Here is a 228,445-nt window from a genome sequence, read left to right on the forward strand (position 1 = left end):
CTGCCGGGCCTGGAGATGAACGTACGTTTCCGGCCACCGCGGCGGGAGGGTCTGCCGCCCGCGCTGTTCGTGCACGGCCTCGGCGGCTCCTCCCAGAACTGGTCCGCGCTCATGGAGCAGCTTGCCGACAGCGTCGACGGCGAAGCGGTCGACCTGCCCGGCTTCGGCTGGTCCCCGCCGCCCGCCGACCGCGACTACTCGGTCACGGCCCTGGCCCGCGCCGTCATCCGCCACCTCGACGCCGCCGGCCGCGGCCCCGTGCACCTGTTCGGCAACTCCCTCGGCGGCGCCGTCTCCACCCGCGTGGCCGCCGTCCGCCCCGACCTCGTACGCACCCTCACGCTGGTCTCGCCCGCACTGCCCGAGTTGCGCGTGCAGAGCTCGGCCGTGCCCACCGCCCTGCTCGCCCTGCCCGGCGTGCCCGCCCTCTTCGGGCGCCTCACCCGGCACCTGACGGCCGAACAGCGCACCCGGGGGGTGACGGACCTCTGTTACGGAGACCCCTCACGGGTGACACCGGAAGGCTTCGCCCACGCCGTCGAGGAGATGGAACGGCGCCTGGCCCTGCCGTACTTCTGGGAGGCGATGAGCCGTTCCTCGCGCGGGATCGTCGACGCCTACACCCTCGGCGGGCAACACGGACTGTGGCGCCAGGCGCAGCGCGTGCTCGCGCCGACCCTGCTGGTCTACGGTGGCCGCGACCAACTGGTCTCGTACCGTATGGCGCGCAAGGCCGCCGCGGCCTTCCGGGGTTCGCGGCTGCTGACCCTGCCCGAGGCCGGGCACGTGGCGATGATGGAGTACCCCGAGGTGGTGGCCGCCGCCTTCCGGGAGCTGCTGCGCGACACCGCCGCCGGGGACACCGACCGAGATACCGCAGACGGCAAGGGCTGAGCACGTGGGACGACATAGTCGCAAGACCCCCGCAGCCGCGCCCGCGCCGTCGCCGTCACCGTACGAGCCCGGCCCGGACGGGCTGTACGACCCCGGGCCCCACGAACCCGCGCCGCACGAACCCGCCCCGCACGAACCCGCGCCGCACGCTGCCGCCCCGCACGAACCCGCGCCGCACGCTGCCGCCCCGTACGAACCCGCCCCGTACGAACCCGCCGGGTACGGCGAGCCGCGCGGGCGGCGGCGGGCCGCCGAGCCCACCGTCGTCCACCAGGGCGCCGTCCCGCCCTCCGTCCGCCCCGCCGGCCACCCCGAGCAGCGTGAGCCGGGCGGCGCCTGGGGCGCCGACCCGGCCCCCGCCGTCCGTTACGCAGACCGGCGCGGGGCCCACCGCGCCGCGGCGCCCACCGCGCCCGCGCCCCGGGACGCCGCCGCCCCGGCCTTCGCGACCCCCGCCGCCGGCTTCCCCCGCATCACCGAGGAGCCCGCGGCCCCCGCCGTCGACACCGTCACCTCCACCGGCTCGCACCGCCGCGTACCCGGCCCCCGCACCCCCGCAGCGCCCGGCGCGGACCGGCCCGGGACCGCCCGCGGCACGCGGGTGCGCCTCTACACCGGGGCCGCCGCCCTGGCCGTCACCGCCGCGCTCGCCGTGGTAGTCGCCGGCCAGGTCACCGCCGAGGGCGGCCCGGCCGCCTCCGAAGCGCACGCCGCCGGGGACGACGCCCCCCAGCGGGCCGCCGGCGACAAGACCGCCTCCCGCTCCGACGGCCGCCCCACCCCCGCCTCCCCGCCGCCCGCACAGCCCGCGACGTACGAACAGCAGATGGCGCAGCAGCTGCCCATCGACGCCAGACTCACCGGCCCGGGCACCTTCGACACCGTTCCCGGCGTCGCCAAGGCGCCGGGCAAGGGCAAGGTCGTGCGCTACCGGGTCGACGTGGAACAGGGCCTCGGCATGGACCCGCAGCTCTTCGCGGAAGCCGTGCAGCGCACCCTCAACGACCCGCGCAGCTGGGCCCACGACGGGGAGATGACCTTCGAGCGGGTGCCCGAGGGCAAGGCCGACTTCGTCATCACCCTGGCCAGCCCCGGCACCACCGGCGCATGGTGCGCCAAGTCCGGACTGGACACCACGATCGACAACGTCTCCTGTGACTCCGCCAGCACCGAACGCGTGATGATCAACGCCTTCCGGTGGGGACAGGGCTCACCGACCTACGGCGCCGACCAGATGCTCGCCTACCGGCAGATGCTCATCAACCACGAGGTCGGCCACCGTCTCGGACACGGGCACGTGAGCTGCACGAGGCCGGGCTCGCTCGCGCCGATCATGCAGCAGCAGACGAAGTCCCTCGACATCGACAACATTCACTGCCTTCCCAACCCCTGGGTATATCCGGGGAATTGACCGCACCCGGCGGGGAAATGGCCGGTGCGCGCGCGGGCAGCCGTCCGGTGACCGGCAGCGGTTCTCCGCACGTCCCGCCGAGGCCTTTCCTAGCGCGCTCGAACGCGAACCGTACGGGAAAGTTACGACTCTTCACCCCTTCCGGTGGCGCGACGGACAACCGTCCGTCGCGCCACCGGTGTATCCGCTTGAGTTCTCCCGCGGCGGGTCACCGGACCTACGGCGACCGCCAGGAACGGGAGAACGGGGGTGCCACTCGTGCGGATCGGACTGCTCAGCGAAGGTGGTTATCCGTATGCGGCCGGAGAGGCGGGGCTGTGGTGCGACCGGCTCGTGCGCGGACTCCCGCAGCACGAGTTCGAGCTCTACGCGCTGGGCCGCAGCGCCGAACAGGAGGAGCGCGGGCTGGTCCCGCTCCCCCAGCACGTCAGCCGGGTGCGTACCGCCCCGCTGTGGGCCCCCGCCGACGACGGCCGGACCCACTCGCGGCGCGAGCGGCGGCGCTTCGCCGCCTGCTTCGGGGAGCTGGTGCGCGGCATCTGCGGCGGGAGCGCGTCCGAGGCCGGCCCGGCCATGGCCGAGGCCTTCGCGGCCGGGCTGTACGGGCTCGCCGAACTGGCCCGGGAACAGGGCGGGATGTACGCGGCCCTGCGCTCGGAGACCGCCGTACGGGCCCTGGAGGCCGGCTGCCGGGCCCCGGGCGCGGGCCGGGCCGTACGGGAAGCGCGGGTCCCCGACCTGCTGGAGTTCGCCGACGAGCTGGAGCGGCTGCTGCGCCCGCTGTCCCTCGACTGGTACGGGGAGGACGGGCTCGGCGCCGTCGACGTCGGCCACGCCGCCGCCGGCGGGGCGGCCGCCGTCCCCGGGCTGCTGGCCAAACGCTTCTGCGGGGTCCCGCTGCTGGTCACCGAGTACGGGGTCCAGCTGCGCGCCCACTACCTGGACCAGGGTCCCGACGCCCCTGGCGGGCCCGGCGGCCCGGGAGGGGCCACCCGGCCCGCCGTGCGCGCCCTGCTCGCGGCCTTCCACGTCCGGCTGGCCGGGGAGATCTACGCCCGCGCCGACCTGCTGACCCCGGGCAACGCGCACGCCCGGCGCTGGCAGGAGCGGTGCGGGGCGCCCCGGGAGCGGGTGCGGACCGTGTACCCGGGGATGGAGGCGGACCGATTCGCCGCCGTCGGGGAGGACCCCGGCTGCGGGGACCCCGACACCCTGGTGTGGGTCGGGCGGGTGGAGCCGGCCAAGGACCTGATCGGCCTGCTGCACGCCTTCGCCGAGATCCGGCGGGCCGCGCCGCAGACCCGGCTGCGGATCTTCGCCACGGCCGCCGTGCCGGGGTACCTGGCCGACTGCCGGTCGCTGGCCGCGCAGCTCTTCCCCGACGAGGCCGCCGACGCGCGGACCGTCGGGGAGAACCCCGTCGGGTTCGAGGAGGTCGGCGGGCCCGAGGCGCCGTCGGCCGCCGACGCGTACGCCGCCGGGCGGATCGTGCTGCTGTCCTCGGTGATCGAGGGGTTCCCGATCAGCCTCGTCGAGGCGATGCTGTGCGGCCGGGCGACGGTGTCCACGGACGTGGGGGCCGTCTGCGAGGTCATCGGCGGCACCGGGCTGGTGGTGCCGCCGCGCAACCCGCGCGCCCTGGCCGACGCCTGTCTCGCGCTGCTCGGCGAACCGGAACGGGCCCAGCGGCTGGGGGCCGCGGCGCGGGCGCGGGCGCTGGAGCTGTTCACGGTCGAGCAGAACGTGGAGGCCTTCCGGGAGAGCTACCTGTGGCTGCTGGCCAGGGCTTCCTCGCGGGCGGAGGGGGAGGTCCCGTTCGCCCGGCCTGCCGAGGCGCGCGTTCCGGGGCACTGGACGACGCCGACCTGGAGCGTCGCCGAGCCGGCCGGGGCCGAGGAGGCGGCGGTATGACTACGTCGGACATCGCGGGTGCGGCGCCGGTGCCTGGCGGCGGGGCTGCGGCCGTGGGAGTCGGCGCGACGCCCTTGTCGGGGGCTCTGCCCGCGAGCCCCCGCGCCTCAAACGCCGGCGGGGCTGGTTTTGGCCGGCCTGCGGCCGCGCAGGTGGCGGGTGGCCCTCGGGCGGTGGCGGCCGGGCGGCGGGGCGCGGATCCCGTCAAGGTGCTGCTGCACCGGCACCGGGAGCTCTGCGAGCGGGCCGTCGACGCGCTCGAGGTGGCCGCCGGGCTGGAGGCGTGCGGGATCACCGACCGGACTGCCGCACGGTTCCGGCACCGGGACGTGTTCTCCCTCGCCGAGGAGCTGTACGCGCGGACCCCGCGCGGGGAGGGACCCGTCGCGGGCCTGGCCCGCGCCCCGGCCGGGCGCCGGACGGTGGCGCGGCGCTTCGGGGGCGCCCTGCTGCCCGGGGCCCTCGGGTGCGCGGCGGCCGCCGCCGGGGTGCCCGGGGCGGGGCCGGCGGCGGGGCTGCTCGCCGTCGCCGCGCTGGTGTGGCCCGGGCGGGCCGCGGGGCGGTTCCCCGGCACCGCCCACCTGCTCGCGGCCGCCGTCGCCGGCTGGGCTGTCCACCGGCACGGGCCCGCCCTCGGGCCGGCCCTCGCCCTGGCCGTCGCCCCCGGCTACCTCACCGCCGCCCTCTACGCGGCCCGGGCCCGGCGCCGCCTCGCCGGGAGCCGGGCCCTGGACGAGTTCGCCGCCGGGGCCAGGCCCCTGCTGGCCGGAGCGCTCCTGCTGTTCACCGCGGCCGCCACGGGGGCCGCCTCGCTCGCCGGAGCCGCCCCGGCGACGGCCGTACCGCTCGCGGTGCTGCTGTTCCTGGTCCGGCTCCTCCTCGGCCACGGCGCGCACCGCGCACCGGTGGCCGCGGCACTGGTGCTCGCCCTGGTCCCCGTCCCGGCCGCCGTCTACGCGGCCCTCGCGGGGCTCCTCGTACACGCCTTCCGCGCGCTGTCCCGTGCCTCCGCACACGCGCGCCCCTGAGCGCCGTACCCCTATACCGACCCCACCCAACCAAGGAGAAACAGGATGACCGGCCAGCCAACCAACCGAGGGGCCGTGCGATGAGGGTGCTGCTGATCGGAGCCAACGGTTACCTCGGCCGCTACGTCGCGGACCGGCTGCTCGCCGACCCCGCCGTCCAGCTCACCGCGCTGGGCCGGGGCGACGACGCCGACGTCCGTTTCGACCTGGCCACCGGCAGTCCCGGCGCCCTCACCCGGTTCCTGGACGCCGTCCACCCGGGCGTCGTCATCAACTGCGCGGGCGCCACCCGCGGCGGAGCCCGGGAGCTCACCCGGCACAACACCGTCGCCGTCGCCACCATCTGCGAGTCCCTGCGCCGCAGCGGCTGCGGGGCCCGGCTCGTCCAGCTCGGCTGCGCCGCCGAGTACGGGCCCAGCCAGCCCGGCTCGTCCACGGCCGAGGACGCCGTGCCGAGACCCGGCGGACCGTACGGTGTCAGCAAGCTCGCCGCCACCGAGCTGGTACTGGGCTCCGGGCTGGACGCCGTCGTCCTGCGGGTGTTCTCGCCCGTCGGCCCCGGCACCCCCGCCGGGTCCCCGCTCGGCCGGCTCGCCGAGGCGATGCGGCGCGCCATGCAGTCCGGGGACGGGGAGCTCAAGCTCAGCGGGCTCGGCGTGCAGCGCGACTTCGTGGACGTACGGGACGTGGCCCGGGCCGTGCACGCCGCCTCCCTGTCCGCCGCCCAGGGCGTGGTCAACATCGGCACCGGCCGCGCGGTCCGGCTGCGCGACGCGGCGGCCGTCCTCGCCCGGGTGGCCGGATACGGGGGCGCCCTCAACGAGCTCGACGTCCCGCACGGCGGACCGCACAACGCCTCCCCGCACGGGCACCCCGGCCGCCCCCAGGGGCTGGCCGGCATCGGCTCGCCCCGCTCCGAGGCGACCGCCGAACAGCTCGCCACCGCGGCCCCCCAGCCGTACCCCTACCCCGACGGCTGCGGCGCCTGGCAGCAGGCCGACGTGCGCACCGCCCGGGACCGCCTCGGCTGGCGGCCCCGGATCAACCTGGAGGAATCCCTCGCGGACATCTGGATGGAGGCGGCGTGCCGTATCTGACCACCCCGCCCGGGGCCACGGCGGCCGCCGCGACCGAGTCCGGCCGGCTGGGCCTGGGCATCCCCGGCTACGCGCACCCGCTGCTCGCCCCGGTGGAGTGGGCGGAGCTCACCCGCCCCGGCACCCCGCTGCACTGGGCCGTGCTCAACGTCGCCGACGGCCCCGGCGGCCGCCCCGACCCGCACTGCACGGAGGCGTCGGCCCGGCTGCGCACCGCGGGCGGGACGGTCCTGGGCCGCCTCTCCCTGCGGGGCGGCACCCGGCCCTTCGGGGAGCTGGTCTCCGACGCCCACCGCTTCCGCGACTGGTACGGCGTCGGCGGCTTCTACCTGGCCGAAGCCCCCTCGGACCGGGCCGGCCTGGCCGGGGTCCGCCGGCTCACCGACGCCCTGCGCGGGCTCGGCGAGGGCCTGCGGACCGTGCTCGGACACGGCACGCACCCCTGCGAGGGCTACCTGGAGGCGGCCGACCAGCTGGTCACCTTCTCGGGGGCCTGGACCGACTACCGCTGGTCGCAGGTGGCCGAGTGGACGGCCGACCACCCGGCGGAGCGGTTCTGCCACCTCGTCCACGGCGTGCCCCGCACCCATCTGGAGGAGGCCGTCCGCATCGCCCGCTGGCAGGGGGCCGGAACCATCTGGTTCACCGACCGGCGCGCGACCCCCGACCGGGACCCGTGGGAGTCGATGCCCGCGTACTGGGACGAATTCGTCTCACGTATCGGACCGGGTGTCTCGGAATGAAGAAGGGCGTGGCAGTGTTACGGGAAGAACCACCGTTCAGACTTACCCATCTACGGAGTCCCCGTGTCGCTGCCACCCCTGGTCGAGCCAGCTGCTGAGCTCACCGTTGACGAGGTCCGTCGGTACTCCCGCCACCTGATCATCCCGGATGTCGGGATGGACGGCCAGAAGCGCCTGAAGAACGCCAAGGTGCTGGCCGTCGGCGCGGGCGGCCTCGGCTCGCCCGCACTCATGTACCTGGCCGCGGCCGGCGTGGGCACGCTGGGCATCGTGGAGTTCGACGAGGTCGACGAGTCGAACCTGCAGCGTCAGATCATCCACAGCCAGTCGGACATCGGCCGTTCCAAGGCCGAGTCCGCCCGTGACAGCGTGCTGGGCATCAACCCGTACGTCAACGTGGTCCTTCACGAAGAGCGGCTCGAGGCCGAGAACGTGATGGAGATCTTCAGCCAGTACGACCTCATCGTCGACGGCACGGACAACTTCGCCACGCGCTACCTGGTCAACGACGCCTGCGTACTGCTGAACAAGCCGTACGTCTGGGGCTCGATCTACCGCTTCGACGGCCAGGCCTCCGTCTTCTGGTCCGAGCACGGCCCCTGCTACCGCTGCCTCTACCCGGAGCCCCCGCCGCCGGGCATGGTCCCGAGCTGCGCCGAGGGCGGCGTCCTCGGCGTGCTCTGCGCCTCCATCGGCTCCATCCAGGTCACCGAGGCCATCAAGGTGCTCACCGGCGTCGGCGAGCCGCTCGTCGGCCGCCTGATGATCTACGACGCCCTGGAGATGCAGTACCGCCAGGTCAAGGTCCGCAAGGACCCCGACTGCGCGGTCTGCGGTCCGAACGCGACCGTCACCGAGCTCATCGACTACGAGGCCTTCTGCGGCGTCGTCTCGGAGGAGGCCCAGGAGGCCGCCGCCGGCTCGACGATCACTCCCAAGCAGCTCAAGGAGTGGATCGACGAGGGCGAGAACATCGAGATCATCGACGTCCGCGAGAAGAACGAGTACGAGATCGTCTCGATCCCCGGCGCGAAGCTGATCCCCAAGGGCGAGTTCCTGATGGGCACGGCCCTCCAGGACCTCCCGCAGGACAAGCGGATCGTCTTGCACTGCAAGACGGGTGTCCGCAGTGCGGAAGTCCTCGCGGTCCTGAAGAACGCGGGCTTCGCGGACGCCGTCCACGTGGGCGGCGGCGTGATCGGCTGGGTCCACCAGATCGAGCCCGAGAAGCCGGTCTACTAGACCTGCCCCGGAGGGGTCGTACCGCTCGGCGGTACGACCCCTTCGTCGTTCGCCGTCCCGGGAGTGCACACGGCCTTCGCGCCCGGCACCTTCCCGTCCAGCAGGTAGGCGTTCACCGCCCGCTGCACGCACCGGTCGCCGCTGTTGTACGCGCCGTGCCCCTGCCCCTTGAAGGTGAGCTCCACGCCCACGCCCTTGCCGAGGCGGTCCACCATGTTGCGCGCCCCCTCGTACGGGGTCGCCGGGTCACCGGTGTTGCCGACCACCAGGATCGGGGCCGAACCGGGGGCGGAGACGTCCGGGGTCTGCCAGGCGCCGGCCACCGGCCAGCCCGTGCAGCTCAGCAGCGCCCAGCCCAGGAAGTCCCCGAAGACCGGGGAGGCCTTGCGGAACTCCGGCAGCTTCGCCTTCGTCTGCTCCAGGCTGTAGCGGTCCTTGGAGTCCGCGCAGCTGATGGCCGTGTTGGCGGCGCCGATGTTGCTGTAACGGCCTTGCTGGTCGCGGCCGTTGAGGGCATCGGACAGGGCCATCAGGAGCTGCCCCTGGCCGCCCTCGGCCTCGTCGAGGCCCTGCTCCAGCAGCGGCCACAGCTCCTTCGAGTACAGGGCCTGCGCGATGCCGTTCGTGGCCATCGTCTCGGTGAGCATCCGGTCGCCGATGCCGGGGATGGGCTTGGCCGCCAGCTGCTTCTGCAGCTTGACGATGTTGTCCTCGACCTCCTTGGCGGTCGTGCCCTGGAGCCGGCACTGCGCGCCCCGGTCCACGCAGTCCTGCGCCCAGTTCCCGAGGGCCAGCTGGAAGCCCTTCGCCTGGCCGAGCGCACCCTGCTCGGAGTCCTTGGTCGGGTCCACGACCGCGTCGAAGACGGCCCGGCCGACGTTCTTGGGGAAGAGGTGGGCGTAGACCCCGCCCAGCTCGGTGCCGTAGGAGATGCCGAAGTAGTTCAGCTTCGGGTCGCCGAGGGCCTGGCGGATCCGGTCGAGGTCGCGGGCGGCGTTCTCGGTGCCGACGTACGGGAGCACCTTGCCGGAGTTGGCCTGGCAGGCCTTCTGGTAGGTGCGCAGGGCTTCGGTGAAGGCCTTCTCCTGCTCGGGGGTGGCGGGGGAGGAGTCCTGGGCGTAGTACGCGTCCAGCTGCTTGTCGTTCTCGCAGAGCACCGGGGCGCTGCGGCCGACCCCGCGCGGGTCGAAGCTCACCAGGTCGTAGCGGGCGCGCAGGGCCGCGTAGTCCTTCGCGGCGCCGGGCAGGGTGGTGATGCCGGAGCCGCCCGGCCCGCCGAAGTTGAAGACGAGGGAGCCGAGCCGCTCCTTGGGGTTCCTGGCCTTCGCCCGGATCAGGGCGATGGGGATGGTCTCCCCTTCGGGCTTGGCGTAGTCGAGCGGCACGTCGAGGGTGGCGCACTGCCAGTCCGCGGGCGGTGCCTGCCCACCGCCTTCGGCGGCGTCGGGGGCCTCGCACTCCCCCCACTTGAGGGGCTTGGTGTCCGCGGCCGCCCCGGCCGGGGCCTTCTTCGTACCGCCGCTGCCGGTGGAACAGGCGCTGGTGGTGAGCAGCGCGGCGGCGAGGGCGGCGGCAGTGGCGGTCCGCAGGACGATGGTCGGCATACCCCCATCGTGTGCGCCCGCCCCGGCGTGCGCCCGCTGACGGTCCAGCCGGGTGACACGGCCCGCCGGGGCCGCCGGCGGTCCGGCCGGGTGACCGGCCCGGCGCACGCGGCACTCCTCGCGGCCCGGCTGCTCGGCTACGCGGCCGCCTTCCACGCGCAGCAGTGGCTACGGCTGCACGCGCGCGGGCTGCGCTCGGCGCGGCGGCACGGGTTCCGGCGGTGGTGTACGGGACGACGGCGGGGGTGTGCGCCCTGCCCCTGGCGCTGCTCCACCCCTGGCTGCTCCTGGCGGCCGCGGCGGCGCTGCCGTTCGTCGCGGTCAACACCTGGGACGCGTGACGGGGCCGGGAGCGGGCCCTGCCCAACGGCCTGGCGGCGGTGGTCCCGGCCTGCGGGATGCTCCTGGTCGCGGCGCGGCTCCACCTCCCCGCGGCAGCGGGGGAGGAACGTGGAAGGGCGGGGCGGGGAGAGGGCTCCGCGCAGCGGCAGCCCGCACCCCGGCGGAGCTAGATGGCTTCCTTCCGCGTCAGGAAGTTGAACGACACCCACCCCGGCAGCACCGGCAGCCAGAACGTCATCAACCGGAACAACAGCACCGCGGAAATCGCCACCTCCTTCTCCAGCCCCGCCGCGATCAGCCCCAGCGTCAGCGTCGTCTCCACCGCACCGATGCCGCCGGGCGTGGGCGCCGCCGACCCCAGCGCGTTGCCCGCCAGGAAGACCACCGCGATGCTCGCGTAGCTCAGCGCCTCCCCGCCCCCGAAGGCACGGATCGACGCGTCCAGGCACATCACGAAGCACCCGGTCAGCAGCAGCATCCCGCCGATGCCCGTCATCAGCTTCTGCGGCCGCTGGAGCACGTCCAGCATGCGCGGCACCACACCGGCGAACAGCGCCCGTACCCGCGTCACCACGAACTTCCGCAGGAACGGCACCGCCGTGACGACCAGCACCAGCACCGCGACCGTCAGCAGACCCGCGATGACCGTCCTCGACGGGGTCATCTCCGGGGTCTTCTCGGTCCCCGTCAGATAGCCGAACGACAGCAGCAGCAGGATGTGACTGGCCAGCCCGAACAGCTGCGAGGCACCGACGCTCGCCACCGCCAGCCCCGGCCGCACCCCCGCCCGCTGCAGGAACCGCGTGTTCAGCGCGACACCGCCGACCGCCGCCGGGGCGACCAGCTTCACGAAGGACCCCGCCACCTGCGCGATCACCGTCCGCAGGAACGACACCCGCTCCGGTACGAACCCCAGCAGGCTCATCGCCGCCGCCACGTACGTCAGCGCCGAGAAGGCCAGCGCGGCCCCCACCCAGCCCCACTGCGCCTGGCCGACGATCGTCGCGAAGTCCACGTGGGCCAGCTGCGTGAGCAGGAAGTAGGCACCGAAGGCGCCCGCGATGAACGACACCAGCGTCCGCGGCCGGATCCGCTCCAGGCGGGCCGGCTCCACCGGAGCCTGCGGGCGGATCAGCAGCACCTGCTTGCGGATCAGGCTCAGCAGGTCCTCCTCCCGCGCCCCTTCCAGCGCGTCGTCCAGCGCCTTCTTCTCCGCCTTGCGCTCCGCCGCCGCCGAGGTGGTCCCGGAGGTTCCCGCCGTCCCGGCCGCCGCCTCGCGGGCCGCCTTCGCGGCCCGCGAGGACTCCAGCACGGCCTCCCGCTGCCGGTCCGCCCGCTCCCGGGCCTGCCGGCGCAGCGTCGCCCGGGTGGAACGGCTCAGCGCGATCGGCTGGAGCAGCGGCAGACAGTCCGCGACCGTGTCCGGCCCCAGCACCGACACCGCCGACGCCACCGACCGCTCCGCGCCGACCCGCAGGCCGAGCGTGGTCAGCAGCTGGGCGACGTCCATCCGCAGCACCAGGTCACCGGCGGCGATCTCACCGCCCCGCAGGTCGGTCAGGACGACCTTGCCGGAACGATCCACCACCAGCGCGTCCCCCGTGAGCCGGCGGTGCGCGATCCGGCGCGACTGCAGGGCCCGTACCTGCTCCCAGGCGTTGCGGCTCAGCTCGTCGGTGATCTCCTCGTCGGGAAGGGCGTCGAGGGTGCGCCCGCCCAGGTGCTCGTAGACCAGCATCACGGCGTCCGGGCCCAGCTCGGACGTGGCGATCAGCTTCGGCGCGTTCGCCCCGGCCGCGATCGCCGCGTACGCGAGCAGGGCCTCCTGCTCCAGGGCCTGCCGCAGGGACTGGATGCTGCGCCGGGTGGTGATCCCGCGCAGGGTCAGCCGCCGCCAGACCCGGTAGAAGAACCCCTGCGCCTGCTGCTCGCGGTCCACGACGGTGACGTCCAGCGGGGGCCCGTCCTCCAGCGTGACGTGGTAGCGCCGGCCCCGGTCGCCGGTCTCGGCGGCGTCCCCTTCGGGGGCCTCCGCGCGCATCGCGCTGACCGGCTGGAAGCCGACGCGGCGCAGCCCGGCGAGGAGGTGCTGCCCGGTGGGGCGGACGTTCGGCGAGCCGACCGCGTACAGGGTCCCGTACGCGACGCTCCAGCCGATCAGCACGGTCAGGATGATCGAGAAGGGTGTGGTGTACCCGCTGACCAGCATCGCGAAGGCGTCCAGCAGCAGCACCACCCACAGCGCGACCCGCCAGCGCGGCCGCCGCGTCATCCCGACGGCCGTCATGTACGCGATCACCGGCGCGAGGTAGCCGTGCACCGGGTCGGTGAGGGCGCCGCCGCCGGCGGAGCGGGTCAGGGCGTCCTGGATGGTCTCCGGGGCGCCCTGGGAGACCCACAGGTCGGTGGCGAGGGTGACCCCGTGCGCGAGGACGGCGGCGAGGACGCCGTCGGCGATGCGCAGCCCGTCGCGTTTGATCAGCCGTTCGATGGCGAAGGCGACGGGGACGAGGAGCACCGCGATGCTCGACACCAGCCCCGCGACCTTGATCAGCACGTCGGGCGCCTGGCCGGTGCCCTTGCTGATGTCGGCCTCCAGGCCCACCGTCGTGCCGTGCGCGAAGGCGGCGATGCCGAGGACGACGGCGATGCCGAGGAGCCCGACGAGGAGCCGTACGAGGTCGGAGGGGCGGTGCACGCGGGCGGCGAGCAGCGGCTCGTCCCCCTCGACCGTGTCGGCCGCCGTCGGCGTGTGGCCCGGCGGGTCGTCGGGGTGCGGGTCGTGCGGGCGCGGCTGCGCGTGCGCGTCGCCGACGGGCTTCCCCGGCGCGGCGCCCGAGGCGTCCGCGCCGCGCTCCGGCGCAGGCTCCCCGGGGCGTGCGGCAGCCCCGTCCGGCGCGTCCTTGTCCGGGCGGGCTTCCCCGCCCGTTCCCGCACCGTCCGGAGGGATCACACCCCGCTCCTTCGCCGTCACTTCCGTCTCTTCTTGATCACGTATCACCAGTCACCGCCCGGAAGATGGTGGCACGGCCGGGCGGCCCAGCGGGGCATCAGGGTGCGCGCCGGTATGGAACCGAAGCTTCCGTCGAGCCGTCCGCGGCATCCGGCACCATGGGCGCAATGAGCGGAGAGCTGCCCGCGTACGCGGAACGGGTACTGGAGGTGGCCGAGCGGATTCCGCCCGGCCGGGTGATGACCTACGGGGACGTCGCCGAGTGGCTCGGCGAGGGCGGACCCCGCCAAGTCGGGCGCGTCATGGCCCTGTACGGCGCGGCCGTGCCCTGGTGGCGGGTGGTGCGCGCCGACGGCGTACCCCTGCCCGGGCACGAGCGGCGCGCCCTGGAGCACTACCGGACCGAGGGCACCCCGCTGCGCGAGACCCCCTCCGGCGAGCCCCGGCTGGCGATGCGGAGGGCGCGCTGGGACGGGCGCGGGGAGGACGCCGGAGGCGACGAGGCTCACACCTGACAGCTTCGGCCATCCGGAATCCGTACGGGCACCCGAAGGCCCGTACGGGGGACGGCCCGCGGGGCCCGCACGTCGACGTCCGGGCCCGCCCGGACGGACTGCGGCGGCCCTCCCGGTTGCCGTAGCGTTGCCTCTTCGGCTCCGGCGCCCGCGCCGTCCGCCCCGCTGACAGCACCCGCAGACCCACCAGGACCGGCACCCCACGTGATCACCTCTTCTCCCGGCCGCTCGGAGCGGCGTACGCGTACGCCCGACGCGTACCGCCTGGTGCGCACCGGCCCGCGGCAGGTGGCCCCCCCTGTTCTGGACGCCGCCCAGCAGGCGGTGGTTGATCACACCGGCGGACCGCTGCTCGTCCTGGCCGGCCCGGGCACCGGCAAGACCACCACCCTGGTCGAGGCGGCCGCCGCCCGCGTCGAGGCCGGGACCGACCCGGCCCGCATCCTGATCCTCACCTTCAGCCGGAAGGCGGCCGTCGAACTGCGCGACCGCGCCGCCCTGCGGCTCGGCGGCGCCCGCGCCCCGCAGGCCACCACCTTCCACTCCTTCTGCTACGGCCTGGTCCGCGCCCACCAGGACCACGAACTCTTCGCGGACCCGCTGCGCCTGCTGTCCGGACCGGAGCAGGACGTGATGGTCCGCACCCTGCTGGAGGGCCAGCGCCGGCTCCGCTCCATCCGCTGGCCCGAGGACCTGCGGGCCGCGCTCACCACGCGCGGCTTCGCCGACGAGGTCCGCGCCGTCCTGGCCCGCGCCCGCGAGCTGGGCCTGGGGCCCAGCGCCCTCGCCTCCTTCGCCGACCGCATCGGCCGCCCCGACTGGAAGGCGGCGGCGGCCTTCCTCTCCGAGTACCTCGACGTCCTGGACCTCCAGGGCTCGCTGGACTACGCCGAGCTGGTCCACCGCGCCGTCCTCCTGGCGGAGGAGACCCCGTCCGTCTCCTCCTCGTACGACGTGATCTACGTGGACGAGTACCAGGACACGGACGCCTCCCAGCTGCGGCTGCTGCGCGCGCTGAACGGCCCGGCGGGGACGCTGGTCGCCTTCGGCGACCCCGACCAGTCGATCTACGCCTTCCGGGGCGCCGACATCAACAACACCCTCGACTTCGAGACGTCCTTCCCCGGCGCACAGGTCCGCGCCCTGACGACGGGCCGCCGCTCGGGAGCGAACCTCCTGGCCGCCACCCGCCTGCTCACCACCCGCATGCCGCTCCCGCGCCTGCCCGCCGCCGCGGTACGGGCCCACCGCGACCTGAAGCCCGTACGGGAGGGCGGCAGCGTGGAGGTGTTCACGTACCCCACCGCCGGGGCCGAACTGGACAACATCGCCGACGTCCTGCGCCGGGCCCACCTGGAGGACGGCGTCCCCTGGCAGGACATGGCCGTCCTGGTCCGCTCGGGCGGCCGCACCCTCCCGGCGATGCGCCGCGCCCTGATCGCGGCGGGCGTCCCGGCGGAAACGGACGCCACGACCACCCCCCTCCGCCACGAACCGGCCCTCACCCCCCTCCTGACAGCCCTCCGCCTCACGGCAACGGCCGCCACCACCCCGGCCCCGCCCACCACCGCGCCGACCGCAGCCCCGGCCGGTTCCGTGCCGGGCGAGGACCCTGACGGTTCCGGGCCGGGCGCCGCGCCCGCCGACGGGTCGGCCTTCGCCGTACCGGACCTGGCCGCGACCGTGCCGGGCGAGGACCCTGACGGTTCCGGGCCGGGCGCCGCGCCCGCCGACGGGTCGGCCTCCGCCGTACCGGACCTGGCCGCGACCGTGCCGGGCGAGGACCCTGACGGTTCCGTGCCGGCCGCCGCGCCCGCCGACGGGTCGGCCTCCGCCGGACCGGACCTGGCCGGGTCCGGGTCTGCCGGGGCGGGCCTGGCCGCCCCGGGCGGGGAGGCCCCGCCGGAGGCGGGTGCCGCAGGCGCCGCCGACGTGCGCGAGCCCGCTCGCGAGTTCGGGGCGGGTGGGCGGGACCTCCTCACGGGCACCGCCACCGCCGCCGAGGCCGCCCCGGATCCGCTGACCGCCGGAGGCGAAGGGTGGGTCGGGGTCGCCGACGCCGTCGAGCTGCTCTCCTCGCCGCTCGGCGGCATGGACGCCGCAGACCTGCGCCGCCTCGGGCGGGCCCTGCGGGACGAGGAGCGGGCCGCCGGGGTCGCCGTCCCCGCGCCCTCCGACGTGCTGCTGGCCCGCGCCCTCGCCGAGCCCGAGCGGCTCACCGCGCACGACCCCGCCTACGCCCGCGGCGCGCAGCGCCTCGGCCTGCTCCTGCGCAAGACCCGCGAGCTCCTCCAGGGCGGCGGCACCGCCGAAGAAGCCCTCTGGGCCCTCTGGGACGGCACCCCCTGGCCGCAGCGCCTCGAACGCCAGGCCCGCCGCGGCGGCCCCGCCGGCCGCAACGCCGACCGGGACCTCGACGCCGTCTGCGCCCTCTTCGACAACGCCGCCCGCGCCGAGGAACGCACCGGCGGCCGAGGCGCGCTCAACTTCCTCGAACAGCTCGAGGCCGAGGACATCGCCGCCGACACCCTCACCGGCAAGACGGTCCGCTCCGACGCCGTCCGCCTCATGACCGCCCACCGCTCCAAGGGCCTGGAGTGGGGCCTCGTCGTCGTCGCCGGGGTCCAGGAAGGGCTCTGGCCCGACCTGCGCCGCCGCGGCTCCCTCCTCGAAGCCGACCGCATCGGCCGCGACGGCCTCGCCGAACCCCTCACCCCCGGAGCCCTCCTCGCGGAGGAGCGCAGGCTGTTCTACGTGGCCGCCACCCGCGCCCGCCACCGCCTCGTCGTCACCGCCGTCAAGGCCCCCGCCGAGGACGGCGACCAGCCCTCCCGCTTCCTCACCGAACTCGGCGTCACCCCCAAGGACGTCACCGGCCGCCCCCGCCGCCCCCTCGCCGTGCCGGCCCTCGTCGCCGAACTCCGCGCCACCACCGTCGACCCCGACGCCTCGCCCGCGCTGCGCGACGCCGCCGCCCGGCGCCTCGCCCGGCTCGCCGCGCTCACCGACGACGAGGACCGCCCCCTGGTCCCCGCCGCGCACCCGCAGCGCTGGTGGGGCCTGTACGAGCCCACCGCCTCCGCCGTCCCCCTCCGCGACCGCGACCGCGCGCTGAACCTCTCGCCCAGCTCCCTGGAGCAGCTCGCCAACACCTGCTCCCTCCAGTGGTTCCTCGGCCGCGAGGTCAAGGCCGACGCCCCCTCCACCGCCGCCCAGGGCTTCGGCAACGTCGTCCACGTCCTCGCCGACGAGGTCGCCTCCGGCCGAACCCCCGCCGACCTCGCCGTCCTGATGGAACGCCTCGACTCCGTCTGGGACGCCCTCGCCTTCGACGCGCCCTGGAAGTCCCGCCAGGAGAAGGACAACGCCCGCGCCGCCCTGGAACGCTTCCTGCGCTGGCACACCACCGACCGCGGCGGCCGCACCGCCGTCGCCACCGAGCACGACTTCGACGTCACCCTCGACGCCGGCGAGTACGCCGTCCGCATCCGCGGCTCCATGGACCGCGTCGAGGCCGACCCGCAGGGCCGCGCGTACGTCGTCGACTTCAAGACCGGCAAGGGCGCCCCCACCCGCGACGAGGTCGCCCGCCACCCCCAGCTCGCCGTCTACCAGCTCGCCGTCCGCGAGGGCGCCGTCGACGAGGTCTTCGACGGCCGCCGCCCCGAACCCGGCGGCGCCGAACTCGTCCAGCTGCGCCAGGGCGCCGCCAAGCGCGACGGCGGCGACGAGGTCCCGAAGATCCAGGCCCAGGAGGCGCTGTCCCCCGGCAGCTCCGGCGAGTGGGTCGGCGACCTCCTCGCCACCGCCGCGGGCCGCGTCCTGGACGAACGCTTCGCACCCGCCACCGGTGAACACTGCAAGCGCTGCTCCTTCCGCAGCTCCTGCAGCGCCCTCCCCGAGGGCCGCCAGACCGTGGAATGAGACGGCGGCCGGGAGTGTCGGCGGGGGCGGCTAGCCTTTTGAGGTGACCGCGTACGCGTCCGGGCGCGCCCCCGTCCTCGACGATCCCGAGCAGCTCAAGGAGCTCCTCGGGATCCCCTTCACGCCCGAACAGCTGGCCTGTGTCACCGCCCCGCCCGCCCCGCAGGTCATCGTCGCGGGCGCCGGCTCCGGCAAGACCACCGTGATGGCCGCCCGCGTCGTCTGGCTCGTCGGCACCGGCGCCGTCGCCCCCGAACAGGTCCTCGGCCTGACCTTCACCAACAAGGCCGCCGGCGAACTGGCCGAACGCGTACGCAAAGCCCTCGCGCGGGCCGGCATCACCGACCCCGACCCTTCCCCGGCCGACGCCGGCGCCGCCGCCGGCGCGGCGGCCGGCGGCGAGCCCCGCATCTCCACCTACCACGCCTTCGCCGGCCAGCTCCTCAAGGACCACGGCCTGCGCATCGGCCTGGAACCCAGCGCCCGCCTCCTCGCCGACGCCACCCGCTTCCAGCTCGCCGCGAAGGTGCTCCGCGAGGCCCCCGGCCCCTACCCCGCCCTCACCAAGTCCGTCCCCGACCTGGTCAGCGACCTCCTCGCGCTCGACGGGGAGCTCTCCGAGCACCTGGTCGAACCGGCGGAGCTGCGCGCGTACGACACGGAACTCCTCGGCGTCCTCGCCGGCACCCAGCTCACCAACGAGGACCTGCGCAAGGCCCCCGAGGCCGTCCGCGGCCGCCTGGAGCTGCTGGAGCTCGTCGTCCGCTACCGCGAGGCCAAGCGCTCCCGCGACCTGTTCGACTTCGGCGACCAGATAGCCCTCTCCGCGCGGCTCGCCACCACCCGCCCCGAGGTCGGCGCGCTGCTGCGCGAGGAGTTCCGCGTCGTCCTCCTCGACGAGTACCAGGACACCTCCGTCGCCCAGCGGCTCCTGCTGTCCGGCCTCTTCGGAGGGGGCACGGGACACGCCGTGACCGCCGTCGGCGACCCCTGCCAGGCCATCTACGGCTGGCGCGGCGCGTCCGTCGCCAACCTCGACGACTTCCCCGAGCACTTCCCGCACGCCGACGGCACGCCCGCGACCCGCCTCTCCCTCAGCGAGAACCGGCGCAGCGGCGGCCGCCTGCTCGACCTGGCCAACGGCCTCGCCGCCCCGCTGCGCGCCATGCACGAGGGCGTCGAGGCCCTGCGCCCCGCCCCGGGCGCGGAACGCGACGGCCTGGTGCGCTGCGCCCTGCTGGCCACGCACGCCGAGGAACTGGAGTGGCTCGGCGACTCCGTCGCGCACCTGGTGCGCACGGGGACGGAACCGGGCGAGATCGCCGTCCTGTGCCGCTCGGCCGCCGACTTCGCGAGCATCCAGGCGGTCCTCGTCGCCCGGGACGTCCCCGTGGAGGTCGTCGGCCTCTCCGGCCTCCTGCACCTGCCCGAGGTCGCCGACCTGGTCTCGGTCTGCGAAGTGCTCCAGGATCCCGGCGCCAACGCCGCCCTGGTCCGCCTCCTCATCGGCCCGCGCTGGCGGATCGGCGCCCGGGACCTGGCCCTGCTCGGGCGCCTGGCCCGGCAGCTGGTGGCCCGTCCCGGAGCCTCCGACGGCCCCGACGGGCGCCTCGCCGCCGCGGTCGAGGGCGTCGACCCGGCCGAGGTCGTCTCCCTGGCCGACGCCCTGGAAACCTTCCTGGACGGCTCGGCGGCGGCGGACCTCCCGTTCTCCCCGGCCGCCCGGGTCCGCTTCGCCCACCTGGCCCAGGAGCTCCGCGACCTGCGCCGCTCCCTCTCCGACCCGCTGATGGACGTCCTGCACCGGGTCCTGTCCACCACGGGCCTGGACGTGGAGCTCTCCGCCTCCCCGCATGCCCTCGCGGCCCGCCGCCGCGAGACCCTGTCCCACTTCCTGGACGTCGCGGCGGGCTTCGCCGCGCTCGACGGCGAGGCCACCCTGCTGGCCTTCCTGGGCTTCCTGCGCACGGCCGCCCAGTACGAGAAGGGCCTCGACCACGCCCTGCCCGGCGGGGAGAACACGGTCAAGGTCCTGACGGCGCACAAGTCCAAGGGCCTGGAGTGGGACGTGGTGGTCGTCCCCGACCTGTGCGCGGGCTCCTTCCCGAAGGAGAAGGCCCCGGAGGCCTGGACCTCGTACCCGAAGGTCCTCCCGTACGCCCTGCGCGGCGACTCCGCGACCCTCCCGGCCGGCCCGGAGTGGACCTCGGCGGGCCTGAAGTCCTTCAAGGCGGCCCTGAAGTCCCACAAGGAGACGGAGGAGCTGCGCCTCGGCTACGTCACCTTCACCCGCCCCCGCTCCCTCCTCCTCGCCTCCGGCCACTGGTGGGGCCCCACGCAGAAGCGCCGCCGGGGCCCCTCGTCCTTCCTCCAGGCCCTCCACGACCACTGCGCGGCGGGCCACGGCGAGATCGAAGCCTGGGCGGAGGCCCCGGCCCCCGACGCCGAGAACCCGGCCCTGTCTGCGGAGTCCTCCCGGGACTCCTCCTGGCCCCTGCCCCTGGACCCGGCCTCCCTCACCCTCCGCCGCGCGGCGGCGGCCCTGGTGGAGGCCCATCTGAACACCGCCCCGCAGACGCCCGCCGAGTACCTCTGGCCCCCCGACTGCGAGGACCCCTCCTACGACTACGAACCCGCCCCGCCAGCCCCCCAGCAGCCGGACGAGTCCGTCCCCGTCCCCGCCGACGGCACCGGCGCGGCCGGCGGGGGCGACGACCTGTGGGCCGGCGAAGCCGTGCCCGTCCCTGCCGAAGGCATCGATGCGCCCGGCGCGCCGGACGACCTGTGGGCGGGCGAGGCCGTTCCCGTCCCCGTCGACGGCACCGGCGCGGCCGGCGGGGGCGACGACCTGTGGGCCGGCGAAGCCGTGCCCACGGATCCGTGGGGCGAGGCACCGGACGGACGGGCCGTGCCCGCGCCCCGCGCGGGCGACGGCACGTGGGCGGGCGGAGCCGTGCCCGTGGACCCGTGGGGCGAAGCCCCGGCGGCCCGCCCCGGCGCAGCCGGGAACGGCCCGGACGGGGTCCGGGGCGGAGCCCCGGTTTCGGGAAGGGGCGGGGTGGGGGAGAACTCCCTCCCGCCGGAGCCCGCCGACCGCGCGACCCCGCACCGGCCCGCCGCCGACCCCACGGACGACCTCTGGGCCGGCGAAGCCGCCCAGCCCGCAGCCGCCGCCGGCCAGGGGCAGCCGTACCCGGCCGCCCCCGCCCCGGCCGCCCCCCGTGGCGCCGTCCCGGACGACGACCTCTGGGCCGGTGAGGCCACCCGAGCAGGAGCCCGAGCCCGAGCCCGAGCCGGAGCCCGGCAGGGGAGGCCGTACGTCCCCGGCCCGGCGCGGCAGACACCCGCCGGCACCGCCGCACCCGGAACCCGGCCCGACCAGGGCCCCCTCACCCCCGAGGAGGCCCGCACCATCGCCTCCTGGGACCGCGACCTCGACGCCCTGGAGGGCGAGCTGCTGCGCGCCCGCGCCGCCGTCCGGGACGTGGAGCTGCCCGGAGCCCTCTCCGCGAGCGAACTCCTGCGCCTCGCCGCCGACGAGCAGGCCTTCGTGCGCGACCTCGCCCGCCCCATGCCCAAGCCCCCGCAGCCCGCAGCCCGCCAGGGCACCCGCTTCCACGCCTGGGTCGAGTCCCGCTTCGACGCCCTCCCCCTGCCCCACCTCGACGTCCTCGACCCCGCCGCCGACCTCCCCGGCACCGACCAGGAGATCGCCGACAGCGCCGACCTGGAGGCCCTCAAGGCCGCCTTCGAGCGCAGCGAGTACGCCGAGCGCACCCCGTACCGGATGGAGGCGCCCGTCCAGCTCACCCTCGCCGGCCGCGTCATCCGCGGCCGGATCGACGCCGTCTACCGCAACCCCGACGGCTCGTGGGAGGTCGTCGACTGGAAGACCGGCCGCAGCACCCAGGCCGACCCCCTCCAGCTCGCCGTCTACCGCCTGGCCTGGGCGGAAGCCACCGGTACCCCCCTCGAACGGGTCGGCGCCGCCTTCCTCCACGTCCGCAGCGGCCGCGTCATCCGCCCCCGTGACCTGCCCGGACGCGAGCGTCTTGAGCGGATCCTCCGAGGCAAAACGGGCACGGACGGCGCCCGGCAGGCGGACGGCTAGGCTCGTGGCCATGAGCGAAACCCCGGACAACGTCGTCCGCACGTACATCGACACCCACCGCGCGGCCTTCCTCGACGACCTCGCCGAGTGGCTGCGCATCCCGTCCGTCTCGGCCCAGCCCGAGCACGCGGGCGACGTACGCCGCAGCGCCGAATGGCTCGCCGCGAAGCTCAAGGAGACCGGCTTCCCGGTCGCCGAGGTCTGGGAGACCGCCGCGGGCACCGGGGCCCCCGCCGTCTTCGCCCACTGGCCCGCCGCCGACCCGGCCGCCCCCACCGTCCTCGTCTACGGCCACCACGACGTCCAGCCCGCCGCCCTCGCCGACGGCTGGCACACCGAGCCCTTCGAGCCCGTCGTCAAGGACGGCCGGATGTACGGGCGCGGCGCGGCCGACGACAAGGGGCAGGTCTTCTTCCACACCCTGGGCGTGCGCGCCCACCTCGCCGCCACCGGCGCCGAGGCCCCCGCCGTGCACCTCAAGCTCCTCATCGAGGGCGAGGAGGAGTCCGGCTCCCCGAACTTCCGCGCGCTCGTCGAGGCCCGCGCCGCCGAGCTCGCCGCCGACGTCGTGATCGTCTCCGACACCGGCATGTGGTCCGAGACCACCCCCACCGTCTGCACCGGCATGCGCGGCGTCGCCGACTGCGAGATCGACTTCCACGGCCCCGACCAGGACATCCACTCGGGCGCCTTCGGCGGCGCCGTGCCCAACCCGGCCACCGTCGCCGCCCGCCTCGTCGCGGCCCTGCACGACGCGGACGAACGGGTCACCATCCCCGGCTTCTACGACGGCATCGCCGAGCTCACCGACGCCGAACGCCGGCTGATCTCCGAGCTGCCCTTCGACGAGGCCGAGTGGCTGCGCACGGCCAAGTCCCACGCCGCCGCCGGCGAGGCCGGCTACTCCACCCTGGAGCGCGTCTGGGCCCGCCCGACCGCCGAGGTCAACGGCATCGGCGGCGGCTACCAGGGCCCCGGCGGCAAGACGATCGTGCCCGCCTCCGCCCACCTGAAGCTGTCGTTCCGGCTGGTCTCGGGGCAGGACCCGTACGAGGTCGAGGCCGCCGTACGGGACTGGGTCGCGGCCCGGGTCCCGGCCGGGATCCGCCACTCCATCACCTTCGGCGCGCCCACCCGCCCCTGCCTGACCCCGCTGGACCACCCCGCCCTGCAGTCCGTCGTCCGCGCCATGGGCCGGGCCTTCGGGCAGCAGGTCCGCTTCACCCGCGAGGGCGGCTCGGGCCCGGCGGCCGACCTCCAGGACGTCCTGGACGCCCCGGTCCTGTTCCTCGGCATCTCCGTCCCGTCCGACGGCTGGCACTCCCCGAACGAGAAGGTCGAGCTGGACCTGCTCCTCAAGGGCGTCGAGACCGCCGCCCATCTGTGGGGCGACCTCGCCGAGAACTGGGCCCCGCCCGCGCCCGTCGCGGCCGCCGCCACCGCCTGACCGCACACCCACGTCCGTACGCCTGCCTTGTCCCATCCACCGGGGGAGTTGGAAGTACCTGTGAGCACGCACACCGAGCGCGCACTGTCGCTCACCGCGCCCAGCGACATAGACCGCGCCGCGCACCACCGCCTCGACGAGGCCTGGCTCGCCGCCGCCTGGAGCCACCCGACGACCCGCGTCTTCGTCGTCTCCGGCGGCCAGGTGCTGATCGACGACACCCCCGACGGCGGCACCGGCATCGTGATGACCCCGGCCTTCGAGGCCCCGGTCACCGAGACCCACCGCTACTTCCTGGGCACCGACGAGGACGGCGTACGGTACTTCGCGCTGCAGAAGGACTCGCTGCCCGGCCGCATGGACCAGTCGGCCCGCCCCGCCGGGCTCCGCGAAGCCGGGCTGCTGCTGTCCCCGCGCGACGCCGGGCTGATGGTGCACGCGGTCGCCCTGGAGAACTGGCAGCGCATGCACCGCTTCTGCTCCCGCTGCGGCGAGCGCACCGTGGTCGCGGCCGCCGGGCACATCCGCCGCTGCCCGGGCTGCGGCGCCGAGCACTACCCGCGCACCGACCCGGCGGTGATCATGCTGGTCACCGACGAGCAGGACCGTGCGCTGCTGGGCCGTCAGGTGCACTGGCCGGAGGGCCGCTTCTCCACGCTGGCCGGGTTCGTGGAGCCGGGCGAGTCGATAGAGCAGGCCGTGGTCCGCGAGGTGTGGGAGGAGGCGGGCGTGCGCATCGGCGCGGTCGAGTACGTCGCCAGCCAGCCCTGGCCCTTCCCGTCCAGCCTGATGCTGGGCTTCAACGCCCGGGCCGTCAGCTCCGAGATCACGGTCGACGGCGAGGAGATCCAGGAGGCCCGCTGGTTCTCCCGGGAGGAGCTGGCCGAGGCGTTCGAGTCCGGCGCGGTCCTCCCGCCGTCGGGGATCTCCATCGCGGCCCGCCTCGTCGAGCTCTGGTACGGCCGGCCGCTGCCCAAGCCCGCGCCGTAACGTTCGTCACACGCGCGGAAGGCCCCCGCCTGGGCGGGGGCCTTCCGCGCGTGCTCCGTGCCCGGAGGTCAGACGGCCAGGGCCTGCTTGACCTGCGCGAGGCTCGGGTTCGTCATCACGGACTCGTTGCCGGCGGAGGACTTCACGAGCACGGTCGGGACGGTCTGGTTGCCGCCGTTGGCCTGCTCCACGAACTTGGCGGACTCGGGGTCGAGCTCGATGTTGATCTCGTTGTACGCGATGCCTTCCCGGTCCAGCTGCGTCTTCAGCCGGCGGCAGTAGCCGCACCAGGTGGTGCTGTACATCGTGACCGTGCCCGTGTCCTGCATGCTCGCTCCTCTGTGAGGTCTGGGGGACCGGAGTCCCGCCCGGTCCGAGTACACGAACGTACGCCGCCCCCCGGCCATTCCCGGCCCCCGCCCGGTATGACCCATCCGACAAACCGACCGGGCCTGTGGACGGATTTCCCGCCCGCCCCACCCGACCTGGCAGCATGGCGGGGTGACAGCAGCAACGCACTCCCCCTCCTTCCCGGCCGGCCCGGGTACCGGCGCGGCCGGAGCCGACGCCGTGCTCCAGGGCCTCGACCCGGAGCAGCGCGAGGTCGCCACGACCCTGCGCGGCCCGGTGTGCGTGCTGGCCGGAGCCGGTACCGGCAAGACCCGCGCGATCACCCACCGGATCGCCTACGGGGTCCAGTCCGGGCAGCTCATGCCCGCCAGCGTGCTCGCCGTCACCTTCACCAACCGGGCCGCCGGCGAGATGCGCGGCCGGCTGCGCGCCCTGGGCGCCGGCGGGGTCCAGGCCCGTACCTTCCACTCCGCCGCCCTGCGCCAGCTCCAGTACTTCTGGCCCCGGGCCATCGGCGGTGACGTCCCCCGCCTCCTCGAACGCAAGATCCAGTTCGTGGCCGAGGCCGGAGCGCGCTGCCGCGTCCGCCTCGACCGGGGCGAGCTGCGCGACGTCACCGGCGAGATCGAATGGGCCAAGGTCACCCAGACCGTCCCCGCCGACTACCCGGCAGCCGCCCTCAAGGCGGGCCGTGAGGCCCCCCGGGACGCGGCCGAGATCGCCCAGATCTACAGCACCTACGAGCAGCTCAAGCGCGACCGGGGGATGATCGACTTCGAGGACGTGCTGCTCCTGACCGTCGGCATCCTCCAGGACCGGCACGACATCGCCGAGCAGATCCGCGCCCAGTACCAGCACTTCGTGGTGGACGAGTACCAGGACGTCAGCCCCCTCCAGCAGAGGCTGCTGGAGCTGTGGCTGGGCGAGCGCGACAACCTCTGCGTCGTCGGCGACGCCAGCCAGACCATCTACTCCTTCACCGGCGCCACCCCCGACCACCTGCTGGACTTCCGCACCCGCTACCCGCAGGCCACCGTGGTCAAGCTGGTCCGCGACTACCGCTCCACCCCCCAGGTGGTCCACCTCGCCAACGGCCTGCTCGGCCAGGCCAAGGGCCGCGCCGCGGACCACCGGCTCGAGCTGGTCTCCCAGCGCGAGCCCGGACCCGACCCGGTCTACGCCGAGTACCCCGACGAGCCCGCCGAGGCCGAGGGCGTCGCCCGCCGGGTCCGCGACCTGATCGCCGCCGGGGTCCCGGCCGGCGAGATCGCCGTGCTCTACCGCATCAACGCCCAGTCCGAGGTCTACGAGCAGGCCCTCGCCGACGCCGGCGTCCCCTACCAGTTGCGCGGCGCCGAGCGCTTCTTCGAGCGGGCCGAGGTCCAGAAGGCGGTCCTCGCCCTGCGCGGAGCCGCCCGCTCCGCCGGCAACGACCCGCTCCTCGACGACGTCGTGGAGCTGGGCTCCCAGGTCCGGGCCGTGCTCAGCTCCACCGGCTGGACCGCCGAGCCGCCCGCCGGCTCGGGCGCCGTGCGCGACCAGTGGGAGTCGCTGGCCGCGCTGGTCCGCCTCGCCGAGGACTTCGCCCGCAGCAGGCCCGGCGCCGGCCTGGCCGAGCTCACCGTCGAGCTGGAGGAGCGCAAGGCCGCACAGCACGCGCCGACCGTCCAGGGCGTCACCCTCGCCTCGCTGCATGCCGCGAAGGGCCTGGAGTGGGACGCCGTGTTCCTCGTGGGCCTCACCGACGGCATGATGCCGATCACGTACGCCAAGACCGACGAGCAGGTCGAGGAGGAGCGCCGGCTCCTCTACGTCGGGGTCACCCGGGCGCGGCTGCACCTGGCGCTCTCCTGGGCCCTCTCGCGGGCTCCGGGGGGCCGGGCCTCCCGACGCCCCAGCCGCTTCCTGAACGGCCTGCGGCCTGGCTCCGCGGCCCCCGCGGCGCGGGCGGGAGCCCAGGGCGAGCGCGGGGCCCGCAGACGCGGCAGCCGCGGGCCGGTGCTGTGCCGGGTCTGCGGCCGGACCCTGACGGAGGCCGGGGACATCAAACTGATGCGCTGCGGGGACTGCCCCTCGGACATGGACGAGGGCCTCTACGAGCGGCTGCGCGAGTGGCGGGCCGGCCAGTCGAAGCTCCAGGGACTGCCCGCCTACTGCGTCTTCACGGACAAGACGCTGATGGCCATCGCGGAGGCCGCGCCCACCGAGCCGGGCGAGCTCTCGATGATCTCTGGAGTCGGCGGCCGCAAGCTCGACCGCTACGGGGCGGACGTCCTCGCCATCTGCGCAGGCCAGGAGCCTGCGGGTGAGGATCCTGACGACGCGTAGAAACTCGTCGGAAAAATAGTTTGCACATGCCCAGCCAATCCCCATAGGTTCTTAGCAACGGAAACGGTGGCTTCTCCGAAGCCCCGGATCCGTGCTGTACTTATCCGAATACGCATGGGACAGGCCCCCGGGCCGGATCCCCGAGACGCCGAGAGGAGGCGAGACCAGTGACCAGCTTCATGACCTTCACCAAAATGACCGATCGCTCGGTTGCCGCTTCCTGCCTGCTCGGTTCCGTCTCCCTCCGGGGCACCGGTCTGTCCGCGATTTCCGCCGACAAGCCCGCCCTGCTGGCGACCCTTCCGGTCAGCGAGCGCATTGAACGACCGACCAAGGCACTGGTGGCAGTAGCGGGAGCCCAGCAGGCGCATGGCGCCTATGACTTCGCGGCCGCAGCCGGTGCCGGATCCCAGACGCAGACGACGCAGCAGCAGAACCACCTGATGTGGGCCTTCCGTGGGCTCGAACCCTGGAGTGATCCAGCCTGATCGCATGATCAGGCCGGCGCCTTCAGGGCCGCGGAACCCCACCCGGGATCCGCGGCCCTTCTGTTTGTCCCCGAACGGGGACGACGGAGCGAAGGGGCCTCGGGACTGGCAGGACCAGGTAACAGCCGCCACCCGGCCGACCGGCCGGAACGACTAACCGAACAAGACGAGGAAGAGACAACCGTGCAACTCGAAGCGCACGCCCCGTCCGCACCGCAGACCCAAACGATCTCCCCGCCCGCAGTCCCGGAGGACCCCGCCTTGACCCCCCTCACCGCGCTCACCGCGCTCGACGACGCCATCGAGAACCTCGGCGTCCCCGTACCGTGCCGGACCTTCGACCCCGAGGTCTTCTTCGCCGAGTCCCCGGCGGACGTCGAGTACGCCAAGTCCCTCTGCGGCACCTGCCCGCTGGTCGAGGCCTGCCTCGCCGGCGCCAAGGAGCGCCGCGAGCCCTGGGGCGTCTGGGGCGGAGAGCTCTTCGTCCAGGGCGTGGTCGTGGCCCGCAAGCGGCCCCGTGGCCGCCCGCGCAAGAACCCGGTTGCTGCGGCATGACCGCCACCGGAACCATCGACCGCCCCCTGACGCACGACCCCTTGAAGCAGGCCCCCATGTCCCCCCACACCAACACCAGCGAGCAGCCGCACGGCTCCGCCACCGCAGACTTCATCACCACCGGCGCGATCACCTCGCGTCAGAACAGGACCCGCGAAATGCAACTCATCCCAGAAGCCCTGGCCCGTGCGCATATGGACGACCGGCTGCGCGAGGTGGACGCCCAGCGTCACGCCGTGCGCCTGGTCGCCGCCCGGCGCATGCAGCGCAAGGCCGAGCGCGTCTCGCTGCGCGCCCGGCGCGCGCTGGCCATGGCCGTCATGCACTGACGGCCCCGCACGGAGCCGGAACCCGGCCCCACACCAGTGCGGCGTGAACCCCGCCGTCGCCGGCCCCACCGGGCCGGCGACGGTACCTCCGGAGGGACCGGTCCGAACGGACCGGTCCCTCCGGTGCGTTGCGGAGCCGGGTACGGCACCCCGGGGATATCGTCTGGTGGTGGACCAGCCGACTCCCCACCCCGCCAAGCCGGGACCCGAGGACCAGTCCGTCGTCTGCGCGCGCTGCGGCGCCCGCTCCCCGAACGGTGCCCCGCCCACCTGGACCTGTTCGGTGGAGAACGGGACCAGACAGTACTTCTGCGTCGACTGCGCGCGCGCCAACCTCCGCGCGATCGAAGGCCGCCTCGACTCCTCCTGGTGGTGACCCGCAGGCTCAGCCCTCGGACGCGAACCCGGGCAGCCAGGCGTCGAGTTCGTCGCGCAGCCGCACCGTCGCACCCAGCTGGCACAGCACCCCGATGGTGCTCAGCGTCACCCGGTGGATCAGCAGGTAGGACGGCGGCAGGTTGATCTGCCGTCCCAACTGGTGGGCGGGGGAGCGGGGATCGGCGATCCGCGTGGCCTGCCCGCGCAGCCACGACCGGGTGAAGGTGAACGCGTCGGCCTCGGCCGGCTCGATGATCGGCTTGAGGTAGTCGAGCACCGCGTCCGGGTCGAGTTCGATGGACTCCTTCACGAACCCCTCGGCGCACAGGTGCCCGTAGACCCCCTCGGCGTCCCCCTCCAGGGTCATCCGCAGCGACCGGCCGATCGGCTTGGGCCAGCCGCCGGGCAGCCGGTCCACCGTGCCGAAGTCCAGCACGCCCAGCCGCATCCGGCCGTCCGCCCCGGCCATGAGCCGGAAGTTCCCCGGGTGCGGATCGGCGTGCAGCAGCCCGGTGCGCGCGGGACCGGAGAAGAGGAACCGGGTCAGCAGCTGGCCGGCGCGGTCACGCTCCTCCTGCGTGCCGTCGGCTATGACCTCCGACAGCGGGGTGCCCTCCAGCCACTCGGTCACCAGCACCTGGTCGCCCTGGTGCACCACGTCCGGGACGACCACGTCCTCGTCCCCGCCGAAGGCGTCGGCGTGGGTGCGCTGCGCCTCGGCCTCCAGCTCGTAGTCCAGCTCCTCGGTGACCCGGTCGCGCAGCTCGGTGATCAGCGGCTTGACGTCCATGCCCGGGATCAGCGGACCCAGCAGCCCGGCGAACCGGCCCAGCTGCTTGAGGTCCGACAGCAGCGCCTCCCCGGCCCCCGGGTACTGGACCTTGACCGCCACCTGCCGCCCGTCGTGCCACACGGCCCGGTGCACCTGCCCGATCGAGGCGGCCGCGGCCGGCTTGTCCTCGAACTCCTCGAACAGCTCGCGCCAGTCCTCGCCGAGCCGCTCCGCCAGCACCTGGTGAACCCGCGCCGCCGGCAGCGCAGGAGCCGCCTCCTGAAGCTTGGTCAGCGCCGCCCGGTAGGGCCCGACGACCTCCTCGGGAAGCGCCGACTCGAACACCGAGAGGGCCTGCCCGAACTTCATGGCACCCCCCTTGAGCTCACCGAGCGTGCGGAACAGCTGCTCGGCGGTGCGCTGCTGGAGCTCACGGGCCACGATCTCGGCGGACTTCCCGCCGATCCGCTTGCCCAGCCCCCACGTGGCCCGCCCCGCGATACCGAGCGGCAGCGCGGCCAGCTTGACCGTACGGGTGACCGCCTTCCGGGGAAGATCAGACATACGCCCCTCCAGTTCCCAGACTGCTGTGCCGCGAGCGGCGGTTCGGAGCGCGCCTCGGCCCCCAACGCATCCTGCCATGGCCGTCCCACCCACCGGACTGGGGCACCCGCCCCGGATCCGGCGGGAGTCAGGCCGCTCACGAGAGCACCGCCCCGGACTCCGGAGCCGGCACGGCCGCCCCGCACGGGCAGTCCGGATGGGGGGTCAGCCCCGAGCGCTCCCAGTGCAGCGCCGGCAGGGCGGCCTCCCAGCGGGAGCCGGTGGAGGCCGGCAGGCGTCCGTCGAGGAAGGCCAGGGTGTGGGCCGCGGCCAGGCCGGCCACCGCCGTGGAGAGCCCCAGGTCGCAGGCGGCCCGGTCCCGGCGCCGGTGAGCCGACCGCCACTGGACCAGCATCCGCGGCCAGGCCGGGTCCCGGTCGACGCGCTCGCGCTCCATGCACCCGGCGCAGGCCGTCACCCCCGGCAGCACCAGCGGCCCGACCAGCCCCGTCCCCTCCAGCACCCCCGCGTACAGGTGCGGGGTGCCCGTCGCCACCCAGTCGGCGGCCGTCGCCGGATCGGGCGCCCACGCCTGGAGGCCGTCCCGGGGCGCGACCACCACCAGCGCGATCTCCGGCCCCGGCCCCTCGGGGTCGCCCTCCCGCGGGGCCCGCCCCGGGGCCGACTCCCGCACGAGGGCCCGCGCCGCCTCGGCCCGCAGCCGGCCCACGCTCCCCGGGCCCAGCCCGCCCGGTGCCACATCGGCCGGCTCCACCCGGCCCCCGTCCAGCACCTCGACCCGGCCCACCCCGGCTCCCGCCAGCACGGCGGCGACCAGCGCCCCCACCCGGCCGCTCCCGCGCACCCGGACCCGTATGGCCCGGCGGGCCGCGACGCCCCGTAAGTCACCCCCGGGCTCCGGGTGCACCAGGGACAGCGAGCCCAGATCGGGGCCGAGCCGCTCCAGCGCCTCCGGGCGGCTCCGCACGGCCTGGGCGCGGGGCCCTCCCGCCGTGGCGTCGTCGAGCAGTCCGGCCCCCGCGAGCCGCCGGACCAGCCCGTCCGCCTGACCCTCCGGCAGCCCCATCCCGCGGGCCTCCGCCCGCAGCAGCTCCATGCCGCGCGTCCCGTCGATCCGGTCGATCAGGGATCCGGTGGCCGTGTCCACCGGGCCGAGCACCACTGCATGCGCCGGGGTCACCCCGAACTGCACCGTCTGCAGGTCCCGCCATGCCCGTGCCAGCGCGGGCTTCACCTTCGGATACATCGCCGCCTCCTCGTTTCCCCGTACCGTCCGCGGCCGCTTCCCCGGCCTCCTCCGTCACGATGCCCGCCCGTCGCAAGGAGTGCGGAGACTTGTCCACAGGCAAGGGGTATTAGGCATATGGGATGAATGGAAGGGGCGTTCTCGGAGGGGGCCGAGCAGGGATCCCGAGGGATCTCGTTCGAAGCGCGGACGTGCGGGACTTCCGCCGCGGCGACCGGGTACCGTCGAGGCGTGTCCGCCGACCCATCCCCGCACGCCGTCGAAGTACGCCGGAGCGCGCGCCGCCGCAGGACCGTCTCCGCCTACCGCGAGGGTGACCGGACGGTCGTGCTGATCCCTGCCCGGATGTCCGAGGCGGAGGAGCGGCGCTGGGTGGGCGTCATGCTCGACAAGCTCGCCGCCCAGGAGAGCAAACGCACCCTCGGCGACACGGAACTCACCGAACGCGCCGCGCGTTTGTCCGAGCAGTACCTCAGCGGCCGCGCCCGTCCCCGTTCGGTCCGCTGGGTCACCAACCAGAACACCCGCTGGGGTTCCTGCACCCCCGCCGAAGGCAGCATCCGGCTCTCCCACCGGCTCCAGGGGATGCCGGAGTACGTGGTCGACTACGTGCTCCTGCACGAGCTGGCGCACCTGCTCGTCCCCGGCCACGGCCCCCGCTTCTGGGAGCTGCTGGAGGCCTACCCGAGGACCGAGCGGGCCCGTGGCTTCCTCGAGGGAGTGGTCGCGGCGGAGCGGCTGCCCAGGATTCCGGCCGCCCGCGAGGAATGAACGCCCCGCGCCGGGCGCGATATGTACCGGGTCGGTACCGGCTTGCCCGGATGTCGCCGGGAGCCGTTAGCCTGAGCGGCACACAACCGCGGGCACGCATCCGGCGGCACACCATCAGGCAGGCGAGCAGCCGCGCACTCACACTCGGGACGGGGGACGGTCGGACGTATGGCCAGGGAATTCCAACGCGGCCACAAGGCCAGGATCAGTGACCTGACGGCGGGTACCGATCTGTACGTGGGCGTCCAGATCGCCGGGCCCGGACTGACCTTCGACATCAGCTGCTTCGGCCTCGACGCCGACGAACGCCTGTCGGACGACCGCTACTTCGTCTTCTACAACCAGCCGAAGTCGCCCGAGGAGTCCGTCCAGCTGCTCGGCGCGCAGGCCGGGGACACCGAGTCCTTCCGGGTGACCCTGGACCACGTGCCCGCGTCCATCCACCGGCTCTCCTTCACCGCCAGCCTCGACGGCGACGGGCAGATGTCGCAGATCGGCCCCGGCTACATCCGGATCGTGGCGGGCGGCGAGGAAGTCGTCCGGTACTCCTTCACGGGCTCGGAGTTCAGCACCGAGCGCGCCCTGATGATCGGCGACTTCTACCGCAAGGACGTGTGGCGCTTCGCCGCCGTCGGCCAGGGCTTCGACGGCGGGCTCGCCGCGCTGCTGGAGAACTTCGGCGGCGAGGTCGCCGAGGAGGAGCCCCAGCAGCAGGCCCCGGTCCCGGCCCAGCCGCAGGCCGCCGCCCCCGGGTTCGCCCCGCCGCCCCAGGCCGCCGCCCCGGCGCCGCCCGCCCCCGCCCCGTCCTATGGCGCCCCGGTCCACCAGCAGCAGCCGCCCGCCCCCGCCCCGTACGCCCCGCCGCAGCAGCCCCAGCAGCAGCCCCCGGCCCCGGCCCCGGCGGCGGTGCACTCGGCCCCCACCATGGTCGGCCCGCTGACCCCGCCCGCCCCCGCGACCCCCTACGGCCAGCCCCCGCACCCGCCGCAGCAGCCCGGCCCGCCCTCGTACGGCGGCGGCCGGCAGCCGCAGCAGCACGCGTACGGCGCCCAGGTCCCGCCCCCGGGACCGGCCCCGGCCCCCTACGGCCAGCCGCCCCAGCCCTCCTACGGCGGCCAGGTCCCGCCCCAGCAGCAGGGTTACCCCCCGCACCAGGGCTACCAGCAGCCCCCGTACGGCCAGCAGCCCCCCGCCCCCTACGGCGGCCAGGCGGCCCCGCAGGCCGGAGCGGGCCTCGCCGCCGCGCTCCAGCTGTACAAGGAAGCCCCCACGGGCGCCCGCTGGACCGCGCAGAACCACCAGATGATGCGGGTCGACCTGGCGGCGGGCGGCGGCCAGCCCGTCCTCGCCCGCCAGGGCAGCATGGTCCTCTACCAGGGCAAGGTCGACTTCGGCTACAAGGGCGCGGGCTTCGCCGGCCGCATCGTCGGCAACGCCACCGGCCAGGAGATGCAGCTGATGCGCTGCACCGGCCGCGGCCAGGTCTTCCTCGCGGAGAACGGCGCCCACCTGCACGCCATCGAGCTCCAGGGCGACGGCATCTGCGTCAACTCCGAGAACGTCCTCGCCTTCGACGAGTCCCTCCACCACGAGGTCCGCCGCATCGAGGGCCACGGCATCCCCGGCGGCGCCCTGTTCACCATGCTCTTCCAGGGCACCGGCACCGTGATCGTCAAGACGCACGGCACCCCCGTCGTCCTGCCCGTCACCCCGACCACCTTCGCCGACAGCAATGCCATCGTGGCCTGGTCCGCGGCTTCCCAGGTGATCGTTTCCAGCCAGGTCCGGCTGCGCCGCAACGCCTACCCCGGCCACAGCGGGGAGACCGTCAACCTCCAGTTCCGCGGTGCCCCCGGGAACTTCATCGTCGTCCAGCCGTACGAGGTCTGAGGGAGCCCGACATGAACGCCATGAACCCCATGAACCAGCAGCTCGCGGGCTACGCCCCCACCCCCGTCACGGCCCGCATGGAGAACCACGGCCGCGCGATGCTCAAGGTCGCCATGCAGAGCGGCCAGGACCTCTTCGCCCGCACCGGCTCGATGGTCGCCTACGAGGGCTTCGTCCAGTACGAACCCAACCCGCCCGCCGTCCGCCAGATGGCCTCCCAGTGGCTCACCGGCGAAGGCGCCCCGCTGATGAAGTGCACCGGCGACGGGCTGCTCTACCTCGCCGACTACGGCGCCGACGTGGTCTGCATCAACCTCGACAACGACGCCCTCTCCGTCAACGGCACCAACCTGCTCGCCTTCGACGCCCACCTCCAGTGGGGCGTCGAGCGGGTCAAGGGCATGGCGAAGTTCGCCGGCCAGGGCCTGTTCAACGTCCAGGTCTCCGGCACCGGATGGGTGGCCATCACCTCCCGCGGCACCCCGATCGTCGTCGACTGCGGCCGCGGCGAGGACGAGACGTACGTCGACCCGGACGCGCTCGTCGCCTGGTCCCCGAACCTCAAGGTCAAGGGGAAGCGCAGCTTCAAGGCCTCGTCGATGATCGGCCGGGGCAGCGGGGAGGCCTACCAGATGGCCTTCTCCGGCCAGGGCATCGTCGTCGTACAGCCCAGCGAGGACAGCACCGACCGGCTCCGGACCCGGGGCTGAGGGGGAGCGGACACACCATGCAGAGCTCACTTTTCGGCCACGCCGAGCAGCAGTCCCAGGAGCGGTACACCGTCCAGAACCCGCAGCTCCTGCGGGTCACCCTGGCCGGCTCCGACGACGTCCTCGCCCGCAAGGGCTCGATGGTCGCCTACCAGGGCATCGTCGACTTCGACGGCGAGTACCAGAGCACCAGCCAGAGGGGGGCCCGCAGCCGCACCGGCGAGGGCCTCGACCTCATGCGCTGCTCCGGCCAGGGCACGGTCTACTTCGCCAACCTCGCCCAGCACGTCCACGTCCTCGACGTCGACCAGGACGGCCTGACCGTCGACAGCAGCTACGTCCTGGCCATGGACTCCACGCTGCACACCGAGGTCATCGCGGTCGACAGCCAGTACGGGATCTCCGGCACCGGCAAGTACCAGCTCAACATCACCGGCCGCGGCAAGGTCGCCCTGATGACCTCCGGACAGCCGCTGATGATGCAGGTCACCCCGGACAAGTACGTCAACGCCGACGCCGACGCCATCGTCGCCTGGTCCACCTCGCTGCGCGTGCAGATGCAGGCCCAGACGCACTCCGCCGGTGTCTGGCGCCGCCGCGGCAACACCGGCGAGGGCTGGGAGCTCAGCTTCCTCGGCACCGGCTTCGCCCTGGTGCAGCCCAGCGAGGTGCTGCCCCCGCAGAACGCCCAGCTCGGCCAGGGCATCGCCGCCCAGTTCGGCATGGGCCAGCACGGCGCGCACGCCCAGAACCAGAACAACGTCTGGAACTGAGAGCCGCACACACCGGCACCACGAAGGGGCGGACCCGTCAGGGCCCGCCCCTCCGTCATGGCCCCACGCCCTACGCGCCCAGCCGCTCCAGGGTCGCCTCCATCAGCCGCACCACCGAGGTGTCGGCCACCGAAGCGACCTCCGCGTACGGGAACCAGCGCAGGTCCAGCGACTCGTCGCTGATCTCCGCCACCACGCCGGCCGGAGCCAGCGCCGCGTACTGCACGTCCAGGTGCCAGTTGCACGGCGCCGGGATCGGGTGCCGGTCCAGACGCACCGGGCCGCCCTCCAGCAGCGTCAGCCCGGAGGCGATGCCCGACTCCTCGACCGCCTCGCGCATCGCCGCGCCCGCCAGCGTGGTGTCACCGGGCTCGCAGTGCCCGCCCATCTGCAGCCACAGGCCGAGCTTCTTGTGCAGGGTCAGCAGGACATGGCCGCCCACCGGGTCGATCACCAGCGCGCTGCCCGTCACATGCCCCGCCTGGCAGGGCTTGTACATGCCGTCCGGGTGCTCCGCCAGGTGCTCCAGGTAGACGTCCCGGAGCCCGCGCTGCTGCTCGTCCGGGCCCGCGTACTCCTTCAGGACCAGGACGGCGTCCTCGTACAGACTCACTTCTTCTCGTCACCCTCGCCCTGGTCGCGCTTCTCGGCGGCCTCGCCGAGCATCTTGTCGATCTCCGAGAAGTCCAGCTGCTCGCGGTGCACGAACCCGTCCGGGTCGTCCAGGTCGGAGGCCGTGGGCAGCATGTCCGGGTGCTCCCACAGCCCGTCGCGCCCGTCCACCCCGCGCGCGTCGGTGAGCGAGGCCCACAGCCGCGAGGCGTCGCGCAGCCGGCGCGGCCGCAGCTCCAGCCCGATCAGCGTGGCGAAGGTCTGCTCCGCCGGGCCGCCCGAGGCACGCCGGCGGCGCATCGTCTCGCGCATGGCGTCGGCCGACGTCAGCCGGGGCTTGGCCGCCTCGTGCACCACGGCGTCCACCCAGCCCTCGACCAGCGCGAGCGCCGTCTCCAGCCGGGCCAGGGCGGCCTTCTGCTCCGGGGTGTCCTGCGGCTGGAACATACCGCCCTGCAGGGCCTCCTGAAGCTGCTCCGGGTTGGACGGGTCGAGGTGTCCGACCACGTCCTCCAGCTTCGAGGTGTCCACCTTGATGCCCCGGGCGTACCCCTCGACCGCACCGAACAGGTGCGAGCGCAGCCACGGCACATGCGCGAAGAGACGGGCGTGCGCCGCCTCGCGCAGGGCCAGGTACAGCCGCACCTCGTCGGAGGGGACGCCCAGGTCCTTGCCGAAGCTCTCGATGTTCAGCGGCAGCAGCGCCGCCCGTCCGGCCGGGCCCAGCGGCAGCCCGATGTCCGTGGAGCCGACGACCTCGCCCGCGAGGGTGCCCACGGCCTGGCCGATCTGCTGGCCGAACATGGCCCCGCCCATGGAGCGCATCATTCCGAGCAGCGGGCCCGCCATGGCCTGCATCTCCTCGGGCAGCACACTGCCCATGGCCGCGCCGACCCGCTCGGCCACCGGGTCCACCAGCTCCTTCCACACCGGGAGGGTCGCCTCGACCCACTCGGCGCGGCTCCACGCGACGGCCGCGGTGGCACCCGACGGCAGGGAGGTCACCCCGTCCAGCCACAGGTCGGCCAGACGCACCGCCTCCTCCACCGCCGACTTCTCGGCGACGCCGACGCTGGCGTCCTTCACGCCGTCCGGCGTGCCCTGCGCGACGGTCTGGCGGGCGATGTCCTTGGCCATGTCCCAGTTCACGGGACCGCCCTCGTAGCTGAGCATCTGGCCCAGCTGCTGGAAGGCGGCGCCCAGATCGCCCGGGTTCATCGAACCGAACATCGCGGCGAACGGATTGTCCGCACCGCCGGGGAGGCCGCCCGGGCCGAACCCGAACGGATTCCCGGGGCCGCCCTGGCCCCCCTTCTTGCCCTTGTCGCCGTCCTCCGGCTCCTCCGGCGGAAGGCCGAATCCGAATGGGGTGTCGCTCACGGGTTTCCTCGGCTCGTAGGGCCGCCGGCGGGTGCCGACGGGCAATGGTCCGACAACACCACCCAGCGTAGACACCACTCCCGCTTCCGGGCTCGGTGCTCCGCCGACTCCTGGGCTGCGGCAGGATGGACATCACCTGGTGGGTACGCGTCACGGCGCGTCCCCACTGAAGACAACCGCTGGAGACGCCCGGTGAGTTCCCCAGATCCGCAGGCTCGCGCGCCGCACGACGCCGAAAACCGCCCTGAGCACGGCGACAGCGCCCCCGGCGTTCGCCAGCCGCGAAACGAGGCCGCCCCCCGCCGCCGCAGCCCCGTGATCGCGGTCACCGGGGCCGCCTCCGGCGTCGGCGCCGCGCTCGTGGGCCGCCTCGCCGAGTCCGACGAGGTCAAGCAGGTCATCGCCATCGACGAGCGGCGCGGGGACTGCGCCGGCGCCCAGTGGCACGTCCTGGACGTACGCGACCCCGCCATCGCCGAGAAGCTGCGCGGCGCGGACGTGGTCGTGCACCTCGCGCTCGACCTCGACCTGGAGACCGACCCCGCGGCCCGCACTGCGTACAACGTACGCGGAACCCAGACCGTGCTCACCGCCGCCGCGGCGGCCGGGGTGCACCGGGTCGTGCTCTGCACCTCCGCGATGGTCTACGGGGCCCTGCCCGACAACGACATCCCGCTCTCCGAGGACTCCGAGCTGCGGGCCACCGCCGAGGCCACCGGCGTCGGCGACCTGCTGGAGATCGAGCGCCTGGGCCGCCGGGCCCCCCGCGCCCACCCCGGCCTGAACGTCACGGTGCTCCGCCCGGCCGTACTCGTCGGCGGCACGGACACCGCCCTGACCCGCTACTTCGAGTCCCCGCGCCTGCTCGTCGTCGCGGGCTCCCGGCCCACCTGGCAGTTCTGCCACGTCGAGGACCTGGTCAGCGCCCTGGAGTACGCCGCCCTGGAGAAGGTGGAGGGCGAGCTGGCCGTCGGCTGCGAGGGCTGGCTGGAACAGGAGGAGGTCGAGGAGCTCAGCGGCATCCGCCGCATGGAGCTGCCCTCGGCGGTGGCCCTGGGCGCCGCGGCCCGGCTGCACCGGATCGGCCTGACCCCCTCCCCGGCCGGGGACCTCGCCTACACGATGCACCCCTGGGTGGTCAGCGTCAGCGGGCTGCACGCAGCCGGCTGGCGGCCCCGCTGGACCAACGAGGCGGTGCTGGCCGAGCTGCTCCAGGAGGTCGCGGGCCGGCACACCGTCGCGGGCCGCCGCCTGGGCCGCAAGGACGCCGCCACAGCCGCCGGAGCCGCCGGCGCGACGGTGGCCCTGCTGGGCGCCGCCGCCGCGGTCCGCCGGGCCCGCAGGCGCCGCGGCCTCTGACCGGCCGCACGCCCCCGGCCCCCACGGGCCCGGACACCGCTCCGGGCCCGGCCGGAGCCCGGGCCTCCTGTAGGAGACTCCCAACCGGCCGGTCACGGCACGGGCGATCCGGCTATTCCGCCACGTCAGCCCCTGAGGCACGATGGATGACATGGCACCGCACTTCGACCACCCCGGCGAGCAGGCCGCCCAGGACCCGATCCGGCTGCTCGCGATCCGCGAGACCCCGCTCTCGATCGACGAGGTCTTCAAGGCCGTCGGCGACGACGCCACGGGAGGCACCACCCTCTTCGTCGGCACGGTGCGCAACCACGACGGCGGCGCGGACGTCGACTCCCTCGGCTACTCCTGCCACCCGACGGCCGAGGCCGAGATGCGCCGCATCGCCGAGCGCGTCGTGGAGAAGTACCCGGTCCGCGCCCTGGCGGCCGTCCACCGCATCGGCGACCTGGCCGTCGGCGACCTCGCCGTGGTCGTCGCCGTCTCCTGCCCGCACCGCGGCGAGGCCTTCGAGGCCTGCCGCATGCTGATCGACGACCTCAAGCACGAGGTCCCGATCTGGAAGCACCAGACCTTCTCCGACGGCACGGAGGAGTGGGTCGGCGCCTGCTGAGGGCCCGGGCGACGCCCCGCCGGGCCCCACCGGCGGACGGAGTCCGGCGCAGGCGGCCCGAAGCCTGGGAGGCGCCCCGCGCCGAGCAGTGCGAGGTCGCCGTGGAAGAGGGGACCTTCTCCGACGGCACGGAGGAGTGGGTCGGCGCCTGCTGACCCCGGCCCGCACACCGTGGCCCCCTGGTCGCGCAGGCGCGCCCGGGCGGGAGTACCCTCACACCCGTTCGGCCGCGCAACACGCCCTCGATTTGCGTAACCCCCCCACGGGCACGAGCGTTGAAGCCACCGACGACACTCGTACTTTCGGGGCAGGGAGGCACGTCCATGGCGTCACTGGCGTGGTTGCTGATTCCGCTGTTCGCCGCGATCGGGGCGGCGATATGGGGCAGCTGGGCAGCGCGCGACCGCACGCAGGGAGACATATCCGAGCTCGCCGGCTACGCGAGGTTCCGCGAGGCCATGGACAAGGCCGACGAGGCGAGGCAGAAGGAGAAGGCGCACTCCGGTTCCGACGCCGTCTGACGCGTCCCGGGAGTCCGCGGTGACCGGGCCGGCCGGGCCCTCCGCTGAGAATCGCCTGAGAGTCCCGCCCGCGGGCCCCGTACGGACCGGCCCCACGGGTCGCGTCCCAGGACCGTCCCGTACTGTCGATCCATGCCACGCCGTACAGCGACGATGCTCGCCTCCTCCCTCGTGCTGTTCGCGCTGCTCTGCGCGGGAGTGTTCCTGAAGGTCCCGTACTCCGAGATGAGTCCCGGACCGACCGTGAACACCCTGGGCGAATCGCACGGCGAGCCCGTCCTGAACATCTCCGGTCACCAGACGTACCCGACCACCGGCCACCTCAACATGACGACGGTCCGCGTCACCGGCGCCGACTACGACATGAACCTGCTCGAAGCGGTCTACGGCTGGATCGCGGGCGACAACATCGTCGTCCCGCACGAGAACCTCTACCCGGACGGCAAGACGGACAAGGAGTCGACGCAGGAGAACGCCGAGGAGTTCAGCCAGTCGCAGGAGAGCGCCAAGGTGGCCGCCCTCAAGCAGCTCGGCATCCCGGTCAGCGCCCGCGTCATCGTCGCCAGCGTCGTCAAGGGCAGCCCCTCCGAGGGCAAGCTGCACGCCGGGGACGTCGTCAAAGCCGTTGACGGCAGCCCCGTCACCGCCCCCGGCGACGTCGCGAAGCTCGTCACCAAGCACAAGCCGGGCGAGCCCGTCGAGTTCACCCTCGTGCCCGCCGCCGACGCGGCCGAGGCCGAGAAGGCGAACCGCGAGCCCACCACCACCGCCAAGGTGACCGTCACCGCGGGCAAGGCGCCGGACGACGGCCACGCCATCGTCGGCATCAAGGCCGGGACCGACCACACCTTCCCGTTCCCGATCGACATCAAGCTCGCCGACGTCGGCGGCCCCAGCGCCGGCCTGATGTTCGCCCTGGGCATCGTCGACAAGCTCACCCCGGAGGACCTGACCGGCGGCAAGTTCATCGCCGGCACCGGCACCATCGACGACACCGGCAAGGTCGGCCCGATCGGCGGCATCCAGATGAAGACCATCGGCGCCCGCCAGGCCGGCGCCGAGTACTTCCTCACCCCGGCCGAGAACTGCGCCTCCGCCGCCGCCCAGGTCCCCGACGGCCTGACCCTGGTGAAGGTCTCCACCATCGACGACGCCACCAAGGCCCTGCAGAAGATCAGCAAGGGGGACACGGCCGGACTGCCGAGCTGCACGAAGTCCTGATCCGGCGCCTCCGGCCGCGCCCCCGGGCCCGGGCCTGCGGGGCCCGGGCCTTCGGGCGTTCGGGGCCTCAGGCGAACGTCGCCGCCAGCGCGTCGGCCAGGCCGGGCACCAGGCTCGCGCCGGTCAGCACCTCGCTGGAGGAGTCCTTCTCCCGCAGCCGCACGGCCGACTCCCGCGAGCCGTCGCGCAGGACGCCCACCGTCAGGCGCACCTCCTGCCGCTCCGGGTGGCCGGCGACCCACTTGGCCAGCTGCTTGTCGCTGAGCCCCTCCGGTACGGAGGCCTCGGCGGACGGCGGCAGCATCAGCCGCTCCACCGTCAGGGCGCACCCGACGACCGCGTCGGGCCAGGCGATGGTTCCCAGGAACTTGTCCAGCGGGGTCCCGGCCGGCACCTCGTCCTGCTCGATCGGGGTGAGCTGGGCCTTGCCGGCGTCGTCCTTGTCGAGGCCGAGCTGGTTCGCGAGGCCGGGCTCCTGCCGGCGCAGGCGGGCCGTGTCGACCAGGGCGAAGAGGCGGGCGGGCTTGTCCCAGCCGAGGGTGGTGGCGTACTCGTCGATCTCGAGGACGGCGCGGGTCAGCGGACTGGCCGCCATGGGGGTGCCGGGGGAGGGCGAAAGGTTGGACATGGACAACATCCTGCCTCCTTTCTCCCCGATACCGGGAACTGACTAAAGCCTCAGTAAGTTGCATGGGTGGGCCCTACCATCGTGGGCCCACGACCAGACCCAGCGACATTCGAGGTGCGCACCTTGGCTTTCCAGATGCCGGACCGCGGCGGAGGCCCCTCCGGGCCACGGATGAGAGTCGGCCGCCCCTCCCGGCGCGCCCGGACCCTTCTGCTGACCCTGGGCGTCCTGGCCGTCCTGGCCATGGCGTTCATCATGTTCGCCGGGTTCTGGACGGACTGGCTCTGGTTCCGCTCCGTCAAGTACTCCTCCGTCTTCACCACCACCCTGTGGACCAAGATCGGCCTCTTCGCCGTCTTCGGACTGCTGATGGCGGGTGCCGTCGGGCTGAACGTGTGGCTGGCCTACCGGCTGCGGCCGCCGCTGAGCGCGATGTCGATGGAGCAGCAGAGCCTCGACCGGTACCGGATGAGCGTCGCGCCGTACAAGAAGTGGCTGCTCCTGAGCGTCGCCGCGGTGGTCGGGCTGATCGCGGGCGCCTCGGCGGCCGGCCAGTGGAAGACCTGGCTGATGTACGTGAACGGGGTGCCCTTCGGCAAGAAGGACCCCCAGTTCCATCTCGACGTCTCCTTCTACACTTTCGACCTGCCCTGGTACCGCTTCCTGCTCGGCTTCGGCTTCGCCGCCGTCGTGCTGTCGGTGATCGCGGCCGTCGTCGTGCACTACCTGTACGGCGGACTGCGCGTGACCAGCCCGGGCGCCCGGGCCACCGCCGCGGCGACCGGGCACCTGTCGGTGCTGCTCGGCCTCTTCGTCACGTTCAAGGCGATCGCCTACTGGCTCGACCGGTACGGCCTCGCCGTGAAGTCCAGCGACTTCAAGGCCTCCGACAACTGGACCGGCCTGCGCTACGTCGACGCCAACGCCTACCTGCCGGCGAAGACCATCCTCGTCGCCATCGCCGCGATCTGCGCGGTGCTGTTCTTCGCCACCCTGTGGCGGCGCACCTGGCAGCTGCCGGTCATCGGCTTCGGCCTGATGGTGCTCTCGGCGATCCTGATCGGCGGGCTCTACCCGGCGATCGTGCAGAAGTTCCAGGTCCAGCCGAACGAGCAGGCCAAGGAATCCCCGTACGTCGAGAAGAACATCAAGGCCACGCGCGACGCCTACGGGATCGACGGGGCCGAGGTCAAGGACTACCCGGGCGTCCCGCAGACCGACGACCGGACCAAGCTGCGGCCGGTGGCCGACACCACCGCGAGCCTGCGCCTGCTCGACCCGAACATCGTCTCGCCGGCCTTCCAGCAGCTCCAGCAGGTCAAGGGCTACTACGGCTTCCCCTCCACGCTGGCGGTCGACCGGTACAACGGCCAGGACACCGTCATCGGGCTGCGCGAGCTGAACATCGGCGGCATCCCGAAGAACAACTGGATCAACGACCACTTCAAGTACACCCACGGCTACGGCGTCGTCGCGGCCAAGGGCACCACGGTCAAGGACGGCGCCCCCGACTTCACCCAGTCCGACCTGCCTTCCAAGGGCATGTTCGGCACGAACTTCGAGCAGCGCATCTACTACGGCGAGCAGACGAAGCAGTACTCGATCGTCGGCGGACCGCAGAAGGAGCTCGACTACTCGGACGACAAGGGCGAGAAGGAGACCAGCTACAAGGGCGACTCGGGCGTCAACCTGAACAACCCGGTCAACCGCGCCGCCTACGCGCTCGCCTTCAGCGAGCCCCAGATCCTCTACTCGGGGGCCATCGGCGAAGGCTCGCGGATCCTCTACAACCGCACGCCCAAGGACCGCGTCGAGGCCGTCGCGCCCTGGCTGACCATCGACGGCGCCCCGTACCCGGCCGTCGTCGACGGGCGGATCAAGTGGATCGTCGACGCCTACACGACGACGAACGGCTACCCGTACGCCTCGCGCACCACGCTGGGCCAGAGCACCGCCGACTCGCTGACCAACAGCCAGCGCGCCGTGGTGGCCCAGGAGAACCGGGTCAACTACATCCGCAACTCGGTGAAGGCCACCGTCGACGCCTACGACGGCACGGTGAACCTCTACCAGTGGGACACCCAGGACCCGGTCCTGAAGACCTGGATGAAGGCCTTCCCGGGCACGGTGAAGCCCAAGAGCGAGATCTCCAAGCCGCTCATGGACCACCTGCGCTACCCGCAGGACCTCTTCAAGGTCCAGCGCGAGCTCCTGACCCGGTACCACGTCACCGACCCGCAGACCTTCCTCAGCGGCAGCGAGGCGTGGGCCGTCCCGGACGACCCGACGACCAAGGCCGGTACGGCCGTTCCGCCGTACTACCTGTCGATGAAGATGCCGGGCCAGCCGGAGAAGGACCAGGTCTTCTCGCTGACGACCACCTTCACGCCGAACGAGCGGCCCAACCTGAGCGCCTTCATGGCGGTGAACGCCGATCCGGGCACCCCGGACTACGGCAAGATCCGGATCCTGAAGATGCCGACCAGCAAGCCGCCGGACGGCCCGGGCCAGGTGCAGAGCAAGTTCCAGTCGGAGCCGAAGATCGCCGAGTCGATCCGGCTGCTGCGCGGCGGTGACTCGGAGATCGAGTACGGCAACCTGCTCGCGGTGCCGATGGACGGCGGGATGCTCTACGTGGAGCCGGTGTACGTCCGCAGCTCGGGCCTCAAGTACCCGCTGCTGCGCAAGGTGCTGGTGACCTACGGCGGCCAGACGGCCTTCGAGGACACCCTGGAGAAGGCGCTGAACGTGGTCTTCGGAGCCGAGGCCCCGACCACACCGGTGCCGCCGGAGACCCAGCCGACCAAGCCGGGCGAGACCACCACCAACCCGCCGGCCGCACAGGACCCGACGGTCAAGGCGGCCCTGGCCGACGCCCAGAAGGCGGTCGAGGACGCCGACAAGGCCATGAAGGCCGGCGACTGGGCCGCGTACGGCAAGGCCCAGAGCGACCTCCAGGCGGCGCTGAAGCGGGCGGTCGACGCCGAAGCCAAGCTGACGGCCCCCAAGCCGGGAGGCTAGGCGGCCCGGCCGTAAACGGGTAATGGCTCCGTCCCGCGCCGTGATACTGTGGTTTCACCGACGCGGGGTGGAGCAGCTCGGTAGCTCGCTGGGCTCATAACCCAGAGGTCGCAGGTTCAAATCCTGTCCCCGCTACTGAAGACGAAGGCCCGGATCCCATGGGATCCGGGCCTTCGTCATGCCCGGATGAGATTCGGATGAGATTCCGACGGGGCCCGGAGCGGGCTCGCACGGGTCATGAGGGGCCGGTAGGAAGCTGCTGGGGGACACGAGGTCACTGGGGCGGGTGAGTTGAGGTGTGAGCGTGTTTGACTTGTCTCTCTGTGGGCATGTCGACAAAACGCTGTAGTGACCTCACTGGCTGCGACATACCAGGTGTACGCGGGTAGCAGGTGATGCGACGATGGGATTTATGGGGGACAGGTCAACTCTGCTGGAGACAGGGCGGTTTGTGAGGGCGGAGGCCGAGTCGGGTACGGAGGCAGGCAAGACGGCTCCCGCTGTGAACGCGCAGACCGCACTGACCGATGCGGATTTCGCGGAAGAGGCCTTCGGCGATGCCGAGGGGGCGACCGACGCCGAACTGGAGGCGCGCCACCGGGTGGCCGCCGACAAGGGCGACCCCGGTGCCATGAGCGTGCTCGGCGCCCTGCTGCTGCGCCGCGGCGACCTGGCCGGGGCCGAGCCCTACCTGCGCGGCGCCACCGCTGCGGGGGACCGTGCCGCCGCCAACAACCTGGGCGTCCTCCTCCTCCAGCGCGGCTACCCCGACGAGGCCGCCGGCTGGTGGCGGGTCGCCGCCGTCGCCGGTTCCGCCCCCGCCGCGCACGCCCTGGGCCGCCACTACCGCGAGCGCGGGGACGAGCCCGCCGCCGAGTACTGGCTGCGCCAGGCGGCGGAGTCCGGCCACGCCCTGGGCGCCTACGGCCTGGCCGACCTGCTGGAGCACCGCGGGGACAAGGGCATCGAGCGCTGGTTCCGGGCCGCCGCCGAACAGGGCCACCGCGAGGCGGCCTACCGGCTGGCCCGGCACCTGCGCAAGGGCGATCCCGCCGAGGCCGAACAGTGGTACCGGCAGGCAGCCGCCCGCGGCCACCGGCGCGCCGGCCTGCACCTGGGCGCCCTCCTGGAGGCGCGCGGAGAGCTGAAGGAGGCCGGCCGCTGGTACCTCAGCTCCGCCAAGCAGGGCGAGGCCCGGGCCGCGTGCGCGCTCGGCTTCCTGCTGCGCGACGCCGGGGACGAGGACAGCGCGGCCGCCTGGTGGCACCGCGCCGCGCAGGACGGCGACGGGAACGCGGCCAACGCCCTGGGCGCGCTGCACGCGGCCCGCGGCGAGACCGAGACGGCCGAGAAGTGGTACCGGGTCGCGATGGACGCGGGCGACCACAACGGCGCCTACAACCTCGCCCTGCTGTGCGCCGCCCAGGAGCGGACGGCCCAGGCCGAGCAGTGGTATCGCCGCGCCGCCTACGCGGGCCACCGCGAGGCCGCCAACGCGCTGGCGATCATGCTGCTCCAGGCCGGGGACGCGGCGGGCGCCGAGCCGTGGTTCTCCAAGGCGGCCGAGGCGGGCAGCGTGGACGCCGCCTTCAACCTGGGCATCCTCTTCGCCAGCCGGGACGAGGACCGCTCCGCCCTGAAGTGGTACGAGCGCGCCGCCGCGGCCGGGCACACCGACGCCGCCCTCCAGGTCGGCATCGCCCTGGTGCGCGACGGCGAGGAGCGCGCCGCAGAACGGCACCTGCGCTGCGCCGCCAGCGGCGGCAGCGCGGAGGCGGCCTTCCGGCTGGCCTCGCTGCTGGAGTCGCTGGCCCCGCCGCCGGAGCCGGTGGCGCTGGGCGAGCCCGTCGGCGGCGCCGCGCGCTCCGAGAGCGAGGACTGGTACGAGCGCGCCGCCGAGCAGGGCCACCGCCGGGCCCAGGTGCGGGTCGGGATGCTGGCCGCGGCGCGGGGCGACCTGGCCGTGGCCGCCCGCTGGTACCGGGAGGCGGCCGAGGCCGGCTCGCGCAACGGCGCCTTCAACCTCGGGCTGCTCCTGGCCCGCGAGGGCAACGAGCCGGAGGCGGCCCTGTGGTGGACCCGGGCGGCGGTGGCCGGACACGGCCGGGCCGCCCTGCGCCTGGGGCTGCTCGCCGCCCGGCACGGGGACCTCGCGGAGGGCCAGAAGTGGTGCGTACGGGCCATGGAGCTCGGCCCCGCGGAGGTCGCCGAGCGGGCGGCCCGGCTGCGGGACGCCCTCGCGGAGGAACTCTCCGTATGAGGCCGTCCGGGGGAGCCCGCCCAGTGATTTGCATCTGCTGGGTGAACTCCCGTACAGTCGGGTTTACCGACGCGGGGTGGAGCAGCTCGGTAGCTCGCTGGGCTCATAACCCAGAGGTCGCAGGTTCAAATCCTGTCCCCGCTACTGAAGGCCCGAGGCCCGGATCCCATGGATCCGGGCCTCGAGTCGTTCCTGAACGTAAACACCTGTACGCACAAGAACGCCCGTACGCAGAAGAGAAGGCCGGGAGCTTCCGCCCCCGGCCTTCCCCGTTCCCTCGTCGCCTCAGCCGGCGGCGCAGTTCGGGCACACCCCGCGGTAGGTCACCTCGACCGCCGAGACCACGAAGCCGAAGCGCTCGCCCGCGGGCAGGTCGGCCAGCGGGTCGCCCGCCGGGTGGACGTCGCGGATGGCCCCGCACTGGGCGCAGACCAGGTGGTGGTGGGGCTGGTGGGCGTTCGGGTCGTACCGCTTGGCCCGCCGGTCCGTCGAGACCTCCAGTACCTCGCCGAGCGAGACCAGCTCGCCCAAGGTGTTGTACACCGTCGCTCGAGAAATCTCGGGCAGTTTGATCACAGCGCGTGCGTGCACTTCGTCTGCCGTCAGGTGAACGTGTTCACCGTCGAGTACTTCGGCCACGACACGCCGCTGGGCCGTCATGCGCCAGCCGCGTCCGCGAAGTCGTTCCAGCAGGTCACTCATACACGCCAGCCTAACAGTGGGGATTCGGTGCAGATCCCGAACCGATGTGGACTTGGATGCTTACTTGACTTAGACAAAGTCCATCGTAGGATCGGTTACGGCAAACGCCAAGGACAGGACTTGCAGGAAATGACGCAGGAGGCGCACGTGACGCAGGGACCGCTCACCACGGAGGCCGGGGCACCGGTCGCCGACAACCAGAACAGCGAGACCGCTGGGGTCGGCGGGCCGGTCCTCGTCCAGGACCAGCTCCTCCTGGAGAAGCTGGCTCACTTCAACCGCGAGCGCATCCCGGAGCGCGTGGTGCACGCCCGCGGCGCCGGCGCCTACGGCACCTTCACCGTGACCGCGGACGTCACGAAGTACACCCGGGCGAAGTTCCTCTCCGAGGTCGGCAAGCAGACCGAGACCTTCCTGCGCTTCTCCACCGTCGCGGACAGCCTCGGCGGCGCCGACGCCCGCCGTGACCCCCGCGGCTGGGCGCTGAAGTTCTACACCGAAGAGGGCAACTACGACCTCGTCGGCAACAACACCCCGGTGTTCTTCATACGCGACGCCATCAAGTTCCCCGACTTCATCCACACCCAGAAGCGCGACCCGTACACGGGCTCGCAGGAGGCGGACAACGTCTGGGACTTCTGGGGGCTGTCGCCCGAGTCCACCCACCAGGTGACCTGGCTGTTCGGCGACCGCGGCATCCCGGCGTCCTACCGCCACATGAACGGCTACGGTTCGCACACGTTCCAGTGGAACAACGAGGCCGGCGAGGTCTTCTGGGTCAAGTACCACTTCAAGACCGACCAGGGCATCAAGAACCTCACCCAGGCCGAGGCCAACCGGCTCGCCGGTGAGGACCCGGACTCCCACCAGCGCGACCTGCGCGAGTCCATCGAGCGCGGCGAGTTCCCGACCTGGACCGTGCAGGTCCAGATCATGCCGGACGCCGACGCGGCGAACTACCGCTTCAACCCGTTCGACCTCACCAAGGTGTGGCCGCACGAGGACTACCCGCCGATCGAGATCGGCAAGCTCGAGCTCAACCGGAACCCGGAGAACATCTTCGCCGAGGTCGAGCAGAGCATCTTCTCCCCGGCGCACTTCGTCCCCGGCATCGGTCCCTCCCCGGACAAGATGCTCCAGGGCCGTCTCTTCGCGTACGGCGACGCCCACCGCTACCGCGTCGGCATCAACGCCGACCACCTGCCGGTGAACCGCCCGCACGCCACCGAGGCGCGCACGAACTCCCGTGACGGCTACCTCTACGACGGCCGCCACAAGGGTGCGAAGAACTACGAGCCGAACAGCTTCGGCGGCCCCTTCCAGACGGACCGCCCGCTGTGGCAGTCCACCCCGGTCACGGGCGGCACGGGCAACCACGCCACCCCCTCCCACGCCGAGGACAACGACTTCGTCCAGGCGGGCAACCTCTACCGCCTGATGTCCGAGGACGAGAAGGGCCGTCTGATCGAGAACCTTTCCGGCTTCATCGCCAAGGTCTCCCGTGAGGACATCGTCGAGCGCGCGATCGACAACTTCCGCCAGGCGGACGGCGACTTCGGCAAGCGGCTGGAAGCCGCGGTCCAGGCCCTCCGCGGCTAGTACGGACCGCTTGCCGTAGCGGGACGGCGGGCCGGAACCCCTCGGGGCTCCGGCCCGCCGCCGTTTCACGCCGCCATGGCGCCCTGCCGCGTGCGCGCCCAGGAGCGGATGACGTCGCGGACGGAGACGATGCCCACCGGGCCGCCGTCCTCCAGCACGACCAGGTGCCGGAAGCCGCCGATGGCCATCGCCTCCGCGGCTTCCGCCACGGTGGCCTCGGGGGTGCAGAAGACGACGTTGTTCGTGGTGTGCGCGCCCACCGACTCCCGGTCGGGATCATGGCCGGCGCCGAGCGAGTTGAGGATGTCGCGCTCGGTGAGGATGCCGATGCCGCTGTGGTCGGGGTCGAGGACGACGGCCGCTCCGACCCGGCGGCCGGACATCAGGCAGGCCGCCTGACGGAGGGTGTGGGCAGGTCCGAGGGTCAGGATCACGGTGCTCATGGCGTCACGGACGAGCATGAAGAGAACCACCTCCTGGGTGAGCCCCGCTTCGAGAACCGCTTCACAAGCGCACAAGCGGGGGAGTCCCAGATTCCCATGGGCACGCTGCGTTATCAAGAGGGCGCGCTGAGTGCACGCCCCCGCGCGCCGGGATCAGGCGGAGGGGCGCAGGAAGCCCAGCATCTCGCCGTGCAGCAGCCCGTTCGAGGCGGCCGCGTTGCCGCCGTGCACCCCGTCCACGCCGTCGATGCTCGTGAACCGGCCGCCCGCCTCCTGGACCACGACCGCGAGGGCCGCCATGTCCCACAGGTTCAGCTCCGGCTCGGCGCACAGGTCCAGGGAGCCCTCGGCGACCATCATGTACGGCCAGAAGTCCCCGTAGCCGCGCGTGCGCCAGCAGGCGCGGGTCAGCTCCAGGAACCCGGGCAGCCGGCCCAGCTCCTCCCAGCCGGTCAGCGAGGAGAAGGCGAAGGAGGCGTCCGCCAGGGTGGCCACCTTCGAGACGCCGATCGGGCCCGCGGGCTCGCCCAGCGCACCGCCCGAGAAGGCGCCCCCGCCCTGCGAGGCCCACCAGCGGCGGCCCAGCGCCGGGGCCGAGACCACGCCCACGACCGGACGGAACTCCCCGTCCTCGCCCTGCTCCATGAGGGAGATCAGGGTCGCCCACACGGGCACCCCGCGCACGTAGTTCTTCGTGCCGTCGATCGGGTCCACGACCCAGCGGCGCGGGCCCTCGCCCTTGAGCCCGTACTCCTCGCCGAGGATCGCGTCCCCGGGCCGCGCGGCCAGGATCCCGGCCCGGATGATCTCCTCTGCGGCCTGGTCGGCCTCGCTCACCGGAGTCATGTCCGGCTTCGTCTCCACCACCAGGTCCAGGGCACGGAACCGCTGCATGGTGGCGGCGTCCGCCGCGTCGGCGAGTTCGAGGGCGAGGCGCAGGTCGTCGTCATACGTGGACATGCCCGAACAGTACCGAGAGTCCACCGGCCCGGCGAACGGCGTCCACGGAACGGCCGGGAGGCGCCCTTGACAGGATCTGGCGGTCCGTCAAATCTTGCGGGAGAGCCAGGCCCGGTGACCGCCGGCCGGCGCGACAGGCGGTGGAGGCGACGGATGTCGGCGGCCCGGGAATCCTTGCTGGAAGCGGCCGAAGCGGCGCTGTGCGCCCGCCCCTGGCCGGCCGTGCGGATGGTGGAGGTCGCCACCGCCGCCGGGGTCTCGCGCCAGACCCTCTACAACGAGTTCGGCGGCAAGGACGGCCTCGGCCGGGCCCTGGTGCGCCGCGCGGCCGACTGGTACCTCGACGGGGTGGACCGGACGCTGGCCGCCGCCCCGCCCGGGCACACCGCCGGGGAGCGGCTCGCGGCGGTCGCCGAGTGGACCGTACGGGCCGCCCGTGCGCGTGCGCTCGTACGGGCCCTGCTGACCGGGGCCTGGGACCCGGCGCTGCCCGCGCCGCCCCCGGCCGGGAGCCGGCACGCGGTCGGGCCGGGGGAGCTGACCCGGGCCGCCCGCGACCGGGCCGCCGCCGCGCTGCCGCAGGAGCCGGCGCGCCGCTGCGAGCTCGCCGTCCGGCTGGCGCTGTCCTACGTGGTCGCACCGGGGGAGGAGCCGGGGGACCGGGAGCTGCTGCGGCTGCTCAGTGGGCCGAGCCGGAGAGCTGCAGGCCGATGACGCCCAGGATGACCAGCGTGATCGAGACCAGCTTGAGGGTGGAGACCAGGTCCCCGAGGAAGACCATGCCGTAGATGGCGGTCCCGGCCGCGCCGATGCCCGTCCACACCGCGTACGCCGGGCCCACGTCCAGCTTCTTGAGGGCCAGGGTCAGCAGGCCGAAGCTGCCGAGCGCGAAACACGCGAAGGCGATCGTCGGCCACAGCCGGGTGAACCCGTGGGACAGCTTCAGGCAGACCGCGAAACCGGTCTCCAGGATTCCCGCGACCACCACCAGCAGCCACGCCATGTCGAATGCCTCCCCGCGTCAGGTGACATCGCGTCACTGGGTGGGATTATGCATTTACCAGACCGGGTGTGGTGCAAACCCCGCCGGACGATCAGTCGCCTTCGCGGCGCTCGCGCGTCCCCAGCAGCCGGCGCAGCGAGTACAGCCGTGCCGGGTCGGCGTGGCCGTCCTGCACCCACTGGTCGAGCGCGCAGTCCGGTTCGTCGTGGCTGCACGCGCGCGGGCACTCCTCCGTGCCCGGCACCAGGTCCGGGAAGGCCAGCACCACCCGCGAGGGGTCCACGTGGTGCAGGCCGAAGGAGCGCACGCCGGGGGTGTCGATGACCCAGCCGTCCCCCGACGGCAGGGGCAGGGCCAGCGCCGAGGTGGTGGTGTGCCGGCCGCGGCCGGTGACCTTGTTGACGTGGCCGGTGGCGCGCTGGCGGCCCTCGGCGACCAGCGAGTTCACCAGCGTGGTCTTGCCCACGCCCGAGTGGCCGACGAAGGCGGTGATCCGGCCCTCCAGGCGCTCGCGGACCCGCTCGGCGGCGTCGCCCGCCTCCAGCTCCTCCCGGTTGGTCACCACGTAGTTCAGACCGAAGGTCGAGTAGACCTCCAGGATCTTGTCCGGGGAGGTCAGGTCGGACTTGGTGAGCACCAGCAGGGGCTCCAGCCCCGCGTCGTACGCCGCCACCAGGCAGCGGTCGATCATCCGGGGCCGGGGCTCCGGGTCCGCCAGGGCCGTGACGATGGCCAGCTGGTCGGCGTTGGCGACGACCACCCGCTCGTACGGGTCGTCGTCGTCCGCGGTGCGCCGCAGGACGGACTTGCGCTCCTCGATCCGCACGATCCGGGCGAGGGTGTCCTTCTTGCCGGACAGGTCACCGACGATCCACACCCGGTCGCCGACCACCGCCGCCTTGCGGCCCAGCTCGCGGGCCTTCATCGCGGTGATCGTGCGGTCCTCGACCAGACAGGTCAGCCTGCCCCGGTCGACGGTGAGGACGAAGCCCTCGGAGGCGTCCTCGTGCTTGGGCCGGATGTTCGTCCGCGCCCGGTTGCCCTTGGGGTTCGGGCGCTGGCGGATGTCGTCCTCGTCGGTGTGCTTGCCGTACCTGCGCATGACCGGGCCCCTACGCTCCCGCTCCTGCTTCCGCTTCTGTTCCCGCTCCCGCTGCCGTTGCCGCTGCCGTTCCGGCCCCTGTGAGCATGTCCGTCCACATCTTCGGGAAGTCGGGCAGGGTCTTCGCGGTCGTCGCCACGTTCTCGATCTCCACGCCCTTCACGGCCAGCCCGATCACCGCGCCCGCGGTGGCCATGCGGTGGTCGTCGTAGGTGTGGAAGACCCCGCCGTGCAGCGGGCGCGGGCGGATGTGCAGTCCGTCGGCCGTCTCGGTGACGTCGCCGCCGAGCTCGTTGATCTCCTTGGTGAGCGCGGCCAGCCGGTCCGTCTCGTGCAGTCGCAGGTGGGCCACCCCGCGCAGGGTGGACGGAGAGTCGGCCAGCGCGGCCACCGCGGCGATGCCCGGGGTCAGCTCGCCGACCTCGCCCAGGTCCACGTCGATGCCGTGGATGCGGCCCGTGCCGGTGAAGACCAGGCCCGCGTCGGTCAGCTCGCAGGAGCCGCCCATCTCCGTGAAGATGCGGCGCAGCTCGTCACCGGGCTGCGTGGTGCGGTGCGGCCAGTCCGGGATGGTGACCGTGCCGCCGGTGATCAGCGCCGCCGCCAGGAACGGCTGGGCGTTGGACAGGTCCGGCTCCACGACCAGGTCCCGGCCGAGCAGGGCGCTCGGCGCGACCCGCCACACGTTCTTCTCGCCCCCGGCCTCGGGCGTGTCGACCTGGGCGCCCGCCGCGCGCAGCATCTCCACCGTCATCCGGATGTGCGGCATCGACGGCAGGTTCGCGCCGGTGTGCCGGACCTCGACGCCCTGGTTGAACCGGGGGGCGGACAGCAGCAGCGCCGAGACGAACTGCGAGGAGTTCGACGCGTCGATCTCGACCGTGCCGCCCTCCAGGGCGCCGCCGCCGTGGACGGTCATCGGCAGCGCGCCGCGGCCGTCGTCCTCGATCCGGGCGCCCAGGACGCGCAGCGCGTTGATGACCTCGCCGAGCGGGCGCTCGTAGGAGCGGGGGTCGCCGTCGAAGCGGATGTCGCCGGCGGCCAGGGTGGCGACGGGCGGCAGGAAGCGCATGACCGTGCCCGCGTTGCCGACGTCGACCGTGGCCGGGCCGTGCAGCGCGGCCGGGATGACCCGCCAGGCCTCGCCGCCCGCGCCGGCCCCGGCGGAGCTGGAGGAGACCGTCTCCTCGATGCCGACGCCCAGGGCGCGCAGCGCGTCCGACATCAGCTGCGAGTCGCGCGAGCGCAGCGGACGGCGCACCCAGCCCGGCTCGGAGGCCAGGGCGGCGAGCACGAGGGCGCGGTTGGTGACCGATTTGGACCCCGGCACGGTGACGGTGGCGTGGACGGCGCCCTCGGCGAGCGGAGCGGGCCAGAGGGGGTGGAGCGCGGGGGTCTCGGTCATGGCCCCCACTTTAGTGGCTCCCCGCTACCCCGGATCTTGATCGCTCCCGCGTCTCACAGGCCGAGCAGCCAGCGCCCGCCGCCCACCAGGCAGCACAGCGCGACGGTGTGGAAGAAGCCCAGCCAGACCACCGGGTGCAGGTGCGTGAGCCGCCCCAGCTGGTCGGCGTCCGAGTCCGGCGCGGCGCCCCCGCGCCGCTTGCGCTGGAGCTCGAAGACCGGCCGCACCCCGCCCAGCAGCAGGAACCACACCACCGCGTACGCGAACACCGCCTGCACCTGCGCCGAGGCCAGCCACGACACCAGGACGAACGCCGTCCCGGCCAGCACCACCGTCAGCACCCCGTACGCGTTGCGGACCCGCACGAGCAGCAGCACCAGCAGTGCGGTCGCCGCCCACAGCAGCACCGTGATCCGGTGCGCCGACAGCAGGGCCGCCCCGCCGAGGCCCAGCAGCGAGGGCGCCGTGTACCCGGCGGCGGCCGTCAGGACCATGCCGATCCCGGTCGGCTTTCCCCAGCTGACGGTGACGCCGCTGGTGTCCGAATGCAGCCGGATCCCGTCCAGCCTGCGGCCGCTCAGCCGGGCCGCCAGCCCGTGGCCGCCCTCGTGCGCGATGGTGATCGCGTTGCGGGCCGGCAGCCACAGCGGCCGCCACGCCACGACGGCCAGGGCGGCCAGGCCGGTGGCGGCCACCAGCCATGAGGCCGGCGCGGTCTGTATCCCGGTCAGCCGGTCCCAGAGGCCGGCGGCGGTGCTGCTGTCCATGGAGTGGCGCACTCCTTGCGGTGGGGGGCGGTGCTCGTGGCAGTGTGTCAGCCATGTGCGGAAGGTTTGCGGCCGGTCGGACGCCGGAGGAACTGGCGGGGATTTTCGGCATCGAGCGGTGGGAGCCCGAGGAGACCCTGGCCCCCGACTTCAACGTGGCGCCGACGAAAGAGGTCCACGTGGTCCTCGACCGTCCCCTCAAAGACGCGCGGGACCCGCGCCCGGTTCGCCAGCTCCGCGTACTGAAGTGGGGCCTGGTCCCCTCCTGGGCCAAGAGCCCCGAGGGCGCCGCCCGGATGATCAACGCCCGGTCGGAGACCCTGCACGAGAAGCCCTCCTTCCGGCGCCCCTTCGCCCAGCGGCGCTGCATCGTCCCCGCCGACGGCTACTACGAGTGGGTCACCGCGCACGACGAACGGCAGCTGGAGGTGGAGGGCAAGAAGAAGCGGGCCCGCAAGCAGCCCTACTTCGTGCTCCCCGCCGACGGTTCCGTCTTCGCGATGGCCGGCATCTACGAGTTCTGGCGGGACGCCACCCTGCCCCCCGACCACCCGCAGGCCTGGTGGGCCACCTGCTCGGTGATCACCGCCGAGGCCGAGACCACCCCGCTGGGCGTCGCCCCCGCCGAGGGGCCGCGTTCCCTCTCCGACATCCACCCCCGGATGCCGCTGATGCTCACCCCCGACCGGTGGGACGCCTGGCTGGACCCGGCCCGCACCGACGAGACCGGGCTGCGGGAACTGCTGGCGCCGCCGCCGGGCGGGCTGATGCGGGCCTACCCGGTCTCCACCGCCGTGAGCAGCGTGCGCAACAACGGCCCCGAGCTGCTGGGCGAGCTGGAGGCCCCGGAAGAGGCCACGCTCTTCTAAGGCCGGGGTGCACCGTGCCGTGGCCGCCGCCCGGCACGATGGGGGCATGACCACGCGCAGCGAGACCGTCGACACCCCGGCCGGGCAGGCCCGCGTCACCTGGCACACCGCCCGCGCGGCCCGGGCCGTAGTGGCCCTCGGCCACGGCGCCGGCGGCGGCGTCGAGGCCCGCGACCTCCAGGCCCTGGCCGCCGCCCTTCCCGCGCACGGCTTCACCGTCGCCCTGGTCGAGCAGCCCTGGCGGGTCGCCGGGAAGAAGGTCGCCGCCGCCCCCAAGGTCCTCGACGAGGGCTGGCGGGGTCTGTGGCCCGCCCTCGCCCGGCCCGGGCTGCCCGTGGTCGCCGGCGGCCGCAGCGCCGGGGCCCGCGTGGCCTGCCGGACCGCGGCCGAGCTGGGCGCGGCCGGCGTCCTCGCGCTGGCCTTCCCCCTGCACCCGCCGGGCAAGCCCGAGAAGTCCCGGGCCGGGGAGCTCCTGGACGCCGGCCGGCCCGTCCTCGTCCTCCAGGGCGGACGGGACCCCTTCGGCCGCCCCGAGGAGTTCCCCGACGGGGCGTACGAGCTGGTGGAGGTGCCCCACGCGGACCACGGTTTCGCGGTGCCCAAGAGGGCCGGCCTCACCCAGGACGAGGCCCTGGCGGTGATCACCGCCGCGGTGGCCCCCTGGCTCGCCCGCCTCCTCGGCTGACCCCGGCCCTCCCGCTGCCCCCGGCGTGCCCGGCTCCCCGGCCGGCCCCCGTGGCCCGGACCTGACAGATTCACGGCGCGCCCGCGCGTGATCCCGCTCACCCGCCCCGCCGCAGGCCGCCGCGGAACCGCCGGATCCCTTGCCGCGCCCGGGAATGCGCGGGCCGGGGCTCCTGTTGTGCGGAGTGTCGGTACGCAGGGGAAAGACGTCGGAGGAGAGGAAGCGCATGACCCAGGTCATCAGCCAGAACCGTCGGCAGGCCGCTGACCTGGACTGGACGGTCCTTCCGGCGCCCAAGCGCGGCTCGGTTCGAGCGGCGGAGGGCCGGGATGGTCGACTATTCTCCGATTCGAGCGGATCCGCTTTCGGAGCCGCCACGCTGTCGGAGGAGGTGGGTCCTGTCGCTGGGACCGACGAAGGCCAGGCGCAGGAGACGACCGCTGAGCGCAACGCGCGGTTCGAGCGGGACGCCCTCGGCTACCTCGACCAGATGTACTCCGCCGCCCTCCGCATGACGCGCAACCCGGCCGACGCCGAGGACCTGGTCCAGGAGACGTACGCCAAGGCGTACGCGTCCTTCCACCAGTTCCGCGAGGGAACCAACCTCAAGGCGTGGCTGTACCGCATCCTGACGAACACCTTCATCAACTCCTACCGCAAGAAGCAGCGCGAGCCGCAGCGCAGCGCCGCGGAGGAGATCGAGGACTGGCAGCTGGCGCGCGCCGAGTCGCACATGTCGACCGGTCTGCGTTCGGCCGAGTCGCAGGCGCTCGACCACCTGCCGGATTCCGATGTGAAGGAGGCCCTCCAGGCCATTCCCGAGGAGTTCCGCATCGCGGTTTATCTTGCCGACGTAGAGGGCTTTGCGTACAAGGAGATCGCGGACATCATGGGTACACCCATCGGTACGGTCATGTCCCGACTGCACCGTGGCCGCCGCCAACTCCGCGGAATGCTGGAGGACTACGCCCGCGAGCGCGGGCTGGTCCCCGCGGGCGCGGGAGAGTCGAACGACCTGAAAGGCTCGGGCTCATGAGCTGCGGAGAGCCGCACGAGACGGAGTGCGCCGAGGTCCTGGATCATCTGTACGAGTTCCTGGACCACGAGATGCCCGACAGCGACTGCACCAAGTTCGAGACGCATTTCGGCGAGTGCAATCCCTGTCTGGAGAAGTACGGCCTGGAGCAGGCCGTCAAGAAGCTGGTCAAGCGCTGCTGCGGCTCGGACGACGTACCGACCGACCTGCGCTCCAAGGTCATGGGCCGCATCGAGCTGATCCGCTCGGGCCAGGCCGTTCCGGACCACGACGTCACGGCGGACCCGGCGGGCGGCTGATCCGCCGCCCGCTCCGCGGCAGCCCCACGGCCCGTACGGCCGACTCTCGCCCCCGGAAGCACCGTTCATTCACTCGAAGGTGCTAATCCGGGGGCGCCCGTACGGGGCAATACGAAAATGTCCCCCGCTTCGCACGGGGGCCGATTTATCCTCCCCTCGCGGTACCCCTTCCGAAGCGGTACCGAAATGCACGCCCCAGGGGAGGAGAGCGCCATGCGGGTCCTTCCGCCGGCGGCGCGCGCCTGCGTCCTGGGCGCGGTGCTCGCCGCCCTCGCCTGCGCCGCCCCCGCCCTCCGGCCCGGATCCGGCGTGCCCTGGCCGGCCGTGGGGCTGCTGGCCGCCCTCTGCCTCGGCTGCGAGGCGGCCCGGGTGCTGCCCCTGCGGGGGCGCGGGGCGCCCGAGGGGACCGGCCCCTTCTTCCCGGTGGTGCTGGCCGCCGTCTTCCTGCTGCCCCCGGCCGCCGCCGCGCTCGTGGCCCTGCCCGGCGGACTCGCCCAGCCCGCCCCCCAGCGGCCCGTCGCCGTACGCCGCGTCTGGCACGCGGCCCAGCAGGCCGTCGCCGCCTGGGCGGCCGGACGGGCCTACGGGCTCCTCGGCGGCCACGAAGCCCTCACCGGGGCGGCCGCCTTCCCGTTCGCGCTGCTGCCCGCGGCAGTCGCCGCCGTCGTCTTCTGCCTGGTGCTCACCACCCTCGACGCGGCCGTCCTCGCCGCCGCCGAAGGCCGTCCCGCCACCGCCACCGCCGCCCGGCGCGGCCCGGCCGCCCTCCTGCGGGCGCCCTCGGGGACCACCGCCCCGGCCCTCGCCCCCTACTGCCTGCACGGACTCGTCGGCCTGATGATGGCCGTGATGTGGCACAGCCCCTACGGCCCCCCGGCCGCCCTGCTGGTGCTGCTGCCGATGTACACCTCCTGCTGGGTCTTCGCCCAGTACCAGCGCGAACACGCCGCGCACCAGGCCACCATCCGCGCCCTCGTCCAGGCCGTCGACATCAAGGACCGCTACACGCGCGGGCACAGCGAACGCGTGGGCCAGGCCTCCGAGATGATCGCCCGCGAGCTGGGCATGGCCGACGACCGCCTCGAAGTCGTCCGCATCGCGGGGATCCTCCACGACGTCGGCAAACTGGGCGTGCCGACCCGGCTGCTGCGCAAGAACGGGCCGCTGACGCCCGAGGAACGCCGCGTCATCGAACTGCACCCCGAGTACGGGCACGAGATGGTGCGCGGCATCGGCTTCCTCGGGGAGGCCCGCTCGGCGATCCTGCACCACCACGAACGGGTCGACGGCTCCGGCTACCCCTACGGACTGAGCGGCGAGCAGATCCCGGTCCTGGCCCGGGTGGTGGCGGTGGCCGACTCCTTCGACGCGATGACCTCGACCCGCTCCTACAGCCGGGCCCGGCCGGTGGAGACCGCCCTCGCCGAACTCCGGCGCTGCGCGGGCTCCCAGTTCGACCCGGCCATGGTGCGGGCCCTGACCTCCGCCGTCGGCCGGCACGGCTGGCACCCCGTGGTCACCTCGGACGACGACCTCCCGTCCGCCCGGACCGCCGCCGCCGGGGCCGCCCCGCGCGAAGCGGGACCCGAGGGCCTGCCCGGGATGCCGGCCCAGGGGCGCGAGGCCGCCGGTTCACCCGGACAGGGCAAGGCCGGCGGCCCGTGAGGGCGTTCGCCGGATGGGCCGTGCGGGGGGCCGCAGCCGTGCTCACCGCGGGCGCACTGGGACACACCCTGTGGACCGGGGTCGCCGAACCCGCCGCCGCCCTCGCCTTCGCCACCCTGATCACCATCGGCGAACTCGCCCGCCGCGACCACCCCGCCGAGGACCGCCGCCCCGCCCCGCTCGGCTCCGCCGGAGCCCTCGCCTACGCCCTGCTCGGGCAGGACGCCGGGCAGCCCACCCACCACGGCGTGCTCCAGACCGTCGCCGTCGTCGTCGCCGCAGCCCTGGCCGGGACCGTTCCCCACATCGCCCGCGGCCATGCCCCCGCCCTGGACCACGTGGCCCGCCGGGTCCTGGCCGTGGCCTTCGCCGCCGCCTGCTTCCAGCCCCTCTACGGCTCCGGCCGCCTCACCCACCGGATCGGCCAGGGCCCCTACCTCGTCCTGTTCCTGCTGCTCCTGCTGGGCCTCACCGCCCTGTGCGACGCCGTCCTGGCCGCCGCCCTCGCCGGAGCCCGCACCGGCTGGCGCTTCGGGCCGCTGCTGCGCGACGAGCTGCGCGCCCAGCTCGGGATCGGCTCGGCCATCTGCGCCACCGGGGTCGTCATGGCCCTCGGCGTGGCCGTGGCGGGCCTGTGGGCTCTGCCGGTCTTCAGCGTCCCGCTCCTGCTGACCCAGCTCTCCTTCCACCGCATCGACGCCGTCCGCACCACCTACCGCCAGACCATCACCTCCCTCGCCCGCGCCACCGAGATCGCCGGCTGCACCGCCCCCGGCCACGCCCGCCGGGTCGCCGCCCTGAGCTGCGCCGTCGGCCGGGAGCTGGGCCTCTCGGAACGGGAGCTCACGGTGCTGGAGTACGCGGCCCTGATGCACGACATCGGACAGCTCTCGCTCGTCGACCCCGTCCCCGGCGGGGCCACCGCCGAGCTGCCCCCCGACGAGGCCCGCCGGATCGCCGGCCTCGGCGGCGAGGTCGCCCGGCAGACCGGGGTGCCGGCGGAGGTCGCCGTGATCGTGGAACGGCAGGCGGACCCGTACCGGGAGCAGCCCGTCGCCGCCCGGATCGTGCGCGCGGTCAACGCGTACGACGACCTGGCCGGAGCCGGCCGTCACCCGGCCGGCTCACTGGCCGCTCTGGAACGGCTCCGCCTGGGCACCGGGCACGACTACCAGCCCGAGGTCGTGGAGTCCCTGGCGAGGGTTCTGGCCAGGGGCGGACGCGGCAGAGTCGTTCCCGTTCCACCGGGGTAACCCATGGGTAATGAGCGGTCGTCCGAGCGGGCATGGTTGGATGCAGTAAGGGGTGTCCGTGAGGGTGTCCGCAGGGCTGAACCGTTGGAGCGGCAGGCGGGAATCGTGAGGATCTTCGGGAAGGTACGGCATCGGCCCTCCGCCTCGTGGCGGCAGGCCACCGACCGCGCGTTCACGCTGATCGGCGACGGTCGGTACGAGGACGCGGGTGCGCTGCTGACCAGGGCGGCGGACCTGGAGCCCTGGCTGTCCGAGTCCTGGTTCAACCTGGCCCTCCTCCACAAGTTCCGGCACGACTGGGAGCAGGCACGGGCCGCCGGCCTGCGCGCCGTGGCCCTGCTGGACCGCGAGACCGGCGCCCCGGACTGGTGGAACGTGGGCATCGCCGCGACCGCCCTCCAGGACTGGCCGCTGGCCCGCCGGGCCTGGCAGGCGTACGGGCTCAAGGTGCCCGGCGACCCGCACAGCACGGCCGGGACGGGCGAGCCCACCGGCATGGAGCTCGGCAGCGCGGCGGTGCGGCTGTCGCCCGAGGGCGAGGCCGAGGTCGTATGGGGCCGCAGGCTCGATCCAGCCCGCATGGAGGTCCTGTCCATCCCGCTGCCCTCCTCGGGACGGCGCTGGGGCGAGGTCGTCCTGCACGACGGGGTGCCGCACGGCGAGCGGGTCACCGCGGCCGGGCCCTCGTACCCGGTCTTCGACGAGATCGAGCTGTGGGCCCCCTCTCCGGTGCCGACCTGGGTGGTCCTGCTGGAGGCGGCCACCGAGGACGACCGCGACGCCCTGGAGCAGCTGGCCTCGGACGCGGGCTTCGCCGCCGAGGACTGGTCCTCGTCGGTGCGGCTGCTCTGCCGGACCTGTTCGGAGAGCTCGATGCCCAGCGGCGAGGGCAACGGCGACCACCTCGACCCCCACGACCACAGCGAGCCCGGCCACCCCGGCCCGCTCGGCCACCGCACGGCCGGATCCGGCTCCCTGTGGGTCCCCGAGCGCGAATGCGGCATCGCCGCCCCGGCCGGACTGGTGCGCGGACTGCTCGACGGCTGGGTCGCCGACAGCCCCGACAGCCGGGAGTGGCGGGATCTCGAAGAAGTCTGCTGACCCCGGGCCGTAGGCTGTACGGGCACACCACGGACTTGAGGGAAGGCGTACGGCGGACATGGCGCAGCAGGAGAACCAGGTGACCCCGATCGACGACGAAGGCTACGTCGTGGACACCGAGGACTGTGAGGCGCGCGAGCTCGCCCACCGCGAGCGCGGTACGTCCCGTCCGATCACGGTCGTCGGCAACCCGGTCCTGCACCGCGAGTGCAAGGACGTCACCGAGTTCGGCGACGAGCTGGCGCAGCTGATCGACGACATGTTCGCCAGCCAGAAGACCGCCGAGGGCGTGGGCCTGGCCGCCAACCAGATCGGCGTGGACGCCAAGGTGTTCGTCTACGACTGCCCCGACGACGACGGCGTCCGCCACACGGGCGTCGTGGTCAACCCCAAGCTCGTCGAGCTGCCGGCCGGCTCCCGCGTCCTGGACGACTCCAACGAGGGCTGCCTCTCCGTCCCCACCGCCTACGCCTCCCTGGCCCGCCCCGACTACGCCGAGGTCACCGGCCAGGACGCCCAGGGCAACCCGATCAAGGTCCGCGGCACCGGCTACTTCGCCCGCTGCCTCCAGCACGAGACCGACCACCTGTACGGCTACCTGTACATCGACCGCCTCTCCAAGCGCGACCGCAAGGACGCCCTGCGCCAGATGGCGGAGAACACCCCGCGCTACCCGGTCGTCGCGAACGACTGACCCGGCCCGCACCCCGCGGACGCACGAAGGCCCCGCTCCGGAAACGCTCCGGAACGGGGCCTTCGCCTGTGGGGGGTGTTCCGCGTGGGTCGCGCGGTGCGGCGTGTTCGGATCCCACCACCGCCACGGCACGACGGCCAGACCTGCCGGCCCCGCATGTCAAGTCAGGGGGCGAATACCGGCCGTGGGTGCCTCCCGCCCGTCAGGCCGCCGCGCGCGGACCGCGGAAGGCCCGGCGGAAGGCGTTCGGGGTGGTGCCCAGGGCCCGCAGGAAGTGGTGGCGCAGGGCCGCCGCGTTGCCGAAACCGCTGCGGCCCGCGATGGCGTCGACCGTGTCGTCGGTGGACTCCAGCAACTCCTGCGCCAGCAGCACCCGCTGGCGCAGCACCCACTGGTACGGGGTCGTCCCCGTCTCCTGGAGGAAGCGGCGGGCGAAGGTGCGCGGCGACATGTGGGCCCGCTCCGCCAGCTGCTCGACGGTGATCTCCTCGTCCAGGTGCCGGGCCATCCAGCCGATCACCTCGCCCACCGTGTCGCAGCCGGTACGCGGCAGCGGCCGCTGGATGAACTGGGCCTGGCCGCCGTCCCGGTGGGGCGGGACGACCATCCGCCGGGCGATGGTGTTGGCCACCTCGGCCCCGTGCTCCTGGCGGACCACGTGCAGGCAGGCGTCGATGCCCGAGGCCGTCCCGGCGGCGGTGATCACCGGCCCCTCGTCCACGTAGAGAACGTCCGGGTCGACCCGGGCGGCCGGATAGCGCCGCGCCAGCGCGGGGGCGTGCATCCAGTGGGTGGTGCAGCGCCGCCCGTCCAGCAGCCCGGCCGCGCCGAGCACGAAGGCCCCGCTGCACACGCTGAGCACCCGCGCCCCCCGGTCCACGGCCCGGCGCAGGGCGTCGAGGAAGGGCTCGGGGTACTCCCGCACCGGCGCCTTGCGGTCGGCGGGCAGGCAGATCAGGTCGGCTACCTCCAGCCGCTCCAGCCCGTGGGCCGGCGCGACGGTGAAGCCGACGTCCGCCATGGTGAGCGGCCCTTCCTCGGCCGCGCACACCGCGAAGTCGTACACGGGCAGCCCCTGCTCGCTCCGGTCGATCCCGAAGACCTCGCAGAAGATCCCGAACTCGAAGGGGGCCACCCCGTCGACGAGGGCCACGGCCACGCTTTTCATGATCCAGCCTTCAGCATGGACCCAGTGTGGCAGTAATTCGCTCTTCCATGACAGTCCTGCCACTGTCCGGTTCCCGCCGCCCGAGCGATCTTGGAGTCATGAACACGCTCCTCGACTACCTCACCGTCCTCACCGTCGCCGCCCTCCTCCTCGCCCCTTCCCTCCACGGCCTCCTGCACGAACGCCGCATCGACCGCCAGCTCGGGCCGGAACGCCGGGAGCAGGAACGCGAAGAGCCGGGACGCGCTCACGTGTCGCGTCCCGGCTCCTCGCGCAAGGGCGGTGCCGTTCGGGTGGCAGGACTGCCGGACTAGAAGTCCTCGTCCAGGTCGACGGTGCCCTCGACGGCCACCTGGTAGGCCGACGGGCGGCGCTCGAAGAAGTTCGTCAGCTCCTGGACGCCCTGGAGCTCCATGAACGAGAACGGGTTCTGCGAGCCGTAGACCGGCGGGAAGCCGAGGCGCACCAGGCGCTGGTCGGCGACGCACTCCAGGTACTCGCGCATCGAGTCGGTGTTCATGCCCGGCAGGCCGTCACCGCACAGGTCGCGGCCGAACTGCAGCTCCGCCTCCACGGCCTCCTTCAGCATGTCGGTGACCTGCTGCTGGAGGGCGTCGTCGAAGAGCTCCGGCTCCTCCTTGCGGACCGTGTCCACGACCTCGAAGGCGAAGTTCATGTGCATGGTCTCGTCGCGGAAGACCCAGTTGGTGCCCGTCGCCAGGCCGTGCAGCAGGCCGCGCGAGCGGAACCAGTACACGTACGCGAAGGCACCGTAGAAGAACAGGCCCTCGATGCACGCGGCGAAGCAGATCAGGTTCAGCAGGAAGCGGCGGCGGTCGGCGGCCGTCTCCAGCTGGTCGATCTTCTCGACCGAGTCCATCCACTTGAAGCAGAACTGCGCCTTCTCGCGGATCGACGGGATGTTCTCCACGGCCGCGAAAGCGGCCGCGCGGTCGTCCGGGTCGGGCAGGTAGGTGTCGAGCAGCGTCAGGTAGAACTGGACGTGCACGGCCTCCTCGAACAGCTGGCGCGACAGGTACAGGCGCGCCTCCGGGGAGTTGATGTGCTTGTACAGCGTCAGGACCAGGTTGTTCGCCACGATCGAGTCGCCCGTCGCGAAGAACGCCACCAGACGGCCGATCATGTGCTGCTCGGCCGGCGTCAGCTTCGCCAGGTCGGCGACGTCGGAGTGGAGGTCGACCTCCTCCACCGTCCAGGTGTTCTTGATCGCGTCCCGGTAGCGCTCGTAGAAGTCCGGGTAGCGCATCGGGCGGAGCGTGAGCTCGAATCCCGGGTCGAGGAGGTTCTTCTTCTCGGTGGAGCTCATTACTGGCAGGCCTCGCAGGACTCGGGGTTCTCAAGGGAGCAGGCCAGCGCCTCGGCGTCCATCGCCTGGGGCAGCTGGGTGGGGGTGGCGGCGGCCGGGACGGCGGTGCCGGAGGCCGCGCGGGCGATCTTCGTCGCCGGGCGCGAGCGCAGGTAGTACGTGGTCTTCAGGCCCTGCTTCCAGGCGTACGCGTACATCGAGCTGAGCTTGCCGATGGTGGGCGTCTCCAGGAACAGGTTCAGCGACTGGCTCTGGTCCAGGTACGGCGTACGGGCCGCCGCCATGTCGATCAGGCCGCGCTGCGGGATCTCCCACGCCGTGCGGTACAGCTCGCGGACCTCCGCCGGGATCCAGCCGAAGCCCTGGACGGAGCCGGAGGAGTCGCGCAGCGCCTCGCGGGTCTGCGCGTCCCAGACGCCCAGCTTCTTCAGGTCCTCCACCAGGTAGGCGTTGACCTGCAGGAACTCACCGCTGAGGGTCTCGCGCTTGAAGAGGTTGGAGACCTGCGGCTCGATGCACTCGTACACGCCCGCGATCGAGGCGATCGTCGCCGTCGGGGCGATCGCCAGGAGCAGCGAGTTGCGCATGCCGGACTTCGCGATGCGGGCGCGCAGGGCGTCCCAGCGCTCGGGCCAGTGGCGCTCGGTCTCGTAGTGGTCGGGGTGCAGGACGCCCTGGGCGGTACGGGTCTCGGCCCAGGCCGGGAGCGGTCCGCTGCGCTCGGCGAGGTCGCACGAGGCCTCGTACGCGGCGAGCATGATGCGCTCGGAGATCTGCGTGGACAGCGCCTTCGCCTCGGCGGAGTCGAAGGGCAGGCGCAGCTTGAAGAAGACGTCCTGGAGGCCCATCGCGCCCAGGCCCACCGGACGCCACTTGGCGTTGGAGCGGCCGGCCTGCTCGGTCGGGTAGAAGTTGATGTCCACCACGCGGTCGAGGAAGGTCACGGCCGTGCGGACGGTCTCGTCCAGTCGCTCCCAGTCCATCGCGCCGTCGGCGACGAAGGCGCCGAGGTTGACGGAGCCGAGGTTGCAGACGGCGGTCTCGCCGTCGTTGGTGACCTCGATGATCTCGGTGCAGAGGTTGGAGGAGTGGACCACCGTGCCCGGGAGCGCGGTCTGGTTCGCGGTCCGGTTGGAGGCGTCCTTGAACGTCATCCAGCCCTGGCCGGTCTGCGCGAGGGTGCGCATCATGCGGCCGTACAGGTCACGGGCCGGCATGGTCTTCTTGGCGAGCCCGGAGGCCTCGGCCTTGGTGTAGGCGGCGTCGAACTCCTCGCCGTAGAGGTCCACCAGTTCGGGGACGTCGGCGGGGGAGAACAGCGACCACTCGGCGTCGGCGTTCACGCGGCGCATGAACTCGTCCGGGATCCAGTGGGCGAGGTTCAGGTTGTGGGTGCGGCGCTGGTCCTCGCCGGTGTTGTCGCGGAGCTCCAGGAACTCCTCGATGTCCGCGTGCCAGGTCTCCAGGTAGACGGCGGCGGCGCCCTTGCGGCGGCCGCCCTGGTTCACGGCGGCGACGGAGGCGTCGAGGGTCTTCAGGAACGGGACGATGCCGTTGGAGTGGCCGTTGGTGCCGCGGATCAGCGAACCGCGGGCGCGGATGCGCGAGTAGGACAGGCCGATGCCGCCGGCGTGCTTGGAGAGGCGGGCGACCTGGTGGTAGCGGTCGTAGATGGAGTCCAGCTCGTCCAGCGGGGAGTCGAGGAGGTAGCAGGAGGACATCTGCGGGTGCCGCGTGCCCGAGTTGAACAGGGTGGGGGAGGACGGCAGGTAGTCGAGGCGGCTCATCAGCCGGTACAGCGAGGCCACTTCCTCGACGGCGCGGACGCTCTCGTCCTCCGCCAGGCCGCAGGCCACGCGCAGCATGAAGTACTGCGGGGTCTCGATCACCTGACGGGTGTGCGGGTGGCGCAGCAGGTAGCGGCTGTGCAGGGTGCGCAGGCCGAAGAAGCCGAAGCGGTCGTCGGCGCCCTCCGCGAGGGCGTGCTCGACGAGGGCGTTCAGGCGGGCGGCGTGGGTGGCGACGAACTCGGCGGTGCGGTCGGCGATCAGGCCCTCGCGGTGGCCGACGGCGACGGACTCGGCGAAGGAGGTCGAGCCCTGGCCGGCGGCCTCGTCGGCGACGGCCAGCGTGAGCAGGCGGGCGGCGAGGCGGGAGTAGGCCGGGTCCTCGGAGATCAGGCCGGCGGCGGCCTCGGTGGCCAGCCCGCGCAGCTCGGCCTCGTCGGCGGCGGAGCTGCGGCCGCGCAGGGCGGCGGCGGCGACCCGGCCGGGGTCGGTGTCGGGGAGGTCGGCCGTGAGCTCGGTGAGGATCCGCAGCAGGGCGGCCCCGGGACCTTCTGCTTCGGGGTGGTCGGACTCGGCGCGCGGTGCGGCGGGCGCGATGGTCACGGGGGAGCTCTCCCTCACTCGGCCCGGTCATCGGCGGAGCGGGGCGCGAGCGGGCGCACGCGGGCAGGGGCCCGTCAGGGCAGCACCGCATGGCGTCCACCGGCCCAACCGCGAGGCCCGGACGAATCGACACCCCGGGTCGGTCGATCCGGGGGTACTGCCGGCAGGTCTTCGGACTCGCGGACACGCCGGTGGGCGTACGTCACACCGTTGCGGGACAGTTCCGGATTCCCACCGGATTCCCCTGCGGCGGCAGCAGCCATGAGCATACATGTGGGGGCGACCCGATGCGGTAGCCCCCACATGTTGTGTCGGCTGCATGCGGAGCGTGGCGTCACAGCTCCAGTCGGTACGTGAGCAGCGTCAGTTGCGGGATGGGCGACCAGTCCAGTTCGGGCGTGCGGACGAAGCCGAGCCGCTCGTAGATCCGCTGGGCCCCGCGCATGGCCGGCTGGGTGGACAGCACCAGTGCGGTGACCCCCTCCAGGGCGCGGGCCCGTTCGGCACAGGCCCGTACGAGCGCCTCCCCGACGCCCTGCCCGCGCGCCTCGGCGGTCACCGCGAGCATCCGGAACTCGGCCTCGTGTGGCCCGGCGATGTCCGCGAGCCGGCTCCCGGGCGGGGCGAAGGTCACCCCGCCGAGGAGCACCCCGTCGCGGACGGCGACGAGCACCTCCCCGTCGGCGGCCCGCCCGGCGACGTCGCGGAGCACGTTCAGGTAGTGGTCGTCGTCGTTGAGGTCGAGCAGCCCGTCCCCGGTGTAGGCCTGCCCGGTGATCTCCCCGAGCCGCGCGTACTCGTCTTCCCTTGCCGTCCTGATGTCGAAGTCCATGCCGCCGAGTGTGCCGGACGGGTGTCGGTGGTCGGCGCTATCGTCGGAGACAGCACCGTCGAGGAAGACGAGCGAGGCATGACCGTGATGACAGACCAACCCCACATGCTGACTGAGGATTTTGAAGCCGTGGCGCGCATAGCGGCCCGTGAGAGGGCGGGGACACGGCTGGAGTTCATCGACGGGGTCATCAGGAGCAAGGCCATGCCAGACGGGGACCACGGGCGGATCATCCAGTGGCTGCTCAAGATCTGCATGCAGTCCCGGCCCGAGTTGTTCCTGCATCCGGGGCAGGGGATCAAGGCGGAACAGTACCGGGAGGGCCGCGCCATTCCGGACGGGGTCCTGGCGCACGAGGACGCGTTCGTCGGACAAGGCGACTGGGTCGAGCCGGATCCGATCCTCATGGCCGTCGAGGTAACCTCGTGGGACTCCGACACCCGTCGACGGGACCATGTCGAGAAGCCCCGCGCCTACGCGGAGACCGGCATCCCCGTATACCTGCTGATCGACCGGGCCAAGTGCGAGGTCTCCGTCTACAGCCAGCCCAACGGGCAGCGATACGAGAGCGTCCACGTCGTGGCGTACGGCAAGGAGATCGAGCTGCCGGACCCCGTTGGCATCACGCTCCAGACCGAGCCCCTCAAGGACTGGGTGCGCTGACCCCGCATACGCACGAGGGGCCCCGCCGGATAACCGGCGGGGCCCCTCGGTAACCGCTCAGCAGCAGCGGAAGCCCTCCCGCGGGTCCGCCTCGCGGGAGTCCGTCCGCGCCCGTTCGAAGGCGCGGCGGGTCATGACCTCGGCCTCGGGGTCGTGGGAGCGGGCGTGGGCGACGTAGCGGTCGTACGCGGCCTCGCCGGAGAACTCCCGTACGAAGTACCGGGCCTTCGCCAGCGCCGCCCGGACCGCGCCGCTCATGCGACCGGGTCCTTCACGCGGCCGCCGCCCCCGTCGAGGCCGGCTGCGGCGAGCTGGGCCTTCTCCTCGGCCGTGGCGATGAGCCCCGCCGGTGCGATGATCTTCGACTCGGTCCACGGGACCTCGCTCAGGCGGACCGACCCGGGGTCGGAGACGGCCTTGAAGCAGGTGCGGGCCGCGTCCAGCAGGACGATGATGATCAGCGCCGCGAAGAGGGCCGAGAGGACCCCGTCGACCGTGGCGTTGGTGACCACGGTGTGCATCTCGTCCATGGTCTTGGCGGGCGGCAGCAGCTTCCCGGAGTCGATGCCCGTCTGGTACTTGTCGCGCTGGGCGAAGAAGCCGATCTTCACGTCGTCCGAGAAGATCTTCTGGTAGCTCGCGGTGAGGGTGACGGCCACGTCCCATGCCAGCGGGACGGCCGTGACCCAGGCCCACTTGAGCCGGCCCGACTTCACCAGCAGGGTGGTGCACACGGCGAGGGCGACCGCCGCGAGGAGCTGGTTCGCGATGCCGAACAGCGGGAAGAGCTGGTTGATGCCGCCCAGCGGGTCCTTGACGCCGACCCACAGGAAGTAGCCCCAGCCGCCGACGACGACCGCGCTGGCCAGCCAGACACCGGGCTTCCAGCTGACGTCCTTGAAGGACTTGTGCACGTTGCCCAGGGTGTCCTGGAGCATGAAGCGGCCGACCCGGGTGCCCGCGTCCACCGTCGTCAGGATGAACAGGGCCTCGAACATGATGGCGAAGTGGTACCAGAACGCCTTCATCCCGGCCCCGCCGACCACGGCGGAGAAGATCTCCGACATCCCGAGCGCGAACGTGGGCGCACCGCCCGTGCGCGACAGCAGGGTGGTCTCCTCGACGTCCTTCGCGGCCTGGGCGAGGGCGTCCGGGGTGATGGCGAAGCCGAAGTGGCCGACCGCCGCGGAGGCGGACTGGACGGTGGTGCCGATGGCTCCGGCGGGGGAGTTGACGCCGAAGAAGAGGCCGGGCTCGATGATGCAGGCGGCGACCACGGCCATCACGGCGACGAAGGACTCGGTGAGCATCGCGCCGTAGCCGATGACCCGGACCTGGGTCTCCTTCTGGATCATCTTCGGGGTGGTGCCCGAGGAGACCAGGGAATGGAAGCCGGACAGGGCTCCGCAGGCGATGGTGATGAAGACGAAGGGGAACATCGACCCGGCGAAGACCGGGCCGTCGCCGCGCGTGGCGAAGTCGGTGACCGCGGGCATCTTCAGCGTCGGCATCGCGACGACCACGCCGACCGCCATCAGCGCGATCGTGCCGACCTTCATGAAGGTGGACAGGTAGTCGCGCGGGGCGAGCAGCAGCCACACGGGCAGGACCGAGGCGAAGAAGCCGTACCCGATCATCCATATGACCAGGGTCTCCTTCTCCAGGGTGAAGAAGTCGGCCCAGGAGGACTCGGCGACCCAGCCGCCCGCGACGATCGCGAGGAGCAGCAGCGCGACGCCGATGACGGAGACCTCGGTGACCCGGCCGGGCCGCAGCCAGCGCAGGTAGACGCCCATGAAGAGGGCGATGGGGATGGTCATGCCGATGGAGAAGACGCCCCAGGGGGAGTGCCCCAGGGCGTTGACGATGACCAGGCCCAGCACCGCCAGCAGGATGATCATGATGGTGAACACGGCGAGCAGGGCGGCGGCCCCGCCGACGGGGCCGATCTCGTCCCGGGCCATCTGGCCGAGGGAGCGGCCGTCGCGCCGGGTGGAGAAGAACAGCGTCACCATGTCCTGGACGGCACCGGCGAAGATCACGCCCGCGACGATCCAGATGGTCCCCGGCAGGTAGCCCATCTGGGCGGCCAGCACCGGGCCGACGAGCGGGCCGGCGCCGGCGACGGCGGCGAAGTGGTGGCCGAAGAGGACGCGCCGGTCGGTGGGGTGGAAGTCGACACCGTTGTCGAGGCGTTCGGCCGGGGTGGCCCGGGTGCCGTCCAGCTTCAGCACGCGGTTCGCGATGAACCGCGCGTAGAAGCGGTAGCCGATGGCGTACGAACCCAGCGCGGCGGCCAGCAGCCAGGCGGCGGAGATCTCCTCACCGCGCGAGAGCGCCAGCACGCCCCAGCCGACGGCGCCGACGAGGGCCACGAGCACCCATACGGCGATGGACTGCGGGGTGGCTCTCGCCGCCGGTGTCCGCTGTGTCCCTATTGCTCCCGGTTCCGGCATGATCCTCGTCCCCTCGTTGATCATTTGCGTGCAAGCGCACGGAATCTACGGGGGGTTGTCGGTGGACGTAAGCCCCCGTCCGCATAGCGGTACGAGCGTCCACCGGCGTTCGAAGTGCCGTCAACCGTTGATCACACAGCAGGTCGCTGGAGACGGGCAACGAACTTATAACGGTCGCCGCGATATACCGATCGCACCCATTCGACCGGTTCGCCGTCGGCGTCCAGCGAGTGCCGCGAGAGCATCAGCATCGGCAGGCCCACGTCCGTGCCGAGCAGTCCGGCCTCGCGCGGGGTGGCGAGGGAGGTCTCGATGGTCTCCTCGGCCTCCGCGAGCCGGACGTCGTACACCTCGGCGAGGGCGGTGTAGAGGGAGGTGTACTTGGCGAGCGAGCGGCGCAGCGCGGGGAAGCGCTTGGCCGACAGGTGCGTGGTCTCGATGGCCATCGGCTCGCCGCTGGCCAGGCGCAGGCGTTCGATGCGCAGCACCCGCCCGCCGGTGGCGATCTTGAGCAGGCCGGCGAGGGTGTCGTCGGCGGTCACGTAGCCGATGTCGAGGAGCTGGGAGGTGGGCTCCAGGCCCTGGGCGCGCATGTCCTCGGTGTAGGAGGACAGTTGCAGCGGCTGGGAGACCTTGGGCTTGGCGACGAAGGTGCCCTTGCCCTGGATGCGTTCCAGCCGTCCCTCGACCACGAGCTCCTGCAGGGCCTGCCGGACGGTGGTCCGGGAGGTGTCGAACTCGGCCGCGAGCGTCCGCTCCGGCGGTACTGGAGTGCCGGGGGGTAGCGTTTCGGTCATGTCGAGCAAGTGCCGCTTGAGCCGGTAGTACTTGGGCACACGTGCCGTTCGAGTGGCTGGTCCGCTCTCCGGCTCCGTGGTCGCCCCTTCGGTGGACATCGCCGCCCGCCTTCCCGACTCCAGTTTCGCTGCCGTCACCGGCTCCTCCGATATGTGCGGTCACATGGTGACACGGGCGGGAGGGCAGGCCTCCTCCCTCCCCCAGGTGTCGGTCCGGTAACGGACCGAGCACCCGCTCATTAGACCCTTGACACCCCTAAAGGTCTAGGCCAAGCTCCCGGTACTGGTCTACACCAATATGGATCAGATCCCGGCCCCACGGCAGTACTTCGTACGTATGTCACCGCGGCGGGCGAGGGAAGTGCAGACAGCATCCCTGAGGAGGGTGGCGTGAAGCGCAAGCTCATCGCGGCGGTGGGAGTCGCCGGCATGGTTATCGGCCTGGCGGCGTGCGGTGACTCGGACACCAAGGCGGGCGCCGGCAAGGCGTCCGGCGCCAAGGAGCTGACGGTCTGGCTGACGGTCGACGCCCAGAAGAACTGGCCCGACCTGGTGAAGGCCGCCGACGACGCCATCGTCGCGAAGCACCCGGGCCTGACCGTCAAGCACGAGTACTACGGCTGGCCGGACAAGAACGCCAAGCTGGACGCCGTGCTCGCCACGGACAAGGCCCCGGACGTTGTCGAGATGGGCAACTCCGAGATGATCGGCTACATGTCGACCGGCGCCTTCGCCGAGGTCGACCCCTCGAAGTTCGAGAACTCCGCCGCGTGGCTCGACGCCCTCAAGGAGTCCGTCACCTACGACGGCAAGTCCTACGGCGTCCCCTACTACGCCGGTGGCCGCGTCGGCACCTGGCGCAAGGACATAGCCGCCGAGGCCGGCATCACCGCCGCCCCGAAGTCCTGGGCCGAGTACACCTCCGCCCTGGACAAGATCCAGGCGGCCAAGGGCGACAAGTTCAGCGCCCTCTACCAGCCGTCCCCCGACTGGTACGCGGCCATGTCCTTCGTCTACGACGCCGGCGGCGCCATCGCCAAGAAGGACGGCGGCAAGTGGAAGGGCGCCCTGTCCTCCCCCGAGTCGCTGAAGGGGCTCAAGCAGTACAAGGAGCTCCTCGACAAGTACATGCACGCCGACAAGACCAAGGACGAGTCCGACCGTCCGGTCGTCTTCGGCCAGGGCAACTCCGCCGCGATCTTCGCCGCGGCCTGGGAGGGCAGCACCGCCGCGACCCCGGAGAACGACAAGGTCGGCGGTCTGACGGACAAGCTGGAGAACTTCGTCCAGCCCGGCCCCAACGGCAAGAACCTGCCGGTCTTCCTCGGCGGCTCGGACCTGGCCATCCCCACCAAGTCCAAGGCCCAGGACGTCGCGGCCGAGTGGATCAACGCCTTCACCGGCGCCCAGGGCCAGAAGGGCCTGATCGCCAAGGGCAACCTGCCGAACAACAAGACGGACCTCGGCCCGCTGAAGGCCGACCCGAAGACCCAGGTCGCCGCCACGGCCGCCGAGTCCTCCTGGTTCGTCCCCACGGCTCCCGGCTGGGGACAGGTCGAGAAGGCCAAGATCCTTCAGACGATGCTCCGTGACCTCGGTACCGGCGGCAAGTCGGTCGAGGACGCGGCCAAGGCCGCCGACGCCGAGATCGACAAGGTCATCAACACCAAGTGACCTGAAGTCGGCAGGGCCCCGCCGGACGGCGGGGCCCTGCCGACCGTCAAGAGAGGGACTTCCGAGGAGCGCGCGATGAGTGCCGCACAGACAACCACCGCCGACCTGCCGCCGGCGAAGCAGAAGACTTCCCCCGGAGCCGGGAGCGCAAGCACGGGCACGCCGGGAAGGCCCCGCCGCAAGGGCAGCGGCGCCACCCCCTGGCTGCTGCTGGCACCGTGCCTGCTGATCATCGTCCTCATCATGGGCTACCCGCTCTTCAGACTGGTGTCCCTCTCCTTCCAGAAGTTCGGCAAGTCCGAACTCTGGGGCTTCAAGGACCCCGAGTGGGTCGGGTTCGACAACTTCTCGAAGATCCTCGGCGACGGGGTGTTCTGGTCCGTCGTCCTGCGCACGGTCCTCTTCGCGGCGGGCGCGGTCGTCCTGACGATGGTCGTCGGCATGCTCATCGCGCTGCTCCTCCAGAAGGTCTCCGGCTTCGTCAAGATCCTCATCAGCATCGCCCTCGTGGCGAGCTGGGGCATGCCGATCATCGTCGCCACCGCCGTCTTCAAATGGCTCTTCGACGCCGACTACGGCGTCCTCAACTACCTCCTGAGCAAGCTCCCCGGCGTGGACATGGTCGGCCACAACTGGTTCGCCAGCGGCCCCCAGGGACTCGCGGTGATCATGCTCCTCGTGGTCTGGGGCGCCGTGCCGTTCGTGGTCATCACCCTCAGCGCGGGCCTCACGCAGGTCCCCAAGGAACTGGAAGAGGCGGCACGCCTCGACGGCGCCGGCGCCTGGGGCGTCTTCCGGCACGTCACCCTGCCCATCCTGAAGCCGATCATCGTCATGCTGACGACCCTCTCCGTGATCTGGGACATGGGCGTCTTCCCGCAGGTCTTCGTGATGCGCAACGGAAACCCCGAGGCCAAGTTCCAGCTGCTGACCACCTACTCGTACCAGCAGGCCTTCACCGTCAACGACTACGCGACCGGCTCCGCGATCGCCCTGGTGACCGTGCTGCTGCTGCTCGGCGTCGTCGCCGTCTACATGCGCCAGATGCTCAAGATCGGAGAGGTGGAGTGACCCCGACCACCGCGCCCGCCGCGCCCGCCGCGCCCCTCAAGCGCGTGAAGAAGTCCAAGCTCGGCTGGAACGTCATCGGCCTGCTGGTCTTCGTCATCGTCGGCTTCCCCGTCTACTGGATGCTCAACACCGCGTTCAAGCCGGCCAAGGACGCGATCGACCCGAACCCCCACTTCTTCCCCACCACGTTCACGCTGGACAACTTCCGGCGCGCCCTGGAGATCTCGGACTTCTGGGGGCCGGTCGGGCGGAGTCTGATCGTCTCGACCGTCGTCGTCGTCATCGGCATCGCCGTCGGCATGCTGGCGGCCCTGGCCATCTCCCGCTTCGCCTTCCGCGGCCGCAAGGTCGTGATCGTGGGCATCCTGGCCGTCCAGATGATCCCGCTCGTCGCGATGATCATCCCGGTCTTCCTCCTGCTGAACGACCTCGGCCAGTACGACAAGCTCACCGGCCTGATCATCACCTACCTGACCTTCATCCTCCCCTTCACGGTCTGGACCCTGCGCGGCTTCATCGTGAACATCCCCAAGGAGCTGGAGGAAGCGGCCCAGGTCGACGGGTGCACCCCCACCGGCGCGTTCATCCGGGTGGTCTTCCCGCTGCTCGCCCCGGGCATGGTCGCCACGTCCGTGTACGGGTTCATCCAGGCGTGGAACGAATACCTCTACGCCCTGATGCTGATGAGCCAGCAGAACCAGACGGCCACGGTGTGGCTCGGGAACTTCACCACGCTGCACGGCACCGAGTTCGCGCCGATGATGGCCGGCTCCACCATGATGGCGATCCCGATCGTGACCCTGTTCCTCGTCGTCCAGCGCAAGATGGCCGCGGGCCTCACCGCCGGCGCCGTGAAGGGATAAAGGCCGTGACGATCCTCGCGCACCACACCGACACCGTGACCCGCGACGCGCTCGCCGTCCTCCAGCCCGGCTTCGAGGGCACCACCGCCCCCTCCTGGCTGCTGCGCCACGTCGGCGAGGGACTCACCTCCGTCGGCCTCTTCGGCCGCAACATCACCTCGCCCGGGCAGCTCGCCGCGCTCACCGCGCAGCTGCGCCGCGAGCGGGAGGACGTCCTCATCGCCATCGACGAGGAGGGCGGCGACGTCACCCGCCTGGAGGTCCGTGGCGGTTCCTCCTTCCCGGGCAACCTGGCGCTCGGCGCCGTCGACGACACGGAGCTCACCCGCGACGTCGCCCGCGCACTGGGCCGCCGCCTCGCCGAGTGCGGGGTCAACTTCAACTGGGCCCCGTCCGCCGACGTCAACTCCAACCCCGACAACCCGGTCATCGGGGTGCGCTCCTTCGGCGCCGACACCGGCCTCGTCGCCCGCCACACCGCCGCGTACGTCGAGGGCCTCCAGTCCGCCGGGGTCGCCGCCTGCACCAAGCACTTCCCCGGCCACGGGGACACCAACGTCGACTCCCACCACGCGCTGCCCCGCATCGACGTGGACCTGGACACCCTCCAGACCCGCGAGCTGGTCCCGTTCAGGGCGGCCATCGAGGCCGGGACCAAGGCCGTCATGAGCGCCCACATCCTGGTGCCCGCCCTCGACCCGACCCGCCCCGCCACCCTCAGCCCGCAGGTCCTCACCGGCCTGCTGCGCAAGGAACTCGGCTACGAGGGCCTCATCGTCACCGACGGCATGGAGATGAACGCCATCGCCGGGACGTACGGCATCGAGCGCGGCTCGGTGCTGGCCATCGCGGCCGGCGCCGACGCCATCTGCGTCGGCGGGGGCCTCGCCGACGAGGCGACCGTGCTGCGTCTGCGCGACGCGCTGGTCGCCGCCGTCCGCGAGGGCGCGCTGCCCGAGGAGCGGCTCGCCGACGCCGCCGAGCGGGTGCGCGCCCTCGCCGGATGGACCTTCCGGGCCCGGCCGGACGCGCGGCAGGAGGGGAGCCGCGCGTCCGGCATCGGCCTGGAGGCCGCCCGCCGCGCCCTGGCCGTGTCGGGCACCCCGGCCCCCGTGGCCGCCCCGTACGTCGCCACGCTCGCGCCCGTCGCGAACATCGCGGTCGGCGACGAGACCCCGTGGGGGGTGGCCGAGGAGCTGGCCGCCCTGGTCCCGGGGACCGTCTCGGGCGTCTACCCGGAGGGTTCGGGCGCCGGGGACGTGCTGGCGGCCGCGGGGGAGCGCACGGTCGTCGCGGTGGTCCGCGACGCGCACCGCCACCCGTGGATGACCGAGGCGCTGGACGCCCTGGTCGCCGCGCGGCCGGACACCGTCGTGGTGGAGATGGGCCTGCCCCGCTCCGAGCCGCGCGGGTCGCTGTACATCGCCACGCACGGCGCCGCCCGGGTCTGCGGGCGGGCCGCGGCCGAGGTCGTCGCCGGCGTCCGGTAGCCGCAGGACGACAACGAAAGGGCCGGGCCCCCGAGGAGGGGGGCCCGGCCCTTTCGCGCGTGCGCTACAGGCCCTGCCAGGCGGGCTTGTTCGCGTAGGTGTGGCGGAAGTAGTCGGCCAGCTTCAGCTTGGAGGCGGCCGCCTCGTCCACCACGACGGTCGCGTGCCGGTGCAGCTGGAGGGCGGAGGCCGGGACCAGAGCCGACAGCGGGCCCTCGACGGTCTGGGCGACGGCCTCGGCCTTGCCCTCGCCGGTGGCGAGCAGAACCAGGTGGCGGGCGTCGAGGATCGTGCCGATGCCCTGGGTGATGACGTGGTGCGGCACCTGGTCCATGTCGTCGTCGAAGAAGCGCGCGTTGTCCACGCGGGTCTGCTCCGTCAGCGTCTTGATGCGGGTGCGGGAGGCCAGCGAGGAGCAGGGCTCGTTGAAGCCGATGTGCCCGTCGGTGCCGATCCCCAGCAGCTGGAGGTCCACCCCGCCGGCGTCGGCGAGGGCCTGGTCGTACGCCTCGCAGGCCGCCTGGACGTCGGCGGCGGAGCCGTCGGGGCCCATGAAGGACTCCTCGGTCAGGCCCAGGGGCTCCACGACCTCCCGCAGCACGACCGCGCGGTAGGACTCCGGGTGCCCGGCGGGCAGGCCGACGTACTCGTCGAGCTGGCAGATCCGGGCGCGGGAGGCGTCGACCTCGCCGGCCGCGACCTTCGCGGCGAGCGCCTCGTAGACGGGCAGCGGGGTAGAGCCGGTCGCCACGCCCAGCAGGGCGTCGGGCTTGCGGCGGACCAGGGCGGCCATGGCCTCCGCGATGAGCTCGCCGCCTGCCTTGGCGTCCGGGACGATGACAACTTCCACGCGGGGCCTGCCGATCTGGAGAGTGGTATGTGGTATAGACCAATCTAGCAGAGGGTCCCCCCGGATGGCGGTACTCCGCCCCCTCCATCGTCCCGCCGATCCCGGCCCTCCGCCCGGCCGCCGGGGCCCCGTGCGGGACGGCTACTGCAGCGCCAGCTGGAGGCCGCCCGTGGCGTCCAGGTGCTGGCCGGTGAGCCAGCGGGAGTCCGGGGAGGCCAGGAAGGCCACCACGTCGGCCACCTCCTCCACCGTGCCCACCCGGTTGAACACGGACCGGGACGCGGCGTGCGCCCGGGCCGCCGGGTCGGCCAGCCAGGCCGCGTTCAGCTCGGTCTCGGTGATGCCGGGGCCCACGGAGTTCACCGTGATGCCGCGCGGCGCGAGCGCGGCGGCCAGCGAGACCGTCAGCGCGTTCACCGCGCCCTTGGCCATGATCGTGGCGAGGATGGCCGGCAGCGCGAGGTCCGGGGTGCCGGTGACGTTGACGATCCGGCCCCCGTCCGCGAGGCGGTCCAGCCCGTGCTTGATCACGAAGAAGGGTGCCTGCGCGTTGAGCGCCTGGACCCGCTGGAAGGTCTCCTCGTCGGTCTCGGCGATGCCCGCGAAGGTCGCGGCCCCGGCGTTGTTCACCAGCACGTCCACCCGCTCGGTGTGCGCCGGGTGGGCCTCGTACGCCGCCCAGAGCGCCTGGGCGTCCCCCGGCACCCCGAGCTCCGCGCCGATCGCGAAGGCCCGGCCGCCCGCGGCCTCGATCGCGGTGACGGTCTCCTTCGCCGCCGCCTCGTTGCGCCCGTAGTGCACGGCGACCAGTGCCCCGTCCCGCGCCAGCCGCTCCGCCACGGCCCGCCCGATCCCCCGGCTGCCGCCCGTGACCAGCGCCGCCTTTCCCTTGAGCACGCCCATGACGCACCCCTCCCTCATTCGGTAGCGATCGCTACAGAAAGGACCGTATCAGATTCCCTAGCGAGCGCTATAGAATCGTCCGCATGGTGACAGGACAGCGCGGCAGGCCCCGCTCCTTCGACCGGGACGCCGCCCTCGACAAGGCGATGCTGACCTTCTGGGAACACGGCTACGAAGCCACGTCCATCTCCGACCTGACCCGCACCCTGGGCATCGGCGCGCCCAGCCTCTACGCGGCCTTCGGCGACAAGCGCAAGCTCTTCGACGAGGTGGTCGTGGTCTACGGCAGCCGCTACGGGGACTTCGCGGTCGACGCGCTCCGGGAGGAGCCCACCGCCGGTGCGGCCATCGGCCGGATCCTGCGCGAGGCGGCCGAGATCTACACCGACCCCGCCCACCCGCCGGGCTGCATGGTGATCAGCGCGGCCGCCAACACCACCTCGCGGGAGGTGGCCGAGGCCCTGCGTGAGCGGCGCCTCGCCACCCTCGCGATGTTCGAGAGCCGGATCCGGGCCGACGTCGCGAGCGGGCTGCTGCCCGCCGGAACGGACGCGCGGGCACTGGCCCGCTACGCCGGGGCGGTACTCCAGGGCATGAGCCAGCAGTCGATCGACGGGGCGACCCGGGAGGAACTGGAGGCGGTGGCGGAGCGGGCCTTGCTGGCCTGGCCGGCGTGATCCGGCGCGCTTCCGCGTGATACCGGGGGGAATTCCGCATGCATTCGGCATTTCCTCTGAGCCACGGTGCAGGACGGGACCCTCAACCCGTCCCGCACCGTAGCCCGGAGTACTTACGGCCGTCAGGTGTGCGGTTCCCGGCGGCCGGTCGGAGGTGCCTGCGCGGTCAGGGCAGAACGCGCGGCCACCTCGATCCGTCCTCCTGTGCGGGGAGGGCGGAAGCTTCGGTCAATTGTGGACTAGACCAATCTGTCCTGTCCATCCAAAGCGCGGACCTACTGGCCCGTCACTTCCTCCAACAGTACGCGGAGTGTGCCCGTCCTGGATACTCCCGAGTACCGGTCGTGGGGAAAGTCATTCCCGTACCCGGGGTACGCTCGCAAGGTGCCCTCCATGAACGATCTCGTACGCCAGCACACCGCTCTCGGTGAAACCGACCTGGAGTGGCTGCACCTGCTGGTCTCGGAGTGGCAGCTGCTCTCCGACCTCTCCTTCGCGGACCTCGTGCTGTGGGTCCCCACCCTCGACGGCACCCGCTACGTCTCCGTCGCGCAGATGCGGCCGAACACCGGCCCCACCTCGTACCAGGACGACATGGTCGGCCACCTCGTGCCGCGCGGCCGCCGCCCGCTGCTCGACGCCGCGCTCGACGAGGGCCGGATCGTGCGCGAGGGCGACCCGGAGTGGCGCGAGGAGGTGCCGGTCCGCGTCGAGTCGATCCCCGTCCGCCGCGAGGGCCGGGTGCTGGGCGTGATCGCGCGCAACACCAACCTGCTCACTGTGCGTACACCGAGCCGGCTGGAGCTGACCTACCTCCAGTCCGCCTCCGACCTCGCGCAGATGATCGCCGCGGGCTCCTTCCCGTTCCCCGGCCAGCAGGTCGACATGGACGCCTCCCCGCGCGTCGGCGACGGCCTGATGCGCCTCGACGCCGACGGCGTGGTGACGTACGCGTCCCCCAACGCCCTCTCCGCCTACCACCGGCTCGGCCTCGCCGCCGACCTGGTCGGCCAGCACCTGGGCACCACCACCGCCGAACTCGCCCCGTCCCGGGGCCCGGTGGACGAGGCCCTGGCCAAGCTCGCCAGCGGCTGGGCCCCGCGCGAGACCGAGGTCGAGGGCAGCGGCGGGGTCATCCAGCTCCGCGCGATCCCGCTCAAGCCCAAGGGGACCCGGATCGGCTCCCTGGTCCTGTGCCGGGACGTCACCGAACTGCGCCGTCGCGAACGTGAACTGATCACCAAGGACGCCACCATCCGGGAGATCCACCACCGGGTGAAGAACAACCTCCAGACGGTGGCCGCGCTGCTGCGCCTCCAGGCCCGCCGGATGGACTCGGAGAGCGGCCGCGAGGCGCTCAACGAGGCGGTGCGGCGCGTCGGTTCGATCGCGATCGTGCACGAGACCCTTTCCCAGAACCTGGACGAGCGCGTCGAGTTCGACGAGATCGCCGACCGCGTGATCGCGATGGTCGCCGAGATCTCGCCCGGCAAGGTGCAGTGCCGGCGCGTCGGACGGTTCGGGATCCTGGACGCGGAGGTGGCCACTCCGCTGTCGATGGTGCTGACGGAGATCCTCCAGAACGCCCTGGAACACGCCTTCACCCAGGGGGAGGGCGGCACGGTGGAGGTGACCGCCGCCCGCAGCGGCTCGGGCCGCACCGACGGCCGGCTGCTGATCACCATCCTCGACGACGGCTCCGGCCTGCCCGAGGGATTCGACCCGCAGAAGGCCGGCAACCTCGGCCTGCAGATCGTCCGCACCCTCGTGGAGGGGGAGCTCGGCGGCACCTTCGACATGGTCCGCGTCGAGCCGCGCGGCACCAAGGTCGTCCTGGACGTGCCGGTCAGCTCACAGAAGTAGCCCGCACGGCCCGTCACCCAGCGTGACGGACCGGCGCGGGAAAAGCACTGAGCCCCGGACCGGAACCTTCTCAGCGGTAGCTGGGGGAGGTCATCGGTCCGGGGCTCAAGAGCACGTTGCCAAGCGCTATACGGGTACTACGCGCTGCACGTCGAGGCTCGAAAGTCGATATCAGGCGCTGGCGTTGCGCGCCCGGTTGCGAGCGGCGCGGCGCTTCATGGCGCGGCGCTCGTCCTCGCTCAGGCCGCCCCAGACACCGGAGTCCTGGCCGGACTCGAGCGCCCACTGCAGGCACTGCTCCATGACGGGGCAACGGCGGCAGACGGCCTTGGCTTCCTCGATCTGCAGCAGCGCAGGACCGGTGTTGCCGATGGGGAAGAAGAGCTCGGGGTCTTCCTCGCGGCAAACGGCGTTGTGACGCCAGTCCATGGCTGCTCCATCTCCTTGTATTGCGGGCAGGTTGCTTGTGAATGTGAACGCTTTCACGAATCCCCCCGTGAGGGAAGGGCCGACGCCCAGTTGGCCTGGTGCGGTCCAAGATTCGTGGTGGGGTTCTGGCGCTCTGTGTGGGTGCCGGGTTCTGCGGGCTGTCCCGATCGCCATGTAGAGATTCGCAAACCTCGGACGGGGATACAACCCCTTCCGGAAAGTTTTTTTGGATTCGTCGGTGTCGACTAGGTCACAGCCCTAGTTCCTAGGGGTGGACCGGCGTGTAAACGTTCGACTGAAAGGACTTTGGGCTCTTCTACTCACACAATCACACGCAGTGCACGGCGAACGCCTGTGAACCGAACGCTGGTGCGCACTCCGAGGTGATCGCCGTCCATCTGGAAAGGGAGGGGAACCTTCGAATGCAAGGTGAAGTCGGTCAGATCGTGCAGAGACAGCGCGTGCTTGCCGTGCGGACCCCGCTCAGGAGTCGAGGTCAGGAGCTGTGTCGCGTACCGCGCGACCGCCGGAGTTGACAAACGGTCCAGCGCCAATACGTCAAGCGCGGTATCGAACGAAGCTTCCGGAGACGCGTACAGAGGACGATTTCCCAGGTACGTCCACGGCGAGGTGTTGCAGACTATCGACAGCACCAGATCCGTCACCGGATCCGCGCCCGGCTGCTCCAGCGTGATCGTCCCGTGCCGGCGGTTGGGCTCCTCCCAGAACTGCCGCATCAGCTGTCGTACATACAGGGCGTGCGTCGAACGCTTGCCCCGCTCCCGCTGCTGCTCGACCCGCCCCACCACACCCGCGTCGAAGCCGAAGCCCGCGCAGAACGTGAACCAGCGCGACGGGACCGACTCGTCCTCCGTCCCCGGCACCCCCGCGGCCAGCCCCAGGCCCACCGTCCGCTCCCGCCGCTCCCGCAGCGCGTCCAGCAGGGCACCGGTCGCCTCCACCGAATCGTTCGGCAGCCCGAGCGCACGGGCGAAGACGTTCGTGGATCCGCCCGGCACCACCGCCAGCCGCGGCAGCCGCTCCGGATCCGGGCCGTCGTGCAGCAGCCCGTTCACCACCTCGTTGACGGTGCCGTCCCCGCCCAGCGCCACCACCAGGTCCAGCCCCTCGTGCGCGGCCTTGCGCCCCAGGTCGCGGGCGTGCCCCCGGTACTCGGTGGTCACCGCCTCCAGCTTCATCTCGCTGGCCAGGGCGTGCGTCAGGACGTCGCGCGTGCGCGCACTGGTGGTCGTCGCTGCTGGGTTGGCCACGAGAAGTGCACGCATGGTCGCCAGACTACCCACCCCCGCGCACCCGCCCCCTACCGACCGTCCCCGCCCGGGCCCGGCCCGCCGCGGCTACCCTGCTGGGGTGAGCAAGAAGCCGAGCCCCCGCACCCCCGCCGCGTCCCCCGAAGGCCCCGCCGCCGACGCCGCGGAGCCCAAGACGCTGCCCGGCCGGCTGACCGCGGCCGCCGTACTGACCGCCCTGGAAGGCCTCGCCCTCGCCGGCCTCGGCGTCTACATGCTGTTCGTCGGCATCGCCGGCCACCCCGACTCCCCGCAGCAGGCCGAGACCGGCGGAGCGACCCTGCTCGCCCTCGCCGCGCTCCCGCTCATCGCGGCGCGCGGGCTGCGCCTGGGCCGCCGCTGGAGCCGTGGCCCCGCACTGATCACCCAGCTGATGGCCCTCCCCGTCGCCTGGACCCTGTGGACCACCGGCGGAGCGATGACCGCCGCCGCCGTGGCCCTCGCCCTGGCGGCGGTGGCCGTCACCGGGCTCCTGGTGAACCCGACGGCGACCGAGGCGCTGGGCATCGGGCCCGCGGACCAGGCCCGATAACCCCTCCAGCACCTGTCGATCACTCCTCGACGAGGAGCTTGTCCCGCAGCTGGGCCAGCGTGCGCGCCAGCAGCCGGGAGACGTGCATCTGGGAGATGCCCACCTCCTGGGCGATCTGCGACTGGGTCATGTTCCCGAAGAAACGCAGCAGCAGGATCCGCTTCTCCCGCGGCGGCAGCCCCTCCAGCAGCGGCTTGAGCGACTCGCGGTACTCGACACCCTCCAGCGCCTCGTCCTCCGAGCCCAAGGTGTCCGCCACCGCCGGCGACTCGTCGTCGGTGTCCGGCACGTCCAGCGACAGCGTGCTGTAGGCATTGGCCGATTCCAGCCCCTCCAGCACCTCCTCCTCGGAGATCCCCAGCCGCTCGGCCAGCTCGTGGACGGTGGGGGAGCGGCCGTGCTGCTGGGAGAGTTCCGCCGTGGCCGTCGTCAGCGACAGCCGCAGCTCCTGCAGGCGCCGCGGCACCCGCACCGCCCAGCCCTTGTCACGGAAGTGCCGCTTGATCTCGCCGACCACCGTCGGGGTGGCGTACGTCGAGAACTCCACCCCCCGGTCCGGATCGAACCGGTCCACCGACTTGATCAGGCCGATCGTCGCGACCTGCGTCAGATCGTCCAGCGGCTCGCCCCGGTTGCGGAACCGCCGTGCCAGGTGCTCGACCAGCGGCAGGTGCATCCGCACCAGCCGGTTGCGCAGCTCCGCCCGCTCCGGGGACCCGTCGGGCAGCTCCCGCAGCTCGAAGAACAACGCCCGCGCGCCACTGCGGTCCCGCGGATCCGGCAGCGCCACGTGCGCCTCGCCCGGCCCCTGGGGAGCCAGGGCCTCCGGTGGCTGGGATTGGTCGTGCTGGTTCTCGCTCATAGGGCCCGCCCGTCGCTCCGCCGAGTCCAAAAAGCCGTCTTCCGCATCCGCGTCAGCCGGGTGCGGCCGGGCGTGGTGCTGCTCCGGGATGCCGCCGTCGACCTCGTGCCGTACCCGGGGCCGATCCCCGCCCCGCACCGGGATCTCCCCGCCGCTCACGCCGGGCCTGGCCCCGCGCCGCGCTGTTTGTAGAGGCTGATGCTCACCGTCCGGTTGTCCTCGACCGTCGCCTCGACCTTCCCGGCCAGCGCGGACAGCACGGTCCACGCGAACGTGTCCCGCTCCGGCGCGCGCCCGTCGGTAGTGGGTGCGGAAACGGTCACTTCCAGTGAATCGTCGATCAACCGGAAGACGCAGCTGAGGACGGAGCCCGGCACGGCCTGCTGGAGCAGGATCGCGCAGGCCTCGTCCACCGCGATGCGGAGGTCCTCGATCTCGTCGAGGGTGAAGTCCAACCGTGCCGCGAGACCGGCCGTGGCCGTTCGCAGCACCGACAGGTAGGCACCCGCAGCCGGCAGCCGGACTTCCACGAAGTCCTGGGTCCCGGGCTCGCCTGCGATCTGGGACACCCTCACCTCCAAGGTGGTACGAGCTCTGTTCGCCGGTGACGCTATCGCGATCCGGGCGATCGTGTCGCGGCACCCCTCATGGCGCCCTCTGTGGAGCGCCCGGGCCGACCCCACCTCTGTGCAGTGACTGATGGTAAGCACACGGGTACACACAGTGGCTAGGGGTCTGCGGGCCCAATTCGGGGGAACCGGCGGAGGGTTGAACTACCCCGCTTCAGACGATCGAACCGTCGACAAAACACCAACGCCACGTCTCACCCGGTTCGAAGCTGCGCATCACCGGATGACCCGTCTCCTGGTGGTGCGCGGTGGCGTGCCGGTGGGGAGAGCTGTCGCAGCAGCCCACGTACCCGCACCCCAGGCACATCCTCAGCTGGACCGGATGGCTTCCGAGCACCTCGCATTCCGGGCACGTCAGGGCACGCGGGACGGGCTCGGGGCGCGGCAGTTCGGCAACGTGGGTGCACTCGCTCATGATGGCCAGGTTACGGCCAGGGTGCGGGTGGGGCACCGGCGACGACGGATGGGGATGGATCTTCGATGGAGGTATTGCCGCTGGTGGCGCTGGTGGCGGTGAGCGCCGCCGTGGCGGGGGCGGCCCGGCGCACGCCCGTGCCGGCGCCGCTGCTGCTGGTCGCGGTGGGACTCGTCGCCGCGTACGTGCCCGGGGTGCCCTCGTACGCCCTCGACCCGCACATCGTGCTGCCGCTGCTGCTCCCGCCGCTGCTGCACACGGCCGCGGTCGACAGCTCGTACCTGGACCTGCGGGCCAACCTGCGGCCGATCGCCCTGCTGTCGGTGGGGTACGTGCTGTTCGCGACGCTCGCGGTGGGCTGGGTGACGTACCTGCTCGTACCCGGGGTGTCACTGCCGGTGGCGCTGGTGCTGGGCGCGGTCGTGGCCCCGCCGGACGCGGTCGCGGCCACCGCGATCGCCCGGCGGCTCGGGCTGCCGAACCGGGTGACGACCATCCTGCAGGGCGAGTCCCTGGTGAACGACGCCACCGCCATCACCGCCTACAAGGTGGCCCTGGCCGCTGCGGTCGGGACGAGCGCCGGCTGGTCGGGCGGGCTCGCCGAGTTCCTGCTGGCCTCGGTGGGCGGGGTGGGGGTGGGCCTGCTGCTGATGGTCCCGATCCACCAGCTGCGGAAGCGGCTGCGGGAGCCCCTGCTGCAGAACACCCTGTCGCTGCTGATCCCCTTCGTGGCCTACGCGGCCGCCGAGCGGGTGCACGCGTCGGGCGTCCTGGCGGTCGTGGTCGTCGCCCTCTACCTGGGGCACCGCAACTGGCAGGTCGACTTCGCGACGCGGCTCCAGGAGGAGGCGGTGTGGAAGGTCGTCGCGTTCGTCCTGGAGTCGGTGGTCTTCGCCCTGATCGGCCTCCAGCTGCCGGTGGTCCTGCGGGGCCTGAGCGAGTACGAGGGCCTGGCGGCAGCCTGGTACGCGATCGCGGTGTTCCTCGCCGTGGTGGTGGTCCGGTTCGCATGGGTGTTCCCGGCGACCTTCATGCCGAGATGGGTCTCGGAACGGATCCGCACGCGGGAGCCCGACACCGACTGGAAGTCCCCGGTGATCGTCGGGTGGGCGGGGATGCGGGGGGTGGTGTCCCTGGCGATCGCGTTCTCGGTGCCGATGAGCGTGCCGCACCGCAACCTGATCCTGTTCCTCACCTTCACCACGGTGATCGGGACGCTGGTGGTGCAGGGCCTGACCCTCCCGCCCCTGATCCGGGCGCTGAAGCTCCCGCCGCGCGACGCCCAGGCGGAGACCCTGGCGGAGGCCCAGGCCCAGAGCGAAGCCTCGCGGGCGGCGGAGGAACGCCTCGCGGAACTCCTGGAGGACCCGGCGAACAGCACCCTGCCGCCACCCCTGGTGGACCGCCTGCGCACGGTCCTGGAACGGCGCCGCAACGCGGTGTGGGAGCGCCTGGGCGAGGTCAACCCGGTGACGGGCGAATCGGCCGACGACGTCTACCGGCGCCTGGCCCGCGAGATGATCGAGGCGGAACGCGAGGTCTTCGTGACCCTGCGGGACCGCCGCCGCATCGACGACGAGATGCTACGGGGCCTGCTGCGCAGGCTGGACCTGGAGGAGGCGGCGGCGTACCGGGAGGAGGCGGGGTGAGGGCCCGCCATCGCCCCCTCGAGGGGTAGGGGCCGGGCGGTGTCTGCCCACCCACCTCGCAGCGGGGCCCGGGCGGGCCGGAACCGGACAGCGGACCGGCACTGAGTGTGGCCCCGCCCACCTCAGCACCGGTCCGCTGTCCCGTTCCGGCCCGCGGGGATCCCGCCGCGATGGCGGGCCCGCCCCTACGCCCGCCCCGTCACGATCGCCGCCAGCGTCGTGCCTCGGGGGAACGTGCCGTCCTGCGTCAGGGTCGTCAGGGCGCGGAGGAGCTTCGCGACGTAGATGCGTTCCACCGGGAGGCCGTGGCGGGACTCGAAGTCCTCGGCGAAGGCTTCGAGGGATGGGGGGACCCGGGCGTAGCCGCCGTGGTCGTGGCCCTCGGCCAGGGTCCAGTTGGGGGTCGGGGCTCCGAAGGCGGCCGTCTGGAGGGAACGTATCTCCGGCCCCAGGAAGCCGCCCGCCAGGACCGGGACGCCCAGGGCGCGCTGGCCCGGGGCCAGGCCGGCCGCCAGGCCGGCCAGGGTGCCTCCCGTGCCGCAGGCGACGGCCACCACGTCGCAGGCGCCCCGCAGTTCGCGCCCCAGCTCCGCGCACCCCGTGAGGGCGAGCGGGTTGCTGCCGCCCTCCGGGACCAGGTACGCGTCCGGGGCCCCGGCGGCCGTCAGGAGGCGGGACAGGACCTCCGGCTCGGCCTTGCGCCGGTACTCGGAGCGGGTGACGAAGTGCAGCCGCATCCCGTCGGCCGCGCAGCGGGCCAGGGAGTCGTTGAGGGGGCGGTCCGCGAGCTCGTCGCCCCGGACGATGCCGACCGTCTCCAGGCCGAGCAGCCGTCCGGCGGCCGCCGTGGCACGGAGGTGGTTGGAGTAGGCGCCGCCGAAGGTGACGAGCTGGTCGTGGCCCGCCTCCAGGGCGGCTCGGAGGTTCGGCGCGAGTTTGCGCCACTTGTTGCCCGGGAGTTCCGGGTGGACGAGGTCGTCCCGCTTGAGGAGGAGCCGCACCCCGTGCGCGGCGAAGCGTTCGTCGGCCGCCTCGGCGAGGGGGGACGGCGGGCGGGGGCGCAGCTCGGGGTGGGTCACCCGTCCATTGTCACTTCAGCCGGTCGGCCACACGTTCGCGCAGCCAGTCCATCGTGAAGCCCTTGGGGTCGATCTTGCCCGGCTGCCATTCCAGGTGGCCGATGACCGAGCGGGCGCCCCAGCCGTGGACGCGGCACAGGGCCGCCGCCGCGCGGGTGATGGCGTCGAGCTGGACAGCGGGCCAGGGGTCCTCACCGTCGCCGAGGTTCTCGCACTCGAAGCCGTAGAAGTAGCGGTTGCCGTCGGTGTCGGCCTGGTGGGCCGGGGGGAGGCGGCGTTCCGCGACGACCGCCGCGAGGACGTCGGAGTCGCCGGCGCCGGCGTGGTTGGCGCGGCCGTAGCCGACGAGGTGGACGCGGCCGTCCTTGGTGATGACCCCGTGGCAGAGCGGGCCGGGCAGGGCGCGGTCCCCGTCGCGGCAGAGTTCCACGGTGTAGTCGGTGCCGTGGGTGACGGTGTGGTGGATCATCACCCCGTGCACCGGCCCCCAGGGGCCCTTGTGGTTGCGGTTGTGCGTGCGCCAGCTGCCGACCTCGACGACGGTCAGGCCTTCGGCGCGCAGGGCGTGGATGAAACGGTCCGCGGACATGGGTGCGGACATGGCCGCCTCCCTTACGGTACGTGCTCGGTTCGTTACGTACCGGTGTAGTGGAAGCGGCCCTTCCGAGACTAGGGCGTGTTTCGGCCAGCCGTCACGCCGAGGCGAGCCGGAGGGCGGGGGCGCAGACCTCGTAGTGGCTGGGTGCCGCGGGCGGGGCGCCCCGGGATGGACGTCAGGGGCCGTTGAACCCTGAAGGATGCCCGGTGCGGCCCGGAGTAGTCCCACCCTTTTGTGTAATGGTCCGACCGCATTGCGTGCTGAAAGGCTTCTCTACCGCAGACCATGGAGTAATCGAAAGGCGAAGACATGTCGGTCCAGGCGGGCTCCGAACCCGAAGCCCAGACACCGCAGCGCAGTCTCGGCACCGCGGCCGCGCGGAACTTGGCGAGCACCACCAAGTCCGCCCCGCAGATGCAGGAGATCACCTCGCGGTGGCTCCTGAAGATGCTCCCCTGGGTCTCGGTGCAGGGCGGCACGTACCGCCTCAACCGCCGCCTCAGCTACTCCGTCGGCAACGGCATCGTGGAGTTCGTCAAGACGGGCAGCCAGGTCCAGGTCATCCCGGCCGAACTCGGCGAACTGCCCCTCCTGCGCGACTACACCGACGAGGACGTCCTCACCGAACTCGCCGCCCGCTGCCGGCAGCTCGACTTCGAGGCCGGCCAGGAGCTCACCTCTTTCGGCAGCCCCTCCGACCAGGTCTTCCTCCTCGCCCACGGCCGCATCGACCACATCGGCCCCGGCCCCTACGGCGACGACGCCGTCCTGCGCACCGTCGCCGACGGCGCCTACTTCGGCGAGGACGCCCTCACCGACGACGAGGCCATCTGGGAGTACACCGCCCGCGCCGCCACCTCCGGCACGGCCCTCGTCCTGACCCGCCAGGACTTCCAGATCCTCGCCGACCGCGTCCCCTCGCTCCGCGCCCACGTGGACGACGTGCGCACCCAGCCCGAGCGGCACGCCAACCCGTACGGCGAGGCCGCCATCGACCTCTCCGCCGGCCACCACGGCGAAGCCGTCCTCCCCGGCACCTTCGTCGACTACGAGGCCCGCCCCCGCGAGTACGAACTCTCCATTGCACAAACGGTCCTGCGCGTCCACACCCGCGTCGCCGACCTCTACAACCACCCGATGAACCAGACCGAACAGCAGCTGCGGCTGACGGTCGAGGCGCTGCGGGAGCGCCAGGAGCACGAGATGCTCAACAACCCCGACTTCGGCCTGCTCCACAACGCCGACTACGACCAGCGCGTCCAGCCCCACGACGGCGCGCCCACCCCCGACGACTTCGACGCGCTGCTCGCCATGCGCCGCGACTCCAACCTGTTCCTCGCCCACCCCAAGGCCATCGCCGCCTTCGGACGCGAGTGCAACAAGCGCGGCCTCTACCCCGAGACCGTCGACGTCGCCGGGACCCGCGTGCCGGCCTGGCGGGGCGTGCCCATCTTCCCGTCCAACAAGATCCCGATCAGCGACGCCCGGACGACGTCCATCCTCTGCATGCGCACGGGCGAGGAGAACCAGGGCGTGATCGGACTCCACCAGCCCGGGATCCCCGACGAGATCGAGCCCAGCATGTCGGTCCGCTTCATGGGCATCAACGAGCAGGCGATCATCTCCTACCTGGTCACCGCCTACTTCTCCGCCGCCGTGCTGGTCCCCGACGCCCTCGGCGTGCTGGAGAACGTCGAGATCGGCCGCTGGCGCTGATGGCCGCGAACACCATCGCCGCAGGCGAGGGACAGGAGGCGGCCGCCCTCCTGGACAGCACGAGAGAAACGGTCAACCCGGAGCTCCGCCGGGCCGTCGAGAGCCTGCCCGCCCCCACCCGGAGGGTGGCGATGTACCACCTCGGCTGGGAGCACGAGGACGGCAGCCCGGCCGCCGCCGGCGCGGGCAAGGCCATCCGGCCGGCCCTGGTCCTCGCCTCGGCGCGGGCCCTCGGAGGTCCGCAGGGCAGCCCGGAGTCCGCGGTACGGGCGGCGGCCGCGGTGGAGCTGGCGCACAACTTCACCCTGCTGCACGACGACGTCATCGACAACGACGCCCGCCGCCGCGGGCGGCCCACCGCCTGGACCGTCTTCGGGATCCCCGACGCCCTCCTCGCGGGCGACGCGATGATGGCGCTCGCCCTGCGGATGCTCGCCGACGACCCGCACCCGGCCTCGGCGCGGGCCTCGGCACGCCTCGCGGCCTGCATCGTCGAGCTGTGCGCCGGGCAGCAGGCGGACTGCGCCTTCGAACGGCGTTCCTCCGTCACCCTGGAGGAGTGCCTGGCCATGGCCACGGCCAAGACCGGCGCCCTCCTGGGCTGCGCCTGCGCGGTCGGCGCGCTGTACGCGGGCGCCGGGCCGGAGGAGGTCGAGGCGATGGACGCCTTCGGACGGGAGGCGGGCCTGGCCTTCCAGCTGATCGACGACCTGATCGGCATCTGGGGGGACCCCGGGCACACCGGCAAGCCGGCCGGGGCCGATCTGATCGCCCGCAAGAAGTCCCTCCCGGTGGTGGCGGCCCTCGGCTCCGGCACCGAGGCCGGGGAGGAGCTCGCCGCCCTGTACGCCGGCCCCATGACCGGGGACGAGGACGTCCGGCGGGCCGCCCGGGCCGTGGAGCGGGCCGGCGGCCGCGACTGGGCGCAGGACCACGCCGGCGACCGGATGGGCCGGGCGGTGCAGGAGCTGTCCCGCGCGGTGCCGGACGTGGCGGCGGCGGGCGGGCTGCTGGCGCTCGCGGAGTTCGTGACGCGCCGTACGAAGTAGACGGGGAGGATGGCCCGTTCCGGCACCGCGGGGGTGCCGGAACGGGCCTATCCGCGCGCTCCGGCCAACTCTAGGATCACTCGCGGTCGTTGACGCGTGAGTGAAGGGTGTGACCCGTGGTGCTGGAGATACGTCAGGCGGATCAGTCGGACCGGGACGCCGTCGCGCGTCTGCTGGACGAGGCCTTCCGCAGCGACCCGGTCAGCTCCTGGGTCTTCCCCGACCCCGCCCACCGCGCCGCCGTCCACGGCAGGTTCCTCGGGGTGTTCGTCGACGTGGCCCTGGCCGAGGGCCGGATCGACTACGCGGCCGACGGCTCGGCGGCCGCCCTGTGGCTGCGGATACCGGCGGGCGAGCCGGAGGGCGAGGACGAGATCCCGGCCAAGATGCGCGCCGTGGCCGACCCCGGCAACGAACGCTGCGAGCTCGTCGGACGGCTCACGGGGGCGGTCCACCCCACCGCCGAGGAGCACGAGTACCTGCTCATGATCGCGGTCGCGCCCGGGCGGCAGGGCGAGGGGCTGGGCACCGAGCTGATCCGGCCCGTCCTGGAACGCTGCGACCGGGAGGGGGTCCCCGCGTACCTGGAGGCGAGCAGTGAGCGGAGCATGCGGCTCTACGAGCGGCTGGGCTGGGAGCTCACCGGCGAGGCGGTGCGGCTGCCGGACGGCCCGCTGATGTGGCCCATGTGGCGCAAGCCGCTGGGCGCGGGGGCGGGGGACGGGCCGCGTGCCCGGGTGGTGGGCGACCACGGTCCTCGTACCGGGCGGACGCGCGGAAACGGCCTACCGTGGAGGTATGGCCGGTGAACAGCGACGAGAACACGCGCATCCGACGGTCGCCCCGCAGGCCGGGCACGCACAGCAGACCTGCCCGGCCTGCGGGACCCCCGTGGAGACGGTGGTCCGGCGCCACAAGTCCCTCGGGATCTTCGTACCCACCTGGGGCCCGGGCCCCTGCCCGTCCCCGGACTGCCCGCGGCACGTGCCCGCGGAGGGATGACCCTCCGCGGGTGCTGCCGTACCGCGGGTGCTGCCGTACCGCGGGCGGGTGCGGGATCAGCCCTTGGTGCCGAGACCCGAGGCGACCAGACCGTTGGCCCACAGCTGGTTGACGCGCGAGCGCTCCGTGCTGTTCGGGTAGGCGTTCGTGCACGAGGTACCCGGACCGCCGCCCGACATCAGCTCGCTGCACGGACCCGAGTAGTGGTCCGGCAGACCCAGCACGTGGCCCGTCTCGTGGGCCGTCACACGGGTGGAGTTGTACTGCTGGTTCTGCGCGTAGTCCAGGAAGATGTAGCCCCGGCCGTGCCCGTCCGTGCTCGCGTACGACCCCCGGGAGTCGTTGCCCTCGTAGTACGAGAAGTTCCCGCCCGAGGACACCTCCTGCAGCTTCACGTTGGAGACCGAACCGTTCCAGATACGGGTCGAATTGGCTATCTGCGTACGGAAGCTGGGCGCGTTGCGGGTGTTGTAGGTGACCGTGACGACCGCCGTGGCGCTCGGGTTCGCGGCACGCTGCTCGGCCACCGCGCGCTGGACGGCCTCGAAGAACGCCTTGTTGGCGGCCTGGTTCTCCTGGGAGCGCTCGTACGCGGCGTAGCTCGCCGGGCTGCCGCCCGCCGGGGTCGCGGCCGTCGCGCTGGGGACGACGCCGCCGAGGACGGCGGCGACACCGAGGCCGACGGACGCGGCGGACAGCATGGTCCTGCGGGAGTGGCGCATGTGGGGGGCTCCTACTCATCAGGTGCAGTGGGGGGTGGATTGGGTGATCCGGTACCGGAGTCTGCGGGAGCGGAAGGGGCCGGCGGATGATGTCAGAGGCCGATAACACCGCCCTATCGGGGGGTTTCGGCGAGATTTACCTTGGTCAACTAGCGTGAGAATGGCGGGATTCGGGGGGCTATAGGTGGCTGGTGCGGCCCCCTGGGGCCCGCCTACCCTCGGGTCATGGAGCTCGAGGTGAGGCACCTGCGCGCGCTGTGCGCCATCGCCGACGCCGGCAGCCTGCACAAGGCCGCCCGGCAGCTCGGCGTGAGTCAGCCCTCCCTGACGACGCAGCTGCGCCGGATCGAACGGGCCCTGGAAGGCGAGCTGTTCCTCCGTGAGCGGACCGGCTGCCGGCCGACCCCCTTCGGGCGCACGGTGCTCGGGCGGGCGCGGCCGCTCCTCGCCGAGATGGCCGCACTGGTCGCCGAGGCGCGGGCCGCCGCGCACGGGCCCCGGCTGCGGATCGGCTCGACCGCGAGCCGCGCCCTGCCGGGGTGGCTGCGCCGGCTGCACCGGCGCGCACCGGAGACGGAGACCACGCTGGTGGTCGACGTCTCGGCCAACGCGCTGCTGCGGATGACCGCCGCCGGGCAGCTGGACGTGGCCTTCGTGCACGAGGTGGAGGGCAGCCCGCTGCGGGTGCCGGACGGCCTGGAGCTGCGGGTGCTGATGGAACGCGAGCCGCAGTTCGTGTCCATGTCCCTGGACCATCCGGCGGCCCGGTCGGCGGTGGTGGAGTTACAGGACCTGGCCGGGGACCGCTGGACGGTGGACCCCTCGGTCGACGGCGAATGGGACGGCCTGCGCCGCGTGTTCGCCCGCGCCGGCCTCACCCCGCAGGTCCTGCACGCCGACTACCACACGGCGGCGTCACTGATCGTCAGCGGCGAGGCGGTGGCCCCGTGCCAGCCGACGTCGGGCCCCCGCGACGACATGGCGATCCGCCCGTTGCTGGGCGACCCCCTGGCGGTCCGCCTCCTGCTGGCCACCCGCCCGGGGGAACACGCCGAGGCCTACGAGGACCTCCGCGCCGCCTACCGCGAGGCGGCCCTGGGGACGCCGCCGTACCGGGCCTGGCTGTCACGGCAGGGGAGTCCGCTGCTGGTGGCTTAGGCGGGCCATCGCCATCGCCCCCTCGAGGGGTGGGGGCCGGGCGGTGTTTGCCCACCCACCTCGCGGCGGGGTCCGGGCGGGGCGGGCCGGGTCAGCGGACCGGGGGCGGGGGAGGGGCGGGGTCTCGGTTGGGCGGTCTCAGGGATGGGTTGGGGCTTTCCCGTCAGTCCTTGTCTTTCCGGGGCGGGACGGGCTGTCAAGGGTCGCCGAAGGCGATCGCGAAGCGACGCGACCGAAGGGAGCGCCCTTGACAGGGCGGCCCGAACCGGAAGGACAGTGGGACTGACGGGAAAGCCCCAGGGCTGCTCTGAGACCGCCCAGCTCAGACCCCGATCCCGTGGGTCCCGGGTGCCCGTCCTCCGCCGCCGCATCGCCGGAATCCCGATTCCCCCGCTCGGCCCCCGTCCGGCCCCCCAGTCCGCCCCCCGCTAGGCCCCCGTCCGGCCCCCCGCTGTCCGCCCCCGCCCCGCCCCCCGACGCCGCGCCGGACCGGGTGCGTGCTTGACTTCGGGGTAGCGCGATATATCGTGTTCTACAGAAGACGCGATATGTTGCGTGCGTCGTCGTCAGTCCATGAGGAGGAGCAGCACCATGCCTGAGCAGATGACCTGGTCCGTCCCCGCCCCCCAGCGGATCGCCTTCGAGCAGCCGGTCACGGACCTGCGGGTCCGTGTGGTCGGCGGCACCGTCAACGTCGTCGCCTCCGAGGACGGGCCCGCTCGGCTGGAGGTCACCGAGGTCGACGGGCCCCCGCTGCACGTGGTGCAGGAGGGCGGCGTCCTCACCGTGTCCTACGAGGACCTGCCCTGGAACGGTTCCCAGGGCTTCAAGAAGTGGTTCGAGGGCAAGCCCTGGAAGGCCTGGTCCGGCTCCTCCGCCGACGGGCGCAAGGCCTGGGAGCGCAGCGTCACCGTCACGCTGACGGTGCCCGCCGCCACCGCCGTCCAGCTGGCCACCGTCAGCGCGACCGCGTTCGTCTCCGGCATCTCCGCCGCCACCGAGGTCACCGGGGTCTCGGGCGACGCCACCCTGGTCGGGCTCTCCGGGCGGGTCAAGGCGCACACCGTGTCCGGCGGCGTCGAGGTGCAGTCCGTCACGGGTGAGCTCGGCTTCCACTCGGTCTCCGGCGGACTCACGGTCGTCGACGGCGCCGGCGGCAGCGTACGGGCCGACTCCGTGAGCGGTGACATGCTCATCGACCTCGCCCTCGACGGGGCGGCCGGCCGGCCGGTGGACATCTCCCTCAACTCCGTCTCCGGCCAGGTGGCGATCCGCCTCCCGCACCCCGCCGACGCCAGGGTCGAGGCCAACACCGCCACCGGCAGCGTCTCCAACGGGTTCGAGGACCTGCGCGTCACCGGGCAGCTGGGCGCCAAGCGGATCACCGGCACCCTCGGCAAGGGCTCGGGCACCCTGCGGGCCACCACCGTCTCGGGGTCCATCGCCGTGCTGCGCCGCCCGCAGGCGGACGCCGAGGCAGCCGCTCCTCTCCAGCTCGACAAGAAGGTGCTCTGACATGCCGCCCGTCTTCGCCCACGGCCGCCTCCGCCTCTACCTCCTCAAGCTGCTGGACGAGGCGCCCCGCCACGGCTACGAGGTGATCCGCCTGCTGGAGGAGCGCTTCCAGGGCCTGTACGCGCCCTCCGCGGGCACGGTGTACCCGCGGCTGGCGAAGCTGGAGGCCGAGGGGCTCGTCACGTACGCCACCGAGGGCGGGCGCAAGGTGTACTCGATCACCGAGGCGGGCCGCGCCGAACTGGCCGACCGGGGCGGGGAGCTGGCCGACCTGGAGCTGGAGATCCGCGACTCGGTGTCCGAGCTGGCCGCGGAGATCCGTGACGACGTCCGGGGCGCCGCCGGTGATCTGCGGCGCGAGATGCTGGCCGCGGCCAACGCCTCGGCGACGCAGCCCGAGGACGAGTCCTGGAAGGCCGCCAAGGAGGAGCTCCGCAAGGCGCGCCAGGAGTGGAAGGAGCAGGCCCGCCGGGCCAAGGACGAGAGCCGCCGGGCCCGTGAGGAGGCCCAGCAGGCCCGCCGCCAGGCCAAGGAGGCCCAGGAGCGGGCCCGCGAGGAGGTGCAGCGGATCGCCGCGCAGCTCCAGGAGCAGCTCAGCAAGACGGGCGGGGTGTTCGGCAGCCTGGCCGGGGCCTGGCTGGGCGGCGGCAACACGGCCGCCGCGCCCGAGACGCCCACCGCCCCCGGCCCCTCGGGCTCGGGCTGGGCCGAGGACCTGGCGCCCACCGCGGATCCGGCCCGCGACCTGGACCGGCTGCTGGACCGGTTCCGTGACGACATCCGGGACGCGGCCCGCGACCACGGGGTCACCCCGGCCCAGCTGGCCGAGGCCCGCGCCCACCTGGCGGCCGCGGCCGCCCGCATCGAGGCGGGCCTGCGCCCGGGTGCCTAGTCAGGCCGCGAGGGCCGCTTCCACCCTCGCGTACGTGACTCCGTGGTCCGCCAGGACCTCGGAGACCGTGCCGGGGCGGGTGAGCAGGGCCAGGAGCAGGTGCGGGGTGCCGATGTGGGGGTCCTTGCGGCCCAGGGTGATGCGCAGGGACTGCTCCAGGGTCTTCTTCGCGCCCTGGGTGAAGGGGAAGTGACGCTGCTTCGGCTCGGGGCGCCCCAGGGCCTCGCGGAGCGAGGAGCCCAGCCCCCGCCTGCGGGGTGCGGGGGCCGTGAGGGCGCCCGCGCCGTGGGTCTCCTCGATGCGGGAGACGACCTCCGAGAGGTCGATGCCGAGGCCCGCGAGGGCCTCCTCGTCCGCCCGGGACATTCCGCCCCGGCGGCGGGCGGCCTCCAGGTCCGCGGTGAGCGCGGGGCCGTCGACGCCGAGGCCGTCCAGTGCGCCCCCGTTCAGCAGGGACAGCAGCAGGTGCTCCTCGGTGACGGTGCCGGCTCCGGCCGCCACGGCCTGGGCGACGGCGCCGGACACCGCGTCGCGGGCGTCCCGGGTGAAGCGTTCGAACATCAGAGCCTCCCATGCTTCTTGTGCACGGCCTGCCGGCTGACGCCGAGTTCGGCCGCGATCTCCTGCCAGGACCAGCCCTGCGCGCGGGCGCTGCGCACCTGGACGGCCTCCAGCTGCTCCAGCAGCCGGCGGAGGGCGGCCACGGCGCGCAGGCCCACGCGGGGGTCCCGGTCTCCGGCCCGTTCGGCGAGATCGGTGGCTTCGGTCATGCTGTCAATGTAGGTTGACACGGGAGGGGTGTCAACCCTGATTGACGGCGGAGTGCGGGAGGGGGTGCGGCTCAGACCGTGAGGACGATCTTTCCGAACAGGTCGCCCGCTTCGAGGCGTTCGAAGCCCTCGCGGGCGCGGTCCAGCGGAAGGACCTCGTCGATGACCGGACGGACCCCGGTGGTCGCGCAGAACGCCAGGAGGTCCTCCAGTTCGTCCTTCGTGCCCATCGTCGAGCCGACGACCTTCAGCTCCAGGAAGAAGATCCGCCGCAGCTCCCCGTGCGCAGGGGTGTCGCCGCTGGTGGCGCCGGAGATGACCAGGGTGCCGCCGGGGCGCAGGCACTTGACCGAGTGGGACCAGGTGGCCGCGCCCACCGTCTCGATCACCGCGTCCACCCGGTGCGGGAGCCGGGCGCCCGGCGGGAAGGCCTCGATCGCGCCCAGTTCCACGGCGCGCTTGCGCTTGGCCTCGTCCCGGCTGGTGGCGTAGACCCGCAGGCCCGCGGCCTTGCCCAGGACGATCGCGGCGGTGGCGACCCCGCCGCCCGCGCCCTGGACGAGGACCGAGTCGCCGGGGCGGACCCCGGCGTTGGTGAAGAGCATCCGGTACGCCGTCAGCCAGGCCGTCGGCATGCAGGCGGCCTCCGCGAAGGACAGCTCGGCGGGCTTGCGCAGCACGTTCCACGCCGGGACGCTGACCTGCTCGGCGAAGGTCCCCTGGTAGCGCTCGGTGAGCACCGAGCGGGGCTCGTCCGGGCCGACGCCGTGGCCGCTCTGGCCGATCACGGAGTGCAGGACGACCTCGTTGCCGTCCTGGTCGGTGCCGGCCGCGTCGCAGCCGAGGATCATGGGCAGTTTGTCGGCGTCGAGGCCCACCCCGCGCAGGGACCACAGGTCGTGGTGGTTGAGCGAGGCGGCTTTGACGTTGACGGTCACCCAGCCGGGGCGGGCCTCGGGGGCCGGGCGTTCGCCCAGCTCAAGGCCGCTCAGCGGCTGGTCTCGGTCGATTCGGGCGGCGTAGGCAGCGAACATGGCGCCAGAGGCTACCGGTCGGTAGGGCCCGTGACCAGGGGTGCGGGGGTGTGGATGGGCCGGAATGGAAGCGGAGTGAGATCCCTCAACTACCTTCCGTGCCATGCGGTTTGCGGGCTGCATAGGCCTAAACGGAAGAGATCGGCAGCCTCCGGATGGGGGTAATATTCAGGCCATGCGGTGGCTCGTCGTGAGCGTGTCACGGGCTCCGCACACTCCTTCTGCGTTCCCGGGGCGCCCTTCGCGCGCTCTTTCCGCGCGCCCGGTCGTACCTGGTCGTGCCTGGTCCGTTCGGTGAGGAGGCCCACGGCCGGCCGCGGCGAAGGACCCGGGACGTCCCCTCCCCGTTCGGGGGCGGGGAGGGTGCGTTCCCCTGCGCGGCGGCCCTCCGTACACGAAGAGGCCCGGCCGGATCACTCCGGCCGGGCCTCACCCGTTCAGCCCCGCGGGGCCCCGCCCGTCACTCAGACGAGGCGGGCCACACCGTCGGCCTTCGCCGCCGCGGCGACCGCGGCCGTGACGGCCTCGGCGACGCGCTCGTCGAACGGCGAGGGGATCACGTAGTCGGCGGCGAGCTCGTCACCCACGACACCGGCGATGGCGTCGGCGGCGGCGATCTTCATGCCCTCGGTGATCCGGGTCGCGCGGACCTTCAGGGCACCCGCGAAGATGCCCGGGAAGGCCAGCACGTTGTTGATCTGGTTCGGGAAGTCCGAACGGCCCGTGGCCACGACCGCCGCGTACTTGTGCGCGACGTCGGGGTGCACCTCGGGGTTCGGGTTGGCCATGGCGAAGACGAAGGAGTTCTGCGCCATCGTGGCCACGGCCTCCTCGCCGACCGTGCCGCCGGAGACGCCGATGAAGACGTCCGCGCCCGCGAGGGCCTCCTCCAGCGTGCCGGTCAGGCCCGACTTGTTGGTCAGGCCCGCGATCTCCGCCTTGACGTCCGTCAGGTCGACGCGGTCCGCCGAGACGACGCCCTTGCGGTCGGTGACGCAGACGTCGCCGATGCCCGCGTCCACGAGGATCTTGGCGATGGCGATGCCCGCCGCGCCGGCGCCCGCGATCACGGCGCGCAGGTCGCCGAGGGTGCGGCCGGTCAGCTTGGCCGCGTTGCGCAGGGCGGCCAGCGTCACGATGGCCGTGCCGTGCTGGTCGTCGTGGAAGATCGGGATGTCCAGCGCCTCCTGGAGGCGCCGCTCGATCTCGAAGCAGCGGGGGGCGGAGATGTCCTCCAGGTTCACCCCGCCGAAGGACGGCGCCAGACGGATGACCGTCTCGACGATCTCGTCCGTGTCCTTGGTCGCGAGCGCGATCGGAACCGCGTCCACGCCGCCGAACTGCTTGAACAGAATCGCCTTGCCCTCCATGACGGGGAGGGAGGCCTCGGGACCGATGTCACCGAGTCCGAGCACGGCCGTGCCGTCGGTGACGACGGCGACCACGTTGGACTTCCAGGTGTACTCGTTCACGAGTTCCGGCTGCTCGGCGATGGCGGTGCACACCTTCGCCACGCCGGGCGTGTAGGCCAGGGACAGGTCATCCTTGTCCTTGACGGGCACGGTGGCCTGGATGGCCATCTTGCCGCCCCGGTGCAGCGCGAAGACCGCATCGGGGTTGTTGTCCGTCGCACTGTCGCTGCGAGGGTTGACGATCTCGGCTGCCACTTCGTGTGACCCCTTAAGTCCTTGTGTTGATTGAGGGTGGCCACTCCTGGTTAAGGGGTGGGCGGGCACCGCGTCCGTACTCCGCGTCGACGGTTGGCCCGTCTCCGCAGAGGGGAGGTTCGTACGCGCGGGCGCGCCGCACGCGCGCCCTGAGCCCCGGATGAGGGGTGTAAGGATCTGTTCTACCCGAAGAGCACACGCCCAGACGAGTCGATTCCGGACTGATCGTAGGGTCCTTGTCCCGGTTTTGGCCAAAAGTCCAAAGGTTGCTGTCCACCACCTGAGACGAGCCGTAAATAGTGAGGCGAAAATGCCAGGTCACGGCGGTTTGTGCGGCTCCGAGGGGCCTTGCCCGCAGTCCTGTTGGGTAGTCGGGGGCGCCCGTTATCTGATTTTGACCTCACGGGCACCCTGAATGCGCCAGTCCGAATGGCAAGATGCCGTAATCACACAAGGTCGCGGCACTCGATGGTGCGTGCTCGACCTGTTCTCGGATGCTTTTCCACCCCCGTCGGAGGAACCAGCTCATGACCGCAAGCACCACCCGTCGTACGACCGCCGCCCGGTCCCGGATCGCCGCGGTCGGCGCGATCGCGGTCGCCGGCGCCCTGATCCTCACCGGCTGTGGCGACCAGACCGACAAGTCGTCTTCCGGTACGGGTACGGCGGACAAGAGCGCCCCGCTGTTCTCCAAGCTCCCGAAGAAGATCCAGGACGCGGGTGTCATCAAGGTCGGCTCCGACACCGCCTACGCCCCGATGGAGTACGTGGACGGCGGCAAGATCGTCGGCGTGGACCCGGACATCGCCGAGGCGCTCGGCAAGCAGCTCGGCGTGAAGCTCCAGTTCACCTCCGGCACCTTCGACGGCCTGATCACCTCCCTGGAGACCGGCCGCCAGGACGTGGCCATCTCCTCGATCACGGACAACAAGAAGCGCCAGGAAGGCCTCGACGACAAGGGCCAGAAGATCGGCAAGGGCGTCGACTTCGTCGACTACATGTCCTCCGGCGTCTCCCTCCTGGTCAAGAAGGGCAACCCGGACAACATCAAGTCCCTCGACGACCTCTGCGGCAAGACGGTCGCCGTCCAGCGCGGCACCATCTACGAGGACACCTTCAAGGCCCAGGCCGAGAAGTGCGGGGACAAGAAGCTCACCATCGAGGCCTTCGACACGGACGCCGACGCGCAGGTCCGCGTGAAGGCCGGCGGCGCCGTCGCCGACCTGAACGACTTCCCGGTCACCTCGTACATCGCGAAGACCTCGGGCGGCGGCAACGACTTCGAGGTCGGCGGCCAGCAGTCCGACGTCGGCCTCTTCGGCATCGCGGTCTCCAAGGACAACACCCAGCTCCGCGACGCCCTCAAGGAAGCCGTCGACGCCATCATCAAGGACGGCTCCTACGCCAAGGTCCTGGAGAAGTGGAACGTGAAGGACGGCGCCGTGCAGTCCGCCACGATCAACGCCGGCAAGTAACACCGAAGCGCTCCACTGAAGGGCAGTCATTGTGACTGACAAGATCGACAAGGGTCCGGCAGACGCCACTCCGCCGGCCGGGCCCGGCGCCTCGGGCACCACCCCCTACGAGGCCATCAAGGCAATCCCCGTACGGCACTACGGCCGCTGGATCAGCGCCGTCGTCGTGGCCGTGGTGCTCGCGTGGCTCGTCTACGCCTTCTCCCAGGGCAAGATCATCTGGGCGACGGTCGGCGACAAGCTCTTCGACTCCTCGGTCCTCGCCGGCCTCGGCAACACCGTCATCATCAGCATCACCTCGATGGCGCTGGGCCTCGTGCTCGGCATCCTCTTCGCGGTGATGCGCCTCTCGAAGAACCCGGTCACCAGCTTCGTGTCCTGGCTCTACATCTGGTTCTTCCGCGGCACCCCGGTCTACGTCCAGCTGCTGGTCTGGTTCAGCCTCCCGCTGATCTTCCAGTACATCAACCTCGGTCCGATCTACAAGAACGAGACCGTCGACGTCATGACCCCGTTCATGGTGGCTCTCCTGGGCCTCGGCCTGAACGAGGGCGCCTACATGGCGGAGATCGTCCGGGCGGGCATCCAGTCCGTCGACGAGGGCCAGTCCGAGGCCTCCCACGCGCTGGGCATGACCCAGACGCAGACCATGCGCCGCGTCGTGCTCCCGCAGGCCATGCGCGTGATCATCCCGCCGACCGGCAACGAGTTCATCAACATGCTGAAGACCTCCTCCCTGGTCTCGGCGGTCCAGTACACCGAACTCCTGCGGGCCAGCTCCAACATCGGCAGCACCGCCGGCGCGGTCATCGAGATGTACTTCGTCGCCTCCATCTGGTACCTGGCCCTGACCAGCGTCTTCAGCGTCGGCCAGTACTACCTGGAGCGCCGCTACGCCCGCGGCGCGCAGCGCACCCTGCCGCCCACGCCGTTCGAGCGGCTGAAGGCCAACCTGAACATGTTCCGCCGTACGGAGGTCGCGCGATGACCGCCAAGACCGCTCAGCCGATGGTCAAGGCCGAAGGCGTCCACAAGTCGTACGGCGCCGCCCACATCCTGCGGGGCATCGACCTGGAGGTCGCCCCCCGAGAGGTGTTCTGCCTGGTCGGCCCGTCCGGCTCCGGCAAGTCCACCTTCCTGCGCTGCATCAACCACCTGGAGCGCATCAACGCCGGCCGGCTCTCGGTCGACGGCCAGCTGGTGGGCTACAAGCAGAAGGGCGACAAGCTCTACGAGCTGAAGGACAGCGAGGTCGCGGCCCAGCGCCGGGACATCGGCATGGTCTTCCAGCGCTTCAACCTCTTCCCGCACATGACGGCCATAGAGAACGTCATGGAAGCCCCGGTCATGGTCAAGGGCGAGTCCAAGGCGGTGGCCCGCGAGCGCGCGGTCAAGCTCCTGGACCGGGTCGGCCTCGGCGACAAGGGCGGGAACTACCCGACCCAGCTCTCCGGCGGCCAGCAGCAGCGCGTGGCGATCGCCCGCGCGCTGGCCATGGAGCCGAAGCTGATGCTCTTCGACGAGCCCACCTCGGCCCTCGACCCCGAGCTGGTCGGCGACGTCCTCGACGTCATGCGCGACCTGGCCGAGTCGGGCATGACCATGATCGTGGTGACCCACGAGATGGGCTTCGCCCGCGAGGTCGGCGACAACCTCGTCTTCATGGACGGCGGCGTCGTGGTCGAGTCCGGCCACCCGCGCGAGGTGCTGGGCAACCCGCAGCACGACCGCACCAAGGCGTTCCTGTCCAAGGTGCTGTAGCCGCGCGGCGGTGACACGGCGCGAAGGGGCGGTACGGAGGTCCGTACCGCCCCTTCGCGCTGCCGCCGGAATTTACTGCTTCAGACCTAGGACCAGCGCGTCCGAGGGGGAGCGCCAGACCGTACGGGCCTCCGCGAAGCCGGCCTCCCGCAGGGTGCGGGCGTGCCAGAACTCGTCGGGGGTGTCCCCGTCGGCGTGCTCTCCGTAGATCGCGAAACGGGCCTTCGTCGGCTCGGCCAGCACCGGGTCGGCGGCGGCCAGGGCCCACCAGTCGCGCCAGTCCAGGATCCCGGCCGCCTTCGCCCGGTCCATCCCGGCGTGCCGCTGGGCCCGGTCGGCGGCGTTGATCAGCGGGGTCGAGGCGTCGGGCATGTGGTCGGCGTTCATGAACACCCCGCCCGGGCGGACCAGCGGCGCGATCTGGCCGTAGAGGACCGCCAGCTCCTCGCTGTGCAGCCAGTGCAGGGCCGTGGCGGTCAGTACGGCGTCGTAGGAGTCGTACGGGAGCGCGGCGCGCCAGTCGGGGTCCTTGAGGTCGGCGGTGACGAAGGTGACCCGGTCGTCGCCCGCGAAGTGGCCCCGGGCGATCGTCAGCAGGGCGGGGTCGAGATCCAGCCCGGTGCTGCGGGCCTGCGGGAACCTTTTGAAGAGGCGGTCCGTGATACTTCCCGTACCGCACGCGAGGTCCAGCACCCGGGGGGCGGGGCCGGTCAGCGCCTCGACCATGTCCAGCATCACCCGGAACCGCTCCTCGCGGTCGGGCATGTACCACTCCTGCTGGCGGTCCCAGCTGTCCTGCCAGGCCTGCCAGTCCGTACCGAACGAGCCAGTCACCGTATCCGTCATCCCGAACCCCTCCATACGTAATACCCTCGAAGCGAGAGCAGCCGTTACCGGCAGCCGTGACCCGACCTTAACCCGCAGCCGTAAGGACTACAAGTGGAACTGGCCCATTACTCGGACTATGCCGTGCGCCTGGTCAACACCGAGGAGCCGGCCCGCAACAAGGACGCCCTCACCTCGGCGGACGACGTCCGTGCCCTCTTCGGCCCCAGCACCCAGATGGCCCGCCGCGTCACCGACACCGACGTCACCCGCTTCCGCAACGTCCGCGGCCGGCTCCGCGCCGTCTTCGAGGCCGCCGACAGCGGCGACCACGTCCTCGCCGTGGACCTGCTGAACTCCCTGCTCATGGAGTTCCCCGTCAGCCCCCAGGTCTCCGGCCACGACCTCGTCGGCCCCGACGGCCGCCCCGACTGGCACATCCACCTCGCCGACCACCCCTCCAACGCCTCCGCCGGCTACGCCGCCATCGCGTCCTTCGGACTGGCCTTCCACCTCACCGAGCACGGCCCCGACCGGCTCGGCCTCTGCCAGGCCCCGCCCTGCCGCAACGCCTACCTCGACACCTCCACCAACCGCTCCCGGCGCTACTGCTCCGACCGCTGCGCCACCCGCGCCAACGTCGCCGCCTACCGCGCCCGCAAACGCCTGGAGGCCGAGGAGTCCGCACGCAGCGGCCGCACCGCCGACACCGCCCAGGACAGCCGGGCCCTCAGCGAACTCTGATGCGCCGCGCGGGGCCGCAGCCGCAGCACGGCCGTCGCCAGCACCAGCTCGTCGGGGACGGCGCCGTAGTCGGTGCTGTCCCCCGTCTCGTTGAACGGGTTGTCCCCGAGCACCCACCAGCCGCCCGGCCGCCGCTCCGCCGCCCGCTTCACCACCAGCAGGTCCTGCTGCAGCGGATGCCGGAACACCACCACGTCACCCGGCCGGACCAGCGCCCCGTACCGCACCACCATCCGGTCCCCCGGCAGCAGCGTCGGCACCATCGACGGCCCCACCACCTCAGTGATCCCGATGCGCACCCGCGCCCGCCCGCTCTCCGCCATCTGTGGCCTCCTCGTCCCTGCCCGCATGGTGCCGCACGGCCCCGTAGGTTCGCTCACCCGTCCTCGGCGGAGGCTGGACTTTTGTCCTAAGCCCATGGGGGCGCCCGCGATTTCCGTCTTCTCAGCGAGTAATCTCCACCCTTGAGAAGACGATCACGAGGAGGACCCACTCCAATGCTTTCCCGCTTCTTCGCCCCCAAGGTGAAGGTCTCCGCCCACTGCGACCTGCCCTGCGGCGTGTACGACCCGGCCCAGGCCCGTATCGAGGCCGAGTCCGTCAAGGCCGTCCAGGAGAAGTACCAGGCCAACGAGGACGCGGACTTCCGCGCGCGTGCCATCACCATCAAGGAGCAGCGCGCCGAGCTCGCGAAGCACCACGTCTCGGTGCTGTGGAGCGACTACTTCAAGCCCCCGCACTTCGAGAAGTACCCCCAGCTGCACACCCTGGTCAACGACACCCTGAAGGCCCTCTCGGCCGCCAAGGCGTCCAACGACCCGGCGACCGGCGCCAAGGCCCTCGAGCTCATCGCCGAGATCGACCGCATCTTCTGGGAGACGAAGGCCGCCTGATCCAGGCCTTCCCCCGGCACCACCACCGAGGGGCCCGACCGCATGTGCGGCCGGGCCCCTCGGTCGTTCCCGCGCCACGGCGCACGCGCCGGTCAGGGCGCCCGCCGGGGCGGACCAGCGGACTACTCGTCCTCGTCCTCGTCGTCGTCCAGCCGGGCCAGCCAGGTGGCCAGGCGCTCGACCGGGACCTCGAAGTCAGGGTTGAGGTCCACGAAGGTGCGGAGCTGCTCGGCGAGCCACTCGAAGGTGACCTCCTCCTCGCCGCGCCGCTTCTCCAGCTCCTCGATGCCGCGATCGGTGAAGTACAAGTCGGGCTCCGTGCCGTGTAGTGAGTCGGGGGGTGTGATGGGGTGTTTCCCGCCAGGATAATCCGGGTCCCCGGCGACACCTCCCGCCTTCCCGCCCCCGGCGCTAGCGTGGACGGAGCCGATGGGGCGGGCGGGAGAGGGGGGCCTCGGGATGCCGGACGGGCGCACGGGCGGATCCGCGCGCGCCTTCGAGCTCCTCGAACCCCTGGTCCGGGCCGCCACGGTACGCGTCCACGCGGCCCCCGGCGGGTATGACAGCGCTGGGACCGGACCCACCTGGGGCAGCGGCTTCTTCATCGCCCCCGGCTGGGTCCTCACGTGTGCGCACGTCGTCGGTGAAGGGGGTGCCGGGGTGCGTCTGGCGGGGCGTGAGGTCGGCATCAGCTTCTTCCCCGGAGGGGACACCACCGCCACCGGCACGGTCGCCGGGCGAGTGGAATGCGTCCTGCCCGAACGGCTGGACGAACGCCGGCCCGGGCGGCGGGCCCTGTGGGACCTGCCCGACCTCGCACTGGTCCGCGTCCTGTCACCCGTCACCCACACCTGCGTCTGGCTCACCGAACGGGCCAGACCCCGCCTCGACGAGGCCGCCTACTTCGGCTGCACCGAAGAACTCGGCATCCGCGAGATCACCGGCCGCACCACCCGGCTGCGCGGCCTCGCCGCGGGCGGCGCCGCCATCCGCCTCGGCGACGACGACGAGATCGAAGCCGGCATGTCCGGCGGCCCCGTCGTCGACCTGGCGCGCGGGGAGGTCGTCGGAGTGGTCAAGGCCCGGCGGCACGCCGGCGGCGGCGGGCTCGCCGTGTCCGTGTCCCAGCTGCGGACCCTGCCGATGGCGGCGACCGGCCAGACCGGGCTCTACCGCAGGGTCATGCAGGCCCACGACCTCTACCACTACGACCGGCACCTGAGCGACCTCGACAGCCGCCGCACCTGGACCGACGTCCACGACCTGCTCTCCGACGGCGAGAACGACCCCTACGGCGGCCGCGGACGGCTCACCCCCGGCGAGCGCACCACCCTGTGCGGGCTCCTCGCCGAACTGCCGCCGCCCGGCTCCTCGGAAGCCGTACGGGAACTCGCCGAACAGGCCAGGGGAGAGGAACCGGACACCACCCTCCCCGCCCCCCTCAGCTGGCGCGACGGCCTCGGCCTCCTCCACGACCCGCCCGGCGCGGGCGGCGAGGCCGCCGCGATGCTCCGCTACGCCACCGGCGTCAGCGTCGCCGACCACCGCGAACCGCCCGCCCCCGGCGCCGACGAGGAGCTGTGGGACTGGGTACGGGCCACCGCCGAACGCCTGTGGCGGCCGCTGCGCCGGGAACTCGCCGAACACCACGAACGGGGCCTGGCCGAACGGGACCGGCGCCGCCGGCAGGCCGCCGGACGGGCGGCGCAGGGCCGCGCCCGGCCGCCCCAGGGCCTGCCCGCCGGACCCTCCGTGCTGCTGGAGGCCTGGGCGCACGGCTGGGAGGACGTCTACGACTGGCGGGTGTCGGTCCTGGCCGGCCCCGCCCGCCCCGGCCGGATCACCCCGGTCGCCGCCGGCGTACGGGCCACCCTCGCGGGCCTGCCCGAGGCACTGCGGGCCCCGCTCGCCGAAGGGTTCCGCCGCTGCGACACCCACGAGACGGCCGCGCTGCTCGAAGTGGCCGTCGCCCCCGAACTGTTCGGGCTGCCCTTCGACGAGTGGGCCGTCTCGGGCGGCGTCCCCGTCGGAGTGCAGCGGCCCGTCGTCCTGCGCCACGCCGACGCCGCCGGCAGCCCCGCCGCCCGCGCACGCTGGGCGCGGGTGCAGGCGGGGCCCCTGCTGGACCAGCGCGCCGACTGCTCGCGCGGCCGCCCCCGCATCCCCTCCCCGGGCTGGCTCCAGGGGCTGCCCGACACCACCGTGCCGGTGCTCTGCCGGGACCCCGCCGCCGAACCGACCCTGGGCGCGCTGCACTCCGTGCGGGACGCCGGCTACGGGGTCGCGGTGTGCCGGCGCCCCCCGGCCGACCCGTCGGCCTCCTGCGCGCCCTTCCACCGGGGGCTGCGCGAGGAGTTCACCGAGGCGGCCCGCGGCGCGGTCCTGCCGCAGCGCCTCCAGGCCCTGCGGCAGCGGGCCCACGGGGCGGACCCCGACGCGTACTGGGCGGCCGGGCTGGCCCTCGTGTGGGAGGACCCGGACCGCGCCCTGCCGGAGGACGAACCACTGCAGGGGGACCTTTGAGGCGGGGGCCCGCAGGAGAGCGGCAGCGGTGTGGGAGGGAGCGGCAGTGAACGACGAATGGCTGATCTACCGGGGAGTCGGCGAGCCCCACGACGGGATCGAGACGCTGCCCGACCCGCCGCCCTGGCGGGACTTCGACGGCGGCCCCGTCGCCGAGCCCGGCCCGGCGGCCGCGGCCGCCGACGGGAACGTGGCACGGCGGCTGGGCGCCCACCGGCAGGCCGCCGAGCTGCACCGGCCCGAGCCCGAGGAACTGGAGGCCGTCAACGCCGCCCTCTACCTGCGCCGGCCCCTGCTGGTCACCGGCTACCCCGGCACCGGCAAGTCCACCCTCGCGCACGCCGTCGCGCACGAGCTGAAACTCGGCCGCGTGCTGCGCTGGCCCGTGGTGTCGCGGACCGTCCTCCAGGAAGGGCTCTACCGCTACGACGCCCTCGCCCGGCTCCAGGACGTACAGATCGCCGCGAGCGGGGCGGGAGCGGCGACGGCCCCCGGCATCGGCACGTACATCCGGCTCGGGCCGCTCGGCACCGCCCTGCTGCCCACCGCCCGGCCCCGCGTACTGCTCGTCGACGAACTCGACAAGAGCGACATCGATCTGCCCAACGACCTGCTGAACGTCCTGGAGGAAGGCGAGTTCACCCTCCCCGAACTCGAACGCGTCGCCGACTCCCAGCCCGAGGTCCAGGTCCTCACCGACGACGGCGCCAAGGCCACCGTCCAGGGCGGCCGGATCCGCTGCCGGGCCTTCCCCTTCATCATCCTCACCAGCAACGGCGAACGGGACTTCCCCGCCGCCCTGCTGCGCCGCTGCATCCAGCTGAGACTCGGCCAGCCCGGCGAGAAGCGCCTCGCCACCATGGTCCGCGCCCACCTCGGGGAGGAGGCCGCCCGGCTCGGAGCCGACCTGATCCGCGAGTTCCTCAGCCGCTCCCGCTCCGAACTGGTCGCCGCCGACCAGCTCCTCAACGCCATCTACCTCACCCACTACGCCTCCCCGCCCAGCCGCGAGGACCTCGCCGACCTCCTCATCCAGCGCCTCGACCGCCCGAGGTGAGCCCCGGTGCCCCGAGAGCAAGCGGACCCCGGGCCCGCCGGCCCGCACGACGCCGGCGGTGACCCCGCCCGCCCCGGACCGGCGGCGGGGCCTGCGGGGCGCGCGGCCGGGCCTGCGGGGCGCGCGGCCCCCGTCGACCCCCGGCTGCGCGTCCTGGCCGGGCTGCTCCGGGGCGCCGGACTCGACCCGTCCCCCGAGGAGCTCGCCGACGCCCTGTGGCTGGCCGCCCGGACCCGTGAGGCGGCCCGCGCGGCCGCGCCCGGCGACGGCGGGAGCCCGGCGCCGCAGCCCGCCCGGACCCCGGCGAAGGGCGGGCCGTCCTCCGGGCGCCCCGCCGGCACGAGCCCCCCGGCCGGCGCCGAGGACCAGCCGTCCGCCCGCACCCGGGAGGACGACGCGGCCGAAGACCCCGTCGCACTCCACCCCGCCGGAACCCTCGCCCCCGACTCCCCGCCCGTCGGCGAGGTCCCCGTCGCCGCCGGGGTCCCCGTACGGGTGCCCGGGGCGGCCGCCCTGCCCCGGATCCTCGACATCCAGCGGGCCCTGCGCGCCCTCCAGCGCCACCGGCCGCCCGGCCCGCCCACCCGCACCGTCCTCGACGAGGCCGCCACCGCCGAGGCCAGCGCCCGCGCCCTCGGACTGGTCCTGCCCGTCTTCCGGCCCGAGAGCCGTCGCGAGGCGACCGTACGGCTGGTGATGGACGCCTCCCCGTCCATGGCGGTGTGGCAAGACATGTTCGACGAACTGCGGGCGGTGTGCGAGCGGCTGGGCGCCTTCCGGGACGTCCAGGTCCACTACCTGCACCGGCTACCCGACGGCACCGCGGCCGTCGGACGCGGCCCCGCGCCCGGCGCCGGGGTGCGCTCCGGCGACCAGCTGCGCGATCCCACCGGGCGGGCGCTGACCATGGTCGTCTCCGACTGCGCCGGGCCGGTCTGGCGGGAGGGCGAGGCGCAGCGGCTGCTGCACCGCTGGGCCGAGTGCGCCCCCTGCGTGGTGGTCCAGCCCCTGCCGCAGCGGCTGTGGAACCGCAGCTGGCTGCCGACCGAGCGCGGGGTGCTGGAACGGGCGTCGGGCGGCGGTACCGGGCCGGGCGGCACGGGCGGCGGGTCCGGCGGCGGGTCCGGCGGGGGGTCCGGGGGCGGGTCCGGGCTGAGGTTCCGGCCGGACCGGCCCGCCCGGCCCGGACGGCCCACCGGCGGGCTCACCGTGCCCGTGCTCCCGCCGAACGCGACCGCCCTCGGTGCCTGGGCCCGGCTCGTGGCGGGCCTCGGCTCGGGACCCGTCCCGGCCGAGGTGGGCCGGGTCCTGGCCCGCCACCCCGCCGCCCCCGTACCGCTGCCCCGGACCGCCCGGCCCCCGGGCGAGCTGGTGCGCCGCTTCCGCTCCTCCGCCGCGCCCGGGGCCGTGCAGCTCGCCGTGTACCTGTCGGCGGCGCCGCTGACCCTGCCCGTGATGCGGCTGGTGCAGCGGACGATGCTGCCCGACTCCGAGCCGTCCGACCTCGCCGAGGTGCTGCTCAGCGGGCTGCTGCGGCGCTCCGGCAGCGCACCCGGGCCGTGGTACGAGTTCGTGCCAGGGGTGCAGGACGTGCTGCTGGGGCCGCTGGGGCGGGACGAGGCCGCGCTGGTCCTCAAGCACTGCTCGGAGTACGTGCTGGCGCACTTCGGCCGGGGCGTGCGCAACTTCCCCGCCCTCGCCGTCTCCCAGCTGACCGGGGGCCCGGCGGGGGAGCCGGGAGAGCTCGGGGAGCCCGGGACGGAGGGGGCGGACGGGCCGGACGGGACCGGCGCGGAGCAGGGGGCGGCGGGGCCGCTGCCGCAGGCCTTCGCGCAGGTCTCCGCGAAGGTCGTACGCCGCTACCTGCCCGGGCCCCCGGAGGAGGACCCGGAGCCGGCGCCCGCGCCCGTACCGCCGGGCCGGGCCCCCTCGGTACGGGCGGCCCGCGAACGCCTCCGGCACGCCGGAGCCGACGGCGACACCCGCCACCTCCACGACGCCGCCGCCCTGCTGCGGCGGGCCGCGGCGGTCCCGGCCGGGCCCGGGGACCCGCCCGAGGAGGCCGAGACGGAGCTGGCCGGGGTGCTGCTGCGGCTGTGGGCGGCCCAGCGGGACCCGGAGCTCCTCGACGAGGCCGAACGGGCCGTGACCGGGCTGCGGACCGCCGGGGGCCGGGCGGCACTGGGCCGGGTGCTGTACGAGCGGGCCCTCGTGTCGGGCCGCGAGGGGGACGCGTTGCTGGCCGCCGCCGCCCGGGAGTTCGCCGCAGCCGGGGGCGCCGCCGCGCAGGACGCGGAGCTGCGGGCGGACTGCGCCGTGCGCCGGGCCCGCACCCTGATCCGGCTGAGCGAACTCCGCGCGCACACGGGTCCGCTGCACGAGGCCCTGGCCGTCCTGGAACCCCTCGCCGCGGACCCGCCGGCCGCCACCCACCCGGACGTCCTGCTGGCCCTGGGCGCGACCCTGCTGGCCCTCCTGACCCGCACCCCGTCCCCGCCGGACCGCACGGCCCTGGCGGAACGCGCGGCGGCATCCCTGGAAAGGGCCCTGGCCCTGCTGGAGGCGCCCCGCCCGGAGGAACCGGCAGCAGCACCCCACCCGACCCCGACGGGCCAGCCCGCACCGGACAGCCCGGCGACGGCGGGTCGGCCCGCAGCACCGGACAGCCCGGCCACAGGTCAGCCCGCGCCATCGGACAGCTCAGCCCCGGCAAATCAGCCCGCAGCACCGGATAGCCCGGCGGCGGGTCGGCCCGCAGGACCGGACAGCCCGGCGGCGGCGGGTCGGCCCGCGCCATCGGATGGCCCGGCGGCGGCGGGTCGGCCCGATGCACCGGACGGGCCGCCCGCGGCACCGACCGCCCCGCCCCGCCCCGAGGGGTCGCCCGGCCCCGGCCGGTACGGCGGCATGGAGGCTCCCGCCGACGCCACCCCGCCCGCCGGGAGCCGCCCGGAGCCGGCGCCCGGCACCGGCGGCGCTCGTCCCGCGGGGTCCCCCGAGGCGCCCGCTCCCGGCGCCGGCACCGGACCGGACCCCTCGACCGGCAGGGGCCCCGCCACCCCGCCCGGCGCGACAGCCCCCGGCACGGTCGGCGGCGCGGGGCCGGATCCGGCGGCCACCCCTGCGAAGGCTGCCCCCACCGGCGCCCCCACGACGGCCGGAACGGGCACCGGACCCGCCCACGGACCCGGATCAGCGGAGTCCGCCCGCGACGCGGACGCCCCTCCGACGCCAGCCGGGGAGCCCGACGGACCCCGGCCCGGGGCGCCCGAGCACGACGGGACCGGGGGTTCGCCAGCGAACGCCGCCCCGGCGCGGGACGGACGGGCCGGGGCGAGCGGGCCGGGATCATCAGACGATGCCGGCCCCGCCACCCCCGCGAAGGCAAGCAGGAGCGAGGGATACCGGGCCGGGGAACCCCACCCTGACGAGAACGCCGCCTCGGCCGCCGGCCGGCTCGGAGCCGCCCGACCCCTGCCGGGGGCGCCCGAGCACGACGGGGGCGCCGGGCGCACCGACGGGACCTGGGCCGGGGGGCCGCGCCCTGACGACAACCACCCCGCGCCCGGGGCCCCCGCCCCGGCGGGCGCAGCCTCGGCCGGGGCCGTGACGCCGGACGGGCCCCGGGCCGGAGCGGCCCACCGGGACGGGACCGGTGGGCCGGCGGGGGGTCCCGCCTCCGCCGGGGCGGACGCGGCGGACGGGGCCCGGGGCGGGACGTCCGGCCGTGACGCGGACCCCGCCTCCACCGGGGCCGCCACGGCCGCCGGTGAGCGGGCGGGAGTTTCCGACGGGGCCGGGACGGGCACCTCGGCCGGGGGCGCCTCCCCGGTCGGCGCCCGGGGGGCCGATGGGGTGCGGGCCGGGGTAGCCGAGGGCGACGGGGGTGCCGCCGGGAGAGGCGGTCGGGCGGCCGATGGGGCGCGGGTCGGGGCGGCCGCGTCGGGCGGTGCCGGGGTGGCCGGGGGGATCGGGGCCCGGGCCGTGAGCGGTGTCGGGCGGGAGCGGCGGGTTGCTCGGGTCCGGGTGGAGCTGGCCGGGGCGCTGCGGTACCTGCCCGGGCGGCTCGAAGAGGCGCGGGCCCAGCTGCTGCGGGCGCTCGAAGAGGGCGTCGGGGAGCCCGAGCTGCGGCTGGCCGCGCTGCTGTGCCTCGCCCGCGTGCACCGGGCGCGGTACGACCGTGACGGGGAACCCGCAGCCCTGGAGGAGGCGGCCGAGGCGTACGCGCGGGCCCGGCGGCTGATCCCCCGTGACGGCGACGCCTACGCCGGACTGCTGCCCGAGTGGGGCGACGTGCTCCTGGAGCGGGCCCGGGCCGCCGACGGCCGCCGCTTCGCCTCCACCGCCGTACGGGTGCTGCGCGAGAGCCGGTCGGCGGTGGCCCAGTCCCACCCCGGGGCCGCCTACCGGCTGCTGCGGCTGGCCTCCGGGCTGCGGCTGCGGCACACCTACGAAGGGGACCTGGTCGACCTCCGGGAGGCCGAGTACCTGCTGGAGCTGGCCGTCCGGCAGGGCCACCACCCCCTGGAGCGCGCCCGCGCCTGGCGCGACCACGGCGACGTACAGCAGGAGATCCACGCCCACACCCGCACCACCGACCGCCTCGACCGGGCGGCCGACTCCTACCGCCGGGCCTGGCGCGCCGCCCTGGAGGCGGCACGCGAGGACCCCGACGGCACCGGCGCCGCCCTCCGGCTCGCCGCCCGCGTCCAGGAACTGCGCGGCGGGGTCCTGGAGCGCCTGGCCCGCCCCCGCGCGGCCCTGGACGCGTACCGGGCCGCCCTGGAGCTGTGGCAGCGCCAGGGACTGCCGGACGGGGAGCGGGCCGGGGCCGTCCGGACGCGGATCCACGCCCTGGAGAGCGGCGGATGAGCCGTTTCCCCCCGCCGGGCTGCGGGAAAGGGCAGTGGACCACGGCATTCCACGACATTCCACACTCCACATTCCACACTTCACATTCCACGGTGCGACAGGGGGACGGGAAGCGCATGGTGACCGGACGTCAGGAAGTGGCCGCGCCCCCCGAACCCCGCCCCTGCGCCGGGCAGCTCCCCGACCTCTCCGGGCTCGACCTGACCGCCCTGCGCGGCATCGCCCACCCCGTGCTCGCCGAGGTCATCGAGGGGCTCGTGGAACGGGTGACCCACCCGGCCGAGATCCTCAACGCCTTCGACTCCGGCGTCGCCTGACCCCTGGCCCCCCGCCCGCCCCACGCGGGTCGGTACCGCCCGGAGTTGACCACTTTCCGCCGTTAGCCGGACCTCCGCGGAGGGCAGGGATGGACCGTCCCGGGGGCCGGATCCCCCAGCGGTGGCCGGGGGAGGAGGTGCGGGCGATGAACCGAGCGATCACGGGCGGCCCTCCGTCGCCGCACCCGCCGCCGGATCCTCCGCCCGGCCCCCACGACCCCGTCGGCGCCCACGCGCGGCACGCCCCCTGGCCCTACGCCCAGCTCGACGTCCCCGCTCTGCGCGCGGCCGGCCACCACCCGTACCCCGTGCGGCAGTTCGTGCTCAAGACCCACAGCCGCTGCAACCTCGCCTGCACCTACTGCTACGTCTACGAGATGGCGGACCAGAGCTGGCGCACCCGCCCCTCCGCCATGGCCCCCGCCACCGCCCTGCGCGCCGCCGAACGCATCGCCGAGCACGCCGCCGCCCACGACCTGCCGCGCGTGGACCTCGTCCTGCACGGCGGCGAACCCCTCCTCGCGGCCCCCGCCGAACTGGCCGCCCCCGTCGAGGCGGTCCGCGCGGCCCTGGCCCGGAGCTCGCCCCGCACCCGGGTCACCGCGAGCGTGCAGACCAACGCGACCCTGCTCACCCGGGGCCGGATCGCCGCCCTGGCCGGCGCCGGGATCCGGATCGGCGTCAGCCTCGACGGCGGGCTCCCCGCCCACAACGCCCGCCGCGTGGACCATGCCGGACGGCCCGGCTTCGGCGCCGCCGCCCGCGGCCTGCGCCTGCTGGCCCGGCACCCGGCCGGCTACGCCGGGGTGCTGTGCGTGGCCGACATCGGGCAGGACCCGGTGGAGACGTACGAGTCCCTGCTCGCGTTCGCCCCGCCCGCCATCGGCCTGCTGCTGCCCCTGGCCAACTGGAGCACCCCGCCGCCCGGCCGCACCGGGCGGGACGGCGGCACCCCGTACGCGGACTGGCTGATCGCCGTCTTCGAACGCTGGTGGCACGACGGGGCGCGGCGCACCCGGATCCGGATCTTCGAGGAGGTCATCGCGCTGCTGCTGGGCCTTCCCGCCGCCACCGAGAGCCTCGGGCTGGCACCCGCCACCACCGCCGTGGTGGAGACCGACGGCAGCATCGAGCAGGCCGACTCCCTGAAGTCCGCCTACGAAGGAGCCGCGGCGACCGGCATGACCCTGGACACCCACAGCTTCGACGACCTCCTCGACCACCCCGGCTTCGCCGCCCGCCAGCTCGGCCGCGAGGCCCTGGCCGACGGCTGCCGCTCCTGCGAGCTGGTGGAGGTCTGCGGCGGCGGCCACTACCCCCACCGCTACCGCGAGGGGGAAGGGTTCCGGCAGCCGTCCGTGTACTGCGCGGACCTCCAGAGCCTGATCCGCCACATCGCCCGAGCGGTCCACACGGCCACCACGACCCAACGGGCCGCCTCATGACCCACCCCGCACCCCCCGACCCGCCCCGGCCCGCCGACTCCCCAGGCCCCACCCACCCCACCCCGCCGCCCTCCGCCCCCTCCACAGCCCCCGGCCCCCCGCCCGGCGACGCCGCTGCCCCCGGCCTCGTCCGGTTCCGCGTGAGTTCCCACGCCCTCCGGTCCCTCGCCACCACCGAGCCCACCCCCGAAGGGCTGCGGCTCGTCGGGGACATCCGGCGGTCCAAGCGGCTGCTCCTGCTGCGGGCCGTCCTCGACGCCGCTCCCGGGCCCGAGGCCGGGGAGTGGTGGGGGCTGCTGGAGGAGGCCGAGCGGCAGGAGCCCGGCGCCGTGCGCGACGTCCTGCACTACCCCTCCACCGGGGTCTGGGCCGAGGAGACCCTGCGCCGGCTGCACGCCCCGCAGGGCCCCGCCCCCGACCTCGGGCACCTCGGAGCCCTCGCCGTCGCCGCCGCGCTGCGCGCCGGGATCGGCTTCAAGACCACCCTGCGCCCCTCCCACGGCCGCCTCGCCCTGCCCACCCTCGGCCTGCTGCTCCCCGAGCGGCCCGGCCCCCTCGCCCTCAGCGAACGCTCCTGGGACACCTGCGACGTCCTGCCCCTGCACGCCCTCCCCGGCGGCCGCGCCTCCCTCGACGACCTCGACCCCTACCGGGCCCCCGCCACCGGCCACCCCGCCCCCGTCCGCCCCGCCCGGAGGCTCACCCCCAAGGGGCACAAGCGCTGGGACACCCAGTGGGCCGCCGCGCTCACCCTCCTCGAACGCTACGACTCCGCCCGCGCCGACGAGGCGGGCCGCCTCCTGCGCTGCGTCGTCCCGCTCGGCGGCGGCTCCCGCTCCAGCGGCGCCACCCTCCCCGCCGCAGCGGGCGCCGTCCTCGCCCGCGGCCAGTCCCCGCCCGCCCTCGCCGCGACCCTCGTCCACGAGGTGCAGCACGGCAAACTCGCCGCCCTCACCGACGTCCTCACCCTCCACACCGCCGACCGCACCCCCCGCCACTGGGCCCCCTGGCGCGCCGACCCGCGCCCCCTGGAGGGGCTGCTGCACGGCACGTACGCCCACCTGGCCCTGGCCGGCTACTGGCAGCGTGCCGCCCTCTACGGGGCCCGCGGCGCCTGGGCCCGGCACGCCCGGATCCGCGCCCAGGTGGCGGCCGTCCTGCCCGTCCTGCGCGACCACCCCCGACTGACCCTCGCCGGCCGGGAGTTCGTCGACGCCATGACCGGGGCCGAACGGGCCATGGACGAACTCCCCCCGCCCGGCGACCGGCACGCCACCGCCCGCCGCGCCCTCGAACGCGAACGCCGCGCCTGGTGCGCGGCACACCCCGAACTCGCCGCGTTCGCAGGGGCCTGACGGGCCGCCCGCTGCGGTACCTTTCAAGCCCGCCCCCTCGCACCTGGTCCTGCCGCCACGGCACCCCCGGCCGCGGCAGCGCCCCCGCACCGCCCGCACCCGTCCACCGCCCGGACACCCCAGGGAGACGGCCGCATGACCGGTACCGGTACGCGCCAAGACCGCGACGGAGCCGCCCAGCCCCAGCGCTTCGTCATCAGCTTCGCCGGCTTCAACCGGCCCTGGGCGGCGTGGATCGCCCACCGCCTGGAGGAGCACGGCCACCGCGTCGCCCTCCAGCGCTGGGACCCGCAGACCGGCCCCGGCATCACCGAGGCCCTCGACGACCTCGCCCGCGCGGGCGGCAAGGTCCTCGTCGTCCTCAGCGAACGCTACTTCTCCGCCGGCACCCACGCCGACATCCAGGACGAGGAGTGGAACACCGCCCTGCGCACGGTCACCGCCGCCCACCCCGACCGGTTCGCCGCCGTCTGCCTCACCGACGCCCCGCTCCCCAGCGCGGTCGCCATCCTGGAGAAGACCGACCTGTGGGGCCTGGACGCCTACGAGGCCGAGTACCGCGTCCTGCGCCGCCTGGACCTGCCCACCGACCGGATCGGCACCGAGAGCGGCCGCCGCGGCCCCCGCTTCCCCAACGACCCGCCCGAGATCTGGGGCCGCGTCCCGCGCCGCAACCCCCGCTTCACCGGCCGCAACGACGTCATCGGCCGGCTCCGCGACGCCCTCACCGAAGCCCCGCCCGGCGCCTCCACCGTCACCCTCCTGGGGTTGTCCGGCGTCGGCAAGACCCAGGTCGCCACCGAGTACGCCTACCGGTTCGCCTCCGAGTACGACGTCGTCTGGTGGGTCCCCGCCGAGGACCGCCCCACCCTGCGCGAACGCCTCGCCGACCTCGCCCCCGAACTCGGCCTGCCGCGCGGCGCCGGCAGCTACGGCGAGCAGATCCGGGCCGTACTGGAGGCCCTGCGGCGCGGCTCCCCGTACCACCGCTGGCTGATGGTCTTCGACGGCTGCGACAACCCCGACGACCTCACCGACCTGCTGCCCTCCGGCGCCGGCGACGTCATCATCACCTCCCGCAACCGCGAATGGGCCGCCCGCCACACCAGCCTCGTCGAGGTCCCCCTCTACGCCCGCCCCGAGTCCGTCACCTTCATCCGCCGCCGGGCCCACCGCCTGACCGGCGAGGAGGCCGACCAGCTCGCCGAGGCCCTGGAGGACTACCCCCTCGCCCTCGACCAGACCGCCGGCTGGCTCGCCGACTCCCCCCTCGGCGTCGGCGAATACCTCGGCCTCCTCCAGCGCCGGCTCGACTCCCACGAGGCCGTCACCCTCTCCGACGACTACCCGCTGCCCTTCCCGACCGCCCTGGCGATACTCCTCAACAACGTCCGGGAGAACTTCCCCGACGCCCTCGCCCTGCTACGGCTGTTCGTCTTCTTCGCCCCCGGCCGGGTCCCGCTGCGGCTGCTGCGCGAATTCCCCGCCGAGGACGTCCCCGAAGACCTCGCGGGCATCGTCAACGACCAGATCCGCTGGAACGCCGCCCTCAACAAACTCGTCCAGTTCTCCGTCGTCCGCCTGGAGTACTCCGACCTGTCCGTCGAAGAGGGCGGCGGCCTGGAGACCGTCCAGCTGCACCGCATGGTCCACAACATCGTCCGCGAGAACCTGGCCGAGGACGAGGCCGACCAGCTCTCCCGCGCCGTCCGCCAGGTCCTCGCCGCAGCCGACCCCGGCCGCCCCACCGACTCCAGGCTCTGGCCCCGCTACGCCGAACTCATCCCCCACCTGGAACCCGCCGGCGTGCTGACCAGCAGCAACCCCCGCATCCAGAACTTCCTCCTGCACTGCCTGCGCTTCCTGATCCTCGCCGGCGAATACCGCACCTGCCTGCGCCTGTCCGAGCAGACCGACCACGTCTGGCGGGCCATGCTCGGCGACGACCACGACCAGGTGCGCGAACTCAGCTACCACTACGGCGGCGCCCTGCGCATGCTCGGCCACTTCCGCCAGGCCGAGGCCCTGGCCCGCCAGGTCGCCGACCGGCTCACCGCCGAACGCGGCGACCGTGACCTGGAGACCCTCCGCGCCACCAGCACCTACGCCGGCGTCCTGCTCAGCACCGCCAAGTTCGACCAGGCCCGCGCCCTGCTCGAACACGCCTTCAACAGCTACCGCGAACTTCTCGGCGAGGACGACACCACCACCCTCAACGCCCAGAACAACGTCGCCGTCGCCCTGCGCCTCCTCGGCCGCTACCAGGAGGCCTACGACACCGACCTCGACACCCTGCGCCGCCGTGAACGCGTCCTGCGCGTCCGGCACATCGCCACCCTCTCCTCCGGCATCGGCTGCGCCATGGGCCTGCGCCTGATGGGCCGCTACCGCGAAGCCCTCGCCCGCCAGGAACAGGGCCTCAAACTGCACCTCCAGGTCCTCGGCGCCAACCACCCGCAGACCCTGCGCGCCGAACACAACCTCGGCCAGTGCCTGCGCCGCACCGGCGACATCCCCGGCGCCGGCGCCCGCCTGCGCAGCGTCCTGGAACGCTCCACCCGGGTCTTCGGCGCCGAGTTCCCCTGGACCCTGATGGTCGCCTCCGACTACGCCACCTACCTGCGCGAGTACGGGGACATCGAAGAGGCCCGCCGGATCTCCGAGGAGGTCGTCCGCGGCTACCAGTCACAGCTGGGCCTCGCCCACCCGTACAGCATCGGCACGGTCGGCAACCTCGGCCTGGTCCTGCGTGCCCAGGGCGAACGCACCGAGGCCCTGAACCTGGCCGAACAGGCCCTCGTCGGCATGCGCGGAGCCCTCGGCGAGCGCCACCCCTGGACGCTGGGCTGCGCCCTCAACGCCACCGGCCACCGCAACATCACCGGCCGCCTGGACTCCGCCCTGGAACTCAGCCGCGAGACCCTCCGCGCCACCCAGCAGGTCCTCGGCCCGGACCACCCGATGGCCCTCAGCGCCCAGATCGCCCTGGCCGCCGACCTCCGCTCGGTACGGGAGGACACGGAGGCCGCCAAACACGAGGACGCCGGCCTCAAGGCCCTCACCCGCACCCTGGGCCCCCAACACGTCCACACCGTCTCGGCCCGCCAGCAGACCCGCCCGTACTGGGACTTCGAACCGCAGCCATGACCGGCCCCACCGGCGCGGCGCGGCGTGGCCGGACGTGCCGGATGCCGGACGTGCCGGAAGGCCCGGCCCCCCACGTGGGGGACCGGGCCTTCCTTCTCCGTGCGGGCCGCGTCGGCGACTACGCCTCGAAGACCTCGTTCATCAGCAGCTGCTGCTCCGCCTGGTGGCGCTTCGCGGAGCCCACCGCCGGGGACGAGCCGTGCGGACGCGAGATGCGCCGCAGGCGCTCGCCCGCCGGGATGTCCGCGCCGACCGCCAGGTCGAGGTGGTCGATCAGGTTCAGCGCGATGAACGGCCACGCACCCTGGTTCGCCGGCTCCTCCTGCGCCCAGATGTACTTCGCCGCGTTCGGGAACTTGGCGATCTCCGCCTGGAGCTCCGCGCCCGGCAGCGGGTACAGACGCTCGATGCGGATGATCGCCGTGTCGGTGATGCCGCGCTTCTCCCGCTCGGCCTCCAGGTCGTAGTAGACCTTGCCCGCGCAGAAGACGACCTTGCGCACGGCGTTCGGGTCGACCGTGGTGTCCCCGATGACCGGGCGGAAGGAACCGCTCGTGAACTCCTCCGCCTTCGACGCCGCGGCCTTCAGACGCAGCATCGACTTCGGGGTGAAGACGATGAGCGGCTTGTGGTGCGGGTTGTGGACCTGCCAGCGCAGCAGGTGGAAGTAGTTCGACGGCAGGGTCGGCATCGCGACCGTCATGTTGTCCTGCGCGCACATCTGGAGGAAGCGCTCCGGGCGGGCGGACGAGTGGTCCGGGCCCTGGCCCTCGTAGCCGTGCGGCAGCAGCAGCGTGACGCCGGAGGTCTGGCCCCACTTCTGCTCGGCCGAGGAGATGAACTCGTCGACGACGGTCTGCGCGCCGTTGACGAAGTCACCGAACTGGGCCTCCCACAGCACCAGCGCGTCCGGGCGGGCCAGCGAGTAGCCGTACTCGAAGCCCATGGCCGCGTACTCGGAGAGCAGCGAGTCGTAGACGTTGTAGCGGGCCTGGTCGTCCGACAGGTACTGCAGCGGCGTGTAGTCCTTGCCGGTCTCCCGGTCGATGAGGACCGCGTGACGCTGGCCGAAGGTGCCGCGGCGGGAGTCCTGGCCGGACAGGCGGACCGGGGTGCCCTCCATCAGCAGCGAACCGAAGGCCAGGGTCTCGCCCATGCCCCAGTCGATGGTGCCGTCGTCGATCATCGCCGCGCGGCGCTGCAGCTGCGGCAGCAGACGCGGGTGGACCGTGTGGCCCTCGGGGATGTTGACCTGGGACTCGGCGATCCGCTTGACGACGTCCTGCGAGATCGCGGTGTTCACCGAGACCGGGAACTCCTGGGCGGTCTGCGCCGGCGTGACGGGGGCGCCCGCGGGCTGCGCGGCGGCCTCGCGGACCTCCGCGAAGACCTTCTCCAGCTGGCCCTGGAAGTCCTGGAGCGCCTGCTCGGCCTCTTCCAGCGTGATGTCGCCGCGACCGATGAGGGACTCGGTGTACAGCTTGCGCACCGAGCGCTTCTTGTCGATCAGGTCGTACATCAGCGGCTGCGTGAACGCCGGGTTGTCCGACTCGTTGTGACCGCGGCGGCGGTAGCAGATGAGGTCGATCACGACGTCCTTGTTGAACGCCTGACGGAACTCGAAGGCCAGGCGCGCCACGCGGACCACGGCCTCCGGGTCGTCGCCGTTCACGTGGAAGATCGGCGCCTCGATCATGCGGGCCACGTCGGTCGCGTACATCGACGAACGCGAGGACTCCGGGGCGGCGGTGAAGCCGACCTGGTTGTTGATCACGACGTGGACGGTGCCGCCGGTGCGGTAGCCGCGCAGCTGCGACATGTTCAGCGTCTCGGCGACCACGCCCTGGCCGGCGAACGCGGCGTCGCCGTGCAGGGCGACGGGCAGGACGGTGAAGTCCGTGCCGGCCTTGCCGATGACGTCCTGCTTGGCGCGGGCGACACCCTCCAGGACCGGGTCCACGGCCTCCAGGTGGGAGGGGTTGGCGACGAGCGAGACCTTGATCTGCTCCCCGTCCAGGCCCGTGAAGGTGCCCTCGGCGCCCAGGTGGTACTTGACGTCGCCGGAGCCGTGCATGGACTTCGGGTCGAGGTTGCCCTCGAACTCGCGGAAGATCTGCGCGTACGACTTGCCGACGATGTTCGCGAGCACGTTCAGGCGGCCGCGGTGGGCCATGCCGATGACGACCTCGTCGAGGCGGGCCTCGGCGGCCGAGTCGATGACGGCGTCGAGCAGCGGGATGACGGACTCGCCGCCCTCCAGGGAGAAGCGCTTCTGGCCGACGTACTTGGTCTGCAGGAAGGTCTCGAAGGCCTCCGCCGCGTTCAGGCGGCGCAGGATCCGCAGCTGCTCCTCGCGCTCCGGCTTGGAGTGCGCGCGCTCGATGCGGTCCTGGATCCAGCGGCGCTGCTTCGGGTCCTGGATGTGCATGAACTCGACGCCGGTGGTGCGGCAGTAGGAGTCGCGCAGCACGCCGAGGATGTCGCGCAGCTTCATCATCGACTTGCCGGCGAAGCCGCCGACGGCGAACTCGCGCTCCAGGTCCCACAGGGTGAGGCCGTGCTCGGTGATGTCGAGGTCGGGGTGCTTGCGCTGCTTGTACTCCAGCGGGTCGGTGTCGGCCATGACGTGGCCGCGGACCCGGTAGGAGTGGATCAGCTCGAAGACGCGGGCGGCCTTCGTGACGTCGTCGTCGTGCGAGGCGTCGATGTCGCGCATCCAGCGGACCGGCTCGTACGGGATCCGCAGCGACTCGAAGACGCTGTCGTAGAAGCCGTCCTCGCCGAGGAGGAGGTTCGCGACGATGCGCAGGAACTCGCCGGAGGCCGCGCCCTGGATGACCCGGTGGTCGTAGGTCGAGGTCAGGGTCATGACCTTGGAGATGCCCAGCTTGTTCAGGGTGTCCTGCGAGGTGCCCTGGAACTCGGCGGGGTAGTCCATGGAGCCGACGCCCATGATGACCGACTGTCCGGGCATCAGGCGGGGCACGGAGTGCACGGTGCCCAGGCCGCCGGGGTTGGTCAGCGAGACGGTGACGCCGGTGAAGTCGTCCATCGTCAGCTTGCCGACGCGGGCGCGGCGGACGATGTCCTCGTAGGCCTGCCAGAACTCGAAGAAGTTCAGGGTCTCGGCCTTCTTGATGCCGGCGACGACGAGCTGGCGGTCGCCGTTCGGCTTGACCAGGTCGATCGCGAGGCCGAAGTTCACGTGCTCCGGCTTGACCAGGGTCGGCTTGCCGTCCTTCTCCTGGAAGGAGTAGTTCATCGACGGCATGGCCTTGATGGCCTGCACCATCGCGTAGCCGATCAGGTGGGTGAAGGAGATCTTCCCACCGCGGGCCCGCTTGAGGTGGTTGTTGATGACGATGCGGTTGTCGAACAGCAGCTTCACCGGGACGGCGCGGACGGACGTGGCCGTCGGGACGTCGAGGGAGGCGTTCATGTTCTTGGCCACGGCGGCCGCGGGGCCGCGGAGCGTCACCAGCTCGGGGCCCTGCGGGGCCTCGGTGGCGGGCGCGGCCTTCTGAGCCGGAGTGGTGGCGGCCGGAGCCTGAGGGGCAGGCGCGGCCGGTGCGGCGGCCGGGGCCTGAGGGGTGACAGTCACAGCAGGGGCACCAGAGGGGGTGGCAGGAGCAGGGGACGGAGCTGACACGGGTGTGGTCGCGGCGGGGACAGACACGGCGGGCGCCGCCCCCGTGGCGGCGTCGGCGGCCTGCGGGATCCCGACCGGGGCGGTGGCGGCCTGTGCGGAGGCGCCATCCGTCGTCGCGGTCTTCTCGGGACCGGGACCAGGACCGTCCGACTTCACCGGAGCGGCAGCGCCCCCCGGCTTGTAGTCGGCGAAGAAGTCCCACCAGGCCCGGTCGACCGAGTTCGGGTCCTGGAGGTACTGCTGATAGATCTCGTCGACGAGCCACTCATTCGCGCCGAAGCCTGAGGCGGGGTTCTTCCCGCCCTCTGCTGCGTCGGTCGTGGTGCTCGGGTTACTAGGGGACTGTGGCGACACGGCGGCAACCGCCCTCTTCCGCTTCACAAGGTATGGACAGCGGGAATAAAGGCTACGCCTCCCCAGCGGTGCAATGCAGGCCGGGCGGGACTTCCGTCGCGCAGGTCACACCGAACGGCGGGTTTCGCCACGTGGAATGGCGGGAAACAAGCGTGGTTCGGGTAGGGGGCAGCCAGGTTGCGACCCCCATGGCCTCGCACCCCTGCCGACCCCGGGCACATGTGGCCGAGATCATGTCCTTCCCACTCGAACCCTACGTCAAGACAGCACCGCCGAGCTGCCCGGAAGGGTGACAAGGATTCGGCAACCACGTGACGATTCGGCCACGCGGATCTCCCCTCCGTGCAGGCCGACGGCCCAGCGGGCGATCGCCAGCCCCAGCCCCGTGCCCCCGTCGCCGCCCCCCGCGGCCCCCCGGTTGAACCGCTCGAAGACCCGGTGCCGCTCCGCCTCCGGAATGCCCGGCCCCTCGTCCACGACCTCCAGCGCCAGGCTCCCGGGCATGTCGCCCGAACGGGCCCGCACCGTCACCCGGCCGTGCGCCGGACTGTGCTTCACCGCGTTGTCGATCAGGTTGGCCACCACCTGGTGCAGCCGCTCCGCGTCCGCGTACGCGGTCAGCTCCGGAGGATGCACGTCCAGATGAAGGTGCACGTCGTTACGGGTGTGCCCGCCCGAACCGGAAGCCAGCCCCGGCCGCCCCGCGGCCGCCAGCCCCGACTCCTTCAGCACCCCCGACAGGTACGGCCACACCTCGAACCGGCGCGCCTTCAGCGGCACCACCCCGTTGTCCACCCGGGACAGGTCCAGCAGCGTCTCCACCAGCCGGCCGAGCCGCTCCGCCTGCTTCAGCATCGTCCGCATGGTCTCCGGATCGGCCTCCGAGACCCCGTCCACCACGTTCTCCAGCACCGCCCGCAGCGCCGCGATCGGAGTGCGCAGCTCGTGCGAGACGTTCGCGACCAGCTCTCGACGGTGCCTGTCCTCGGCCTCCAGATCACCGGCCATCCGGTTGATCGTCGACGCCAGATCGCCCAGCTCGTCCCGCCGCCCCGCCCCGCTCACCCGGCGCGTGTAGTCCCCGTGCGAGATCGCCCGGGCCACCGTCGTCATCTCGTCCAGCGGCGCCGTCAGGCCGTGCGCCACGAACTGCGTGATCAGCATCGAGGCGATCACCGAGAAGACCGTGATGAAGCGCACCTCCGTGTCCGTGCGCAGCGCCACCATCAGCAGACCGGTGGTGATGAACACCGAGACCACGACGAGCGTGCCCAGCTTCGTCTTGATCGAGAACGGCGAGAACGGCCGCAGCCCCCCGCTGCGGGCACCGGCACCACCGGAGCGGCCCACGCCGTGCCCCCTGCCGGGGCGCCCGCCGCTCACGCCTGCGCCGGGGTCTCCAGGGCGTACCCGACGCCGTGGACCGTACGGATCCGCTCCGCGCCGATCTTCCGGCGCAGGGCCTTGATGTGGCTGTCGACCGTACGGGTGCCCGAGGCGTCCGCCCAGTCCCACACCTCCGCCAGCAGCTGCTCCCGCGACAGCACCGCCCGCGGGGTCCCCGCCAGGCACACCAGCAGGTCGAACTCGGTCGGGGTCAGGTGCACGTCCTCCGCCTGCACCCGCACCCGGCGCTGCGCGTGGTCGATCTCCAGGTCCCCCAGCCGCAGGGTCGCCCCCCGCGGGGCCGTCGCCGCCTGCGTGGCCCGCTCCACCCGGCGCAGCAGCACGTGCACCCGCGCTGCCAGCTCGCGCATCGAGAACGGCTTCGTCATGTAGTCGTCCGCCCCGACCCCCAGACCGACCAGCATGTCGGTCTCGTCGTCCCGGGCCGTCAGCATCAGCACCGGCACGGGCCGCTGCGCCTGCACCCGCCGGCACACCTCCAGCCCGTCGAAGCCGGGCAGCATGACGTCCAGCACCAGCAGCTCGGGCAGCCAGCTCTCGGCGGCCGCGACGGCGGCCGGCCCGTCGTAGGCGGTCTGCACCTGGAAGCCCTCGGCCCGCAGCCGGGCCGAGATGGCGTCGGCGATGGTGCGGTCGTCCTCGACCACCAGCACGCGCCGCTGGGCACCTGGAGTGGCCGCGGCGCCGTTGTGGGTGGTGTGCGTCTGTTCCATGTCCCGCCCCTGATGATCCGCGTGATGGCTGGGGTGCAGCGTAGAGGAGGCACAGGCCTGCGGCCATGGAGGGTTCGGACAGGACCCGACAGCATCCGGAATCAGAGATTCATCCCGGATTCCTCAGGCGGCGTCGAATCCGGGAAGGGCCTCCAGCACCCGGGACAGGGCCGCCGGCAGCGCCGTCTGGTCGGCCGCCACCTCGAAGCCGCCGTGCACGAAGGAGTACGTGAACCCGTCGTACACCGGCGGATCGGCGGTCGCGGTGCGCGGCAGGTGCGCGAAGTCGGCCTCGCGCAGCGCGGTGCGCAGATCCTCCAGCCCGGCCGGGGTGAGCCGGCCCTTCCGCAGGTCCTTGTCCTGCTCGCCGAGGAGGGTCCAGGAGCCGTCGCCGTTGACGAGGAGCGTCCTGGTCCGGCCGGCGAAACCGCCGCTGCGGGTGACGCGCAGAAGGCGCTCGGTGGACGGGTCCGCCGTCGGCGGAGGGGTGGGGCGGGGCGTGGCGGGGGCGGTCGCCGTGGGCTGCGGGCCGGCGGTGGTGGCGGGCGCCGTCGGGACGGGCGCGGTCGCGGGGGCGCTCGTGGCCGCCGCCGTGGCCCCCGCCGGCTCCGGACCGCCCGCGGAGCCGCCGTGGTCGCACCCCGCCAGGGACACTGCGGCGAGCAGCACCGCCGCCGCGGCCCCGGCCGCTCGCATCGCTCGCACTCCGACCTCCTGCGGGACACCGGTACCGCATCCGAGTATGGAGGCCCCGACCCCCGACCGAAAGCACCCCGGAGGACGTCATCCACCGCTTGGCCGCCTGGCGCTGGTTCCCGCCGCTGCTCGCCGTCCTCCTCCTCGGCCTGTGGGGCCTGGAGCGGGGACCGGGCGGGGGCAGCATGTGGCGCGACGAATCCACGACCTGGCAGGTCGCGCACCGGCCGGCCGGGGAGCTGTGGGGGCTGCTCGGACAGGTCGACGCGGTGCACGGGCTGTACTACGCGGTGATGCACACGGTGTTCGCCGTGTGGGGGGAAGGGGGCGGGGCGGGCGGCGCGGGCCTGTGGGCGCTGCGGCTGCCGTCCGTGGCGGGGACGGCCCTCGCCGCCGGCGGGGTCGCCGCCGTGGCGTACCGGCTGGCGGGGGAGCGGGCCGCGCTGTGCGCGGGGGCGGTGTACGTCCTGCTTCCGCCCGTGCAGATGTACGGGCAGGAGGGGCGCTCGTACGCCCTGGTCGCGGCGGCCGTGGCCTGGGCGACGTACCTGATGGTGCGGCGGCGGTGGGCCGCCTACGCGGTCGTGCTGGTGGTGGGCTGCTGGCTGCACGAGTTCGCGGCCCTGGCCCTGCTCGCCCACGCGTTCGCCGCCTGGCGGGAGAGGGTCTGGCGGTGGGCGGCCGGGGCGGTCGCCGCCGGGCTGCTGCCCCTGGCGGTGGTGAGCGCGGGGCAGGCGGAGCGGCAGCTGGGCTGGCTGGGCCGGCCCCGGTGGCAGGACTGGGTGGCGTACGGGGTGCTGGCGGCGGCGGTGGCCCTCCTGGCCCGGGGAGGCCGGCGCGAAGTGCTCCGGGTCGCGGTACCCCTGGCCCTGCTGCCGCCCGGGCTGCTGATGGCGGTCTCACTGGTCCACCCCTGGTACGTCGACCGGTACGTCCTCTACGCCCTGGGCGGCCTCGCCCTCCTGGTCGGCGCCCGCGCGGCGGAGGGGGGACGGGCGGGGGTGCGGGGCTGGCTGCCGTGGGCGGTCGCGGGCGTGCTGCTCGTCCCGGTGGCGGCGTGGTCGGCGTGGCTGCGCACCCCGGAGAGCCGCCGGGACGACGTCCTCGCGGTGGCGGCGGCGGTGCGGGAACGGGCCAGGCCGGGGGACGCCGTGCTGTTCATGCCGTCCCGCAGGCGGGAGTGGCTGCTGTCCACCCCCGGGCCGTACGGGGCGCTGCGCGACGTGGCCCTGGCCGCCTCCCCGTCGGCCTCGCACACCCTCCAGGGCACGGAACTCCCCCCGGACCGGGTCCGGGGGGCACTGCTGTCGTCCCCGAGGGTGATAGCCCTGATGGACCCGGCGGACCAGCCGCTGGACCCGTACCCCACGGAGGCGGAGAAACGCACCACCCTGACGACTGCCTTCGACCGCTGCTCGGTGACGGAGGTCAGGGGCGCGAGGGTGGCGGTGTACGCCCGCCGGGGCGGATGCGGGTGAGGGGGCGCGCCATCGCCCCCTCGAGGGGCCGGGGGCGGGTCGGCGCCTGCCCACCCACCTCGCGGCGGTGCCTGACCGGGCCGGAACAGGACAGCGGCCCGGCACCCAGGAGGGTCGGGGTTCCAGCTGGGCGGTCTCAGGGACGGGTTGGGGGTTTCCCGGCAGTCTTCGTTTTTCCGTGGCGGGACGGCCTGTCAAGGGTCGCCGCAGGCGATCGCGAAGCGACGCGACGAAGGAGCGCCCTTGACAGGGCGGCCCGACGCGGAAGGACGATGAGACTGACGGGAAAGCCCCAACCCCTCTCTGAGACCGCCGAGTGTGGTCCCGGCCATCCCACCCCCGCCCGGCCTTCCGTTGCCGCTTGGTTAGTTCACCCCGAGCCGTCGGCCTCGCCAGCCAACTCTCCCCGGCCAGCGTGCGGTGGGTTGAGGATGGGCGGGAGATCGTTTCCGACCCCGCCCCGGAGGCTCCGCATGCCCGCATCCGCATCCGCATCCGCATTCGCATCCCCGCCCGAGATACCCGCCCCGCTGGTCGGTACAGGCTGGCTTGCCGCGCACCTCGGGCGGGTCGTGGTGTTCGACGCCTCCGTCGGGGCGCATCGGGGTGGCTCCGGGAGGATTCCGGGCGCCCGGCCCTTCGACCTGGACGGTCATCTGTCCGACCATGACGCCCCCGCGCCCCACACCATGCCCACGGCGGCGGCGTTCGAGGAGGCGCTGCGGGGGCTCGGGGTCGGGGACGGGGATGCCGTGGTGGTGTACGACGCCGCCGGGGTCTACTCCAGTGCCCGGGCCTGGTGGATGCTGCGGGCCATGGGCTTCGACCGGGCCGCCGTGCTCGACGGAGGGCTGCCCGCCTGGATCGCCGCCAGGCTGCCCGTCGAGGCCGGGCCGGCCGTGTACGACGGCCCGCGCGGCTCCTTCACCGCGCGGCCGCGCCCGGGACTGCTCGTGGACGCCGACACCGTGGCCGGGGCCCTCGCCGACCCGGGTGCCGTCGTGCTCGATGCCCGGACCCGGGAGCGTTTCGCCGGCAGTGCCCCCGAGCCGCGGCCCGGGCTGCGTGGTGGCCATATGCCGGGCGCGCTGAACCTGCCGTTCGGTGAACTCCAGGGGCCGGGCGGTCTGATGCGCCCGGCCGGGGAACTCCGGGCGGCCTTCGAGGCGTTGGCCGGGGAGCGGGAGCGGCTCTACTTCAGCTGCGGGTCCGGCGTGACGGCGTGCGTGCTCGCGCTGGGCGCGACCCTGGCTGGGTACGGGGAGACCGCGGTGTACGACGGTTCGTGGAGCGAGTGGGGCGTGTCCTCGGACCGGCCGGTGGCGACCGGGGCCTGAGGCGACGGAGAGAAGGAAGAGGAGGAAGAGGAGGAAGAGGAGGAAGAGGAGGAAGAGGCGGGAAGGGAGGGCCGGAGGGTCGGAGGGCCCGAGGGCCGGAGAAGTGGGGGGGTGCAGTTAACCCCACCCCCGGTTCGGATGTCTGCACCCGCGCGCTTGCGGCGTCGGCTCGGCAGACTCGTCCCCATGGCACCTGCACTTCACACCACGTCAACCCGCCTCGTCGTCACGGCCCTCGGGGCCGTCCTCCTGCTGTCCGGCTGCGGCCTGTCAGAGGTGGGCCGCCCGGTGAAGACCCTCGACGCCGACGCGACCGTCTCCGAGCCGGTCACGACGGTGGAGCTGACGGGCATACGTAGCGGCGACGTCGAGGTCACCGCCGGCTCCGGCCCCGGGGTCACCGTCCGGCGGGTCGTCCACTACCGGGGCGGCACGGCGCCCACGGCCGGGCAGCGGGTCTCGGGCGGGGTGCTGAAGTTCCAGGACGACTGCGAGGACGACTGCTGGATCGACTACCGCCTGGAGGTGCCCGCAGCAGCCGGGGTGCGGGTCGAGAGCAGCAGCGGGGACATCACCGTGCAGGGGGTCGCACGGGCCGATCTGACCTCCTCGTCCGGGGACATCCGGGCCGAGCGGATCGCGGGCCCGGTGAAGGTCCGTACGGCCTCCGGGCGGATCACCGCCACCGGTCTGGAAGGGGCCGAGGCGGATCTGCGTGCGGCGTCCGGGGACGTGCAGGCCGGCTTCGTGAAGGCTCCGGCCTCGGTGTCCGTCACCACCAGCTCGGGCGACGTCGGCGTGACGGCCCCGCAGGGCCCGTACAGGCTGTCGGTCGACACGGCCTCCGGGAGCCGCGACGTCCGCCTGAGCAGCAGCCCGGACGCCGCGTCGCGGATGACGGTCCGTACCGCCTCCGGGGACATCCGCCTCTCGGCGTCCTAGCCCCCCCGCGTCCTAGCCCGCGTCCTAGCCCCCCCCGCGTCCTAGCCCCCGGCGGCCCGGCCCCCGGCGCCCCGGGCCCCGGCGTCCGCCCCCCCGCCCCGGCCCCCCGCCTCCCTAGTCCTCGTCGAGGATCGCGTCGAGTTCCACCTCGACCAGCCAGGCGGGGTCGATGAAGCGGGACACCTCCACGAAGGTGGCCGCCGGGCGGATGCCGGCGAAGCGCTCGCCGTGGGCCCGCGCGGCCTCTTCCCAGCGGGTGATGTCGGTCAGCATGATCCGCGTCCGGACGGTGTGCTCCAGCGAGGCGCCCGCCTCCTCCAGGGCCCGCTGGGCGATGTCGAGGCACCGCACCGTCTGGGCGTGGACGTCGCCCGGGCCGACGGTGGAGCCGTCGTCCCCGATGGGCGCCGTGCCCGCGACGGCCACGTGCCGCCCTACGCGCACCGCGCGCGAGAAGCCGATCCGGGGTTCCAGCGGGGAGCCCGAGCTGACGGTTCGTCGTATGTCTGTCATGGCGTCATGGTGCTACGGGACGGACCGCGGGGCTGTTCGCCCCCGGCGAACGCCAGTTGGGGAACATTGCTGCGCGCAGAAGCATTGAGTCGGCATAGCTCAACTTCACTGCCGGAGGGAAGATCATGGCTTCGACGTCCGTAACGCTCACCCTGCCCGTGCTGCCGCTCGACGATGAGGTCGTGCTGCCCGGGATGGTCGTCCCGCTGGACCTGTCCGACGCCGAGGTGCGCGCGGCCGTCGAGGCCGCGCAGGCGGCGCGCGGCAGCGGGAAGCCCCGGGTGCTGCTCGTGCCGCGGGTCGACGGGAAGTACGCCGGGATCGGTGTGCTGGGGACGGTCGAACAGGTCGGGCGGCTTTCCGACGGCGATCCCGGGGCGCTGATCCGCGGGCGCGGCCGCGTCCGGATCGGCGCCGGGACCACCGGGCCCGGGGCGGCGCTCTGGGTCGAGGGGGAGACCGTGGAGGAGCAGGTGCCCGACCCGCTGCCCGGGGCGGTCGCCGAGCTCGTCAAGGAGTACAAGGCCCTCGCCACCAGCTGGCTCAAGAAGCGCGGCGCCTGGCAGGTCGTGGACCGGGTGCAGCAGATCGAGGGGGTCTCGGCGCTCGCCGACAACTCCGGGTACTCCCCGTTCCTGACCGTGGCGCAGAAGGTGGAGCTGCTGGAGACCGTCGACCCGGTCGCCCGCCTGCGGCTCGCCGTGAAGGCGCTCAGCGACCACCTCGCGGAGCAGGACGTCGCCGAGTCCATCGCCAAGGACGTCCAGGACGGCGTGGAGAAGCAGCAGCGCGAGTTCCTGCTCCGCCGCCAGCTGGAGGCCGTCCGCAAGGAGCTGCGCGAGCTGGGCGGGGAGAAGGAGGGCGAGGAGTCCGACGACTACCGGGCCCGCGTCGAGGCCGCCGACCTGCCCGAGAAGGTCCGCGAGGCCGCGCTCAAGGAGGTCGACAAGCTGGAGCGGGCCAGTGACCAGAGCCCCGAGGGCTCCTGGATCCGCACCTGGCTGGACACCGTGCTGGAGCTGCCCTGGAACGAGCGCAGCGAGGACCGCTACGACATCCAGGGCGCCCGGGCCGTCCTCGACGCCGAGCACGCCGGGCTCAACGACGTGAAGGACCGCATCACCGAGTACCTGGCCGTGCGCAAGCGGCGCGGGGAGCGGGGCATGGGCGTCATCGGCGGCCGGCGTGGCGGTGCCGTGCTCGCTCTGGTCGGGCCCCCCGGCGTCGGCAAGACCTCGCTCGGGGAGTCCGTGGCGCACGCCATGGGCCGCAAGTTCGTGCGCGTCGCCCTGGGCGGTGTGCGGGACGAGGCCGAGATCCGCGGCCACCGCCGGACGTACGTCGGTGCCCTGCCGGGCCGGATCGTCCGGGCCATCAAGGAGGCCGGCTCCATGAACCCGGTCGTGCTCCTCGACGAGATCGACAAGGTCGGCTCCGACTTCCGCGGCGACCCGGCGGCGGCCCTGCTGGAGGTCCTGGACCCGGCGCAGAACCACACCTTCCGCGACCACTACCTGGAGGTGGAGCTCGACCTGAGCGACGTGGTCTTCCTGGCCACGGCGAACGTGCTGGAAGCCATCCCCGAGGCCCTGGCCGACCGGATGGAGCTGGTGCGCCTCGACGGCTACACCGAGGACGAGAAGGTCGTCATCGCCCGCGACCACCTGCTGCCCCGCCAGCTGGAGCGCGCCGGGCTGACCGCCGAGGAAGTGGTCCTGGAAGAGGGGGCCCTGCGCAAGCTCGCGGGGGAGTACACCCGCGAGGCGGGCGTGCGCACCCTGGAGCGGTCCATCGCGCGGCTGCTGCGCAAGGTCGCCTCGCAGCACGAGCTGGGCGAGCGGGAGTTCCCGTTCACCATCGGCGCGGGTGAGCTGCGGGGCCTGATCGGCCGGCCGCACCACGTGCCGGAGTCCGCCCAGGACCCGGCCGAGCGGCGCACGGCCGTCCCGGGCGTGGCCACGGGCCTGGCCGTGACCGGCGCCGGCGGTGACGTGCTCTTCGTCGAGGCCTCCCTGGCCGACCCGGAGACCGGCGCGGCCGGACTGACCCTGACTGGGCAGCTGGGCGACGTGATGAAGGAGTCGGCGCAGATCGCGCTCAGCTTCCTGCGCTCGCACGGCGCCGAGCTGGAGCTCCCGGTCGCCGACCTGAAGGACCGGGGCGTGCACATCCACTTCCCGGCGGGCGCCGTCCCCAAGGACGGTCCGAGCGCGGGCATCACCATGACCACCGCGCTGGCCTCCCTGCTCTCCGGCCGCCAGGTCCGCACGGACGTGGCCATGACCGGTGAGGTTTCGCTGACCGGGCGGGTGCTGCCCATCGGCGGGGTCAAGCAGAAGCTGCTCGCCGCGCACCGGGCCGGGCTGACCACCGTGATCATCCCGAAGCGCAACGAGGCCGACCTGGACGACGTCCCCCATGAGGTGCTGGAGGGGCTGGAGGTGCACCCGGTGACCGACGTGCGCCAGGTGCTGGAGCTGGCCCTGGCCCCGGCGGTGGTCTCCTTCACCAAGGCCGCCTGACCGGCGCCGCCGCACCTCCGCAGGCCCGGGACCCCCTTCCCCTGGACTCCGTCCGGGGGCCCCCAGGCGGGGTCCCGGGCCTGCGGCGCACCCCCTGGGAAATACTGGACCCGTACCGGGGTGCCAGGTCGCGCCCCACCAGCGATGGGAGCGGCACGTGCACGGCAGTGAAGACCAGGAGTTCCTCGCTCTGGAGCGGGAGCTGTCCGTCTTCCTTCGGCGCGCCCGGGCCTCCTCGGGCGAGATGGCCCGCGCCCTGCACCCGGAGCTGGAGCCCGCCGCGTACGGGCTGCTGGTCCGGCTGGAGGCCGCCGGCCGCCAGCGGGCCACCGAGCTGGCCGCCTACTTCGGCGTCGGCAAGGCCACCATGAGCCGCCAGCTGCGCGCCCTGGAACTGCTGGGCCTGGTCGCCCGCGAACCGGACCCCGCCGACGGCCGCGCCTTCCTCGTCGGCCTCACGGACGAGGGCCGGGCCCGGTTCCTGCGCGTGCGAGGGGCCCGGCGCGAGCAGTACATGCGCAAGCTGGCCGACTGGGACCGCGGCGAGGTCGCCGAGCTGGCCCGGCTGCTCAACCAGCTGAACTCCGGCGAGGAGTAGGACCGGGCCCGCCGGGAGCGCGGGCTCACAGCTCGGCGTACACCGCCGAGGCGTCGTCGTGGCGCTTGTACCGGGCCGGCGGGCGCACCGGGTCGGACTCGATGGCCCGCACCCGCCCGATCAGCCCCCGTGCCCCCTCCTCGCGCAGCACGTCCAGACAGGCCGCCCAGTCGCCCTCCCCGAAGGTGTCCGTCCACCGGCTCGCCCCGTCCGTCAGCGCGGCCAGTGCGCCCACCTCCCGGCGCGGGGTGCGCCCGACGACCGCCCGGGCCGCCACCGAGGGGTCGGCGGCGGCGGTGAAGAAGCCGCCCTCGGCGTTGCGCAGCGCGTCCGTGGCCGCCACCGAGCCGCGCACCCCGTGCGGGATCCGGTCCAGCCGGTCGTCGAGCACCGCCGTGACCCCGCCGCCGGGCGCCCGCAGCAGGAGCACGGAGTCCGAGAGCACCAGGTGCTCCACGCGGGCCTCGTCCCAGCGGACCATCACCACCGTCGCCTGCGGCGTCCGGACGTGAGAAAGGTCACAGGTGCCGCGGTGGGCGTCGGCCGTGTCCCCGATGGCCCGGGCCAGGATCCGGTCGAGCGGCATGTCCCGCCGCGATCCGGACAGTTCGGTCAATCGACCGCCCAGGCGGGTGGCGAACCAGGGCACTCCGTGCGCGCAGCCGTCGTCCCCCCGGGGCGGAGTGACCCCGTCCAGGACGACCACAACACCCCCTCCCGCCGCAGGTGTCGACGCCGACACCCAGTCCTCGTTGGGGCGTTCAGCACTGCCGGGGGTCGAAGCGAGGTCGATGCGCATACGGACATTCTGCCCACCGGAACCCCGGATGGCCGGTCAGGTACGTACCAATGCCGGAAGGGGTACTCCCGGTAAATGTGGGCGGGCATATTGCCAAAGCCCGCCTCGATCTTTCAACCGCCCGTCCATGGACGGCGCCTGGCACGCCGTGCCCGAGTTGGTCGGCCACTCCTCCGTGATGTTCACTCCTTCGAGTGGCCGGGTGGGCGATGTGCGGCTCTCCTCCCAACACACTGCGAAGGTCTGAGGCGGTACGAGGGGGCAGGGGGCGTTTACTTGTTGACCGGCCGTTACCTCGGCCACACGAGTAGACGAGCACGACCCCACGTACAGGATTGCGAGCACCGGTGCAGAAGAAGCGGTCTCGGAAGAACGGCACCGCCAGCGCCGACGGACCCGCCAAGGCAGGACGCCGCGTGCGCGTCCGCAGCAGGCTGGTCGTCGGAGTAGCAGTCGCCGGACTCACCGTCCTCGCGGCCGGCACCCCCGCCGTCGTCTCCGCCACCAGGGAACTGGACGACTCACAGCGACTCGTCACCCTCGCCGAGCAGACACAGCACACCCTCACCCTCGTCCACCTCCTCGGCGACGAGCGCGACGCCGTCGTCGAGTACGCGGCCAAGGGCCGTCCCGGCAACGCCAAGGCACCCGTCGACGAGCGCACCGCGCGCACCGACCGGACCCTCGCCGAACTCCGCCCGGAGGCCGACGAGGACCTCGCCCGCGCCCTCGGCCACATCAAGGCCGCCCGCGCCGAGGCCGTCGACGGCAAGGGCACCGCCGTGGCCGCCCAGCAGGCCTACGCCGGGCTCATCACCGAACTCCTCGCGCCCGGCGACCGGCTCGCCGAGCTCACCCCGCCGCGCGCCGAGGCCGCACTCGCCGTCACCCGTCCCATGGCGCCCCTCAGCCGGGCCGTGGACCAGGCCTCCGCCACCCGCGGGCTGCTGCTCGCCGCGCTGGCCGTCCCCCGCGCCGAACAGGCCCCGGGCAACGCCGCCGCCGACGAGCTCAGCGCCGCCGCCCAGCGTTCCCGCGTACGCGAACAGGCCGCCCTCGACGACTTCAACCGGGCCGCCCGCCCCGCCGTGCGCCAGACCCTCGCCGCCACCGTCACCGGCCCCGAGGTCAAGACCGCCGAGGACCAGCTGGGGCGCCTCACCGAGCGGCCCACCCTGACCGCAGCCGAACGCAAGGCCACCGACCCGGGCGCCCTCGCCTCCGCGCTGACCGCCCGCATCGACCGCATGCGCTCCGTCGAGGCCACCCTCGCCGGCCAGCGGGCCACCGCCCTCGCCACCCAGCGCGACGACGACGTGACCCGGCTCGAACTGATGGTCGCCGGACTCGGCGTCCTCTTCCTCTTCGTCATCGGCTTCACCACCGGCGTCGCCCGCTCCCTGACCCGGCCCCTGTCCGTACTGCGCCGCGGCGCCGAGCGGCTGGCCACCCCGGAGGGCTCCCAGGAACCGGTCCGCTTCACCGGCCGCAACGACGAGTTCGCCGAGGTCGTCCGCCACCTCAACGCCGTCCGCGAGCAGACCGTCGCCCTCCACACCAAGATCGCCGGCCTGGACGCCGACCGCCGCCGCCTCATCGGCCGCAACGAAGCCCTCGCCACCAGCCGCGAAGCCCGCGAGAAGGAGCTGGCCTCCACCCGCAAGGCCCTCGAAGGGGAACTGGCCGAGCTGCGCGCCGGGCTCGAAGAGCACCGCCGCATCATGTCGACCACCTCGGTCTCCCTCTCCCTGCGCACCCTCGGCCTGGTCGAGCGCCAGCTCGCCGTCATCGAGGAACTGGAGTCCAAGGAAGGCGACCCCGACCGGCTCGCCACCCTCTTCAAGCTCGACCACCTCGCCACGGTCATGCGCCGCCACAACGAGAACCTGCTGGTCCTCGCCGGGCAGGAGCACGGCCACGGCCAGAGCCTGCCCGTGCCGCTGGTCGACGTCATGCGCGCCGCCGTCAGCGAGATCGAGCGCTACGAACGCGTCGACCTGACCACGCTGCCCTCCTACACGCAGGTCGCCGGGCACGCCGCCGACGACATCTCGCACGTGGTCGCCGAGCTCCTGGAGAACGCCACCACCTTCTCCCCGCCGGAAGCCAAGGTGAAGGTCTCCGGCCACATCACCGACGCCGGCGACGTGGTGCTGTCCGTCGTCGACGAGGGCATCGGCGTCACCGGCGACAGGCTCGCCTCCCTCAACTCCCGCCTCTCCACCCCCGAGGCCTACGACGAGGAACCCGAGACCGAACACGGCCTGGGCCTCGGCCTGTACGTCGCCGGACGCCTCGCGGCCCGCCACGGCGTCACCGCCGAGCTGCGCACCGCCGCCCACGGCGGCACGGAGGCCGTCGTGGTCATCCCGGCCGTGCTGCTCCCGGACGCCCCGCCGGCCTCGCCCGTGCACAGCCTGGGCTCCTCCGGCGCGCCCGCCTACCAGCTGCCCGGCGTGATCGCCGAGGCGAACGAGCACACCCTCCCGCCCCGCCTGCGCCCCCAGCCGACGGACACCCCGGCCCCCGAGGAGGCCGCCAGGGTGGTCACGCTGGCCGAGGCCTTCGAGGCGGAGCCGGAGGGGTCGGCAGAGCTGGCGCAGTCGCCGGAGTCGGCGGAGGACGAGGGTGCTCAGGCCGGTGACGTCGAGGCCGGTGACGTCGGGTCCGTGGACGCCGGGTCTGCTGACGCCGGGCACGAGGGTGCCGGGCACGGGGGCGTCGAGGACGGTGCCGTCGGGTTCGTGGATGCCGGGTCCGTGGACGCCGGGTCCGTGGACGCCGGGTCCGCTGACGTCGAGTTCGTGGACGCCGGGTCCGTGGACGTCGAGCGCGCGGGTGCCGGGATAGGTGCTGCCGGGTTCGAGTCCGAGTCCGGGGCTGAGTCGGAGTCCGAGTCCGAGTCCGACTACGCCGACTCCGTTGGCTACGCCGCCGCCGACCTGGTGGCGGAGGCCTTCGGGGCCGGGGCCTTCACCAAGCGGCCCGCCGACACCGACACCGCCGGCACCGCCGACGCCGAGCAGCCCGCCCGCGTCGTCCCGCTGGCCGAGGCCTTCGAGGACGCCCAGCTGCCCCCGGCCGACCAGGTCTTCACGGCCGGCGCTGACCCCTTCGCCGCCGAGCCGCCCGCCGCCGAGCCGCCGGCCGGGGTCGTGCCCGAGCCGTCGGCCGGCTTCGAGGACGCGCCGCCGCCCGCCGACGAGGTCTTCACCGTGCCCGCCCCCGCGGCGGAGGCGCCGGGTGGGGAACGTCCCGAGGAGGAACTGCTCGCACGGGTCGTGGCCGACGCCGATGCGGACGCCTTCGCGGTGGCCGACCCCGCCCCGGGGGACGCCGCCGGGGAGCCGGGCACCGCGCCCGGTGGCCCCGTAACCGATGCAGGACTGCCGCGCCGGGAACGGAACGACGCCGACCAGGGCGGACACCGACGGGCCCCCGACGCCGGGGACGGCTTCATCCCCCGCCAGGGCAGCCACCCCGAGCCCGGCGGCACCGAAGCCGTCACCGCCAAGGGCCTCCCCAAGCGCACCCCGCGCGCCGTGGCCGCCCCCGGCGGCACCGGACGCCCCGCCGCGGCCCGCCCCGAGCCGCGCCGGGTCGACGCCGAGGAACTGCGCCGCCGACTCGGCGGTTTCTACCAGGGCGCCCAGGACGGGCGCCGGGTCGCCGCCGCCGAACTCGCGCAGGACCAGCGGCAGACCCCGGGGGGTCCGGGGGCCCATGAGGCCCACGGACAGGGACACACCGATCAGGGGGACACCGCACAGGAGGCACGCACATGACCGCGCCCAGTACGTACGGACTGAGCAGCCAGGCCCGCAACCTGCAGTGGCTGCTGACCGACCTGGTGGAGGAGGTGCCCGGGGTCAACTCCGTGGCCGTCGTCTCCTCGGACGGGCTGCTGCTGCTCTCCTCCGAGGCCGCCCCCGAATCCCGCAAGGCGGACCGGCCCAAGGGCCCCCGCGGGGCCTCGGCCGACCTCGCGACCATCGTGTCCGGGCTCGGCAGCCTCACCACCGGCGCGGCCGCCCTCATGGAGTTCGGCTCGGTCAAGCAGACCATGGTGGCGATGGAGAACGGCTCCGTCTTCGTCATGGCCATCAGCGACGGCTCCCTGCTGGGCGTGCACGCCACGCCCGACTGCGACATGGGCGTCGTCGCCTACCACATGGCCCTGTTCGTCGGCCGCGCCGGCCACGTCCTGACCCCCGAAGTCCGCAGCGAGCTGCGCCAGTCGATGGAGAACACCCCGTGAGGAGCCCGGCCTCCGACCGACTGCCGATACGCGGGGCCGACCGGCGCCCCGCCCGCGTCCGCCCGTACTCCCTGACGGGCGGCCGCACCCGCTTCACACAGGTGCTGCTCGTGGAGACCTTCGTCGCCACCCTGGACGCCGGACCGGCCAAGACGCCCGACCGGATGCCCGAGATGCGGGCCATCGTCGAGGTCTGCCGGCGCATGCGGACCATCGCCGAGATATCCGCGCTCCTGAAACTGCCGCTCGGCGTGGTCCGGGTCCTGGTCAGCGACCTCGCCGACCAGGGCCGGATCCGCGTCTACGGCACGGGGCACGGCACCGGCCGCCCCGACCGCGCGCTGCTGGAAAGGGTGCTCGATGGCCTTCGCCGTCTCTGAAGCCGTCCCGGACGCCGTTTCCGACGCCGCCTCCGACGCCGTCGCCGGTCCGGACACCGCGCTCCTGCTGGCCGACGAGCCCGTCCAGCCGTGGCAGTACGACCGCTCGCGCGCGCCCGTAGCCGTCAAGGTGCTGGTCGCGGGCGGGTTCGGCGTCGGCAAGACCACCTTCGTGTCCTCCGTCTCCGAGATCACCCCGCTGCGCACCGAAGCGGTGATGACCCAGGCCAGCGTCCCCACCGACGACCTGACCGGGACCCCGGACAAGAACACGACCACCGTCGCCATGGACTTCGGCCGCATCACCCTCGCCGACGACCTCGTGCTCTACGTGTACGGGACCCCGGGCCAGGAGCGGTTCTGGTTCATGTGGGACGACCTGGTGCGCGGCGCCATCGGCGGCCTGGTGCTCGCCGACACGCGCCGGCTGCGCGACTGCTTCCCCGCCCTCGACTACTTCGAGAGCTGCGGGCTGCCCTACGCCGTCGCCGTCAACCACTTCGAGGGGTCGAAGGAGTACGAGCCGGAGGACGTGCGGGAGGCGCTGACCATCCCGCCGGACGTCCCCGTCGTGATCATGGACGCGCGGCGCCGGGCCACGGTCGTCGAGTCCCTGCTGACGCTGGTGGGTCACGCGCTGGACGCCACGCCCGCGTAGCCGGCCGCGCCTGTGTTGCTCGTACCGCCTGTGGTGCTCGTGCCGCCGTGGTGCTTGTACCGCCCGTACCGCCCGTACTGCTCAGATTGAGAACGTGAGATGCGCAGGATACTTGTCGTGGGGGCCGGGCAGTCCGGCCTCCAGCTCGCCCTCGGCCTCCAGGCGAAGGGCTACGAAGTCACCCTCATGTCCAACCGGACGGCGGACGAGATCCGCACCGGACGGGTCATGTCCACGCAGTGCATGTTCGACTCCGCGCTCCGGCACGAGCGCGACCTCCAGCTGAACTTCTGGGAGCGGCAGGCCCCCAGGATCCAGGGCCTCGGCGTCTCCGTCGCCGCTCCCGACGGCGGCCGCGCCGTCGACTGGCTCGGCCGCCTCAAGGGCTACGCGCAGTCCGTGGACCAGCGCGTGAAGATGGCCGGCTGGCTCGACGTCTTCGTGCAGCGCGGCGGCCAGCTGGTCATCCACGGCGCGTCCGTCGCCGACCTGGACTACTTCTCGCGCGCCTACGAACTGGTGCTGGTCGCCGCGGGCAAGGGCGAGCTCGTCTCCATGTTCGGCCGGGACGCGGCACGCTCCCCTTACGACAGCCCCCAGCGCGCCCTGGCCGTCGCGTACGTGCACGGGCTCGGGCCGCGCCCGGAGCACCCGGACGCCGAAGCCGTGCGCTGCAACCTCGTGCCCGGTGTCGGCGAGCTGTTCGTCATGCCGACGCTGACCACCTCGGGGCGGGCGGACATCCTGTTCTGGGAGGGCCTGCCGGGCGGGCCGCTGGACGTCTTCCGGGGCGTCAACGACCCCGGCGAGCACCTGGAGCTCACGCTGGAGCTCATGGAGAAGTTCGTGCCGTGGGAGTACGCGCGCGCCACGAAGGTCGAACTGACGGACGCCGGCGGCACGCTGGCCGGCCGCTACGCCCCTGTGGTGCGCAACCCGGTCGGGCGGCTGCCGGGCGGCGGGCTGGTGCTGGGGGTGGCGGACGTGGTCGTCGCCAACGACCCGATCACCGGGCAGGGCGCCAACGCCGCCGCCAAGTGCGCGGCCTCGTACCTGTCGTCGATCCTGATGCACGGCGACAGGCCGTTCGACGAGGCCTGGATGAAGGCCACCTTCGACAAGTACTGGTTCACCACCGGCAAGCCCGTCACCCAGTGGACCAACGCCATGCTGGGCACCCCGCCGCAGCACGTGCTGAACCTGATCGGGGCGGCCGGGCAGTACCAGCGCGTGGCGGATCGATTCGCCAACGGCTTCGACAACCCGGCCGACTTCGACGCGTACTTCTATGACCCGGAGGACACGGAGGACTACCTGGCGGAGGTCGCCGAGGCGGCCGAGGCTGCGGCCGGGGCGGAAGCCGCCGACGGTTCCCCGTCCGCGTCGTAGCCGGCGTCGTCCCCCGCGGCCGAAGCCTCCGGCAGCGGCGGCGGGGTGAACTCGGCCAGCGGGGTCCCGTCCGGGTCGGGGCGGACCGCGCCCAGGAGCGGGTTCGCCGCGATGGGGGAGACCTTGACCTTCGCCCCCGGACGGGGGGCCTGGATCACCTTGCCGTCGCCGATGTAGAGGGCCACGTGGGTGGCCTTCGGGAAGTAGACCACCAGGTCCCCGGGGCGCAGCCGGTCCAGCGGCACCCGGGGCAGCTGGGCCCACTGCTCCTGGCTGGTACGGGGGATGGACCGCCCGGCGTGCTCCCAGGCCTGCGAGGTCAGCCCGGAACAGTCGAAGGAGCCCGGACCCTCGGCGCCCCACACGTACGGCTTGCCGATCTGCGCGGCGGCGTAGCGCAGGGCGGAGTTACCCGCGGCGGTGGGCGGGGTCGTACGGGCGGGCAGCCGGCCCGAGTCCAGCAGGCTGCGCTGCGCCCCGGCGGTGACGGCCGCCTCCCGCGCGCCGAGCCCGGCGAGCTCGGCGGGGGTGAGCGCGGCCAGCAGCCGCTCGACCTCCTTGAGCCGGCCGGTGACCTCCCGCTGGGCCTCCTTCTGCCGGGCCGCGAGCGACTGCTGGGCGTCCAGGGCCTTGCGGGCGGCATCGGCGAGCGCACCTGCCTGCTTACGGTCCCGCTCCAGCCGCGCCACGACCCCGGCGCGCCGGGCCCCCTCGCGGGAGGCGAGGCGCCGCTGGTCGAGGGCCTGCTGGGGGTCACCGGAGAGCAGCATCCGCAGGTAGGGGGAGAGGCCGCCGCCCTGGAGCCCCTGGTACTGCTCCCGGGCGAGCCGCCCGGCGGTGGCCCGCTCGGAGTCCAGCGCCGAGCGCGCCCTGCCGAGGGCGGAGCTGAGGCGTTCCTCCTCGGCCTGGCGGGCCTTGAGGGCCACTTCGGCGGCGTTGTAGGTCTCGGCGGCCTCCTCGGCCTGCTGGTACAGCCCCTGCAGGCGCGTGAGCAGCTCCCCGACCGGCTCGGCCCGCGCGAGGGGCGGGGGGCCGGCGGTGACGAGGAGGGTGGCGGCGGCGAGGCAGCTGATGCCGCATCCGAGCAGTCGTTTTGTCATGTAATCACCTCTGCTGGCTGATGCTGCCACGCGGTCGGGTGGGGTCCGGCGAGGCGGCACGGCGGGGGAGCGGGGGTCACCCGGGTGGGGGGCTTTTTCGGCGCGGGCCCGCTTTCTCCCCCGGCGCGGGGGGAGGGGCCGGGCGGGGGCTGCCCACCCGCCTCCCCGTCTGCGGGCCGGTGGGAGGCGGGGGTGTTCGTCGGGCCGAACCAGCGGGCCGGGCGGGGGCGGGGGAGGGCGGTGCCTCGGCGGGGCGGCCTCAGGGACGGGTTGGGGGTTTCCCGTCCGTCTCATCGTCCTTCCGCGGCGGGCCGCCCTGTCAAGGGCGCTCCCTTCGGTCGCGTCGCTGCGCGATCGCCTGCGGCGACCCTTGACAGGGCGTCCCGCCGCGAAATGCCGAAGACTGCCGGGAAACCCCCAAAGGGACGGCACGGTTCTGCCTGGGCCCTGCGGCTCCCTCAGTGAGCAGGAGAGGTGGTCGGGGGTCGGCAGACCCGGGATCCGGGCCGACGGAATCGCATCCGGCGCTGGTGGGCGCGTCAGATCGCCACGGGCTTCTCCCGTCTCGGCGTCCGCGTCCCGTCCGGGGTCGCTGCCCGCAGCTGAGGACGATGGAATCGTCGTCCGGGGGCGGTGGGCGCGTCAGATCGCCACGCGCTTCTCTGATTTCGGTGTCCGGCTGCCGTCTTGGGCTCATACCCGCGCCAAATGACGAACAGAGCGGCGATCGGGGACCCGGCGGGCGGCTGGAGTGGGTCGGGCGGAAGTCTGGTGCCTTACCTGGTTTGAGAAGGCGTTGGGCGGGTCGTGGGATCGGCGGCGGAACTCGCGGTCGTCGGGGCTGGTGCGTGTCACCCCTCCAGCAGCCGCCCCTTGGCCCGTGCGAACTCCTCCGGGGTCAGGAGGCCCTCGCGGGCGAGGTCGGCCAGTTGGGTGAGCTCCGACACCAGGGTTGCGTGCGTGGAGGGAGGCGCCGGGGTTCGGGGTTCGGCGGGCCACGGGGCCGGGCGGGCCATCGCGTCGGCCTCGTCCACCGCCTCCGCCCGGCCCTCCAGGCCCGCCGAGCCCGCCGCCTCCGCCAGGGACTCGGCCTCCGTGAGGGCCTCGGCCTCGTCCTCCGCGAAGGCATCCGCCAGGGATTCGGCCGTACCCTCGCCGGAGTCCACGTCCTGGCTCCACTCCGCCGCCCCCGCCGCCCGTCGCAGCAGGCCCCGCAGCAGGGGGTGGCCGGGCGGGCGGGTTGCCGCCGTCACCGTCACGTTCACCGGGCGGATGAACATCAGGCCACCTCCACCCGTTCCGCGGGGATGCGCACCGAGCCCACGATCCGCCCGCCCGCCGCCCGTACCGCGACGGCCGCGTCCTGCGCCCAGACGTGTTCGACCACCAGCAGCAGCGCGCAGCTGCCCCGGTCCAGGAGCTCCGCCGCCTCGCGCACGTCCTCCGGGCCGATCAGCCGGGCCACGTCGCGGCCCGCCAGGAGGCCGCGCAGCTCCACGAACTCGTCGAACTCCGCCGCCAGGACCTCCCCCGACGCCGTCTTCGTCGTGACGAGGCCGTCGATCAGGCGCACCACCCCGGTCTTGCGCAGTCCCATGACGGCCTCGACCGCCGGGACCCGGAGCTGCTCCTCCGGGAAGGCGAGGACGATGAATTCCACAGGTCCCATAAGGCTCGGCTCCCGCTCCTCGCTACGGCGATTTCGACCGTTTCTGACGACTCTTCGGCAGACTATGGCATAACCGGACATAGGGGCGGTTGGCTTGCTACGTTTCCCGTATGCCCCCGCCAGCCCTGACGGCGAAGCTGACGGAGCCCGAGCCCGCTCCGCCCCCGTACTCCGACGCCCGCACCCCCAAACGCCGGGGCATCGAGCTGACGCTCCTCGCCGGAGCCGTCCTGATCTCCGTACTCGGACACGCCTACGTCGGCCTGGCCGGCGGAGTCTCGACCTCCACCTCCCACTACGCCGCCGGGCTCGCCGTCGCCGGGCTGCTCGCGCACCTGGCCGTGCGGATCAGGGCCCCGTACGCCGACCCGGTCCTGCTGCCCATCGCCGTCCTGCTCAACGGCCTCGGCCTCGTGTTCATCGAGCGGCTCGACCTCGCCACCCCGGGCGAGGCGGGAGCGGGGGACCAACTGCGGTGGTCGGGGCTCGGGGTGGGGCTGTTCGCCCTGGTCGTCTTCGGGCTGCGGGACCACCGCGTGCTCCAGCGGTACGCCTACCTCTCCGTCACCGCCGCCCTCGCGCTGATGCTCGTCCCCGTGTTCTTCCCGGCCGTCAACGGCGCCCACATCTGGATCCGCTTCGCCGGGCTCTCCTTCCAGCCGGGGGAGTTCGCCAAGATCCTCCTCGCCGTCTTCTTCGCCTCCTACCTCGCCGCCAACCGCACCGCCCTCGCCCTCACCGGCCGCCGGCTCTTCTGGAAGCTCCGGCTCCTGCCCGGCCGGGTCCTCGGGCCGATCCTCGCGATCTGGCTGCTCAGCGTCGGTGTCCTGGTCCTGGAGCGCGACCTCGGCACCTCGCTCCTGTTCTTCGGCCTCTTCGTGATCATGCTGTTCACCGCCACCGGCCGGATCGGCTGGATCGCCGTCGGGCTGCTCCTCGCCGCGCTCGGCGCGTACGCCGTCGGAACCCTCGAACCGCACGTGCACAGCCGCGTGCAGGACTGGATGAATCCTTTCGCCTCCATCGACCGCGGCGAAGGCCCCGGCCAGCTCGCCCAGTCCCTCTTCGCCTTCGCCGCCGGCGGCCTCCTCGGCGCGGGCCTCGGCCACGGCCAGTCCTTCCTCATCGGCTTCGCCGCCAAGTCGGACTTCGTCCTCGCCACCGCCGGAGAGGAGCTGGGCCTGGTCGGCCTGACCGCCCTCCTGCTGCTCTACGGGCTCCTCGTGTCCCGGGGGTTCCGCGCCGGGCTCGCCCTGCGCGACCCCTTCGGGCGGCTGCTCGCCACCGGGCTCGCCTCGATCGTCGCGCTCCAGGTCTTCGTCATCGCGGGCGGCGTGACCGGCCTGATCCCCCTCACCGGTATGGCCATGCCCTTCCTGGCCCAGGGCGGCTCGTCCGTCGTCACCAACTGGATCATCGTGGCCCTGCTGGTCCGGCTGAGCGACAGCGCCCGCGGCGGCGGCGGGGCCGGGGGGCCGGGATGATCCGCTACATCCGCTGGTGCGCGTACTTCTGCGTGCTCCTCCTCGCCGCCCTCCTCGTCAACGTGGCCCGCGTGCAGGTCTGGGAGTCCGCCGCCTACGGGGCGAACCCCGCCAACAAGCGCCCCGCCATCGAGCGCTACGCCCAGCCCCGGGGCAACCTCCTCGTCGACGGCCGGCCCGTCACCGGCTCCCGCGACAGCGGCCAGCTGCTGCGCTACGAGCGCACCTACACGGACGGCCCCCTCTACGCCCCGGTGACCGGCTTCTCCTCCCAGACGTACGGCACCAGCTTCGTCGAACGTGCCGAGGACGCCCTGCTGGCCGGCACCGACCCGGGGCTCTCCGCCTTCCCCCTCTGGTACGACCTCTCGCGCGGCCGCCCCGCCGGCGGCGACGCCGCGACCACCCTGCGCGCGGCCGTGCAGCGGGCCGCCTACCGGGGGCTCGGCGGCAGGCGCGGGGCGGCGGTCGCGCTGGAGCCGGCGACGGGCCGGATCCTGGCGCTGGTCAGCAGCCCTTCGTACGACCCGGGCCTGCTCTCCGGGACCGGTGCGAAGGTCAAGGCGGCCTGGGCGCGGCTGAACGCGGACCCGGCCAAGCCGATGCTCAACCGGGCGCTGCGCGAGACCTATCCACCGGGCTCCACCTTCAAGATCGTGACGGCCGCCGCCGCCCTGGACGCGGGCGTGGTCACCGACGTCGACGCCCCCACCCGCACCCCGGACCCCTACCCCCTCCCCGGCACGAGCACCCTGCTGCCGAACGCGGGCACGGGCTGTGAGGACGCCTCGATGGCGGAGGCGGTGCAGTGGTCGTGCAACACCGTGATGGCGAAGGTCGGGGTGCAGGTGGGCCTGGAGGGGATGGTCGCGGCGGCGGAGCGGTTCGGGTTCAACGACGAGGGGCTGCGGGTGCCGTCCTGGGTGTCCCGGTCGAACTTCGACACCGACATGAGCCCGGACCAGCTGGCGCTCTCCTCGATCGGGCAGTTCAACACCAGGGCCACGCCCCTGCAGATGGCGATGGTGGCGGCGGCCGTCGCCCACGGCGGTGAGATCGAGACCCCCTGGCTGGTGGACCGCACGACCCGGCACGGCGGCGGCCTGGTCCGCCGTTTCGCCCCGCGCACCCTGGGCCGGGCGATGAGCACGCCCACGGCGCTGCGGCTGCAGGAGCTGATGGTGAAGGTGGTGGAGGAGGGCACGGGCCGCAACGCGGCCATCCCGGGAGCCAGGGTGGGCGGCAAGACGGGTACGGCCCAGCACGGGGTCGGCAACGCCGGCACGCCCTACGCCTGGTTCATCGGCTGGGCGGCCGCGGACGGCGCGCCGCAGCCGGCGGTGGCGGTCGCGGTGGTGGTCGAGGACGCCTCGGCGGTACGCGGAGACATCAGCGGCAACGGCGCGGCGGCCCCGATCGCCCGCACGATGATGGAGGCCGCCCTGACCGGCGGGCCCCGCTGAGGCCGCCCCCTACGCCCCGGCCCCCTCCTGGACGGCCGCCTCCACCTCCGCCACCCGCTCCCGTTCCTCGGTCGCGAACCGTTCGCGGTCGAGGGCCTCGGCGATCTCCTCGTCCTGGGCCATCAGCAGGTCCAGGTTGGAGTCGCCCATCTCGAAGACGCCCATGTCCAGGTAGGCCTTCTGCAGCCGCTCGCCCCACAGCCCGATGTCCTTCACGCACGGCACGATCCGGCTGAAGAGCAGCCTGCGGAACAGGTGCAGGAACTCCGACTGCTCGGAGAACTCCTCCGCCTCCCGCCGCGGGATCCCGAAGTTCTCCAGGACCTCCACGCCGCGCAGCCGGTCCCGCATCAGGTGGCAGCCCTCGATGACGAACTCCTCGCGCTCGCGCAGTTCGGCGTCCGTCAGCTGGCGGTAGTAGTCGCGCAGGGCCATCCGTCCGAAGGCGACGTGGCGGGCCTCGTCCTGCATCACGTACGCGAGGATCTGCTTGGGCAGCGGCTTGTCCGTCGTGTCGCGGATCATCCCGAACGCGGCCAGCGCCAGCCCTTCGATGAGCACCTGCATGCCCAGGTACGGCATGTCCCAGCGGGAGTCGCGCAGGGTGTCGCGGAGGAGCCCCTGGAGGCTGTCGTTGACCGGGTAGAGCATCCCGACCTTCTCGTGCAGGAACCGGGTGAAGATCTCGGCGTGCCGGGCCTCGTCCATGGTCTGGGTGGCGGAGTAGAACTTGGCGTCCAGGTCCGGTACGGACTCCACGATGCGCGCCGCGCACACCATGGCGCCCTGCTCGCCGTGGAGGAACTGGCTGAAGTTCCAGGCGCTGTAGTGGCGGCGCAGCTCGCCCTTGTCCTTCTCGGTGAGCTTGGCCCAGTGCCGCGTCCCGTACAGGGTCAGCACCTCGTCGGGGGTGCCGAGCGGGTCGAACGGGTCCACCTCGATGTCCCAGTCGATGCGCTTGTCGCCGTCCCACTGCTTGTCCTTGCCCTTCTGGTAGAGCGCGAGGAGGCGTTCGCGGCCCTCGTCGTACTCCCAGCTGAAGCGGGCCGAGCCGCTGGCGGGCACCTGCCAGACGCCCTCGCCCGGGGCCGTGGTGTAGAGCTCGTGCGTCGACACTGACGCCTCCTCGTCTCACGTGCTGCCGTACTGCCGTACAGGACTGGACAGTTGGCAGCGTCACACGTTGGTAGACACGGGGTCAACAAGTCGTGCGCGAGGGATTGACGACCTTGCTGACAAGCAGTCTTATAAGACGTGACCGCTGGTAACCCGACTGCCGAGGTGCCCGAAGCCATGACGACCGTGACGCAGCGAGCCGCACTGAGGGACGCCCTCGGCCTCCTCAAGGACCGCGAGCAGATCGCCGAGCGCCTGCTCGAATCCTCCGCCAAGCACTCCTTCGACCCCGACAAGGAACTCGACTGGCAGGCCCCGCCCGTCGACGGCAAGTACTACTGGCCCCCCGAGCTGCTCTCCCTCTACGACACCCCGCTGTGGAAGAAGATGGGGGAGGAACAGCGCATCGAACTCTCCCGCCACGAAGCCGCCGCACTCGCCTCGCTCGGCATCTGGTTCGAGATCATCCTCATGCAGCTCCTCGTCCGGCACATCTACGACAAGCCGCTGACCAGCAACCACGTCCGCTACGCCCTCACCGAGATCGCCGACGAGTGCCGCCACTCGATGATGTTCGCCCGCATGATCCAGACGGGCGGCGCCCCCGCCTACCCCGTCTCCCGCGCCAACCACAACCTCGCCCGGATCCTGAAGACCATCTCCACCACCCCCGGCTCCTTCGCCTGCACCCTCCTCGGCGAGGAGATCCTCGACTGGATGCAGCGCCTCACCTTCCCCGACGAGCGCATCCAGCCCCTCGTCCGCGGAGTGACCCGCATCCACGTCATCGAGGAGGCCCGGCACGTCCGCTACGCCCGCGAGGAACTGCGCCGGCAGATGCTCACCGCCCCGCGCTGGGAGCGCGAACTCACCCGGCTCAGCTGCGGCGAGGCCGCCCGGGTCTTCTCCCTCGCCTTCGTCAACCCGGCCGTCTACGACAACGTCGGCCTCGACCGGCGCGAGGCCGTCGCCCAGGTCAAGGCCAGCGGCCACCGCCGCGAGGTCATGCAGACCGGCGCCAAGCGGCTGACCGACTTCCTCGACGACATCGGCGTCCTGCGCGGCGCCGGCCGCCGCCTCTGGAAGAGCTCCGGCCTCCTCGCGTAAGCCCCCGCGAGCCGCGCCGTACGTCTACGCTGCGGACATGACCGTACGCACCGTGCGCGCCTACCGCCGGCTGAGCGTCGAGGAGCGGCGGGCCCAACTCCTCGACGCGGCCCTGTCGCTGTTCGCGCACCGGGCTCCGGAGGAGATCTCCCTCGACGACGTCGCGGAGGCCGCGGGCGTCTCGCGGCCGCTGGTCTACCGCTACTTCCCCGGCGGCAAACAGCAGCTGTACGAGGCCGCGCTGCGCTCGGCGGCCGACGTCCTCGAACTGTGCTTCGCCGAACCCCGCACCGGACCGCTCACGGCCCGGCTCTCCCGGGTCCTCGACCGCTACCTGGCCTTCGTCGACGAGCACGACGCCGGCTTCGCCGCCCTGCTGCAGGGCGGCAGCGTCGTGGAGACCTCCCGCACCACCGCCACGGTGGACGGCATCCGCCGCGCGGCCGCCGAACAGATCCTCCTCCACCTGGACCTCCCGGCCCCCGGGCCGGGACGGCGGCTGAGGATGATGGTCCGCACCTGGATCACGGCGGTCGAGGCGGCCTCCCTGATCTGGCTGGACGAGGGCAAACAGCCGGAGGCCGCCACCCTCCGCGACTGGCTGGTCGACCAGTTCATCGCCCTCCTGACCGCCACCGCCGCCACGGACCCCGAAACGGCCACCGCCGCCCGCGCCGCCCTGGCCCTGGAACGCCCGGACGGCCCGGCGGGGATCCTCGCCCGACGCGTGATCCCGGTGGTCTCCGAGGCCGCTCACCTCCTGTGACACTGGTGGGGTGAGAAGCGAACCGACCCCCTTCGAGGGCGGCCCGATGGACGGCCGGGTCCTCCCGATCCTCCTCGGCCCGACGGGCCACCCCCCGAAGTGGTACGAGATCCCCGTCCCGGCGGCCGACGGTGGCCCGCCGACGGTCCTGCTGTACGAGCGGGTCCCGTCGGGCTACACGAAGCGGCTGGGTCTCCAGAAGGGCTGGAAGTACGCCTACCGCCCATCGGGCCAGAAACCGAAACTCCGCTGGCCCTGGACGAAGCCGCGGCGCGATGAGACTGACGGGAAAGCCCCAACCCGTCCCTGAGACCGCCCCGCCGGGACACGGTCATCGTGGGTTCCGGCCGTCTGAACGGGGCCGCCCGGCGGGGTCCCGATACCCGCCCCACCTCGCCCCACCCCGCCCCAGGCAGTCGTCGCCGTCAGGGAACTCGTCCCGGAGCCGGGCGGTCAGCCGTCCGTGCGGCCCCGTCGCAGCATGGCGAAGCCCAGCCCGGCTGCGCCCACGGCCGCGATCCCGCCGCCCGCCGCGAGCAGCAGCGCCCCGCTGCCCGGGCCGTCGGCCAGGGTGTTCAGCCGCAGCGCCTCGGCGGTGCCGGGGGTGTGGTGGGTCTTGGCGACGGCCGGCACGACCTCCCCGGCGCCCCGGCGGGTCGCCGTCTTGTGGCCGTCGCCGGCCACCGCGTGCGAGCCGTTCCGCGGGAGGGTGTCGTCGACCCAGGAGGAGAGCCGCCCGTCCGGGCGCAGCGCGGCGTGCAGCTCGCCGGCCCCGCCGACGCCGGTGGCGCCGTCACGGCTGGTCAGCGTCGCCACCGTGGCGCCGGCGCGCAGGATCTCCGCCTGGTACGCGTCCTTCGCGAGCCGGTACACCTTGGCGGTCGACTGCCCGTCCGCGAGGGACAGGCTGCTGACCAGGGTCCGCTGGGCCCCGGCGGCGGAGGCGGCCGGAACCCCGTCGGCGAGTGCGGCGGCGGTGGGCAGCGCCAGCAGGGCCGCGGCGCATGCGGTCACGGCGGTGGCGCGAACGATGGTGCGGCGGCTGACGGTGTTCACGGGAGTCCATTCGGTACGGGTGGTGCAGGCAGGTAGGGCTCCAACGTAGGCGCGGGCTGTTGCGGTAGGGCCCTGGCCTTGTAACAGGAAGGCAGCAGCGAGCCGACGGAGCTGTTACATGTTCGAGGGATTGCCGGGGGCGGCGGCGCCTGCTCACATGGACGGCGGGGGTGAGGCCGATGCCCGGACTCAAGGTGCTTCCGAGCGGCCGGCCCGGCCGCGGCCGGCTCTACGTCAACCGGCCCGACGGCCTGACGGTGGCCTGGTACGACCGTCAGGCCAACCGGATCAGCGTCCTCGCGGACGACCAGCGCGAGGCCGTACTGGCGGTACTGCGCCCGTACTTGAGCGGCGACTGGACCATCGGCCCGCCGCCCGTTCCCAGCCGTGCCGAACTGCGCCGCCTGCACCTCCCGCCCGACCAGGACCTGGCCCCCAACCGCCCCGGCGAAGCCCTCCTGGGTGAACTGGCGTACGGGGCGCCGGGCGGCGGCAGGGCCCGGCACCGCATGCGCCGCCAACTGGCGGCGTCACAGCGCACGGGTGCGGAGCTGGACCTGCTGGAGGCCGAGGACTGGCGGGTGGTCCACGACGTCCCCCTGCCGGGTCTCGGGCTCCTGGACCACCTGCTCATCGGCCCGCCGGGCGTCTTCGCCCTGCGCACGGTCCCGGGCCGCCGCCAGCGGGCCCAAGTGGGGGACCTCCTCCTGACGGTGGGCCGTGGCACGCCTGCCCCGGATCCTCGCTGGATCCGCGGTGCGGCGGCCCGCGCCTCCCGCGCCCTGGCCTCCCCGGTCACCCCGGTCCTGTCCCTCACGGACGCCTCCCGGGTGGAGGTGGCGCCCAGCCTCAGGGATGTCCTGGTCCTCCAGCCCCCGACCCTGACGGCCACCCTCCGGGCCGTCCCGCCGACCCTCAAACCCCCGGACGTGGAGGCCTTGTTCACGGCGGCGCGCATGACGACGACGTGGCTGGGCGAACGATAGGCCGCGCCCTTGTACGCCGTGCCCTTGTAGGCCGCTCTTTTGCAGGCGGAGGCGGGAGCGGCCGCCGCGCGGGGCCTGCCCCTCCCCGCCCTCCTCCCCGCCCTTCCTCCCCGCCCTTCCTCCCCGCCCTTCCTCCCCACCCATCCTCCGTTCCCAGGGGCTCCCCCTCAGGTCAGGCAGAACTCCGCTTCCTTGGCGCCGCCTTCTTTCCCGCACCCGCCCCCGCCGTCTTCTTCGCGGCCGTCGACGCCGTCGACTTCTTGCCCGAAGCGGCCTTCTTCGCCGCCGACTTGGATGCCGTGGCGGTGCCCGAGGCCGTGGCCTTCGAAGTCGACTTCGCCGCCGCGGTCTTCTTCGCCGCTCCGCCCCCTCTCCCCGACGCGGTCGACTTCTTCCCGCCCACCGCCTTCGGCGAGGCCGCAGCCGCAGTCTTCCTCCGGATGGGCGTCACCTCGGCCTCCCCGCCCCCGCCCCCACCACCGGCGTCCCCGCCCCGCGATGCCCGCGCCGCCCGCACGCTGCTCTCCAGTGCCGCCATCAGGTCGATCACCTGCCCGCCCGCCGGTTCCACCACCGCCTCCGACGGCTCGAACGCACCCCCCGCCTTCGCCGCGATCATCGCCTCCACGGCCTCCCGGTAGTCGTCGTGCAGGGAGGAGATCTCCACCTCACCCAACGTCGCCATCAGCGCATCGGCCAGATCCAGCTCGGCCTCCCGCACCGACACCGACGCCTCCGGCGCCACCCCCTCCGGCGCCCGGATCTCGTCCGGCCACAACAGCCCGTGCATGGCGATCACGTCGTCCACGACCCGCAGCATCCCCAGCCGCTCCCGCCCCCGCAGCGCGAACTTCGCGATGGCCACCTTCCGGCTCCGCTTCAGGGCCTCCCTCAGCAGCGTGTACGGCTTCGCCGCCGTGGCCCCGTTCGCCGCCAGGTAATACGCGGAATCCATCTGCAGCGGATCGATCTCATCGGCCGGCACGAACGAAACGATCTCGATCGTCTTCGCCGTGGCGATCGGCAGCTGTGCCAGGTCCTCGTCCGTGATCGGCACGATCGACCCGTCCGCCTCCTCGTACCCCTTGCCGATCTCGTCCGAGGACACCTCCTCCCCGTCCAGCTCGCACACCTTGCGGTAGCGGACGCGTCCGCCGTCCGTCACGTGGATCTGGCGGAAGGAGATGGAATGGCTCTCAGTGGCGTTCACGAGCTTGATCGGGATGCTGACCAGGCCGAAGGAGATCGCCCCGTTCCAAATGGATCGCACGGTTCCTCCTGATTCGTGGCAATCTCATCGTATGACGCCGATCACATCAGTGGAGGGGCGTCGCATCGCGCTCAGCAACCTGGACAAGGTCCTGTACCCGCGGACCGGCTTCACCAAGGGCGAGGTGCTGCACTACTACGCCACCGTCGCGCCTGCCCTCCTCGCGCACATCCATGACCGCCCCGTCTCCTTTCTTCGCTATCCGGACGGACCTGACGGCCAGCTGTTCTTCACCAAGAACCCGCCCCCCGGCACCCCCGCCTGGGTGAAGACCGCCCCCGTGCCCCGCTCCGAGGACCCCGGTGCCGAACAGGTGCTCGTATCCGACATGCCGGCCCTCATCTGGGCCGCCAACCTGGTCGTCGAGTTCCACGTCCACCAGTGGACGGCCGCCACCCCCGCCGTCGCCGACCGCCTCGTCCTCGACCTGGACCCCGGCCCGCCCGCGACCATCGTCGAGTGCTGCGCCGTCGCCCTCTGGCTGCGCGACCGCCTCGCCGCCGACGGGCTGCACGCGTACGCCAAGACCTCCGGCTCCAAGGGCCTCCACCTGTCCGTCGCGGTCGAGCCGACCCCGTCCGCCCGGGTGTCCGCGTACGCCAAGCACCTCGCGCAGGAGGCCGAGGCGGACCTGCCCGCCCTGGTCGTGCACCGCATGGCCAAGGCGCTGCGCCCCGGCAAGGTCTTCGTCGACCACAGCCAGAACGCCGCGGCCAAGACCACCGCCGCCCCCTACACCCTGCGCGCCCGCGCCCTGCCGACTGCCTCCGCCCCCGTCGCCTGGGCAGAGGTCGAGGCCTGCCGGAACCCCGCCGACCTGGTGTTCCTCGCCGACGACGTCCCGCCCCGCCTCGCCCGCGACGGCGACCTCCTGGCCCCCCTCCTGGACCCCGGCCTGGCCGGGGCGCTGCCCGGGAAGCCCCGATGACACCGCCGGTCCGGGTGGCCCTGGCCGCCTCCGTACGCACCCTCCCGCGCGGTCCGGGACTGGCCTACGAGCCGAAGTTCGACGGGCACCGCATGGTCGTCCTCCGCACGGCCGACGACGTCGTCCTCCAGGCCCGCTCCGGCCGCACCGTGACCGCGGCCTTCCCCGACCTCGCGGCGGCCGCCCGGCGGTTGCCGGCCGGGACCGTCCTGGACGGGGAGGTGGTGGTCTGGCACGCCGGCAAGACGGACTTCGCCCTGGTCCAGCGCCGGGCCGCGGCCACCCCGGCCCGGGCCGCCGCCCTGTCGCGCACCCTCCCCGCCTCGTACGCGGCCTTCGACGTCCTGGAGCTGGGCGGTCTCGACGTACGGGCGCAGCCCTACGAGCGCCGCCGCGCCCTGCTGGTCGACCTCCTGGTCCCCCTCGGCCCGCCCCTCCAGCCGGTGCCGATGACGACCGACCCGGAACTGGCCGAGACCTGGTACGAGACCCTGCCCGCGAGCGGCATCGAGGGGCTCGTCGTCAAACGCCTGGGCCAGCCGTACCCGTCCGGCCGCCGCGCCTGGCGCAAGCTGCGCCACACCAATGTCCGGGACGCGGCGGTGATCGGCTACACCGGCACGGTGCGCCGCCCGCTCGCCCTGGTCCTGCTCCTCCCCGGGGAGGACGAGGAGACCCCCCTGGTGTCGAGCCCCCTCCCGCCCGCCCTCCGCACGGACCTCACGGCGGCCCTGCGCACGTCGCCGCCACCGCCCCCCAAGCTGCCGACGGTCACGGCGATCGGCCTGGGCGAAACCCCCTACACCCCCCTGGACCCACCCCTCACGGCGGAGGTCCGCCACGCCTCGACCCGCCACCCCCCGCCGGAAGTACTCCGCCTCCGGACGGACCTGACGGACCTGACAGACCTCTGACCCGCGCCGGTGGCGCGGGTCAGAGGAGAGGAGGCCCCTGCGGACTCCGAATGACGGCGACAGACGGACGGCGCCTCTACGCGTGCCGCCTACGCGTGCGCCCCGCGTCCCGCGTCGGGCGGTGCGCCGGGCTGCGGGTGCGGTCCGGGGCCGGTCACGGGCTTGTAGCCGGACTCCCGTTCGGCCCGTACCTCTTCGGGGTGTGCGGACGTGGTGGACCCGAAGTTCCCGTACCCCTGCATCTCGTGCGGCCTCAGTCCGCCCTCGGGGATCTCCACGTGGTCCCTCTCCTCCCGGACCTCGTGCACCGCACCGCCCTCGGGCAGGTGCGGCTGGCTCTCGGGAGTGGGCGGCGGCGGCTCCTTGGCCCGCACGCGCTGCCCCAGCTTGAACCCGCCGAGCAGGAACCCGGCGATGATCACTCCGACGATGAAGAACCACGCGCTGCGGGAGAGGGTCGCGTCCACGCTCAGGATCATGTCCATGAATGTTATTTTCCCGTTTTCACACCTTTTTCACGCGCCCCGCGCGAAGAATCATGAACAGCGCCCGGCCCTCACCGCAGCGGCCCGTCGGAATCCCGCAGCCCCCGGGCGTCCCTTCCCCCGAGCACCCCCAGGATCTCCGCGCAGATCGCCAGCGCCGTCTCGGCCGGGGTCTTCGCCCCCAGGTCCAGCCCGATCGGGCCGTGCACCCGCGCGAGCTCGGCCTCGCTCACCCCGGCCGCGACCAGCCCCTCCCGGCGCCGCGCGGTGGTCCGCCGCGAGCCCAGCGCACCGACGTACGGGATCCCCAGCGCCAGCGCGGTCCGCAGACTCGGCACGTCGAAATCGGGCTCGTGGCTGAGCAGCACCAGACAAGCGGCGTCCCGGTGCTGAACCAGCACCTTCTCCGCCTCACCGGCACTCTCCACCATCACCGACTCCCACCCCAGCAGCGCGGCCTGCGCCCCGATCACCTCGGCCAGCTCCCCGCTGCCGCCGATCACCAGGTACGGAGCCGACGGGTACGCCTCCACGAGCACCAGCCCGGACCCCCCGTACAGCGCGTCCCGCCCGGGCCGGCGCGTCCCGAGCAGTTCCCCGGCCCGCCGCGCGGCGTCGTCGGCCGGCACGCCCCCGGCCCGCACGACCTCGCTCACCGCGGCGTCCGCCCCCTCGCTCAGCCGGGTCACGAGCGCCACCCCGGCCCCCGACCCGAGCAGCTCCCACCACTCGGCGGGGATCGAGGCCAGGGGCTGCAACAGCACCTCGGCCTGCCCGCCACAGGTCAGCTTCGCCTCGGTGGCCTCCCCGGCCCCGACCGACACCTCGCACACCCGCGCACCGCCCCCGGCCCCCACGGCCCCGGCCTCGGCCACGAGCTCGGCGTCGAACACCCCGCGGTACAGCGCCCCGACACACTCACCCCGAGCGTCCACGAGCACGGCCCCGGCAGGGTCCCGCGGGCCGAACCCCTGCTCGGTCACCGGCCGCGCCAGGAACGCCACCCGCCCCTCGGCCGCCCACTGCCGCGCCGTCTCCGCCAGCTCACGCATCTCGTCGCCCCATCCTCTATGCGCCATCACGCCGCAAAGTGCCAGGTCAACGGCACAAAGCGGCCTCAAATCCACCCTACGCACCCCCCGTCCCCCCACCACCCCCCGAACACACAGACCCTGCCCCACCCCCTCGTACGGTCCACCGGAACGAACCGCGCCGCGACAGCGCTCCGGCCCCCACCCGCCCCTCCCGGCCGACCCCACCGTGCCGCACGTGACGACGGTCGCCCCCCGAGCCGATCCGCACCCCACCCGCACCCGCCGACCCCACCCGTCCTGGCCGGTTCGCGCCCTTTGCACGGCCCGCCGGACTGTCGACCCTCACGGTATGGGGGACTACCAGGACGAACCGCCCCGGCTGCGAGCCGGGCAGCCGCACTGCCCGCACTGCGGCCTGCCGGTGGACCGGGTCGCGACGGACGAGCACGACTGGGTGCTGCTGGAGCCGGGCATGACGCCCCTGGCCCACACCGTCCCGGCGCAGCACCGCTGGATAGAGCGGTCCGACAACCGCGTGGCCGTCTACGGGGTCTGCCCACCGGACCCGACCCAGCGCTGCCGCATCGAACACCGCCTGGCCTGCGCGGCCCAGCCCCTCCCGGACCTCTGGCCCTGGCTCACGGCCCTCCGCACCGAGAACGACCGCCGCGCACAGCGCACGGCACAGGACTGGCCCCACGCCGGCTGACGAAAACGGCCCGCCGGACGATCCGGCGGGCCGTTTACGGAGCTCAGGCCTGCACTCCCGGGCCCGCCGGCGTTCCCTCGGGTTCCGGGTGCGGCAGGGGGGAGCCGTCAGCCGGCGGGTTGCAGGGCGCGACGAAGCATTCCCACTGGTGGGAGGGGACGTGCGGCGGCTTCCCGCCCTCCCCGGCCCCGCTGCCCCCGGGCGGCCCGCAGGGCGCGGTGAAGCACTGCCAGTCATGCCCGGAGGGGACGTTCACCGGGGGCCCGCCCTTCCCGTGCCCGTCGCCGTCCGGAGGGTTGCAGGGCGCGGTGTAGCACTCCCACTGCTGCCCGGCGGCGCTCAGCTGCGGCGTCCCGTGGACGGCGGCGAACGCGGCGACGTTCAGCAGGGCACTCCCCGCGGCGACGACGGTCGAGGCCGCGAAGACGAAGAGACGACGGGACCAGAAGGGCTGCTGAGCCATGGGAATCCTCCTCCACTGGACAAGAAGGGGGAGAGGAGGAGCCCCGAGCTCTCCTCCACCCCGCACCTCCAGTAGGCCCGGGCGCCGACAGCGGGTCACGACCCGGATTCACGTGTCTTGACCCGTGACCACGACAGGGGTATGTGGACGCAGGGACCGCCGGTCAGGGCCCGGCAGCCGGCCCGAACGCGGATGCGACCGGTCCCCCATGCGGGGAGCGGCGGCGACGCTAGCCTGACGGGGTGAACGTCCGTGACGCCCTCGCGCAATGGCTCGGCTCCCTCGACACCGAGCGGCTCACCGCCCTGCTGGAGGAGCGGGGCCTGCCGCTCGCCGCAGGGTTCCGGCGCATCACCACCCTCGCCGAGCTCGCCGGCCACCTGCTCGGCGACGAGTCGGTCGGCTGGGGCCTGATGGCGGGTACGGCCGGGGAACTGGAGCTCCTGGCGGCCGTCGCCGCCCTGGCCCTGGAGCGGCACGGTCCGGCCGGGGGAGACGCTGAAGACGGGCCGCGCTACCCCTGGCAGCAGAGCGTGCCGGTGGTACCGGTCGACCCGGCGCGGCGATGGGTGGCGGAGGAGGACGTGCTCTCCTGGTTCGAGCCGGGGCCGGAGCGCCTGCGGGCCGAGAGGACGCTGGCGCGGCTGCGGGAGCGCGCTCTGCTCCTTCCCGCCCCCAAGGGCCGACTGGTCCTGCCGCCCCTGCTGCACGTCCGTGCCGCAGGGTTCGACGGCTACGGGCGGACCGCGGCCCGGCTGCTGACCGCCGCCTACAATGCCCCCGAGGTCAAGCGGATCGCCGCCGTGCTCGCCGGGGACGGACAGGGCGCGGCGCGGACCCGCGACACGGCCCAGGAGCTGATCACGACCGTACTCGCCGACCCCGCCCGGGTCCGGGACCTGGTCGCCACGGCTCCCGCGCGCGCCCGGGAGCTGCTGGACCACCTGGTGCCAGGGCCCCCGCTGCTGCGTACCCACTGCTTCGTCAGCCGGTACGGGGAACACGACGTCCCCGGTGCCAAGTTCGTCTTCCGGCAGGGCGGCAGCGGAGACGAGGGAACGGACTGGCTGGCCGCGCGCGGGATGCTGGTCCCCGTCGGCGTCGACCTGGTGGAACTCCCGTACGAGGTCGCCCGCGCGCTGCGCGACGAGCAGGCCCCGCCCAGCCCCTGCCTGGAAGCGGACCCGTTCACCGCCACGGCCCCGCTGCCGCCCGGTTGGGCGGACGAGGGGACCGCGGCTGCGGCGGCCGCCGCCTGGCGCGCCGAGCAGGTCCTGCGCGCACTGGCCGCGCAGCCCGTCACGATCCGGAAGACGGGCGGGATCGCCGTACGGGACACCCGGCGGCTGGCGAAGACGGCCGGTGCGGACGAGGCGGACACCCGGCTGTGGCTCGACCTCGCCGTGACCGCCGGACTCGCCGCGCGCCGGGACGAGGAACCGCCACCCGCCGCCCCCGCCCGTCGGCGGAACGCCGCGCCGCCCAGGCCCCCCGCCCGCCTGCTGCCCAGTGACCGTTACGACGCCTGGGCCGCCGCCCCGGCCGCGGGCAAGCTCCTGCCGCTGCTGGCGGCCTGGGCCGTGCTCCCCGGGATCCTCAGCCACTGGCCGGACCCGGGCGAGGTCCCGGTCGCCCTCGTCAGTCCGCAGGACCAGGAGGCGGTGGACCTGCGGACCGGGGTGCTCCGGGCCCTCGCGACCCTCCCGGCCGGGCACGGTCTGAGGGGGGACGCCCTCGGCTACGCCGAACTCCTGGACCGGGCCGCCTGGTTCCGCCCCATGCTGCGTGCCCACCTGGCCGTGGACGACAGCGGGGCGCCGGCGGACCTGGACGGATTCCTCGACCGCATGGAGGCCACCCTGAAGGAGGCGGCCCTGCTCGGTGTCGTCGCGCACGGAGCCCTCACGCCCGTAGGACGCGCGCTCTGCCGACTGCTGGAGGCCGGCGGCGCCCACCACTACCCGGCCGTGCCCGGCGCGGGCGCCGACCCGTCCGCCACCGGTACCGACGGCCTGGGCCAGGACCTGTCCACCCGTCCCGCCCTGGCGGCAGCGGTCACCGCCCTGCGCGAGGCACTCCACTCCGCCCTGCCCGCGCCCAGCACCACCGCCCGCTTCCAGAGCGACCTGACGGCCACCGTCACCGGAGCCCCCGCACCGGCCCTGGCCGAACTGCTCTCCGCGGTCGGTGACATCGAGTCCGAGGGGCACGCGGTGGTCTGGCGCATCACCGCCGCCTCCGTACGCCGCGCCCTGGACGCGGGCTGGAGCGCCGACGACCTCCTCGGCCTCCTCACCGCCGCGAGCGAAACCCCACTACCGCAGGTCCTCACCTACACGGTCAAGGACGCTGCCCGCACCCACGGCCGGCTCAAGGTGGTCCGCTCGGCCTGCTGCATCCGCTCGGACGACCCGGGCCTGATCGCCGAGGTCGCCCAGGCCCGCGGCCTGGCCCGACTCCGCCTGCGCCGGATCGCCCCCACCGTGCTGATCTCCACCGCACCCCCCGAGGAGACCCTGGCGGCCCTGCGCACCGCCGGCTACGCGCCCACCCAGGAAGCCGAAACCGGCACCACCGTCCTCGACCGAGCCCCCGCCGAACGCGCCCCGAGCACCCTCCCCACCCTGGACGACCCCCACCCCGCGTACGGGCACCCGACCGACGGCATTCCGGCGAGCGCCCGCACCTTGGCGGCCGCGCTCATGGGACAAGGGCGGTAACCGCGGGGGTGGTTACTGCCACGGGGCCGCCGCGGATCGCGGCGGCCCGCCCGTCATGGCGCCGAACGCAAGAAGACCCTCCGAACAGTTGCGAGCACTGTTGGGAGGGTCTTCGGCACTTCCTGCGAAGTGCCCCCGGCAGGATTCGAACCTGCGCACACGGCTCCGGAGGCCGTTGCTCTATCCCCTGAGCTACGGGGGCGTGTCGTTCGCGTTGCGGCGACGGGTTGAACCCTACCAGCTTCCGCGGGGTGATCAGGAACCGATTCGGGCGGGAGGAAGGAGGTCGGTCGCCCGGAGGGGGTGGAAGTGGCAAAAACCCGGACGCGGGGGCTTAGGGCGACCTACCCTCAAGTTGTGCCAGGCGCCTCGGGCCGGGTGCTTGTTGTCGACGACAACAAGGTCATCCGGCAGCTGATCAAGGTCAATCTCGAGCTGGAGGGCTTCGAGGTCGTGACCGCGAACGATGGTGCCGAGTGCCTGGACGTGGTCCACCGGGTGTGTCCCGACGCCATCACCCTTGATGTGGTCATGCCGCGGCTGGACGGGTTCGGGGCCGCCGCGCGGCTGCGGGCCGATCCGCGGACGCGGCACGTGCCGCTCGCCATCGTCAGTGCCTGTACCCAGCACGAGGTCGAGGCCGCCATCGCCGCCGGCGTGGACGCCTTCCTCGCCAAGCCCTTCGAGCCCGCCGAGCTGGTGAAGGTCGTGCGGCGGCTCGTCGAGCGGAAGGACCGGCGGGAGCGGAAGGGCGCCCCGGCCGGCAGAGGGGTGTGAGGAGAGGGGCGTAAGGAGGGGTGTGGGGAGGGCCCGGGCAGGGTGGTGGGGGCGGGCTATTCCACATGGCGAAACCCGATGCATGGGGGACGGGCTTCTCCCCTAGGCTGGGTTCCGTGATCCCCGCCGACCTCTCTCGTGCCGTCGTACACGCCGTACGCCGTGCCGTCGAGGCCGGGGAACTGGACGGGCCCGCGCCCGGGCGGGTGGTCGTCGAGCGGACCCGGCCCGGAGGGGTGGGGGAGTACGCCAGTCCCGTCGCGCTGAAGATGGGGAGGGGGGCCGAAGGGGCCCTCGTGCTCGCCGGAGCGCTCGCCCGGGAGCCCGGCATCGCGACCGTCGACGTCACCGGCCCCGGATTCCTGAACTTCACCCTCGCCCCCCTGTCCGCCACCGAGCTGGTGCGGGACGTGCGCGAGCGGCCCGAGCGCTACGGGTGTGCCCCGGCGCGGAGCGAGGCCGTCGGCGGATCCCGGGAGCAGGTCGTGCGTGCCGCCGTCGCGCGGATCCGGGAAGGGCAGGGGTTCCCCCCGGAGGAGGGCGGGGCGCGCGTCGCACCCGTGGCCCGGCGGGACGGGGACGTGCTCGCGCGGTACGGGGCCGGGGCCGCGGTCTGGGCCATGGTCGTCGTGCCGGGCCGGGAGACGCCCGCCTTCGGCGACGGACTGCTCGTGCAGGGGGAGGAGAACGAGGTCTTCCGCGTCCGGTACGCGCACGCCCGGGCGCGGGCGCTGACGCGCAACGCCGCGGACCTCGGGTTCCGCGCCGAGCCCGGCGACGTCGACGCGCCCGCCCTGCTGCGCGCCCTCGCCGACCACCCCCTCGCCCTCGAGGCCGCCGCGCACCACCGGGCGCCCGAGCGGCTGGCGCGGCACCTCGTCGCCGTCGCCGACGCGCTCCTCGACTTCCAGCACCAGGTCCTGCCCCTCGGGGACGAGAAACCCTCGGCCGCCCACCGTGCCCGGCTGGCTCTTGCCGAAGCCGCCGGGGCGGTGCTGGCCGGCGGCCTCGCCCTCCTCGGCATAGACGCCCCAGATTCTTTGTGACTCCCGAAGAGAGATTCCGATGAGCCGTTCCGCGCACCCCGCCGGGCCCCGCCACGCCGACGTCCTGCCCGAGGGCCACTACGCCCCGCCGCCCGCCGACCTGAACGCGCTGGACGAGAAGGTCTGGTCGCGGACCGTCACGCGCAACGGGGACGGGGTCGTCACCGTCGGCGGTATCGAAGTGACGCGGCTCGCGGAGGAGTTCGGGACCCCCGGCTACTTCCTCGACGAGGAGGACTTCCGGGCCCGCTGCCGCGCCTGGGCGCACGCCTTCGGCAAGGACGCGGACGTGTTCTACGCGGGGAAGGCGTTCCTGTCCAAGGCCGTCGTGCGGTGGCTGAAGGAAGAGGGGCTGAACCTCGACGTGTGTTCGGGCGGGGAGCTGGCCACCGCGCTCGCCGCCGACATGCCCGCCGAGCGGATCGCCTTCCACGGCAACAACAAGTCGGAGGCCGAGATCCGCCGCGCGGTCGGCGCCGGTGTGGGGCGGATCGTGCTCGACTCGTTCCAGGAGATCGCGCGGGTCGCGCACGTCGCCGCCGAGCTGGGGGTGCGCCAGCCCGTGCAGATCCGCGTCACCGTCGGCGTGGAGGCGCACACCCACGAGTTCATCGCCACCGCTCACGAGGACCAGAAGTTCGGCATCGCCGTGGCCGACGGGTCCGCCGCCGAGGCCGTGCGCCGCGCCCTCGGGCACGACAGCCTGGAGCTGCTCGGCGTCCACTCCCACATCGGCTCGCAGATCTTCGACATGGCCGGTTTCGAGGTGTCCGCCAAGCGGGTCGTGCAGCTGCTGGCCGCCGTCCGCGACGAGCACGGCGTCGAGCTCCCCGAGATCGACCTCGGCGGCGGCCTCGGCATCGCCTACACCTCCGCCGACGACCCGCGCGAGCCGCACGAGATCGCCAAGGCGCTCACCGAGATCGTCGCGCGGGAGTGCGAGAGCGCGGGGCTCAAGGCCCCCCGGATCTCCGTCGAGCCCGGCCGCGCCATCGTCGGCCCGACCGCGTTCACCCTCTACGAGGTCGGCACGATCAAGCCGCTGGAGGGCCTGCGCACGTACGTCTCCGTCGACGGGGGCATGTCCGACAACATCCGCACGGCCCTGTACGACGCCGAGTACGCCGTCACCCTCGTCTCCCGCGTCTCCGACGCCGAGCCCATGCTCGTCCGCGTCGTCGGCAAGCACTGCGAGAGCGGAGACATCGTCGTCCGGGACGCCTTCCTCCCCGCCGACCTGGCCCCCGGCGACCTGATCGCCGTACCCGCCACCGGGGCGTACTGCCGCTCCATGGCCAGCAACTACAACCACGCGCTCCGCCCGCCCGTCGTCGCCGTCCGCGACGGGGCCGCGCGGGTGATCGTCCGGCGTGAGACGGAGGAAGATCTCCTGTCCCTCGACCTCGGGTGATTCCCATATTTTCGGGACGGGGCGTCCGGTCCCGAAAATGGACGTCTCACTCAATGGACCGAAGATGGAAACTGCTGTCCATTGAGTGAGACTGGTTCATACCTGGCGCGTAACCCGCGCGCCGGGCACGTAGAAAGATCGAAAGGCGTAGGTCGAATGATGCGTACGCGTCCGCTGAAGGTGGCGCTGCTGGGCTGTGGAGTGGTCGGCTCAGAGGTGGCGCGCATCATGACGACGCACGCCGACGATCTGGCCGCCAGGATCGGCGCGCCCGTCGAGCTCGCCGGCGTCGCGGTGCGCCGCCCCTCCAAGGTGCGCGAGGGCATCGACCCCGCGCTCGTCACCACCGACGCCACCGCGCTGCTCAAACGCGGCGACATCGACGTGGCGATCGAGGTCATCGGCGGCATCGAGCCCGCCCGCACCCTGATCACCACCGCCTTCGAGAACGGCATCTCCGTCGTCTCCGCGAACAAGGCGCTGCTCGCCCAGGACGGCGCCGCGCTGCACGCCGCGGCCGAGACGCACGGGCTGGACCTGTACTACGAGGCCGCCGTCGCAGGCGCCATCCCGCTGGTCCGCCCGATGCGCGAGTCCCTCGCCGGCGACAAGATCAACCGGGTGATGGGCATCGTCAACGGCACGACGAACTTCATCCTCGACAAGATGGACTCCACGGGCGCCGGCTACCAGGAGGCGCTCGACCAGGCCACCGCCCTCGGCTACGCCGAGGCCGACCCGACCGCCGACGTCGAGGGCTACGACGCCGCCGCCAAGGCCGCCATCCTGGCCGGCATCGCCTTCCACACCCGCGTCCGCCTCGACGACGTGTACCGCGAGGGCATGACCGAGGTCAGCGCCGCGGACTTCGCCTCCGCCAAGCGGATGGGCTGCACCATCAAGCTCCTCGCCATCCTGGAGCGCGCCGCCGACGGCGAGTCCGTCACCGCCCGCGTCCACCCGGCGATGATCCCGCTCAGCCACCCGCTCGCCTCCGTCCGCGAGGCCTACAACGCGGTCTTCGTCGAGGCGGAGGCCGCCGGGCGGCTGATGTTCTACGGGCCCGGCGCGGGCGGTTCGCCGACCGCGTCCGCGGTGCTCGGCGACCTCGTCGCCGTCTGCCGCAACAAGCTCGCCGAGGCAACGGGGCCCGGCGAGTCGGCGTACACCCAGCTGCCCGTCAGCCCCATGGGGGACGTCGTCACCCGCTACCACATCAGCCTCGATGTGGCGGACAAGCCGGGCGTCCTCGCCCAGGTGGCGACCACCTTCGCGGAGCACGGCGTGTCGATCGACACGGTCAGGCAGCAGGGCAAGGACGGTGAGGCCTCCCTCGTCGTCGTCACCCACCGCGCACCCGACGCCGCCCTCTCCGGGACCGTCGAGGCGCTGCGGAAGCTGGACACCGTGCGCGGTGTCGCCAGCATCATGCGTGTTGAAGGGGAGTAAGGACCCATGAGCAGCAATCGCACCCACCAGTGGCGCGGCATCATCGAGGAGTACCGGGACCGGCTGCCGGTCACCGAGACGACCCCCGTGGTCACGCTCCGGGAGGGTGGCACTCCCCTCGTTCCCGCCCAGGTGCTCTCCGAGCGCACCGGCTGTGAGGTGCACCTCAAGGTCGAAGGCGCGAACCCCACCGGTTCCTTCAAGGACCGCGGCATGACCATGGCCATCACCAAGGCCAAGGAGGACGGCGCCAAGGCCGTCATCTGCGCCTCCACGGGCAACACCTCCGCCTCGGCCGCCGCGTACGCGGTGCGCGCCGGCATGGTGTCCGCGGTCCTCGTGCCGCGCGGCAAGATCGCGCTCGGCAAGATGGGCCAGGCCCTCGTGCACGGCGCGAAGATCCTGCAGGTTGACGGCAACTTCGACGACTGCCTGGACCTGGCCCGCGCGCTGTCCGACAACTACCCGGTGGCGCTGGTCAATTCCGTCAACCCGGTGCGCATCGAGGGCCAGAAGACGGCCGCGTTCGAGATCGTGGACGCGCTCGGCGACGCCCCCGACATCCACGTGCTGCCCGTCGGCAACGCCGGCAACATCACCGCGTACTGGAAGGGCTTCAAGGAGTACAAGGCCGACGGCCTTGCCTCCCGTACGCCCCGCGTGTGGGGTTTCCAGGCCTCCGGCTCGGCGCCGATCGTGCGCGGCGAGATCGTCAAGGAGCCGCACACCATCGCCACCGCGATCCGCATCGGCAACCCGGCCTCCTGGGAATACGCCCTCGCGGCGAAGGAGGAGTCGGGCGGCTTCATCGACGAGGTGACGGACCGCCAGATCCTGGCCGCCTACCGCCTGTTGGCCTCACAGGAGGGCGTCTTCGTCGAGCCCGCCTCGGCCGCCTCCGTGGCCGGTCTGCTCAAGGCCGCCGAGCTCGGCCTGGTCGACCCCGGCCAGAAGATCGTGTGCACCGTCACCGGCAACGGCCTGAAGGACCCCGACTGGGCGGTCGCCGGCGCTCCGCAGCCCGTCACCGTTCCGGTGGACGCCGAGGCCGCCGCCGTCCGGCTCGGCCTGGTCTGACCCCGGGCCCGGCCCGGGAACTCCCTGGGCCGCGCACAGCGGCCCGCGACCGGCGTTGCCGGATTCCGGAAACCTTCCGGAATCCGGCAACCCGGCCCGTACGACACCGAAAGCCAACGGCACTTCAGCGGTGGCCCACCGGACGACGGCGACACGCATCGTGCGCCTCCTGTGCGCCCTATGTCGCGGGAGAACCTTCCTTCGATACGCTGTACTGACATCCGCCACCGCGCATATGACCGCGGTGCTGCCCCGAGGGCCTTCGGGTGTCGTACGTTCTCCAGTACATTTCGCAGCGAAGATCCCGCACAGCCCGCCGGATCCCCGCACAGTCACAAGGAGTGTCATCGACCGATGGCAGGTCCAGCGTTCCGCGCCGCCGCCGTACGAGTGCGCGTGCCCGCCAGCAGTGCCAACCTCGGCCCCGGCTTCGACGCCCTCGGCCTGGCCCTGGGGCTCTACGACGACGTGGTCGTCCGCGTCGCCGACTCCGGCCTGAACATCGACATCGCGGGTGAGGGCGCCGACACCCTCCCGCGTGACGAGAGCCACCTCCTCGTACGTTCCATGCGCACCGCCTTCGACCTGCTGGGCGGACAGCCGCGCGGCCTGGAGGTCGTCTGCGCCAACCGCATTCCGCACGGGCGGGGCCTCGGCTCCTCCTCGGCCGCGATCTGCGCCGGCATCGTCGCCGCGCGCGCCGTGACCATAGGCGGCGAGGCCCGGCTCGACGACACGGCGCTGCTGGAGCTCGCCACCGAGATCGAGGGCCACCCGGACAACGTCGCCGCCTGTCTGCTCGGCGGCTTCACCCTCGCGTGGATGGAGGGCGGCAGTGCGAAGGCGATCCGTATGGACCCCGCCGGTTCCATCGTTCCGGTGGTCTTCGTCCCGTCGAAGCCGGTCCTGACCGAGACCGCGCGCGGCCTGCTGCCGCGCTCCGTTCCGCACGTGGACGCCGCCGTGAACGCGGGGCGCGCGGGCCTGCTCGTGGAGGCCATGACCAGGCGTCCCGAGTTCCTGCTGCCCGCCACCGAGGACCGGCTGCACCAGGAGTACCGCGCCCCCGCGATGCCGGAGAGCGTGGCGCTCGTGGGCCGGCTGCGGGCGGACGGCATCCCCGCGGTCATCTCCGGCGCGGGCCCCACGGTCCTCGCGCTGGTCGACAACGACGCGGCCGACAAGGTCGCGCAGCTCGCGGGCGAGGGGTGGGCCGCGAACCGGCTCGCCCTCGACGCCGCGGGTGCGAGCGTCCTTCCGCTGGGCGCCCAGGGCGGTCAGCCCGTGTCCTGGTGACACGGCCCGACGGGGCGGGCGGCCGGGCAGGCCGACCGCCCCGGAAGGGCGATTGCCGGTGATTGAGAGGGGGAATGTCTGTTGGATCCGGTAGTGTTAATCTCAAGTAGGCAACCGAAGCCGCCATGGCTCGGTGCTCAGTGTCCCCATCCGGGACCACCTTTCTTCCGGGAGCCTCCCCGACTGCTTTGATCGCTGCCAGCAGTTTCGAGCACGCTCCGGAATCGGCGTGACATTCCCACGCTTCCAGCTCGGGGGCTTCTCGCCGGAACCACCCATGCACGTTTCTCTCCGCCGTATCTCTACCGGCGGACCACCGCCCCGGCACAGTTCACACACCTAGGACTGTTGTCGGACAGCACAACCGGTCGCCGAGCCAGACAGGCCGACGTCCGCTCCAGGGAAGGACCCTTCGTGAGCGACACCACCGATCTGATGGGCGCTGCCGACACCAACGTCGACACCAGTGCCCCCGCCGCGGGCGCCGCAGCTGCCACTGCCACCCGGCGCCGCCGCTCCGGCACCGGCCTTGAGGGCATGGTCCTGGCCGAGCTGCAGCAGGTCGCGTCGGGCCTCGGTATCAGGGGCACCGCGCGGATGCGCAAGAGCCAGCTGATCGAGGTCATCAAGGAGGCGCAGGGCGGCAGCGCCCCCAAGGCCGCGGCCCCCGCCGCCGACGCCGCCGAGGCCAAGCCGAAGCGCCGCGCCACCAGCAAGGCCCGTACGGGTGAGGCGGCCGCCGCCGCGCCCGCCGAGAAGCCCGCCGCACCGGCCCAGATCGAGATCCCGGGCCAGCCGATCAGCGAGGACGCCCCGGCCGGCGAGCGCCGCCGCCGCCGCGCCACCGCCCCGACCGGCAGCCCCGAGTCCTCGTCCCCCGCCGTCGTGCAGGTCGAGCAGAAGACCGAGGCCCCCGCGGTCGCCCCGCAGGCCGAGGCCAAGGCGGAGCAGGCCGTGGCCGTGTCCGCCCCGGCGCAGGGCCAGGCCCCCGCGCAGGAGGCCGGCGAGGGCCGTAGCCGCCGTGACCGCCGTGACCGCGGCGAGCGCGGCGAGCGCGGTGACCGCCAGGGCCGCCGCGAGCGCGGTGCCAAGGCCGACGAGCAGGGCGGCCAGCAGCAGGGCGGCGGCCAGGGCCAGCAGCAGGGCGGCCGTCAGGACCGCGCCGACCGCCAGGACCGCCAGGACCGTCAGCAGCAGGGCGGCGGCCGGGGCCAGCAGGGCCGTCAGGACAACGGTCCGCAGGACGACTTCGACGGCGAGGACGGCCGGCGCGGCCGGCGCGGCCGCTACCGCGACCGCCGTGGCCGCCGTGGCCGTGACGAGTTCGCCCCGGGCGAGCCGCAGGTCGCCGACGACGACGTCCTGATCCCCGTCGCGGGCATCCTCGACATCCTCGACAACTACGCGTTCATCCGGACCTCCGGCTACCTGCCCGGCCCGAACGACGTGTACGTCTCCCTCGCCCAGGTCCGCAAGGCCGGTCTGCGCAAGGGCGACCACACCACCGGCGCCGTGCGCCAGCCCAAGGACGGCGAGCGCCGCGAGAAGTTCAACGCGCTGGTGCGCCTGGACTCCGTCAACGGCATGTCGCCCGAATCGGGCCGCGGCCGCCCCGAGTTCCAGAAGCTGACCCCGCTCTACCCGCAGGACCGGCTCCGTCTGGAGACCGACCCGGGCGTGCTGACCACCCGGATCATCGACCTCGTGTCGCCGATCGGCAAGGGCCAGCGCGGTCTGATCGTGGCTCCGCCGAAGACCGGCAAGACCATGATCATGCAGGCGATCGCCAACGCGATCACCACCAACAACCCCGAGTGCCACCTGATGGTCGTCCTGGTCGACGAGCGTCCGGAAGAGGTCACCGACATGCAGCGGTCGGTCAAGGGCGAGGTCATCTCCTCGACCTTCGACCGCCCGGCCGAGGACCACACCACCGTCGCCGAGCTGGCCATCGAGCGCGCCAAGCGCCTCGTGGAGCTGGGTCACGACGTGGTCGTCCTGCTGGACTCCATCACCCGTCTGGGCCGCGCGTACAACCTCGCGGCGCCCGCCTCCGGCCGCATCCTGTCCGGTGGTGTCGACTCGACCGCGCTGTACCCGCCGAAGCGCTTCTTCGGTGCCGCGCGCAACATCGAGGACGGCGGCTCGCTGACCATCCTGGCCACCGCGCTCGTCGACACCGGCTCGCGCATGGACGAGGTGATCTTCGAGGAGTTCAAGGGCACCGGCAACATGGAGCTCAAGCTCGACCGCAAGCTCGCCGACAAGCGCATCTTCCCGGCCGTCGACGTCGACCCGTCGGGCACGCGCAAGGAGGAGATCCTCCTCAACAGCGAGGAGCTCGCCATCGTCTGGAAGCTGCGCCGGGTGCTGCACGCGCTCGACTCGCAGCAGGCGATCGAGCTGCTGCTCGACAAGATGAAGCAGACGAAGTCGAACGCCGAGTTCCTGATGCAGATCGCCAAGACCACCCCGGCGGGCAAGAACGACGACTGACCCCGCCGGTCGGTCCACGCGTGAACGCAGGCGCCCCCACCGCATCGCGGTGGGGGCGCCTGCCGTTGGTGCGACCTTCGCCACACCGAGGGGCCCGGAAGGGCGTCGTACGGGGCCTTCCGCGCCCGGATCGGCACCCCGGGTGCCGGGCGTGTCACGCTGCGTGTCCGTGTGCGCCGGGGGGGTGCGGAGCGGCCCCGTGCGCCGTGGAACCCTGGAATGCGCTAGTCCGTCTGTGTGAGAGAACAGCGGGCACCGGAGCCAGGACCGAGGAGAGCATGAGCGAGACCAGCAGAGGCGGTCGCGGCGCGCGCAGGCGCCGGCGCAGGGAGCAGTCCCGGCCGCGCAAGGGCCTCAGGATCGCCGCCTGGACCGCCGCCGGCGTGGTCCTGCTGGGCGGCGGGAGCCTCGGATGGTTCTACTTCAAGCTCAACGGCAACCTGCACAGCGTCGACATCGACTCGGCGCTGGGCAAGGACCGCCCGCCGAACGTGGACAACGGTTCGATGGACATCCTGGTCCTCGGCTCCGACTCCCGCGACGGGGCGAACGGCGAGTACGGCGCGGACGACGGCGGCTCGGCCCGCTCCGACACGGCGATGATCGTCCACCTCTACGAGGGCCACAAGCAGGCCAGCGTCGTGTCGATCCCGCGTGACACGATGCTCCCGCGGCCCGCCTGCCCCATCGGCAAGGGGAAGAACAGCGCCCCCAGGCAGCGCGCGCAGTTCAACGAGGCCTTCACCATCGGCGGGGCCGCCTGCGCCGTGAAGACCGTCGAGGCGATGTCGGGGATCCGCATGGACCACTACATCGAAGTCGACTTCACCGGCTTCAAGAAGATCATCGACAACCTCGGCGGGGTCGAGCTCACGACCACCAAGCCGATCAAGGACTACGGCAGCCACCTCGACCTGCCGGCCGGCTCCCACAAGCTCAACGGTGAGCAGTCCCTCGGCCTCGTCCGCACGCGCAAGACCGTCGGCGACGGCGGCGACCTGGGCCGAATACAGCTCCAGCAGGCCTTCATCAAGGCGCTGATCAAGCAGGTCAAGGGCGTCGGGGTCTTCGACAGCCCCAAGAAGCTCTACGGCCTCGCCGACTCCGCCACCAAGGCGATCACCACCGACAAGGCCCTCGGTGACGTGAAGTCCCTCGCGAGCTTCGCCCAGGGGCTCCAGGGCATCGGCGCCGAGAACATGCACATGATCACCCTGCCGGTGACCCAGGACCCGCTCGACCAGGACCGTGTCGCGGTCCTGGCCAAGGACTCCAAGATGGTCTGGGACGCCCTGCTGGCCGACCAGCCCATCCCGGCCGCGGCCACCGAGCATTCCACCGGGGACAAGAGCACCGCGGGCTCGATCGTCCAGTAGCGGAGCCGCCGGGCGGGGGCCGGAATAGATGCCGGCCCCTCCCCGTTGAGGGGAGCGTTCCGAGAATTTTGACAGGCGGGCCGGTCCTGGCAGACTGGTCTGTCGGCCCCGGTTCACGCAGTGCGCAATTCGGCTCCTGCGACCCGGCGCCCTCCCGAATCTAGGAGACACCTTGAAGCGCGATGTTCACCCCGAGTACGTCGAGACCCAGGTCAGCTGCACCTGTGGCGCGTCGTTCACCACCCGTAGCACCCTGACCGAGGGCACCATCCGTGCCGAGGTCTGCTCCGAGTGCCACCCGTTCTACACGGGCAAGCAGAAGATCCTCGACACCGGTGGCCGTGTGGCCCGCTTCGAGGCCCGCTTCGGCAAGGGTGCGGCCAAGAAGTAGCGCGACCCAGGCGCCGGTCTCCGGCCGCCCCCTGACCACGCGGGGGCGGCCGGGCCGGCGCCTTTGTCGTCGTTCAGCCAGCCCAGCCCATTTTGATTTTTACCCCGGGAGCATCCGATGTTCGAAGCGGTCGAGGAACTGGTCGGCGAACACGCCGACCTCGAGAAGAAGCTCGCCGACCCTTCGGTCCACTCCGATCAGGCGAACGCGCGCAAGCTGAACAAGCGCTACGCGGAACTGACCCCGATCGTGGCGACCTTCCGCGCCTGGAAGCAGTCGGCCGAGGACATCGAGACGGCCAAGGAGCTGGCGGCCGACGACCCCGACTTCGCCGCCGAGGTCAAGGAGCTGAGCGCGCAGCGCGAGGAGCTCACCGAGAAGCTGCGCCTGCTGCTCGTTCCGCGCGACCCCAGCGACGACAAGGACGTGCTCCTGGAGATCAAGGCGGGCGCCGGCGGCGACGAGTCCGCCCTGTTCGCGGGCGACCTGCTGCGCATGTACCTGCGCTACGCCGAGCGCGTCGGCTGGAAGACCGAGATCATCGACTCCACCGAGTCCGAGCTCGGCGGCTACAAGGACGTCCAGGTCTCCGTCCGCACCAAGGGCGGCAACGGTGCCACCGAGCCCGGCCAGGGCGTGTGGGCCCGGTTGAAGTACGAGGGCGGCGTCCACCGCGTCCAGCGCGTCCCGGCCACCGAGTCCCAGGGCCGCATCCACACCTCCGCCGCCGGCGTGCTCGTCACCCCGGAGGCCGAGGAGGTCGAGGTCGAGATCAACCCGAACGACCTGCGCATCGACGTGTACCGCTCGTCGGGCCCCGGCGGCCAGTCCGTCAACACCACCGACTCGGCCGTGCGCATCACGCACCTCCCGACCGGTGTGGTCGCCTCCTGCCAGAACGAGAAGAGCCAGCTCCAGAACAAGGAGCAGGCCATGCGCATCCTGCGCTCGCGCCTGCTGGCCGCCGCCCAGGAAGCCGCCGAGCAGGAGGCCTCCGACGTGCGCCGCAGCCAGGTGCGCACCGTGGACCGTTCCGAGAAGATCCGTACGTACAACTACCCGGAAAACCGGATCTCGGACCACCGCACCGGTTTCAAGGCGTACAACTTGGACCAGGTGCTCGACGGCGACCTCGACTCGGTCATCCAGGCGTGCGTCGACACCGACTCCGCGGCCAAGCTCGCGGCCGCGCACTGACGAACCCCGCACCACCCCCCCGTACGACAGCAGCCCGGAGGACCAGCGTGAACTTGCTGCTTGCCGAGGTGGCCCAGGCCACCCAGCGGCTGGCCGCCGCCGGCGTGCCCTCACCGCGTTTCGACGCGGAGGAGCTCGCGGCCTTCGTGCACGGCGTCAAGCGGGGGGAACTGCACCACGTCAAGGACGCGGACTTCGACGCCCGCTACTGGGAGGCCGTCGCCCGCCGCGAGGCGCGCGAGCCGCTCCAGCACATCACCGGCCGCGCCTTCTTCCGCTACCTGGAGCTCCAGGTCGGCCCCGGGGTGTTCGTGCCCCGGCCCGAGACCGAGTCGGTCGTGGACTGGGCCATACAGGCCGTCCGGGCGATGGACGTGGTCGAGCCGCTGATCGTGGACCTGTGCACCGGCTCCGGCGCCATCGCCCTCGCCATGGCCCAGGAGGTGCCGCGCTCGCGCGTGCACGCCGTGGAGCTGTCCGAGGACGCCCTGCGCTGGACCCGCAAGAACGCCGAGGGCTCCCGGGTCACCGTCCACCAGGGCGACGCGCTGAGCGCGCTGCCCGAGCTGGACGGCCAGGTCGACCTCGTCATCTCCAACCCGCCGTACATCCCGCTCACCGAGTGGGAGTACGTGGCCCCCGAGGCCCGGGACCACGACCCCGAGATGGCGCTGTTCTCCGGCGAGGACGGCCTCGACACCATCCGCGGGATCGAGCGCACGGCCCACCGCCTGCTGCGGCCCGGCGGCATCGTCGTGATCGAGCACGCCGACACCCAGGGCGGCCAGGTGCCGTGGATCTTCGCCGACGAACGGGGCTGGGCCGACGCCGCCGACCACCCCGACCTGAACAACCGCCCGCGTTTCGCGACCGCCCGCAAGGCCATGCCGTGATGGGCGCGACCCCGATTGCCCACGACACCACCCCGCTGCACGAGGAGGCCCGCTGATGGCCCGGCGATACGACTGCAACGACGCGACGGACCGCAAGACGGGCCTGCGTGAAGCGGCCTCGGCCGTGCGCCGCGGAGAGCTCGTCGTGCTGCCCACCGACACCCTGTACGGGATCGGCGCGGACGCCTTCAGCGCCGAAGCCGTCGGCGACCTGCTCGCCGCCAAGGGCCGCGGCCGCAACATGCCCACCCCGGTGCTCATCGGCTCCCCGAACACCCTCCACGGCCTCGTCACGGACTTCTCCGAGCAGGCCTGGGAACTCGTCGACGCCTTCTGGCCCGGTGGCCTCACCCTCGTCGCCAAGCACCAGCCGTCGCTGGCCTGGGACCTGGGGGAGACCCGCGGGACCGTGGCCGTCCGCATGCCGCTGCACCCCGTCGCGATCGAGCTGCTGACCGAGGTCGGCCCCATGGCCGTCTCCTCGGCGAACCTGTCCGGGCACCCGGCGCCGGAGGACTGCGACGCGGCCCGCGCCATGCTGGGCGACTCCGTCTCCGTGTACCTCGACGGCGGGCCGACCCCGAGCACCCTGCCGTCGTCGATCGTCGACGTCACCGGGAAGGTTCCCGTGCTGCTGCGCGAGGGCGCGCTGACCGCGGAGCAGCTGCGGGAGGTCGTACCCGACCTCGAGGTGGCTCCGTGAGCCCTCAGGGGCGTGGCATAGCCAAGGAAGACAGCTTCCGCATACTCCACGTCAGCACCGGGAACGTGTGCCGCTCGCCGATCACCGAGCGGCTGACGCGGCACGCGCTGGCGCACCGGCTGGGTGTGCTGGGGCTGGCGCCGGGTGACCTGATCGTGGAGAGCGCGGGCACCTGGGGCCACGAGGGCGCGCCGATGGAGGCCAACGCGGCGGCCGTACTCGCCGACTTCGGAGCCGACGCGACGGGGTTCACCGGGCGCGAGCTGCTCGACGAGCACGTCATACGGGCCGACCTGGTGCTGACCGCCACCCGTGACCACCGGGCGCAGGTCATCTCCATGGGCCACTCGGCCGGCCTGCGGACCTTCACGCTGAAGGAGTTCACCCGCCTGGTGCGGGCCATAGACCCGGCGACCCTGCCCCCGCTGGACGACGGCATGGCCGAGCGGGCCCGGGCGCTGGTGCGGGCCGCCGCCGCCCTGCGGGGCTGGCTGCTGGCCCCTTCCGCCGACGCGGACGAGGTGTACGACCCGTACGGGGCGCCGATCACCTTCTTCCGCTCGATCGGCGACGAGATCAACCAGGCGCTGGACCCCGTCGTCACGGCCCTGACGGGCGTGGCCGGCCCCCGCTGACCCCCTTCTCCCCCGGGGGGCCGCCGGGCTGCCCGCGGCGCTGCGGCGCGCGGCGGCGACGCCGGGGACGGCTCGCCCGGGCGTGAAGCCGGGGCCCGGCCTACAGTGGCTGGTACCGGTACCCCCAGCGCGCGGGAGTGGGTCATGACCGTCACCACCGAGCAGGCTGCCGACCTCCTGCGCCGGCAGGACCCGCAACTGGCCGACATCCTCGACGGGGAGCGGCAGCGGCAGGCCACCACGCTGCAACTGAGCGCCGCCGAGAACTTCACCTCCCCCGCCGTGCTCGCCGCGCTGGGCTCCCCGCTCGCCAACAAGTACGCCGAGGGCTACCCCGGCGCCCGCCACCACGGCGGCTGCGAGTACGCCGACCTGGCCGAGCGGGTGGCCCAGGAGCGGGCCACGGCGCTGTTCGGGGCCGAGCACGCGAACGTGCAGCCCCATTCGGGCTCCGCCGCCGTGCTCGCCGCGTACGCCGCGCTGCTGCGCCCCGGGGACACCGTCCTGGCGATGGGGCTCGCCTACGGCGGCCACCTCACCCACGGCTCGCCCGCCAACTTCTCCGGCCGGTGGTTCGAGTTCGTGGGGTACGGGGTCGACGCCGAGTCCGGGCTCGTCGACTACGAGCAGGTGCAGCGCCTGGCCCGGGCGCACCGGCCCAAGGCCATCGTGTGCGGGTCCATCTCCTACCCCCGGCACCTGGAGTACTCGGCCTTCCGGGAGATCGCCGACGAGGTCGGGGCCTACCTGATCGCCGACGCCGCCCATCCCATCGGCCTGGTCGCCGGCGGGGCCGCGCCGAGCCCCGTGCCCTACGCGGACGTGGTCTGCGCGACCACCCACAAGGTGCTGCGCGGCCCGCGCGGCGGGATGGTGCTGTGCGGGGCCGAGTTCGCCGAGCGCGTCGACCGGGCGGTGTTCCCCTTCACCCAGGGCGGCGCCCAGATGCACACCATCGCCGCCAAGGCGGTGGCCTTCGGGGAGGCGGCCGGCCCGGCCTTCACCCGGTACGCGCACAAGGTCGTCGCCAACGCCCGCGCCCTCGCCGAGGCCCTGCGGGCGCACGGGCTGGACGTGACCACCGGCGGCACCGACACCCACCTGATCAGCGCCGACCCGGCCCCGCTCGGCATCGACGGACCGGCCGCGCGCGGACGGCTGGCCGCCGCCGGGATCGTCCTCGAAACCTGCGCCCTGCCCTACGGGGACCAGCGCGGGATCCGCCTGGGCACCGCGGCGGTGACCACGCAGGGGATGGGGGAGCCGGAGATGGCCAGGGTCGCGGAGCTGTTCGCCGCCGCGCTGGCCGGCGCCGATGCGGCCGGTACGCGTGCCGAGGTCGCCGAACTGACCGGGCGATTTCCACCGTACGGGGCGTAACTGGGACGAGTGTCCCTTAGTGCAACCGGAACGAGGACTCCGCGCGTCCTCGTCCCCGTGTACATCGCGGCTAATGTGTGGGGCTGAGATGGCCGGCGATACATCTGGGGCAGCCAGTGCGTGAATATCTGCTGACGCTTTGCGTCACGGTCGCGGTGACCTACCTGCTGACCGGGCCCGTCCGCAAGTTCGCGATCGCGGCGGGCGCGATGCCGGAGATCCGCGCCCGCGACGTCCACCGCGAGCCCACCCCCCGGCTGGGCGGCATCGCCATGTTCGGCGGCCTGTGCGCGGGCCTGCTGATCGCCGACCACCTGCAGAGCCTCAACGGGGTCTTCGAACGCTCCAACGAGCCGAGGGCGCTGCTCTCCGGGGCCGCGCTGATCTGGCTGGTCGGCGTCCTCGACGACAAGTTCGAACTCGACGCGCTCATCAAGCTCGGCGCCCAGATGATCGCCGCCGGTGTGATGGTCATCCAGGGCCTCACCATCCTGTGGATCCCGGTCCCGGGCATCGGCACCGTCGCGCTGACCCAGTGGCAGGGCACCCTGCTCACCGTGGCCCTGGTGGTGATCACCATCAACGCGGTGAACTTCGTCGACGGGCTCGACGGCCTGGCGGCCGGCATGGTCTGCATCGCCACCTGCGCGTTCTTCCTCTACGCCTACCGGATCTGGTTCGGCTACGGCATCGAGGCGGCCGCCCCCGCGACCCTCTTCGCCGCCATCCTGATGGGCATGTGCCTGGGCTTCCTGCCGCACAACATGCACCCCGCGCGCATCTTCATGGGCGACTCGGGCTCGATGCTGATCGGCCTGGTGCTGGCGGCCTCGGCCATCTCGATCACCGGGCAGGTGGACCCGGACACGATGGCCCTCTTCGTCGGTGGTGAGCGCAACGCGACGCACGCGATGCTGCCGGTCTTCATCCCGCTGCTGCTGCCGCTGACCATCATCGCGATCCCGATGGCGGACCTCGTCCTGGCCATCGTGCGGCGCACCTGGAAGGGGCAGTCGCCCTTCGCCGCGGACCGCGGGCACCTGCACCACCGGCTGCTGGAACTCGGGCATTCGCACAGCCGCGCCGTACTCATCATGTATTTCTGGTCGGGGCTGATCGCCTTCGGGACGGTGGCCTACTCGGTGAACTCCGCGTCGATGTGGATCGTCCTCGCCATCGCCGCGCTGAGCGCCCTGGGCCTGGTCCTGCTCCTCCTGCCGCGGTTCACCCCGCGCGCCCCGCGCTGGGCGGAGGGCCTGGTCCCGCCGCGCTACCGGCACGCCACGCGGGCCGCGGAGGCGGCGGCCGAGGCCGCGGTGCGGGAGGCCCCGGGGACCGAGCCGGAGCCCGCGCGGCCGATCGCGGCCGGGGTGTCCGGCGTCAACGGCGCGACAGCCGTAGGCCCCCGTTCGCGCTTCCCCGACCGGCGTAAGGCGGGTTCGGCGCGCTGACGCGCCCGGCGCATGTCCGACATGAACGCCCTTTACCAGACAACTCGCAGCCCTGTCTTGCACACACGGGCGGATTAGCCCTCATGTGTGACAGTCAGCACACCGCACAGGTAAAGCTCTCATCAAATAGTTTGTGATACCGTTCACTAAACCCGGCGACAGAGCCGAAGGACCGTAGTGCGACGGTCCATTGGCCCGAGGCGATCACTCGGACCGGGCTTACGCTCGTCCCCGTACGAGTTCCCGTACGAGTCCGTGCCCCCACCACCACGCGGAGCAAACCGCCATGCGGTCTAACGACGTCCGATCCCTCCTGCAAACCGCCGTACCCACCGCTGCCGCCGGCGCTGTCGCCGCCGTGATCAGCGGTCTGGTCGTCGGCGGCAAGGGGGCCGTCGGCTCGATCGTCGCGACCGTGGTCGTGATCCTGTTCATGGGCATCGGATTCGTGGTTCTGCAGCGCACGGCGAAATCCCTGCCGCACCTGTTCCAGGCGATGGGCCTCATGCTCTACGCGGCTCAGATCCTGCTGCTCTTCGTCTTTCTCGCCGTGTTCAAGAACACGACGCTGTTCCACCCCCGGGCCTTCGCGATCACGCTCGTCGCCACCACCCTCGTGTGGATCGGCGCGCAGACGCGGGCTCACATGAAGGCCAAGATCCTTTACGTCGAGCCCGACTCGACCAACGGGGAAAAGCCCGAAAATCCGGGGTCCAAGCCGTGAGGGGTAGGGCCGGGATAAGTGTGCGTTCGAGATCCTGCTATCGTCCGGTTCCAACTGCGGCACTGCGGGCACGGGCATCTGAGCTGACGCCTGGTCCATCGCGAGGCTCGATGCCTGACTGCCGCCCCCACACCCGTTACACCAGTCCAGTGCCGAACCGCGGCCGTGCGCCGCGCCGACACGATGAGGTTGCCGTACCTATGCGCCACGCTGAAGGAGCCCGCGGTGAGTGCTGACCCGACGCAGGTCCTCGCCTTCGAGACCGACTGTCACATCTTCTCCGGATGTGGCTTCCCCGGCCCGGGCCTGCACTCGTTCCTCTTCGAGCCGCTGTGGGGCGAAGCTGGTCTGACCAGCGTCTACTTCAACAAGCCGATGCTGCTGGCCCTTCTGGGCTCGATCATCATCGTGGCCTTCTTCTGGGCCGCCTTCGCCAAGCCGAAGCTCGTCCCCGGCAAGCTCCAGATGGTCGGCGAGGCCGGCTACGACTTCGTGCGCCGCGGCATCGTCTACGAGACGCTCGGCAAGAAGGAGGGCGAGAAGTACGTCCCCTTCATGGTCTCGCTGTTCTTCTTCGTCTGGATCCTGAACGTCTGGTCGATCGTCCCGGTGGCACAGTTCCCGGTGACCTCGATCATCGCGTACCCGGCGATCCTGGCCCTGTCGGTCTACCTCGTGTGGCTGCCGCTGACCTTCAAGCGCCACGGCTTCATCGGCGGTCTGAAGAACCTCACCGGCTACGACAAGAGCCTCGGCGGCGTCCTCCCGCTCGTCATGGTGATCGAGTTCTTCTCGAACGTCCTGGTGCGCCCGTTCACCCACGCGGTCCGACTGTTCGCGAACATGTTCGCCGGTCACACCCTGCTGCTGCTCTTCACGATCGCCAGCTGGTACCTGCTGAACGGCATCGGCATCGCCTACGCCGGTGTGTCGTTCGTGATGGTCATCGTGATGACCGCCTTCGAGCTCTTCATCCAGGCCGTCCAGGCGTACGTCTTCGTCCTCCTGGCCTGCAGCTACATCCAGGGCGCGGTCGCCGAGCACCACTGAGCCGGGCCCACCCCCGCTCAGCCCCCCGTATTCGTCCGGTGGCCAACCCCCACCGGTTCGTGAAAGAGAAGGAAGAACTGGCATGTCCCAGACCCTTGCCGCCGTCACCGGCTCCCTCAGCTCCGTTGGTTACGGTCTCGCGGCCATCGGCCCCGGCGTCGGCGTCGGCATCATCTTCGGTAACGGCACCCAGGCCCTCGCCCGCCAGCCCGAGGCTGCCGGTCTGATCCGCGCCAACCAGATCCTCGGCTTCGCCTTCTGTGAGGCGCTCGCCCTGATCGGTCTGGTCATGCCGTTCGTCTACCCGACCTCCTGATCCTCGGTCTCGACGAACAGCCCATTAGACGAAAGGCACTGATGTGAACCTCATGGTTCTCGCGGCAGAGACGGAGAATCCGCTCTTCCCGCCGATCCCCGAGCTCGTCATCGGTCTGATCGCCTTCGTCATCGTCTTCGGTTTCCTCGCGAAGAAGCTCCTCCCGAACATCAACAAGGTTCTGGACGAGCGTCGCGAGGCCATCGAGGGCGGTATCGAGAAGGCTGAGGCCGCTCAGACCGAGGCCCAGAGCGTGCTGGAGCAGTACAAGGCCCAGCTCGCCGAGGCCCGGCACGAGGCCGCGCGCCTGCGCCAGGAAGCGCTGGAGCAGGGCACTGCGCTCAAGGAAGAACTGCGCGCAGAGGGCCAGCGGCAGCGTGAGGAGATCATCGCTGCCGGTCACGCCCAGATCGCCGCTGACCGCAAGGCCGCCGCTCAGGCGCTGCGCCAGGACGTCGGCAAGCTCGCCACCGACCTGGCCGGCAAGCTCGTCGGCGAGTCCCTCGAGGACGTCGCCCGTCAGAGCCGCACCATCGACCGCTTCCTCGGCGAGCTCGAGGAGAAGGCCGAGGCGGCCCGATGAACGGAGCGAGCCGCGAGGCGCTGGCCTCCGCGCGCGAGCGTCTCGACGCGCTGACGGACAACACGTCCGTCGACGCGGCGAAGCTCGCCGGTGAGCTGGCAGCCGTCACCGCGCTGCTCGACCGTGAGGTCTCGCTGCGTCGGGTCATCACGGACCCGGCGCAGTCCGGCGAGGCCAAGGCCGAGCTGGTCGGCCGGCTGCTGTCCGGCCAGGTGGGCGGGGAGACCCTCGACCTGGTGTCCGGTATGGCCCGGTCCCGCTGGTCGCAGTCCCGCGACCTGGTGGACGGCCTCGAGGAGCTGGCGGCCACCGCCGACCTCACCGCCGCCCAGCAGGCGGGCGCGCTCGACGGCGTCGAGGACGAGCTGTTCCGCTTCGGCCGGATCGTCGCCTCGAACACCGGGCTGCGTGCCGCGCTGACCGACCGCGCCGCCACCGCCACCGCCAAGAGCGAGCTGCTGCGCAGCCTCCTCGGCGGCAAGGTGAACGCCGTCACCGAGCGCCTGGTCGTCCGTCTCGTCACGCACCCGCGTGGACGTAGCCTTGAGGGGGGCCTCGAGTCCCTCTCGACGCTCGCCGCTGCGCGCCGTGACCGCATGGTCGCCACCGTGACCAGTGCGGTCCCGCTCAGCGACGTGCAGAAGCAGCGTCTCGGCGCGGTGCTGGCCAAGCTGTACGGCCGCCAGATGCACCTGAACCTCGACGTGGACCCCGAGGTCCTCGGCGGGATCTCGGTGCGGGTCGGCGACGAGGTCATCGACGGCACCATCGCGGAGCGCCTTTCCGAGGCGTCCCGCCGCATGGCCGGCTGACCAGCCGCCACCACACAGATACAAAGCATTCCTAGCGGCCCGGTTGGGCCGTGCAGAACTTGCAGAAGATTCCTGGGGGTCGCCCCCAGACCCCTAAGAAGCTTCAGGCCCAACAAGGAGAGCAGGGAACCCAGATGGCGGAGCTCACGATCCGGCCGGAGGAGATCCGGGACGCACTGGAGACCTTTGTCCAGTCGTACCAGCCGGACGCGGCCTCGCGCGAGGAGGTCGGAACGGTCAGCGTTGCCGGCGACGGCATCGCGAAGGTGGAGGGCCTGCCCTCCGCCATGGCGAACGAGCTGCTGAAGTTCGAGGACGGCACCCTCGGTCTCGCCCTCAACCTCGAGGAGCGCGAGATCGGTGCGATCGTCCTCGGCGAGTTCAGCGGTATCGAGGAGGGCCAGCCGGTGCAGCGCACCGGTGAGGTTCTCTCCGTAGGTGTCGGCGAGGGCTACCTCGGCCGCGTTGTCGACCCGCTCGGCAACCCGATCGACGGCCTCGGCGAGATCGCGACCGAGGGCCGCCGCGCCCTCGAGCTGCAGGCCCCGGGCGTCATGGTCCGTAAGTCGGTGCACGAGCCCATGCAGACCGGCTACAAGGCCGTCGACGCCATGGTGCCGATCGGCCGCGGCCAGCGTCAGCTGATCATCGGTGACCGTCAGACCGGCAAGACCGCTCTTGCCGTCGACACGATCATCAACCAGCGCGACAACTGGCGCTCGGGCGACGTGAACAAGCAGGTCCGCTGCATCTACGTCGCCATCGGCCAGAAGGGCTCGACCATCGCGTCCGTGCGCGGCGCCCTGGAAGAGGCCGGCGCGCTCGAGTACACGACGATCGTCGCCGCCCCGGCGTCCGACCCGGCCGGCTTCAAGTACCTGGCGCCGTACACCGGTTCCGCCATCGGCCAGCACTGGATGTACGCCGGCAAGCACGTCCTGATCATCTTCGACGACCTGTCGAAGCAGGCCGACGCCTACCGCGCCGTCTCGCTGCTGCTGCGCCGCCCGCCGGGCCGTGAGGCCTACCCGGGTGACGTCTTCTACCTGCACTCCCGCCTGCTGGAGCGCTGCGCCAAGCTCTCCGACGACATGGGTGCCGGCTCGATGACCGGTCTGCCGATCGTCGAGACCAAGGCCAACGACGTCTCGGCGTTCATCCCGACCAACGTCATCTCCATCACCGACGGCCAGTGCTTCCTGGAGTCCGACCTGTTCAACGCCGGTCAGCGCCCGGCCCTGAACGTCGGTATCTCGGTCTCCCGCGTCGGTGGCTCCGCCCAGCACAAGGCGATGAAGCAGGTCTCCGGCCGCCTCCGCGTCGACCTGGCCCAGTACCGCGAGCTGGAGGCGTTCGCCGCCTTCGGTTCCGACCTGGACGCCGCCTCGAAGGCCTCGCTGGAGCGCGGCAAGCGCATGGTCGAGCTGCTGAAGCAGGGCCAGTACCAGCCGATGCCCGTCGAGGAGCAGGTCGTCTCCGTCTGGGCCGGCACCACCGGCAAGATGGACGACGTCCCGGTCGAGGACATCCGCCGCTTCGAGTCGGAGCTGCTGGAGCACCTGCGCCGTGAGCGCAAGGACCTCCTCACCTCCATCGCGGACGGCGGCAAGATGTCCGACGACACGCTGGGCTCGATCGCCGACGCGATCGCCGCCTTCAAGCGGCAGTTCGAGACCTCGGACGGCAAGCTCCTGGGCGAGGACGTCCCGGCCGTCAACGTCTCCAAGTGACGACGGAAGGGACCTGACTCATGGGAGCGCAGCTCCGGGTCTATAAGCGTCGCATCCGTGCCATCACGGCGACCAAGAAGATCACCAAGGCGATGGAGATGATCGCCGCCTCGCGCATCGTCAAGGCGCAGCGCAAGGTGGCGGCGTCGATGCCGTACGCGACCGAGCTCACCCGTGCGGTGACCGCGGTGGCGACCGGTTCGAACACCAAGCACGCCCTGACCACCGAGGTCGAGGCGCCGACCCGCGCCGCGGTCCTGCTCATCACGAGCGACCGCGGTCTGGCCGGCGGCTACTCCTCGAACGCCATCAAGCAGGCCGACCGGCTCACCGAGCGGCTGCGCGCTGAGGGCAAGGAGGTCGACAGCTACATCGTCGGCCGCAAGGGCGTCGCCTACTACGGCTTCCGTGAGCGCAAGGTCACGGACTCGTGGACCGGCTTCACCGACAGCCCGGCCTACGCCGACGCCAAGCGCGTCGCGGCGCCGCTGATCGAGGCCATCCAGACGGAGACGGCCGAGGGTGGCGTCGACGAGCTGCACATCGTCTTCACGGAATTCGTGTCGATGATGACGCAGAACGCCGTGGACGGCCGGATGCTGCCGCTCAGCCTCGACCAGGCTCAGGAGGAGGACGGTGCGAAGGGCGAGATCCTTCCGCTGTTCGAGTTCGAGCCGTCGGCGGAGGACGTCCTCGACGCCCTTCTGCCGCGCTACGTCGAGAGCCGCATCTACAACGCACTGCTGCAGTCGGCCGCTTCCGAGCACGCCGCCCGCCGCCGCGCGATGAAGTCGGCGACCGACAACGCCGGTGAGCTCATCAAGAGCCTCTCCCGGCTTGCCAACGCGGCCCGCCAGGCCGAAATCACCCAGGAAATCAGCGAGATCGTCGGTGGCGCGAGCGCCATGGCCGACGCGACCGCGGGGAGTGACAAGTAATGACGACCTCTGTTGAGACGGCCGCTGCCACGGGCCGCATCGCCCGGGTCATCGGCCCGGTCGTCGACGTGGAGTTCCCCGTCGACGCGATGCCCGACATCTACAACGCGCTGAAGGTCCAGGTCGCCGACCCGGCCGAGGAGGGCGCGCTCAAGACGCTGACCCTCGAGGTCGCCCAGCACCTGGGTGACGGCATGGTCCGCACGATCTCCATGCAGCCCACCGACGGTCTGGTCCGCCAGGCCCCGGTGACCGACACGGGCGAGGGCATCACCGTCCCCGTCGGCGACTTCACCAAGGGCAAGGTGTTCAACACCCTGGGTGAGGTGCTCAACTACCCGGAGGCCAACTCCGAGGTCACCGAGCGCTGGGCGATCCACCGCAAGGCGCCGAACTTCGACGAGCTCGAGTCGAAGACCGAGATGTTCGAGACCGGCGTCAAGGTCATCGACCTTCTCACCCCGTACGTCAAGGGTGGAAAGATCGGTCTGTTCGGTGGTGCCGGTGTCGGCAAGACCGTTCTGATCCAGGAAATGATCTACCGCGTCGCCAACAACCACGACGGTGTGTCGGTGTTCGCGGGTGTCGGTGAGCGTACCCGTGAGGGCAACGACCTCATCGAGGAGATGTCGGACTCCGGCGTTCTGGACAAGACCGCGCTGGTCTTCGGCCAGATGGACGAGCCCCCGGGCACCCGTCTGCGCGTCGCCCTGGCCGGTCTGACCATGGCGGAGTACTTCCGCGATGTGCAGAAGCAGGACGTCCTCTTCTTCATCGACAACATCTTCCGGTACACCCAGGCCGGTTCCGAGGTGTCGACCCTGCTCGGCCGTATGCCCTCCGCGGTGGGTTACCAGCCGAACCTGGCCGACGAGATGGGTCTCCTCCAGGAGCGCATCACCTCGACCCGTGGTCACTCGATCACCTCCATGCAGGCGATCTACGTCCCCGCCGACGACCTCACCGACCCGGCGCCGGCGACCACCTTCGCCCACCTCGACGCGACGACGGTTCTCTCCCGTCCGATCTCCGAGAAGGGCATCTACCCGGCCGTGGACCCGCTGGACTCCACGTCCCGGATCCTGGACCCCCGCTACATCGCGGCGGACCACTACAACGCGGCCATGCGCGTCAAGGGGATCCTGCAGAAGTACAAGGACCTCCAGGACATCATCGCGATCCTCGGTATCGACGAGCTGGGCGAGGAGGACAAGCTCGTTGTCCACCGTGCCCGTCGCGTCGAGCGCTTCCTGTCGCAGAACACCCACGTCGCCAAGCAGTTCACCGGCGTGGACGGTTCGGACGTTCCGCTCGACGAGTCGATCGCCGCGTTCAACGCGATCTGCGACGGTGAGTACGACCACTTCCCCGAGCAGGCGTTCTTCATGTGCGGTGGCATCGAGGACCTGAAGGCCAACGCCAAGGAGCTGGGCGTCTCCTGACGCTCCGCAGGAGAGGGGCGGGTGCGTCCCGCCCCTCTCTCCACGCCCATTAGAATTTGACCCAACACCCGGCGGACCTGCCGGGTGGTGACCCGAGGAGCCACCTTGGCTGCTGAGCTGCACGTCGAGATGGTCGCGGCGGACCGCAATGTCTGGTCCGGCGAGGCCACCCTGGTCGTCGCCCGCACCACGTCCGGCGACATCGGCGTCATGCCCGGTCACCAGCCGCTTCTCGGTGTGCTGGAATCGGGCCCGGTGACCATCCGTACCAGCGATGGCGGCACGGTCGTCGCCGCGGTGCACGGCGGTTTCATCTCGTTCGCGGACAACAAGCTGTCCCTGCTGGCCGAGATCGCCGAGCTCGCGGACGAGATCGACGTCCAGCGGGCGGAGCGGGCACTGGAGCGCGCGAAGGCGGACGCTGACGCGGCCGCCGAACGTCGCGCCGATGTCCGGCTGCGTGCGGTCGCGGGGCACTGAGCCCCGTACCGAAGAGTTTGAAACCTCAGCCGCGGTCCGTTCCGGAATTTTCCGGAGCGGGTCGCGGCTGAGGCGATGTACGTACTTTTTGTTTGTGCGGTTTTCGATGAGCGAGGAGGTCGGTGAAGATGCTCCTCGCTCTGCTTGTGAGCGGCCTGGTCGTAGCCCTGGTGGTGATCGGGCTGTTCGTGTTCGGGCTGCGCCGCAGACTGATCCAGCGCTCCGGCGGGACCTTCGACTGCAGCCTGCGCTGGGGCGTGGCCGAGGAGCCCGACGTCTCCGGTAAGGGGTGGGTCTACGGGGTAGCCCGCTACAGCGGTGACCGCATCGAGTGGTTCCGCGTGTTCAGCTATGCGCCGCGGCCGCGCCGGCTGCTGGAGCGTTCCTCCATCGAGGTGCTCGCACGGCGTGCGCCCGAGGGCGAGGAGGAGCTGGCCCTGCTGTCCGACTCCGTCGTGCTCGGCTGTTCCCACCAGGGGACGCGCCTGGAGCTGGCGATGAGCGAGGACGCGCTGACCGGGTTCCTGGCGTGGCTGGAGGCGGCGCCGCCCGGGCAGAGGGTGAACGTGGCCTGAGGCTTTCTCCGCACGTGAAGAAGCCGGGGAGACGGGGGCGGACCCGTCTCCCCGGCTTCGTCGTGTCCGGCTACTGCAGGCCGGTGTGGATGGCGTTCGCGAGCTCGCCGTTGGCGGTGTCGCCGCTGAACTCCCAGAAGAAGGCTCCCCTGAGCCCCTGGTTCTTCAGCCAGCTCATCTTGCCGGCGATGGTGGCGGGGGTGTCGTAGCTCCACCAGTTGCTTCCGCACTTGGCGTAGGCCGTGCCGGCGACGGTGCCGGTGGTGGGGCAGCTGGTCTTGAGGACCTTGTAGTCCTCGATGCCCTGCTCGTACGTGCCGGGCGCGGGCCCGGTGGCGGTGCCGCCGGGGGCGTCCTGGGTGACGCCGGTCCAGCCGCGGCCGTAGAAGCCGATGCCGAGGTTGAGCTTGGAGCCGGGGATGCCCTTGCCCTTGAGCTTGGTGATGGCGGCCTCGGAGTTGAAGCCGGCGATCGGGATGCCGGAGTAGGAGGTCAGCGGGGAGTGCGGGGCGGTGGGGCCCTTGGCGTCCCACGCGCCGAAGAAGTCGTACGTCATCACGTTGTAGAAGTCGACGTACGGGGCGGCGCCCGCGTAGTCCGCGAGGTCGAGCTTGCCGCCGTTGGAGCCGTCGGCGGAGATGGCGGCGGTGACCAGGTTCGAGGAGCCGAACTTGGCGCGCAGGGCCGACATCAGGTTCTTGAAGGCGGCGGCGCCGCTGGTGTCGCAGGACAGGCCGCAGGCGTTCGGGTACTCCCAGTCGATGTCGATGCCGTCGAAGACGTCCGCCCAGCGCGGGTCCTCGACCAGGTCGTAGCAGGACTGGGCGAAGGCGGCCGGGTTCTGGGCGGCCTGGCCGAAGCCGCCGGACCAGGTCCAGCCGCCGAAGGAGTAGACGACCTTGATGCCCGGGTACTTGGCCTTGAGCTTGCGCAGCTGGTTGAAGTTGCCGCGCAGGGGCTGGTCCCAGGTGTCGGCGACGCCGTCGACGCTCTGGTCGGCGGTGTAGGCCTTGTCGTAGTCGGCGTAGGAGTCGCCGATGGTGCACTTGCCGTTCTGGACGTTGCCGAAGGCGTAGTTGATGTGGGTGATCTTCGCGGCGGTGCCGGAGGTGACCAGGTTCTTCACGTGGTAGTTGCGCTGGTAGACGCCCCAGTCGGTGAAGTAGCCGAGCTTGACCTTCGCGCCGGGGTCGGGGCCGGGGCCCGGTCCGGGGTCGGTTCCGCCGCCGGGGGTGGTGACGGAGAGGGAGCCGGAGGAGGGGCCGGTCTGGTCCGCGGTGTCGCGGGCGGTGACCGTGTAGGAGTACGTGGTGCCCTTGGTCAGGCCGGAGTCGGTGTAGGTGGTCCCGGTGACCGTGGCGATCTTGGTGCCGTTGCGGTAGAGGTCGTAGTTCTTGACGCCCTTGTCGTCGGTGGCGGCCGGCCAGGACAGGGTGACGCCGGTCTCCGTGAGGCCGCCGGCCGTGGGGGTGCCGGGGGCCGAGGGCGGGTTGTCGGTGGGGGTGGTGGTGCCGTCGCAGGAGCCGCCGTTGATCTTGCAGCCGGCGGGGGCGCCGGGGCCGGTGCCGTTGAAGCCGAAGCTGATGGTGGCGCCGGGGGCGAGGGTGCCGTTCCAGCCGACGTTCTTGCCGGTCCAGTGGGTGCCGGAGCTGGTGACGGTGGCGTCCCAGGCGGAGGTCACCTGGGTGCCGGCCGGGTAGTCCCACTCCACGGTCCAGCTGGTGAGGGTGGTGGTGCCGGTGTTCTTCACCGTCCACTTGCCCTCGAAGCCGGTGCCCCAGTCGGAGACCTTGGTGTAGGAGGCGGTCGCGGAGGCGGCGGCCTGCGCGGGCCCGGCCAGGCCCACGAGGCCGGCGACGGGCAGGGCGAGGACGGCCGCGGTGGCGGCCAGCCTCCTCAAGAGGCGGGTGCGTCGTGGGGGTGCTGTGCTCAAGGGTGCTCCTCCGGAGGTCCGTGCCGGTCGGGGGCCGACCGGCACTGGGGATGGGACCTGCGCCGCCCGTGAGCACGCCGGAAGCGATCTTTGTCATGGCACGCTCACCACAGTGATGCGGTGAGACTAGAAAGGTCTGTACCAAGCGTCAAGAGGTCCAGACCTCATCTCCAGCACAGGCCCTAGAGCCCCAGCTCCCTCGCCATGACGGCCGCTTGGACCCGGCTGCGCAGCTCAAGCTTTCCCAGCAGCCTGCTGACGTGGGTCTTCACCGTGGCCTCCGCCATGTCCAGCCGGACGGCGATCTCCGCGTTCGACAGGCCCTCGCCCAGCGCCCCCAGCACCTCCCGCTCGCGCCGGGTCAGCGACTCCACCGCCGCGGCCGCCTCCGGCCGCACGGGCGCCCGTACCGTCTTCGGCGCGGCGAACTCGGCGATCAGCCGCCGGGTCACCGCCGGGGCGATCAGCCCCTCGCCGCGCGCCACCGTACGCACCGCCGCGATCAGCTCCGCCGCCTCCGCGTCCTTCAGCAGGAAGCCCGCAGCCCCCGCCCGCAGCGCCCCGAACACGTACTCGTCCAGGTCGAACGTGGTCAGCACGAGCACGTCGGCCAGCCCCTCCGCGACCACCCGCCGGGTGGCCTCGACCCCGTCGAGGAGCGGCATCTGCACGTCCATGACCACCAGGTCCGGCCGCAGCTCCCGGGCCAGGCGCACCGCCTCCTCGCCGTCGGCCGCCTCCCCGACCACCTCGACGCCGCCCGCACTGCGCAGGATCAGCACCAGCCCGGCCCGTACCGCCCGCTGGTCCTCGGCCACCACGACCCTGATGCTCACTCCGCCACCGTCCCGTCCTCGGCGGGCAGCTCCGCCCGCACCTGCCAGACGGACCCCCGCGGGCCCGCCGTGAACGTACCGCCGAGCAGTTCCGTCCGTTCGCGCATACCGACCAGCCCCGCCCCGGAGCCCGGCGCACGCGGGCCCGGCCGGTCCCCGTACGGGGATTCCACCGCCACCGTCAGCAGCCCGTCGCGCCGGGCCACGCCGACCGCGACCGTGCCGGCGGCGGCGTGCTTGAGGGCGTTGGTGAGCGATTCCTGGACGATCCGGTACGCCGCCAGCTCCACCGGGGCCGGCAGCGGCGGCCCCGGCCGGCGCGCGTCCTGCAGGACGAAGTCCAGCCCGCTCGCGGCGCCGTTCGCCCGGGCCCGCTCCAGCAGGGCCTCCAGCCCGTCCAGGCAGGGCACCGCCGCGGCCTCCTGCCCGGCCCCCGCCTCGCGCAGCAGCCCGATCAGCCGGCGCATCTCGGCCAGCCCCTGCACGCTGTTCTCGCGGATCACGCCCAGCGCCTCGCGGCTGGTGGCGGGGGAGTCGATGGAGAGCGCGGCGGTGGAGTGGATGGCGATCGCGGAGAGGTGGTTGGCGACCATGTCGTGCAGCTCGCGGGCCATCCGGGCCCGCTCGGCGGCCACCGCCTGCGCACGGTCCATCTCGGCCAGCAGCGCCGTCTGCTCGGCGCGCAGCCGGGCGGCCTCGGCGGCCTCGCGGTGGTTGCGCAGGGTGGCGCCGGTCAGGGCCGGCCCGAAGCAGACGATGCCGGTGATGACGCCGATCATCAGGGACTGCGGAGTGCGCAGCCAGGCCACGGCGACGACGGTGACGACGACCGTGACCAGACCGGTGGAGACCGGCAGCCGCCGCGCCATGGCCGGCTTCCCGTAGACGACGGCCGCGTACATCAGGTCCGTGAAGATGATGACGGTGCCCAGGTTGCCGACGGTGAACTGGTCGGCGACCACCGCGGCGGTGCCGACGGCCAGCGTGAGGCGGGGGGCGGTGCGCCGCAGCAGCTCCATCGGCCCGATGGCGAGCAGGGGCACCAGGGCCGCCCAGGCCGGGAAGAGGTGCCGGTTGTTGCCGGTGTGGACCCCGAGGGACCACAGCAGCAGACCGGCGAGCACGCTGGCCACCGCGAGGAGCACGTCGTCGCGGTGCGGGCGGAGGGTTTTCGACTGCACGGTCCCATCCAACACGCGCCGCTTCGGCACGGCGTCGGCGCGGGGGCGGAGAGGCGGCTACATCGAAGGATGCAGCGGGGACTCGTCACTGGTGACGACGCGGCAGGGCCCCGCCGCCGCGACCCTGGGAGACAGTCCACGAGGGTAAGGAGGACGGGCCGTGCTCGTCGCGCTGATCGCCGCCTGCGAGATCGGGTTCTGGGTGCTGCTGGCCGGGGGGCTGGCGCTGCGCTACCTGGCCGGAATGCCGCGGCTGGGAGCGGCGCTGCTGCTGTGTGAGCCGCTGCTGGAGCTGGTCCTGCTGGTGGTGTCCTTCGTCGATCTGAGGAACGGCGGCGAGCCGAGCTGGCGGCACGGGCTCGCGGCCTTCTACATCGGGTACACCGTCGGCTACGGGCACTACACCGTGAGGTGGCTGGACCGGCACGCCGCACACCGCTTCGCCGGGGGCCCGAAGCCGCCCGGGACGAAGTACGGCAAGGCCCGCGCCGTCCACGAGTGGAAGCTGTGGACGCGGACCCTGGCCGGAGCGGTGGTCGCGCTCGGGCTGCTCCAGGCCGGGATCTGGTACGTCGGCGACGCCGGCGACACCGGCAGCCTCCGGTCCTGGCAGTTCGCCGCCCTGCGGGTGCTCGGCATCCAGGCCCTGGTCGCCGCCACCTACTCGATCTGGCCCCGCAAGGCCCCGGCGGGCACGGAGCCGGGCGCGAACGCGGACACGGGCGCGGACCCCGGACTGGCCGGAACCGAGCGCTAGCTGTACTGCCCTGTGAGGTTGGGGACGCGGCTGGCGGGTGGTTTGCCTGCGAGTGCGGTGTGTCCGCGGTGGTGATTGTAGGTGTGGAGCCAGCCAGGGAAGGCGTCGCGTCGTTCCTGCTCTGACTGGTAGGGGCGGGCGTAGGCCCACTCCTCGAGCAGGGTCCGGTTGAGGCGTTCGACCTTGCCGTTGGTCTGGGGCCGGTAGGGCCGGGTTCGCTTGTGGGCGATCCCGGCCGCTGTCAGGGCGTCGCGCCAGTCGCGGGAGCGGTAGCAGGCGCCGTTGTCGGTCAGGACCCGTTCGACGGTGATGCCCACGCCGGCGAAGTAGGCCTGGGCCCGGGCCCAGAAGGCGGTGGCGGTCTCCTTCTTCTCGTCGGCGTGGATCTCGCTGTAGGCGAGGCGGGAGTGGTCGTCGACGGCGGTGTGGATGTAGCTGTAGCCGGCGCTGGAGCGGTTCTTGCGGCCGGCCTGGCGGCCGAGGGTCTTGTGGCCGCCGCCGTCGGGGATGTTGCCGAGCTTCTTGATGTCCACGTGGACCAGCTCGCCCGGACGGTCGCGTTCGTAGCGGCGTATGACGGCGCCGGTGGCGCGGTCCAGGTGCGTGAGACGGGCCAGGCCGAACCGGGTCAGGATCCGGTGCACCGTCGAGGGCACCAGGTTGAGCAGGTGGGCGATGCGGGCGGGCCCCCACCGGCGGGCGAGGCGGACCTTGATGATCCGCCGCTCGATGCGGGTCGGGGTCCGGCGCGGGCTGGTGTGCGGGCGCGAGGACCGGTCGGTCATTCCGGCCTCACCCCCGGCCCGGTAGCGGGCCGCCCACCGCTGGGCGGTGGTGGGCGAGACCTGGAATCGCTCGGCCGCCCGGCGCAGCGGCCAGCCGTCCTCGACCACGCAGCGGGCCAGGCGAAGGCGTCCGGTCTCGGTCAGGGGTGCATTACGGTGGGGCATGAGGGCCTTCTGCTGGTCGGTGTAGACGTCGCAATCCACACCGAACCCGGAAGGCCCTCACCCGTTCAAGATCCCTCAGCCGAGACCTGCGTCACCCGTCCACAACCTCCCAGGGCAATACAGCTAGCGCTCGCCGCCCGGCACCCACAGCACGTCCCCGACCTCCTTGTTGGCCGTGCGGGCCAGGATGAACAGCAGGTCGGAGAGGCGGTTGAGATAGGTGGCCGTCAGCGGGTTCATCACCTCGCCGTGCACCTCCAGCGCCGCCCACGTCGAGCGCTCCGCCCGCCGGACCACCGTGCAGGCCTGGTGCAGGAGCGCGGCGCCGGGGGTGCCGCCGGGGAGGATGAAGCTGCGCAGCTTCTCCAGCCGCTCGTTGAAGACGTCGCAGTCCGCCTCCAGCCGGTCGACGTAGAACTGCTCCACCCGCAGCGGCGGGTACTGCGGGTCCTCCACCACCGGGGTGCACAGGTCGGCGCCGACATCGAAGAGGTCGTTCTGCACGCGGACCAGGACCTTGACGACCTCCTCCGGCAGCGAGCCCAGCGCGATGGCCGTCCCGATCGCTGCGTTGGCCTCGTTGACGTCGGCGTACGCGGAGATCCGCAGGTCCGTCTTCCGCGTACGGCTCATGTCGCCCAGGGCGGTCGTGCCCTGGTCGCCGGTGCGGGTGTAGATGCGCGTGAGGTTCACCATGACGCCAGCGTAGTGCGGCCCAACTGCGGGCGGCCCGCGCACTGCTGGGCCGTGCCGGTGTGATGTCCGTCATCCGAGACGTGACGCGTGTTACTTCGCGGTCACGGCGCCCCTCACGGACGCTAGTCTCCGCCGGAGAGGCTACGAGGCCGGGTCGTAATGAGAACAACGAGGGGTGTGCAGTGGCTGGGAAGCTCGCCGTCATCGGCGCGGGACTGATGGGTTCCGGGATCGCTCAGGTCTCCGCTCAGGCGGGTTGGGACGTCGTCCTGCGGGACGTCACCGACGCCGCGCTGACCCGGGGCACCGACGGGATCAAGGCCTCGTACGACAAGTTCGTCTCCAAGGGCAAGATGACGGCCGAGGCCGCCGAGGCCGCCCTCGCCCGGATCACCACGACCACCGACTTCGACGCGGTCGCCGACGTGGACATCGTCGTCGAGGCCGTCTTCGAGAAGATCGAGGTCAAGCACGAGATCTTCCGCACCCTGGACGAGCTGGTCCGCGAGGACACCGTCCTCGCCTCCAACACCTCCGCCATCCCGATCACCAAGATCGCTGCGGTCACCAAGCGCCCGGAGCGGGTCGTCGGCGCGCACTTCTTCTCGCCCGTCCCGATGATGCAGCTCTGCGAGCTGGTCCGCGGCTACAAGACGAGCGACGAAACCCTCGCCACCACCCGCGCGTTCGCCGAGTCCGTCGGCAAGACCTGCATCGTCGTCAACCGTGACGTCGCCGGCTTCGTCACCACCCGCCTGATCTCCGCCCTCGTCGTCGAGGCCGCGAAGCTCTACGAATCGGGCGTGGCCTCCGCCGAGGACATCGACATCGCCTGCAAGCTGGGCTTCGGGCACGCCATGGGCCCGCTGGCCACGGCCGACCTCACCGGCGTGGACATCCTGCTGCACGCCACCAGCAACATCTACACCGAGTCGCAGGACGAGAAGTTCGCGCCGCCGGAGCTCATGCGCCGCATGGTCGACGCGGGCGACATCGGCCGCAAGAGCGGCCAGGGCTTCTACAAGCACTGAGCACGGCAGTTCGAATCCCCGCACCCTACGGGGTGAATTAGGTATCGGTTCGCTCACGGTCGGCAACTTCACCGCCCGCAGGGCAGTCAGTTGCGGTGAGAGTTGCCGACCACGAGCCGACGCCGATCACGAGCCGCCACGGACCGTCGGACCACACGCACGCAGTACAGCCGGGGAGCACACATGCACATCAGGGGCGACCATGCCGAACTCACCGTCGGGGGCCGCCTCGACGTGCGCAGCGCGGCGGACGCCCGTACGGCCCTCCACACCGCCCTCGACGACGGCCACGGCGACCTCGTGCTCGACCTGACCGGACTCGACTCCTGGGACGCGACCGGGCTCGGCGTGATCATGGGAGCCCACCGGCGGGCGGGCCGCACCGGCCGGCGGCTGGTCCTGCGCGGGGTGCCCGACCGGATGCAGCGGCTGCTCGTCGCCACCCGGCTGCACCGCATCCTCGCGATCGAGGGCGGGCTGGAAGCGGAGTCCCTGCCCCGGGTCTGAGCCGGGGGGCTGCGGGGCGGGCGGGGGCCGGCGGGCGGACGGTGCCCGTGGGAAAAGGGGCTGCGGGGGCGGTCCGGACTCGGTTTACATGGGCGCATGGTGTCCCCCGACAGACTGCCGGCCTTCGCGGCCATGTCGTTCCTGCTGATCGTGATCCCCGGCCCGAGCGTGCTCTTCGTGATCGGCCGGGCCCTCGCGCAGGGGCGCCGGGCCGCGCTGACCACGGTGGCCGGGAACACGCTGGGGGCGTACGTGCTCGTCGTCGCCGTGGCCCTCGGGGTCGGGTCGGTCGTGGAGCGGTCGGTCCTCGTCTTCACCGCGCTGAAGCTGGCCGGCGCCGCGTACCTGGTGTACCTGGGCGTCAAGGCCGTGCGCCGGCGCGGCTCCCTGCAGGCGGCCCTCGCCGAAGCGGCGCCCGTCGCCCACGGTTCGCTGCGGACCCTGGGGGAGGGGTTCGTGGTCGGCGTGGCCAACCCCAAGACCATCGTCTTCTTCGCTGCCGTACTGCCCCAGTTCGTGGACCGCGAGCGCGGTCACGTCGTCCTCCAGATGCTGCTGCTCGGCCTGGTGTTCAACCTCATCGCGATCGTGTCCGACAGCGTGTGGGGGCTCGTCGCCGCCACCACCCGCGGCTGGTTCGCCGGGTCCCCGCGGCGGCTTTCCCTCATCGGCGGTGTGGGCGGGCTCACCATGATCGGCCTGGGGGTCGCCGTCGCCGCGACCGGCCGCAAGGACTGACGCCGGACACCGTGCGGCAGCTGCGGAGTTCCCGCTTCCGCACGGACGCGCGGGAATCGTAACGGTCCGGTGGTGGAGGCACCCCTGTGGTACCGGCGCGACCCGGCAGCGTTTAGGGTCGGGCGGAAACCGGACCAGTGGCGACAAGCGGCGCGAGCGAGGCCGGGCGGTAGGAAAGACGGCGACGGAGCGCGCGACGCGAGGCGGGGGGACGTGGTCATGGACCGTACAGAGGGGCAGCCCGGCGAGGACCGGCAGCCCGGGGCCGCGGCCGCGCCCGGGAAGCCGGCCCCGGCGCACCGGCCCGCGGGCCGGGCGGGCGGCGGAGCGGGGATCGGCGGCCCCGGAGTCGGCACACCGCACCCCGGCACGGAGTCCGACCCCGCTGCGGCCCGTACGCCCGTCGACGAGGAGCCGCCCACCGGCACCCCGGCGGCGGGCGAGGCCGGGGCCGGTACGGCTGGGGCGGGTACGCGCGCGGGCGGAACACCCGCGGTCGCGAAGACCGGTGTCACGCCCGAGGTGGAAACGCCTGGGGTCGGTCCGGCTGGGGCCACGCCTGGGGCGGGCACGCCTGGGGTCGGTCCGGCTGCCGCCACGGCCGGCGCGCGGACGCCCGCTGCCGGAACGCCCGAAGCCGGAACGCCCGCGGTCGCGAAGACCGGTGTCACGCCCGTTGCCCGTCCGCCCCTGGTGGGCACGTCCGGCGGCTCGTCCGGTGGTGCGTCGGGCGGGGGAGTGTCCGCGGGCCGTGAGCCCGCCGAGGGGCCGCTCACCGGTACGCCTGCCGGCGGTGTGTCCGCGGCCCGTACCCCGGGCGCGGTGACGCCCGCCGCCGGTCCTGCGGCGCCCGGCGGTGGGGTGCCGCCCCTGCCCGTCGTGCCCGCGCGGGTCGTCTCGCTGACCGCCGGGGAGTTCACCCTCACCGTCAACCCCGTCGACGGCAGTGAGATCGAACCCCACCGCCCCGGCACCGGCCCGGACCCCGACCGCCGTCCCGCCAAGCGCGACGCCGCCTCCCGCGCCGCCCGCGACAGCGCCGCACGGCCTCCCGCGCTGCCCGGGCCGCCCGTTCCCGACCGGCCCCTGCTGGAGCGGGCCGAGGAGCAGCAGCGGATCGTACGGCTGCTGCAGCGCGGCCGCTCGGTCCGGCTGACCGGGCCCGCGGGCTCCGGCCGCACCTCCCTGCTCGACGCCGTGGCCCGGGCCTGCGCCGACCTCGCGCCCGACGGCGTGGTCCGGCTCAGCGGCTACGGCCAGCAGCAGCCGGCCGAGCTGCTGCACGCCCTCTACGCCGCCGTTTACGACACCGCCGGCGGGCGCCCCGACCGTACGGCCCTGCTGGCCCGGGTCCGGGAGATCGGCGCCATCGTCCTCCTCGACGACCTGGAGCTGGGCGGTCCCGCACTGGACGAACTGCTGAGGGCCACCCCCGAGTGCGCCTACCTCCTCGCCGCCACCCCCGATGCCAAGTCGCCCTCGGACGAGTCCCACCTGGACGAGGTCTTCCTCGGCGGCCTCGGCCGCGCCGGCTGCACGCAGTTGCTGGAGGCGCTGACCGGACGCCCCCTGACCGAGGCGGAGACGGCCTGGGCCGGGGACCTGCGGTTCGCCTCGGAGGGGCTGCCGCTGAGCTTCGTCCAGGCGGCCGCGCTGCTCCGGCAGCGCGACGAGCTGAACGGGACCGCCACCGCCGGGGACGGGGACGAGGACGAGGAGCCCGGCGTCTTCGAGGAGCGCCCGCGCGACCCCGCCCCCGTGCCGCTGCCCACCCTGGCCCAGGCCGCGGCCCCCGCCGAACTGCTGGCCTCCCGGGTGAGCGAGTCGGCCCGCGCCGCGCTGCGGATAGCCTGCGCGCTGGGCGGAGAACTCCCGCACCCCGCGCACCTGCCCGCGCTGGTGGGCGACACCCACGCGGACACGGCCGTGGCCGAACTGCTCGGCTGCGGGCTGATCACCCCGGTCGGACCGCGCTACCGCCTCGCCGAGGGGGTCGCGCGGCAGCTGGAGGAGGCCGGGTACGGGGGTGCCGGCGCCGAGGAGGCGCGTACCGCCGCCCGGCACTACGCCTGGTGGACCGGGCACTCCTCGGTCACCCCGGAGCGGGTCGCCGCCGAGGCCGACGCGGTGCTCGCGGCGCTGGCCGGGGCCGATGTGGTGGCCGCCGTGCTGCTGGCCCGGACGGCAGCCCCGGCCTTCGAGGCCTCGCTGCACTGGGACGCCTGGGAGCGGGTGCTGCGGGCGGGGGCGGAGGCCGCGCGAAAGGCGGGGGAGGTCGCCGAACAGGCGTACTTCCACCACGAACTGGGCGTCCTGGCCCTGTGCGAGGGCCGCCTGGACCGGGCCCGGGCCGAGCTGGAGGCCTCGATCGGGCTGCGCGGCGCGCTCGCGGACAAGCGCGGGACCGTCGCCGGGCGGCGCGCGCTGGCCCTGGTCACCGACCGCGAGGCGATCGGGCCGGCCGCCTCCCCGCCCCTGCGCCTGGAAGCCCCACCGGCCCCGCCGGCCCCGGGCACGACGCCCCCGCCTGCGGCCGGCCCGAACGCACGCACGCCGTTCCCCCCGGTCGGCGGGGCGAAGGCTCCCGGGGCCCTGGGGTCTGCCCCCGCGGCGCCCGCGCCCGGCGCCGGCCCGAACGCACGCACGCCGTTCCCGCCGGTCGGCGGGGCGAAGGCTCCCGGGGCCCTGGGGTCTGCCCCCGCGGCGCATTCCCCGGCGACGCCCCCGCCTGGCGCCGGGCCGAACGCGCGCACGCCGTTCCCGCCCGTCGGCGGGACGCGCGCGCCCGGGGTCGGGGCCGGCGTACCTGCGCCCCTCCCGTCCGCCCCCGGGGCGAAGGGGGCAGCGACCACGCCCGCGACCGCCCCCACGACCTCCCTGGCGAAGTCACCGGCGGCCGCGCCCACCGCCCGGCCCACCGAGCCCGCGACGGCCCCCACCGCCCGGCCCGGGCAGGCGGGCGGCGCTCCCGCGCCCGGTTCCGAGGCCGTCACCCAGGTCAACCCGGTGATCCGGCGGGCCCAGCTGCCGCCCCCGGAGACCCCGAAGAACCTCGCGGCGCTCTTCGGCAACGCCTTCCCGCCGCCCGCCCCCGCCCGGCCCGCACCGCCCCGCCCCGGCGGCCCGCACCCGGCGGCCGGACCGGCCCGGCGGCGCCGCACCGCACTGCTCGGGGCGGCCGGGGTGCTCACGGTCGCGGCGCTCGGCACGGTCATCGGCCTCGCGCTGGCCTCGGACGGCGCGCAGGAGCCCGAGGCACCCTCGGTGTCGTCGAGCCCGTCGGCGCCGGTGTCCCCGCACGTCCCGCAGGTGCCCGGCACCGGCGGCGGCGACCCGGCGAACGACCCGGCCCCGACGGCCGCCCCCGGCCGGTCCACCGGCCCGCAGCCGGGTTCCAGCGGGGGCACCTCCGCCGCCCCCACGCCGAGCGGTGCCCCCTCGTCTCGGCCGCCGGCGTCCTCGCCCGCTCCCGGGCCGTCGCCGAGCCCGTCGGCGCCGAGTCCGTCCGCGCCCGTCGGCTCTCCGTCGGCCCCGACCCCTTCCCAGTCCCAGTCGGGTTCGACCACGTCGACGGCCTCGACGCCGTCCGTGCCGGTGCCGCGGTCTCCGGCGGCCACGACCACGGGCTGACGCTCGCCGCGCCGGGGGGCTGGAAGGGCCTCGGACGCCGCCCGGGCCGGGATGCCGCAAAACGCCGGCGGGGCTGGAAGGATCCAGCCCCGCCGGCGTTGTCGTCCGCGTGCGTCAGAACAGCCGCAGCTTGTCGTCCTCGATGCCGCGCAGGGCGTCGTAGTCCAGGACCACGCAGTCCATGCCCCGGTCATTGGCCAGAACCCGCGCCTGCGGCTTGATCTCCTGCGCCGCGAACACCCCGCGCACCGGCGCCAGGTGCGGGTCGCGGTTCAGCAGCTCCAGGTAGCGGGTCAGCTGCTCGACGCCGTCGATCTCCCCGCGCCGCTTGATCTCCACCGCCACCGTCGCGCCCGACGCGTCCCGGCACAGGATGTCCACGGGACCGATCGCCGTCATGTACTCGCGCCGGATCAGCGTGTAGCCGTCGCCCAGCGTCTCGATGCGGTCCGCGAGCAGCTCCTGGAGGTGCGCCTCGACCCCGTCCTTGATCAGGCCCGGGTCGGTACCCAGCTCGTGGGAGGAGTCGTGGAGGACTTCCTCCATGGTGATGATGAGCTTCTCGCCCGCCTTGTTGACGACGGTCCAGACGTGTCCGTCGTCCCCGCTCCCCTCCTTGAGGGTGCACGGAGGCGACATCCAGTTGAGCGGTTTGTACGCCCGGTCGTCCGCGTGGATCGAGACACTGCCGTCGGCCTTCACGAGGATCAGACGGGGTGCCGAGGGCAGATGGGCGGTGAGCCGACCCGCGTAGTCGACGGAGCAGCGGGCAATGACGAGACGCATGGTCGGCAACGCTACTCGACCGACGGGCCTTCACGCGATTCGCCCCTGAAAGCCCCGTTCGCCGATGGCGCGTTGTATGCGCATTCTCCTGGTGCGCCACCCGGTGGGCGCCTACCGTGGTGAGCGGGAGGTTGCCGAGCGTGCACACTGCGTCGCGGCCTCCTTCCCTGCCCGTAAGACTCCGGCAACCCAAAACGCCGGGGTCACGAGAGGAGAACCCATGTCGCTCGACGTCTCACCGGCCCTACTCGAACAGGCCGAGCGAGGCGAGGTCGACGAAGCCGCCTTCGTCGACTGCGTCCGGACCTCCCTGCCTTACGCATGGGAGATGATCAGCTCGTTGACGGCCCAGCTGGAGGTTGAGGGCGGAGAGTTCGCCGACAACCAGACGCCGCCGCCGGACGAGCAGGCGCGCGGCCAGCTGCTGCGCGCGCTCGCGAGTGACGCGATACGGGGTGCGCTGCAGCGGCACTTCGGGGTGCGCCTGGCCTTCCAGAACTGCCACCGCGTCGCGGTGTTCCCACTGGACCCCTCGGTGGACGACCGGCTGGCCAAGTTCACCTCGATCCGCGGCCAGCTGCTCAACCAGTCGCCGGAACTGCGCGACTGCTAGCGGGACCGGTACTCGCTGCCGCTCCGTGTCGCGGGAGGTGCGACTGACACCGGAGCGGCAGCCCAGGCCTTAAGGGGGCCGGGGCCACGACGGGCAGCCCAGGCCGTCCCGGGCCGGGCCGGCGGGTCAGGTCAGCCGGGGCAGGACCTCCGCGCCGAGACGCCGGACGTTCTCCTCCGTCGCGGCGAGGTCGCCGGAGCCCTCCGTCAGCAGCGCGAAACGCGTGATGCCCGTGCGCTCCGAGGTGGCCGCCAGCCGGTCCGCCGCCAGTTCCGGCGTGCCGACCGGGTGGAGATCGCACAGCAGCTGCGTATAGGCGTGCGGATCGCGCATCGCACGGTGCCGGCCGTCCACCGTCACATGCGCGTCGAGGCCCTGGCGGAGCCAGCCCGGCATCGCCTTCAGCAGGGTCTCGCGGGCGTCCACCGTCCGGTCCGCCAGCTGGCACACCCCGGCCGACACGTGCCCGGCCTCCCGTACCGCCTCCGGCGCGTGCCCCGCCGCCAGCGCGGTCTCGCGCCACAGCGCGACCATCCCCGCCTTCTCCTCGTCCCCGCAGTGCATGCCCAGCAGCATCGGCAGCCCGCGCCGCGCGGCCGTGCGCACCGACGCGGGGGAGGTGCAGGCGACGATCAGTTCCGGCCCCGTCCCGTCCCCGTCCAGGGCCTGCTCCGGGCGCGGTACGACGGCCACCTCGCGGAAGCCGTGCCGCTCGCCGGCCGCCCCCACCCGGGGCTCGGCCAGCCAGCGCCGCAGCAGGTCGAGGTCCTCCGGGAACCCGTTCTCGTACGCGTCCAGCCCGCCCCCGAACACCTCCAGGTCCACCCAGGGCCCGCCCCTGCCCACCCCGAGGGTGAACCGGCCGCCGGAGGTGACGTGGAGCAGGGCCGCCTGCTCCCCGAGGGCCACCGGATGCGTGTTCGGCAGCACGCTCACCGCCGTCCCCACCCGCAGCCGCCGGGTCCGCCCCAGCAGCAGCGCCGCCAGCGTGACCGCCGACGGGCAGACCCCGTACGGGACGAAGTGGTGCTCGGCGAGCCAGGCGGAGTCGAGCCCGGCCTCCTCGGCCGCCTCGGCGGTCCGCACCGCCCGGTGCAGCGCCTCCCCCTGCCCCTGGCCCGGGAACTGGGCCGCCAGTACAAACACTCCTACGCGCATCGCCCTTGGCCTCCTCGCGGCTGGCGCGGCCTCCCCCAGGTGGACCGGCTCGTTGCTCGTTGATGCATCAACCTCTGCTGGCAACAACGTCTGACACGTGCCAAAGGCACGGCCTGACAGGAAAGTTATTGAGATAGTCGGGCCAGTTCCGTTCGCAGGAGAGCCTTCACCGGACACCCTGCGGGTACCCCGCCTCGCTGCGCGTAGTCTGGGAGAAAGTCACCGCCCGCCGCCCCTTCGTGAGGTATACGTGTCACCGCGCCACAACCGCCCCAGGGGCGGCGAGACCCCGGACGAACGGCCTGGGTCCGGCTACGACCGGTACGGACTGGAGCGCACCGAGGAGTACCTGGGCGAGGAGTGGAAGGTCCGGCACGTCGCGGGCGCCAGCGCGGCGGGCAAGCGTTACCGCTGCCCGGGCTGCGACCAGGAGATCCCCTCGGGCACCCCGCACGTGGTGGCCTGGCCCGAGTACGGCGGCGTGGACGACCGCCGGCACTGGCACAAGGCCTGCTGGAACGCGAAGGACCGCCGCACCTCCAAGGTGCAGCGGTCCCGCAACGCGCCGCGGTACTGACCCGCGAAGCCTCCGGCGCTCAGACGTCCCGGCGGCCGACGACGGCGTACGAGGCCGCGATCGCGCCGGCCGTCACCAGGACGATCAGCGTGATCTGGGCCAGGTTGCCGGGCATGCTCGCGCCGCCCATCCCGCTGTCCTGGACCCCGAAGAGCTGGAACAGCCCGACGGGTGCGTTGTAGCGGAGCACCACCAGGCCCAGCCCGGTGGTCGCCGGCCAGGCCGTCAGTATCGAGCCGAGCACGGGCGGCATGGTGACCACGCCGAGCATCACCGCGATGGCGCCCGCCGAGTGCCGCACGAGCGCCCCGACGGCCAGCGAGAGCAGGCCCAGCAAGGTCACGTAGAAACAGCCGGCCAGCGCCCCCGCCCACTCGCCCAGGCCGTGCGGGCCGGCGGCGGGCCCGCTGTGGAGGACCGCCGCCCACAGGCCCACGAACCCCACCGAGCAGGTGATGGTGGTGAAGGCGACGGTGCCGAACACCAGGTACTTGGCGGTGAGCACCCGCAGCCGGTCGGGGGCGGCGGTGAGGGTGGTGCGGATCAGGCCCGTGCCGTACTCGGAGGAGATCGTCAGCACGCCGAGCACGATCACGGCGATCTGCCCGACCATCAGCCCGAAGAGGGCCGGAGCCGGGTAGGAGAGGTTCGCGTAGTCCCCGGCGGCGGTCTGGACGACGGCCAGCAGGCCGACGCCGACGACCAGGGCCACGAGGGAGCCGAGCGTCCACAGCGTGGAACGCACGGAGGTCAGCTTGGTCCACTCCGAGGCCAGTGCGTGCCCCAGGTGCGGGCGCGGGGTGGGCAGCGGCGAGCTGTAGGCGCCGCCCGGCCCGGACCCGTCGGGCGCGGTCGCGCTCGCCGTCGGCTTCCCGGCGGGGGAGGTGCTCATCGGGGGTCCTCGGGGGTGTGCTGGGGGGAGGGGGCCAGGTCGGCGGCGCTGTCCGGCATCAGGAACGGCCGCCGCTCGGATCCGGGGGGCGGGGGAGCGAAGAAGCTCGCGGCTGTCTCGGGAGCCACGGCCGCCGCGGACCCGTCCTCCCACTCGGGGACGGTCAGCGGCTCCGGCTCCCACAGCTCGGCGCGCGGGTCCTCGCTGGAGGTGTACTCGACGGAGGCCTGCGTCATCCGCATGTAGGCCTCCTCCAGTGAGGCCCGGTGCGGGGACAGCTCCCACAGCCGTACGCCGGCCCCGTGCGCGAGGTCGCTGATCCGCGGGAGCTCCAGCCCGGTGACCCGCAGCGCCCCGTCGGGCTCCTGGAGCACCCGGCCGCCCGCCCCGGTGAGGGCGGCCGCCAGGGTCCCGCGGCCCGCGGGGTCCCCGTCGGCGGCGCGGACCCGCGCGAATCCGGCCGAGTTGTGCGTGATGAACTGCTGCGTGCTCATGTCGGCCAGCAGCCGGCCCCGGCCGATCACGATCAGGTGGTCGGCGGTCAGGGCCATCTCGCTCATCAGGTGCGAGGAGACGAAGACGGTCCGGCCCTCGGCGGCGAGCTGGCGCATGAGGTTGCGGACCCAGAGGATGCCCTCGGGGTCGAGGCCGTTGACCGGCTCGTCGAAGAGCAGCACCTGGGGGTCGCCGAGGAGGGCGGCCGCGATGCCGAGCCGCTGGCCCATGCCGAGCGAGAAGCCCTTCGTGCGCTGGCGGGCCGCGGCCTGGAGGCCGACCACGCCGAGGACCTCGTCCACCCGCTTCTCCGGGATCCCGGAGAGCTGGGCGATGGCCAGCAGGTGGGTCCGGGCCCGGCGGCCGCCGTGCACGGCTTTCGCGTCGAGCAGGGCGCCGACGTGCCGCTGGGCGTTCGGCAGCTCGCGGAAGGGGAGGCCGTTGATCGTGACGCGACCGGAGGTGGGCCGGTCCAGCCCGAGGATCATGCGCATGGTGGTCGACTTGCCGGAGCCGTTGGGCCCGAGGAAGCCGGTCACGTGACCCGGCTTGACCTGGAAGGACAGCTGGTCGACGGCGGTCTTGGTGCCGAATCGCTTCGTCAGGCCGACTGCCTCGATCATCGTGCTGCCCCTTGTCGGCCGCGGACGGCTCTCGCCCGCCTATGCCCTAAGAGGATATCGAGCCCCGCGCGGTTCCCGCCGGGACCGGATCCCTGAGCTGTCCCTGAGATCCGGCCCGGGGTTTTCCCGTAGTACGCGGGACGTCCGCCTTGAGACGGACCGCCCCGCCCGTCAGGCGTCCCGCTTCCTGAGGACGAGGTAGCCGCCCAGCACCGCCGCGGCCACCCACAGGACCATGATCCCGAGCCCGCCCCAGGGGCCGTAGGGCGCCTGGACCTGGTTCGTGGTGTCCGCGACGGTCTCCATGATCTTGGAGCCGGCCTGGTCCGGGAAGTACTGGGCCACCTTCCGGGTCGCGGCGAAGGCGTTGAGGATGTTGGAGATCAGGAAGAAGAACGGCATCAGGATGCCCAGCGCCAGGATCGAGCTGCGCAGGACGGTGGTCACGCCCATCGAGAACAGGGTGATCAGGGCCATGTAGAGGCCGGCGCCGATCACCGCGCGCAGGGCGTGCTCCGCGCCGAGGCCGGTGCCGTGCTCGCCGAGGATCGCCTGGCCCAGGAAGAAGGACAAGAAGCTGGTGGCGAGGCCCACGGCCAGGGCGAGGGCCGTGGCGGCCGTGAGCTTGCCGAGCAGGAAGGTCCCGCGGCGCGGCGCGGCGGCCAGCGAGGTGCGGATCATGCCCGAGCCGTACTCGGTGCCGACGACCAGGACACCGAAGACGATCATGGCCAGCTGGCCGAGGGACATTCCGGCGAAGCTGATCATGATCGGGTCGAAGGTGAGCTTCTCGGCGGCGGTCATGTCCTTGAAGCGGGACGCCGTGAAGGTGCACAGCAGTGCGCCGAGGCCGACCGTGACGACCAGGGCGCAGGCCAGGGTCCAGGTGGTGGAGGCGACGGTGCGGATCTTGGTCCACTCGGAGCGGAGGACGGCGGGGAAGGCGGCCACGGTCACGCACCGCCCTCTCGCAGGGCGTGGGCCTGGTACTCGACGGAATCCGCCGTCATGCGCATGAACGCTTCCTCCAGTGAAGCCCGTTGGGGGCTGAGTTCGTGCAGCACGATCTGGTGCTGGGCGGCGAGTTCGCCGAGGCGCTCGCTCGGGACGCCGTCGATTTCCAGGGTGCCCGTGGCGGGGACGCTGATCGCGTTGATGCCGGCCTCGTGCAGGACGTCCTTGAGGCGTTCCTGCTGCGGGGAGCGCAGGCGTACGTAACTGCGGGAGTTGTGATGGATGAAATCCGCCATCGACATGTCGGCGAGGAGCTTTCCCTGTCCGATGACCACCAAATGGTCTGCGGTCAGCGCCATTTCACTCATCAGATGGGAGGAGACGAAGATCGTCCTTCCCTCCGACGCCAGCCCCTTCATAAGATTTCGGATCCACAGAATTCCCTCCGGGTCCAGACCATTGACGGGTTCGTCGAACATGAGGATCTCCGGATCGCCCAGCAGCGCGGCGGCGATTCCCAGCCGCTGGCCCATTCCGAGCGAAAATCCTTTCGACTTCTTCCGCGCCACCGGCGTCAGTCCGACCAGGTCCAGTACCTCGCCCACCCGGCTCTTCGCGATCCCGTTGGACTGGGCCAGGCAGAGCAGGTTGTTGTAGGCGCTGCGCCCGCCGTGCATCGCCTTGGCGTCCAGCAGCGCTCCGATGTGCTTCAGCGGTTCCTTGAGGTCCCGGTAGTGCTTCCCGTCGATCCGGACCGTGCCGCTGGTCGGATGGTCGAGGTCCAGCATCATGCGCATGGTCGTCGACTTCCCCGCCCCGTTCGGGCCGAGGAAGCCCGTCACCGCCCCCGGTCTGACCTGGAAGCTGAGGTGGTCGACGGCGGTCTTCGCGCCGAATCGTTTCGTAAGGCCCTCTAGCTCGATCATGCCGCCACGCTAGAACGCCGAAGGGCCGTACGCCACCTCGAAATGGTGATGTACGGCCCTGGATGCCCGACTTCGGCTACCGGCAGGTAGGTCCGCGTGCGTACGGGGGTGTATCCGCACGCGGGCGTACGGGAGTTGCTAGCGGCTCTGCTGGGCCGGCACGCCGCGGGTGACCGGCTCGTCGTCGATCGGGGAGCCGGCGGCGGCCACGGCCGCACCGGTCAGCGTCGCCAGCATCTCGCGGACGTTCGTCAGCTGGGCGTTGATGGAGTCGCGGCGGTTGGTGAGCGCCGCCAGCTCGCGCTCGGACTCGCTGCGGATACGGTCCGCCTTGGCGTTGGCGTCGGCCACGATGTCCTCGGCCTGGCGCTGCGCGGTCTCCACCGTCTGGCGGGCCCGGCGCTCGGCGTCGGTGCGCAGCTTCTCCGCCTCCAGGCGCAGCTGCTCGGCGCGGTGCTCGATCTCCGCGAGGCGCTTCTCGGCCTTCTGCTGGCGCGAGGCCAGGTCGCGCTCGGACTGCTCACGGCGCTTGGCCAGGTTGGTCTCGAAGTCCGCGGCGGCCTGGGCGGCCTTGGCGCGGGTCTCCTCGAAGAGGGCGTCGGCCTCCTCGCGCTTGGAGGCGGCGTCCTTCTGGGCCTCGGCGCGCAGGGTGGCGGCGTCCCCCTTGGCCTTCTCGACGATGCGGACGCCCTCGTCCTCCGCCTTCGACTTCCGGTCCGCGGCGAACGACTCGGCGTCGTTGCGCACCTGCTGCGCGGCGGACTCGGCCAGCTCACGGTGCTGCTCGGCCGCGCGACGGGCCTCCTCGCGCAGGTCCTTCGCCTCCTCCTCGGCCAGCCGCAGGATCTTCTCGACCCGGGCGCCGAGACCGGCGTACGACGGCTCCGCGTCGCTCACCTGGGCTTGCGCGTTCTGCGTTTCGAGGTGCAGCTCCTCGATCCGCTTTTCCAGGGCGTTGATACGGCCGAGGGCGCTGTCGCGGTCGGAGACCAGCTTGGTAATGCGGTCGTCCACCTGACCGCGGTCGTAACCACGCCGCACGAGCTCGAAGCCGAAGGGGGAGGAAGTGTCGCTCATGGGGTTCCTGTCGAATGAGACCGATGAGGTGCTACGTGAGGTGTTGAGGGGAATCCTAGGCGCCCGGACGGCGTGTCATCGAGTCAATCCGCGTTTGCCCTGGACAATGACACCCCTTTTGAGTGGCAAGGCGACGGAATGATTGTCACTCCTTCGACTGAACCTCCCTCAGAAGCACACATCCTGCGTTCTGACTACCCCTCCGACGCCTTACCGCCCGAACGAGTGGACCCCGCTGATGCGCCGGCCTTCACGCCCCCCGCGCCCTGGCCGCCCAAAGCGGGCTTTCCGCCACCCGAAGGTGCCTCGAATGATTCCAACGCCTCAAGAACGTCCTGGACACGGGAGATCTCCGCCTGAATGTCCTCGCGCCTGCGCACCAGGACCTCCAGCTCGCGCCGTCCCTCGTCCACGAGCCGCTCGGCCTCGGCCTGCGCCTCCGCGAGCACCTTCTCGGCCTGCCGCGACAGCTCGGCCTTCTTCGTCTCGGCCTCCTTGAGCAGCGTCTCCGCCTTGCGCACCGCGGCGATGCGGACCTTGCTCGCCTCGCTGCTCGCGTCCGACACCAGCTCCTTGGCCTTCGCCTCCGCCTCCGCGCTCTGCTCGGTCGCCGCGCGGACCAGCTTGTCCACGCGCTCGCCCGCCGACTTCATCTGCTCCGCCGACTCCCGGCGGGCCCGCTCGTGCAGCTCCTCGACCTCGGACTCGACGCGCGCACGCAGCTCCTCCGCCCGCTCCCTTATGGCGGCGGCGTCGCTGCGCGCCCCGACCAGCAGCTCGTCCGCGTCGGTACGGGCCTTCTCCACCAGGGTGTTGCCCTCGACGGTCGCCTCCGAGGTGATCCGCGCGGCCTCCTTGCGCGCCGCGTCCACCATCGCGTCGGCCTGCTCCTCCGCCGCCGTCGTGGCGGCCAGGGCCTGCCGGCCGGCCTCGGAGGTCAGCTGGTCGGCCTCCGCCGCCGCCTCCGTGATGAGCCGGTCCACCTGCTCCGCGGCCTCGCGGCGGCGCTTGTTGGCCTCCTCGCGCGCCTCGTCCAGCGCCCGCTCGGACTCCTCCCGGGCCTCCGTACGCATGCGGTCCGCCTCGGTCGCGGCCTCCGCCTTGACCCGCTCCGCCTCGGAACGGGTGCGCGTCGCGTGCTCCTGCGCCGAAGCCAGCGCCTCGGCCGCCTCCGCGCGCAGCCGCTCGGCCTCGCCCGCCGCCTCGCCGACCGTGCGCTCGTTGTCCTTGCGGGTCTGCTCGGTGAGCTTCTCCGCCTCCGACACGGCCTCGGTGATGAGCCGGTCCGCCTGCTCGGCGGCGTCCGTGCGCAGCCGGTTGCCCTCCGCGCGCGCCTCGTCGAGGGTCTGCTCCGCCTCGCGTTCGGCGCTCGCCAGGGTCTCGTTCGCCGCGGCCGTGACGCGCTCCGCCTCCGCGGTGGCCTCGCCGATGATCCGGCCGCCCTCCGCGCGGGCCTCGTCCAGGGTCTGCGCGGCCTCGGCGCGCAGCCGCTCCGCCTCCGCCGCGGCCTCGCCGACCGTCAGCTCGTTGGCCGCACGGGTCTCCTCGACCAGACGGTCGCCCTCCGCACGGGACTCGACCAGGATCCGCGCCGAGTCCCGCTCGGCCGCGGCCAGCGTCGCCGCGGCCTGCGCCGTCAGCTTCTCCGCCTCGGCCGCCGCCTCGGTGACCAGGCGGTCGGCCTGCTCCGCGGCGTCGCTGCGCAGCCGGTTCGCCTCGGCGCGGGCCTCGTCCAGCGTGGCCGCCGCCTCGGCGCGGGCGGCCTCCGCCGCCTCCTGGGCCTGCGCAGTAAGGCGCTCGGCCTCCGCCGACGCCTCGCCCACCGTCAGCTCGTTGGCCGCGCGGGTCTCCTCCGTCAGCCGCTCCGCCTCCGCGGTGGCCTCGGCGATGAGCCGGTCCGCCTGCTCGGCGGCCTCGGTGCGCAGGCGGTTGCCCTCGGCGCGGGCCTCGTCCAGGACGGACGCCGCCTCGGCACGGGTGGCCTCGGCCGCCTGCTCGGCCTCCGCCGTGAGGCGCTGGGCCTCCGCGGTGGCCTCGGCGACCGTCAGCTCGTTGGCCGCGCGGGTCTCCTCGGTGACCCGCTCCGCCTCCGCCGTCGCCTCGGCCGTGATGCGGGCACCCTCGGCGCGGGAGGCCTCCAGGGATTCTGCCGCCTCGTTCCGGATCCGGTTGGCGTCGTCACGGGCGTCGGCCCGGGTGCGCGCAGCGTTCTGCTCGGCTGCCGCCAGGGCGTCGGTGGCCTCGGTGCGGACCCGCTGCGCGTACTCGGCGGTGTCGGCGCGCAGCTGCTCCGCCTCCGCGATGGCGTCGCCCACCGTGCGCTCGGCCAGGGCCTTCGCCGCGTCCGTCTCGACCTTGGCCTCGGCGCGCACCCGGGCCGCGTCCTCGGCGGCCCGGTCCCGCTCGGCGTGCGCGTCGGCGCGGACCCGGTCCGCCTCCTCCTGCGCCTCGCCGCGGGTGCGCTCCGCCGCGTGCTCGGCGGCGCTGCGCAGCCCGGCGATCTCCTCCTCGGCCTGCTCGTGCAGCCCGGCCACGGAGTCCCGTACCTGCTGGGCGGTGGCCTCGGCCGCCGCGACCAGCTCCGACGCGCGGCGCTCCGCCTCCTCGGTCAGGCGGGCCGCCTCGGCCTGCGCCTCCTCCGAGCGCTTGCGGGCCTGCGCCAGCAGCTCCTCGCTCTCCTCGCGGGCCTGGGCCCGCTCGTTGCCCGCGTCCGTCCGGGCCGCCGACAGGGTCTCCTCGGCCTCCCGGCGCCGCCGGGCGGCCTCCTCCTGGGCGGCGGCCAGCGCCTCCGCGGCCTCCTCGGCGACCCGCTCGGCCGCGGCCTTCGCCTCCGCGCGCAGCCGGTCCGCGGTCTCCTGCGCCTCCGTGCGCACCCGCTCGGCCTCGGCCTCCGCCTCGGCGCGCAGCCGTACGGAGACCAGCTCGGCCTCCGCCCGGACCCGGCCGGCGTCCTGCGCGGCCTCGGCGCGCAGCTGCTCGGCCTCCGCCTCCGCATGGCCCTGGAGGGTGCGGACCCGCTCCGCCGCCTCGGCGCGCAGCCGGTCGTTCTCCTCGGTGGTCTCCTTGCGGATGTTCTCCGCCGCCAGCCGGGACTCGCGCAGCGTCTGCTCGGCCGACGCCAGGCGCGCCTCGGCGTCCGACTGCAGCCGCGCCAGCTCCGCGTCGGCCTCCGCCCGCTTGGCCGCCAGGGCCTGCTCGGTCTCCTCGCGCCGCGCCCGCACCGCCGCGTCCGCCTCGGCGGTGACCGCCGCGGCCTGCTCCTCGGCCTCGGCGCGCAGCCGCTCGGCCTCGGCGCGGGTGCGCTCCAGGGTCTCCTCGGCCTGCCGGCGCAGGGTGGTGGCCCGCTCCACGGCCTCGGCGCGGACCCGCTCGCTCTCCGCGCTCGCGCCGGAACGCAGCTCGTCGGCGTCCGCCTTGGCCTTGCCCAGCAGCTCCTCGGCGGTCTTGGCCGCCTCCTCGATCTGCCCGACCGCCTCGCGGCGGGCCTCCCCGCGGATCCGCTCGCCCTCGGCGACGGCCTCCGCGCGCAGCTGCTCGGCCTCCCCGCGCAGCCGCCGCGCCTCCTCCTGGAGTTCGACCGTACGGGCCCGGTACTCCTCGGTGTCGTCCTTCGCCGCGCCCTTGAGCTCCGCGGCCGCGTCGGCCGCCTGGGCGCGCAGCCGCTCCGCCTCGGCCTCCGCCTCGCGGCGGATCCGCTCGGCCTCCTCGGAGGCGGCGCGGGTGGTCGCCCGGGCGTCCTCGGAGGCCTTGTTCAGCACGTCCTCGGCGGTACGGGCCGCCTTCGCCAGCTGCGCCGCCATGTCCTCGGCGGCCGCCGTACGGGCCTGCTCGCCGGCCTCGGTACGCAGCCGCTCCGCCTCCGCGCGGGCGTCGGCCAGCGCGTGCTCGGCCTCGGCCTTGAGGGCCTCGGCCTCCTTGGTGGCCTCGCCGACCAGCCGGGCCACCTGCTCCTTCGCGGTGCGGGTGCGCTGCTCGTTGACGGACTCGGCCGAGGCGAGCTGCCGGGCGGCGCTCTCCTTGGCCTCGGCGAGCAGGGACTCCGCCTCGGCCCGGGCCGCGCGCAGCGCCCCGTCGGCCTCCTGGACCCGCGCCTCGGCCACCCGGCCGAGGTCCAGGGTCTGCTGCCGGGTCTGCTCGGCCTCGGCGGTGGTGGTGGAGCGCAGCCGCTCGGCGTGCTCGGTGGCCTCCTGGGCCTGCACGGAGGCGGCGGCCAGCAGCCGCTCGGCCTCCTTGCGGGCGCGCAGCAGCGTGGACTCGGCCTCGGCACGGGCCGCCTCGGCGTCGGCGGCGAGCCTGCGGCGGGCCTCCTCGGCGGTCCGGGCGGCCTCGGCGCGGGCGGCGTTCAGCGCCTGCTCGGCCTCGGCGCGGGACTCCTCCATGAGCCGGCGGGCCTGGGACTCGGTACGGGCACGCAGCTGCTCGGCCCAGGCGACGTTCTCGTTGACGTGCGCCTCGACCGTCTGGCGGCGCTCGTTGAGCTCCTGGTCCAGGCGCTGGCGGCGGTTGACGGCCTCGGCGTGCAGCTCGGCCTGGAGGCGCGCCTGGTGCTCGGCGTGCTCCTGGAGGATCCGCTGGGTCTGCGCCCGGGCGTCACGCAGTTCGCGTTCGGCGTCGGAGCGCATCTGGTCGGCCTGGATCTGGGCATTGCGCAGCAGCTGCTCCGCCTGGTATCCCATGTCCGCGCCGTCGTAGGCGGGCCGGGACGCGAGGGCACGGCGCACCTCGTGGAGCTTGGCCCGCAGCACCTCGACCTGGTAGCCCAGGTCCTCGGCGTGCTGGACGGCCTTCCCGCGCTCCTTCCTCAGCCGCTCCATCTCGGCTTCGAGGCGCGTGAGATGGTCGGCTTCAGCCTGATGGCTCTCCTGGCTTTCGTAGCCGAGCACAGCGCGGTCCCGTCCGTCCCCTGGTCGCAAGCTCACCTCAATTGAGCATCGCTCGCCCGCTGAACGACGCCCCCGGGGAAATGGTGTCAGAAACCGGGGCAGGGGTATCGGGCCCCGCCCCGTCTCCGACCGCACCCCGGCCGAGCCATGGCCACTCTACCGGCCGGGGAATGGGGGCATCAGTGCTCCGGGTTGCTGGTGACCAGTTCGGTGAGGACTCCGTGGCAGTCCTTGGGGTGCAGGAAGGTGATCCGGGAGCCCATCGAGCCGATGCGGGGCTGGTCGTAGAGGACGCGGACGCCCTTGCCGCGGATGGCCTCGGCGTCGCCGTCGACGTCCGCCGTGCCGAAGGCGATGTGGTGGACGCCCTCGCCGTTCTTGGCGAGCCACTTGCCCACCGCGGAGTCCTCGCGAATGGGTTCCAGGAGCTGGAGGTACGAGGCACCTCCGTCGGAGGTCTCGTTGATCTTCAACATGGCCTCGCGGACTCCCTGCTCCTCGTTGACCTCGGTGTGGAACACCTCGAAGCCGTACGTGGCACGGTAGAACTCGACGGTCTTGTCCAGGTCGAAGCAGGCGATCCCGATGTGGTCGATTCTTGTCAGCATGGGTCCAGTGCACCGCCGAGGAGGCCGGTCACGCAACGTGCCAGCGATCACACCGACTGCCCGGTGACTGCGCGGGTACTGCTCAGTACATTCAGGTAAACCCTCGTTCACTCCTCAGCTTCCCCGCTGAAAGGGGATTCGCCCTCATGTCCGGAACGAACAACACCACCTCAGTGATCGTCGCCGGGGCCCGCACCCCCATGGGACGGCTGCTCGGTTCGCTGAAGTCCTTCTCGGGCGCCGACCTCGGCGGCTTCGCCATCAAGTCCGCGCTGGAGCGGGCCGGGATCTCCGGCGACCAGGTCCAGTACGTGATCATGGGCCAGGTGCTCCAGGCCGGCGCGGGCCAGATCCCCGCCCGCCAGGCGGCCGTCAAGGCCGGCATCCCGATGAACGTGCCCGCGCTCACCATCAACAAGGTGTGCCTCTCGGGCCTCGACGCCATCGCCCTCGCCGACCAGCTCATCCGCGCGGGCGAGTTCGACATCGTGGTCGCCGGCGGCCAGGAGTCGATGACCAACGCCCCGCACCTGCTGCCGAAGTCCCGCGAGGGCTACAAGTACGGCGCGATCGAGATGCTGGACGCGATGGCCCACGACGGCCTCACCGACGCCTTCGAGAACATCGCGATGGGCGAGTCCACGGAGAAGCACAACACCCGCCTGGGCATCGAGCGCGCTCCGCAGGACGAGTTCGCCGCCGCCTCGCACCAGCGCGCCGCCGCCGCGCAGAAGAACGGCGTCTTCGAGGCCGAGATCACCCCGGTCGAGATCCCGCAGCGCAAGGGCGACCCGGTGATCTTCTCCGTCGACGAGGGCGTCCGCCCGGAGACCACGGTGGAGTCCCTGGGCAAGCTGCGCCCGGCGTTCGCCAAGGACGGCACCATCACCGCCGGCACCTCCTCGCAGATCTCCGACGGCGCCGCCGCCGTGGTCGTGATGAGCAAGGCCAAGGCCGAGGAGCTGGGCCTGGACTGGATCGCCGAGATCGGCGCCCACGGCAATGTGGCCGGCCCGGACAACTCCCTCCAGTCGCAGCCCTCGAACGCGATCGTGCACGCGCTGAAGAAGGAGGGCCTGGAGGTCTCCGACCTGGACCTCATCGAGATCAACGAGGCCTTCGCGGCGGTCGCCGTGCAGTCAATGAAGGACCTCGGCGTGACCCCGGAAAAGGTGAACGTCAACGGCGGCGCCATTGCCCTGGGCCACCCGATCGGCATGTCCGGCGCCCGCGTGGTGCTCCACCTGGCGCTGGAGCTCAAGCGGCGCGGCGGCGGGGTCGGCGCGGCCGCGCTGTGCGGCGGCGGCGGCCAGGGCGACGCCCTCGTGATCCGCGTCCCGAAGGCGTAGGTGCTGCGCTGATGGTGACGGTGGACGTCCCCGCGCTGGTGGCGCAGGCCCGCGAGGGCCGGCCGCGGGCGGTTGCCCGGCTGATCTCGCTGGTCGAGGGGGCGTCCCCGCACCTGCGCGAGGTCATGGCCGCCCTGGCCCCGCTCACGGGCGGCGCGTACGTGGTCGGGCTGACCGGCTCCCCGGGGGTCGGCAAGTCGACCTCGACCTCGGCCCTGGTCACGGCCTACCGCAAGGCCGGCAAGCGGGTCGGCGTGCTCGCGGTGGACCCGTCCTCGCCCTTCTCGGGCGGGGCCCTGCTCGGTGACCGGGTGCGGATGTCGGACCACGCCTCCGACCCGGGGGTCTACATCCGTTCCATGGCCACCCGGGGGCACCTGGGCGGGCTCGCGTGGGCGGCGCCGCAGGCGATCCGCGTCCTGGACGCGGCCGGCTGCGACGTGATCCTGGTCGAGACGGTCGGTGTCGGGCAGTCGGAGGTGGAGATCGCCTCGCAGGCCGACACCTCGGTGGTGCTGCTCGCGCCCGGGATGGGCGACGGGATCCAGGCCGCGAAGGCGGGCATCCTGGAGATCGGCGACGTGTACGTGGTCAACAAGGCCGACCGGGACGGCGCGGACGCGACCGCCCGGGAGCTGAACCACATGCTGGGCCTGGGCGAGGCCAGGGGGCCCGGCGACTGGCGCCCGCCGATCGTCAAGACCGTCGCGGCCCGGGCCCAGGGCATCGACGAGCTGGTCGAACAGCTGGAGAAGCACCGGGCGTGGATGGACGAGCGCGGGGTGCTGGCCGAGCGCCGGACCGCGCGGGCGGCGCGCGAGGTGGAGACCATCGCGATCACCGCCCTGCGGAGCCGGCTGGCCGACCTGCACGGGGACGCGCATCTGGGGGCGCTGGCGGGGAAGGTCGCCGCCGGTGAGCTGGACCCGTACGCGGCGGCCGACGCGCTGCTGGAGAGCCTGACCGAGGGCTGAGCCCTCGGGGGCGGGGCGGGGGGTTCTCTCTCCCCGCCCCGCCCTTCATCCGTGTTCCGGGGCGGTGCCCCGGACCCCGCGCCCCGACCGCCGGCGGCGCTCAGGAACCGTCGCTTCCGTCGTTGTCGTTGCCGTTGCCGTTTTCGTCGTTGTCGTTCGAGTCCGAGTGGGACGGGGTGACCTGGGCCGTCGTGGCGTTCACGTCGACGTTCGCGGTGGTGCCGTCGGTGGCCTTGATCTCGACGTGCCAGTACGGGGCGCGGCCGTTGTCATCGTCGTCGTCCCAGTCGAGCGAACGGACCTGGCCCGGGTGCGCGGCGAGTGCCGCCTTCATGGCCTGGTCGGCGGTGACCTTGGCGGCGATCAGCGCCTTGTACTCGCCGCTGTCCTCGTCGTGGTCCTGGTTGCGCTGGGTGACGGCTCCGCTCGCGGCGTTCACCTCCAGCTCGGCATGGCCCTTGCCGTCCTTGCCGATCACGTTCACGTGCCAGACCGAACCGTCCTGGTCGAGGGACTCGACGTAGCCCGGGTAGTGCTTCAGGGCCGCCGCAGCGGCCCCCTGGGCGTCGACGTCGGCACGGGCGGCGGTGGCGGCGGGAACGGTTCTCGCCGCGTCGGCGGATACCGCTGCCGCGGCCGCCACCGGGCCTCCCGCCACCAGGGCCACGGACACGGCCGCAGAGACATACAGGGTGCGCTTCATGGCTGGACCTCCTAGGGCCGGCCGGAGCGCATGCGGTTGCCCGGCGTTCGGCCGGCGATGAGCTGTACCGCCCATTCTCCGGCCGACCGCCGGGTACGGCGCCTTGAGCGCCGGGTTCAGATCTTGCCGCGGGTGCCGCGCAGGTGTTCCGCGACGGGGGCCAGCGAGGTGCGCAGGGCCTGCAGGGCCTCCGGGGGGAGCAGGTCGATGAAGTGCTCCCGGACGGACGCCACGTGGTGCGGGGCGACCTTGCGCATGGTCTCCATGCCCTCGTCGGTGAGCACGGCGTACAGCCCCCGCCGGTCGGACTCGCAGTTGACCCGCCGCACCAGGCCGGCGGTCTCCATGCGGGTGATCTGGTGGGACAGCCGGCTCTTGGACTGCAGGGTGGCGGTGGCCAGGTCGCTCATGCGCATCCGGTGGCCCTCCGACTCCGAGAGGTTCACCAGGATCTCGTAGTCGTTGTTGGTGAGTCCGAAGGGCTGGAGATCCTTTTCCAGCTGGTGCATCAGCAGTCTGCTGACGTCCAGGTGGGTGCGCCAGGCGCACTGTTCGGCTTCGGTGAGCCAGCGGGTGGCCGTCTCGGTCTCCATCGTCTCCATGAATGAACTCTACCTAAGAAGTTGAATTACGTACAAAAATAGGAAGATCTTCTCGGCCCGCGAAGCGTGAGGCGCCTCACAGGCCCAGCCGCCGCTGCAGGTCGCCGAGCTGCCCCGGCATCCGCGGCACCCCCAGCTGCCCCAGCGGACCCTGGCCGGCCCCCGGAACGCCCTGCGCGTTCCCCGTGGCCGCGCCGGCGCCCACCGCGCCGACCGACTGCTCCGCCATCAGCATCTCGCTCGACTGCAGCAGCACCGTGCCCGCCCCGACGAACTCGAACTGGTGCTCCTCGCCCGAGGCGCCGCCGAGACCCGTCAGCGCGCGCAGCCCGCCGATCACGCCGGACATGTAGCCGTGGTCGTAGTGGTGGCACGGGGAGGGGCAGTCCGCCCAGCCCACCAGCGCCTGCGGGTCCACGCGCAGCGGCGGCTCCATGAAGACCACCGGACCGTTGGACGCCGCGACGAACTTCCCGGTTCCGATCAGCGTGAGGAAACCCGGCACGATCGACTGCTTCAGCGCGAGGGAGGGCTGGTACGCCAGCAGGTTGCCTGACCGGATGGTCAGGTTGCCGTCGTCCAGGTCGTAGGAGTTCACGTCGAAGGCGCGGTCGGCCAGCAGCATCTTGCCCTGGCCCTCCGCCACCACCCAGTCGCTCGCGTGCAGCGGCGAGTGGAAGCTGGTGCGCAGCAGCCGGTCGAAGCGGCCGTGGCCGATGCCGTTGAACTCGATGCGCCCGTAGTACGAGATCATCTTGCCCTTCTGCAGGAACCACTGGTTCCCCTTGAGCTCCACGCAGAAGGTGTACTTGTTCACGTTGTCGTCGGAGGGCAGCGTGTACGGGTCGAAGACCGTCGGACCGCCCGGCCCGCCGCTCACGGGGCCAAAGTTCACAGCTTCTCCTCCGAGGCCTGTACGTAGACCGCGCCCTGGCCGGACAGTTCCAGCTGGAACGCCTCGCCCGAGCCGCGCCCCACCATGTCCCGCCAGCCGAGCGCGGTGGAGAGCTTGTTCCTGACGTCCCCGTGGTGGGCCACGTACGCCTGCGGGTCGACGTGGACCGGCCGGTTCGGGGTGATGGGGAGCTCGATGACCCCGCCGTGGGCCATCACGGCGACCGCGCCGTGGCCCTTGAGGGTGGTGGTGAACAGGCCCTGCCCCGTCACCTGGCCGCGCACCATGCCCATGACCCCGCCCTGCGAGCCCATGAACATCGTGCCCTGCTGGAGGGTGCCGTCGAAGGCGAGCAGCCGGTCCGCCTCCACGTAGAGGGTGTCGCCCTGGAGGTTGATCACCTGGATGTGGTGGCCGCCGTGGCCGAACATCACCGTGCCGCTGCCCTCCACCTCCATCAGCGGGGTCTGCTCGTTCGCCACCCGGCGCCCGATCATGCCCATGACGCCGCCCTGGCCGCCGGTGATGCTCGGGGTGAAGGACACCTCGCCGCGGTAGGCGAGCATCGCCCCGCGCTGGCTGTACATCTTCTGCCCGGGGACCACCTGGGCCTCGACCATCTTCGAGTTGATCTCGCGGAACGGCATCAGATGTCACCCCCGATCGTGTTGCGCTCGCTGGGCTGCACGTACACCAGGCCCTCGCCCTCGAACCGGATCTGGAACGCCTCGCCGGAGCCCTCGCCGATCAGGGTGCGGAAGGTGATCCCCGACTGGAAGGACTGCTGGAGGTTGCCGGTGTGGGCGATGTACGCGCCCGGGTCCACCGAGAGGGGGTACTGGGCGCTGACGCGCAGCACCACCGCCGGGCCGTCGGACATGATCGCCGCCTGGCCGGAGCCCTCCACGGTCGTCGTGAAGAGCCCGTTGCCGGTGCTCGCGCCGCGCAGGCCGGTGAACGTCGTGCCGGTGCGCAGGGAGGAGTCGGTGCACAGCAGGTTGCTGGACTCGACGTACAGCTTCTCCCCGTGCAGGTTCACCAGGTTGATCTCACTCGCACGGTCCGCGAAATAGCAGGTGCCGTGCCCCTGTACCTCCATCACGGTCATCTGCTCGCCGGTGAGCCGGCGCGTCACCATTCCGCGGAGGCCTTCGCCGCCGCCCGTCATCTTCTTGAAGGCCATCTGCCCGTCGTACGCGACCATGGAGCCGTTCTTCGCTTTCACGGCGTCCCCGGTCAGCTCGACGGCCAGCACCTTGCTGCCTTGGAGTCGGAACTGAGCCACGGGGATGACGGTATCGGCACCGGGCGGCACCGAACAGGGTCCGGAGGCCGATATGCGCCACATTCGCCGGGGTTGGGGCTTCCGGCCCCCCGCCCGAAGATCCCCGGGAGCGGCTGAGACACTGGAACGGCCCCCCGGTCCCCGGCCCCGAAGGTTCCACGTGGACATCAAGACCGCCTCCGCCCTGCACCGGCTGCGCCTCATCTCCGTCCCGGAGGCGCTGTCGTTCCCGGCCCTGCTGATCTTCGGCTCCCTGCTGAGCCGGATCTCGGACATCGACTACCTGATGATGCCGCTGGGCATCCTGCACGGGATCCTGTTCGTCATCTACGCGGTCTTCCTGCTGGACGTGTGGAACAAGGCGAAGTGGCCGCTGAAGAAGGTCGCCCTCTTCTTCCTGCTGGCGCTGCTGCCGTTCGGCGGGCTCTACGGCGACCGGCTGCTCAAGCGGGACGAGGCCGACAGCGTCGTCGCCGCCCGCGCGCGTGAGGCGGCCCGGGCGTGATCGTCGCGTTCTCGGTGACCCCGCTGGGGGTGGGTGAGGAGGTCGGCGAGTACGTCGCCGACGCGGTGCGCGTGGTGCGCGAGTCCGGGCTGCCGAACCGCACCGACGCCATGTTCACCACCGTGGAAGGTGAGTGGGACGAGGTGATGGACGTCGTCCGGCGTGCCGTGGCCGCAGTGGAGGAGCGCGCCCCGAGGGTCTCCTTCATCTTGAAGGCCGACATCCGCCCTGGCGTCACCGACGGCATCACCTCGAAGGTCGAAACGGTCGAACGCCACCTCGCGCGGGACTGACCCCGCCCCCCGAAGCCGCTTCCGCGAGCGCCCCCCGCCCCCTCCGGCGGGGGGCGCTCGCGCACGTCCCGGGGTCAGTCCGCCGGGGCGCCCGAGGCCAGGGCTATGGCCAGCGGGGTGCGCTCGTAGCGGACCTGGTGGCCGTGGCGGGCGGAGATCAGCAGGCCCGCCTCCTGAAGCACCTTCAGATGGGCCGAGACCGTGGACGCGGCCAGGCCCAGCCGGTGGGCCAGCGCCGTGGTGGACGCCGGCTCCTCCAGGGCGCACAGCACGTCGGCCCGGGCCCGGCCCAGCAGCCGGGCGAGAGCGGCCGGGGTGTCCTGCCGTACCGGGGTCCACAGGGCGCCGATGCCCCGGGCCGCGTAGACCACGGTCGGCTGCCAGGGCGGTTCGAAGCCGCCCGCGATCTGCGGCCAGACGAAGGCGCTCGGCATCAGCAGCAGCCCCTGGCCGCCCAGGACCCGCGCGTAGTGGGAGGGCCGCTCGATGGTCAGGGTGAGAGAGGCGGAGTCCCAGGAGACGTCCGGGTGGAGCCCGTCGAAGAGGGCCTCCAGCCCGCCGGCGGCGAGCCGGCGGGTGTGGAAGAGGACGTCCGCCTCCAGCAGGGCCCGCAGCCGCGGCCAGTGCGGCTCGACCAGCGCCGTCCAGGCCCGCTCCAAGAGGTCGGCCAGCTCCCGTACGGACCGGGCGGGGTCCGCGAGCAGGTAACGGCCCAGCTCGCTGTCGAGCGCGCCCGGGGTGCAGGCCAGGGAGCGGCGCATGTCCTCGCGCGCCTCGTCCGGGTCCGCCGCGCGGACCAGGGCCAGCTCCTCCGCGAAGGAGACGCCCGGTCCCGCCGGCGGCGGGCTGACGAAGTCCGTGCTGTGCCCGCGCCGGGGCATCAGCAGCCACAGCGGCCGCAGGTCCAGCCCCGCGGCCGCGGCGCGGATCCCGCGCAGCCAGGGCAGGTGGTAGCCCTGCCGGTCGGGGCGCTTGAGGGTGCGCACCGCCTCCTGGGTCTCCCACAGGGGCGACAGCGCGAACCGGCAGCGCAGCAGGTCCTCGTGCCCGAAGTGGTGGAGCAGTCCCATGCCCGGCCGCCTTCCTCGTGTACGCGCCGACGTGCCGACCGGGGGACTCTGCCGCAACATTCGTCCCCACGCGAATCACTGCACCCCCGGCCCCGGCCCCGGAAGGCTGTGGCGCATGCCGACCGACTCCGAAGTCCCCGCCGGCGGGCCCGCCCCCCGCACCGCCCCCCGCCCCGCCGCGTCCGGCGCCCCGGGTGCCGGGCCCGACGTGACGCCGGGCCGCCGCCCCGCCGCGTCCCCGGCCGCCGGGGCGCCGCCCGCTGCGGGGGACGCCGGACCCGCCGCCGCGGGGGCCGGTTACCGGGACGTGTTCCGCGTCCCCGAGTTCCCCGCCGTCTTCGCCGCGCACCTGATGTCCGTGCTCGGCGTCGTCGTCGCCGAGATCTCCCTCACCGTCCTGGTCTACCGCGCCACCGGCTCACCCCTGATGAGCGCGCTCACCTTCGCCCTCGGCTTCCTCCCCTACGCCTTCGGCGGCACCCTGCTCGCCGGGATCGCCGACCGGTACCCCGCCCGGCGGGTGCTCACCGCCTGCGACCTGCTGTGCGCCGCCTGCGCGGCGGCCATGGTCTGGCCGGGCACGCCCATCGCGGGGATCCTCGTCCTGCGCTGCGCCATGGCCTTCGTCGCGCCGCTCTTCCAGGGCGCCCGCAGCGCCTCCCTCGCCGACATCCTCGGCTCCGGCGAGGCCTTCGTCCTCGGCCGGTCGCTGCTGCGGATGGTCGCGCAGAGCGCCCAGCTCACCGGCTTCGGCCTCGGCGGCCTGCTGCTGACCGTCACGGCCCCGCGCGGGGCGATCGCCCTCACCGCCGCCGGGTTCCTGGCCTCCGCCCTGCTGCTGCGCCTGGGCACCCGCCCCCGGCCCGCCCGCGCCGGGGCCGTCCGGCATTCCGCGCTCGGCGGGCTGCGCGCCGTGTTCGGGAACCGCCGGCTGCGCGCCCTGACCCTGCTGTGCTGGATGCCGTCCGCCTTCACCGTCGTCCCGGAGGCCCTGCTCACCCCCTACGCCGACGGCATCGGCGCCGGGACCGTCACCCTCGGGATCCTGATGTGCGCCCTTCCCGTGGGCACCATCGCGGGTGAACTCTGGGCCGGCTCCGCCCTCACCGCGCGGACGCGGGCGCGGATCACCGCCCCGCTGGCCGCCGTCTGCCTGCTCCCCCTCCTCCTGTACGCGCTCCGCCCCGGCCCCGTCGCCGTCGCGGTGGCGCTGGTCCTGGCCGGGCTGGCGCACGCCCATGCCCTCGGCGTCGACCGGATGTACGTGGACGCCGTCCCCGACGAGCTGCGGGGCCGGGCGATGACCCTGCTGAGCACCGGGGTGATGACCCTCCAAGGGGTTGGCATGGCGCTGGCCGGAGCCGCCGCCGAGGTCTTCCCCGCCCATGCCGTCGTGGCCGGGTCGGCCGTGCTCGGCACCCTCGTCATCCTCGTCCTGCTCGCGGAGCTCCGCGCCACCGGGGCCCGTGCCGGGCGGGCCGAAGAGTGAGACGGGCGGCACCGGAAATGAACCGCCCGGTAGGGTCTGGTGGATGCCGAAGCCGCTCAGCCTCCCCTTCGATCCCATCGCCCGCGCCGACGAGCTGTGGCGCCAGCGCTGGGGGCCCGTGCCGTCCATGGCCGCGATCACCTCGATCATGCGCGCGCACCAGATCCTGCTCGGCGAGGTCGACGCGGTGGTCAAGCCGTACGGCCTGACCTTCGCCCGGTACGAGGCGCTCGTGCTGCTCACGTTCTCCCAGGCGGGGGAGCTGCCGATGTCGAAGATCGGCGAGCGCCTGATGGTCCACCCGACCTCGGTGACGAACACCGTGGACCGGCTGGTGAGGTCCGGGCTGGTGGCCAAGCGGCCCAACCCGCAGGACGGGCGCGGCACGCTCGCCTCGATCACGGAGAAGGGCCGCGAGGTCGTCGAGGCGGCGACCAAGGACCTGATGGCGGTCGACTTCGGCCTCGGCGTCTACGACGCCGAGGAGTGCGCGGAGATCTTCGCCCTGCTCAGGCCGCTGCGGGTGGCCGCCGGCGACTTCGAGGAGGGCTGAGCGCCGGGGTGCGTCAAGATCGAGCAAATCGGGCGGTTACGCTCGACGGCATGAAACGAAGCGTGCTGACCCGCTACCGCGTCATGGCCTACGTGACCGCGGTCATGCTCCTGATCCTCTGTGCCTGCATGGTGGCGAAGTACGGCTTCGACACCGGCGCCGACCTGACCCTCGCGGTCTCGCAGGTCCACGGCGTGCTCTTCATGATCTACCTGGTCTTCGCCTTCGACCTCGGCTCCAAGGCCAAGTGGCCCTTCGGCAAGCTGCTGTGGGTCCTGGCGTCGGGCACGATCCCGCTGGCCGCCTTCTTCGTCGAGCGCGGCGTGCGCGCCGAGGTGGAGCCGCTGGTCGCGGACGCCCCGGTCACCGTCGGCGCGTAGCGGCGTCCGGGCCCGCTCGCGCGGGACTGCAGCGACGCTCGACATCACACCCCCGGGGAAGACTCCCCGGGGGTTTGCCATCGACATTTACTAGGACGTCCTAGTAAATTCAAAGGCATGGACGCTGACGCCATCGAGGAGGGCCGCCGCCGCTGGCAGGCCCGTTATGACAAGGCCCGCAAGCGGGACGCGGACTTCACCACGCTCTCCGGCGATGAGGTCGACCCCGTCTACGGCCCCCGGCCCGGAGACGCCTACGAGGGCTTCGAGCGCATCGGATGGCCGGGGGAGTACCCCTACACCCGCGGCCTGCACGCCACCGGCTACCGCGGGCGCACGTGGACCATCCGGCAGTTCGCCGGCTTCGGCAACGCCGAGCAGACCAACGAGCGCTACAAGATGATCCTGGCCGCCGGAGGCGGCGGGCTCTCGGTCGCCTTCGACATGCCCACCCTGATGGGCCGCGACTCCGACGACCCGCGCTCGCTGGGCGAGGTCGGGCACTGCGGCGTCGCCATCGACTCCGCCGCCGACATGGAGGTCCTCTTCAAGGACATCCCGCTCGGTGACGTGACCACCTCGATGACCATCTCCGGCCCGGCGGTCCCCGCCTTCTGCATGTACCTCGTCGCCGCCGAACGGCAGGGCGTCGACCCGTCCGTGCTCAACGGCACCCTCCAGACGGACATCTTCAAGGAGTACATCGCGCAGAAGGAGTGGCTCTTCGAACCCGAGCCGCACCTGCGCCTGATCGGCGACCTGATCGAGTACTGCGCGAACGGCATCCCGGCCTACAAGCCGCTGTCCGTCTCCGGGTACCACATCCGCGAGGCCGGGGCCACGGCCGCGCAGGAGCTCGCCTACACCCTCGCCGACGGCTTCGGCTACGTGGAACTCGGCCTTTCCCGCGGCCTGGACGTGGACCACTTCGCGCCCGGCCTCTCCTTCTTCTTCGACGCGCACCTCGACTTCTTCGAGGAGATCGCCAAGTTCCGCGCCGCCCGCCGGATCTGGGCCCGCTGGATGAAGGAGGTGTACGGCGCCAAGAACGAGAAGTCGATGTGGCTGCGCTTCCACACGCAGACCGCCGGCGTCTCCCTCACGGCCCAGCAGCCCTACAACAACGTGGTGCGCACCGCCGTCGAGGCCCTCGCGGCCGTCCTCGGCGGCACCAACTCCCTGCACACCAACGCCCTCGACGAGACCCTCGCCCTGCCCAGCGAACAGGCCGCCGAGATCGCGCTGCGCACCCAGCAGGTGCTGATGGAGGAGACCGGCGTCGCCAACGTCGCCGACCCGCTGGGCGGCTCCTGGTACGTCGAGCAGCTCACGGACCGCATCGAGGCCGACGCCGAGAAGATCTTCGACCAGATCAAGGAACGCGGCCTGCGCGCCCACCCGGACGGGCAGCACCCGATCGGCCCCATCACCTCGGGCATCCTGCGCGGCATCGAGGACGGCTGGTTCACCGGCGAGATCGCCGAGTCGGCCTTCCAGTACCAGCGCGCCCTGGAGAAGGGTGAAAAGCGCGTCGTCGGGGTCAACGTCCACCACGGCTCGGTCACCGGCGACCTGGAGATCCTCCGGGTCAGCCACGAGGTCGAGCGCGAGCAGGTGCGCGTGCTCGCCGCCCGCAAGGAGCGCCGCGACGACGCCAGGGTCACGGCCGCGCTGGCGGCGATGCTGGACGCCGCCCGGGACGGTTCGAACATGATCCCGGCCATGCTGGACGCGGTGCGGGCCGAGGCCACGATGGGCGAGATCTGCAACGTCCTGCGCGACGAGTGGGGCACCTACACCGAGCCCCCGGGCTTCTAGCCCCGTCCGCCGGCGCCCAGGGCCGGCCGCGCGGTTCCCCACGGGGAGCCCGCGGCCGGCCCTGCGCGTGCTCCCGGAGCCTCAGGCGCGGGCCGTCAGCCCGTGCATCAGCAGGGCGGTGAAGGCCGCCACCCAGCCCTCGTCCACCGGCTCGGAGCTGACCAGCGCCCGGTGCACCACCGTGCCCGCGATCACGTCGAAGATCAGGTCCGTGGTGTGCCCGGCGAGGGACTGGTCCTCCTCGTACGGGAGTTCCCCGCGGGCCTGCGCCCGTTCGCGACCCAGTACGACGAGACGTTTCTGCCGGTCCACGATCGCCGACCGGATCCGGTCCCGCAGCGCCTCGTCCCGGGTGGACTCGGCGACCACCGCCATCAGGGCCGTCCGGGCCTCCGGGCGCCGCAGCAGCTCCGCGAACTGCAGGACCACGTACTCGATGTCCGCTTCCAGCGAGCCCCGGTCGGGCAGCTCCAGCGCGTCGAACAGCTCCGCCACCGCGTCCACGACCAGCTCGTTCTTGCCCGCCCAGCGCCGGTAGAGGGTGGTCTTCGCGACCCCGGCCCGGGCCGAGACGTCCCCCATGGTCAGCTTCGACCAGCCCAGTTCCACCAGCGCGTCCCGCGTCGCCGCGAGGATCGCCGCGTCCGCCGCCGCGCTGCGGGGGCGGCCGGTGCGGCCGGGCCGGTGGGTGGTGCGGGAGCACGGGTTGCGCATGGCCGAGACCATACCCGTCAGTAGCGGAACCGTCGGGGGCCCCGGCGCTGTGGTTCAGATCACGGAGCGCCCGGCGCCCGGGGGAGTTACGCTACGGCTCGTAGCGTAAGAGCGGCAACCACGCGAAGAGCTACCGGCGCCAGGTGGGGACCCGGCGCCACCACAACGCAGGGCAAGAGCAACACCACGCGAAACCGTCGGGGACGAGGTTTCGCACGGGATCTTCCGGGATCCTTTTCGTCGGCGCGCGCACACGGGGGAGGATGTACGCATGCAGCCCAGAAACATGTCCATGAGCGGCGTCGTCGACCTCGCCGCGGTGAAGGCGGCCGGCGAAGCCAAGGCGAAGGCCGAGCAGGCCCGCGCGGAGGCGGCCCGCCAGGCCGGCGGCGGCGCGCCCGGCGGCGCGGTCCCGCCCTCCGCTCTCGTCATCGACGTCAGCGAGGCCGGCTTCGAGAGCGACGTCCTCCAGCTGTCCAACGAGGTCCCGGTCGTCCTCGACTTCTGGGCCGAGTGGTGCGAGCCGTGCAAGCAGCTCGGCCCGCTCCTGGAGCGGCTGGCCGTCGAGGCGAACGGACGCTTCGTCCTGGCGAAGATCGACGTCGACGCCAATCAGATGCTGATGCAGCAGTTCGGTATCCAGGGCATCCCGGCCGTGTTCGCCGTGGTCGCCGGCCAGGTGCTGCCGCTGTTCCAGGGCGTGGCCCCCGAGCAGCAGATCCGCGAGACCCTGGCCCAGCTGGTCCAGGTCGCCGAGGAGCGCTTCGGCATCCTCGGCCTCCAGGTCGACCCCGACGCCGCGGGCGCACCCGCGGCCCCGGCCCCCGTGCCGGCCGGCCCGTACGACGCGCTGCTGGAGGCGGCGGTCGCCGCGCTGGACGCGGGCGACCTGGGCGGCGCCGTGCAGGCGTACAAGAACGTGCTCGCGGACGACCCGGCCAACAGCGAGGCCAAGCTGGGCCTGGCCCAGGCCGAACTGCTCTCCCGGGTGCAGCACATGAACCCGCAGACGGTGCGCGCCGCCGCCGCCGAGAACCCGCGCGACCCCGCCGCCCAGATGGCCGCGGCCGACCTGGACCTGGCCGGCGGTCACGTGGCGGACGCCTTCTCCCGTCTGGTGGACACCGTGCGGGTGACGGCGGGCGACGACCGGGACTCCGTACGGGTGCGACTGCTGGAGCTGTTCGAGGTGATCGGCGCCGACGACCCGCGGGTGACCGCGGCCCGCACGGCGCTGGCACGCGTCCTCTTCTGAGCGCGGCCGCCGTCTGGAGCGCCGCCGGGCCCCGGCTGGAGCGGCGCACCGCCGGGTGACCGGCGATTTGTTGACACAGAGATAAACAGCGGCCGCGCTTTGCCAAAACTTGGCAATCGTGGCCGCTGTTACTCGCAGTAAATGGAGCCCCGTGAACTGTCCGGTTGGTTCCTTCTTCACCCCTTCTGTCGTGGCCCAGGGTGACACCCTGTGTGGCCGCTGTGTGCCGTAGGGCAGCCCTCCGGTTACCCAGCCGTTACCCGCGAGTAACGACCCCCCTTGTGCCCCGGCCTGGAATGGACCACGATCGGCGACGCTCGGTCCTTCCCGTAGAGCCGCTCATCCGGCGGCCGCGGTGGAGGGTCCCCACCGGGTGGGCCGGTGGCACGCACACCGGCCGTGGACAGGGGGGTCTCTGCCACACCGGCAGGGCCTGTCCTCCAGGTTGCGCGAACGCGTGGCCCAGTGGTTGTCGCTCGGGGGTGAT

General features: G+C 72.9%; 203 protein-coding genes, 3 tRNA genes and 1 riboswitch (1 of these 207 cut by a window edge). Of the genes, 130 read left to right on the forward strand and 76 right to left on the reverse strand.

The features are described from left to right. The 7 genes from BX286_RS24250 to moeZ all read left to right on the forward strand — a co-directional run. A protein-coding gene (locus BX286_RS24250) for an alpha/beta fold hydrolase (protein WP_100862919.1) crosses the window boundary here: on the forward strand, positions 1-894 show its 3' portion. Its footprint begins 102 nt before the window's first position; only the last 894 of its 996 coding nucleotides appear in the window; its start codon lies off the left edge, out of view; its stop codon occupies positions 892-894. Positions 895-898: 4 nt separating this feature from the next. Beyond that, positions 899-2,305, forward strand: coding sequence for a DUF3152 domain-containing protein (locus tag BX286_RS24255; RefSeq protein WP_121016296.1), 1,407 nt, complete (start codon positions 899-901; stop codon positions 2,303-2,305). Between the two features lie 258 nt (positions 2,306-2,563). Beyond that, on the forward strand, positions 2,564-4,216 hold the full coding sequence (locus BX286_RS24260; protein ID WP_079429660.1) for a DUF3492 domain-containing protein: 1,653 nt from the start codon (positions 2,564-2,566) through the stop codon (positions 4,214-4,216). Positions 4,217-4,368: 152 nt separating this feature from the next. After that, a complete protein-coding gene (locus BX286_RS24265; protein WP_261993505.1) occupies positions 4,369-5,244 on the forward strand; it encodes a hypothetical protein in 876 nt (291 codons plus the stop codon). 80 nt (positions 5,245-5,324) lie between these two features. Continuing rightward, complete coding sequence (locus BX286_RS24270; protein WP_079429661.1) at positions 5,325-6,341, forward strand: NAD-dependent epimerase/dehydratase family protein; 1,017 nt, start codon at positions 5,325-5,327, stop codon at positions 6,339-6,341. After that, the gene (locus BX286_RS24275) at positions 6,329-7,084 is read left to right on the forward strand and encodes a spherulation-specific family 4 protein (protein WP_121016300.1); all 756 of its coding nucleotides are present in this window, start codon (positions 6,329-6,331) and stop codon (positions 7,082-7,084) included. The genes BX286_RS24270 and BX286_RS24275 overlap by 13 nt, the downstream gene beginning before the upstream one ends. Positions 7,085-7,147: 63 nt before the next feature. Beyond that, positions 7,148-8,326 carry an adenylyltransferase/sulfurtransferase MoeZ gene (gene moeZ, locus BX286_RS24280; protein WP_045950911.1) on the forward strand — a complete coding sequence of 393 codons (1,179 nt, stop codon included), beginning with the start codon at positions 7,148-7,150 and terminating at the stop codon, positions 8,324-8,326. Here moeZ and BX286_RS24285 read toward each other — a convergent pair. Beyond that, positions 8,323-9,930, reverse strand: coding sequence for an alpha/beta hydrolase (locus BX286_RS24285; RefSeq protein WP_121016302.1), 1,608 nt, complete (start codon positions 9,928-9,930; stop codon positions 8,323-8,325). The genes moeZ and BX286_RS24285 overlap by 4 nt on opposite strands. Before the next feature lie 164 nt (positions 9,931-10,094). On the opposite strand from BX286_RS24285, the gene BX286_RS24290 reads away from it, so the two are divergent. Beyond that, on the forward strand, positions 10,095-10,271 hold the full coding sequence (locus BX286_RS24290) for a YwiC-like family protein (protein WP_107438306.1): 177 nt from the start codon (positions 10,095-10,097) through the stop codon (positions 10,269-10,271). Between the two features lie 167 nt (positions 10,272-10,438). On the opposite strand, the gene BX286_RS24295 is transcribed toward BX286_RS24290, so the two are convergent. Next, positions 10,439-13,273, reverse strand: a complete 2,835-nt coding sequence (locus tag BX286_RS24295) for a lysylphosphatidylglycerol synthase transmembrane domain-containing protein (protein ID WP_100862917.1) — start codon at positions 13,271-13,273, stop codon at positions 10,439-10,441. 110 nt (positions 13,274-13,383) lie between these two features. On the opposite strand from BX286_RS24295, the gene BX286_RS24300 reads away from it, so the two are divergent. The 5 genes from BX286_RS24300 to nudC all read left to right on the forward strand — a co-directional run bounded on the left by BX286_RS24300 (position 13,384) and on the right by nudC (position 24,212). Then, complete coding sequence (locus tag BX286_RS24300) at positions 13,384-13,740, forward strand: MGMT family protein (RefSeq protein ID WP_237293097.1); 357 nt, start codon at positions 13,384-13,386, stop codon at positions 13,738-13,740. 204 nt (positions 13,741-13,944) lie between these two features. Next, positions 13,945-17,664 carry an ATP-dependent DNA helicase gene (locus BX286_RS24305; protein WP_398898803.1) on the forward strand — a complete coding sequence of 1,240 codons (3,720 nt, stop codon included), beginning with the start codon at positions 13,945-13,947 and terminating at the stop codon, positions 17,662-17,664. A gap of 43 nt (positions 17,665-17,707) precedes the next feature. After that, a complete protein-coding gene (locus BX286_RS24310) occupies positions 17,708-21,775 on the forward strand; it encodes an ATP-dependent DNA helicase (RefSeq protein ID WP_121016306.1) in 4,068 nt (1,355 codons plus the stop codon). A gap of 10 nt (positions 21,776-21,785) precedes the next feature. After that, positions 21,786-23,222, forward strand: a complete 1,437-nt coding sequence (locus BX286_RS24315; RefSeq protein ID WP_079429667.1) for a dipeptidase — start codon at positions 21,786-21,788, stop codon at positions 23,220-23,222. 48 nt (positions 23,223-23,270) lie between these two features. Further along, positions 23,271-24,212: an NAD(+) diphosphatase gene (gene nudC / locus BX286_RS24320; RefSeq protein WP_079429668.1), complete on the forward strand. Its 942-nt coding sequence runs from the start codon at positions 23,271-23,273 to the stop codon at positions 24,210-24,212. 68 nt (positions 24,213-24,280) lie between these two features. Here nudC and BX286_RS24325 read toward each other — a convergent pair whose 3' ends face one another. Next, the gene (locus BX286_RS24325; RefSeq protein ID WP_045949161.1) at positions 24,281-24,541 is read right to left on the reverse strand and encodes a mycoredoxin; all 261 of its coding nucleotides are present in this window, start codon (positions 24,539-24,541) and stop codon (positions 24,281-24,283) included. Positions 24,542-24,713: 172 nt separating this feature from the next. Between BX286_RS24325 and BX286_RS24330 the strand changes: the two genes are divergently transcribed. From BX286_RS24330 to BX286_RS24350, 5 genes are all read left to right on the forward strand, one after another. Then, on the forward strand, positions 24,714-26,891 hold the full coding sequence (locus tag BX286_RS24330; RefSeq protein WP_187344185.1) for an ATP-dependent DNA helicase UvrD2: 2,178 nt from the start codon (positions 24,714-24,716) through the stop codon (positions 26,889-26,891). Positions 26,892-27,058: 167 nt separating this feature from the next. Continuing rightward, positions 27,059-27,379, forward strand: a complete 321-nt coding sequence (locus BX286_RS24335) for a hypothetical protein (protein WP_100862912.1) — start codon at positions 27,059-27,061, stop codon at positions 27,377-27,379. A gap of 183 nt (positions 27,380-27,562) precedes the next feature. Next, on the forward strand, positions 27,563-27,934 hold the full coding sequence (locus BX286_RS24340) for a WhiB family transcriptional regulator (RefSeq protein ID WP_045949159.1): 372 nt from the start codon (positions 27,563-27,565) through the stop codon (positions 27,932-27,934). Then, on the forward strand, positions 27,931-28,263 hold the full coding sequence (locus tag BX286_RS24345) for a hypothetical protein (RefSeq protein ID WP_079429670.1): 333 nt from the start codon (positions 27,931-27,933) through the stop codon (positions 28,261-28,263). The genes BX286_RS24340 and BX286_RS24345 overlap by 4 nt, the downstream gene beginning before the upstream one ends. A 166-nt stretch (positions 28,264-28,429) precedes the next feature. Continuing rightward, on the forward strand, positions 28,430-28,639 hold the full coding sequence (locus tag BX286_RS24350; RefSeq protein WP_079429671.1) for a hypothetical protein: 210 nt from the start codon (positions 28,430-28,432) through the stop codon (positions 28,637-28,639). 9 nt (positions 28,640-28,648) lie between these two features. On the opposite strand, the gene BX286_RS24355 is transcribed toward BX286_RS24350, so the two are convergent. Together BX286_RS24355 and BX286_RS24360 are read right to left on the reverse strand one after the other, a co-directional pair. Beyond that, positions 28,649-29,977 (reverse strand): AarF/ABC1/UbiB kinase family protein, encoded by a 1,329-nt coding sequence (locus BX286_RS24355; RefSeq protein ID WP_079429672.1) that lies wholly within the window; start codon positions 29,975-29,977, stop codon positions 28,649-28,651. A 136-nt stretch (positions 29,978-30,113) separates the two neighbouring features. Continuing rightward, positions 30,114-31,223, reverse strand: a complete 1,110-nt coding sequence (locus BX286_RS24360) for a ThiF family adenylyltransferase (protein ID WP_079429673.1) — start codon at positions 31,221-31,223, stop codon at positions 30,114-30,116. A 126-nt stretch (positions 31,224-31,349) separates the two neighbouring features. Here BX286_RS24360 and BX286_RS24365 point away from each other — a divergent pair, with 126 nt between their 5' ends. The 4 genes from BX286_RS24365 to BX286_RS24380 all read left to right on the forward strand — a co-directional run bounded on the left by BX286_RS24365 (position 31,350) and on the right by BX286_RS24380 (position 35,367). Further along, the gene (locus BX286_RS24365) at positions 31,350-31,994 is read left to right on the forward strand and encodes a M48 family metallopeptidase (protein ID WP_260337994.1); all 645 of its coding nucleotides are present in this window, start codon (positions 31,350-31,352) and stop codon (positions 31,992-31,994) included. 168 nt (positions 31,995-32,162) lie between these two features. Then, positions 32,163-33,884, forward strand: coding sequence for a TerD family protein (locus tag BX286_RS24370; protein ID WP_121016309.1), 1,722 nt, complete (start codon positions 32,163-32,165; stop codon positions 33,882-33,884). A 29-nt stretch (positions 33,885-33,913) separates the two neighbouring features. Beyond that, on the forward strand, positions 33,914-34,594 hold the full coding sequence (locus BX286_RS24375) for an AIM24 family protein (protein ID WP_079431943.1): 681 nt from the start codon (positions 33,914-33,916) through the stop codon (positions 34,592-34,594). Between the two features lie 17 nt (positions 34,595-34,611). Beyond that, positions 34,612-35,367, forward strand: a complete 756-nt coding sequence (locus BX286_RS24380; RefSeq protein WP_079429676.1) for an AIM24 family protein — start codon at positions 34,612-34,614, stop codon at positions 35,365-35,367. Positions 35,368-35,437: 70 nt separating this feature from the next. Here the strand turns inward: BX286_RS24380 and BX286_RS24385 are convergent, their stop codons facing one another. Both BX286_RS24385 and BX286_RS24390 read right to left on the reverse strand, forming a co-directional pair. Then, the gene (locus BX286_RS24385) at positions 35,438-35,980 is read right to left on the reverse strand and encodes an NUDIX hydrolase (protein WP_121016311.1); all 543 of its coding nucleotides are present in this window, start codon (positions 35,978-35,980) and stop codon (positions 35,438-35,440) included. Further along, entirely contained in the window at positions 35,977-37,359 is a 1,383-nt protein-coding gene (locus tag BX286_RS24390) for a zinc-dependent metalloprotease (RefSeq protein ID WP_079429678.1), read from the reverse strand. The genes BX286_RS24385 and BX286_RS24390 overlap by 4 nt, the downstream gene beginning before the upstream one ends. A 192-nt stretch (positions 37,360-37,551) precedes the next feature. Here BX286_RS24390 and BX286_RS24395 point away from each other — a divergent pair, with 192 nt between their 5' ends. From BX286_RS24395 to BX286_RS24410, 4 genes are all read left to right on the forward strand, one after another. After that, on the forward strand, positions 37,552-38,718 hold the full coding sequence (locus BX286_RS24395) for an SDR family oxidoreductase (RefSeq protein ID WP_079429679.1): 1,167 nt from the start codon (positions 37,552-37,554) through the stop codon (positions 38,716-38,718). Positions 38,719-38,869: 151 nt separating this feature from the next. After that, positions 38,870-39,331 carry a molybdenum cofactor biosynthesis protein MoaE gene (locus BX286_RS24400; protein WP_079429680.1) on the forward strand — a complete coding sequence of 154 codons (462 nt, stop codon included), beginning with the start codon at positions 38,870-38,872 and terminating at the stop codon, positions 39,329-39,331. A 323-nt stretch (positions 39,332-39,654) separates the two neighbouring features. Then, on the forward strand, positions 39,655-39,852 hold the full coding sequence (locus BX286_RS24405; RefSeq protein WP_079429681.1) for a hypothetical protein: 198 nt from the start codon (positions 39,655-39,657) through the stop codon (positions 39,850-39,852). Between the two features lie 132 nt (positions 39,853-39,984). Continuing rightward, positions 39,985-41,073 (forward strand): PDZ domain-containing protein, encoded by a 1,089-nt coding sequence (locus tag BX286_RS24410; RefSeq protein ID WP_079429682.1) that lies wholly within the window; start codon positions 39,985-39,987, stop codon positions 41,071-41,073. A gap of 67 nt (positions 41,074-41,140) precedes the next feature. On the opposite strand, the gene BX286_RS24415 is transcribed toward BX286_RS24410, so the two are convergent. Continuing rightward, positions 41,141-41,701 (reverse strand): PPA1309 family protein, encoded by a 561-nt coding sequence (locus BX286_RS24415; RefSeq protein ID WP_079429683.1) that lies wholly within the window; start codon positions 41,699-41,701, stop codon positions 41,141-41,143. A 135-nt stretch (positions 41,702-41,836) separates the two neighbouring features. Between BX286_RS24415 and BX286_RS24420 the strand changes: the two genes are divergently transcribed. The 4 genes from BX286_RS24420 (at position 41,837) to BX286_RS24435 (ending at position 47,126) form a co-directional block, all read left to right on the forward strand. Beyond that, positions 41,837-44,722: a UPF0182 family protein gene (locus tag BX286_RS24420; RefSeq protein ID WP_237293357.1), complete on the forward strand. Its 2,886-nt coding sequence runs from the start codon at positions 41,837-41,839 to the stop codon at positions 44,720-44,722. A gap of 61 nt (positions 44,723-44,783) precedes the next feature. Then, positions 44,784-44,857 (forward strand) — tRNA-Met (locus tag BX286_RS24425). A 268-nt stretch (positions 44,858-45,125) separates the two neighbouring features. Further along, entirely contained in the window at positions 45,126-46,982 is a 1,857-nt protein-coding gene (locus BX286_RS24430; RefSeq protein WP_079429685.1) for a tetratricopeptide repeat protein, read from the forward strand. Positions 46,983-47,052: 70 nt separating this feature from the next. After that, positions 47,053-47,126 (forward strand) — tRNA-Met (locus BX286_RS24435). A gap of 141 nt (positions 47,127-47,267) precedes the next feature. Here the strand turns inward: BX286_RS24435 and BX286_RS24440 are convergent. Beyond that, entirely contained in the window at positions 47,268-47,684 is a 417-nt protein-coding gene (locus BX286_RS24440) for a Fur family transcriptional regulator (protein WP_079429686.1), read from the reverse strand. 129 nt (positions 47,685-47,813) lie between these two features. Between BX286_RS24440 and BX286_RS24445 the strand changes: the two genes are divergently transcribed. Next, on the forward strand, positions 47,814-49,283 hold the full coding sequence (locus tag BX286_RS24445) for a catalase (protein ID WP_079429687.1): 1,470 nt from the start codon (positions 47,814-47,816) through the stop codon (positions 49,281-49,283). Positions 49,284-49,348: 65 nt separating this feature from the next. Here BX286_RS24445 and BX286_RS24450 read toward each other — a convergent pair whose 3' ends face one another. Further along, on the reverse strand, positions 49,349-49,744 hold the full coding sequence (locus BX286_RS24450; RefSeq protein ID WP_079429688.1) for a cyclic nucleotide-binding/CBS domain-containing protein: 396 nt from the start codon (positions 49,742-49,744) through the stop codon (positions 49,349-49,351). 135 nt (positions 49,745-49,879) lie between these two features. Continuing rightward, positions 49,880-50,686, reverse strand: a complete 807-nt coding sequence (hisN, locus tag BX286_RS24455; protein ID WP_079429689.1) for a histidinol-phosphatase — start codon at positions 50,684-50,686, stop codon at positions 49,880-49,882. A gap of 153 nt (positions 50,687-50,839) precedes the next feature. Between hisN and BX286_RS24460 the strand changes: the two genes are divergently transcribed. Then, positions 50,840-51,400, forward strand: a complete 561-nt coding sequence (locus tag BX286_RS24460) for a TetR/AcrR family transcriptional regulator (protein WP_079429690.1) — start codon at positions 50,840-50,842, stop codon at positions 51,398-51,400. On the opposite strand, the gene BX286_RS24465 is transcribed toward BX286_RS24460, so the two are convergent. From BX286_RS24465 to BX286_RS24480, 4 genes are all read right to left on the reverse strand, one after another. Then, positions 51,366-51,689 carry a multidrug efflux SMR transporter gene (locus BX286_RS24465; protein WP_007266432.1) on the reverse strand — a complete coding sequence of 108 codons (324 nt, stop codon included), beginning with the start codon at positions 51,687-51,689 and terminating at the stop codon, positions 51,366-51,368. The two genes, BX286_RS24460 and BX286_RS24465, sit on opposite strands and share 35 nt — an antisense overlap. A gap of 91 nt (positions 51,690-51,780) precedes the next feature. Beyond that, positions 51,781-52,791: a ribosome small subunit-dependent GTPase A gene (gene rsgA / locus BX286_RS24470; RefSeq protein WP_079429691.1), complete on the reverse strand. Its 1,011-nt coding sequence runs from the start codon at positions 52,789-52,791 to the stop codon at positions 51,781-51,783. 10 nt (positions 52,792-52,801) lie between these two features. Then, a complete protein-coding gene (gene aroA / locus BX286_RS24475; RefSeq protein WP_261993506.1) occupies positions 52,802-54,196 on the reverse strand; it encodes a 3-phosphoshikimate 1-carboxyvinyltransferase in 1,395 nt (464 codons plus the stop codon). Between the two features lie 53 nt (positions 54,197-54,249). After that, positions 54,250-54,963: a M50 family metallopeptidase gene (locus BX286_RS24480; protein ID WP_121016313.1), complete on the reverse strand. Its 714-nt coding sequence runs from the start codon at positions 54,961-54,963 to the stop codon at positions 54,250-54,252. Positions 54,964-55,016: 53 nt separating this feature from the next. Here BX286_RS24480 and BX286_RS24485 point away from each other — a divergent pair, with 53 nt between their 5' ends. The 8 genes from BX286_RS24485 to def all read left to right on the forward strand — a co-directional run bounded on the left by BX286_RS24485 (position 55,017) and on the right by def (position 62,565). Beyond that, positions 55,017-55,832 (forward strand): SOS response-associated peptidase, encoded by an 816-nt coding sequence (locus BX286_RS24485; RefSeq protein WP_079429693.1) that lies wholly within the window; start codon positions 55,017-55,019, stop codon positions 55,830-55,832. 46 nt (positions 55,833-55,878) lie between these two features. Beyond that, positions 55,879-56,517, forward strand: coding sequence for an alpha/beta family hydrolase (locus BX286_RS24490; protein WP_100862905.1), 639 nt, complete (start codon positions 55,879-55,881; stop codon positions 56,515-56,517). 391 nt (positions 56,518-56,908) lie between these two features. Next, the gene (locus BX286_RS24495; RefSeq protein ID WP_007266438.1) at positions 56,909-57,553 is read left to right on the forward strand and encodes a sigma-70 family RNA polymerase sigma factor; all 645 of its coding nucleotides are present in this window, start codon (positions 56,909-56,911) and stop codon (positions 57,551-57,553) included. After that, positions 57,550-57,852 carry a mycothiol system anti-sigma-R factor gene (gene rsrA, locus BX286_RS24500; RefSeq protein ID WP_079429695.1) on the forward strand — a complete coding sequence of 101 codons (303 nt, stop codon included), beginning with the start codon at positions 57,550-57,552 and terminating at the stop codon, positions 57,850-57,852. Before BX286_RS24495 ends, rsrA begins: the two co-directional genes overlap by 4 nt. A gap of 213 nt (positions 57,853-58,065) precedes the next feature. After that, positions 58,066-59,517, forward strand: a complete 1,452-nt coding sequence (locus tag BX286_RS24505) for an HD-GYP domain-containing protein (protein WP_121016314.1) — start codon at positions 58,066-58,068, stop codon at positions 59,515-59,517. Further along, complete coding sequence (locus BX286_RS24510) at positions 59,514-60,770, forward strand: HD domain-containing protein (RefSeq protein WP_079429697.1); 1,257 nt, start codon at positions 59,514-59,516, stop codon at positions 60,768-60,770. Before BX286_RS24505 ends, BX286_RS24510 begins: the two co-directional genes overlap by 4 nt. A 105-nt stretch (positions 60,771-60,875) precedes the next feature. Continuing rightward, positions 60,876-61,871 (forward strand): hypothetical protein, encoded by a 996-nt coding sequence (locus BX286_RS24515; RefSeq protein ID WP_079431945.1) that lies wholly within the window; start codon positions 60,876-60,878, stop codon positions 61,869-61,871. Between the two features lie 58 nt (positions 61,872-61,929). Beyond that, positions 61,930-62,565, forward strand: a complete 636-nt coding sequence (gene def / locus BX286_RS24520; RefSeq protein ID WP_100862903.1) for a peptide deformylase — start codon at positions 61,930-61,932, stop codon at positions 62,563-62,565. A gap of 202 nt (positions 62,566-62,767) precedes the next feature. On the opposite strand, the gene BX286_RS24525 is transcribed toward def, so the two are convergent. Further along, positions 62,768-63,736, reverse strand: a complete 969-nt coding sequence (locus BX286_RS24525) for a helix-turn-helix domain-containing protein (protein ID WP_079431946.1) — start codon at positions 63,734-63,736, stop codon at positions 62,768-62,770. A gap of 95 nt (positions 63,737-63,831) precedes the next feature. Here BX286_RS24525 and BX286_RS36715 point away from each other — a divergent pair, with 95 nt between their 5' ends. Next, positions 63,832-64,047: a hypothetical protein gene (locus BX286_RS36715; RefSeq protein WP_079429699.1), complete on the forward strand. Its 216-nt coding sequence runs from the start codon at positions 63,832-63,834 to the stop codon at positions 64,045-64,047. On the opposite strand, the gene BX286_RS24535 is transcribed toward BX286_RS36715, so the two are convergent. From BX286_RS24535 to BX286_RS24545, 3 genes are all read right to left on the reverse strand, one after another. Further along, positions 64,044-65,060, reverse strand: a complete 1,017-nt coding sequence (locus BX286_RS24535; RefSeq protein ID WP_185117181.1) for a ribonucleotide-diphosphate reductase subunit beta — start codon at positions 65,058-65,060, stop codon at positions 64,044-64,046. The two genes, BX286_RS36715 and BX286_RS24535, sit on opposite strands and share 4 nt — an antisense overlap. Beyond that, positions 65,060-67,450 carry a ribonucleoside-diphosphate reductase subunit alpha gene (locus BX286_RS24540; protein ID WP_079429701.1) on the reverse strand — a complete coding sequence of 797 codons (2,391 nt, stop codon included), beginning with the start codon at positions 67,448-67,450 and terminating at the stop codon, positions 65,060-65,062. Before BX286_RS24540 ends, BX286_RS24535 begins: the two co-directional genes overlap by 1 nt. A 144-nt stretch (positions 67,451-67,594) precedes the next feature. Further along, a riboswitch (cobalamin riboswitch) is annotated at positions 67,595-67,729 on the reverse strand. Positions 67,730-67,784: 55 nt separating this feature from the next. Beyond that, positions 67,785-68,282, reverse strand: coding sequence for a GNAT family N-acetyltransferase (locus tag BX286_RS24545; protein ID WP_079429702.1), 498 nt, complete (start codon positions 68,280-68,282; stop codon positions 67,785-67,787). A gap of 78 nt (positions 68,283-68,360) precedes the next feature. On the opposite strand from BX286_RS24545, the gene BX286_RS24550 reads away from it, so the two are divergent. Beyond that, a complete protein-coding gene (locus BX286_RS24550; protein WP_079431947.1) occupies positions 68,361-68,945 on the forward strand; it encodes a Uma2 family endonuclease in 585 nt (194 codons plus the stop codon). Between the two features lie 57 nt (positions 68,946-69,002). On the opposite strand, the gene BX286_RS24555 is transcribed toward BX286_RS24550, so the two are convergent. The 3 genes from BX286_RS24555 to BX286_RS24565 all read right to left on the reverse strand — a co-directional run bounded on the left by BX286_RS24555 (position 69,003) and on the right by BX286_RS24565 (position 72,297). Further along, complete coding sequence (locus BX286_RS24555) at positions 69,003-69,203, reverse strand: YbdD/YjiX family protein (RefSeq protein WP_121016316.1); 201 nt, start codon at positions 69,201-69,203, stop codon at positions 69,003-69,005. After that, on the reverse strand, positions 69,200-71,401 hold the full coding sequence (locus BX286_RS24560) for a carbon starvation CstA family protein (RefSeq protein ID WP_100864106.1): 2,202 nt from the start codon (positions 71,399-71,401) through the stop codon (positions 69,200-69,202). Before BX286_RS24560 ends, BX286_RS24555 begins: the two co-directional genes overlap by 4 nt. Positions 71,402-71,532: 131 nt before the next feature. Continuing rightward, complete coding sequence (locus BX286_RS24565; protein ID WP_079429705.1) at positions 71,533-72,297, reverse strand: GntR family transcriptional regulator; 765 nt, start codon at positions 72,295-72,297, stop codon at positions 71,533-71,535. A 291-nt stretch (positions 72,298-72,588) separates the two neighbouring features. Here BX286_RS24565 and BX286_RS24570 point away from each other — a divergent pair, with 291 nt between their 5' ends. The 4 genes from BX286_RS24570 (at position 72,589) to BX286_RS24585 (ending at position 77,296) form a co-directional block, all read left to right on the forward strand. Beyond that, positions 72,589-73,872, forward strand: coding sequence for an extracellular solute-binding protein (locus tag BX286_RS24570; RefSeq protein WP_121016318.1), 1,284 nt, complete (start codon positions 72,589-72,591; stop codon positions 73,870-73,872). Between the two features lie 75 nt (positions 73,873-73,947). Continuing rightward, positions 73,948-74,943, forward strand: a complete 996-nt coding sequence (locus tag BX286_RS24575; RefSeq protein WP_079429707.1) for a carbohydrate ABC transporter permease — start codon at positions 73,948-73,950, stop codon at positions 74,941-74,943. Continuing rightward, on the forward strand, positions 74,940-75,806 hold the full coding sequence (locus tag BX286_RS24580; RefSeq protein WP_121016320.1) for a carbohydrate ABC transporter permease: 867 nt from the start codon (positions 74,940-74,942) through the stop codon (positions 75,804-75,806). Before BX286_RS24575 ends, BX286_RS24580 begins: the two co-directional genes overlap by 4 nt. 5 nt (positions 75,807-75,811) lie before the next feature. After that, complete coding sequence (locus BX286_RS24585; protein ID WP_079429709.1) at positions 75,812-77,296, forward strand: glycoside hydrolase family 3 protein; 1,485 nt, start codon at positions 75,812-75,814, stop codon at positions 77,294-77,296. 64 nt (positions 77,297-77,360) lie between these two features. On the opposite strand, the gene nagB is transcribed toward BX286_RS24585, so the two are convergent. Then, positions 77,361-78,146, reverse strand: a complete 786-nt coding sequence (gene nagB / locus BX286_RS24590; RefSeq protein ID WP_100862896.1) for a glucosamine-6-phosphate deaminase — start codon at positions 78,144-78,146, stop codon at positions 77,361-77,363. Positions 78,147-78,287: 141 nt separating this feature from the next. Further along, the gene (locus BX286_RS24595; RefSeq protein ID WP_121016322.1) at positions 78,288-79,049 is read right to left on the reverse strand and encodes an SDR family oxidoreductase; all 762 of its coding nucleotides are present in this window, start codon (positions 79,047-79,049) and stop codon (positions 78,288-78,290) included. 83 nt (positions 79,050-79,132) lie between these two features. Between BX286_RS24595 and BX286_RS24600 the strand changes: the two genes are divergently transcribed. Together BX286_RS24600 and BX286_RS24605 are read left to right on the forward strand one after the other, a co-directional pair. Beyond that, positions 79,133-79,726 (forward strand): TetR/AcrR family transcriptional regulator, encoded by a 594-nt coding sequence (locus tag BX286_RS24600; protein WP_100862894.1) that lies wholly within the window; start codon positions 79,133-79,135, stop codon positions 79,724-79,726. A gap of 393 nt (positions 79,727-80,119) precedes the next feature. Then, positions 80,120-81,589 (forward strand): sensor histidine kinase, encoded by a 1,470-nt coding sequence (locus BX286_RS24605; protein ID WP_079429713.1) that lies wholly within the window; start codon positions 80,120-80,122, stop codon positions 81,587-81,589. 171 nt (positions 81,590-81,760) lie between these two features. Here BX286_RS24605 and BX286_RS24610 read toward each other — a convergent pair whose 3' ends face one another. Together BX286_RS24610 and BX286_RS24615 are read right to left on the reverse strand one after the other, a co-directional pair. Continuing rightward, complete coding sequence (locus BX286_RS24610; RefSeq protein WP_003953983.1) at positions 81,761-82,018, reverse strand: WhiB family transcriptional regulator; 258 nt, start codon at positions 82,016-82,018, stop codon at positions 81,761-81,763. 320 nt (positions 82,019-82,338) lie between these two features. Next, positions 82,339-83,304 (reverse strand): diacylglycerol kinase family protein, encoded by a 966-nt coding sequence (locus BX286_RS24615; protein ID WP_079431948.1) that lies wholly within the window; start codon positions 83,302-83,304, stop codon positions 82,339-82,341. Between the two features lie 85 nt (positions 83,305-83,389). Here BX286_RS24615 and BX286_RS24620 point away from each other — a divergent pair, with 85 nt between their 5' ends. Beyond that, on the forward strand, positions 83,390-83,860 hold the full coding sequence (locus BX286_RS24620) for a hypothetical protein (RefSeq protein ID WP_079429714.1): 471 nt from the start codon (positions 83,390-83,392) through the stop codon (positions 83,858-83,860). 19 nt (positions 83,861-83,879) lie between these two features. Here BX286_RS24620 and BX286_RS24625 read toward each other — a convergent pair whose 3' ends face one another. The 3 genes from BX286_RS24625 to BX286_RS24635 form a co-directional block, all read right to left on the reverse strand. Next, the gene (locus tag BX286_RS24625) at positions 83,880-84,866 is read right to left on the reverse strand and encodes an RNA polymerase sigma factor SigF (protein ID WP_237293359.1); all 987 of its coding nucleotides are present in this window, start codon (positions 84,864-84,866) and stop codon (positions 83,880-83,882) included. An 11-nt stretch (positions 84,867-84,877) separates the two neighbouring features. Continuing rightward, positions 84,878-85,291 carry an anti-sigma regulatory factor gene (locus BX286_RS24630; protein ID WP_042816094.1) on the reverse strand — a complete coding sequence of 138 codons (414 nt, stop codon included), beginning with the start codon at positions 85,289-85,291 and terminating at the stop codon, positions 84,878-84,880. A 214-nt stretch (positions 85,292-85,505) separates the two neighbouring features. Then, complete coding sequence (locus tag BX286_RS24635) at positions 85,506-85,766, reverse strand: UBP-type zinc finger domain-containing protein (protein ID WP_079429715.1); 261 nt, start codon at positions 85,764-85,766, stop codon at positions 85,506-85,508. A gap of 65 nt (positions 85,767-85,831) precedes the next feature. On the opposite strand from BX286_RS24635, the gene BX286_RS24640 reads away from it, so the two are divergent. Beyond that, a complete protein-coding gene (locus BX286_RS24640; protein WP_079429716.1) occupies positions 85,832-87,415 on the forward strand; it encodes a Na+/H+ antiporter in 1,584 nt (527 codons plus the stop codon). Positions 87,416-87,600: 185 nt separating this feature from the next. Here the strand turns inward: BX286_RS24640 and BX286_RS24645 are convergent, their stop codons facing one another. Together BX286_RS24645 and BX286_RS24650 are read right to left on the reverse strand one after the other, a co-directional pair. Then, positions 87,601-88,494 carry a 1-aminocyclopropane-1-carboxylate deaminase/D-cysteine desulfhydrase gene (locus BX286_RS24645; RefSeq protein WP_121016324.1) on the reverse strand — a complete coding sequence of 298 codons (894 nt, stop codon included), beginning with the start codon at positions 88,492-88,494 and terminating at the stop codon, positions 87,601-87,603. 10 nt (positions 88,495-88,504) lie between these two features. After that, on the reverse strand, positions 88,505-89,095 hold the full coding sequence (locus BX286_RS24650; protein WP_100862891.1) for an N-acetylmuramoyl-L-alanine amidase: 591 nt from the start codon (positions 89,093-89,095) through the stop codon (positions 88,505-88,507). 306 nt (positions 89,096-89,401) lie between these two features. Between BX286_RS24650 and BX286_RS24655 the strand changes: the two genes are divergently transcribed. The 4 genes from BX286_RS24655 (at position 89,402) to BX286_RS24670 (ending at position 92,859) form a co-directional block, all read left to right on the forward strand. Then, positions 89,402-90,808 carry a family 2B encapsulin nanocompartment shell protein gene (locus BX286_RS24655; protein ID WP_079429719.1) on the forward strand — a complete coding sequence of 469 codons (1,407 nt, stop codon included), beginning with the start codon at positions 89,402-89,404 and terminating at the stop codon, positions 90,806-90,808. Next, positions 90,808-91,857: a family 2 encapsulin nanocompartment cargo protein polyprenyl transferase gene (locus tag BX286_RS24660; protein WP_079429720.1), complete on the forward strand. Its 1,050-nt coding sequence runs from the start codon at positions 90,808-90,810 to the stop codon at positions 91,855-91,857. The genes BX286_RS24655 and BX286_RS24660 overlap by 1 nt, the downstream gene beginning before the upstream one ends. A 116-nt stretch (positions 91,858-91,973) precedes the next feature. After that, positions 91,974-92,666, forward strand: coding sequence for a GNAT family N-acetyltransferase (locus tag BX286_RS24665; RefSeq protein ID WP_261993507.1), 693 nt, complete (start codon positions 91,974-91,976; stop codon positions 92,664-92,666). After that, entirely contained in the window at positions 92,656-92,859 is a 204-nt protein-coding gene (locus BX286_RS24670) for a hypothetical protein (RefSeq protein ID WP_079429722.1), read from the forward strand. Before BX286_RS24665 ends, BX286_RS24670 begins: the two co-directional genes overlap by 11 nt. 56 nt (positions 92,860-92,915) lie before the next feature. On the opposite strand, the gene snpA is transcribed toward BX286_RS24670, so the two are convergent. Further along, positions 92,916-93,581 carry a snapalysin gene (gene snpA / locus BX286_RS24675; RefSeq protein WP_100862889.1) on the reverse strand — a complete coding sequence of 222 codons (666 nt, stop codon included), beginning with the start codon at positions 93,579-93,581 and terminating at the stop codon, positions 92,916-92,918. 225 nt (positions 93,582-93,806) lie between these two features. Here snpA and BX286_RS24680 point away from each other — a divergent pair, with 225 nt between their 5' ends. The 3 genes from BX286_RS24680 to BX286_RS24695 all read left to right on the forward strand — a co-directional run bounded on the left by BX286_RS24680 (position 93,807) and on the right by BX286_RS24695 (position 97,146). Beyond that, positions 93,807-94,739: a LysR family transcriptional regulator gene (locus tag BX286_RS24680; RefSeq protein WP_079429723.1), complete on the forward strand. Its 933-nt coding sequence runs from the start codon at positions 93,807-93,809 to the stop codon at positions 94,737-94,739. A 591-nt stretch (positions 94,740-95,330) separates the two neighbouring features. Further along, complete coding sequence (locus BX286_RS24690; protein ID WP_079429725.1) at positions 95,331-96,254, forward strand: DUF4097 family beta strand repeat-containing protein; 924 nt, start codon at positions 95,331-95,333, stop codon at positions 96,252-96,254. Between the two features lies 1 nt (position 96,255). Then, positions 96,256-97,146, forward strand: a complete 891-nt coding sequence (locus tag BX286_RS24695) for a PadR family transcriptional regulator (RefSeq protein ID WP_079429726.1) — start codon at positions 96,256-96,258, stop codon at positions 97,144-97,146. On the opposite strand, the gene BX286_RS24700 is transcribed toward BX286_RS24695, so the two are convergent. From BX286_RS24700 to BX286_RS24715, 4 genes are all read right to left on the reverse strand, one after another. Further along, on the reverse strand, positions 97,147-97,707 hold the full coding sequence (locus BX286_RS24700; RefSeq protein WP_121016328.1) for a Clp protease N-terminal domain-containing protein: 561 nt from the start codon (positions 97,705-97,707) through the stop codon (positions 97,147-97,149). Next, positions 97,707-97,916 (reverse strand): helix-turn-helix domain-containing protein, encoded by a 210-nt coding sequence (locus tag BX286_RS24705; protein WP_042818984.1) that lies wholly within the window; start codon positions 97,914-97,916, stop codon positions 97,707-97,709. Before BX286_RS24705 ends, BX286_RS24700 begins: the two co-directional genes overlap by 1 nt. A 71-nt stretch (positions 97,917-97,987) precedes the next feature. Next, positions 97,988-98,950 carry a zinc-binding dehydrogenase gene (locus BX286_RS24710; RefSeq protein ID WP_079429729.1) on the reverse strand — a complete coding sequence of 321 codons (963 nt, stop codon included), beginning with the start codon at positions 98,948-98,950 and terminating at the stop codon, positions 97,988-97,990. 464 nt (positions 98,951-99,414) lie between these two features. Next, a complete protein-coding gene (locus tag BX286_RS24715) occupies positions 99,415-100,617 on the reverse strand; it encodes an NADP-dependent malic enzyme (RefSeq protein WP_121016330.1) in 1,203 nt (400 codons plus the stop codon). Between the two features lie 527 nt (positions 100,618-101,144). On the opposite strand from BX286_RS24715, the gene BX286_RS24720 reads away from it, so the two are divergent. From BX286_RS24720 to BX286_RS24730, 3 genes are read left to right on the forward strand one after another with little or no spacing between them, the layout of a single operon-like run. Beyond that, positions 101,145-102,092, forward strand: a complete 948-nt coding sequence (locus BX286_RS24720; protein WP_079429731.1) for an ABC transporter substrate-binding protein — start codon at positions 101,145-101,147, stop codon at positions 102,090-102,092. Between the two features lie 31 nt (positions 102,093-102,123). After that, positions 102,124-103,080, forward strand: coding sequence for an amino acid ABC transporter permease (locus BX286_RS24725; RefSeq protein WP_079429732.1), 957 nt, complete (start codon positions 102,124-102,126; stop codon positions 103,078-103,080). A gap of 20 nt (positions 103,081-103,100) precedes the next feature. Continuing rightward, on the forward strand, positions 103,101-103,853 hold the full coding sequence (locus tag BX286_RS24730) for an amino acid ABC transporter ATP-binding protein (RefSeq protein ID WP_079431951.1): 753 nt from the start codon (positions 103,101-103,103) through the stop codon (positions 103,851-103,853). Positions 103,854-103,925: 72 nt separating this feature from the next. On the opposite strand, the gene BX286_RS24735 is transcribed toward BX286_RS24730, so the two are convergent. Next, entirely contained in the window at positions 103,926-104,699 is a 774-nt protein-coding gene (locus BX286_RS24735) for a class I SAM-dependent methyltransferase (protein ID WP_079431952.1), read from the reverse strand. A gap of 93 nt (positions 104,700-104,792) precedes the next feature. Between BX286_RS24735 and BX286_RS24740 the strand changes: the two genes are divergently transcribed. Continuing rightward, on the forward strand, positions 104,793-105,422 hold the full coding sequence (locus BX286_RS24740; RefSeq protein ID WP_079429733.1) for a CGNR zinc finger domain-containing protein: 630 nt from the start codon (positions 104,793-104,795) through the stop codon (positions 105,420-105,422). Here BX286_RS24740 and sodX read toward each other — a convergent pair. Beyond that, positions 105,326-105,745: a nickel-type superoxide dismutase maturation protease gene (gene sodX / locus BX286_RS24745; RefSeq protein ID WP_185117179.1), complete on the reverse strand. Its 420-nt coding sequence runs from the start codon at positions 105,743-105,745 to the stop codon at positions 105,326-105,328. The genes BX286_RS24740 and sodX overlap by 97 nt on opposite strands. Before the next feature lie 174 nt (positions 105,746-105,919). On the opposite strand from sodX, the gene sodN reads away from it, so the two are divergent. Further along, positions 105,920-106,315 carry a superoxide dismutase, Ni gene (gene sodN, locus BX286_RS24750; RefSeq protein ID WP_007266490.1) on the forward strand — a complete coding sequence of 132 codons (396 nt, stop codon included), beginning with the start codon at positions 105,920-105,922 and terminating at the stop codon, positions 106,313-106,315. 122 nt (positions 106,316-106,437) lie between these two features. On the opposite strand, the gene BX286_RS24755 is transcribed toward sodN, so the two are convergent. Further along, a complete protein-coding gene (locus BX286_RS24755) occupies positions 106,438-106,623 on the reverse strand; it encodes a DUF6104 family protein (RefSeq protein ID WP_018102711.1) in 186 nt (61 codons plus the stop codon). Positions 106,624-106,774: 151 nt separating this feature from the next. On the opposite strand from BX286_RS24755, the gene BX286_RS24760 reads away from it, so the two are divergent. From BX286_RS24760 to fxsT, 7 genes are all read left to right on the forward strand, one after another. After that, positions 106,775-108,838: a trypsin-like peptidase domain-containing protein gene (locus BX286_RS24760; RefSeq protein WP_187344186.1), complete on the forward strand. Its 2,064-nt coding sequence runs from the start codon at positions 106,775-106,777 to the stop codon at positions 108,836-108,838. A gap of 46 nt (positions 108,839-108,884) precedes the next feature. Then, a complete protein-coding gene (locus tag BX286_RS24765; RefSeq protein ID WP_079429736.1) occupies positions 108,885-109,895 on the forward strand; it encodes a MoxR family ATPase in 1,011 nt (336 codons plus the stop codon). A 6-nt stretch (positions 109,896-109,901) separates the two neighbouring features. Next, the gene (locus BX286_RS24770) at positions 109,902-114,767 is read left to right on the forward strand and encodes an SAV_2336 N-terminal domain-related protein (protein WP_121016334.1); all 4,866 of its coding nucleotides are present in this window, start codon (positions 109,902-109,904) and stop codon (positions 114,765-114,767) included. 116 nt (positions 114,768-114,883) lie between these two features. Further along, positions 114,884-115,084 (forward strand): FxSxx-COOH cyclophane-containing RiPP peptide, encoded by a 201-nt coding sequence (gene fxsA / locus BX286_RS36720; RefSeq protein ID WP_159036729.1) that lies wholly within the window; start codon positions 114,884-114,886, stop codon positions 115,082-115,084. Between the two features lie 146 nt (positions 115,085-115,230). Beyond that, positions 115,231-116,529 (forward strand): FxsB family cyclophane-forming radical SAM/SPASM peptide maturase, encoded by a 1,299-nt coding sequence (locus tag BX286_RS24780; protein ID WP_121017725.1) that lies wholly within the window; start codon positions 115,231-115,233, stop codon positions 116,527-116,529. 140 nt (positions 116,530-116,669) lie between these two features. Then, the gene (locus BX286_RS24785) at positions 116,670-117,884 is read left to right on the forward strand and encodes an aKG-HExxH-type peptide beta-hydroxylase (protein ID WP_237293103.1); all 1,215 of its coding nucleotides are present in this window, start codon (positions 116,670-116,672) and stop codon (positions 117,882-117,884) included. Between the two features lie 135 nt (positions 117,885-118,019). Further along, entirely contained in the window at positions 118,020-121,031 is a 3,012-nt protein-coding gene (gene fxsT, locus BX286_RS24790) for an FxSxx-COOH system tetratricopeptide repeat protein (protein WP_079429741.1), read from the forward strand. 118 nt (positions 121,032-121,149) lie between these two features. Here fxsT and BX286_RS24795 read toward each other — a convergent pair whose 3' ends face one another. The 4 genes from BX286_RS24795 to BX286_RS24815 all read right to left on the reverse strand — a co-directional run bounded on the left by BX286_RS24795 (position 121,150) and on the right by BX286_RS24815 (position 127,859). Beyond that, complete coding sequence (locus BX286_RS24795) at positions 121,150-125,034, reverse strand: multifunctional oxoglutarate decarboxylase/oxoglutarate dehydrogenase thiamine pyrophosphate-binding subunit/dihydrolipoyllysine-residue succinyltransferase subunit (RefSeq protein ID WP_079429742.1); 3,885 nt, start codon at positions 125,032-125,034, stop codon at positions 121,150-121,152. A gap of 258 nt (positions 125,035-125,292) precedes the next feature. Further along, entirely contained in the window at positions 125,293-126,384 is a 1,092-nt protein-coding gene (locus tag BX286_RS24805) for an ATP-binding protein (protein ID WP_079429743.1), read from the reverse strand. A 29-nt stretch (positions 126,385-126,413) separates the two neighbouring features. Beyond that, a complete protein-coding gene (locus BX286_RS24810; RefSeq protein WP_079429744.1) occupies positions 126,414-127,154 on the reverse strand; it encodes a response regulator transcription factor in 741 nt (246 codons plus the stop codon). 123 nt (positions 127,155-127,277) lie between these two features. Then, complete coding sequence (locus BX286_RS24815; protein ID WP_148710293.1) at positions 127,278-127,859, reverse strand: hypothetical protein; 582 nt, start codon at positions 127,857-127,859, stop codon at positions 127,278-127,280. An 89-nt stretch (positions 127,860-127,948) separates the two neighbouring features. Here BX286_RS24815 and BX286_RS24820 point away from each other — a divergent pair, with 89 nt between their 5' ends. From BX286_RS24820 to BX286_RS24830, 3 genes are all read left to right on the forward strand, one after another. Next, positions 127,949-129,328, forward strand: a complete 1,380-nt coding sequence (locus BX286_RS24820; protein WP_187344187.1) for a hypothetical protein — start codon at positions 127,949-127,951, stop codon at positions 129,326-129,328. A 473-nt stretch (positions 129,329-129,801) separates the two neighbouring features. Continuing rightward, a complete protein-coding gene (locus BX286_RS24825) occupies positions 129,802-130,665 on the forward strand; it encodes a sulfurtransferase (protein WP_121016342.1) in 864 nt (287 codons plus the stop codon). Positions 130,666-130,851: 186 nt separating this feature from the next. Next, positions 130,852-131,607: a DUF4097 family beta strand repeat-containing protein gene (locus BX286_RS24830; RefSeq protein WP_121016344.1), complete on the forward strand. Its 756-nt coding sequence runs from the start codon at positions 130,852-130,854 to the stop codon at positions 131,605-131,607. Positions 131,608-131,721: 114 nt separating this feature from the next. On the opposite strand, the gene BX286_RS24835 is transcribed toward BX286_RS24830, so the two are convergent. After that, positions 131,722-132,120 (reverse strand): RidA family protein, encoded by a 399-nt coding sequence (locus BX286_RS24835; protein WP_079429749.1) that lies wholly within the window; start codon positions 132,118-132,120, stop codon positions 131,722-131,724. Between the two features lie 125 nt (positions 132,121-132,245). Between BX286_RS24835 and lon the strand changes: the two genes are divergently transcribed. After that, on the forward strand, positions 132,246-134,642 hold the full coding sequence (gene lon, locus BX286_RS24840) for an endopeptidase La (protein ID WP_121016346.1): 2,397 nt from the start codon (positions 132,246-132,248) through the stop codon (positions 134,640-134,642). A gap of 157 nt (positions 134,643-134,799) precedes the next feature. After that, entirely contained in the window at positions 134,800-135,240 is a 441-nt protein-coding gene (locus BX286_RS24845; RefSeq protein ID WP_100862876.1) for a MarR family winged helix-turn-helix transcriptional regulator, read from the forward strand. 25 nt (positions 135,241-135,265) lie between these two features. On the opposite strand, the gene BX286_RS24850 is transcribed toward BX286_RS24845, so the two are convergent. Continuing rightward, a complete protein-coding gene (locus tag BX286_RS24850; RefSeq protein ID WP_121016348.1) occupies positions 135,266-136,039 on the reverse strand; it encodes a protein phosphatase 2C domain-containing protein in 774 nt (257 codons plus the stop codon). Between the two features lie 347 nt (positions 136,040-136,386). Here BX286_RS24850 and BX286_RS24855 point away from each other — a divergent pair, with 347 nt between their 5' ends. The 5 genes from BX286_RS24855 to BX286_RS24875 all read left to right on the forward strand — a co-directional run bounded on the left by BX286_RS24855 (position 136,387) and on the right by BX286_RS24875 (position 142,724). Continuing rightward, entirely contained in the window at positions 136,387-139,824 is a 3,438-nt protein-coding gene (locus BX286_RS24855) for a nitrate- and nitrite sensing domain-containing protein (RefSeq protein WP_187344188.1), read from the forward strand. Beyond that, complete coding sequence (locus BX286_RS24860) at positions 139,821-140,297, forward strand: roadblock/LC7 domain-containing protein (protein ID WP_079429753.1); 477 nt, start codon at positions 139,821-139,823, stop codon at positions 140,295-140,297. Before BX286_RS24855 ends, BX286_RS24860 begins: the two co-directional genes overlap by 4 nt. Further along, entirely contained in the window at positions 140,294-140,677 is a 384-nt protein-coding gene (locus BX286_RS24865) for a DUF742 domain-containing protein (protein ID WP_079429754.1), read from the forward strand. The genes BX286_RS24860 and BX286_RS24865 overlap by 4 nt, the downstream gene beginning before the upstream one ends. After that, positions 140,658-141,335: an ATP/GTP-binding protein gene (locus BX286_RS24870; RefSeq protein WP_261993508.1), complete on the forward strand. Its 678-nt coding sequence runs from the start codon at positions 140,658-140,660 to the stop codon at positions 141,333-141,335. The genes BX286_RS24865 and BX286_RS24870 overlap by 20 nt, the downstream gene beginning before the upstream one ends. 99 nt (positions 141,336-141,434) lie before the next feature. Next, on the forward strand, positions 141,435-142,724 hold the full coding sequence (locus tag BX286_RS24875) for a styrene monooxygenase/indole monooxygenase family protein (protein WP_121016352.1): 1,290 nt from the start codon (positions 141,435-141,437) through the stop codon (positions 142,722-142,724). On the opposite strand, the gene BX286_RS24880 is transcribed toward BX286_RS24875, so the two are convergent. From BX286_RS24880 to BX286_RS24890, 3 genes are all read right to left on the reverse strand, one after another. Then, positions 142,646-143,824 carry a C40 family peptidase gene (locus tag BX286_RS24880; protein WP_121016354.1) on the reverse strand — a complete coding sequence of 393 codons (1,179 nt, stop codon included), beginning with the start codon at positions 143,822-143,824 and terminating at the stop codon, positions 142,646-142,648. The two genes, BX286_RS24875 and BX286_RS24880, sit on opposite strands and share 79 nt — an antisense overlap. Before the next feature lie 851 nt (positions 143,825-144,675). Continuing rightward, on the reverse strand, positions 144,676-145,104 hold the full coding sequence (locus BX286_RS24885; RefSeq protein ID WP_100862873.1) for a hypothetical protein: 429 nt from the start codon (positions 145,102-145,104) through the stop codon (positions 144,676-144,678). Then, complete coding sequence (locus BX286_RS24890) at positions 145,104-145,493, reverse strand: DUF6325 family protein (protein ID WP_079429758.1); 390 nt, start codon at positions 145,491-145,493, stop codon at positions 145,104-145,106. Before BX286_RS24890 ends, BX286_RS24885 begins: the two co-directional genes overlap by 1 nt. Before the next feature lie 110 nt (positions 145,494-145,603). Between BX286_RS24890 and BX286_RS24895 the strand changes: the two genes are divergently transcribed. Next, the gene (locus BX286_RS24895) at positions 145,604-146,977 is read left to right on the forward strand and encodes an FtsW/RodA/SpoVE family cell cycle protein (protein WP_121016355.1); all 1,374 of its coding nucleotides are present in this window, start codon (positions 145,604-145,606) and stop codon (positions 146,975-146,977) included. Then, complete coding sequence (locus tag BX286_RS24900; RefSeq protein WP_100862871.1) at positions 146,974-148,440, forward strand: penicillin-binding transpeptidase domain-containing protein; 1,467 nt, start codon at positions 146,974-146,976, stop codon at positions 148,438-148,440. Before BX286_RS24895 ends, BX286_RS24900 begins: the two co-directional genes overlap by 4 nt. Before the next feature lie 9 nt (positions 148,441-148,449). Here the strand turns inward: BX286_RS24900 and BX286_RS24905 are convergent, their stop codons facing one another. Then, positions 148,450-149,556 carry a ferritin-like domain-containing protein gene (locus BX286_RS24905; protein WP_121016357.1) on the reverse strand — a complete coding sequence of 369 codons (1,107 nt, stop codon included), beginning with the start codon at positions 149,554-149,556 and terminating at the stop codon, positions 148,450-148,452. Positions 149,557-149,733: 177 nt separating this feature from the next. Here BX286_RS24905 and BX286_RS24910 point away from each other — a divergent pair, with 177 nt between their 5' ends. From BX286_RS24910 to BX286_RS24920, 3 genes are read left to right on the forward strand one after another with little or no spacing between them, the layout of a single operon-like run. Then, entirely contained in the window at positions 149,734-150,663 is a 930-nt protein-coding gene (locus tag BX286_RS24910) for a diiron oxygenase (RefSeq protein ID WP_079429761.1), read from the forward strand. 37 nt (positions 150,664-150,700) lie between these two features. Further along, on the forward strand, positions 150,701-151,429 hold the full coding sequence (locus BX286_RS24915) for a TetR/AcrR family transcriptional regulator (RefSeq protein WP_079429762.1): 729 nt from the start codon (positions 150,701-150,703) through the stop codon (positions 151,427-151,429). Positions 151,430-151,439: 10 nt separating this feature from the next. After that, positions 151,440-151,739, forward strand: coding sequence for a hypothetical protein (locus tag BX286_RS24920; protein WP_121016359.1), 300 nt, complete (start codon positions 151,440-151,442; stop codon positions 151,737-151,739). A 143-nt stretch (positions 151,740-151,882) separates the two neighbouring features. Here BX286_RS24920 and BX286_RS24925 read toward each other — a convergent pair whose 3' ends face one another. Further along, a complete protein-coding gene (locus tag BX286_RS24925) occupies positions 151,883-152,485 on the reverse strand; it encodes a hypothetical protein (RefSeq protein ID WP_121016361.1) in 603 nt (200 codons plus the stop codon). A gap of 179 nt (positions 152,486-152,664) precedes the next feature. On the opposite strand from BX286_RS24925, the gene BX286_RS24930 reads away from it, so the two are divergent. Further along, positions 152,665-153,471 (forward strand): nuclease-related domain-containing protein, encoded by an 807-nt coding sequence (locus BX286_RS24930; protein WP_121016363.1) that lies wholly within the window; start codon positions 152,665-152,667, stop codon positions 153,469-153,471. A gap of 172 nt (positions 153,472-153,643) precedes the next feature. Here BX286_RS24930 and BX286_RS24935 read toward each other — a convergent pair whose 3' ends face one another. Beyond that, positions 153,644-154,741, reverse strand: coding sequence for a Ku protein (locus tag BX286_RS24935; protein WP_121016365.1), 1,098 nt, complete (start codon positions 154,739-154,741; stop codon positions 153,644-153,646). A gap of 31 nt (positions 154,742-154,772) precedes the next feature. Here BX286_RS24935 and ligD point away from each other — a divergent pair, with 31 nt between their 5' ends. Then, the gene (gene ligD / locus BX286_RS24940) at positions 154,773-155,669 is read left to right on the forward strand and encodes a non-homologous end-joining DNA ligase (RefSeq protein WP_079429767.1); all 897 of its coding nucleotides are present in this window, start codon (positions 154,773-154,775) and stop codon (positions 155,667-155,669) included. After that, entirely contained in the window at positions 155,666-156,583 is a 918-nt protein-coding gene (locus BX286_RS24945) for an ATP-dependent DNA ligase (protein WP_079429768.1), read from the forward strand. The genes ligD and BX286_RS24945 overlap by 4 nt, the downstream gene beginning before the upstream one ends. Positions 156,584-156,672: 89 nt before the next feature. On the opposite strand, the gene BX286_RS24950 is transcribed toward BX286_RS24945, so the two are convergent. Together BX286_RS24950 and BX286_RS24955 are read right to left on the reverse strand one after the other, a co-directional pair. Then, entirely contained in the window at positions 156,673-157,068 is a 396-nt protein-coding gene (locus BX286_RS24950) for a DUF6479 family protein (RefSeq protein WP_079429769.1), read from the reverse strand. Positions 157,069-157,139: 71 nt separating this feature from the next. Continuing rightward, a complete protein-coding gene (locus tag BX286_RS24955; RefSeq protein ID WP_079429770.1) occupies positions 157,140-158,120 on the reverse strand; it encodes an XdhC family protein in 981 nt (326 codons plus the stop codon). A 331-nt stretch (positions 158,121-158,451) separates the two neighbouring features. On the opposite strand from BX286_RS24955, the gene BX286_RS24960 reads away from it, so the two are divergent. Next, positions 158,452-158,811, forward strand: coding sequence for a DUF6083 domain-containing protein (locus BX286_RS24960; RefSeq protein WP_079429771.1), 360 nt, complete (start codon positions 158,452-158,454; stop codon positions 158,809-158,811). A gap of 43 nt (positions 158,812-158,854) precedes the next feature. Here BX286_RS24960 and BX286_RS24965 read toward each other — a convergent pair whose 3' ends face one another. Next, complete coding sequence (locus BX286_RS24965; protein ID WP_121016367.1) at positions 158,855-159,274, reverse strand: hypothetical protein; 420 nt, start codon at positions 159,272-159,274, stop codon at positions 158,855-158,857. Between the two features lie 242 nt (positions 159,275-159,516). On the opposite strand from BX286_RS24965, the gene BX286_RS24970 reads away from it, so the two are divergent. Continuing rightward, positions 159,517-161,994, forward strand: coding sequence for a helicase-associated domain-containing protein (locus tag BX286_RS24970; protein WP_121016369.1), 2,478 nt, complete (start codon positions 159,517-159,519; stop codon positions 161,992-161,994). Positions 161,995-162,124: 130 nt separating this feature from the next. On the opposite strand, the gene BX286_RS24975 is transcribed toward BX286_RS24970, so the two are convergent. Then, a tRNA-Arg gene (locus BX286_RS24975) sits at positions 162,125-162,196 on the reverse strand. A gap of 107 nt (positions 162,197-162,303) precedes the next feature. Here BX286_RS24975 and BX286_RS24980 point away from each other — a divergent pair. From BX286_RS24980 to BX286_RS25100, 25 genes are all read left to right on the forward strand, one after another. Then, the gene (locus BX286_RS24980) at positions 162,304-162,771 is read left to right on the forward strand and encodes a response regulator (protein ID WP_079431957.1); all 468 of its coding nucleotides are present in this window, start codon (positions 162,304-162,306) and stop codon (positions 162,769-162,771) included. 116 nt (positions 162,772-162,887) lie between these two features. Next, on the forward strand, positions 162,888-163,817 hold the full coding sequence (nrtL, locus tag BX286_RS24985; protein ID WP_100862864.1) for an ArgS-related anticodon-binding protein NrtL: 930 nt from the start codon (positions 162,888-162,890) through the stop codon (positions 163,815-163,817). Positions 163,818-163,836: 19 nt separating this feature from the next. Beyond that, positions 163,837-165,228, forward strand: coding sequence for a diaminopimelate decarboxylase (lysA, locus tag BX286_RS24990; RefSeq protein ID WP_100862863.1), 1,392 nt, complete (start codon positions 163,837-163,839; stop codon positions 165,226-165,228). 159 nt (positions 165,229-165,387) lie between these two features. Continuing rightward, the gene (locus BX286_RS24995; protein ID WP_045948872.1) at positions 165,388-166,677 is read left to right on the forward strand and encodes a homoserine dehydrogenase; all 1,290 of its coding nucleotides are present in this window, start codon (positions 165,388-165,390) and stop codon (positions 166,675-166,677) included. Between the two features lie 6 nt (positions 166,678-166,683). Then, a complete protein-coding gene (gene thrC, locus BX286_RS25000; protein ID WP_121016371.1) occupies positions 166,684-167,754 on the forward strand; it encodes a threonine synthase in 1,071 nt (356 codons plus the stop codon). Positions 167,755-168,108: 354 nt separating this feature from the next. Beyond that, positions 168,109-169,050 carry a homoserine kinase gene (gene thrB / locus BX286_RS25005; RefSeq protein ID WP_079429777.1) on the forward strand — a complete coding sequence of 314 codons (942 nt, stop codon included), beginning with the start codon at positions 168,109-168,111 and terminating at the stop codon, positions 169,048-169,050. Between the two features lie 414 nt (positions 169,051-169,464). After that, the gene (gene rho, locus BX286_RS25010) at positions 169,465-171,546 is read left to right on the forward strand and encodes a transcription termination factor Rho (RefSeq protein ID WP_079429778.1); all 2,082 of its coding nucleotides are present in this window, start codon (positions 169,465-169,467) and stop codon (positions 171,544-171,546) included. A 278-nt stretch (positions 171,547-171,824) separates the two neighbouring features. Next, positions 171,825-172,922 (forward strand): LCP family protein, encoded by a 1,098-nt coding sequence (locus BX286_RS25015; protein ID WP_079429779.1) that lies wholly within the window; start codon positions 171,825-171,827, stop codon positions 172,920-172,922. Between the two features lie 172 nt (positions 172,923-173,094). Beyond that, positions 173,095-173,313: a 50S ribosomal protein L31 gene (gene rpmE, locus BX286_RS25020; RefSeq protein WP_007266580.1), complete on the forward strand. Its 219-nt coding sequence runs from the start codon at positions 173,095-173,097 to the stop codon at positions 173,311-173,313. 117 nt (positions 173,314-173,430) lie between these two features. Continuing rightward, complete coding sequence (gene prfA / locus BX286_RS25025) at positions 173,431-174,510, forward strand: peptide chain release factor 1 (RefSeq protein ID WP_079429780.1); 1,080 nt, start codon at positions 173,431-173,433, stop codon at positions 174,508-174,510. Positions 174,511-174,557: 47 nt separating this feature from the next. Beyond that, positions 174,558-175,403 carry a peptide chain release factor N(5)-glutamine methyltransferase gene (prmC, locus tag BX286_RS25030; protein WP_079429781.1) on the forward strand — a complete coding sequence of 282 codons (846 nt, stop codon included), beginning with the start codon at positions 174,558-174,560 and terminating at the stop codon, positions 175,401-175,403. Positions 175,404-175,458: 55 nt separating this feature from the next. Further along, positions 175,459-176,106: an L-threonylcarbamoyladenylate synthase gene (locus BX286_RS25035; protein WP_079429782.1), complete on the forward strand. Its 648-nt coding sequence runs from the start codon at positions 175,459-175,461 to the stop codon at positions 176,104-176,106. Beyond that, complete coding sequence (locus tag BX286_RS25040) at positions 176,103-176,741, forward strand: protein-tyrosine-phosphatase (protein WP_079429783.1); 639 nt, start codon at positions 176,103-176,105, stop codon at positions 176,739-176,741. The genes BX286_RS25035 and BX286_RS25040 overlap by 4 nt, the downstream gene beginning before the upstream one ends. A 144-nt stretch (positions 176,742-176,885) precedes the next feature. Next, positions 176,886-178,121, forward strand: coding sequence for a serine hydroxymethyltransferase (gene glyA, locus BX286_RS25045; protein WP_079429784.1), 1,236 nt, complete (start codon positions 176,886-176,888; stop codon positions 178,119-178,121). A 104-nt stretch (positions 178,122-178,225) separates the two neighbouring features. After that, a complete protein-coding gene (locus BX286_RS25050) occupies positions 178,226-179,572 on the forward strand; it encodes an MraY family glycosyltransferase (RefSeq protein ID WP_185117238.1) in 1,347 nt (448 codons plus the stop codon). A gap of 286 nt (positions 179,573-179,858) precedes the next feature. Then, positions 179,859-180,296, forward strand: a complete 438-nt coding sequence (locus BX286_RS25055) for a hypothetical protein (RefSeq protein WP_079429786.1) — start codon at positions 179,859-179,861, stop codon at positions 180,294-180,296. 210 nt (positions 180,297-180,506) lie between these two features. Further along, positions 180,507-181,346 carry a F0F1 ATP synthase subunit A gene (gene atpB, locus BX286_RS25060; RefSeq protein WP_079431958.1) on the forward strand — a complete coding sequence of 280 codons (840 nt, stop codon included), beginning with the start codon at positions 180,507-180,509 and terminating at the stop codon, positions 181,344-181,346. Between the two features lie 82 nt (positions 181,347-181,428). Continuing rightward, positions 181,429-181,662: an ATP synthase F0 subunit C gene (gene atpE / locus BX286_RS25065; RefSeq protein ID WP_079429787.1), complete on the forward strand. Its 234-nt coding sequence runs from the start codon at positions 181,429-181,431 to the stop codon at positions 181,660-181,662. A 52-nt stretch (positions 181,663-181,714) separates the two neighbouring features. Beyond that, the gene (locus tag BX286_RS25070) at positions 181,715-182,245 is read left to right on the forward strand and encodes a F0F1 ATP synthase subunit B (protein ID WP_079431959.1); all 531 of its coding nucleotides are present in this window, start codon (positions 181,715-181,717) and stop codon (positions 182,243-182,245) included. After that, positions 182,242-183,057: a F0F1 ATP synthase subunit delta gene (locus tag BX286_RS25075; RefSeq protein ID WP_079429788.1), complete on the forward strand. Its 816-nt coding sequence runs from the start codon at positions 182,242-182,244 to the stop codon at positions 183,055-183,057. Before BX286_RS25070 ends, BX286_RS25075 begins: the two co-directional genes overlap by 4 nt. 134 nt (positions 183,058-183,191) lie before the next feature. Continuing rightward, positions 183,192-184,787 carry a F0F1 ATP synthase subunit alpha gene (gene atpA / locus BX286_RS25080; RefSeq protein WP_079429789.1) on the forward strand — a complete coding sequence of 532 codons (1,596 nt, stop codon included), beginning with the start codon at positions 183,192-183,194 and terminating at the stop codon, positions 184,785-184,787. A gap of 20 nt (positions 184,788-184,807) precedes the next feature. Further along, positions 184,808-185,725, forward strand: coding sequence for a F0F1 ATP synthase subunit gamma (locus tag BX286_RS25085; protein ID WP_079429790.1), 918 nt, complete (start codon positions 184,808-184,810; stop codon positions 185,723-185,725). Then, positions 185,725-187,167: a F0F1 ATP synthase subunit beta gene (gene atpD, locus BX286_RS25090; protein WP_079429791.1), complete on the forward strand. Its 1,443-nt coding sequence runs from the start codon at positions 185,725-185,727 to the stop codon at positions 187,165-187,167. Before BX286_RS25085 ends, atpD begins: the two co-directional genes overlap by 1 nt. Positions 187,168-187,272: 105 nt before the next feature. Then, the gene (locus BX286_RS25095; protein ID WP_045948891.1) at positions 187,273-187,647 is read left to right on the forward strand and encodes a F0F1 ATP synthase subunit epsilon; all 375 of its coding nucleotides are present in this window, start codon (positions 187,273-187,275) and stop codon (positions 187,645-187,647) included. A gap of 128 nt (positions 187,648-187,775) precedes the next feature. Beyond that, entirely contained in the window at positions 187,776-188,222 is a 447-nt protein-coding gene (locus BX286_RS25100) for a DUF2550 domain-containing protein (protein WP_185117176.1), read from the forward strand. A gap of 70 nt (positions 188,223-188,292) precedes the next feature. On the opposite strand, the gene BX286_RS25105 is transcribed toward BX286_RS25100, so the two are convergent. The 3 genes from BX286_RS25105 to BX286_RS25115 all read right to left on the reverse strand — a co-directional run bounded on the left by BX286_RS25105 (position 188,293) and on the right by BX286_RS25115 (position 192,172). Further along, the gene (locus tag BX286_RS25105) at positions 188,293-190,155 is read right to left on the reverse strand and encodes a glycoside hydrolase family 18 chitinase (protein ID WP_187344189.1); all 1,863 of its coding nucleotides are present in this window, start codon (positions 190,153-190,155) and stop codon (positions 188,293-188,295) included. A 182-nt stretch (positions 190,156-190,337) separates the two neighbouring features. Further along, positions 190,338-190,991: a response regulator transcription factor gene (locus BX286_RS25110; protein WP_100862859.1), complete on the reverse strand. Its 654-nt coding sequence runs from the start codon at positions 190,989-190,991 to the stop codon at positions 190,338-190,340. Continuing rightward, a complete protein-coding gene (locus tag BX286_RS25115) occupies positions 190,988-192,172 on the reverse strand; it encodes a sensor histidine kinase (RefSeq protein WP_261993509.1) in 1,185 nt (394 codons plus the stop codon). The genes BX286_RS25110 and BX286_RS25115 overlap by 4 nt, the downstream gene beginning before the upstream one ends. A gap of 160 nt (positions 192,173-192,332) precedes the next feature. Here BX286_RS25115 and BX286_RS25120 point away from each other — a divergent pair, with 160 nt between their 5' ends. Beyond that, entirely contained in the window at positions 192,333-192,929 is a 597-nt protein-coding gene (locus BX286_RS25120; RefSeq protein ID WP_121016375.1) for a hypothetical protein, read from the forward strand. On the opposite strand, the gene BX286_RS25125 is transcribed toward BX286_RS25120, so the two are convergent. Together BX286_RS25125 and BX286_RS25130 are read right to left on the reverse strand one after the other, a co-directional pair. After that, entirely contained in the window at positions 192,926-193,879 is a 954-nt protein-coding gene (locus BX286_RS25125) for an IS481 family transposase (RefSeq protein WP_079432157.1), read from the reverse strand. The two genes, BX286_RS25120 and BX286_RS25125, sit on opposite strands and share 4 nt — an antisense overlap. 123 nt (positions 193,880-194,002) lie before the next feature. Beyond that, on the reverse strand, positions 194,003-194,575 hold the full coding sequence (locus tag BX286_RS25130; protein ID WP_079429797.1) for a cob(I)yrinic acid a,c-diamide adenosyltransferase: 573 nt from the start codon (positions 194,573-194,575) through the stop codon (positions 194,003-194,005). A 182-nt stretch (positions 194,576-194,757) separates the two neighbouring features. On the opposite strand from BX286_RS25130, the gene BX286_RS25135 reads away from it, so the two are divergent. The 4 genes from BX286_RS25135 (at position 194,758) to BX286_RS25150 (ending at position 200,481) form a co-directional block, all read left to right on the forward strand. Further along, positions 194,758-195,606, forward strand: a complete 849-nt coding sequence (locus tag BX286_RS25135; protein WP_079429798.1) for a 3-hydroxyacyl-CoA dehydrogenase family protein — start codon at positions 194,758-194,760, stop codon at positions 195,604-195,606. Between the two features lie 183 nt (positions 195,607-195,789). Continuing rightward, positions 195,790-196,113 carry an STAS domain-containing protein gene (locus tag BX286_RS25140; RefSeq protein WP_045948899.1) on the forward strand — a complete coding sequence of 108 codons (324 nt, stop codon included), beginning with the start codon at positions 195,790-195,792 and terminating at the stop codon, positions 196,111-196,113. A 96-nt stretch (positions 196,114-196,209) separates the two neighbouring features. Next, positions 196,210-196,851: a LysE family translocator gene (locus BX286_RS25145; protein WP_079429799.1), complete on the forward strand. Its 642-nt coding sequence runs from the start codon at positions 196,210-196,212 to the stop codon at positions 196,849-196,851. A gap of 219 nt (positions 196,852-197,070) precedes the next feature. Continuing rightward, a complete protein-coding gene (locus BX286_RS25150) occupies positions 197,071-200,481 on the forward strand; it encodes an ATP-binding protein (protein WP_148710294.1) in 3,411 nt (1,136 codons plus the stop codon). A gap of 114 nt (positions 200,482-200,595) precedes the next feature. Here BX286_RS25150 and nucS read toward each other — a convergent pair whose 3' ends face one another. Beyond that, positions 200,596-201,267: an endonuclease NucS gene (gene nucS, locus BX286_RS25155; RefSeq protein ID WP_079429801.1), complete on the reverse strand. Its 672-nt coding sequence runs from the start codon at positions 201,265-201,267 to the stop codon at positions 200,596-200,598. Positions 201,268-201,487: 220 nt separating this feature from the next. Between nucS and BX286_RS25160 the strand changes: the two genes are divergently transcribed. Next, complete coding sequence (locus BX286_RS25160; protein ID WP_030235830.1) at positions 201,488-201,880, forward strand: SCO5389 family protein; 393 nt, start codon at positions 201,488-201,490, stop codon at positions 201,878-201,880. 126 nt (positions 201,881-202,006) lie between these two features. Here BX286_RS25160 and BX286_RS25165 read toward each other — a convergent pair whose 3' ends face one another. Continuing rightward, positions 202,007-203,038 carry an LLM class flavin-dependent oxidoreductase gene (locus BX286_RS25165; protein ID WP_121016380.1) on the reverse strand — a complete coding sequence of 344 codons (1,032 nt, stop codon included), beginning with the start codon at positions 203,036-203,038 and terminating at the stop codon, positions 202,007-202,009. 250 nt (positions 203,039-203,288) lie between these two features. On the opposite strand from BX286_RS25165, the gene BX286_RS25170 reads away from it, so the two are divergent. Beyond that, positions 203,289-203,615, forward strand: coding sequence for an ATP/GTP-binding protein (locus BX286_RS25170; protein ID WP_079429803.1), 327 nt, complete (start codon positions 203,289-203,291; stop codon positions 203,613-203,615). A gap of 19 nt (positions 203,616-203,634) precedes the next feature. Here the strand turns inward: BX286_RS25170 and BX286_RS25175 are convergent, their stop codons facing one another. The 7 genes from BX286_RS25175 to mce form a co-directional block, all read right to left on the reverse strand. Further along, entirely contained in the window at positions 203,635-204,507 is an 873-nt protein-coding gene (locus BX286_RS25175; RefSeq protein WP_079429804.1) for an ABC transporter permease, read from the reverse strand. Further along, positions 204,504-205,625, reverse strand: coding sequence for an ABC transporter ATP-binding protein (locus tag BX286_RS25180; RefSeq protein WP_100862854.1), 1,122 nt, complete (start codon positions 205,623-205,625; stop codon positions 204,504-204,506). The genes BX286_RS25175 and BX286_RS25180 overlap by 4 nt, the downstream gene beginning before the upstream one ends. Positions 205,626-205,796: 171 nt before the next feature. Then, a complete protein-coding gene (locus tag BX286_RS25185) occupies positions 205,797-206,576 on the reverse strand; it encodes an ABC transporter permease subunit (RefSeq protein ID WP_079431961.1) in 780 nt (259 codons plus the stop codon). Positions 206,577-206,578: 2 nt separating this feature from the next. Continuing rightward, positions 206,579-207,505, reverse strand: coding sequence for an ABC transporter ATP-binding protein (locus BX286_RS25190; protein WP_079429806.1), 927 nt, complete (start codon positions 207,503-207,505; stop codon positions 206,579-206,581). Positions 207,506-207,643: 138 nt separating this feature from the next. Then, on the reverse strand, positions 207,644-208,582 hold the full coding sequence (locus BX286_RS25195; protein WP_079429807.1) for a cellulose-binding protein: 939 nt from the start codon (positions 208,580-208,582) through the stop codon (positions 207,644-207,646). A gap of 194 nt (positions 208,583-208,776) precedes the next feature. Beyond that, positions 208,777-213,465 (reverse strand): polarized growth protein Scy, encoded by a 4,689-nt coding sequence (gene scy / locus BX286_RS25200; RefSeq protein ID WP_079429808.1) that lies wholly within the window; start codon positions 213,463-213,465, stop codon positions 208,777-208,779. A 179-nt stretch (positions 213,466-213,644) separates the two neighbouring features. Beyond that, positions 213,645-214,073, reverse strand: a complete 429-nt coding sequence (gene mce / locus BX286_RS25205; protein WP_079429809.1) for a methylmalonyl-CoA epimerase — start codon at positions 214,071-214,073, stop codon at positions 213,645-213,647. A 146-nt stretch (positions 214,074-214,219) separates the two neighbouring features. On the opposite strand from mce, the gene BX286_RS25210 reads away from it, so the two are divergent. Together BX286_RS25210 and meaB are read left to right on the forward strand one after the other, a co-directional pair. Further along, the gene (locus tag BX286_RS25210) at positions 214,220-215,422 is read left to right on the forward strand and encodes an acetyl-CoA C-acetyltransferase (protein WP_079429810.1); all 1,203 of its coding nucleotides are present in this window, start codon (positions 214,220-214,222) and stop codon (positions 215,420-215,422) included. Between the two features lie 11 nt (positions 215,423-215,433). After that, positions 215,434-216,396, forward strand: coding sequence for a methylmalonyl Co-A mutase-associated GTPase MeaB (gene meaB, locus BX286_RS25215; RefSeq protein WP_079429811.1), 963 nt, complete (start codon positions 215,434-215,436; stop codon positions 216,394-216,396). A 100-nt stretch (positions 216,397-216,496) separates the two neighbouring features. Here meaB and BX286_RS25220 read toward each other — a convergent pair whose 3' ends face one another. The 5 genes from BX286_RS25220 to BX286_RS25240 form a co-directional block, all read right to left on the reverse strand. After that, positions 216,497-217,099 carry a PepSY domain-containing protein gene (locus tag BX286_RS25220; protein ID WP_121016382.1) on the reverse strand — a complete coding sequence of 201 codons (603 nt, stop codon included), beginning with the start codon at positions 217,097-217,099 and terminating at the stop codon, positions 216,497-216,499. A gap of 116 nt (positions 217,100-217,215) precedes the next feature. Then, entirely contained in the window at positions 217,216-217,692 is a 477-nt protein-coding gene (locus BX286_RS25225; RefSeq protein WP_079429813.1) for a MarR family winged helix-turn-helix transcriptional regulator, read from the reverse strand. 85 nt (positions 217,693-217,777) lie between these two features. Then, on the reverse strand, positions 217,778-218,581 hold the full coding sequence (locus BX286_RS25230; RefSeq protein ID WP_079429814.1) for an AIM24 family protein: 804 nt from the start codon (positions 218,579-218,581) through the stop codon (positions 217,778-217,780). A gap of 11 nt (positions 218,582-218,592) precedes the next feature. Next, positions 218,593-219,243 (reverse strand): AIM24 family protein, encoded by a 651-nt coding sequence (locus tag BX286_RS25235; protein WP_079429815.1) that lies wholly within the window; start codon positions 219,241-219,243, stop codon positions 218,593-218,595. After that, positions 219,243-219,881 (reverse strand): AIM24 family protein, encoded by a 639-nt coding sequence (locus BX286_RS25240; protein WP_079431962.1) that lies wholly within the window; start codon positions 219,879-219,881, stop codon positions 219,243-219,245. The genes BX286_RS25235 and BX286_RS25240 overlap by 1 nt, the downstream gene beginning before the upstream one ends. A gap of 160 nt (positions 219,882-220,041) precedes the next feature. On the opposite strand from BX286_RS25240, the gene BX286_RS25245 reads away from it, so the two are divergent. Together BX286_RS25245 and BX286_RS25250 are read left to right on the forward strand one after the other, a co-directional pair. Then, positions 220,042-220,386 (forward strand): DUF3817 domain-containing protein, encoded by a 345-nt coding sequence (locus tag BX286_RS25245; protein WP_079429816.1) that lies wholly within the window; start codon positions 220,042-220,044, stop codon positions 220,384-220,386. Next, the gene (locus tag BX286_RS25250) at positions 220,383-220,679 is read left to right on the forward strand and encodes an MTH1187 family thiamine-binding protein (RefSeq protein WP_079429817.1); all 297 of its coding nucleotides are present in this window, start codon (positions 220,383-220,385) and stop codon (positions 220,677-220,679) included. Before BX286_RS25245 ends, BX286_RS25250 begins: the two co-directional genes overlap by 4 nt. A gap of 74 nt (positions 220,680-220,753) precedes the next feature. Here the strand turns inward: BX286_RS25250 and BX286_RS25255 are convergent, their stop codons facing one another. Further along, positions 220,754-221,749 (reverse strand): DUF5937 family protein, encoded by a 996-nt coding sequence (locus tag BX286_RS25255; RefSeq protein WP_121016384.1) that lies wholly within the window; start codon positions 221,747-221,749, stop codon positions 220,754-220,756. Positions 221,750-221,864: 115 nt separating this feature from the next. Between BX286_RS25255 and BX286_RS25260 the strand changes: the two genes are divergently transcribed. The 4 genes from BX286_RS25260 (at position 221,865) to BX286_RS25275 (ending at position 225,989) form a co-directional block, all read left to right on the forward strand. Continuing rightward, positions 221,865-223,238, forward strand: a complete 1,374-nt coding sequence (locus BX286_RS25260; RefSeq protein WP_079429819.1) for an MFS transporter — start codon at positions 221,865-221,867, stop codon at positions 223,236-223,238. Positions 223,239-223,281: 43 nt separating this feature from the next. After that, positions 223,282-223,791: a MarR family winged helix-turn-helix transcriptional regulator gene (locus BX286_RS25265; protein WP_079429820.1), complete on the forward strand. Its 510-nt coding sequence runs from the start codon at positions 223,282-223,284 to the stop codon at positions 223,789-223,791. A gap of 50 nt (positions 223,792-223,841) precedes the next feature. Next, positions 223,842-224,171: a DUF3817 domain-containing protein gene (locus BX286_RS25270; RefSeq protein ID WP_045948372.1), complete on the forward strand. Its 330-nt coding sequence runs from the start codon at positions 223,842-223,844 to the stop codon at positions 224,169-224,171. 117 nt (positions 224,172-224,288) lie between these two features. After that, complete coding sequence (locus BX286_RS25275; protein ID WP_079429821.1) at positions 224,289-225,989, forward strand: methylmalonyl-CoA mutase; 1,701 nt, start codon at positions 224,289-224,291, stop codon at positions 225,987-225,989. Positions 225,990-226,070: 81 nt separating this feature from the next. Here the strand turns inward: BX286_RS25275 and BX286_RS25280 are convergent, their stop codons facing one another. Beyond that, positions 226,071-226,703, reverse strand: coding sequence for a TetR/AcrR family transcriptional regulator (locus tag BX286_RS25280; RefSeq protein WP_100864102.1), 633 nt, complete (start codon positions 226,701-226,703; stop codon positions 226,071-226,073). A gap of 271 nt (positions 226,704-226,974) precedes the next feature. Here BX286_RS25280 and BX286_RS25285 point away from each other — a divergent pair, with 271 nt between their 5' ends. After that, entirely contained in the window at positions 226,975-227,958 is a 984-nt protein-coding gene (locus tag BX286_RS25285) for a tetratricopeptide repeat protein (RefSeq protein ID WP_079429823.1), read from the forward strand. Positions 227,959-228,445 lie beyond the last annotated feature (487 nt).

Source organism: Streptomyces sp. 3211.6, assembly GCF_003634815.1.
Taxonomy (GTDB): Bacteria; Actinomycetota; Actinomycetes; order Streptomycetales; family Streptomycetaceae; genus Streptomyces; species Streptomyces katrae_A.

Coding starts and splice junctions, on each gene's coding strand:
- BX286_RS24690 (WP_079429725.1), top strand. CDS start 95,331: ATGCCTGAGCAGATGACCTGGTCCGTCCCCGCCCCCCAGCGGATCGCC.
- BX286_RS24875 (WP_121016352.1), top strand. CDS start 141,435: ATGCGCAGGATACTTGTCGTGGGGGCCGGGCAGTCCGGCCTCCAGCTC.
- BX286_RS24565 (WP_079429705.1), bottom strand. CDS start 72,297: ATGTCCACCGAAGGGGCGACCACGGAGCCGGAGAGCGGACCAGCCACT.
- BX286_RS24550 (WP_079431947.1), top strand. CDS start 68,361: ATGACCGTGATGACAGACCAACCCCACATGCTGACTGAGGATTTTGAA.
- BX286_RS24705 (WP_042818984.1), bottom strand. CDS start 97,916: ATGACCGAAGCCACCGATCTCGCCGAACGGGCCGGAGACCGGGACCCC.
- BX286_RS24485 (WP_079429693.1), top strand. CDS start 55,017: ATGTGCGGAAGGTTTGCGGCCGGTCGGACGCCGGAGGAACTGGCGGGG.
- BX286_RS24405 (WP_079429681.1), top strand. CDS start 39,655: ATGGCGTCACTGGCGTGGTTGCTGATTCCGCTGTTCGCCGCGATCGGG.
- rsrA (WP_079429695.1), top strand. CDS start 57,550: ATGAGCTGCGGAGAGCCGCACGAGACGGAGTGCGCCGAGGTCCTGGAT.
- BX286_RS24760 (WP_187344186.1), top strand. CDS start 106,775: ATGCCGGACGGGCGCACGGGCGGATCCGCGCGCGCCTTCGAGCTCCTC.
- BX286_RS25275 (WP_079429821.1), top strand. CDS start 224,289: ATGGACGCTGACGCCATCGAGGAGGGCCGCCGCCGCTGGCAGGCCCGT.
- BX286_RS24345 (WP_079429670.1), top strand. CDS start 27,931: ATGACCGCCACCGGAACCATCGACCGCCCCCTGACGCACGACCCCTTG.
- BX286_RS24635 (WP_079429715.1), bottom strand. CDS start 85,766: ATGAGCGAGTGCACCCACGTTGCCGAACTGCCGCGCCCCGAGCCCGTC.
- atpD (WP_079429791.1), top strand. CDS start 185,725: ATGACGACCTCTGTTGAGACGGCCGCTGCCACGGGCCGCATCGCCCGG.
- BX286_RS24945 (WP_079429768.1), top strand. CDS start 155,666: ATGACACCGCCGGTCCGGGTGGCCCTGGCCGCCTCCGTACGCACCCTC.
- BX286_RS24595 (WP_121016322.1), bottom strand. CDS start 79,049: ATGGGCGTGCTCAAGGGAAAGGCGGCGCTGGTCACGGGCGGCAGCCGG.
- BX286_RS24490 (WP_100862905.1), top strand. CDS start 55,879: ATGACCACGCGCAGCGAGACCGTCGACACCCCGGCCGGGCAGGCCCGC.
- BX286_RS24610 (WP_003953983.1), bottom strand. CDS start 82,018: ATGGACTGGCGTCACAACGCCGTTTGCCGCGAGGAAGACCCCGAGCTC.
- BX286_RS25100 (WP_185117176.1), top strand. CDS start 187,776: ATGCTCCTCGCTCTGCTTGTGAGCGGCCTGGTCGTAGCCCTGGTGGTG.
- BX286_RS25270 (WP_045948372.1), top strand. CDS start 223,842: ATGAAACGAAGCGTGCTGACCCGCTACCGCGTCATGGCCTACGTGACC.
- glyA (WP_079429784.1), top strand. CDS start 176,886: ATGACCGTCACCACCGAGCAGGCTGCCGACCTCCTGCGCCGGCAGGAC.
- BX286_RS24955 (WP_079429770.1), bottom strand. CDS start 158,120: ATGCGTGAGCTGGCGGAGACGGCGCGGCAGTGGGCGGCCGAGGGGCGG.
- BX286_RS24835 (WP_079429749.1), bottom strand. CDS start 132,120: ATGACAGACATACGACGAACCGTCAGCTCGGGCTCCCCGCTGGAACCC.
- prfA (WP_079429780.1), top strand. CDS start 173,431: ATGTTCGAAGCGGTCGAGGAACTGGTCGGCGAACACGCCGACCTCGAG.
- aroA (WP_261993506.1), bottom strand. CDS start 54,196: ATGACCGAGACCCCCGCGCTCCACCCCCTCTGGCCCGCTCCGCTCGCC.
- BX286_RS24700 (WP_121016328.1), bottom strand. CDS start 97,707: ATGTTCGAACGCTTCACCCGGGACGCCCGCGACGCGGTGTCCGGCGCC.
- BX286_RS25070 (WP_079431959.1), top strand. CDS start 181,715: ATGGTTCTCGCGGCAGAGACGGAGAATCCGCTCTTCCCGCCGATCCCC.
- BX286_RS24860 (WP_079429753.1), top strand. CDS start 139,821: ATGACCGCGCCCAGTACGTACGGACTGAGCAGCCAGGCCCGCAACCTG.
- BX286_RS24825 (WP_121016342.1), top strand. CDS start 129,802: ATGCCCGCATCCGCATCCGCATCCGCATTCGCATCCCCGCCCGAGATA.
- atpE (WP_079429787.1), top strand. CDS start 181,429: ATGTCCCAGACCCTTGCCGCCGTCACCGGCTCCCTCAGCTCCGTTGGT.
- BX286_RS25210 (WP_079429810.1), top strand. CDS start 214,220: ATGTCCGGAACGAACAACACCACCTCAGTGATCGTCGCCGGGGCCCGC.
- BX286_RS24810 (WP_079429744.1), bottom strand. CDS start 127,154: ATGGAACAGACGCACACCACCCACAACGGCGCCGCGGCCACTCCAGGT.
- atpA (WP_079429789.1), top strand. CDS start 183,192: ATGGCGGAGCTCACGATCCGGCCGGAGGAGATCCGGGACGCACTGGAG.
- BX286_RS24400 (WP_079429680.1), top strand. CDS start 38,870: ATGGCACCGCACTTCGACCACCCCGGCGAGCAGGCCGCCCAGGACCCG.
- BX286_RS24615 (WP_079431948.1), bottom strand. CDS start 83,304: ATGCGTGCACTTCTCGTGGCCAACCCAGCAGCGACGACCACCAGTGCG.
- BX286_RS24325 (WP_045949161.1), bottom strand. CDS start 24,541: ATGCAGGACACGGGCACGGTCACGATGTACAGCACCACCTGGTGCGGC.
- BX286_RS24285 (WP_121016302.1), bottom strand. CDS start 9,930: ATGCCGACCATCGTCCTGCGGACCGCCACTGCCGCCGCCCTCGCCGCC.
- mce (WP_079429809.1), bottom strand. CDS start 214,073: ATGCTGACAAGAATCGACCACATCGGGATCGCCTGCTTCGACCTGGAC.
- BX286_RS24360 (WP_079429673.1), bottom strand. CDS start 31,223: ATGTATCCGAAGGTGAAGCCCGCGCTGGCACGGGCATGGCGGGACCTG.
- def (WP_100862903.1), top strand. CDS start 61,930: ATGGCGCAGCAGGAGAACCAGGTGACCCCGATCGACGACGAAGGCTAC.
- BX286_RS25035 (WP_079429782.1), top strand. CDS start 175,459: ATGGCCCGGCGATACGACTGCAACGACGCGACGGACCGCAAGACGGGC.
- BX286_RS24655 (WP_079429719.1), top strand. CDS start 89,402: ATGTCGGTCCAGGCGGGCTCCGAACCCGAAGCCCAGACACCGCAGCGC.
- sodN (WP_007266490.1), top strand. CDS start 105,920: ATGCTTTCCCGCTTCTTCGCCCCCAAGGTGAAGGTCTCCGCCCACTGC.
- BX286_RS24995 (WP_045948872.1), top strand. CDS start 165,388: ATGCGTACGCGTCCGCTGAAGGTGGCGCTGCTGGGCTGTGGAGTGGTC.
- fxsT (WP_079429741.1), top strand. CDS start 118,020: ATGACCGGTACCGGTACGCGCCAAGACCGCGACGGAGCCGCCCAGCCC.
- BX286_RS24650 (WP_100862891.1), bottom strand. CDS start 89,095: ATGTCCGCACCCATGTCCGCGGACCGTTTCATCCACGCCCTGCGCGCC.
- BX286_RS25165 (WP_121016380.1), bottom strand. CDS start 203,038: ATGCGCGTAGGAGTGTTTGTACTGGCGGCCCAGTTCCCGGGCCAGGGG.
- BX286_RS25190 (WP_079429806.1), bottom strand. CDS start 207,505: ATGATCGAGCTAGAGGGCCTTACGAAACGATTCGGCGCGAAGACCGCC.
- BX286_RS24900 (WP_100862871.1), top strand. CDS start 146,974: ATGATCCGCTACATCCGCTGGTGCGCGTACTTCTGCGTGCTCCTCCTC.
- BX286_RS24505 (WP_121016314.1), top strand. CDS start 58,066: ATGCGGGTCCTTCCGCCGGCGGCGCGCGCCTGCGTCCTGGGCGCGGTG.
- BX286_RS25015 (WP_079429779.1), top strand. CDS start 171,825: ATGAGCGAGACCAGCAGAGGCGGTCGCGGCGCGCGCAGGCGCCGGCGC.
- BX286_RS24465 (WP_007266432.1), bottom strand. CDS start 51,689: ATGGCGTGGCTGCTGGTGGTGGTCGCGGGAATCCTGGAGACCGGTTTC.
- BX286_RS24410 (WP_079429682.1), top strand. CDS start 39,985: ATGCCACGCCGTACAGCGACGATGCTCGCCTCCTCCCTCGTGCTGTTC.
- BX286_RS25150 (WP_148710294.1), top strand. CDS start 197,071: ATGGACCGTACAGAGGGGCAGCCCGGCGAGGACCGGCAGCCCGGGGCC.
- BX286_RS24420 (WP_237293357.1), top strand. CDS start 41,837: ATGCCGGACCGCGGCGGAGGCCCCTCCGGGCCACGGATGAGAGTCGGC.
- BX286_RS24445 (WP_079429687.1), top strand. CDS start 47,814: ATGACGCAGGAGGCGCACGTGACGCAGGGACCGCTCACCACGGAGGCC.
- BX286_RS24600 (WP_100862894.1), top strand. CDS start 79,133: ATGGTGACAGGACAGCGCGGCAGGCCCCGCTCCTTCGACCGGGACGCC.
- BX286_RS25280 (WP_100864102.1), bottom strand. CDS start 226,703: ATGCGCAACCCGTGCTCCCGCACCACCCACCGGCCCGGCCGCACCGGC.
- BX286_RS25260 (WP_079429819.1), top strand. CDS start 221,865: ATGCCGACCGACTCCGAAGTCCCCGCCGGCGGGCCCGCCCCCCGCACC.
- BX286_RS24300 (WP_237293097.1), top strand. CDS start 13,384: ATGGGCGCAATGAGCGGAGAGCTGCCCGCGTACGCGGAACGGGTACTG.
- BX286_RS36715 (WP_079429699.1), top strand. CDS start 63,832: ATGAACACGCTCCTCGACTACCTCACCGTCCTCACCGTCGCCGCCCTC.
- BX286_RS24270 (WP_079429661.1), top strand. CDS start 5,325: ATGAGGGTGCTGCTGATCGGAGCCAACGGTTACCTCGGCCGCTACGTC.
- BX286_RS24680 (WP_079429723.1), top strand. CDS start 93,807: ATGGAGCTCGAGGTGAGGCACCTGCGCGCGCTGTGCGCCATCGCCGAC.
- BX286_RS24415 (WP_079429683.1), bottom strand. CDS start 41,701: ATGTCCAACCTTTCGCCCTCCCCCGGCACCCCCATGGCGGCCAGTCCG.
- BX286_RS24440 (WP_079429686.1), bottom strand. CDS start 47,684: ATGAGTGACCTGCTGGAACGACTTCGCGGACGCGGCTGGCGCATGACG.
- BX286_RS24870 (WP_261993508.1), top strand. CDS start 140,658: ATGGCCTTCGCCGTCTCTGAAGCCGTCCCGGACGCCGTTTCCGACGCC.
- BX286_RS25175 (WP_079429804.1), bottom strand. CDS start 204,507: ATGAGCACCTCCCCCGCCGGGAAGCCGACGGCGAGCGCGACCGCGCCC.
- BX286_RS24545 (WP_079429702.1), bottom strand. CDS start 68,282: ATGGACTTCGACATCAGGACGGCAAGGGAAGACGAGTACGCGCGGCTC.
- BX286_RS24885 (WP_100862873.1), bottom strand. CDS start 145,104: ATGTTCATCCGCCCGGTGAACGTGACGGTGACGGCGGCAACCCGCCCG.
- BX286_RS24830 (WP_121016344.1), top strand. CDS start 130,852: ATGGCACCTGCACTTCACACCACGTCAACCCGCCTCGTCGTCACGGCC.
- lon (WP_121016346.1), top strand. CDS start 132,246: ATGGCTTCGACGTCCGTAACGCTCACCCTGCCCGTGCTGCCGCTCGAC.
- BX286_RS24710 (WP_079429729.1), bottom strand. CDS start 98,950: ATGTTCGCTGCCTACGCCGCCCGAATCGACCGAGACCAGCCGCTGAGC.
- BX286_RS24915 (WP_079429762.1), top strand. CDS start 150,701: ATGACCGTACGCACCGTGCGCGCCTACCGCCGGCTGAGCGTCGAGGAG.
- BX286_RS24365 (WP_260337994.1), top strand. CDS start 31,350: ATGGAAGGGGCGTTCTCGGAGGGGGCCGAGCAGGGATCCCGAGGGATC.
- BX286_RS25235 (WP_079429815.1), bottom strand. CDS start 219,243: ATGCCGTTCCGCGAGATCAACTCGAAGATGGTCGAGGCCCAGGTGGTC.
- BX286_RS24965 (WP_121016367.1), bottom strand. CDS start 159,274: ATGGCTCAGCAGCCCTTCTGGTCCCGTCGTCTCTTCGTCTTCGCGGCC.
- BX286_RS24375 (WP_079431943.1), top strand. CDS start 33,914: ATGAACCAGCAGCTCGCGGGCTACGCCCCCACCCCCGTCACGGCCCGC.
- BX286_RS24640 (WP_079429716.1), top strand. CDS start 85,832: ATGGAGGTATTGCCGCTGGTGGCGCTGGTGGCGGTGAGCGCCGCCGTG.
- BX286_RS25225 (WP_079429813.1), bottom strand. CDS start 217,692: ATGGAGACCGAGACGGCCACCCGCTGGCTCACCGAAGCCGAACAGTGC.
- sodX (WP_185117179.1), bottom strand. CDS start 105,745: ATGGCGGAGAGCGGGCGGGCGCGGGTGCGCATCGGGATCACTGAGGTG.
- BX286_RS24930 (WP_121016363.1), top strand. CDS start 152,665: ATGCCCGGACTCAAGGTGCTTCCGAGCGGCCGGCCCGGCCGCGGCCGG.
- BX286_RS25285 (WP_079429823.1), top strand. CDS start 226,975: ATGCAGCCCAGAAACATGTCCATGAGCGGCGTCGTCGACCTCGCCGCG.
- BX286_RS24695 (WP_079429726.1), top strand. CDS start 96,256: ATGCCGCCCGTCTTCGCCCACGGCCGCCTCCGCCTCTACCTCCTCAAG.
- BX286_RS24910 (WP_079429761.1), top strand. CDS start 149,734: ATGACGACCGTGACGCAGCGAGCCGCACTGAGGGACGCCCTCGGCCTC.
- BX286_RS25130 (WP_079429797.1), bottom strand. CDS start 194,575: ATGGTGAACCTCACGCGCATCTACACCCGCACCGGCGACCAGGGCACG.
- fxsA (WP_159036729.1), top strand. CDS start 114,884: ATGGTGACCGGACGTCAGGAAGTGGCCGCGCCCCCCGAACCCCGCCCC.
- BX286_RS25085 (WP_079429790.1), top strand. CDS start 184,808: ATGGGAGCGCAGCTCCGGGTCTATAAGCGTCGCATCCGTGCCATCACG.
- thrB (WP_079429777.1), top strand. CDS start 168,109: ATGGCAGGTCCAGCGTTCCGCGCCGCCGCCGTACGAGTGCGCGTGCCC.
- lysA (WP_100862863.1), top strand. CDS start 163,837: ATGAGCCGTTCCGCGCACCCCGCCGGGCCCCGCCACGCCGACGTCCTG.
- BX286_RS24880 (WP_121016354.1), bottom strand. CDS start 143,824: ATGACAAAACGACTGCTCGGATGCGGCATCAGCTGCCTCGCCGCCGCC.
- BX286_RS25255 (WP_121016384.1), bottom strand. CDS start 221,749: ATGGGACTGCTCCACCACTTCGGGCACGAGGACCTGCTGCGCTGCCGG.
- BX286_RS25075 (WP_079429788.1), top strand. CDS start 182,242: ATGAACGGAGCGAGCCGCGAGGCGCTGGCCTCCGCGCGCGAGCGTCTC.
- BX286_RS24575 (WP_079429707.1), top strand. CDS start 73,948: ATGAGTGCCGCACAGACAACCACCGCCGACCTGCCGCCGGCGAAGCAG.
- BX286_RS24535 (WP_185117181.1), bottom strand. CDS start 65,060: ATGAGCTCCACCGAGAAGAAGAACCTCCTCGACCCGGGATTCGAGCTC.
- BX286_RS24670 (WP_079429722.1), top strand. CDS start 92,656: ATGGCCGGTGAACAGCGACGAGAACACGCGCATCCGACGGTCGCCCCG.
- BX286_RS24460 (WP_079429690.1), top strand. CDS start 50,840: ATGTCGGCGGCCCGGGAATCCTTGCTGGAAGCGGCCGAAGCGGCGCTG.
- BX286_RS24850 (WP_121016348.1), bottom strand. CDS start 136,039: ATGCGCATCGACCTCGCTTCGACCCCCGGCAGTGCTGAACGCCCCAAC.
- BX286_RS24480 (WP_121016313.1), bottom strand. CDS start 54,963: ATGGACAGCAGCACCGCCGCCGGCCTCTGGGACCGGCTGACCGGGATA.
- BX286_RS25125 (WP_079432157.1), bottom strand. CDS start 193,879: ATGCCCCACCGTAATGCACCCCTGACCGAGACCGGACGCCTTCGCCTG.
- BX286_RS24780 (WP_121017725.1), top strand. CDS start 115,231: ATGAACCGAGCGATCACGGGCGGCCCTCCGTCGCCGCACCCGCCGCCG.
- BX286_RS25220 (WP_121016382.1), bottom strand. CDS start 217,099: ATGAAGCGCACCCTGTATGTCTCTGCGGCCGTGTCCGTGGCCCTGGTG.
- BX286_RS25195 (WP_079429807.1), bottom strand. CDS start 208,582: ATGAGCGACACTTCCTCCCCCTTCGGCTTCGAGCTCGTGCGGCGTGGT.
- BX286_RS24450 (WP_079429688.1), bottom strand. CDS start 49,744: ATGCTCGTCCGTGACGCCATGAGCACCGTGATCCTGACCCTCGGACCT.
- BX286_RS24355 (WP_079429672.1), bottom strand. CDS start 29,977: ATGTCTGATCTTCCCCGGAAGGCGGTCACCCGTACGGTCAAGCTGGCC.
- meaB (WP_079429811.1), top strand. CDS start 215,434: ATGGTGACGGTGGACGTCCCCGCGCTGGTGGCGCAGGCCCGCGAGGGC.
- rsgA (WP_079429691.1), bottom strand. CDS start 52,791: ATGCGCAGGTACGGCAAGCACACCGACGAGGACGACATCCGCCAGCGC.
- BX286_RS24555 (WP_121016316.1), bottom strand. CDS start 69,203: ATGAGCGGCGCGGTCCGGGCGGCGCTGGCGAAGGCCCGGTACTTCGTA.
- BX286_RS24730 (WP_079431951.1), top strand. CDS start 103,101: ATGGTCAAGGCCGAAGGCGTCCACAAGTCGTACGGCGCCGCCCACATC.
- thrC (WP_121016371.1), top strand. CDS start 166,684: ATGAGCAGCAATCGCACCCACCAGTGGCGCGGCATCATCGAGGAGTAC.
- BX286_RS24605 (WP_079429713.1), top strand. CDS start 80,120: ATGAACGATCTCGTACGCCAGCACACCGCTCTCGGTGAAACCGACCTG.
- BX286_RS24370 (WP_121016309.1), top strand. CDS start 32,163: ATGGCCAGGGAATTCCAACGCGGCCACAAGGCCAGGATCAGTGACCTG.
- BX286_RS25160 (WP_030235830.1), top strand. CDS start 201,488: ATGTCGCTCGACGTCTCACCGGCCCTACTCGAACAGGCCGAGCGAGGC.
- BX286_RS24960 (WP_079429771.1), top strand. CDS start 158,452: ATGGGGGACTACCAGGACGAACCGCCCCGGCTGCGAGCCGGGCAGCCG.
- BX286_RS24380 (WP_079429676.1), top strand. CDS start 34,612: ATGCAGAGCTCACTTTTCGGCCACGCCGAGCAGCAGTCCCAGGAGCGG.
- ligD (WP_079429767.1), top strand. CDS start 154,773: ATGACGCCGATCACATCAGTGGAGGGGCGTCGCATCGCGCTCAGCAAC.
- BX286_RS25145 (WP_079429799.1), top strand. CDS start 196,210: ATGGTGTCCCCCGACAGACTGCCGGCCTTCGCGGCCATGTCGTTCCTG.
- BX286_RS25140 (WP_045948899.1), top strand. CDS start 195,790: ATGCACATCAGGGGCGACCATGCCGAACTCACCGTCGGGGGCCGCCTC.
- BX286_RS24720 (WP_079429731.1), top strand. CDS start 101,145: ATGACCGCAAGCACCACCCGTCGTACGACCGCCGCCCGGTCCCGGATC.
- nucS (WP_079429801.1), bottom strand. CDS start 201,267: ATGCGTCTCGTCATTGCCCGCTGCTCCGTCGACTACGCGGGTCGGCTC.
- BX286_RS24430 (WP_079429685.1), top strand. CDS start 45,126: ATGGGATTTATGGGGGACAGGTCAACTCTGCTGGAGACAGGGCGGTTT.
- BX286_RS25055 (WP_079429786.1), top strand. CDS start 179,859: ATGCGGTCTAACGACGTCCGATCCCTCCTGCAAACCGCCGTACCCACC.
- BX286_RS24890 (WP_079429758.1), bottom strand. CDS start 145,493: ATGGGACCTGTGGAATTCATCGTCCTCGCCTTCCCGGAGGAGCAGCTC.
- hisN (WP_079429689.1), bottom strand. CDS start 50,686: ATGTCCACGTATGACGACGACCTGCGCCTCGCCCTCGAACTCGCCGAC.
- snpA (WP_100862889.1), bottom strand. CDS start 93,581: ATGCGCCACTCCCGCAGGACCATGCTGTCCGCCGCGTCCGTCGGCCTC.
- BX286_RS24660 (WP_079429720.1), top strand. CDS start 90,808: ATGGCCGCGAACACCATCGCCGCAGGCGAGGGACAGGAGGCGGCCGCC.
- BX286_RS24315 (WP_079429667.1), top strand. CDS start 21,786: ATGAGCGAAACCCCGGACAACGTCGTCCGCACGTACATCGACACCCAC.
- BX286_RS25265 (WP_079429820.1), top strand. CDS start 223,282: ATGCCGAAGCCGCTCAGCCTCCCCTTCGATCCCATCGCCCGCGCCGAC.
- BX286_RS24560 (WP_100864106.1), bottom strand. CDS start 71,401: ATGCCGGAACCGGGAGCAATAGGGACACAGCGGACACCGGCGGCGAGA.
- BX286_RS24735 (WP_079431952.1), bottom strand. CDS start 104,699: ATGACGGATACGGTGACTGGCTCGTTCGGTACGGACTGGCAGGCCTGG.
- BX286_RS24895 (WP_121016355.1), top strand. CDS start 145,604: ATGCCCCCGCCAGCCCTGACGGCGAAGCTGACGGAGCCCGAGCCCGCT.
- BX286_RS25180 (WP_100862854.1), bottom strand. CDS start 205,625: ATGATCGAGGCAGTCGGCCTGACGAAGCGATTCGGCACCAAGACCGCC.
- BX286_RS24950 (WP_079429769.1), bottom strand. CDS start 157,068: ATGGACATGATCCTGAGCGTGGACGCGACCCTCTCCCGCAGCGCGTGG.